This is a genomic window from Flavobacterium sp. RHBU_3, assembly GCF_046613565.1.
Taxonomy (GTDB): domain Bacteria; phylum Bacteroidota; class Bacteroidia; order Flavobacteriales; family Flavobacteriaceae; genus Flavobacterium.
This window is the reverse complement of sequence record NZ_JBKJHC010000009.1, coordinates 57,197-221,269: the sequence shown is the minus strand read 5'-3', so window position 1 is coordinate 221,269 and position 164,073 is coordinate 57,197. Positions and strand designations below refer to the sequence as shown.

At 43.0% G+C, this 164,073-nt stretch carries 155 protein-coding genes (1 of these 155 running past the window's edge); 94 read left to right on the top strand and 61 right to left on the bottom strand.

What is annotated here, in order from left to right; genetic code table 11:
- From ACLI1A_RS14135 to ACLI1A_RS14115, 5 genes are all read left to right on the top strand, one after another.
- A partial coding sequence (locus ACLI1A_RS14135) for a hypothetical protein (RefSeq protein WP_411409327.1) occupies positions 1 to 571 on the top strand: 571 nt, incomplete at its 5' end.
- Positions 572 to 920: 349 nt separating this feature from the next.
- Entirely contained in the window at positions 921 to 3,044 is a 2,124-nt protein-coding gene (locus tag ACLI1A_RS14130; RefSeq protein ID WP_411409326.1) for a Tex family protein, read from the top strand.
- Positions 3,045 to 3,292: 248 nt separating this feature from the next.
- Entirely contained in the window at positions 3,293 to 3,640 is a 348-nt protein-coding gene (locus tag ACLI1A_RS14125; RefSeq protein ID WP_411409325.1) for a PadR family transcriptional regulator, read from the top strand.
- Positions 3,627 to 4,064, top strand: coding sequence for a GldL-related protein (locus ACLI1A_RS14120; RefSeq protein WP_411409324.1), 438 nt, complete (start codon positions 3,627 to 3,629; stop codon positions 4,062 to 4,064). Before ACLI1A_RS14125 ends, ACLI1A_RS14120 begins: the two co-directional genes overlap by 14 nt.
- A gap of 10 nt (positions 4,065 to 4,074) precedes the next feature.
- Positions 4,075 to 4,251: a GldL-related protein gene (locus ACLI1A_RS14115; protein ID WP_411409323.1), complete on the top strand. Its 177-nt coding sequence runs from the start codon at positions 4,075 to 4,077 to the stop codon at positions 4,249 to 4,251.
- A 38-nt stretch (positions 4,252 to 4,289) separates the two neighbouring features.
- On the opposite strand, the gene ACLI1A_RS14110 is transcribed toward ACLI1A_RS14115, so the two are convergent.
- Entirely contained in the window at positions 4,290 to 5,216 is a 927-nt protein-coding gene (locus ACLI1A_RS14110) for a hypothetical protein (protein WP_411409322.1), read from the bottom strand.
- A 181-nt stretch (positions 5,217 to 5,397) separates the two neighbouring features.
- On the opposite strand from ACLI1A_RS14110, the gene ACLI1A_RS14105 reads away from it, so the two are divergent.
- Complete coding sequence (locus ACLI1A_RS14105; protein ID WP_411409321.1) at positions 5,398 to 5,790, top strand: DUF5684 domain-containing protein; 393 nt, start codon at positions 5,398 to 5,400, stop codon at positions 5,788 to 5,790.
- A 72-nt stretch (positions 5,791 to 5,862) separates the two neighbouring features.
- Here the strand turns inward: ACLI1A_RS14105 and ACLI1A_RS14100 are convergent, their stop codons facing one another.
- Entirely contained in the window at positions 5,863 to 6,054 is a 192-nt protein-coding gene (locus ACLI1A_RS14100; RefSeq protein WP_411409320.1) for a twin-arginine translocase TatA/TatE family subunit, read from the bottom strand.
- A 200-nt stretch (positions 6,055 to 6,254) separates the two neighbouring features.
- Here ACLI1A_RS14100 and ACLI1A_RS14095 point away from each other — a divergent pair, with 200 nt between their 5' ends.
- From ACLI1A_RS14095 to purD, 19 genes are all read left to right on the top strand, one after another.
- The gene (locus tag ACLI1A_RS14095; RefSeq protein ID WP_411409319.1) at positions 6,255 to 7,121 is read left to right on the top strand and encodes a murein hydrolase activator EnvC family protein; all 867 of its coding nucleotides are present in this window, start codon (positions 6,255 to 6,257) and stop codon (positions 7,119 to 7,121) included.
- Positions 7,121 to 7,471 (top strand): SdpI family protein, encoded by a 351-nt coding sequence (locus ACLI1A_RS14090; protein ID WP_411409318.1) that lies wholly within the window; start codon positions 7,121 to 7,123, stop codon positions 7,469 to 7,471. Before ACLI1A_RS14095 ends, ACLI1A_RS14090 begins: the two co-directional genes overlap by 1 nt.
- 13 nt (positions 7,472 to 7,484) lie before the next feature.
- Positions 7,485 to 8,966 carry a GH3 auxin-responsive promoter family protein gene (locus tag ACLI1A_RS14085; RefSeq protein ID WP_411409317.1) on the top strand — a complete coding sequence of 494 codons (1,482 nt, stop codon included), beginning with the start codon at positions 7,485 to 7,487 and terminating at the stop codon, positions 8,964 to 8,966.
- A 7-nt stretch (positions 8,967 to 8,973) separates the two neighbouring features.
- Positions 8,974 to 10,068, top strand: a complete 1,095-nt coding sequence (locus tag ACLI1A_RS14080; protein ID WP_411409316.1) for a Fic family protein — start codon at positions 8,974 to 8,976, stop codon at positions 10,066 to 10,068.
- A gap of 175 nt (positions 10,069 to 10,243) precedes the next feature.
- The gene (locus tag ACLI1A_RS14075) at positions 10,244 to 11,932 is read left to right on the top strand and encodes a DUF6909 family protein (protein ID WP_411409315.1); all 1,689 of its coding nucleotides are present in this window, start codon (positions 10,244 to 10,246) and stop codon (positions 11,930 to 11,932) included.
- Between the two features lie 9 nt (positions 11,933 to 11,941).
- Positions 11,942 to 12,922, top strand: coding sequence for a hypothetical protein (locus ACLI1A_RS14070; RefSeq protein WP_411409314.1), 981 nt, complete (start codon positions 11,942 to 11,944; stop codon positions 12,920 to 12,922).
- A 4-nt stretch (positions 12,923 to 12,926) separates the two neighbouring features.
- Positions 12,927 to 13,817, top strand: coding sequence for a dTDP-4-dehydrorhamnose reductase (gene rfbD / locus ACLI1A_RS14065; RefSeq protein WP_411409313.1), 891 nt, complete (start codon positions 12,927 to 12,929; stop codon positions 13,815 to 13,817).
- Entirely contained in the window at positions 13,783 to 14,490 is a 708-nt protein-coding gene (locus tag ACLI1A_RS14060; RefSeq protein WP_411409312.1) for a glycosyltransferase, read from the top strand. Before rfbD ends, ACLI1A_RS14060 begins: the two co-directional genes overlap by 35 nt.
- Positions 14,491 to 14,576: 86 nt before the next feature.
- The gene (locus ACLI1A_RS14055; protein WP_411409311.1) at positions 14,577 to 16,418 is read left to right on the top strand and encodes a glycosyltransferase family 39 protein; all 1,842 of its coding nucleotides are present in this window, start codon (positions 14,577 to 14,579) and stop codon (positions 16,416 to 16,418) included.
- A gap of 117 nt (positions 16,419 to 16,535) precedes the next feature.
- Entirely contained in the window at positions 16,536 to 17,075 is a 540-nt protein-coding gene (locus ACLI1A_RS14050; RefSeq protein ID WP_411409310.1) for a hypothetical protein, read from the top strand.
- A gap of 136 nt (positions 17,076 to 17,211) precedes the next feature.
- Entirely contained in the window at positions 17,212 to 18,072 is an 861-nt protein-coding gene (locus ACLI1A_RS14045; RefSeq protein WP_411409309.1) for a hypothetical protein, read from the top strand.
- Entirely contained in the window at positions 18,065 to 19,345 is a 1,281-nt protein-coding gene (locus tag ACLI1A_RS14040; protein WP_411409308.1) for a flippase, read from the top strand. Before ACLI1A_RS14045 ends, ACLI1A_RS14040 begins: the two co-directional genes overlap by 8 nt.
- Positions 19,346 to 19,365: 20 nt before the next feature.
- Entirely contained in the window at positions 19,366 to 20,169 is an 804-nt protein-coding gene (locus ACLI1A_RS14035) for a glycosyltransferase family 2 protein (RefSeq protein ID WP_411409307.1), read from the top strand.
- The gene (locus ACLI1A_RS14030) at positions 20,166 to 21,422 is read left to right on the top strand and encodes an O-antigen ligase family protein (protein WP_411409306.1); all 1,257 of its coding nucleotides are present in this window, start codon (positions 20,166 to 20,168) and stop codon (positions 21,420 to 21,422) included. Before ACLI1A_RS14035 ends, ACLI1A_RS14030 begins: the two co-directional genes overlap by 4 nt.
- Positions 21,409 to 22,521: a glycosyltransferase family 4 protein gene (locus tag ACLI1A_RS14025; protein ID WP_411409305.1), complete on the top strand. Its 1,113-nt coding sequence runs from the start codon at positions 21,409 to 21,411 to the stop codon at positions 22,519 to 22,521. The genes ACLI1A_RS14030 and ACLI1A_RS14025 overlap by 14 nt, the downstream gene beginning before the upstream one ends.
- Positions 22,522 to 22,554: 33 nt before the next feature.
- Positions 22,555 to 23,667: a DUF1972 domain-containing protein gene (locus tag ACLI1A_RS14020; RefSeq protein WP_411409304.1), complete on the top strand. Its 1,113-nt coding sequence runs from the start codon at positions 22,555 to 22,557 to the stop codon at positions 23,665 to 23,667.
- Positions 23,636 to 24,928, top strand: a complete 1,293-nt coding sequence (locus tag ACLI1A_RS14015) for an O-antigen ligase family protein (protein WP_411409303.1) — start codon at positions 23,636 to 23,638, stop codon at positions 24,926 to 24,928. The genes ACLI1A_RS14020 and ACLI1A_RS14015 overlap by 32 nt, the downstream gene beginning before the upstream one ends.
- Before the next feature lie 36 nt (positions 24,929 to 24,964).
- Positions 24,965 to 26,365 (top strand): undecaprenyl-phosphate glucose phosphotransferase, encoded by a 1,401-nt coding sequence (locus tag ACLI1A_RS14010; RefSeq protein WP_411409302.1) that lies wholly within the window; start codon positions 24,965 to 24,967, stop codon positions 26,363 to 26,365.
- 47 nt (positions 26,366 to 26,412) lie between these two features.
- On the top strand, positions 26,413 to 27,684 hold the full coding sequence (purD, locus tag ACLI1A_RS14005; protein ID WP_411409301.1) for a phosphoribosylamine--glycine ligase: 1,272 nt from the start codon (positions 26,413 to 26,415) through the stop codon (positions 27,682 to 27,684).
- On the opposite strand, the gene ACLI1A_RS14000 is transcribed toward purD, so the two are convergent.
- Positions 27,685 to 27,915, bottom strand: a complete 231-nt coding sequence (locus ACLI1A_RS14000) for a DUF6341 family protein (RefSeq protein ID WP_411409300.1) — start codon at positions 27,913 to 27,915, stop codon at positions 27,685 to 27,687. It lies immediately after the preceding gene.
- A gap of 57 nt (positions 27,916 to 27,972) precedes the next feature.
- Between ACLI1A_RS14000 and ACLI1A_RS13995 the strand changes: the two genes are divergently transcribed.
- Entirely contained in the window at positions 27,973 to 28,902 is a 930-nt protein-coding gene (locus tag ACLI1A_RS13995) for a DUF6427 family protein (protein WP_411409299.1), read from the top strand.
- A gap of 289 nt (positions 28,903 to 29,191) precedes the next feature.
- On the opposite strand, the gene ACLI1A_RS13990 is transcribed toward ACLI1A_RS13995, so the two are convergent.
- The gene (locus ACLI1A_RS13990) at positions 29,192 to 29,422 is read right to left on the bottom strand and encodes a hypothetical protein (RefSeq protein WP_411409298.1); all 231 of its coding nucleotides are present in this window, start codon (positions 29,420 to 29,422) and stop codon (positions 29,192 to 29,194) included.
- Positions 29,423 to 29,519: 97 nt separating this feature from the next.
- Positions 29,520 to 30,173, bottom strand: a complete 654-nt coding sequence (gene upp / locus ACLI1A_RS13985; protein ID WP_411409297.1) for a uracil phosphoribosyltransferase — start codon at positions 30,171 to 30,173, stop codon at positions 29,520 to 29,522.
- Between the two features lie 66 nt (positions 30,174 to 30,239).
- Here upp and ACLI1A_RS13980 point away from each other — a divergent pair, with 66 nt between their 5' ends.
- Both ACLI1A_RS13980 and ACLI1A_RS13975 read left to right on the top strand, forming a co-directional pair.
- Positions 30,240 to 30,845: a DUF4254 domain-containing protein gene (locus ACLI1A_RS13980; RefSeq protein ID WP_411409296.1), complete on the top strand. Its 606-nt coding sequence runs from the start codon at positions 30,240 to 30,242 to the stop codon at positions 30,843 to 30,845.
- Between the two features lie 92 nt (positions 30,846 to 30,937).
- Positions 30,938 to 31,996, top strand: coding sequence for a glycosyltransferase family 9 protein (locus ACLI1A_RS13975; protein WP_411409295.1), 1,059 nt, complete (start codon positions 30,938 to 30,940; stop codon positions 31,994 to 31,996).
- Between the two features lie 160 nt (positions 31,997 to 32,156).
- On the opposite strand, the gene ACLI1A_RS13970 is transcribed toward ACLI1A_RS13975, so the two are convergent.
- Complete coding sequence (locus tag ACLI1A_RS13970; protein ID WP_411409294.1) at positions 32,157 to 33,209, bottom strand: 2Fe-2S iron-sulfur cluster-binding protein; 1,053 nt, start codon at positions 33,207 to 33,209, stop codon at positions 32,157 to 32,159.
- Between the two features lie 131 nt (positions 33,210 to 33,340).
- On the opposite strand from ACLI1A_RS13970, the gene ACLI1A_RS13965 reads away from it, so the two are divergent.
- The 18 genes from ACLI1A_RS13965 to ACLI1A_RS13880 all read left to right on the top strand — a co-directional run bounded on the left by ACLI1A_RS13965 (position 33,341) and on the right by ACLI1A_RS13880 (position 48,624).
- Positions 33,341 to 33,688: a PadR family transcriptional regulator gene (locus tag ACLI1A_RS13965; protein WP_411409293.1), complete on the top strand. Its 348-nt coding sequence runs from the start codon at positions 33,341 to 33,343 to the stop codon at positions 33,686 to 33,688.
- Between the two features lie 19 nt (positions 33,689 to 33,707).
- A complete protein-coding gene (locus ACLI1A_RS13960; RefSeq protein WP_411409292.1) occupies positions 33,708 to 34,325 on the top strand; it encodes a hypothetical protein in 618 nt (205 codons plus the stop codon).
- Positions 34,315 to 34,920, top strand: coding sequence for a hypothetical protein (locus ACLI1A_RS13955; protein WP_411409291.1), 606 nt, complete (start codon positions 34,315 to 34,317; stop codon positions 34,918 to 34,920). Before ACLI1A_RS13960 ends, ACLI1A_RS13955 begins: the two co-directional genes overlap by 11 nt.
- Positions 34,910 to 35,599, top strand: a complete 690-nt coding sequence (locus ACLI1A_RS13950) for a hypothetical protein (protein ID WP_411409290.1) — start codon at positions 34,910 to 34,912, stop codon at positions 35,597 to 35,599. The genes ACLI1A_RS13955 and ACLI1A_RS13950 overlap by 11 nt, the downstream gene beginning before the upstream one ends.
- A 17-nt stretch (positions 35,600 to 35,616) precedes the next feature.
- Positions 35,617 to 36,318, top strand: a complete 702-nt coding sequence (locus ACLI1A_RS13945; RefSeq protein ID WP_411409289.1) for a hypothetical protein — start codon at positions 35,617 to 35,619, stop codon at positions 36,316 to 36,318.
- Between the two features lie 47 nt (positions 36,319 to 36,365).
- Positions 36,366 to 37,838, top strand: a complete 1,473-nt coding sequence (locus tag ACLI1A_RS13940) for a DUF5687 family protein (RefSeq protein ID WP_411409288.1) — start codon at positions 36,366 to 36,368, stop codon at positions 37,836 to 37,838.
- 28 nt (positions 37,839 to 37,866) lie between these two features.
- Entirely contained in the window at positions 37,867 to 38,562 is a 696-nt protein-coding gene (locus tag ACLI1A_RS13935; protein ID WP_411409287.1) for an ABC transporter ATP-binding protein, read from the top strand.
- Positions 38,563 to 38,691: 129 nt separating this feature from the next.
- Positions 38,692 to 41,394: a tetratricopeptide repeat protein gene (locus ACLI1A_RS13930; protein WP_411409286.1), complete on the top strand. Its 2,703-nt coding sequence runs from the start codon at positions 38,692 to 38,694 to the stop codon at positions 41,392 to 41,394.
- 7 nt (positions 41,395 to 41,401) lie between these two features.
- Positions 41,402 to 41,800, top strand: coding sequence for a bactofilin family protein (locus tag ACLI1A_RS13925; RefSeq protein WP_411409285.1), 399 nt, complete (start codon positions 41,402 to 41,404; stop codon positions 41,798 to 41,800).
- Positions 41,778 to 41,999: an AtpZ/AtpI family protein gene (locus ACLI1A_RS13920; protein WP_411409284.1), complete on the top strand. Its 222-nt coding sequence runs from the start codon at positions 41,778 to 41,780 to the stop codon at positions 41,997 to 41,999. Before ACLI1A_RS13925 ends, ACLI1A_RS13920 begins: the two co-directional genes overlap by 23 nt.
- The gene (locus tag ACLI1A_RS13915; RefSeq protein WP_411409283.1) at positions 42,000 to 42,395 is read left to right on the top strand and encodes a DUF6168 family protein; all 396 of its coding nucleotides are present in this window, start codon (positions 42,000 to 42,002) and stop codon (positions 42,393 to 42,395) included.
- 115 nt (positions 42,396 to 42,510) lie between these two features.
- Entirely contained in the window at positions 42,511 to 43,740 is a 1,230-nt protein-coding gene (gene atpB, locus ACLI1A_RS13910) for a F0F1 ATP synthase subunit A (protein ID WP_411409282.1), read from the top strand.
- A 48-nt stretch (positions 43,741 to 43,788) separates the two neighbouring features.
- Entirely contained in the window at positions 43,789 to 43,983 is a 195-nt protein-coding gene (locus tag ACLI1A_RS13905; protein ID WP_322625474.1) for an ATP synthase F0 subunit C, read from the top strand.
- A gap of 88 nt (positions 43,984 to 44,071) precedes the next feature.
- The gene (locus ACLI1A_RS13900; protein ID WP_411409281.1) at positions 44,072 to 44,572 is read left to right on the top strand and encodes a F0F1 ATP synthase subunit B; all 501 of its coding nucleotides are present in this window, start codon (positions 44,072 to 44,074) and stop codon (positions 44,570 to 44,572) included.
- A 10-nt stretch (positions 44,573 to 44,582) separates the two neighbouring features.
- A complete protein-coding gene (gene atpH, locus ACLI1A_RS13895) occupies positions 44,583 to 45,110 on the top strand; it encodes an ATP synthase F1 subunit delta (RefSeq protein WP_411409280.1) in 528 nt (175 codons plus the stop codon).
- Between the two features lie 62 nt (positions 45,111 to 45,172).
- Entirely contained in the window at positions 45,173 to 46,747 is a 1,575-nt protein-coding gene (gene atpA, locus ACLI1A_RS13890) for a F0F1 ATP synthase subunit alpha (protein WP_411409279.1), read from the top strand.
- 71 nt (positions 46,748 to 46,818) lie between these two features.
- Entirely contained in the window at positions 46,819 to 47,685 is an 867-nt protein-coding gene (gene atpG, locus ACLI1A_RS13885; RefSeq protein ID WP_411409278.1) for an ATP synthase F1 subunit gamma, read from the top strand.
- Between the two features lie 99 nt (positions 47,686 to 47,784).
- Entirely contained in the window at positions 47,785 to 48,624 is an 840-nt protein-coding gene (locus ACLI1A_RS13880) for a hypothetical protein (protein ID WP_411409277.1), read from the top strand.
- A 78-nt stretch (positions 48,625 to 48,702) separates the two neighbouring features.
- Here the strand turns inward: ACLI1A_RS13880 and ACLI1A_RS13875 are convergent, their stop codons facing one another.
- The 3 genes from ACLI1A_RS13875 to ACLI1A_RS13865 form a co-directional block, all read right to left on the bottom strand.
- Entirely contained in the window at positions 48,703 to 54,036 is a 5,334-nt protein-coding gene (locus ACLI1A_RS13875) for a GEVED domain-containing protein (RefSeq protein WP_411409276.1), read from the bottom strand.
- Between the two features lie 207 nt (positions 54,037 to 54,243).
- Positions 54,244 to 54,756 (bottom strand): acyl-CoA thioesterase, encoded by a 513-nt coding sequence (locus ACLI1A_RS13870; RefSeq protein ID WP_411409275.1) that lies wholly within the window; start codon positions 54,754 to 54,756, stop codon positions 54,244 to 54,246.
- A gap of 104 nt (positions 54,757 to 54,860) precedes the next feature.
- Positions 54,861 to 55,817 carry an SPOR domain-containing protein gene (locus ACLI1A_RS13865; RefSeq protein WP_411409274.1) on the bottom strand — a complete coding sequence of 319 codons (957 nt, stop codon included), beginning with the start codon at positions 55,815 to 55,817 and terminating at the stop codon, positions 54,861 to 54,863.
- A gap of 98 nt (positions 55,818 to 55,915) precedes the next feature.
- Here ACLI1A_RS13865 and dprA point away from each other — a divergent pair, with 98 nt between their 5' ends.
- From dprA to dinB, 3 genes are all read left to right on the top strand, one after another.
- Positions 55,916 to 57,019, top strand: coding sequence for a DNA-processing protein DprA (gene dprA / locus ACLI1A_RS13860; RefSeq protein ID WP_411409273.1), 1,104 nt, complete (start codon positions 55,916 to 55,918; stop codon positions 57,017 to 57,019).
- 68 nt (positions 57,020 to 57,087) lie between these two features.
- Positions 57,088 to 57,534, top strand: coding sequence for a hypothetical protein (locus ACLI1A_RS13855; protein ID WP_411409272.1), 447 nt, complete (start codon positions 57,088 to 57,090; stop codon positions 57,532 to 57,534).
- 58 nt (positions 57,535 to 57,592) lie between these two features.
- Positions 57,593 to 58,687, top strand: a complete 1,095-nt coding sequence (gene dinB / locus ACLI1A_RS13850) for a DNA polymerase IV (RefSeq protein ID WP_411409271.1) — start codon at positions 57,593 to 57,595, stop codon at positions 58,685 to 58,687.
- A 294-nt stretch (positions 58,688 to 58,981) separates the two neighbouring features.
- Here the strand turns inward: dinB and ACLI1A_RS13845 are convergent, their stop codons facing one another.
- Positions 58,982 to 59,638 (bottom strand): hemerythrin domain-containing protein, encoded by a 657-nt coding sequence (locus ACLI1A_RS13845; RefSeq protein WP_411409270.1) that lies wholly within the window; start codon positions 59,636 to 59,638, stop codon positions 58,982 to 58,984.
- Between the two features lie 158 nt (positions 59,639 to 59,796).
- A complete protein-coding gene (locus tag ACLI1A_RS13840; protein ID WP_411409269.1) occupies positions 59,797 to 60,183 on the bottom strand; it encodes a winged helix-turn-helix transcriptional regulator in 387 nt (128 codons plus the stop codon).
- A 108-nt stretch (positions 60,184 to 60,291) separates the two neighbouring features.
- Here ACLI1A_RS13840 and ACLI1A_RS13835 point away from each other — a divergent pair, with 108 nt between their 5' ends.
- Positions 60,292 to 60,891 carry an FMN-dependent NADH-azoreductase gene (locus ACLI1A_RS13835; RefSeq protein ID WP_411409268.1) on the top strand — a complete coding sequence of 200 codons (600 nt, stop codon included), beginning with the start codon at positions 60,292 to 60,294 and terminating at the stop codon, positions 60,889 to 60,891.
- Positions 60,892 to 60,945: 54 nt separating this feature from the next.
- Here the strand turns inward: ACLI1A_RS13835 and ACLI1A_RS13830 are convergent, their stop codons facing one another.
- Positions 60,946 to 63,033: a prolyl oligopeptidase family serine peptidase gene (locus ACLI1A_RS13830; protein WP_411409267.1), complete on the bottom strand. Its 2,088-nt coding sequence runs from the start codon at positions 63,031 to 63,033 to the stop codon at positions 60,946 to 60,948.
- 153 nt (positions 63,034 to 63,186) lie between these two features.
- On the opposite strand from ACLI1A_RS13830, the gene ACLI1A_RS13825 reads away from it, so the two are divergent.
- Complete coding sequence (locus ACLI1A_RS13825) at positions 63,187 to 63,687, top strand: DinB family protein (RefSeq protein WP_411409266.1); 501 nt, start codon at positions 63,187 to 63,189, stop codon at positions 63,685 to 63,687.
- A gap of 80 nt (positions 63,688 to 63,767) precedes the next feature.
- On the opposite strand, the gene ACLI1A_RS13820 is transcribed toward ACLI1A_RS13825, so the two are convergent.
- The 3 genes from ACLI1A_RS13820 to ACLI1A_RS13810 are packed head-to-tail and all read right to left on the bottom strand — an operon-like array spanning position 63,768 to position 68,555.
- Positions 63,768 to 65,135, bottom strand: coding sequence for a DUF5689 domain-containing protein (locus ACLI1A_RS13820; protein ID WP_411409265.1), 1,368 nt, complete (start codon positions 65,133 to 65,135; stop codon positions 63,768 to 63,770).
- Positions 65,136 to 65,152: 17 nt separating this feature from the next.
- A complete protein-coding gene (locus tag ACLI1A_RS13815) occupies positions 65,153 to 65,758 on the bottom strand; it encodes a choice-of-anchor J domain-containing protein (RefSeq protein ID WP_411409264.1) in 606 nt (201 codons plus the stop codon).
- Between the two features lie 10 nt (positions 65,759 to 65,768).
- Positions 65,769 to 68,555 (bottom strand): carboxypeptidase-like regulatory domain-containing protein, encoded by a 2,787-nt coding sequence (locus tag ACLI1A_RS13810; RefSeq protein ID WP_411409263.1) that lies wholly within the window; start codon positions 68,553 to 68,555, stop codon positions 65,769 to 65,771.
- Positions 68,556 to 68,686: 131 nt separating this feature from the next.
- On the opposite strand from ACLI1A_RS13810, the gene ACLI1A_RS13805 reads away from it, so the two are divergent.
- The 4 genes from ACLI1A_RS13805 (at position 68,687) to ACLI1A_RS13790 (ending at position 74,644) form a co-directional block, all read left to right on the top strand.
- A complete protein-coding gene (locus tag ACLI1A_RS13805; RefSeq protein ID WP_411409262.1) occupies positions 68,687 to 69,826 on the top strand; it encodes an endonuclease/exonuclease/phosphatase family protein in 1,140 nt (379 codons plus the stop codon).
- A 171-nt stretch (positions 69,827 to 69,997) separates the two neighbouring features.
- The gene (locus ACLI1A_RS13800; protein WP_411409261.1) at positions 69,998 to 70,978 is read left to right on the top strand and encodes a T9SS type A sorting domain-containing protein; all 981 of its coding nucleotides are present in this window, start codon (positions 69,998 to 70,000) and stop codon (positions 70,976 to 70,978) included.
- An 80-nt stretch (positions 70,979 to 71,058) separates the two neighbouring features.
- Positions 71,059 to 72,330: a serine--tRNA ligase gene (gene serS / locus ACLI1A_RS13795; protein ID WP_411409260.1), complete on the top strand. Its 1,272-nt coding sequence runs from the start codon at positions 71,059 to 71,061 to the stop codon at positions 72,328 to 72,330.
- Positions 72,331 to 72,859: 529 nt separating this feature from the next.
- Positions 72,860 to 74,644: a tetratricopeptide repeat protein gene (locus tag ACLI1A_RS13790; protein ID WP_411409259.1), complete on the top strand. Its 1,785-nt coding sequence runs from the start codon at positions 72,860 to 72,862 to the stop codon at positions 74,642 to 74,644.
- 103 nt (positions 74,645 to 74,747) lie between these two features.
- On the opposite strand, the gene ACLI1A_RS13785 is transcribed toward ACLI1A_RS13790, so the two are convergent.
- From ACLI1A_RS13785 to ACLI1A_RS13775, 3 genes are all read right to left on the bottom strand, one after another.
- The gene (locus tag ACLI1A_RS13785; RefSeq protein WP_411409258.1) at positions 74,748 to 76,793 is read right to left on the bottom strand and encodes a site-specific recombinase; all 2,046 of its coding nucleotides are present in this window, start codon (positions 76,791 to 76,793) and stop codon (positions 74,748 to 74,750) included.
- Positions 76,794 to 76,880: 87 nt separating this feature from the next.
- A complete protein-coding gene (locus ACLI1A_RS13780) occupies positions 76,881 to 77,357 on the bottom strand; it encodes a hypothetical protein (RefSeq protein WP_411409257.1) in 477 nt (158 codons plus the stop codon).
- 43 nt (positions 77,358 to 77,400) lie between these two features.
- A complete protein-coding gene (locus ACLI1A_RS13775) occupies positions 77,401 to 78,879 on the bottom strand; it encodes a PLP-dependent aminotransferase family protein (protein WP_411409256.1) in 1,479 nt (492 codons plus the stop codon).
- Between the two features lie 65 nt (positions 78,880 to 78,944).
- Between ACLI1A_RS13775 and ACLI1A_RS13770 the strand changes: the two genes are divergently transcribed.
- On the top strand, positions 78,945 to 80,810 hold the full coding sequence (locus tag ACLI1A_RS13770) for a TonB-dependent receptor plug domain-containing protein (protein WP_411409255.1): 1,866 nt from the start codon (positions 78,945 to 78,947) through the stop codon (positions 80,808 to 80,810).
- Between the two features lie 142 nt (positions 80,811 to 80,952).
- On the opposite strand, the gene ACLI1A_RS13765 is transcribed toward ACLI1A_RS13770, so the two are convergent.
- A complete protein-coding gene (locus ACLI1A_RS13765) occupies positions 80,953 to 81,648 on the bottom strand; it encodes a hypothetical protein (RefSeq protein WP_411409254.1) in 696 nt (231 codons plus the stop codon).
- Positions 81,649 to 81,844: 196 nt separating this feature from the next.
- Between ACLI1A_RS13765 and ACLI1A_RS13760 the strand changes: the two genes are divergently transcribed.
- From ACLI1A_RS13760 to ACLI1A_RS13750, 3 genes are all read left to right on the top strand, one after another.
- The gene (locus tag ACLI1A_RS13760) at positions 81,845 to 83,602 is read left to right on the top strand and encodes a right-handed parallel beta-helix repeat-containing protein (protein WP_411409253.1); all 1,758 of its coding nucleotides are present in this window, start codon (positions 81,845 to 81,847) and stop codon (positions 83,600 to 83,602) included.
- 102 nt (positions 83,603 to 83,704) lie between these two features.
- Entirely contained in the window at positions 83,705 to 84,175 is a 471-nt protein-coding gene (locus ACLI1A_RS13755; protein ID WP_411409252.1) for a CYTH domain-containing protein, read from the top strand.
- Positions 84,166 to 85,146, top strand: a complete 981-nt coding sequence (locus ACLI1A_RS13750) for a YpdA family putative bacillithiol disulfide reductase (RefSeq protein ID WP_411409251.1) — start codon at positions 84,166 to 84,168, stop codon at positions 85,144 to 85,146. Before ACLI1A_RS13755 ends, ACLI1A_RS13750 begins: the two co-directional genes overlap by 10 nt.
- Positions 85,147 to 85,458: 312 nt before the next feature.
- Here the strand turns inward: ACLI1A_RS13750 and ACLI1A_RS13745 are convergent, their stop codons facing one another.
- The 10 genes from ACLI1A_RS13745 to ACLI1A_RS13700 form a co-directional block, all read right to left on the bottom strand.
- The gene (locus ACLI1A_RS13745; protein ID WP_411409250.1) at positions 85,459 to 86,448 is read right to left on the bottom strand and encodes a TerC/Alx family metal homeostasis membrane protein; all 990 of its coding nucleotides are present in this window, start codon (positions 86,446 to 86,448) and stop codon (positions 85,459 to 85,461) included.
- 6 nt (positions 86,449 to 86,454) lie between these two features.
- A complete protein-coding gene (locus tag ACLI1A_RS13740; RefSeq protein ID WP_411409249.1) occupies positions 86,455 to 87,450 on the bottom strand; it encodes an NAD(P)H-dependent glycerol-3-phosphate dehydrogenase in 996 nt (331 codons plus the stop codon).
- 324 nt (positions 87,451 to 87,774) lie between these two features.
- Positions 87,775 to 88,263 (bottom strand): hypothetical protein, encoded by a 489-nt coding sequence (locus tag ACLI1A_RS13735; RefSeq protein ID WP_411409248.1) that lies wholly within the window; start codon positions 88,261 to 88,263, stop codon positions 87,775 to 87,777.
- Between the two features lie 43 nt (positions 88,264 to 88,306).
- On the bottom strand, positions 88,307 to 88,888 hold the full coding sequence (gene nadD / locus ACLI1A_RS13730; protein ID WP_411409247.1) for a nicotinate (nicotinamide) nucleotide adenylyltransferase: 582 nt from the start codon (positions 88,886 to 88,888) through the stop codon (positions 88,307 to 88,309).
- Positions 88,889 to 88,902: 14 nt separating this feature from the next.
- Complete coding sequence (locus tag ACLI1A_RS13725) at positions 88,903 to 89,406, bottom strand: hypothetical protein (protein ID WP_411409246.1); 504 nt, start codon at positions 89,404 to 89,406, stop codon at positions 88,903 to 88,905.
- A 54-nt stretch (positions 89,407 to 89,460) separates the two neighbouring features.
- Entirely contained in the window at positions 89,461 to 90,036 is a 576-nt protein-coding gene (gene gmk / locus ACLI1A_RS13720; protein ID WP_411409245.1) for a guanylate kinase, read from the bottom strand.
- A gap of 120 nt (positions 90,037 to 90,156) precedes the next feature.
- Positions 90,157 to 91,017 carry a YicC/YloC family endoribonuclease gene (locus ACLI1A_RS13715; protein WP_411409244.1) on the bottom strand — a complete coding sequence of 287 codons (861 nt, stop codon included), beginning with the start codon at positions 91,015 to 91,017 and terminating at the stop codon, positions 90,157 to 90,159.
- Positions 91,018 to 91,104: 87 nt separating this feature from the next.
- The gene (locus ACLI1A_RS13710) at positions 91,105 to 91,455 is read right to left on the bottom strand and encodes an arsenate reductase family protein (RefSeq protein ID WP_411409243.1); all 351 of its coding nucleotides are present in this window, start codon (positions 91,453 to 91,455) and stop codon (positions 91,105 to 91,107) included.
- Positions 91,456 to 91,575: 120 nt separating this feature from the next.
- Positions 91,576 to 91,986 (bottom strand): hypothetical protein, encoded by a 411-nt coding sequence (locus ACLI1A_RS13705; protein ID WP_411409242.1) that lies wholly within the window; start codon positions 91,984 to 91,986, stop codon positions 91,576 to 91,578.
- A gap of 89 nt (positions 91,987 to 92,075) precedes the next feature.
- Positions 92,076 to 94,916 (bottom strand): GH92 family glycosyl hydrolase, encoded by a 2,841-nt coding sequence (locus tag ACLI1A_RS13700; RefSeq protein ID WP_411409241.1) that lies wholly within the window; start codon positions 94,914 to 94,916, stop codon positions 92,076 to 92,078.
- Between the two features lie 201 nt (positions 94,917 to 95,117).
- On the opposite strand from ACLI1A_RS13700, the gene ACLI1A_RS13695 reads away from it, so the two are divergent.
- From ACLI1A_RS13695 to ACLI1A_RS13680, 4 genes are all read left to right on the top strand, one after another.
- A complete protein-coding gene (locus ACLI1A_RS13695; protein ID WP_411409240.1) occupies positions 95,118 to 96,323 on the top strand; it encodes a serine hydrolase domain-containing protein in 1,206 nt (401 codons plus the stop codon).
- Between the two features lie 17 nt (positions 96,324 to 96,340).
- Positions 96,341 to 96,781: an SMI1/KNR4 family protein gene (locus tag ACLI1A_RS13690; RefSeq protein ID WP_411409239.1), complete on the top strand. Its 441-nt coding sequence runs from the start codon at positions 96,341 to 96,343 to the stop codon at positions 96,779 to 96,781.
- Positions 96,782 to 96,802: 21 nt separating this feature from the next.
- Positions 96,803 to 97,516 carry a 3'-5' exonuclease gene (locus ACLI1A_RS13685; protein WP_411409238.1) on the top strand — a complete coding sequence of 238 codons (714 nt, stop codon included), beginning with the start codon at positions 96,803 to 96,805 and terminating at the stop codon, positions 97,514 to 97,516.
- A 120-nt stretch (positions 97,517 to 97,636) separates the two neighbouring features.
- Positions 97,637 to 99,319, top strand: coding sequence for an ABC transporter ATP-binding protein (locus ACLI1A_RS13680; protein WP_411409237.1), 1,683 nt, complete (start codon positions 97,637 to 97,639; stop codon positions 99,317 to 99,319).
- Positions 99,320 to 99,339: 20 nt separating this feature from the next.
- Here ACLI1A_RS13680 and ACLI1A_RS13675 read toward each other — a convergent pair whose 3' ends face one another.
- Positions 99,340 to 100,824, bottom strand: a complete 1,485-nt coding sequence (locus tag ACLI1A_RS13675; RefSeq protein WP_411409236.1) for a hypothetical protein — start codon at positions 100,822 to 100,824, stop codon at positions 99,340 to 99,342.
- A gap of 221 nt (positions 100,825 to 101,045) precedes the next feature.
- Here ACLI1A_RS13675 and yiaA point away from each other — a divergent pair, with 221 nt between their 5' ends.
- The 9 genes from yiaA to ACLI1A_RS13630 all read left to right on the top strand — a co-directional run bounded on the left by yiaA (position 101,046) and on the right by ACLI1A_RS13630 (position 111,085).
- The gene (yiaA, locus tag ACLI1A_RS13670) at positions 101,046 to 101,441 is read left to right on the top strand and encodes an inner membrane protein YiaA (protein ID WP_411409328.1); all 396 of its coding nucleotides are present in this window, start codon (positions 101,046 to 101,048) and stop codon (positions 101,439 to 101,441) included.
- A gap of 205 nt (positions 101,442 to 101,646) precedes the next feature.
- Positions 101,647 to 102,156 (top strand): sterol desaturase family protein, encoded by a 510-nt coding sequence (locus tag ACLI1A_RS13665; protein WP_411409235.1) that lies wholly within the window; start codon positions 101,647 to 101,649, stop codon positions 102,154 to 102,156.
- Complete coding sequence (locus ACLI1A_RS13660) at positions 102,157 to 102,366, top strand: sterol desaturase family protein (protein ID WP_411409234.1); 210 nt, start codon at positions 102,157 to 102,159, stop codon at positions 102,364 to 102,366.
- Positions 102,367 to 102,416: 50 nt separating this feature from the next.
- Positions 102,417 to 103,676, top strand: coding sequence for a DUF2157 domain-containing protein (locus ACLI1A_RS13655; protein WP_411409233.1), 1,260 nt, complete (start codon positions 102,417 to 102,419; stop codon positions 103,674 to 103,676).
- Positions 103,666 to 104,244: a GDYXXLXY domain-containing protein gene (locus tag ACLI1A_RS13650; protein WP_411409232.1), complete on the top strand. Its 579-nt coding sequence runs from the start codon at positions 103,666 to 103,668 to the stop codon at positions 104,242 to 104,244. Before ACLI1A_RS13655 ends, ACLI1A_RS13650 begins: the two co-directional genes overlap by 11 nt.
- 712 nt (positions 104,245 to 104,956) lie before the next feature.
- Positions 104,957 to 106,402, top strand: coding sequence for a PcfJ domain-containing protein (locus ACLI1A_RS13645; protein ID WP_411409231.1), 1,446 nt, complete (start codon positions 104,957 to 104,959; stop codon positions 106,400 to 106,402).
- A 149-nt stretch (positions 106,403 to 106,551) separates the two neighbouring features.
- A complete protein-coding gene (locus ACLI1A_RS13640) occupies positions 106,552 to 107,949 on the top strand; it encodes an RtcB family protein (protein ID WP_411409230.1) in 1,398 nt (465 codons plus the stop codon).
- A gap of 451 nt (positions 107,950 to 108,400) precedes the next feature.
- A complete protein-coding gene (locus ACLI1A_RS13635) occupies positions 108,401 to 108,958 on the top strand; it encodes a hypothetical protein (RefSeq protein ID WP_411409229.1) in 558 nt (185 codons plus the stop codon).
- A gap of 309 nt (positions 108,959 to 109,267) precedes the next feature.
- Positions 109,268 to 111,085, top strand: coding sequence for a GNAT family N-acyltransferase (locus ACLI1A_RS13630; protein ID WP_411409228.1), 1,818 nt, complete (start codon positions 109,268 to 109,270; stop codon positions 111,083 to 111,085).
- 98 nt (positions 111,086 to 111,183) lie between these two features.
- Here ACLI1A_RS13630 and ACLI1A_RS13625 read toward each other — a convergent pair whose 3' ends face one another.
- The 8 genes from ACLI1A_RS13625 to ricT form a co-directional block, all read right to left on the bottom strand.
- Positions 111,184 to 111,579 (bottom strand): DUF805 domain-containing protein, encoded by a 396-nt coding sequence (locus ACLI1A_RS13625; RefSeq protein WP_411409227.1) that lies wholly within the window; start codon positions 111,577 to 111,579, stop codon positions 111,184 to 111,186.
- Between the two features lie 105 nt (positions 111,580 to 111,684).
- Entirely contained in the window at positions 111,685 to 112,644 is a 960-nt protein-coding gene (locus ACLI1A_RS13620) for a 2-hydroxyacid dehydrogenase (protein WP_411409226.1), read from the bottom strand.
- A 9-nt stretch (positions 112,645 to 112,653) separates the two neighbouring features.
- Positions 112,654 to 113,310 carry a 3-oxoacid CoA-transferase subunit B gene (locus tag ACLI1A_RS13615; RefSeq protein WP_411409225.1) on the bottom strand — a complete coding sequence of 219 codons (657 nt, stop codon included), beginning with the start codon at positions 113,308 to 113,310 and terminating at the stop codon, positions 112,654 to 112,656.
- Between the two features lie 50 nt (positions 113,311 to 113,360).
- Positions 113,361 to 113,708 carry a four helix bundle protein gene (locus ACLI1A_RS13610; RefSeq protein ID WP_411409224.1) on the bottom strand — a complete coding sequence of 116 codons (348 nt, stop codon included), beginning with the start codon at positions 113,706 to 113,708 and terminating at the stop codon, positions 113,361 to 113,363.
- Between the two features lie 102 nt (positions 113,709 to 113,810).
- On the bottom strand, positions 113,811 to 114,509 hold the full coding sequence (locus tag ACLI1A_RS13605) for a CoA transferase subunit A (RefSeq protein ID WP_411409223.1): 699 nt from the start codon (positions 114,507 to 114,509) through the stop codon (positions 113,811 to 113,813).
- Between the two features lie 83 nt (positions 114,510 to 114,592).
- Complete coding sequence (locus tag ACLI1A_RS13600; protein WP_411409222.1) at positions 114,593 to 116,917, bottom strand: penicillin-binding protein 1A; 2,325 nt, start codon at positions 116,915 to 116,917, stop codon at positions 114,593 to 114,595.
- Positions 116,918 to 116,926: 9 nt separating this feature from the next.
- Positions 116,927 to 117,415 carry a gliding motility lipoprotein GldH gene (locus tag ACLI1A_RS13595; RefSeq protein ID WP_411409221.1) on the bottom strand — a complete coding sequence of 163 codons (489 nt, stop codon included), beginning with the start codon at positions 117,413 to 117,415 and terminating at the stop codon, positions 116,927 to 116,929.
- Positions 117,396 to 118,925: a regulatory iron-sulfur-containing complex subunit RicT gene (gene ricT, locus ACLI1A_RS13590; protein WP_411409220.1), complete on the bottom strand. Its 1,530-nt coding sequence runs from the start codon at positions 118,923 to 118,925 to the stop codon at positions 117,396 to 117,398. Before ricT ends, ACLI1A_RS13595 begins: the two co-directional genes overlap by 20 nt.
- 315 nt (positions 118,926 to 119,240) lie before the next feature.
- Between ricT and ACLI1A_RS13585 the strand changes: the two genes are divergently transcribed.
- The 7 genes from ACLI1A_RS13585 to ACLI1A_RS13555 all read left to right on the top strand — a co-directional run bounded on the left by ACLI1A_RS13585 (position 119,241) and on the right by ACLI1A_RS13555 (position 126,612).
- Positions 119,241 to 119,732, top strand: a complete 492-nt coding sequence (locus tag ACLI1A_RS13585; protein ID WP_411409219.1) for a hypothetical protein — start codon at positions 119,241 to 119,243, stop codon at positions 119,730 to 119,732.
- A gap of 200 nt (positions 119,733 to 119,932) precedes the next feature.
- Entirely contained in the window at positions 119,933 to 120,154 is a 222-nt protein-coding gene (locus ACLI1A_RS13580) for a helix-turn-helix domain-containing protein (RefSeq protein ID WP_411409218.1), read from the top strand.
- On the top strand, positions 120,154 to 121,431 hold the full coding sequence (locus tag ACLI1A_RS13575; protein ID WP_411409217.1) for a DNA cytosine methyltransferase: 1,278 nt from the start codon (positions 120,154 to 120,156) through the stop codon (positions 121,429 to 121,431). The genes ACLI1A_RS13580 and ACLI1A_RS13575 overlap by 1 nt, the downstream gene beginning before the upstream one ends.
- Positions 121,415 to 122,557: an HpaII family restriction endonuclease gene (locus tag ACLI1A_RS13570; RefSeq protein ID WP_411409216.1), complete on the top strand. Its 1,143-nt coding sequence runs from the start codon at positions 121,415 to 121,417 to the stop codon at positions 122,555 to 122,557. Before ACLI1A_RS13575 ends, ACLI1A_RS13570 begins: the two co-directional genes overlap by 17 nt.
- Positions 122,557 to 122,973, top strand: coding sequence for a very short patch repair endonuclease (locus ACLI1A_RS13565; protein ID WP_411409215.1), 417 nt, complete (start codon positions 122,557 to 122,559; stop codon positions 122,971 to 122,973). The genes ACLI1A_RS13570 and ACLI1A_RS13565 overlap by 1 nt, the downstream gene beginning before the upstream one ends.
- Positions 122,974 to 123,063: 90 nt before the next feature.
- A complete protein-coding gene (locus ACLI1A_RS13560; protein WP_411409214.1) occupies positions 123,064 to 124,413 on the top strand; it encodes an ammonium transporter in 1,350 nt (449 codons plus the stop codon).
- Positions 124,414 to 124,596: 183 nt separating this feature from the next.
- A complete protein-coding gene (locus tag ACLI1A_RS13555) occupies positions 124,597 to 126,612 on the top strand; it encodes a T9SS type A sorting domain-containing protein (protein WP_411409213.1) in 2,016 nt (671 codons plus the stop codon).
- 77 nt (positions 126,613 to 126,689) lie between these two features.
- Here the strand turns inward: ACLI1A_RS13555 and ACLI1A_RS13550 are convergent, their stop codons facing one another.
- Positions 126,690 to 127,640: a T9SS type A sorting domain-containing protein gene (locus ACLI1A_RS13550; RefSeq protein WP_411409212.1), complete on the bottom strand. Its 951-nt coding sequence runs from the start codon at positions 127,638 to 127,640 to the stop codon at positions 126,690 to 126,692.
- A gap of 269 nt (positions 127,641 to 127,909) precedes the next feature.
- On the opposite strand from ACLI1A_RS13550, the gene ACLI1A_RS13545 reads away from it, so the two are divergent.
- The gene (locus ACLI1A_RS13545) at positions 127,910 to 128,893 is read left to right on the top strand and encodes an aldo/keto reductase (protein ID WP_411409211.1); all 984 of its coding nucleotides are present in this window, start codon (positions 127,910 to 127,912) and stop codon (positions 128,891 to 128,893) included.
- A 91-nt stretch (positions 128,894 to 128,984) separates the two neighbouring features.
- Here ACLI1A_RS13545 and ACLI1A_RS13540 read toward each other — a convergent pair whose 3' ends face one another.
- Positions 128,985 to 129,431: a hypothetical protein gene (locus ACLI1A_RS13540; RefSeq protein ID WP_411409210.1), complete on the bottom strand. Its 447-nt coding sequence runs from the start codon at positions 129,429 to 129,431 to the stop codon at positions 128,985 to 128,987.
- Between the two features lie 215 nt (positions 129,432 to 129,646).
- Here ACLI1A_RS13540 and ACLI1A_RS13535 point away from each other — a divergent pair, with 215 nt between their 5' ends.
- Positions 129,647 to 130,105, top strand: a complete 459-nt coding sequence (locus ACLI1A_RS13535) for a DUF1508 domain-containing protein (RefSeq protein WP_411409209.1) — start codon at positions 129,647 to 129,649, stop codon at positions 130,103 to 130,105.
- Positions 130,106 to 130,313: 208 nt separating this feature from the next.
- Here ACLI1A_RS13535 and ACLI1A_RS13530 read toward each other — a convergent pair whose 3' ends face one another.
- On the bottom strand, positions 130,314 to 130,472 hold the full coding sequence (locus ACLI1A_RS13530; protein WP_411409208.1) for a hypothetical protein: 159 nt from the start codon (positions 130,470 to 130,472) through the stop codon (positions 130,314 to 130,316).
- Between the two features lie 211 nt (positions 130,473 to 130,683).
- Between ACLI1A_RS13530 and ACLI1A_RS13525 the strand changes: the two genes are divergently transcribed.
- Positions 130,684 to 133,938, top strand: coding sequence for a reprolysin-like metallopeptidase (locus ACLI1A_RS13525; RefSeq protein ID WP_411409207.1), 3,255 nt, complete (start codon positions 130,684 to 130,686; stop codon positions 133,936 to 133,938).
- Positions 133,939 to 134,009: 71 nt separating this feature from the next.
- Here the strand turns inward: ACLI1A_RS13525 and ACLI1A_RS13520 are convergent, their stop codons facing one another.
- Positions 134,010 to 135,941, bottom strand: a complete 1,932-nt coding sequence (locus ACLI1A_RS13520) for a M1 family aminopeptidase (RefSeq protein ID WP_411409206.1) — start codon at positions 135,939 to 135,941, stop codon at positions 134,010 to 134,012.
- Between the two features lie 127 nt (positions 135,942 to 136,068).
- Here ACLI1A_RS13520 and ACLI1A_RS13515 point away from each other — a divergent pair, with 127 nt between their 5' ends.
- Complete coding sequence (locus ACLI1A_RS13515) at positions 136,069 to 136,536, top strand: CvpA family protein (protein WP_411409205.1); 468 nt, start codon at positions 136,069 to 136,071, stop codon at positions 136,534 to 136,536.
- Between the two features lie 68 nt (positions 136,537 to 136,604).
- On the opposite strand, the gene ACLI1A_RS13510 is transcribed toward ACLI1A_RS13515, so the two are convergent.
- Positions 136,605 to 137,129 (bottom strand): nuclear transport factor 2 family protein, encoded by a 525-nt coding sequence (locus ACLI1A_RS13510; RefSeq protein WP_411409204.1) that lies wholly within the window; start codon positions 137,127 to 137,129, stop codon positions 136,605 to 136,607.
- 177 nt (positions 137,130 to 137,306) lie between these two features.
- On the opposite strand from ACLI1A_RS13510, the gene ACLI1A_RS13505 reads away from it, so the two are divergent.
- Together ACLI1A_RS13505 and ACLI1A_RS13500 are read left to right on the top strand one after the other, a co-directional pair.
- The gene (locus ACLI1A_RS13505; protein WP_411409203.1) at positions 137,307 to 138,356 is read left to right on the top strand and encodes a hypothetical protein; all 1,050 of its coding nucleotides are present in this window, start codon (positions 137,307 to 137,309) and stop codon (positions 138,354 to 138,356) included.
- 17 nt (positions 138,357 to 138,373) lie between these two features.
- Positions 138,374 to 140,206 (top strand): T9SS type A sorting domain-containing protein, encoded by a 1,833-nt coding sequence (locus ACLI1A_RS13500; protein ID WP_411409202.1) that lies wholly within the window; start codon positions 138,374 to 138,376, stop codon positions 140,204 to 140,206.
- Between the two features lie 68 nt (positions 140,207 to 140,274).
- On the opposite strand, the gene pheS is transcribed toward ACLI1A_RS13500, so the two are convergent.
- Positions 140,275 to 141,294: a phenylalanine--tRNA ligase subunit alpha gene (gene pheS / locus ACLI1A_RS13495; protein WP_411409201.1), complete on the bottom strand. Its 1,020-nt coding sequence runs from the start codon at positions 141,292 to 141,294 to the stop codon at positions 140,275 to 140,277.
- A 232-nt stretch (positions 141,295 to 141,526) separates the two neighbouring features.
- Between pheS and ACLI1A_RS13490 the strand changes: the two genes are divergently transcribed.
- Complete coding sequence (locus tag ACLI1A_RS13490; protein ID WP_411409200.1) at positions 141,527 to 142,879, top strand: carbohydrate-binding domain-containing protein; 1,353 nt, start codon at positions 141,527 to 141,529, stop codon at positions 142,877 to 142,879.
- Positions 142,880 to 142,937: 58 nt separating this feature from the next.
- Here the strand turns inward: ACLI1A_RS13490 and ACLI1A_RS13485 are convergent, their stop codons facing one another.
- Positions 142,938 to 143,294 carry a hypothetical protein gene (locus tag ACLI1A_RS13485; protein WP_411409199.1) on the bottom strand — a complete coding sequence of 119 codons (357 nt, stop codon included), beginning with the start codon at positions 143,292 to 143,294 and terminating at the stop codon, positions 142,938 to 142,940.
- A gap of 173 nt (positions 143,295 to 143,467) precedes the next feature.
- On the opposite strand from ACLI1A_RS13485, the gene ACLI1A_RS13480 reads away from it, so the two are divergent.
- On the top strand, positions 143,468 to 143,899 hold the full coding sequence (locus ACLI1A_RS13480) for a response regulator (RefSeq protein WP_411409198.1): 432 nt from the start codon (positions 143,468 to 143,470) through the stop codon (positions 143,897 to 143,899).
- A 399-nt stretch (positions 143,900 to 144,298) separates the two neighbouring features.
- Here the strand turns inward: ACLI1A_RS13480 and ACLI1A_RS13475 are convergent, their stop codons facing one another.
- On the bottom strand, positions 144,299 to 145,591 hold the full coding sequence (locus tag ACLI1A_RS13475; RefSeq protein WP_411409197.1) for an aminopeptidase P family protein: 1,293 nt from the start codon (positions 145,589 to 145,591) through the stop codon (positions 144,299 to 144,301).
- Positions 145,592 to 145,692: 101 nt separating this feature from the next.
- Here ACLI1A_RS13475 and ACLI1A_RS13470 point away from each other — a divergent pair, with 101 nt between their 5' ends.
- Together ACLI1A_RS13470 and recO are read left to right on the top strand one after the other, a co-directional pair.
- Complete coding sequence (locus ACLI1A_RS13470; protein ID WP_411409196.1) at positions 145,693 to 145,854, top strand: hypothetical protein; 162 nt, start codon at positions 145,693 to 145,695, stop codon at positions 145,852 to 145,854.
- Positions 145,855 to 145,881: 27 nt separating this feature from the next.
- Positions 145,882 to 146,592: a DNA repair protein RecO gene (gene recO, locus ACLI1A_RS13465; RefSeq protein ID WP_411409195.1), complete on the top strand. Its 711-nt coding sequence runs from the start codon at positions 145,882 to 145,884 to the stop codon at positions 146,590 to 146,592.
- 47 nt (positions 146,593 to 146,639) lie between these two features.
- Here the strand turns inward: recO and ACLI1A_RS13460 are convergent, their stop codons facing one another.
- The 12 genes from ACLI1A_RS13460 to ACLI1A_RS13405 form a co-directional block, all read right to left on the bottom strand.
- A complete protein-coding gene (locus tag ACLI1A_RS13460; RefSeq protein WP_411409194.1) occupies positions 146,640 to 147,275 on the bottom strand; it encodes a DUF6549 family protein in 636 nt (211 codons plus the stop codon).
- On the bottom strand, positions 147,272 to 147,775 hold the full coding sequence (locus tag ACLI1A_RS13455) for a glucosaminidase domain-containing protein (RefSeq protein ID WP_411409193.1): 504 nt from the start codon (positions 147,773 to 147,775) through the stop codon (positions 147,272 to 147,274). Before ACLI1A_RS13455 ends, ACLI1A_RS13460 begins: the two co-directional genes overlap by 4 nt.
- Entirely contained in the window at positions 147,762 to 148,088 is a 327-nt protein-coding gene (locus tag ACLI1A_RS13450; protein ID WP_411409192.1) for a hypothetical protein, read from the bottom strand. Before ACLI1A_RS13450 ends, ACLI1A_RS13455 begins: the two co-directional genes overlap by 14 nt.
- 1 nt (position 148,089) lies before the next feature.
- Positions 148,090 to 148,323, bottom strand: coding sequence for a hypothetical protein (locus tag ACLI1A_RS13445; protein WP_411409191.1), 234 nt, complete (start codon positions 148,321 to 148,323; stop codon positions 148,090 to 148,092).
- A 52-nt stretch (positions 148,324 to 148,375) separates the two neighbouring features.
- Positions 148,376 to 149,761, bottom strand: a complete 1,386-nt coding sequence (locus ACLI1A_RS13440) for a hypothetical protein (RefSeq protein WP_411409190.1) — start codon at positions 149,759 to 149,761, stop codon at positions 148,376 to 148,378.
- A gap of 12 nt (positions 149,762 to 149,773) precedes the next feature.
- On the bottom strand, positions 149,774 to 151,267 hold the full coding sequence (locus tag ACLI1A_RS13435; RefSeq protein ID WP_411409189.1) for a hypothetical protein: 1,494 nt from the start codon (positions 151,265 to 151,267) through the stop codon (positions 149,774 to 149,776).
- The gene (locus tag ACLI1A_RS13430) at positions 151,267 to 151,767 is read right to left on the bottom strand and encodes a hypothetical protein (protein ID WP_411409188.1); all 501 of its coding nucleotides are present in this window, start codon (positions 151,765 to 151,767) and stop codon (positions 151,267 to 151,269) included. Before ACLI1A_RS13430 ends, ACLI1A_RS13435 begins: the two co-directional genes overlap by 1 nt.
- Positions 151,742 to 152,899 (bottom strand): hypothetical protein, encoded by a 1,158-nt coding sequence (locus ACLI1A_RS13425; RefSeq protein ID WP_411409187.1) that lies wholly within the window; start codon positions 152,897 to 152,899, stop codon positions 151,742 to 151,744. The genes ACLI1A_RS13430 and ACLI1A_RS13425 overlap by 26 nt, the downstream gene beginning before the upstream one ends.
- Positions 152,899 to 153,345: a hypothetical protein gene (locus ACLI1A_RS13420; protein WP_411409186.1), complete on the bottom strand. Its 447-nt coding sequence runs from the start codon at positions 153,343 to 153,345 to the stop codon at positions 152,899 to 152,901. The genes ACLI1A_RS13425 and ACLI1A_RS13420 overlap by 1 nt, the downstream gene beginning before the upstream one ends.
- A gap of 7 nt (positions 153,346 to 153,352) precedes the next feature.
- Positions 153,353 to 153,946 carry a hypothetical protein gene (locus tag ACLI1A_RS13415; RefSeq protein ID WP_411409185.1) on the bottom strand — a complete coding sequence of 198 codons (594 nt, stop codon included), beginning with the start codon at positions 153,944 to 153,946 and terminating at the stop codon, positions 153,353 to 153,355.
- 342 nt (positions 153,947 to 154,288) lie between these two features.
- Positions 154,289 to 155,347: a hypothetical protein gene (locus ACLI1A_RS13410; RefSeq protein WP_411409184.1), complete on the bottom strand. Its 1,059-nt coding sequence runs from the start codon at positions 155,345 to 155,347 to the stop codon at positions 154,289 to 154,291.
- A complete protein-coding gene (locus ACLI1A_RS13405; RefSeq protein WP_411409183.1) occupies positions 155,347 to 156,384 on the bottom strand; it encodes a Clp protease ClpP in 1,038 nt (345 codons plus the stop codon). The genes ACLI1A_RS13410 and ACLI1A_RS13405 overlap by 1 nt, the downstream gene beginning before the upstream one ends.
- A gap of 314 nt (positions 156,385 to 156,698) precedes the next feature.
- On the opposite strand from ACLI1A_RS13405, the gene ACLI1A_RS13400 reads away from it, so the two are divergent.
- The 4 genes from ACLI1A_RS13400 (at position 156,699) to ACLI1A_RS13385 (ending at position 160,576) form a co-directional block, all read left to right on the top strand.
- A complete protein-coding gene (locus tag ACLI1A_RS13400; protein ID WP_411409182.1) occupies positions 156,699 to 157,802 on the top strand; it encodes a hypothetical protein in 1,104 nt (367 codons plus the stop codon).
- On the top strand, positions 157,799 to 158,959 hold the full coding sequence (locus tag ACLI1A_RS13395) for a hypothetical protein (protein WP_411409181.1): 1,161 nt from the start codon (positions 157,799 to 157,801) through the stop codon (positions 158,957 to 158,959). The genes ACLI1A_RS13400 and ACLI1A_RS13395 overlap by 4 nt, the downstream gene beginning before the upstream one ends.
- Positions 158,960 to 158,965: 6 nt before the next feature.
- A complete protein-coding gene (locus tag ACLI1A_RS13390; protein ID WP_411409180.1) occupies positions 158,966 to 160,090 on the top strand; it encodes a hypothetical protein in 1,125 nt (374 codons plus the stop codon).
- Between the two features lie 69 nt (positions 160,091 to 160,159).
- Entirely contained in the window at positions 160,160 to 160,576 is a 417-nt protein-coding gene (locus ACLI1A_RS13385) for a hypothetical protein (protein WP_411409179.1), read from the top strand.
- 263 nt (positions 160,577 to 160,839) lie between these two features.
- Here ACLI1A_RS13385 and ACLI1A_RS13380 read toward each other — a convergent pair whose 3' ends face one another.
- Entirely contained in the window at positions 160,840 to 161,094 is a 255-nt protein-coding gene (locus tag ACLI1A_RS13380) for a hypothetical protein (protein ID WP_411409178.1), read from the bottom strand.
- On the bottom strand, positions 161,088 to 161,327 hold the full coding sequence (locus tag ACLI1A_RS13375) for a hypothetical protein (protein ID WP_411409177.1): 240 nt from the start codon (positions 161,325 to 161,327) through the stop codon (positions 161,088 to 161,090). Before ACLI1A_RS13375 ends, ACLI1A_RS13380 begins: the two co-directional genes overlap by 7 nt.
- 247 nt (positions 161,328 to 161,574) lie before the next feature.
- On the opposite strand from ACLI1A_RS13375, the gene ACLI1A_RS13370 reads away from it, so the two are divergent.
- A complete protein-coding gene (locus ACLI1A_RS13370; protein WP_411409176.1) occupies positions 161,575 to 162,390 on the top strand; it encodes a hypothetical protein in 816 nt (271 codons plus the stop codon).
- A gap of 38 nt (positions 162,391 to 162,428) precedes the next feature.
- Here the strand turns inward: ACLI1A_RS13370 and ACLI1A_RS13365 are convergent, their stop codons facing one another.
- On the bottom strand, positions 162,429 to 164,073 hold the 3' portion of the coding sequence (locus ACLI1A_RS13365) for a hypothetical protein (RefSeq protein ID WP_411409175.1). 1,139 nt of this gene lie beyond the right edge of the window; 1,645 of the gene's 2,784 nt are visible here — the last part of the coding sequence; its start codon lies beyond the right edge, outside the window; its stop codon occupies positions 162,429 to 162,431.

Sequence of the window (164,073 nt, the reverse complement as noted above, 5' to 3'; positions counted from 1 at the left end):
TGAAATCTTAAATTTACTGGTAAATAATGGTTTTTTAGGGTATGATTATGAATTTCAAAAATATGAAGCGTTTCAAAATATTTTTTCAAAATATTTTGAAAAACAACGTTATTTGGCAAGATATAATTCAGAAGATTTCGTAATTACATGCGCTGAGGGGAAAAAGCATTTAAGTTATTTGATAGACTCGGACAGTAATGATTCAAGAGTAATAATCAAACTTACAGATCAAATTTGTAAAAAAGTGAATAAAATAATTTTTAGTTTTATTGACGGTGAAGGAGATTCGCCAGCTAATATGCAGAAGAGCGTTTCTAATATTGAGATAAATTGGCTTTTCAAATACAACTATTTTGGAATGCAGTATATCGAAAAATACGGGAGGGATTTTTTTGAAAATTTTCCATGTGAAAATAAAGAATATATAACAGAAGGAATTATTCGTATAAATCTTGTTAAGGACATTTTTGAAGAAATAGATAAAAATTTAAAAGAGAAAGTAAGAGAATATTTGGATCATTTTTCAATACCAATTAAATTTTATAACCATAACAAATTTCTTATTGATTAGCAAAATGTAATTTTATTTATAAAAGTATTTGCTAAAAATTTTATCAATCCATCAGTCTTATTAAAGTTTTCATCTTTAAGAATGTTTTGGTATTCTATCCTTTCGTTCGGGGTATAATAAAAATGACCAGTGATATATTCATCATAATTTAGTTTGGGAAACAGAATTGTATTTGAAACTTACTGTTACTGTTTTATCAAATTGTCCTGTAAATTTGAAAATTTCTTCTCGCGAGTAAATCATAAGGTAATTTTATTTACCTCACTAAAATACAAAAATCCCAACCTCAAAAAAAATATATAAACTGCAAAAGTTTCTTCATATTTGCATCCCTTATTACAATCAAAAAATGACAAACATACAATACATAGCCGGGCTGGTAAGCGCCCCGGTTAAAGGCATTGAGGCCGTGCTGCAACTCCTTTCAGAAGACTGTACCATACCCTTTATAGCCCGTTACCGCAAGGACATGACCGGCAACCTCGATGAGGTAATCATAGAAAACATAGCCAAATACAGCCAGGCGTACGATGCCATTGTAAAGCGTAAGGATGCCATTATAAAAAGCATACAGGAGCAAAATGCCCTATCGCCTGAACTGGGTGCCAAGATTAACCAGAGCTTCGACCTGACCGAGCTGGAAGACCTGTACCTGCCGTACAAAAAGAAGAAGAAAACCCGTGCCGATACCGCCCGCGAAAAAGGGTTGGAACCGCTTGCCAAAATCATCATGAGCCAGAATGCAGATGATATGGATTTCCTTGCGGCAAAGTACCTGAACGATAAAGTAGCCAACGAAGACGAGGCACTGCAGGGCGCTCGCGATATTATAGCCGAGTGGATTAACGAAAATGTGTACATCCGTAAAAACCTGCGCCGCGTTTTCGGCCGCAAAGCGGCCATTACCACCAAAATAGCTAAGGGTGCCGACCCGGAGAAAGCCAAGAAATTTGAGCAATACCTGGACTGGAGCGAGAACCTTACCAAAGCACCGTCGCACCGCCTTTTGGCAATGCTTCGCGCGGAGAACGAGGGCGTAATTAAGTTCAGTGTAGACATAGACGATAGGGATGAGGCGATTGACTTTATGGAGCAGGCCATCATTAAGAACAAACGCGAAACCGCAACCCAACTAAAAAAAGCTATTGACGACAGTTACAAACGCCTGTTGGCTCCTGCCATTAGCAACGAGGTACTAAGCGAGGCTAAAGCCAAAGCCGACACTGTAGCCATACAAGTGTTTGCAGCCAACCTGCAACAGTTGTTGCTTGCCCCGCCGTTGGGTCAAAAACGTATTCTTGCTATAGACCCCGGGTACCGTACGGGCTGTAAAATTGTGTGCCTGGACGAGCAGGGCGACCTGTTGTACAACGAAACCATTTTTCCGCACGCGCCACAAAACGAAACGGCGATTGCCATGAAAAAAATCCGTTCTATGGTTAACGCGTATAAAATCGACGCGATTTCTATAGGTAACGGTACCGCCAGCCGCGAAACAGAACATTTCATAAAGAAAATAGCGTGGGATAAACCGGTACAGGTGTTTGTGGTAAGCGAGGCAGGTGCTTCGGTATACTCGGCATCTAAAATAGCGCGCGATGAATTCCCGAAATACGATGTTACCGTTAGGGGAGCGGTTTCCATTGGGCGCCGCCTTAGCGATCCGCTTGCAGAGCTGGTTAAAATAGAACCCAAAGCCATAGGCGTGGGGCAGTACCAACACGATGTGGACCAAAGCCTTTTAAAAGACGAACTGGACACCGTGGTAATGCGTTGTGTAAACTCGGTAGGGGTAAACCTTAATACAGCGAGTAAATCGCTCCTGGGCTACGTGAGTGGCATAGGAGAGAAGCTTGCCGAGAACATTGTAAACTACCGTAGCGAAAATGGTCCGTTTGAAGACCGCAAGCAACTTAAAAAAGTAGCAAGGCTGGGGGAGAAGGCCTACCAGCAGGCGGCGGCGTTTGTCCGCATTCCTAATGCTAAGAACCCGCTGGATAACAGTGCGGTGCACCCTGAGGCGTATACCATTGTAGAAAAAATGGCTAAGGACCTGAAACTTAAAACCGCCGACCTTGTAAGCAACAAGGAAGCAATTAAAAAGATAAACATAGACGCGTATGTAACCCCGGAAATAGGGAAGCTTACGCTTCAGGATATTTTAAAAGAGCTGGAAAAACCGGGGCTTGACCCGCGTAAAGCCGCCAAGATGTTTGAGTTTGACCCGAACGTAAAAACCATGTCCGACCTGCGTACCGGTATGGTACTGCCGGGTATTGTAAACAACATTACCAACTTTGGGTGCTTTGTTGATATAGGAATTAAAGAGAGCGGACTGGTACACATATCGCAACTAAAGGAAGGCTTTGTAAGCGATGTAAACGAAGTGGTAAAGCTGCACCAGCACGTTACCGTTAAAGTCACCGAAATAGACGAAAGTCGAAAACGCGTTGCGCTGACGATGATTTTGTAGTTGTTGGTTGCCGGTTGTTAGTTGTTGGAAGCTGCACTCATAATGTAATTGACCGTGCTTTTATGGGTTTGAGTGAAGCTATTCCCTCTTCGAGAGGGGTTAGGGGTGTGTCTTCTAACATTATAAAAAAATCATTTTCATACCAAAACCTCAGTATTTACTGGGGTTTTGTTGTTTACACACATTGCCCCCGAAAAAATAATTACCATTTTTTGTAAATACATTGTAATAAAATGTATATTTGTCCTATGTATAGTAAAGAACTCACCAAAGGAACCCTGCAACCCATCATTTTAAAGTTGCTTAGCGATAGCGAAAAGATGTATGGCTATGAGATTACCCAAAAGGTAAAAGAACTCACCAAGGGTAAAATAGACATCTCTGAAGGCGCCCTTTACCCCATACTCCACAAACTGGAGGCTGAGGGCATACTGGAAACCGAAAAGGTGTACATAGGCAAGCGCGTACGCAAGTACTACAGTGTAACGGGTAATGGCAAAAAACAGGCTGAAACCGTAAGCAACGAAATCAATGATTTTATAGTAACGCTATCTGTAATATTCAACCAAAAACAACCAAGTCATGATATTGTCTGAATCGCAAATAGAATATATAGCGGCAAACCTGAAACACTACGGTGTACGGGAAGAGGAGCTAAGGGAAGATTTGCTGGATCATATTTGTACCCACATAGAGGAAGGGAAGGATACTGATTTTGAGGAAGCTTACCGCAATGCTCTTCAAAAATTTGGCGGGCAGTATGGTATTTTCGCGCTGCAACAACATACTTTTTACATAGTGTCTTTGCAGCGCTCGCAGTTGCGCCGCAAAATAATATACACAAGCGGGTTTATAGCTACGTTCCTTATCAGTTCGGGGTCTATGTTTAAGTTTATGCACTGGCCTTTGGCAAGTATACTGTTACTGCTGGGTTTTTTGGTGCTGAATTTTGTATTCCTGCCCGTGTTTTTCTACAACCGCTACAAAAGCGAAAACCACACGTATTCATCAATCTCTTAATATCATCATCATGAAACGAACAGTTAATTTATTAGGCTTCCTGGCCAGCTTTACGCTAAGTACAGGCTTTATGTTTAAAATTATGCACTGGCCTATCGCAAGCATACTAATGCTTATAGGTTTTGCCCTGCTTAATTTTGGTTTCCTGCCTACGTTTTTCTATCAGAAGTACAAGGAAAGCAAGTAAGGTTAAGGCTCCCGCTACGGCGGGAGTTTTTTTTATGGTTATCGTAACCAGTCATCGAGCAGATTAATTTGTAATGATACCAAATGTTTATAGGGTTGTAAACCACTATCTTTTATAGTGTTTATATTCCAGCCATAGTAAACTGTAACAAAACCAAAAGCTGAAAGTCCTACTTTAGGCATTATGCGAGCCTGGTTACCTGCTTCGCTGTATAGATAGTCGGCGCCTATTTGTGCTATGAGCAGGCTAAAGCTTGCTTCATAAGACAGCTTGGCACCTAAAGCATTGCGGGGTCCGTCTTTTATATACTCGGCACCTATGCCTACAAAATGTACTAACATAGCTAAGCCTCCATACCCCGGGTCTTTCTTCGGATAAGAAGTTATAAGATATGATGCCTCGGCCTCCAAATCTTTCGTATAGCCTACTGCAAAACGGTATCCATTTATGTTATCCCAAGGGTTTATTTTTATTTTGGGTTCTATTTCATGGTTAAAGGATGAAAAGGTTATTGGCTGTGTCCATACCGGGTTCGTTTTGTGCATTTCATCCCTAACCACTTTCCCTAATTTTAGTGTGTCGAGTGGTACCAGTTTGTGGCCTATGCTAAAAGTTATCGTTTGGTTTTCAGGTTGGTTTGTGTTATATAGCCTTAATGAAACGGTTTTGCTTTGGTTAGGAGGTAATGCTATCATGTAATTGATGTTTTTATCACAAACAGCATCTTCAATTTTTACACTTGGGTTATCTACAGTATAAAAATCCTGCCATGAGCAGGTCATGGTAGCGTATTTAAGAGTATCTATAGTAGTATTGGTTAGTGTAACGGGTATCTGCAGCCAGCGCTGTCCGGATTTCTTTTTAATGTCTGGTTTGCCTGCTGTAAGAGTGTATTTAGGGCTGTCGGTTTGTGCTACAGCCGTGCCAAATATGAGTAGGATGATTAACGAGTATAGGTTTTTCATGGTGTTGGTTTTGTGTAAAAACGTGTAAATTATTTTTTTAGTACTGATACTAAGTAGGTAACGAAGCTTCTTTTTTTTAATAAAGAGAAAAATGTTTATAAAAAAGTAAGAGTACAACGGTTTTGTTAAAAATATATTTATATCTTGGATTTATTATTAACCAATTAATCTTTACACAATTATGACAGGACTTTTAGTATTCCTAGTAATCTTCGTTTTCGGATTTACATTCCTTATGATTGCTGCCCAATGGAAAATTTTCACAAAAGCCGGAAAACCGGGTTGGGCATGTTTAGTACCTATTTACAGCGTGCTTGTAATGCTGGAAATTATTAAGAAACCGGGCATTTGGTTATTATGGCTGATGATTCCGGGTGTGAATATCATTTTTGCTATCTGGGCTACAAACCTATTATCAAAAGCATTCGGTAAATCTGAAGGTTTTACAATAGGGCTGCTTTTTGCAGGATATATTTTCTATCCTATCCTTGCCTTTGACAAAAGCATTAAGTACGTTTACGCAAATGACGGAAGCGGAATCAACGAAATAGGATCTGTAGACCCTGCGGTTTAATAAATCCTGATTAACATAAAAACCCTCTCTTAAAAGTTTTAAGAGAGGGTTTTTTGTATATGTACTGTTTAATTACAGTTTATTTTCGTCCTGAGCCTGTGCTTTTTTAGGCGCAGTGGTATGGTCGTCTTCCTTAGCAGCATTTTTAAATTCTTTTATGCCTGTGCCAAGTCCTTTCATTAGTTCAGGTATTTTTTTACCACCGAACAATAGTACTACTACTACTATTATCAATAACCATTCGGTTCCACCTAATTTTCCCATGATTCTAAAAAATAAATTTAATTATCGTACAAAGTTAACTATAAAATATATTCGTTCATGTATTTACGACAATTATTTGTATTTGGTTTGCGTTAAATAAGCAAATTTTAGGAAAGCCATAATTTTTAGCCATCCGTTTCTTTTAGCGGCAACGGTAAAATAAGGCAGACTTAAGTATATTTGTGAATTAAACCGTAATTATGTCGGCAAAAAGGCTTAGGAAGCAAATAATAAGAAAAAAACTGTTTACCAAAAACCGTTTGGTAATACTGAACGAAGATAGTTTTGAGGAAATATTTTCGCTCAGGCTGAACCTCATGAATGTGTTTGTGGGGCTTACTACGGTAAGTATTGTTATGATAGCGCTTACCACATACATTATAGCCTTTACCCCACTGCGAGAGTATATTCCCGGTTATGCAAGTACTAAACTAAAGCGCCAGGCTACCGAAAATGCTATACAATCAGACTCGCTTATAAAAGTATTGGAGGAGGAAAAAGCTTATCTGGCCTCTATAAAAAAAGTGCTTACCGGTGACTTGGAACATAGTAAACTTAGTCGCGACAGTATAGTGCCGGCGGGGCAGCAGGAACTTGACCCTGAGAAAATGAAACCAAACGATGCCGACCAAAAGCTGCGTGAACAGGTAGCCCTGGAGGACAAATATAACCTGTTTGAAAAAGCTACGCCACGCGTAAACCAGGTGTTGTTTGCGCCCGTGCATGGTAGTATTACTGCGCCATACAACGCAGCAAAAAAACATCTTTCGGTAGAAATAGCGGTGGCAAATAATACTCCTGTAAAAAGCATAGCAGCAGGTACCGTAGTGCTGGCGGACTGGACTCCTACTAACGGAAACGTACTGGTGGTGCGCCATAACGATGGTATTATATCGGTATACAAACGCCTGGCAGTACTGAACAAAGTACAGGGCGATGTGGTAAAAAGCGGCGAAGTGTTGGCGCAGGCAGGCTTCGACGGTAAGTCGGGTACAGCCGAGGTGCACTTTGAACTGTGGAAAGACGGCTACCCAATAAACCCAACCCAGTTTATACATTTTGACTAATGAATCCTTTTTTTGAAAACATTGCACTTCCCGGGTTTTTATCCGGAATTGCGTTTGCCTTTGTAGGTTCGTTTATGCATTATAGCCCGCCTTCCGAAATTAACGGGGTAGTGGGGTATCGTACAAAAAGGTCTATGAAATCACAGGCACATTGGGATTTTGCCCAAAGGTATTCGGGTAAGATAATGGGCTTTGGCGGACTGGTTATGGCGGTGCTTTCGGCGCTTACTTATTTTGTTCCGGTAGATGTTGAGGTAAAACAAACCGCCGGGCTTATAGCATTGCTTGTACTATCAGTAAGTATGATAGTGGCCACAGAGGTAGCCCTGAAACGAAAATTTAAAGATTAAAACATCCGTAATAATGTCATTAAAAACATTAGGAGCCAAGATATTTGCAGGCATTGTTCATAAACAAACCCAAAAGTGGGCTACAAATCCTGTGGCTACACAAGAGCGTGTGTTTAAGGAATTGCTTGCTAAAGCCAAAGAAACCGAATTTGGTAAAGACCACGGTTTTGATACTATACAAACCTATGCCGACTATGCTGCTAAAGTACCCGTGCGTGATTACGAAGGGCTTAAGTATTATGTAGAAAAGGTGGTTCATGGTGAGGCCGATATTCTTTGGCCGGGTAAACCTTTGTATTTTGCCAAAACTTCGGGTACAACCAGTGGTGCTAAGTACATTCCACTAACTAAGGAGAGTATGCCGTTTCACATTCAGGCAGCCCGAAATGCCATACTTAGTTATGTGCACGAAACGGGTAAGGCCGACTTTGTAGACGGTAAAATGATTTTCCTGCAGGGTAGCCCTGAGCTTGATGAAAAGCATGGAGTGAAGTTTGGCCGCCTTAGTGGTATAGTAGCACACTATGTTCCGGCGTATTTGCAAAAGAACCGTATGCCAAGTTGGGAAACCAACATTATAGACGATTGGGAAACCAAGGTAGATGCCATTGTAGGCGAAACCATAAACGAGGACATGACCGTAATATCGGGTATACCCAGCTGGGTGCAAATGTATTTTGAAAAGCTGCACCAAAAGGCAGGGAAACCTGTGGGCGAGATATTCAAGAACTTCAACCTGTTTATTTATGGCGGGGTAAATTACGAACCGTATCGTGCCAAATTTGAAAAGCTCATAGGCCGTATGGTAGACAGTATAGAACTGTTCCCTGCGAGTGAGGGTTTTTTTGCCTACCAGGACAGCCAAACCGAAAAGGGGATGCTGCTTTTGCTGAACTCTGGTATTTTTTACGAGTTTATAAAGGCAGATGAGTTTTTTACCCAAAACCCCCGCCGCTATACCATAGGAGAGGTGGAGCTGAGTGTAAACTATGTGCTTATACTGAGTACCAATGCCGGGCTATGGGCATACAACATAGGCGATACAGTGGCGTTTACGTCGATTGCACCTTATAGGGTGGTGGTTACGGGTAGGGTTAAGCACTATATCTCTGCTTTTGGTGAGCACGTAATAGGCAAGGAGGTAGAAACAGCGCTTGAACAGGCAATGGAAGGCACTGAGGTGCGCATTAATGAGTTTACCGTAGCCCCGCAGATAACACCCGAAAGCGGACTACCGTACCATGAGTGGCTGATAGAGTTTGAAAACGAACCGAAGGATATGGATGCCTTTGCCCTGAAGATAGATGCCGCCATGCGTAAGCAGAATGTGTACTATGACGACCTTATTGTGGGTAAGGTACTGCGTACCTTGATTATTACCAAAGTAGCTAAAAACGGCTTCCAGGAGTATATGAAAAGCATAGGCAAACTGGGTGGGCAAAACAAACTGCCGAGGTTGAGTAACGATAGGAAGATTGCTGATTATTTTAAGTAATATGTTTATGAAAGAGAATTATAAAATACCAGAACTTCCTTTGAAGATAGAAATAGAGTCAAAGAAAGTATTGAAAAAGGTAGCCGAAGCACGGGCTGCATTAGCTGAACTTAAAGGAGTTCATGCTACTGTACCCAACGTTGGTATTCTATTAAACACATTAGCGCTCCAGGAAGCTAAAGACAGTTCTGCTGTTGAGAATATCATTACAACACACGATGAATTATTTAAAGCGGAGCTAGATTTACATCTTGTAAAAAATATAGCGGCAAAGGAAGTGCAACGTTATTCTTTGGCTTTAAAAGCAGGATTTGAGCAAGTGAGTAAAGACAGGTTGGTAACAAATTCTATCATTCTTTCCATCCACAGTATCCTTGAACAAAACAATGCAGGATATAGAAGAGTTCCCGGTACTGATTTAAAGAATGACAAAACAGGTGAAATTGTTTATACTCCACCTCAAAGATTGGATGATATCCAGTATTATATGTCAAATCTTATCGAATATATGAATGATGATTCATTAGATGATAATGATTTTTTAGTAAAGATGGCCGTAATACATCATCAATTTGAAAGTATACATCCATTTTATGATGGTAATGGCCGTTTGGGTCGTATAATCAATATATTATTTTTAATTTCTAAAGAACTTTTAGATTTTCCTACACTATATCTCAGTAGATATATCATACAAAATAAGGCTGAATATTATAGGCTTTTGCAATATGTAAGAGATACAGGTAGTTGGGAAGAGTGGATATTGTATATGCTAGATTCCGTAATAAGTGTGTCAAAGCAAAGCTCTTCCTTGATAAAGGAAATAAAGAATGTTATGTTGTTTTATAAAAATACAATAAGAGGTAATTATCCAAAAATTTACAGCCAAGATTTATTAAATAATATTTTTAAACATCCATATACGAAAATTGATTTTTTACAGGAAGATTTAAATATTACACGACAAACAGCATCAAAATATCTTGAAACTATCGCTGGCAATGAATCTAATCTGTTAACGAAGATAAAGATAGGCAGAGATAATTATTTTATTAATAATGGACTTATGGATGTATTTACACAATATGACTATAAATTATGATTTTCTAATGTGTTAACGAAAACGGAATTTCGTTAACACGTTTTTCTAATACGTTAACGAAATTCCGTTTTCGTTAACACGTTTCAAAAATAGGTTAACCAAAGTGCCTTTTCGTTAACACGTTGAATAATTTAACTAAAATTAAAAAACCTACATTTGCGATAAAATATACACTATGCAGGGAATAAAAAACATTACACGTTCGCGCGCTCAGGAGTCTTCTGCAGCCATAGAACGCCTGTACATAACCATCCGCCACCTGTTTAACCGAGGCTTTTATAAGCCTATGGGTGTTAGTGGCGAAACCTTGCGCGAGGCATTATTACAGCTTCGCCCCGAAATATACGGATCAATAGCCGAAGAAAAAGCAGAGCTAAACGGCCTGCTGTATGTTATAGAACGCCTTCCGGTGGGTATAGAGCAGTGCCGCTTTGTAAACCTTACCAGCGATGAAGGTTATGGCAAAAGCCATTTTAAGGCCATAGTACCGCCTAAGCGTAAACGCAACTGCTACCGTATAGACGAGGAACAGATGAACGTGGAAATTACCCGCGGGCGTAGCGATATTTACGATATCCTTACACACCTTACCTTTATATACATAGAGGCCGAGAAAATAAAAAACCGCGTACTTATAGACGATAACGGCGAAATAACCCGCGACTGGGTAAAGCTGGAGGAGACCATAAAGCATGACGAGCCTCTTACACTGGAAGAGCGCGAAACAGCCATAAGCCACGTAAGTAACGTGCTGGGGCGTACCTTTGCAGAGATAACCGATATCTACGCCGGCTTTGCCACTAAGGCTGATCCGGACAGGTTTTTAAGGGTAATCTATTGGCTGGGTAAGTTGGCGATAGAAGAAGCTATGGGTGGGCATAAGCGTACCATAACTTTTTCGCCTATGCTGCGCGAAAGGCTGGGCCACCACATACATGGTGAAATTTGGGCCGATAATATTAAGTCGGTACTGAAGCAAAATGGCCTGCTGGATCGTCCTATACACGTTATAAGTGCTAACATGCACAGTGTAATGAACTCGGTTTTTGCACCACCATTGCTTAAGAGCAAGTATAAGGACAAGGACGACTTTCATATATATGAAGAACTGAGCCGTAGCGGAAACGACCCGCTACGTGATAAAGTAACCGAAGTGGCCCTGAAAAACGGCATGATTTATATGCCCGATACATCGGGGACTAACATAGACGTGCAGATATTTGACACGGCTAAAATTGACTTCGGTAAAACAGCATTCCCTAAGGCGGATGTGGCTGAAACAAAGCCGGTAATAATAGTTATGGACTATGCGTTTGGCGAGCAGGCCTATGAAACCATAGACGAATTGCTAAAACCATACAAGGAAAACGGCGATAAAACGTTTATAAACGTGGAATCGGTTTCTATAATGGGTAAGGCAGGTATCCTGGAAGGTGGCAAAGGTGATATTATGATACCTTCGGCACACATTAACGAGGGTACAGGTGATAACTATCCGTTTAATAACGAGCTTACTGCTGATATGCTTTCGGGGCAGGGTATACCTGTATACAGTGGCCCTATGGTTACTGTGCTGGGTACATCGCTGCAAAACAAAGACCTGCTTAAGTTTTTTAATGAAAGTACCTGGGGTGTTATAGGCCTGGAAATGGAAGGAGCCTACTACCAGAAAGCCATACAGAGTGCCAGTAAAATACGTAAGAGCATAAATCCTGATGTAAAGGTGCGTTATGCATACTACGCATCAGATAATCCGCTTGAAACAGGCAGCACGCTTGCCAGTGGCGGCCTGGGTACTACGGGTGTAAAACCTACTTACCTTATTACTATAAAAATACTAGAACAAATTTTTAATATCCAATAAAATACCGAAATGGAAAACAACAACGCTAACTACAATGCCGAAATAGACCTGGGTCAGGTAAAACAAAAGGTGCAGGGCTATATAGGCAGTATTAACGACCGTTTTTTTGATCTTATACTTTTTATAAAGCGTAACATTGTTATTCTTTTAATACTGTTTGTTGTTGGAGCCGGCCTTGGTACTTATATGGATTCGGGTAGTAAAAGTTATACCCATAAACTGTATGTATTACCAAATTTTGATAGTGTAGATTATCTTTATGAGCAGGTAGACTTGTTTCAGTCTAAGATTAAAAAAGGAGACAAACAATTTATAGCTTCATTAGGTATAAAACCGAATGTGGTAAGGAGGGTGGAAATAGACCCGGTAATTGATATCTACGAGTTTATCAACAAAAGCGATGGTCCTAAAAACATTAATATAGACATATTTAAAATCATGTCTGAAAACGGGGAGATAGATAAGATCGTAGAAGATAAAATTACCAGTCGCAATTACGATTACCATGTAATTACGATTACAACATCTGGGGAAGCTAGTAAAGAGGAGCTTATAAAACCGTTTTTAAAGTTTTTGAATGCTAATCCGTACTTAAAGAAGATACAGGAGCAGAGTATTAGTACCTTGAATGCAAAAATTCAACAAAACGACAGTATGATTGTTCAGATTGATAAAGTTGTTGAAGGTTTTGGTAAAGATGCCAGAAAAGCAAACCCAAGCCTACTATATTATAATGATAATACTAACCTTAGTGATTTATTTAATATCAAGAATGGACTGCTTACAGAGCAGGGTAAGAACCGGATTAAGCAGATTAATTATCAAAGTGTTATAAAAGAGGTTGCAACTGTAAATAATATAAATGTTACAGGAAGTATATTAGGTAAGATGAAGGTAATATTGCCATTGTTTATACTTTTTATTTATAGCATTGTTATCACTTTCAGGAACTATTACAGGAGGCAACTTATAAAAAGAGGTTTGAAATAGAAGCATGCAGCATTTACCTATAAACATAATAGTAACCGGGGCGGGCGGACAACTGGGCCAGGCGCTCCAGAAAGCGGCCCCTGCGCATGCGGGACTTCAGTTTCATTTCTTTGGTTCGGCCGAAACCGATATTACAAATAAGGAAAGCATTGATGCCGTTTTTAAAGCCATTAAGCCTCAGTACTGTATTAATACAGCCGCTTATACTGCTGTAGATAAAGCGGAAAGCGAGCCTGAAAAGGCTTATGATATTAATGTAACGGGTGCTAAAAACCTGGCAGAAGCTTGTAATGACTATAATGCTACACTTATCCATATAAGTACAGATTTTGTTTTTAACGGAGAAGGCAAAAAGCCTTATACCGAAGAAGATGAACCCAACCCGACTTCTGTATACGGAAAAACAAAACTGGAAGGAGAGAAAGCCATTGCCCAGGTATGTTACCAGTACTATATAATTCGTACGGCGTGGGTATATTCAGAATTTGCAAATAATTTTATGAAAACCATGCTGAGGTTAGCGGCAGACCGCACCAGCCTCAGTGTTGTAAATGACCAGGAGGGTACACCTACAAATGCTAATGACCTTGCCGAAGCTTTATTACATATCATAGAACATGATAATAAAGCATATGGTATTTATCATTACAGCAATGAAGGCGAAACCACATGGTACGGTTTTGCTGCCGGTATATTTGAATTGAATAATGTTTTAATAAATTTACAGCCTATCCCCTCTGCTGATTATCCCACACCGGCCAAAAGGCCTGCTTATAGTGTACTTGATAAGAGCAAGATTAAACAAACCTTCGGGTTGTTTGTACCAGACTGGGTAAGCAGTTTAAAAAAATGCTCTGAGAATGCCAAACACAGCCATAATAATACCGTGTTATAACGAAGAGTTACGACTTAACTTTAATAAAATTCAGGAGTTGCATGGTTCTGCCGATGCAGATATTTATCTGTGTAATGATGGTAGTACAGATAAAACCCTTCAACTGATTAACACTTTTGCAGAAAAGCTGCCGAGGTGTTTTGTTATTAATTTTGAAGAAAACACCGGTAAAGCCAACACGATTTTTAGGGCAGCTAACCAAATTCTTGAAAAAGGGGATTATACCCACCTAGGGTATTTTGATGCCGATTTTTCTACCCCGGTTAGCGAAATTAACAGGATGTTAGCTCATGTAAACGTACACCCTGAAACGTTTATACTGGGATCCAGGGTACAGCTTTTAAACTACCATATAAACAGAAAAAACTACAGGCATTACATAGGGCGAATAATAATTACCATAGCAAACTTTAAGCTTGATTTGGGAATTTATGATACCCAGTGCGGTGCCAAAATTTTTCCGGTTAGCATAGCGCGAGAAGCTTTTGAAAAACCGTTTATGACCTCGTGGCTGTTTGATATGGAAATTTTCCTGAGGCTAAAAAACAAGGACCTGCTTAAGAAAGGGCAAGAATTTCCATTACTTGAATGGACAGATGTAGACGGATCTAAACTAAGCTGGAAAAGCGCGTTTAAAATTTTTAAAGAACTATACCAACTATCAAAGCTATGATTAACAAACCCGGCCCTCTCCTTTAGAGTATATTGATAAATTATATTTATCCTACATGATTTAATGTAGGTCTGCAATCTTTAATTATGAAAAAAAAAATTGACAAACTGCTATTACCAGCTATAATAATCTTGGCGAGCTTTCTAAGATTTTTTAGGCTTGATTACCAAAGTTTATGGATGGATGAAATATTTACATTAAATATAACGGATCCATCACTGAATACTAAAGAGTTTTTAAATGCGATTGAAACTACAGAGGGTTTTCCATATCTGTATTACTTCTTTTTACGGGCATTTTATACTGTAGCAGGTTATTCTGCAGCAGTAGCAAGGATACCCTCTGCTATAGCGGGTGTTTTGGCAATATATGTTATTTATTTACTGGTAAAGGAAATATATAATAAGCAGGCAGGTATTATAGCAGCTTTACTTTTAGCAATAAATGAGTTTGGCATCCATTATTCTCAGGAAGCCCGGTCTTACAATTTGTACTTGTTAGCAACTTTGTTCAGTTTTTACAGGCTTAGTATTTTTATTAAGAAGCCAGATTTTAAGACGACCATGTGGTATGCTATTTCGGGTATTTTATTACTCAACCTTAGTTTTTTTGGGGCAATAAATTTCTTCTCTCAATATGTGGTATTAGTTGTTATATATATGTATTCAGCAAATATTGAAAGAAAAAAAATATCCCGATATGGATTAATAGCTGGTGTTATATCAGTAGCTTTCTTTTTGCCAAATTATAGAATATTAAAGAAAATGTTTTCGGTAAAATCTTTCTGGATTGGCCCGCCACAACAAGATTCCTTAAAAAATATTTTCTGTGAAATATTTGGAGGATTTGAGTTAGAGTATTTCGTTATTTTATTGTTAATTATCTATTATTTTGTGTTTTTATTTAGAAAAGGACAGGAGATATTAGATAAGACAAAGATTATAAAAGATCAGGATGTTTTTAGTGCAATATTACTTTCATCTTGGTTTGTAATTTTTGTATTGATAATGCTAATCAAATCTTATATCGGACCATCATTGCTAATAAGTAGATATTTTATAAGCATTGTTCCGGTTTTTATTATTGTGGTAGCTATAAGCATCAGTAATATTAATATAAAGTTTCTAAGAAACGGAGTACTCTCAGTATTAACTCTGCTCATATGTGTAAATATAGTTATCATTAAAAAATACTACACTTCTAAGTTTAAATCTCAATACAGGGAAGTTTCTCAGTTTATTGAAAAAAATAATAAAGATCATTCAACAGTATATACTTCGCTCAAAGGAATGTTTGATTTTTATCTTGATAATAAAGAATTAAAAACAAATTTACAGGAAACTACTTTAGATAATTTTATAGAAGCTATGGCGGCAGATTCTACAAAAATAAAACCTTTTTGGTATGCCGATGCCCACGTAAGACCATTTAATGTTTCAGAAAATAACAAAGAATTTCTAAATAAATATTTTTCCTTGGCGGAAAATTTTGAAGGTTATGATGCTTGGACTCATTATTACGTTTTAAATGACGGGCGTATTGAGGAAATATCATCTACCAAACTGGAAGACCTGAAAAAAAAGGAATCAGGTATAACTTACAATTTTGATGAATTTATAGACGATGGCAAAGAGTTAAAAGCAAGTGGGTGGGCTTTTGTTAAAGGACACGATGCTACAAATTTTCAGGTAAGTATTATACTGATGGATCCCGTAAGAGGCATAAAACTTAAAACACAACAGGTAATGAGGAACGATGTAACTGTATTTATGGCATCGCCGTATAATTTAGATAACTCAGGTTTTTTGTGTCATTTACCTCTACAGGATTTACCTAAAGCAAATTATAAAGTAGGGATTTACATTAAAAATAAATCTGATGGTTCAGATTATCTTGTCACCACAGATAAGAATGTTATTGTAAAATAGCTATTGGTGAGGATAACGATAAAATTAATTTTATGTATGAAGGGTTGATAGGTATTCCGTAATTATTGAAATATAATTACATTTGTGCACCTTAAACTTTTAAACGGAAGAATATAAATGAAACTTAATCATGTACTTGTAGCATTTGTCTGTGCTGCTTTTTTGGTTGGCTGTAAGCAGGAAAAGACGGAAACGAAGCACGAAAGCGCTATTATAGAAGAGATAACCAATGTAAGGATTGTGCTTGAAATGGTTGTAAAAAAAGAGGATAATTTTCAGGTTTTTTACAGTGAAATTCCAGGTGAAGGATATACACAGGAGCAAAGTAAAATTATAAATGTAAAAGGTAGTGACAGTCCACAAAAAATAGTATTTAACCTTAGTGATGAGCTGCATCCTGCCAGTTTCAGGCTTGATTTTGGAGATAATAAACAACAAGAGCCAATGGAAATAAAGTCATTTGAGTTTGAGTACTTCGGTAAAAAGTTTACAGCTAAAGGGACTGAATTCTTTAAGTATTTTACGGTAAACGAATCTTTAGTGGCAGATACGTCTAAAGCTATTTTAACGCCGCAAACAGCTAAAAAAGACTACGACCCGCAGTGCTATTCTACAGAGCCTATGCTACAGGCTATACATGGTATGGTACCTCATTAGGATAAACAAAATATTTTTTAAGAGCCCGCTCATCAATTTTGGTGGACGGGCTTTTTTATTTTTGCAGGGGCAGGTTAGTTTTTTATAAAAAAATCTAACTTTGTTGCTCTCCATCATAAGGAATATACTTATACGCATGAACAAAACCAATACTGAAGCAACGGGAGCCTTCCCAAAGATTAATGTTATATTTCGTTCTTGCGATGTTGTTACCGCCGTACACCATGCCCCAAGGCCGTTTAACCTGGACAAGCTTACCCTTATAAAAATTTGCTTTAAAAGCCTTTATGATGCATTACAGGGGTATAACTACCACATTGTGGTTTTGGGCGATAAGATATCTGATAATCTGAGGAACTTTTTCCAGCAACATAATGTAGAACTTATAGAGGGCAGTTTTGGTAACGATGCCTCTATACGCGAAACCGTGAAGATAGCCCAACGCTTTCCGGATGATGAGTGGGTGTATTTTTGTGAAGACGACTACCTGCATACACCCGATGCCATAAAAAAGATAAACACACTTTTGCAGGAAAGAGAATCTATAGTTCCGGCGAGTATAAAATTTAAGCGCAGGCTGCGAAAAAGGGAAATCACTTTATTGTCGGTTCCACGTTTTATTAACAAGCCCGATATAGTTGTATTCCCTGCAGATTACCCGGACAGGTACGAGCAGGCATACAGCGCGCGCGATTTTATATTCCATACATCAGACAGCCACTGGAGGCAGATATCTGATGTAACCTTTACCTTTATTATGAGGGCAGGTACGGTAAAACAAAAGGCAGCATTGCTTAACAAGGCTTCGCACAGGGCAAATGACCGGCTGTTGAGTAAAAAACTCTTTGGTAAGTCATTTTTTACCATAAACAATATCCTTGGCCTTTCGCCCATGCCCGGGGTGGCTACACACATGCATACACAAACCATGTCGCCGCTTGCAGACTGGGAAACCATAGTACAAAAATACCTAAACGAACTGGGGATACATGCTTAAAAAGCTTTTACAAAACGAAACGCTTAACCATATTATAGTAAAAGGCGGTATCACCTTTGGGCTGCGTATGCTGTCTATGGTGCTTAGTTTTGGTTCCATGTGGTTTATGACGCACCTTTTCGGAAATGCTTTTTACGGAGTATACTCATTGTCGCTCACTATTATGCAGCTTACAGCATTGCTGTTCGGGCTGGGGCTTTCGGCATCATTTATTAGTTTTACAGGTGCTTTTTCAGATGAGGCGCTATGCAGGGGGTTATTAATAAAATGTTTACGTCTTGCATTGCTGGCTGCCATTTTGCCTGCGATTATTTTTATTTTTGGTTCGGGTTTTATATCAGCAACAGTATTTGATAAACCTAATATTTACCCTTATTTACAGTATATAGCCATAGGCATGCCGGCGCTGGTACTGCACGAGCTAATATGCTATTATTTTTTATCGGTAAAAAAAATAGTAACCTATGGCATATTCATTTTTTTACTGCCTAATCTGCTGTTTTTCATTTTACTGCTGGTTATTTATTTCGGAGGTATACCACACTTTTACGGTTTTCCTGCTTTCGCAGCAGCTTATGTACTTACGGTAATAGCAGGCCTGCTCATTATATTTTTGCCCGGAGTGAGCATTAAGTACCCTGATTTTACATTCTCGGTGCTACTGAAAAAATCAGTACCCATGATGGTTGGCGGAATTTTTCTTACTCTGCTAAACTGGACCGACATACTTATGCTGGGGCGCTATGCCAGCGAAAAAGACATAGGCATATATAATAATGCTTTCCGCCTGGGATACCTTTCGTTGTTTTTTGTGGCAAGCATGAATGCTATTATTGCACCCAAGGTTTCGGAGCTTTTTTATCAGCAAAACTTTGCCGAAATGAAAAAGGTAATAAACCGCAGTACACAGCTGGTTATAGCCCTTACATTGCCGCTTTGTCTTATTCTTATTTTTATGGGGAAACCTTTATTGGGAATTTTTGGACAAGAAAACGTATCAGGCGCTACTACGCTTACCCTGATTACCTTGGGCGGTTTGTACAATGCCATGACCGGTAATGTAGACATGATACTGAACATGACCGGTAATCAGAAACTTGCCAGTTATATTTTTTTTGGCGGGTTTGTAATAAATGTATTGCTTAACCTGTACCTTATACCGGCTTACGGTATAGAAGGCGCAGCGGGTGCAAGCCTTATATGTAACATTATAGTAAACACGGTTTTTGTAATTGTAATAAAGAAGAAACTCGGTTTTTATACTTTTGTTTAAAGCCCTGTGTGCATACAGCTATGGATATACAACTCTCAGTAATTATTGTAAACTATAACGGTCAACGGTTTTTTAAAGATTGTTTTACGTCTTTAACTACCGGTCTTAGCGGTATAGCCTATGAAGTTATAGTGGTAGACAATAATTCTTCAGACGAAAGTTGTGCTTACCTAAAACAATATTATCCTGAAGTTGTGCTTATAGAATCTGCCGTAAACCTTGGTTTTGGTGGAGGAAATAATGAGGGTGTAAAGAATGCTAAGGGAAAATATTTACTGCTGCTGAATAACGATACCATATTACAGGACAATATTTTGGGGCTTCTTAAAGTTTTAGAGCAGGATGCTTCTGTGGGTGCCATAGGTATAAATATGCTGAATGGCGAAGGCAGATACCTAAAGGCTGCCGGAAATTTTCCGTCGCCATTAAACCTGTTTCGCATTAAGAACATTTTTTGGCTCGGAGCCGATTTTCGCAATGGCGACTTTAAGAAAGATGTGTATGAGGTAGACTGGATTACCGGCTCTTTTATGCTGATGCCAAAAAAGGTTTATGAAAAAGCAGGAGGGTTTGACGAAGATTATTTCCTGTATGTAGAGGATGTAGACTTATGCAGGCGCATTGCTTATGCCGGATATAAACGTATCTTTATGCCCCGTTACAATTATATACACTTTGTGGGATATAACAGTGCGAAGGATCCGCTGGTAATACGCGGATATGAGCTGTACATACAAAAACATTCAAAAGGTATATACAAGCTGCTGATGCAGTTTTCATTGAATATAAACAAATTAGTAAAAAGGATTAAGAAGCTTAAATGAAAATAGCTGCACATAAATTTTATACGGCATTGTTTGTAATAGTGCTGTTGCTACAGCTTTATCTTCCTTCTTTTAAGGCTAATATCTTGTTCCAGTTAACTGTTGTGGGTGTACTTTGTGTTATAGACAACCATACGTTTTCTATACGGTTCCTAAAAATGCTGGTGCCGTTTGTAGCACTCTTCTTTATAGGTTTTTTGGCCACTTTGCTTAACCGGTACCACCTGTACAACATACTTAAAGATATTTTCCACTTCCTTAAACCTATAACCGGTTTGCTGCTGGGATACATGATTTTTCGTCGCATAAATAATTTCCACTTATTTATTAAGGGTATTGTTATAGCGGGTATAGCCTCATCTCTTATACACTTGTATATAGTTTTTGTTGTTATTGGTTTTACAACCTCATTAGAGGTACTTCGCGAATTAACAAAAGATAATTTTCTCGACCTGTTTGCGCTGTTCTTACTACTGTATTACAAAAGGTTTTCAGGGCACAGCATTTTTCAGAGCAAAATTATATGGCAGGCTTGTTTTGCACTATTGTTAGTTTCTTCAATACTATACTTTTCCAGGACAATGGTTATCCTTGTCTTACTACTTGTATTAACGGCGCATGGATTAACCCGTATAACCGCTACGGCAATTAAGTATATTACTATAGTATTGGTGCTATTTGCAGGCCTGTTTATTTATTTGCAAAACACGCCCATAAAGCGTGCATCAAAAGGATTTGAGCGTTTTTTATACAAAGTAAAAGAAGCGCCTGCCGAAATAATGAAAACCCATGTAGACCGTGAAAATCACCGCGACCTTTGGGATCACTGGCGCGCTTATGAAGCAAAGAGGGCGTATGTGCTTATGGAAGAAAAGCCGTATAGCTTTTTGTTTGGTACGGGGCACGGATCGTTAGTAGACCTTAAGTTCTATGCACCACTTACAGGTAGGGGTAATAAAGGTATGCGCTATATATCTGAGTTGCATAATGGTTACATGTACATGTTTTATAAAACCGGTATTATAGGGCTTGTTATATACTTAACAGTGCTTTTCCGGTGGTATAAATACATTTACAGGGATGATAATTTTAATACCATAATTATTTCAGGTATAGCATTTTTCTATATACTGTCTACACTTACGATCTCCGGAATGTACAACGGACGCGACATTATAATTTTTATACTAGGTGGTGCTTTGTTTTATAACGAAACACTTTCCTTAAAAAAGACTGAAAATGGAACAGCATAAACCGTTAAAGATTTTTGTAGACTGCCATGTTTTTGACGGTACTTTTCAGGGGACTACCACATACCTTAGGGGGATATATACCGAAATGGTAAAAGAAAAGGATATAGCCTTTTACTTTGCCGCATCGGACACAGACCGACTGAAGGAGATTTTCGGTACTGCCGAAAATATTCATTATTTACAGTACAAAAAGCACAATAAGTTTTACCGTTTACTGGTAGACATACCCGGCATGATTAAAGAGCATAAAATAGATTATGCTCATTTTCAGTACATAGTACCTCCGGTAAAGTATTGCCGTTACATAGTGTCGCTGCACGATGTAATATTTATGGAATACCCGGAGTATTTTCCGGCAGCTTACAGGTTAAAAAACGGTTTACTCTTTAAAGCCAGTGCAAAGAAGGCTGATATACTGCTTACAATATCAGAATATTCGCGTACGCAGATTAAAAAGCATTTTGGGTTAGATAGTCATGGTATTACAGTAAACACTGCCGATGCTGTTTTCTTTGAGCCATATAAGAAAGCCGAGGTACAGCAGCAGGTACAACAAAAATTCGGGATTAGTGATTACTGGTTGTTTGTAAGCCGCCGCGAGCCGCGCAAAAACCACCACGGCCTGCTAAAAGCTTTTTATGAAGGAGGTTTTTATAAACAATACAGTTTGGTCCTTGTGGGCGATAACGCCATTAAAAATGAAGAATTTGAAAGGCTTTATGATGCTCTTCCTGAAGAAGTAAAACAAAAAGTATTTTCATTCAGCAGAGTAGGGTTTAATGACATGCTGCTTATGCTGCGTGGCGCTTCGCTTTCAGTTTATCCATCCATTGCCGAAGGCTTTGGTATACCACCGCTTGAGGCAGCAGCCGCAGGTATTCCTGTGGCCTGTTCGGGTGCCACGGCCATGTCCGATTTTACATTTCTTGGAAATGCATTGTTCGACCCATACAGTACTGCCGATATGATAGAAAAAATAAACTATGCGCTGGCACACCCAAACCCGGGCCTTAGTGCACAAGTACACCAAAAATACTCTTGGGTACATGCCGCGCAGGTATTGCTTAAGCTTGTAAGGCAGTGCATTAAAACCGATTAAATAAATTACATTTGCACTGATACAAAATTTGCGATGAAAATAGCTATAGTAGGAACCAGGGGAATACCTAACCATTACAGTGGTTTTGAGCAGTTTGCGGAGTATTTTTCGGTATACCTTGCCGAAAAAGGACACGATGTATACGTGTACAACTCGCACAACCACCCCTATCAGGAAAAAACATTTAAGGGCGTAAACCTTATACATAAACACGACCCCGAATATAAGTACGGCACCTTTGGCCAGTTTATATACGACTATAACTGTATAAAAGATTCGCACAAGCACAATTTTGATGTGTTGCTGCAGTTGGGTTACACCAGTAACTCGGTATGGTTTTTTATGCTGCCAAAGAAACCGGTAACCATAACCAATATGGACGGACTGGAGTGGAAACGCTCTAAGTACTCAAAGCCGGTACAGCAGTTCCTTAAATTTGCAGAAAGGCTTGCAGCTGTAAGCAGTGATTTCCTTGTGGCCGACTCGCTGGGTATACAATCATTCCTTAAAAAGAAATACAATAAGGACAGCTGCTATATACCGTATGGCGCCCACCCGTTTAATAATCCTGATGACAGCATCCTGAAGGATTATAATGTGGAAAAGGGTAACTACCACATGATTATAGCCCGTTTTGAACCCGAAAACAACATAGACATGGTGTTGCAGGGCATAGTAGAATCTGGAGATAAAACAACCATACTGGTGGTGGGTACACATACCACTAAGCACGGCGAATACCTTAAGGCTAAATATAAAGAACATACCCACATCCGTTTTACCGGGGGTATTTTTAATATAAGTTTTTTAAATAATCTGCGTTATTACTCAAACCTGTATTTCCACGGGCACTCGGTAGGCGGTACAAACCCGTCGTTACTTGAGGCTATGGCCAGCAGGGCTTTTATTTTGGCACATAATAACGATTTTAACCGGGGTATACTTAAAGATAACTCGTATTATTTTTCTAACAGTGCCGAGGTGGCTTCGCTGGTAAGCAGCCTTAAAAAGGAAGACAACCTGCACATGGTAGAAAATAATTATAATGCAATAGTTCAGGATTTTAACTGGGATAAAGTTAATGGGCAATATTTACAATTTTTCGAGGAATGCCTTGCTGAAAAGAATAGGGCTCACGCCGGGTAAAAAGCTCCTCATATTTCTTATTTCGCTTACAGCACTAACCATACCCATGGCGTATGTGTACAACAGTATTGCTGTAATACTTTTTGTAGCCTGCTCATTGCTTTCGGCGCGCAAAACGGATTTTTCCATAAAGTTCTCTATAGCGCTTCCGATGGCTTTGTTTTTACTTATGGCGCTGTCGGTAAGCTGGTCTGTAAACGCGCACCAAAGTGTAAAGGCACTGGGTAAAGAGGCATCGCTTATTTTTATTCCTATAGCTTTTATGGTAAACAGCCGCCTTAGTGGGCGCAGCGTAGATGCCATACTAAAAAACTACAGCCTGGGCATGTGTGTTATAGGTATAGGTTTCCTTGTTAGGGCATTTATACGTTTTGCACAAACCGGTAATACAGAGGTGTTCTTTTACCACGAGCTTTCTACGTTTGATGTAAATGCCATTTACCTTTCGGTATTGTTTTCTATGGCTTTTATCATCTTCCTGGCTAAGGAAACCAAAACTTTTTGGGGCTACGGTGCCATGGGGTTCCTGTTGCTTTTTATCTTCCTTTTGTCGTCTAAAAACCTCATTATTATAAACCTGCTCATTGTAGTGCTGTATTACACTGCATACTCGGGTTTTTCAAGAAAGGTAAAAACAGCATCGCTGCTCACCTTCCTTGTGCTTTTTTTGGTGTTTGGTTATTTTGGCAAGATACATGAAAGGTTTATGCACGAGCTTGAGGTAGACCAGGCCATTACAGAGCAGGGTGTACATGTGGTTACCCTTAAGGAAGCTGCTACCCGAGATAAGTTTGATGCTAACTGCTACTTTAACGGTACGGCTTTTCGCACGTATCAGGCACGTATTTTTACCGAAATGCTTAATGAAGACGGTATACTGCTTACCGGTTACGGCCTTAGTGGCAGCAAACAAAAAATAGAACAAAAAGGTATAGAGCACAACATATACCATGAGAGCGATGCACTGATGCCGTACAACAAGATGAATTTCCATAATCAGTATATAGAAGTATTTGCAGATTTGGGTATTATGGGATTTGTGCTTGTAGTACTTATGCTGCTTGTAAATCTTAAAAACGGTATACAAAGCAAATATTTTGTACACATTGCTTTCGCAATTTTGATGATAAGCGTATTTTTGACCGAATCATTCATATGGAGGCAAAGGGGAGTAGTGTTTTTTACCCTTTTCTATTGCATATTTAATACCATGCAGCCTTTTGCCCAGCGCAGGGCAGCGCTTAAAGCAGCCGAAGTATGATGATAGTGAAAACCGGTGCTGCGGCATCAATTAATTATGGAAGAGATTATTGAACAGAGATACACCGCTATGCACGGAACCGAAACACAAGGTTATTCAAGGTACATAAGGCTTTTCAATATCACATTCGACCTGCTGATAATAAACCTTATATTTCCCTTTGTTTTTGCGGGTCAAAACCTTAATAACTCGCACTTTGGCATGTACATAAACGTGTGCTGGGGTGGCATAGCTTATTTTTCAGGGTTTTATGAAGTGTACCGTTATACCGGCATAGTGCAGGTAATTTCTAAGCTGGTGCGACAGGGAGTATTGTTTGTACTGGTTAGCATAGCTTTTTTTCCGTTTGCAAAAAACACCACTTTTGTTGCCGAAAACTTAATTACCTATACTGCCAGCGTACTGGGACTGGTAACACTTTTTAAAATAGGGCTGTTTTATTACCTGAAACAATACCGCATAGCTACCGGCAGTAATTACCGTAACGTAATTATTATAGGGCATTCACAGCAGGCTGTAAAGCTTAAAGATTTTTTTGAAACCTCTAAAGACTTCGGTTACCACTTTAAAGGCTTTTTTTCAGACAGGAAAGGCCAGCAGGGCATAACAGGCGGTACGGCGGCTGTAAAACAGTATGTGCTTGATAATAGCATAGACGAGGTATACTGCTCTCTTAGTGAAGTTACCGACAGGCAACTGAAAAACCTTGTAGAGTTTGCCGATGATAACAACGTTACCATAAAGTTTATACCCGATACGCGTGAAATATTTTCCAAAAACCTGCGTATAGACCATTATGAAATGTTTCCGGTGCTTTCATTGCGCAAAACGGCCCTGCATGAGCCCAGTGCCCAAATTGTAAAGCGTCTTTTTGATATTGCCTTCTCGCTTACTGTATTTATACTGCTGCTGTCGTGGCTTACGCCGCTTATGGCATTGCTTATAAAACTGGAATCGCGTGGGCCGGTATTCTTTAAGCAAAGCCGACCGGGACTGAACGAAAAAGAGTTTTTCTGCTGGAAGTTCCGTTCTATGCAAATAAACGAAACAACCGAAAAATCAGTTACCAAGAACGATCCGCGTGTTACCCGTGTGGGTAAGTTTATCCGTAAAACGAGTATTGACGAGCTTCCGCAGTTTCTTAATGTGCTGCGAGGCGAAATGAGCATAGTGGGGCCGCGTCCGCACTTATGGACGCAGAACAACCTGTATGGACAGCGTATAAAAAAATATATGGTGCGCCTGTATGTAAAGCCGGGTATTACAGGGCTGGCACAGGTAAGGGGATGCCGTGGCGAAATAGCTACGGATGTTGACATGATAAACCGTATTAAGTATGATGTATTTTATATAGAGAACTGGTCTATGCTACTCGATTTTAAAATCATTGTACAAACGGTTGTAAACATTTTTATGGGCGAGGAGAAAGCCTACTAAAAATGCTACCTTTGCAAACAGAAACATAAACACACAATCTGATACTCATGAACATTCTACTTCTTGGTTCTGGCGGAAGAGAACATGCACTTGCATGGAAAATGCTGCAAAGCCCGCTGTGCGATACCCTTTTTGTAGCACCCGGTAATGCCGGTACAGCAGGTATAGCCACTAACCTTGCCGTGAACCCTACGGATTTTGATGCCGTAAAAAATGCCGTACTTACTAATAATGTAGATATGGTAGTTGTAGGCCCCGAAGACCCTTTGGTTAAAGGTGTATACGACTTTTTTAAGAACGATGCACAGCTGGCAAATATTCCGGTTATAGGGCCGTCTCAGTACGGAGCCCAGCTGGAAGGCAGCAAGGAATTTGCTAAAAAGTTCCTTATAAAAAATAATATCCCTACAGCAGCATACGATAGTTTTACAAAAGAAACTGTTGAAGAAGGCTGTAAGTTCCTGGAAACACTAAAAGCACCTTACGTGCTTAAAGCCGATGGCCTTGCTGCCGGTAAAGGTGTGCTTATACTTGCCGACCTTGAGGAAGCAAAACAGGAGCTGCGCAATATGCTTGTGGATGCTAAGTTTGGCGATGCAAGTGCTAAGGTAGTTATAGAAGAATTTCTTGACGGAATAGAGCTTAGTGTTTTTGTACTAACCGATGGTATTAACTACAAGCTGCTTCCTACCGCAAAAGACTATAAGCGCATAGGTGAAGGCGATACCGGCCTTAATACCGGTGGTATGGGTGCTGTAAGCCCGGTGCCGTTTGCCGATGCTGAGTTTATGGAAAAAATAGAAACCCGTATTGTAAAACCTACTATAGAGGGCCTTAAAGCCGATAATATAGACTATAAAGGCTTTGTGTTTATAGGGCTTATAAAAGTGGGCAACGATCCGTTTGTAATAGAATACAACGTGCGTATGGGCGACCCAGAGACCGAGGTGGTAATACCAAGGCTTAAGAGTGATCTTGTAGAGATTTTTGTAGCCATGAGCCAGCAAAAACTTAACGAAGTGGCCTTTGAAATAGACGAGCGCAGCGCTACAACCGTTATGGTGGTAAGTGGCGGATACCCGGAAGATTATGAAAAAGGTAAAGTAATTACAGGCCTTGAAAATGTAGAAGGCAGTATAGCATTCCATGCCGGTACTACGCTGAAAGATGGCGAGGTAGTAACCGCTGGTGGCCGTGTAATAGCCGTAACATCATACGATAATGACTTTAGGGAAGCCATAAAAAAATCTTACCAAAATATAGAAAAACTACATTTTGATAAGATGTATTATAGGAAGGATATCGGCTTCGACCTGTAATTAAGACAGGAATGAGTGAGCAGTAGTATCCTGATCGTCGTCGTTATTTGCTTTAAATATTGTAAGCTGTTTTAGCCAGTAAACAAAAGCTACACAGCAAATGATAATAAATATAAAAGTAATGGTGTTTGCAGCCCACCAGCTCTTTAGTTCAAGCTTGCGAAAAAAGTCCAGCGGAATGAAAAGGAAGTCTGTAAACAGCGAACCAAGGCCTTCAAAAAATGCTTTCATTATGTTTGAAATGTATTATATTAATAAGTAACAGTCACAAAAGTATAAAATAACCGCATGCTGGCAAATATTTTTAGTAAAACAAGGCCTATAAATTACGTTTTACTGGGCGTTACCCTGATTTTGTTCTATGGGTTGCTCCTGGTAAGGGATTTGGCCTGGCTGAACGACCCTATTAAACTGGGCGAAAAAGCCGGTTTACTGCTGTTGTTGTGTGCCTCGGTATTGCTTGTAGGATTTATTACCCTGCGCAATAACCTTAGTAAGGCAAACAGCTATGCGGTGCTGTTGTTTATATTGTTTTACATACTGTTTCCTACCACGCTTGTTAATGCAAGGATTATTGTGGCAAGCTTTTTTTTACTGCTGGCCATGCGCAGGCTTATATCATTACAATCGCTCATTTCACCTAAAGAAAAAATATTTGATGCTGCCTTTTGGATACTGGCAGCATCAATTTTCCATTTTTGGTGTATTATATACCTGGTATTGGTGTTTGTGTCTATTGTATTTCACGTGGCACGCGACTACCGAAACTGGCTTATACCGTTTATAGCACTGGTAGCGGTTACGGTTATTTATGTCATGGGCGGCCTCATGATAGGTCACAACCTGTTTGACCACCTGTTTGATGAAATGGTGCCCAGCTTTGATTTTACCTATTTCGAAAATATATATCAAAACATAGCCCTTTCGCTTTATGCGGCTATTGCGGCACTATTGGTGTTTCCGTATGTGGTATCTATAAGCAGTAAGCCGCTAAACATGCAGGCCAGCCACAAAAAGGTACTGTATTCGTTTTTAATAGGTGTAGGTATTTATATTCTTAGTAATCACAAAAACAACAGTTTACTCATCTTTACATTTGCACCACTGGCTATTATGGGAGCAAATTTTATAGAAAGCCAAAAAAGCGACTGGACCCGCGAAGCCATAGTGTGCAGCATAGCGGTAATAGCGTTTTTTATTTTCTTTGTGCAGTTGTAAAGATTAATAACGAGGTTTCTGCTTAGTGCCCCTGAAACTAACAATCTGGATTTGGTTTTTCTTTAAATTGACCTTGTAAATCAAATAATTGTTCTTATCAATAATTGCTTTATGGGCAGTTTTTAATCTGGATGATTTCGGAAAGAGCTCAGGATTATAAACGATTTTTGATAATACATCTCTAATGTTATTTTCAAGATTAATTATCTCCCTCTGTGTCCAATTTTTTTTTTGAGATAATTTACAACTTTGGTAACTCCTTTAATTGCATCATCAGTCCATAAAATTTTTAATGCCATTTATCAAAAATTTTCATGACTTCTTCATGGGGTATTAAATTACCTTTGTCTGCCTCTGCAATACTGGATTCTATTTCTGCAATTTCTTCCTCACTCAATTCATAAGCCCAGTCATATCCTTTTTTATACGATTTTAATACAATCTCCAGTTTATCCATTAGGCTTTCGTCTACATTGGCTAACTCTTGTATAAAATGATATTTTCTTGCTGCTAAATCCATGACACATATCTTAATATGAACAAATATACGAAAATGATCTAATCGCAGTTGTTTTGATTTATAGCTTTTTAAAACAAGATTGTTCTTGAGAAAATCACTACAACTTCACCCCATACGCTAAGTCTCCGGCATCGCCCAGTCCCGGTACTATGTATTTCTTCTCGTTCAGGTGGCTGTCCACGTCGGCTATCCACAGGTGGAAGTTATCGGGCAGGTTATTTTGAAGAAATTCTATTCCCTCGGGTGCTGCAATAACCACAGCGATGTGCACTGCTGCGGGGCTTTCGTTTTCCAGCAGTTTATGGCAGGCCGCCTGTAGGCTTAGGCCGGTAGCCAGCATAGGGTCGGCTATAATAACCGTTTTATCTGTAAGCGAAGGCGCTGCCTTGTATTCCGTTACAATATCAAAATAATCGTCGTTATTCGGATGGTGGCGAAAAGCCGATATAAATCCGTTTTCGGCATCGTCAAAAAACGAAATCAAGCCTTCGTGCAGTGCCAGTCCGGCGCGTAGTACGCTGGTTACCAAAATACCCTGCTGTATTTTTTCTGATTTTTTTGTACCCAGAGGAGTTGTTACCTCATGTGGGGCATACGGTAATGACTTGCTTATTTCATACGCCATTATTTCGCCTATGCGGTGCACGTTTTTGCGGAAACGCATACTGTCTTTTTGCACGGTAACATCGCGTAGCTGACATAGAAAGTGCTTTAAAATACTGTTGTTTTCTGATAAAATATGAACCTGCATTTTGCGAAAAAATTTGTATTGGCGTTATAAAAGTATTAAAACTATATTTGTAAAAAAATAAAAAGTATGTTTTCAGGATTTGCATTTCCTATTTTCGAACAAAGTATAAAAGACTATCACGTTCACGACAGTATAGATCAGCCTATTAATAACCCATACGACAAAGGCCAGATAGAGCACCTGTTGTATGCTAAAAACTGGGTAGATACCGTACAATGGCATTATGAAGACATAGTACGCGACCCGAACATAGACCCGGTAGCAGCACTGGACCTGAAGCGTAAAATAGACGCCAGCAACCAGGTACGTACTGATATGGTAGAGTACATAGACAGCTATTTCCTGGATAAATATAAAGATGTACAGCCTAAGGCTACTGCCAAGATAAACTCTGAAAGCCCTGCATGGGCCATAGACCGCCTTTCTATCCTGGCGCTTAAAATATACCACATGGCAGAAGAGGCTAACCGCCCCGATGCAAGCGAAGAGCACCGTGCTAAATGCCAGGAAAAACTAAACGTACTGCTGGAGCAGAAAAAAGACCTTAGCACAGCTATAGACGACCTGCTTGCCGATATAGAAAGCGGCGACAAGTACATGAAAGTGTACAAGCAGATGAAAATGTACAACGACGAGGAACTTAACCCGGTACTATACCAGGGTAAGAAGTAATATACCAGTATAAGGCCTCCCTGCGTAGCGGGGAGGTTTTATATTTTTAACAGCATCCTGCACAGGTGCCTTTAACATAAGACCGACCACTTATGTCCCCCACAAAAAATAAACACTACAAACACCTGCTGATACTGCGCTTTTCGGCTATGGGCGATGTTGCCATGACGGTACCCGTGCTGCATGCGCTGGTACAGCAACACCCTAACGTACACGTTACGGTAGTATCACGAAAGAATTTTAAGCCGTTTTTTGATGGTATTCCGCATGTAAGCTTTTATTCCGCAGATTTTAATAAGCACCACAAAGGTTTTATGGGACTTATTAAGCTGTATAAGGAACTTAAGGCACTGCATATTTATGCCGTAGCCGACCTGCACAATGTACTTCGGTCTAAGGTAATTGCTAAGTTTTTTGCCTGGAGAGGAAAAAAAACAGCAACCATAGACAAGCTTCGCAACGAACAGAAAGCACTTACTGCGGCTAACAATAAGAACTTTGAACCATTACCCCGCATAGTATACCGCCATGCCGACGTATTGGCGCAGTTGGGTTTCCCTGTAAAGCTTGACGAAACGGCTCTGTTACCGAAGCCCGCGCTGAATGATGAAATAAAGCAATACAGCGGCTCGAAAGCAGGTACATGGATAGGCATAGCACCTTTTGCACAGCATAAAGGCAAGGTATACCCGGCAGACCTGATGCAGGAAGTTATAGATGCCTTGGCCAAAAGGCCTGGAACAAAACTGTTCCTTTTTGGCGGAAGCCGTGATGAAGCCCACAAGCTGAAGAAAATGGCAAATGACCGCGAGAATATAGTGGTTATAGCGGGAGGGAAGCTTACCCTGAAACAGGAATTACAGATAATAAGCAACCTTAACCTGATGATAAGCATGGACAGCGCTAACGGACACATGGCAGCCATGTATGGTGTGCCGGTAGTTACGCTTTGGGGCGCTACGCATCCGTACTCAGGATTTGTGCCGTATAACCAGCCGTTGTTTAATTCTATTACAGCAAACAGGGAACAGTACCCGTTACTGCCCACATCGGTATACGGAAATAAAGAAGTACCCGGCTATGAAGATGCCATGCGTACCATAACCCCACAAATGGTAGTAGATAAAGTAGAAGAGTTATTAATGCGTTAATTTGTTTATTCGTGGATTTGTCAATTTGAATTCCGAGTGAGTGAAGCTTCGAATTAACGCATTAACAAATCCACGAATAAACTATCCACATTATAAAAAAGTCCGTGAAGATAATACTCCGCGGACTTTTTAATATTATGGTTTTCAACTTTACGACTCTCTATACGTCGTCAAAATCAACATATAATTCTTCTGATGTAGGGTGTGCCTGGCAGGCAAGTATAAGGCCTTCGGCAATTTCGCCATCAGTAAGTATAGCGTTTTTCTTCATCTCTGCCGAACCTGATTTTATACGGCACATACAGCTGCTGCAAATACCACCCTGACAAGAGTATGGCGCATCTACACCCTGTTTCAGGGCTGCATCCAGTACGGTAATTTCTTTTGGCATTAAAAAGGTAGTTTCTTCATCGTCTACCAGAACGGTAACCTTGGTTTGTCCGCTTAGGTCGGTTTCTATTTTTTTCTCGGCTATAGGCGTAGAAAACAGTTCAAACTTAATGTTCTTTTCCGGTACGTTGTGCTCTTTAAGTACATCGTTTATGGTAAGTATCATTTCTTCAGGGCCGCAAAGGTAGAATTTGGCAAACTCCTTTTCCTTATGCTTGTTGTTCAGTACAAAGTTTACCGCAGCACGCTCTATACGCCCAAAAAGCGATTCGCCTGCATGGGCGCGGCTGTACACAAAATGTACAAAGAAACGGCCAAGGTATTCTTCCTGCAGCTGTATAAGCTGGCTGTGGAAAATAGTATCTTCGGGGGTTTTGTTACCGTAAACCAGCACAAAAGTACTTTCCGGCTCATGTATTAGTACTGATTGCAGTATGCTCATTACCGGGGTAATACCGCTACCTGCTGCAAACGCCGCATAGTTACGCTGCCTTTCCGGTTTAGGTTCAAAGGTAAAACGCCCTTCGGGTACGCCCACTTCCATAGTGTCTCCTATGGCAAGCTTTTCGTTGGCAAAAGCCGAGAAACCGCCTGTTTTTACAGCCTTAATAGCTACACGAAGTTCGCCGCTACCGGGAGCAGAACAGATAGAATATGCCTTGCGCACTTCCTGCCCTTCGTAGTGGGTTTTTATGTTGATGTATTGTCCGGCTGAAAAGTTGTAAATATCAGCCAGGTTTTCAGGTATGCCAAAGGCTATAGAAACCGCATGGGGAGTTTCCCTGCGGATGTCTTTTATGATTAGAGGATAAAATGTTGACATCTTCTGTTTGTTAATTATTGCAAAAATACAGATTATGGCATGAGTAATTAAGCTTAGGTTAAAAAATATATACCTAAGAATGTTATACATAAGTTTTTTATGTATACATTTGCCCTACCCAATATCAGCACATGAAAAACTCACAGTTATATAAAGGTAGCCTTAACACCATAATAATGAAGCTCCTGGAAGAAAACAGCCGTATGTACGGGTACGAGATTACCCAAAAAGTAAAGCAGATTACCCAGGGCGAACTGAACATTACCGAGGGTGCGCTGTACCCGGCACTGCACAAGCTGGAAGCCGATGGCGTACTTAGCGTAGAGGTAGAGCGTGTAGACAACCGCCTGCGCAAATACTATAAACTAACCGAGCACGGACAGAGGGAAACAGTTAACCGCCTTGCCGAGCTGGAAGAGTTTATACGCAATATGCAAACGCTGGTAAACCCGGCACCAAACCCCGACCTTCAGTTTTAATCAATCAATTTTATATACCATGCCACAACTTACAAACCAGCAAATCCATTTTATAGACGACTATCTTGAGAAAATAGGAGTAGTTTACGAAGACATCCGTTTTGAAATGACCGACCATGTTGCCACCGCACTGGAGAATCAGGAAGGTGATTTTATGAAAAACTTTATAGATTTTATGCTACAGCATAAGGAGGAACTATTGCTGCAAAGTAAGGCTTTTGCTAATATGGCTGCCAAGCGTGCCCTTAAGCTTTTTGGACATACGCTGATAAGCCCCTACATGCTTGCCGCCTTAGCGGTAATAGGTTTTGCTTCATATAGACTGTATGTGAGTTATGGGCTTGAAGTTGCAAAAAACAGCCTTCAGATTACGTTTTCAGTGCTCTTTTTTCTGGCTGTTTTTCCGGCAGCTATAGCAGTGATTACAAAGCGAAGAGGATATTCGGTAGCACACAAGGCTATAAACGGTCCGGGGCTGATGTTGTATATGTTAATGCTAATAATAAACCCGCCGCTAAAGCACACGCAGCCATGGGTAATATTAAGTGTATTCTCTGTGTTTTTAGTATATGTATTGACCATGCATGTTACCCGTTACAGGCTTAACAGGCAATATAAATCGAATTATGCAGCATAAACTCAACGCCGAACAAATACAGTTTATAGATACCTACCTGAAAAATTCGGGAGTAGAGTATGTAGATATTCGTTTTGAAATGACAGACCACGTTGCTACTGCGCTCGAGGAGGAGGAAGGTGATTTTATGGAGCACTTTAAAAGATATATGATTTACCATAAGCGCAATTTACTATCGGGTAACCGCAGGTTTAAACAACTTGCTGTAAAACGTGCTACAGCCGAGCTGGTGAAGACATTGTTCCAATATTGGGTACTGCCTGCTCTTTTAATTTTGGTGTTTGGCACGCATTACTTTTTTGCTGATATTAACCTGTCTGACGCTGCCTGCTATCTGCGCATACTGTTTTTTGCGGCTTATTTTACAGGCATGGCTGTATCGTACAATAAGGGTAAATACTCGGTTACTTCAAAATTGTATGGCGTATGTGGCTTAGTACTGTACTATGCAGGTATGATAGTTGCGCCCGAACGCCTTATCCCGAACCTGTGGGTGGTATTTACAATTTACTCGGTTATTATCCTTATGGGGTGTGCCCTAAGCATAACGGCTATAAGGTTACATAAACAATACAAAACCCGCTATGCTGCATAAAAAATTAACCGCACAGCATATAGAACTGTTGTACAACTTTGTGCAGGATAATGGCGTGCCGTATTACGACCTGCAAACAGAGCTGGTAGACCACCTGGCTAACGACATAGAAAGCCAGTGGGAGTATAACCAAAACCCGGATTTTGAAGTGGCGCTGAGGGCTGCCTATTCAGGATTTTCCAAGGATGGTTTTCCATATCTGGTAAAGCTCAGGAAAGAGGCATTAGGCAAGCGCTATGCAAAGCTAGTAACCAAAGGGTTTATAGCCTTTTTTACTCCTCCGGCTATTATTGCCACTATAGCACTGTTTTTCGCATGGTATTATCTTTTTAAGTTTGATAAGCAAATCTTTGGGATGGTCTTTGCTGCTATGCAGGGTGCCATTTTTTTAAGGGTTTTTTATCAGCGAAACAAGATAAAGAAGAAAGCGGCGGCATCGGGGCGCAAATGGCTTTTTGAAGAAATTATTCATAACAGCATTTTTGTGTTGGCCTATATGGGTTTCGCGTATCAGGTAACCCAGTTTTGTTTTATGAAGTATACGCCTGATTATATTACCTATGCGCTTCCGGTGGTGGTTACACTGCTTACCCTAAACAACTATATAGGGGTTTTTATGATTCCGAAAAAAGCCGATGCATATTTAAAACAAACGTACCCGGAATACACGCCTGTGTAATAAAGCAGAAAATGAAGATGGAGACACTGACACCACAGCAAATAGACCATTTGTATGCGTTTACCAAAAAGCACTACATAGAATATTACGACCTGCAAACCGAGCTGGTAGACCACCTGGCCAATGCCATAGAGCAACGCTGGGCAACAGAACCCAACGTGTCTTTTGAGGACGCTTTGCAGGCGGAGTTTAAAAAGTTTGGTGTTTTCGGGTTTACGGAACTTGCCGAAAAGCGGGAAGGCGTACTGAAAAAGAAATATCATAAACTGGCGTGGGGGTACGCCAAAGACTTTTTAAAATTGCCCAAAATACTGCTTTCGCTTAGCCTCGTGGTAGTGTTTTATTACATTTTTAAAAGTGAACCGATAATGATGGACTTACTGCTGGTATCGGGAATGTTGTTTTTTGCAGTAAACTATGTGGTATTACGGTACCGTTATGGCCTAAAAGTGCATAGAACCGGTAAGGCATGGCTTTTTGAAAATATTATTTTTAAGTGCGCCGGATTTGGTTTTCCGGTGTATGTGCCTATTAATACGGTAACTATATTTTTTAGGGGGAAAAATCCCGAGGCAGCACTGATAATTAATGCGGTGCTCTTTACTATTATAGTGGTGTATTACTACATTATGCTGTATGTAATGCCTTCGCGCGCCGAACAGCATTTGAGGGAGACCTACCCGGAGTACGCATTTGAAAATGTTGCACAAAAAGTGTAACAATCAGGGTGGTGGGAGTACTAATCTTTCAAAACCATCATTAATCTATGTTTAAAAAATTCCTCTGGCTCGAATGGAAGGCATTTTTGCGTTCGGCATCCTTCGGTACTAATTTGGTCATCAAAATTATACTGGGCTTAGGAGCCCTGTATTTTAGCGCCTGTTTCCTTATGCTGGGTGTGGGTTTGTATTTCATAATAAAAGAGAGCCTTCACAAGGATCCGCTTATTGTAGTAAGCGAGTACCTTATTTATTATCTTTTGGCAGATATGGTTATACGGGCACTGCTGCAAAAGCCTCCGGTAATTAATATACGCCCACTGCTTACCCTGCCCATAAAACGGAACACGGTAGTAAATTTTGCCCTGCTTAAGTCGCTGGCGTCATTTTTTAACTTGTTACACGTATTTGTCGTTGTACCCTTCAGTATAGTGCTAATGCTAAAAGGGTATTCGGTTTTTGGGGTGCTTTTATGGTGGCTGGGAATATGGTTACTGGTATACTGTAATAATTTCATTAACCTGCTTATAAATGAAAACGACTATATATTTGTATTGTTTCTGGCTGTTTTAGGTGGCCTGGGCGCACTGCAATACTTTGGTTATTTTAATGTTACCTTAATAACCGCGCCGTTCTTTACAGGATTATATAATCACGCATGGGTTATATTGTTTCCGCTGGTAGCATTTGCCTGCCTGTGGATGTACACACACAAGTATTTTAGACAGCGAATGTACCTGGATACAGGACTTAAAAGTAAAGACGAGATTGCCAATACGCGTGAGTATACTTTCCTTGACCGTTTTGGTAAAATGGGAACTTTCCTTAAAAACGACCTTAGGCTGATACTTAGGAACAAGCGTTCGCGCAATACCCTTTTTAGCGGTTTTATGTTCCTGTTTTATGGACTTTTGTTTGTTTCCGGAGGGATAGAGGTATATAATAATGACTTCTGGAAAGTATTTGGAGGCATTTTTACTACCGGTGGTTTCCTGTTTACCTTCGGGCAGTTTGTACCCAGTTGGGATAGCTCGTACTACCCGCTTATGATGAGCCAGAACATTAAGTACCGTGATTATATAGCATCTAAATGGTGGCTGGTTGTTGTAGCTACAATAGTAAGCACCATATTAAGCTCTTTTTATTTGATTTTCGGACTAAAGGTATACATGTTTATGCTGGTAGGAGCCATATACAATATAGGTGTAAACGCTTATATTGTTTTACTGAGCGGAGCATTTATAAAAACGCCTATAGACCTTATGTCGGCTAAGCGCGCCTTTGGCGATAGTAAGTCGTTTAATATTAAAGTAATGCTTCTGGCTATTCCTAAGATGCTTATACCTGTAATACTGTTTGTTTTAGGTAAAGCCATACATAGTCCCGAAATGGGCTATGCGTTTGTGGCCGGTGCCGGTATTGCAGGACTAGCGTTTCGCAATAAGGTGTTTAATATGATAGAGCGTACATATAAGACCGAAAAATATACTACCCTTGAAGGGTACAAACAAAAAAACTAATCACAAAAGCAATACCGTCATTACAACCATGATACATATTCAAGACCTTAAAAAAGCATATAACGGAACAGTGGTGCTAAACATACCTAACCTTACCATAAACAAAGGCGAAAGTTTTGGCCTTGTGGGCAATAACGGCGCGGGAAAAACAACTTTGTTCAGCCTGTTACTCGATCTTATAGAACCGTCTACCGGGCAGGTTTCCATAAACAATATACAGGTAAACAAAAGCGAGGACTGGAAACCGCTTACGGCCGCATTCCTGGATGAAAGCTTCCTTATAGGATACCTTACGCCCGAGGAGTACTTTTATTTTATAGGCGATCTTCGCGGACAAAACAAAGCTGCGGTAGATGCACTTTTGGCGAAGCATTCCGATTTTTTTAATGATGAAATCCTTGGCAAAAAGAAATACCTGCGCGACCTGAGTAAGGGTAACCAAAAGAAGGTGGGTATTATAGCTACACTAATAGGTAACCCCGAACTGATAATACTCGATGAGCCGTTTGCAAACCTGGACCCTACAACCCAGTTTAGGCTAAAGAAAATTATTAAAGACCTTGCTGAAGACAAAAGTGTAACCATACTGGTAAGCAGCCACGACCTGGCACACACCACCGAAGTAAGCAACCGTATTGTGGCCATGCACAAAGGCCAGGTTGTAAAAGATATTTTCACCTCAGACGAAACACTGAAGGAACTGGAAGAATTTTTTGCAGTATAATGTGTTAATTCCCTGCCTTATGGCAGGGAATTTTTTTTAAAACAACCCACATTACAAAAAAGAAGCGTATTTTTATCCCCTCCTATACTAAAAAGTAATTTTAAAAGTTAAGGATAAAAAAATTCTTTTGTGTTGAAAACCAGCAATTATAAATATATCCTGGCTCTGGGTGCAGCAGCTTTTGCCATAGCGTGTTCTACAAAAAAGGACTCGTTTATGAGCAGGAATTACCATGCCCTGAGTACCCGCGACAATATTCTCTTTAATGGCAGAAATGCCCTTGCCACAGGTATTACCGAACTTAAGACCACTATGGCAGACAACTACTGGGATATACTTCCGGTAGAACGTATGCAGCGTCCACCCGATGAAATGGAGCCTACCGATAAGCGTAATGCTAACTTTGAAAGGGCAGAGGCAAAGGCTACTAAGGCAATACAGAAACACTCTATGGACATAGGGGGGCAGGAACGCAACCCGCAAATAGACGAAGCCCACTTACTGCTGGGGCAGGCACGTTATTATGATAACCGTTTTTTGCCGGCTATGGAAGCGTTTAACTATGTGCTGTACAAGTATCCTACCAGCAGCCGTATAGACGAAGTAAAGGTGTGGCGCGAAAAAACAAACATCAGGCTGGATAATACCGGCGTAGCCATTAAAAACCTGAAGAAACTCCTGGAAGAGAAGAAAGGTAAAATGGACGAGCAGATTTACAGCGATGCTAATGCCATGATGGGGCAGGCATACATACAGGAAGAGTATGCAGATAGCGCTACCGTAGCCCTGATTGAAGCTGTAAAACACACCAAGGACAACGAAAAAAAATCACGGTACTATTTTATTATAGGACAGCTATATAGCAAACAAAATAATACCGATAGTGCCTATGCTTACTTTCAGCGTGTAATAGACATGAAGCGTAAGTCGCCGCGTATATATACCATACACGCACATGCCATGCAGGCAAGCCAGTTTAACTACAAAACCGGCGACACCCTTGCCTTTATGGAAAAATACCGTGAACTGCTTGAGGATCGCGAAAACCGTCCGTTTCTGGATGTAATAAACCACCAGATAGCTTTGTTCTATGATAAGCAGGGACTAAACAAGCAGGCGGTAGAGTACTACAATAAGTCGCTTCGCAAAAAAGGGCAGGACCGCTACCTTATAGCCAGCAATTACCGCAACATAGCCGAAATTAATTTTGAAGAGGCAAAATACCTTAAGGCTGGTAAGTACTACGACAGTACACTGGTAAGCATGGATTTCCGTACGCGTGAGTACAAAGCCATAAAAAAGAAAAGGGACAACCTGGAAGATGTTATAAAATACGAAGGCATAGCTAATACTAACGACAGTATACTAAATGCAGTAGCACTTACAGATGATGCACGTGTAGCATACTATAAAGAGTATATAGAAAAGCTGAAGGTGCAGGATGAGCTTGCAAAGAAGAAAGCCGAAGCCGAAGCACAAAAGCAGGCCAATATAGCTGCTAATGCTGCCGCTATGGGTGGCAGGGGTAACGATGCCATGACCAGTATTTCGGGTACACCGGGTGGTAAGGGTAGCGATACTAATGCTATGGTTGCCGGTAAACAAACCGGTGCGCTTACACCGGCTTTAAGCACGGGTACTAACAACAGGCCTACTACTTCTGCCGGGGGTACTGCCGCCGCTGCAACCGGGCCATTTTATTTTTATACCCCGGCTAACGTATCGTATGGTAAAATTACCTTTCAGAGCAAATGGGGAAAAAGGCCGCTTGCCGATAACTGGCGTGTGGCATCTGAAATAAAAGGAGGCTTTAAGGCCGATGAAGATCCTTCGGCTGAAAATGATTCGCTGGCAAATGCCAAGGATGGTGATAAACCGCTTGAACCACGCTACGACCCGAATTTTTACATCAGTCAGCTGCCTTCAGACCAAAAAGTACTGGACAGCCTTGCTAAAGACCGCAACTTTGCCTATTTCCAGCTGGGGGCTATTTATAAAGACAAGTTTAAGGAAAACCAGCGTGCTGCCGATAAGCTGGAAAGGCTGCTTACGCTTAACCCGGAAGAACGCCTTATAGCACCAAGCCTGTACAACCTGTACCGTATATACGAAACATCGGATCCGGCTAAGGCCGAAATGTATAAGCAACGTATATTAACCGAATATCCTGACAGCCGCTATGCTGCTATTATAAAGAACCCGAATCCGGAAGCCTTATACGCCGGTAGCCCGGAGGCTATTTACAAAAAACTGTATGAACAGTATACCGATGGGCAGGTGCGCGAGGTATATGCTGTTATAGGCGAATATATAGACAGCTATGAAGGCGAAGACATATTACCTAAACTGGAGTTGCTAAAAGCAAAACTTATTGCCAGGCTACAGGGTGTAGACGAATATAAGAAAGCGCTAAACTATGTAGCTCTTACTTATGCTAATGCTAAAGAGGGTAAAGAGGCAGACAATATGCTGAAGAAAGATGTGCCGGCACTGGAAAAGCTTGCTTTTGGCAGCACACCTACAACCTATAAGCTAATGTTTAAGTTTGACGCTAATGACCCGCGTATAGCCAAGCTTACAAAAACCATACAGCAGTTTATTAAGGATAACAACAATAACAGGATTACCCTGAGTAACGATATATATACCGTAAAAGACAACATACTAGTAGTGCATGGCCTTATAAATAAGCTGGCAGCGGTAGACGTAGTTTCGGTACTTAAAGATTATAAGGATTATAAAATAGCCGAAACACCTATAATAATAAGCAGTGAAGATTATAAGGTGATACAGGTAAAAAAGAACTTTGAACAATACCAGCCGGTAAAGTAATATGAGCATGTTTGACAAATCACAGAAATCGTATACCGACCTATTAGGTAAAACCAATCGTATTGTAGAGGGTACTACTATAAAAGGAGACATGATATCTCAGGCCGATCTGAGGATTGATGGTAATCTGGAGGGGAATTTTACCTCTCAGGGAAGACTGGTTATAGGGCCTACAGGTAGTGTTACCGGTGATATAAAATGCAAGAGTGCCGATATAGAAGGAAAGTTTAACGGACGCATAGATGTAGAAGAATTGCTGAGTATAAAAAGCAAAGCAAACATACAGGGCGACGTAGTGGCAGGTAAACTGGCTGTAGAGCCGGGAGCCATTTTTACAGCTACCTGTACTATGAAAAATGCAGCCAAAAACAATACTCCGGTTAATGACAAACAACAGGCAGGATAAAAAGCCAAACAAATGGCTTATACTGGTTAGCATACCGTCTCAAATGGGTATTGTTATTTACCTGTTTAGTATGCTGGGCACCTGGCTTGATGAAAAATACCCAAACCCAAACCAGCTATGGTTTGTAGTATGTACCATGCTGGGGGTAGCCATAGCACTGTATAACGTGGTGCGCCTGGTAAATCAACTTAATAAATAGATGGATAAAAGTTTTATAAGCACCCTGCTTAAGGTAACCGGGGTGGCAGTAGTGTTTTTGTTATTAAACATGGGGCTTTACCTTATACCGGGTATAGGTGTAGAAACCGGAAAATTTGTATACCCAGTATACCTGTCATATTTATTTTTTTATGTTTTCAGTATAATAATACTGTTTGCACTGCATTTTATAGCAAGTAAAAATGCTGCTCAGGCGGGTTATGTTTTCTTGCTTCTTACCACCTTAAAAGTTGTTGCGGCCTATCTTTACATGAGGCCAATTTTATCGAAAACGATTGAAAGTTCTACGGAGAAAATAAACGTGTTTGTTATTTTTATGTTATTTTTATCTGTAGAAGCCTATTTTACAGCGCAGCTGTTAAATAAAAAACAATGAAAATTCTTATACCCTGACGAATCTTAAAAAAAAACAGTTTTGAGGGGTTAGATATTAATTTAAATCTTACCTTTGCGCAAAATTTCAGGACTGTAAAATTAAGATAGTTAATAAGATGGTGTTTACCGGACAATCTCTCAAGAACACAATAGCGGCCCTGCTGCTGGTTCTACCCCTTATTTCTTCTGCTAATTCAACTGAGGATACGTTGCATACCCAGCACGATACTGCTGCTGTACATGCCGAAGCCCCAGCCGCGCACGAGGCCCACGAAGGTCACGAAGCTGCTGGTCCCGTTGATGAAAAAGCAAAAATCAATGAGCATATTGCCCATCACCTTCAGGACTCTCATGAGTTTACTTTCTTTTCAGACGAAGAGACCGGAGCGCAATACGGTTTTCCGCTGCCTGTTATCATATATGATAACGGAGTAAAAATGTTTATGGCATCGGCATTTAACCACGGCGAGTCTGTGGCAAATGTAGACGGTAACAACTACGTGCTTTTTCACAATAAAATATACAAGACTGATGCTGCCGGCGATCTTAAGCTGGATCATCATGGCCACCCTACAGTAGCTCAGGTAATGGATTTTTCTATTACTAAAAACGTAGTGGCATTATTGTTTACTTCGCTACTACTGTTAGTGTTGTTTGGCCGTCTTGCCAAGACTTATAAAAACAGCCCTAATACTATACCTACAGGTTTCAGCCGTGTGTTAGAGCCGTTGGTACTATATGTAAGGGACGAAATAGCAAGGCCAAACATAGGTGAAGACAAGTACAAGAAGTTTATGCCATACCTGCTTACGGTATTCTTCCTTATCTGGACGCTGAACCTTCTTGGTCTTACGCCACTGGGTATAAACGTTACCGGTAACATTGCAGTTACACTTTGTCTTGCTTTGTTTACATTCTTCATTACGCAGTTTAGCGCTAATAAGGAATACTGGGGTCACATCTTCTGGATGCCTGGTGTACCTGTGCCAATGAAAATAATACTTGCTCCTATAGAGTTGCTTGGTCTATTTACTAAGCCATTCTCGCTACTTATCCGTTTATTTGCAAACATCACGGCGGGTCACACCGTAGTAATGGGTCTTATTGCTATAGTATATGTGGGTAAAGCACAGCTGGGTACTGGTGGTAGTATAGGAGTTTCTATGCTGCTTACACTGTTCATCTCGGTAATAGAATTGCTTGTAGCATTCCTTCAGGCGTTTATCTTTACCATGCTGTCTTCACTATTTATTGGTATGGCAGTACAGGAGCATGAGCATCATCATGACCATGCACACGGTCATGACGATCATCACGTAGAGGATCCTGAGATCCCGGTGATTTAATTTATTGAAACAACTAATTAAGAACATTAATTTAATTAATTATATATCATGGAAATTCCAGGTCTAGTTGGAGCCGGCCTTATCGTAATAGGTGCTGGTGTTGGTTTAGGTAAAATCGGTGGTTCTGCAATGGATGCTATTGCCCGTCAGCCTGAGGCTGCTGGCAAAATCCAGACTGCGATGATCATCATCGGTGCACTTCTTGAAGGTCTTGCTTTCGGTGCCCTAATCCTAGGAAAATAATTAAGCAAACACCTGCAACGGTTGGTTGCAGGTTTTGTTTTACCACTAATTAGAAAAAACGAAAACACCTATTTTATAATAAAGATATATGGAAAAGTTAATAAATGATTTTTCGTTCGGTTTATTCTTCTGGCAGGCACTTATCCTTGTGATAATTATTTTCCTGTTGGCTAAGTTTGCGTGGAAACCTATACTTATTGCACTTGCTGCAAGGGAAGAAGGTATATCTAACGCTATTGCTTCGGCAGAACTTGCCCGCAAGGAAATGGCTACGCTAAAGGCTGAGAACGAAACCATCCTTAACCAGGCACGTGCAGAAAGGGATGCTATTATGAAAGAGGCCCGTGAAATAAAAGAGAAAATGATAGCCGATGCTAAAGCTGAGGCTCAGGCGCAAGCCGATAAAATTGCCGAGGCAGCTAAAGCTTCTATTGCAGCAGAGAAAAATGCTGCTATGGCTGAGCTTAAAGGCCAGGTATCTGCTCTTTCGGTAGAGATTGCAGAAAAACTACTTAAGGCTGAGCTTTCTAACAAAGAAGCACAAAACGGCCTTGTAGAAAAAATGCTTGACGAAGTAAAACTAAACTAATAACACCCGTATGAGCAGAGCCGCAGTACGATACGCGAAAGCTATACTAGACCTTGCCCAGACTCAGGGTAATGCCGCAACAGTGGCTGCCGATATGGCGCAGATTACTGCTGCCGTGCAGGAAAGCAAAGAGCTGCAAAACTTTTTAAACACACCTAATGTAAAAGGTGAGGTAAAGTTTAGCGCACTTAAGGAAATATTTGCCGGAGCGCAGAATGTAACCGAATCGCTTTTCCAGCTTTTGGCTGAAAACAAAAGGTTTGAAATACTACCTGCTATCGCTGCCCAGTATAAGGAGCAGTATGATGCAGCCAGTGGTATAGAAACCGCAGTGGTTACCACCGCCTTTCCTATAGATGCAGATCTTGAAGCTAAGGTGCTGGCTAAGGTGAAACAATTTACACCAAACCAGGTAACCCTTAAAAATGTGGTAGATCCATCAATCATAGGTGGTTTTATCATAAGGCTTGGCGACAAGCAATACAATGCCAGCATAGCCGCAAGGCTGCTTACCCTAAAAAGGGAACTGGCTAACTAAGTAAAAAAACAGGCTATTTTAAACGTAGTTCATAAAACAGGTAATTAAACTTAATTATAAAGATGGCAGAAATTAAAGCTGCTGAAATTTCAGCAATATTAAAGAAACAATTGTCCGGTTTTGAATCGGGTGCTACACTGGAAGAGGTAGGAACCGTTCTTCAGGTAGGTGACGGTATTGCCCGTATTTACGGACTTAGCAATGCTCAATATGGTGAGCTTGTACAGTTTGAAAGCGGGTTAGAAGGTATTGTATTGAACCTTGAAGAAGACAATGTGGGCGTAGTATTGCTTGGCTCATCAGTAGGTGTTGCAGAGGGTTCTACAGTAAAAAGGCAAAACCGCATTGCTTCACTAAAAGTAGGTGAGCAAATGCTGGGCCGTGTGGTAGACACACTGGGTAACCCTATAGATGGTAAAGGCCCTATTGGTGGAGATCTTTATGAGATGCCACTAGAGCGTAAAGCTCCGGGTGTAATTTACCGTCAGCCGGTAACCGAGCCGCTACAAACAGGTATTAAAGCTATCGATGCCATGATTCCTGTAGGACGTGGCCAGCGTGAGCTTGTTATTGGTGACCGTCAAACCGGTAAAACTACCGTGTGTATAGACACCATCCTTAACCAAAAAGAATTTTACGATGCAGGTAAACCTGTATTCTGTATATATGTTGCTGTAGGCCAAAAAGCTTCTACAGTAGCAGGTATAGCTAAAACCCTTGAAGAAAAAGGTGCTCTTGCTTATACCATCATCGTTGCCGCTAACGCGTCTGACCCGGCTCCTATGCAGGTTTACGCTCCTATGGCCGGTGCTGCAATAGGTGAGTACTTCCGTGATACAGGCCGTCCGGCACTTATCATTTATGATGACCTTTCTAAGCAAGCGGTAGCTTACCGTGAAGTATCGCTTCTACTTCGTCGTCCACCAGGACGTGAGGCGTACCCTGGTGACGTGTTCTACCTTCACTCAAGGCTACTGGAGCGTGCTGCAAAAGTTATTGCTGACGACAGCATTGCAAAAGAAATGAACGACCTACCGGAATCTCTTAAGCCAATTGTTAAAGGTGGCGGATCGCTTACTGCGCTTCCTATCATCGAAACTCAGGCTGGTGACGTTTCTGCATATATCCCTACAAACGTAATTTCGATTACAGATGGTCAGATCTTCCTTGAGTCAGATCTATTCAACTCAGGTGTACGTCCGGCTATTAACGTAGGTATCTCTGTATCGCGTGTAGGTGGTAACGCTCAAATTAAGTCAATGAAAAAAGTAGCAGGTACACTTAAGCTAGACCAGGCTCAGTACCGCGAACTTGAAGCATTTGCTAAATTCGGTTCAGACCTTGATGCAGTTACTATGAACGTAATTGAAAAAGGTAAGCGTAACGTGGAAATACTTAAGCAAAGCGTAAACGATCCTTATACTGTAGAAGACCAGGTAGCTATTATCTATGCAGGTTCTAAAAACCTACTTAAGACGGTACCTGTAAGCAAAGTAAAAGAGTTTGAAAAAGACTTCATCGCTTACCTAAACGCTTCACACAGGGCTACCCTTGATGCGCTTAAAGCAGGTAAATTTACTGACGAGATTACAGACGTGCTTGAGAAAGCTGCTGCTGAGATCGCTGCAAAATATTAATTTTTCAATGTATCAATGTACCAGTTAACCAATTGGTACATTGTTTAATTGTTTAATTTTCACATTAAAAAATGGCAAACTTAAAGGAAATACGTAACAGGATTGCTTCCGTTTCATCGACCATGCAAATTACAAGCGCGATGAAAATGGTTTCGGCTGCCAAGCTAAAAAAGGCTCAGGATGCTATTACAGCAATGAGGCCTTACAGCCAGAAGCTTACCGAGCTATTGCAAAATCTTAGCGCTACGCTGGAGGGTAATACAGGAGGCGCATTTGCCGAGCAACGCCCGGTAAATAAAGTCCTTATTGTAGCTATAACCTCTAACAGGGGTCTTTGCGGCGCGTTTAACACTAACGTGATTAAGCAGGTAAAAAACCTTCAGGATGCTACTTATGCCGGTAAACAGGTAGATGTACTTGCCATAGGTAAAAAAGGTAACGATGTACTGAAGAAGCTTGCTAACGTGGTAGAAAACCAAAGCGGCCTTTATGATGTGCTTACCTTTGAAAACACTGCCCGTATAGCCCAGTCGCTTATGGACAGGTTTGAAGCAGGTGAGTATGACAAGATAGAACTTGTATACAACCACTTTAAGAATGCCGGTACCCAGGTAGTTATTACTGAGCAGTTTTTACCGCTTGTACCTGCCGATGCTGCTGCCGAAAGCAACACTGAGCTTGATTATATCTTTGAGCCATCTAAAGAAGAAATTGTGCTTAGCTTAATTCCGCTTTCATTAAAAACGCAGCTTTACAAGGCAGTACGTGATTCATTTGCTTCAGAGCACGGTGCCCGTATGACGGCCATGCACAAAGCTACTGATAACGCTACGGCTATGCGTAACCAGCTTAAACTTACATATAACAAGGCCCGCCAGGCTGCAATTACCGGCGAAATCCTTGAAATTGTGGGTGGTGCTGAAGCGCTAAACAATTAAATAAACAAAACAAACATACGAAGAGGCTGCCTACGGGTGGCCTTTTTTTATACTTTTATTTGTGCAAATGCGTTTTGTTGTACAATACAATTTTAGAATATGACCGTTAAGAATATTATAGTACCGGTACTGTTTATGGGTGCGGCTACTTTTGCCCAAACCAAAAAAGAGGTAACCCTAAAGCCGGTGTATAAGCCCGAAACTACCTACAGGCAAACCGCCTTACAGAAACATAGTAATACCATACGCTACAAAGGCGACCCTGATGTGCTGCAGGTTTTAAAAGAACAGGGCGTGCAAAACCCTACCGAACAGGTAACCAATATCGATTTTATTACTGAAACAAAGACTGGGAAATCGCTTGACGGCACTCAGATTCCGCTAACGCTTACCGTAGTAAAGCTCCCCGAAGCTTTTTCTAAGAAAGGGTTTACACAGGGGGTAAAAGCATACGGTATTGCCGATGCTGATGGCCATGCAAGGCTTGATTCGGTTACTGCGCCCGAAGTAGACAAAAAGCTTAAGGCAAACCTGCTTGACATACTGGAAACCGCCATGAAACCGGCTAAGTTTCCTGATAAGCCTTTTAAGCAGGGACAAACACAACAGATAACTACTACCGCCAGTATACCGCTGCCCGGGCATACAGTAGAGATGGATGTGGTTTCAGCCTACACGCTTACGGAGATAAAGAAGGGTATTGCCTTGTTTGACATAGTAATTACCTACAAGCTGAAGCAACCCGACCCTAATTTCAGGATTGTAGCAGAGGGTAATGGTAAGGGCACCATGAGCTATGATATTAAAAATAATTTCCCGTTGCAGCAGCAAAGCACAACCATAACACACATCGACTTTTCGTACAAACAGTTTGATATAGAAATGAATGCAAATCTGCACTATGAAAATACCGCAACTGTGACACCGGATGCCAAATAACCACTTAACTTACAATACGGTATAAATGAAAAACGCCACCCCTAAGGGTGGCGTTTTAACACTATTGAATTACCTAAACTATTGCTTCACAACTTTTACAGTGGTGATTTTGTTTCCGGCAGTTACCTGCAGGATATATGTTCCGGTAGAAAGCCTTTCTATGTTTAGTTGGGCTTCGGTTCCGTTAGCAGTTTGTTCGGTTACTGTTTGTCCAAGCAGGTTAATAAGCGCAAGGTGGCTTATTGCCGCACCTGATTTAACGTTTATAACGTTTGTAGCAGGGTTAGGGTAAACAGTAAGAGTAGTATTAGTAACGTTGTTAGTACCTGCAGTGATATGAACTGTTATAGCAGTCATTTCGCTTACGCAGGTGCCATTGCTTTGGCTTACATAATAAGTAGTACCATCAACAAGAGCCGTAAACGGATCTATTTCCACATACTCATCACCGTTAAGTGTGTACCATGTAGCAGTAGTACCTTCAGCAAACGTTACTGTAAGGTTAGCCAATGTTTGGCCATCAGTAAAGTTTTGCTCAGCATCAGCTACAGGAGCGTCAGGAGTAGCAGTTACAGTAACTTCTACAGTACCTGCAAGACTTGTACAACCGTTTACTGTTTGAGTAAAGTAGTAAGTACCGTTTTCAAGAGCAGTAGTAGTTTCTATAGCATCGCCACCTTCGGTAGCATACCAGGTAACAACAGCACCTTCAGCAGCAGTGTAAGCAAGATCTGCAACAGTAGCAGTACCACAGAATGACTGGGCTTCGGCAACCGGAGCATCAGGTATAGCGTTTATAGTAACGCTTACAGTACCTACAGCACTTGTACAGCCGTTTACTGTTTGAGTTACGTAGTAAGAACCCGTTTCAAGAGCAGTAGTAGTTTCTATAGCATCACCACCTTCGGTAGCATACCATGTAAGAGTAGCGCCTTCAGCAGTAGTAACCACAAGATCGGCTACAGTACCGCTTCCGCAGAATGTTTGTGCATCGGCAGTAGGAGCGTCAGGAACAGTATTTACAGTAACGCTTACCATAGCAGCAGTACTTGTACAGCCGTTTACGGTTTGAGTTACATAGTAAGAGCCTGTTTGCAGAGCAGTAGTAGTTTCTATTGCATCGCCACCTACAGTAGCATACCATGTTAGGGTAGCGCCTTCGGCAGCAGTAACCATAAGGTTTGCTACAGTAGCGCTTCCGCAGAATGTTTGAGCATCGGCAACAGGAGCATCAGGAATAGTATTTACAGTAACACTTACAGTAGCAGCAGTACTTGTACAGCCGTTTACTGTTTGAGTTACATAGTAAGAGCCTGTTTGCAGAGCAGCAGTAGTTTCTATAGCATCACCACCTACGGTAGCATACCATGTTAGGGTAGCGCCTTCGGCAGCAGTAACCATAAGGTCGGCTACAGTAGCGCTTCCGCAGAATGTTTGTGCATCGGCAGTAGGAGCAGCTACAGTATTTACAGTAACTGTTACAGCAGTACGTGTACTTTCGCAAGTACCTGAAAGTTGAGATACATAGTAAGTACCGTTGCTAAGAGCTGTTGTAGCTGTAAGAGCCGTTGTAGCATCGGCAGTAGCATACCATTTTATTGTATTTCCTGTAGCACCTGTAGCAACAAGGTTAGCTACAGTAGCACCAGAGCAGAATGTTTGTGCATCAGCTGCAGGAGCATCAGGAGTAGCACACAGTGTTGTAAAGCTTCCAGTTATGTAAGAAGAAGTACAAGCAGTGTTTACAGCCTGTGCACGGTAGTAGTATGTAGTTAACGGGCTAAGTCCGCTTACAGTAAGAGATGTTGTAGTAGTTGTAAATGGCGAGCCTGCAACCGGAGTTGTATAAGCAGCATCAGTATACACTTCGTAGCTGTAAGATGCGGCAGCAACACTACCAGACATAAGTCCGAAGTTTACGCTGGCACCTGTAGCAGTTGGAGTAGTAAATGCAGTGTTTAGCACAGGACACTCGTTAATTAGCTGGCCTGAAAGTGCAAATACGTGTGGTACAGGAGTTGTAGTTCCGGTAGACGTTTTTGTAACTGTAACAGATGAAACCTGTTTGGTTTGGTTAGCAGTTTCTATAGGAAGTGTAACATAGAATACTTTTGAAGCACCTGTTTCTACAGCGCCTGTAGTATTTGCCCTGTTAGCACGGCCTATGCCCGATACAAGTGCAGGCTGAGCTGTTGTAGCTGTACCATACCAGTCAAGAAGGCTAAATGAACTTGCTGTTTGGCTTGTACCATCCTGGAAGTTAACCTGTACAGATATAGTAGAAGCACCACTACCTGAAGTTACCGCAAGGTAAAGGTTAGATAGTTTTACAGGGTTTGTAAGTGTAAGTGTACCTGTTCCGTTTTGGGCAGGAATCCTTAGTGAGTTGTTGTTGCTGTAATCCTGCATTAGGAAAGTAAGGCCAGTAGTGCCGGAGTTAGTTAGCCTCCTGTCTACAGGAAGGCCTACTGAAGTTACAGAACCCGAAGCAGAAGGTTGATAATTAAGCGCTATATAAGCATTGTTTACACCATCAACATCGTTAGTAGTGCTAAGGCTTGCAACGCCTGTACCGTTCGCGATAACGTCATCGCTGTAACCGGTAGCATCAAGTGGTGAGTACTGGCTTTGAGTTGCAAAACTTAGAGCAGAAGACCACGCATCGTTATCACAACCTGTAGTTTCAGCTTTAACACGGTAGTAGTATGTAGCGCCTAATGTAAGTCCGCTAAGCGCGTAGCTGTTAGTTGTAGCTGTATAAGTACCGAAAAGAGCAGTAAGTGCTTCGTCCGTATATACCTCTATAGTATAAGTAGGTGTAAGGCCACCGTTACCCACAACAGATGTCCAGTTTAGGTTAGCGCTATAGTTACCTATGTTACTTGCGCCAGAGTTTATTGTAGCTACAGCACAGCTGGTAGCATCGGCAGAGGCTACAGCACTGTAGATAGGTCCGAAACATGAAATACCACCGTCATTGTATGTAAATACGAAATAATAGTAATGGCTGTTAGCAGGAACAAAGTCGCTTACCGCAGGTGCAGTAAGGCTGTTAGCTACTACTGTACCACCGCCAAATGCAGTGCCTACAGCATAAGTAGTACCGTTTACAGGTGTAGCAGATAGTGTGGCAGCCGTACTGCGTATAAGCACATATCCTGTAGGTGCAGTAGCAGGTGCAGTTACCGTTACAGTAATGTTAGAAGCTGTTACACCCGAAGTAGCTACAGTAGCCGCATCAGGAGTTACACAGTCTGCAGGTTGTGTAGCCACAGTTATGGTATAATCTTCTGCATCGCCATAGTTAATGTTACCACATGCTGAAGAAGTATAAGTATAGTACCTAGACCTTACCCTCATACGGTAGTTTCCTAGTGGAGTACCGGCAGGTATGGTTATGGTTCCTGAGAATGAAGTACCACCGGGTGAAGTTGTTCCGCCGTTTACAACAAGTTCTGTTGCCTGGTCAAAAACAAGATCCTGGTTCCAGTCTACCCAAATGTCTACAGTAGTTGTAGTACCGCTTTTTGTACCTGTGTAGTTAAAGCTTGTACCTGCAGCTTTGCTTACAATTTGTGTAGCGCTGTAGTTAGTATATGCAGCATAAGAAGAGCTGTTGCTTATGTTAGTATAGCCACCTGTTGTAGCAAAGTTGGTTATATAATAAAGGCTTGGCGTGTATGTGGTGGTAGGCACGCAGTAGTTTGGTGTAAAGGTAGCACTAGACCAAGAGCTATAGTCTCCGCTACCACAGTCTGAACGTACGTATAGGTAATAGGTAGTGCCTATTGTAGTATCAGCAGTAAATGAAGTACCTGTTGTAGCAGTGCCGCTACCTGTAGGAGTACCCTGTGTGGTAGTAAGCACGTACTCGTATCCTGCAGGGGTTGTTCCCAGTGTAGGGGCACTCCAGCTAAAAGTACTGTTTGTAAATGTATAAGCCGCAGCAAGACCTGTAGGGAAATAACAGGTAGGTGCAGGAAGTACAGTTATTGTGTAATCTTCAAACTCACCATAAGCAGCAGGTCCGCAAGCACTTGTTATAGCACCTATGTAACTGCTGGACAATCTCATACGATAGTTCCCCGGAGCCTGGGTGGCAGGGATGTTTATAGTGCCGCTGTAGCTGGAAGTATAGCTTGTTGTGGCTACTACAGCTTCACCGGTATCAGAGAAGTCCATATCGTTATTCCAGTCTACCCAAACATAGAAGTAGTTTGTGCCACTGCTTACGCTTAGCGCAATGTTAAAAGATCCTCCCGGAATCTGAGATACAGCCTGAGTTGCAGAATAGTTTGCATAACCTCCTGTAACAGAAGTGGTAGCGTTGTTTATGTTAGCAGAACCACCGGTTGTTACTACGTTATTAAGGTAGTAAGTAGAACTGGTTGTAAAACCAGTAGGCGTACAATATCCTGTATAGAAACTACCTGTAAGATATTCTGAGTCGCAGCTACCATTGTTTGCCTTAACCCTGTAATAATAGGTTGTTTCGGCTGTAAGGCCTGTTACCGCCTGAGAAGTAGCGGTTATTCCGGTGATAGGAGTACCTGCAACAGGAAGTGTATAGGCGCTGTCGGTATAAAGTTCTACCGTATAGGTAGCACTGCTCGATCCTGTACCATATGATCCTAAAACCCAGTTTAGTGTTGCAGCAGTACCAGCAGTAGGAGAAGCCGAAACAGATGAAAGCGATGGACATGAACCTACGGTTTTTGCAGACAATGCAAGAACGTTTATAACTCCGCCTGATGTTTTTGATACGGTAACCCCAGTTATTGTTTTAGACTGGTTAGTTAATGTAATCGGAATCTCCAGCTGGTAAAGCCTTGGATTGTTTGTAGGATTCTGAAGCACGTCGGTGCTTAATACTACCCTACCAAAACCCCATGCAGCAACAGGAATTGTTGTAGAGTCATACCAGTTAGGAATAGTGGTTCCGGTAACAGTCTGGCTCGTGCCGTCTGAAAAGTTAACGGTAACGTCTACAACACCGGCGCCACTCCCTGAGGTAGTTAGCAGGTAAATGCTACTTGCCGAAATTTGGCTGGCTGTCGCCAAAGAAAGTGTTCCTGATGTTGCAGCGGTTTCTATCCTCAATGAATTTGATGATGAATACGACTGAAGCTGAAAAGAAAGGCCAGATGTGGCAAGAGAGCTAATGGTTCCGCTGGTAGGTAAACCATAAGTAATCGGGGTGCTTGAAGAAGTTGCTAGGAAGTCGGTGCAGATAAAAGCATAACCTGCGCCATCAACGTCTTCATCTGTAGTTGTAGAGGCACTACCCGTGCCATTCGCAATTACATCGTTTGTAAAACCGGACGAGACGTCGAGCGTCTGATAAGTTTGTCCGAAGGCACTTCCACATAAGAGCAGAAGTCCCCCATAAACAAGGCGTAATGTTTTTTTCATAAAAGGGTTAATTGAAGTGTATTTTTTCTCGAAAATAAAAATACTCAAAAAAACACTTTGCTTTCTTTTAACACAATGATTATCACAAAATAGCATGCTGTTGTACTCTTTTGAAACTTTTTCTTTTAATGGTGAAAAAAATTATAGTTTTTTCAAAACATTACACCTAAAAACAAAAAAACACCTTTTTAACAAGGTGTTTCTGTATTATTCTGTAAATAATGCTTTTAGTTCGGTAGCGTCGTTTGGCTTCATTTTTCCTGCCAAAACAAGGCTTAGTTGCTTGCGGCGCAGGGCGGCTTCATAGCGTTGTTTTTCCAGCTCTGTTTCGGGTATCAGCTGGGGTACCGGTGCCGGCCTGCCGTATTCGTCTACAGCTACAAAAGTATAAATGGCTTCGTTTGCTTTGGTCTTTAATCCGCTTACACGGTCCTCAATCCAAACGTCTATGTACGTTTCCATACTCGAATTAAATGAACGGCTTACTTTGGCTTCTATAGTAACTACACTACCTAAGGGAATAGAGTGGTTAAACGCCACGTGGTTTACCGATGCCGTAACCACTATGCGGCCACTGTGCCTGCGCGCGGCTATACTGCCACAGCGGTCCATACGGGCCAGTAGCTCTCCGCCAAAAAGGTTGTTAAGCGGATTAGTTTCGCCCGGCAATATGATGTCGGTCATTATACAAACAGAGTCTGAAGGGTGTTTCGGCTGCATTATCTTTCGTGCTATTTTGTTGTGTGCGGCAAAGATAGTGTTAAGCAGTGGGCAAAAAAAATCCTCCGCAGTTGGGAGGAATATTTTTTTAGAAGTTTAAGGCCTTATTTTACCAGTACCCAGGCTTCTTTATCGCCATTAATACGTATAGCACGTGCGCTATCCTGTGCCTGGTTATACGTGGCATAGCTGCCGTATACCACCGGGTACAGCCCAAATTTGTTCAGTTCCAGCCTGTGCGCCTTATGTCCTTTTGTTACAAGGTTGGCTACTGCTTTATCGGCATTCGCCTCGCTTTTGTAAGCACCTGCTACCACATGGTACGGTAATGTTGCTACAGTATCGGTAATTGCCTCGGTGTCTTCCTTAACGGGAAGGGTAACAGCCGGAAGCGGGTTTTCTATAAAAAATGTGGCCTGCTGTATACGCTGTTCCACTTTGGCCTGTACAGCATTTTGTACAGCAAGGGTTTCGGCGGCAGCCTGCCTGTCGTTGTAGTTTTTGTAGCCAAATAAACCTCCGCCTATAAGCAGTGCAAATACGGCCGCATATTTCAGGTAGCTGTAATCGCGTTTGCGTTCCGGGGTGAAGATAATAGGTGCTTTTTCTTCCAGTTCCTCTACAACTGCTTTCAGTTCTTCGCGCTTAATAGCCGGAGATATTACCGTACTAAGCCCAAAGGCTTCGGTTAGGTAGTTTACAGGAGTATCTGGGGTAAACACAAGGTTACCTTCGGTATTAAGGCCTATTTGTCCTATGTTTTTCAGGAAAAGCACATCCATATTGTTCAGGCTGTGTTTCCATTGCTTTACCATGTCGCTTATGGCTTCCACGGCTGCTTCGTACGAAATTTTTTCAGTTTGTGCGATGTGGTTGGCCAAAAGACCGTCATTATTTTTTACATTCGCATTAAACGAAACCACCTTTTTTGGAGGATAGAAAGTATGTGAAACAGCGTTATGCTGTGCCGGGCGTATTTCGGTAAGAAATGCACCAAAACCAGGAATGGTTACACACTGGTAACGGTATAGTAATGCTGAAATGTGTTTCTCAATCTTCATATAAGCAAATTTAATCATTGAGGTGGTTGGCCAACATTTTATTCACAAATTTTATTAACAATGATAAGCGGCTGTAATGCTGCTGATTATATTTTTTGATGAACCAACCCGATTTGTTTAATACCCTGGCACTCTTACGGATAGAGGGTGTGGGCGATATAGTGGCAAAAAAGCTCATAAACCACCTGGGCAGCGCGGCGGCCGTATTATCGGCAAAAAAACCACAACTTTTAGCCATAGAAGGTGTGGGCGAAGTGCTGTACAAAAACCTGCAAAACAAGGAGGCTTTTAAGCATGCCGAAAACGAGCTGAAGTTTATAGAAGCAAACAATATTAAGGTATGCGAGTACCGCGAAGCCGATTACCCCGAACGCCTGAAGCATTGTGTAGACGGGCCGGTACTGTTGTTTGGTTCGGGGAATATAAACCTTGCGGGGCGCAAAACCCTGAGCATTGTAGGCACCCGACAAATGACGGCCTACGGTGGCGATTTTTGCCGTAAGCTGCTGGAAGATTTGGTTCCCCTAAACCCTGTTATTGTAAGCGGCTTTGCGTACGGGGTAGACATCCATGCCCACATGGTAGCTATGGAACTTGGGCTGCAAACGGTAGGTGTGGTGGCACATGGCCTGAATCAGGTGTACCCCAAGCCACACAAAAAGTACGTGGCGCGTATGGAGCAAAACGGCGGTTTCCTTACCGAGTTTTGGAGCACCAGCAACCCCGACCGGGAGAATTTTGTAAAACGAAACCGCATCGTGGCAGGCATTAGCGAGGCTACTATTATTATAGAAAGTGCCGAAAAAGGCGGTTCGCTTATTACGGCTAATGTGGCCAACGATTATAACCGCGATGTTTTTGCATTACCCGGGCGTATTACCGATAAGTACAGTATGGGCTGCAACGAACTGATAAAAACCCAGCGTGCCAACCTGCTTACCGGTGCTGCCGATCTTATATATATGCTAAACTGGGAGCTGGAAGAAAAGAAGTTGCCACCAATACAAAAACAACTGTTTGTAACCCTGGAACCCGATGAGCAAAAGGTGTACGACTACCTGCAAAAAAACGGCAAGGAACTCCTGGATATTATAGCCCTGAACTGCGATATGCCGGTGTTCAGGTTGTCGTCTATGTTACTGAATATGGAACTGAAAGGCGTAATCAGGCCACTGCCGGGTAAGTTGTTTGAGGCGGTGTAAATCTCCTGCAAGGTCTCTGTGACCTTGTAGGTATAATTTTATGATGATATAGTTAAACCAACCAGATTATGTGTGAAGTAAGCGACAAACTGAAATTTTGTACGTGTTTGAACTCAAAAGATGTCGAGCTGATAAATATTCATGATAGTCTTGAGAAATTTCAAAGAAAGAAGCTTCCTAAATCAAAAGAGCCGTTCTGTTGGGTGTTGTATGAGTATATGGGTACTTTGAAGGGTGGCGCCTATATGATAGGGGTGTTAGATATGCCTCAGAAGGCAATTAATTCTCTCACGGAAAGTTTTGTGCTTGAACAAATAAATAACGAAAATTGTTTTGACTTTCACTATGAACCTAAAGAGGGAGATAACCTTCAAATATATTTCCAGGTAAGCAAATTCCAAACAGAATTCTTATCGTTTATTTATCGTAGCGAAGCTTGGGAAATTGATCATTATAACACTTTTGGAGAAAAAATTGAACCCAAAAACTTTGGCTTATTAAAGGTTAGAGAATAGCTTCGTTGCCTAACAATTCATTTGTTTTGTATCGTATAGTTTTCCGTAATTTTACATTATGGAAGAGCAAGCCGAAAAACCCCAGCGCAAAATAATCCATGTAGATATGGATGCATTTTACGCATCGGTAGAGCAGCTGGATAACCCCGAGCTGCGGGGTAAGGCTATTGCCGTAGGCGGGGGCGAAACGCGTGGTGTGGTTTCGGCGGCGAGTTATGAGGCGCGTAAGTTTGGGGTGCGCAGTGCCATGAGCGGTTACCTTGCCAAAAAACGTTGCCCACACCTTATCTTTGTACGGCCGCGTTTTGAGCGTTATACCGAAATAAGCCGCAAAATACGCAGCATCTTCCATGAGTTTACAGACCTTGTAGAACCCCTGAGCCTGGACGAAGCCTACCTGGATGTTACCCAAAACAAAAAAGGCATACCAAGCGCCACACTTATTGCTACCCAAATACGCCAACGCATATTAGAGGAAACCGGACTTACGGCATCGGCGGGTATTAGCATTAATAAATTTATAGCCAAGGTAGCCAGCGACTACAACAAACCCAACGGACAAAAAACCGTACCACCCGACGAGGTACTCAGTTTTCTGGAAAATCTTGCCATAGGTAAGTTTTATGGTGTGGGTAAGGTTACCGAGGAGAAAATGTACCAGTTGGGCATTTTTACCGGCAAAGACCTTAAGGAAAAAACCGAGGAATTCCTGGCGGCGCATTTTGGCAAAAGCGGTCCGTATTATTACCACGTGGTGCGCGGCATACACAACAGCCCTGTAAAGCCCGACCGTACCATAAAATCAGTTGGGACAGAGCACACCTTTAACGAAAACCTGGTTTCGGAGGTGTTTATGCTGGAACGCCTGGAAAAAATAGCAGGCGAACTGGAACGCCGCCTTAAAAAGAAAAAGATAGCCGGGAAAACCATTACCCTAAAACTCAAATATTCTGATTTTACGGTGCAAACCCGTAGCAAGACCATGCCCTACTTTATATCAGACGGCAGCCTGATTATGGAAACCGTAAAAGAGCTCCTGTACCAGGAACGGCCAAAAGATTCGGTGCGGCTCCTGGGCATATCACTCTCTAACCTTAACAATGAAGCCGGGGTTAAAAAAACGGTAGCCGTACAGCTACGGTTTGACTTTTAAAAAAATAAACCGGCTGGGGGGACAGCCGGTTTGTAACTTTGGCATTATGTTTTTTTGGAGATAATGGGAAATGCCAATTATATAAAGTAGTTAATGGGGGTGAAAAGAACAGGTTTCCCTGTTTTTTCTTCTACAAAGATATCCATGCTGTGCAGCTCCTCCGGGAAAAATAGGCTAATGCAGGTTATATGCCGACGAACGACAGGAAATCTTAGACAAAAGGTATATTTATAAGAAAAGCCTGCAAATCTGCAGGCTTTCTTGTAGGTTTAATTTTATTTATAGGATGTATAATTATGCCAAGGCAGTCTCTAACTGCTGCATTTTAATTTCGGGTAATTCTTCTGCCGCAAGGCCTTTAAACATCATAAATACCTCGGCGGGTGCACCGTGCTTCATGCCCATGTACCATTCTATGATTTCTGGGATGCTCAGGCTCCTTAGCATCCAGCGGCTTTCTGCCACAAGTACTTCAGGGGCTATTGTTTGCAGTATGCGCTGTTCCATACCTATAATTTCTTCATCGGTAAAATGTTTCCACAGCAGTTGCAGCAGTACAGTTTCCTCTTTGTTCATGTGGTACAGGTTAAAGGCAATGAAGTCGTTAAAGGCATAGAATATCTGCCTGCCTGCTTCAGTTTTATCTGCTGCGTTTTTCCAGGCCTGTATGTATTCTCTTAATGTTTCACCCAGCTGGTGGTCGGTTACGTGTTCGGCTTCCAGCTCTTCGGCAATGTGGGGTTCAAATTTCACAATTTCATTCAGAACAAAGTTATCCTCATGCTCTGCATGCTCGTCAAAATACCTTAGAGCAAGTTCCAGATTTGCTATAACGGGCACTGCTTCGGTACTGTTAAAGTCGGTTTGCTGAACCTCTTGCTGCACTGTAAAAAGCATTCCGCGAAGTCCTTTGTGAATGTTGTTAAAAACGTTGTAACGATTTGATTGCATATGTTTTACTGATTAATGATTTTATCTATAGACGATAAATTTATTAAAACGTTTCAAATGCAAATCTGATTTCGTTTAATTTATAAAGAGTTTAAATAAAGCGAGTTACGTTTTTTGCGCTGTTTATTATTTAAACTCTTTAAGAAGTGCAGGAAGCGTTATCGCGCCTCATTGCGCAGTTTTTCGCGGTGTTGTTCGCCCCATTCGGCAAGAGTGCGCAGTACATCCTTAAGGGTATGGGTATAATCAGTCGGCTCGTAGGTAACTACTACCGGCATGCCGGTATCTACTATGCGTTTTACAAATCCGTTTAGCTCTAAATCTTTCAACTCATTACTCAGCACCTTGGCCGAGATGCCTTCAATGGTGCGCTGCAATTCATTAAACCGCATAGGCTGTTCGCGCAGGGCCAGTATTATGCGCAGTTTCCATTTGCCGCCTATTACATAGAGGGCATCACCTATATTGTTTAGCCTTGCGCTGCACTGTTGCGCATTTGGGCATTGTTCGGGTTGTGGCAGTATTGTTTCTGTTGCGGTATCCATATGTGGTAACTTATTAGTAAGCACTTACCTTGAGTATACTACTTACTTTTTGAAAGTAAATGTACATAATTTTGGAATATAATTCTAACAAGGAAAAAATACTTTAATATGAAAAATATCCTTCACATCATATCCAGCCCACGCGGCGAAGAATCATTTAGTGTAAAACTGGGCAATGCCATTGTAGCTCAGGCGCAGGAAACATTTCCGGGCAGTAATGTAACTACGCTGGACCTTACTGTAAACCCATTTCCGCATATTGATGGCGCACAGATAAAAGCCCTGCGCACACCTTTAGATTTGCACACTAACGAAGACAAAGCAGTACTGCAACGATCAGACGAAGCACTGGCACAATTGTTTGCTGCCGATGTTATTGTTATTGGTGTACCCATATACAACTTCGGGATAACATCTACCCTAAAAAGCTGGCTGGATAACGTAGTGCGTGCCGGGCAAAGTTTCCGTTATACCGAAAATGGCCCCGAAGGTTTGGTTAAAGGCAAGAAGCTGTACATAGCCGTGGCATCGGGCGCGGTATTTTCGGAAGGGCCTTACGCCCCGTTTGATTTTGCCATATCATACCTTAAAGGCGTACTTAACTTTATAGGTATTACAGATATTGATGTAGTACGCGCCGAAGGTATAGCCATACCGGGCATACAGGAAACCGCACTGGAAAAAGCGATTGAAGCTATTGCGATATAAATAGCCATTGTACATATCACACTGAAAAGCCACCGTACAGCGGTGGCTTTTATATTAATGAGTAAGATGGTACAGTATAAATGCGTAAAAATCTGATTGCTCTTCCATTCGGTCGGGTAGGCCGGTAGTAATACCATAATGCCCGGAATTCAAAAGGGTTTTCAGGTATACCGGATTGGTTTGCCCTTTATGGTTTTGCAGCTTTGCTGCAAATTTATATGAGTGTACCGGCGGCACCCTGTCGTCATTATCTGAAGTAAGGATTAGTGTTACCGGGTAATTTACCCCTTCCTTTATATTGTTGTATGGTGAATATTGCATCATCGCCTTAAATTCGGCTTCATTATCAGGGTTTCCATATTCATCAAAGTGGAAACGGCCTATAGTATAGCTGTGAAAGTTTGCCATATCGTATACCCCTACCTTTGGAACGGCTACTTTAAACAATTCAGGATGCTGCACTAATGCTGCACCTACCAGCAACCCTCCTTGTGATGCGCCGGTTATGGCAAGTTTTGAAGAGTTTGTATATCCCTGGTCTATCAGGAAACGGGCAGCATCTATAAAGTCGTTCAGTGTATTTATCTTTTTCAGCCTGCGTCCATCATTATGCCACTGTTCGCCGCGTTCACCACCTCCGCGTACCTCGGCATAGGCATATACACCACCATTGTTTAAAAAGTAAATCAGCCCATTGTCATAATGAGGGGTATTTACTACACCAAAACCTCCATACGCTTTTAGCAGGGTAGGATTGTTGCCATCAAGTTCCAATCCTTTTTTGTATACCAGTGTTATGGGTACTTTTACACCATCGCGGGCGGTGTAAAAGGAGGTTTTTGTTTCAAAGTAATCTACCGGGTAGGGCGCGGTGGTTTTCTCAAAGGTACTGCTTACATAGCGGTCGTGATTACCACTGTTAAGATTCAGTGTAAAGAGTATGGGTGGTATGGTGTAGGAGGTTACATAAAAAAACACATCCTTATCGTAATAGTCGCTATCGGTAAGCACTACATCCATGCCTTTTTGTACCTGTATACGATTTATGAACTTGCCTGAGTAGTCAAACAGCATAAAATATGTACCGTCGCTGTTTTTGTAGCGGCACAATATGCGGTTTTCGAAAAATGTAGCACCTACAAGCAGGCTGTTTTGGTACTGAGGTATTATCACTGTTTTCTCTTCGGGTTTGTCCGGGTCGAAGCTGCGGACATCACCCCAGTTAGATTCTTTAGACGAATAGTAAATGCGCCCGCGTACATAACCCGAAACATCAAAATCCGGAGGTACATTTTTAAGGAAAGGTTTTAGTTCCAGTTTGTCTTTTGTAAGGTCGGCGTAGTAGAAGTCTACCGTTTGTTCATCACGCGCGGCTGTTTCCAGGAAAAGACGTGTACCATCATGGCTGGTAAAGTAATATACCTGCCCCGCAAACGAAGCTGCGTTAAACACTTCCTCATCTTTTAGTACATCGGTGCCCAGCTTGTGGTACATTACCTGAAAAGTAGAGTCGGCAGCAAACTGTGAACGGTTGGCATTCCTGCTGTAAAAAATACCTTCGTCACCTTTCCAGGCAATACCGCCAAATTTGGCATTCGGAATTATTTCATTGCTCTTTTTACCCGAAAGTGAAACAAAGCGTATTTCATGGTTGTCACTTCCGTTAACCATAAGTTTGTAAGCAAGCATTTTTGAATGTACTGACGGTTCAAAATCGATAACGTTTACCGTTTTGCCGCTGTAAATGTAATTTGGGTCTACCAGCTTTACATATAAACCGTCGAGTTTTTTCTTGTAGCCAAGGTAAGGTGTGGCACCGTGCTCTTCCGGATCAATGATATTAGCATAATACCCGTCGCGTTTTTTGGTGGGTATCCTGAAGTTTGTCTGCGCCTCATACTTTTGCAGAGTGGGTAGCGGGTATACTTCTTTGTTTACGGCACTAAGGTGATTTTGTGTAAACTTGTTCTGCTCATTTACCCAGGCGGCTACCTCAGTGCCGTGCATATCGTTAAGCCAGGTATAGTCGTCTGTAAGAGTAGTGCCGAACTTTGTAGTGGTTTTAGTGGTTTTTTTGGTAACAGGATATTTTTGCCCGAAACATACAACCGGCAATAGCGCCAGCAGTAGTAATTTTTTCATGGTAAGACTGGTTTTGTTTGTCGACGCAAAAATAGCCAAAGCCTGGAAATTTTTGGTATGCTAATTTTTTTATGATTTAAAAATACTGCTGACACAGGGCTGTCACTACGTCAAAATACCTTTGACATATAAATCATAAAAAACAACTATATCATGGAAAACGTACAGGCAACAACGGCAATTATTACAAAAGAACAATTACAAAGCCACTGGCGCGGCCACCGCGGCCTTACCCGCAGGGTTATAGAAGCTTTTCCTGAAAAGGAACTTTTCGAATTTTCGGTAGGGGGTATGCGCCCGTTTGCACAGCAGATGATGGAAGTGATAGACCTTACCGGCCCCGGTATTAAAGGACTGGCTACGGGCGACTGGGGAGATGGTAACCTGCCTCATTTTACAGGTGTAGACATGCCTACTACTAAGGAGGAACTGCTTACCCTTTGGGACGAAGCCTCTAACCAGTTAAAAGTGTACTGGCCGCAAATAGCCCCTGAGGATTTTAATAAAGAAATAAAGGCCTTTGGCCAATATGAAGGCACTATACTAAGCACCCTGTTGTATTTTATAGACAACGAAATACACCACCGTGCACAGGGTTATGTATACCTGCGTGCGCTGGGCATAGAGCCGCCATTCTTTTGGGACAGGAAATAATAAGGAGTTAAGGTATCAATCAAAAAACAGAAACGGCACCTCAAAAGGGTGCCGTTTCGTTATCTGTATATTTAAAGCTATTACTGAACTACAATATTGTCTAGTTCCATATTAGTTGTAATACCATTTGCATCGCTTCCTATATATTCAAAGATAAAGAAGCCTTGTTCGCCTGCTGTAAAAGTATATACACCACTATCGGTAAAAGTAGTAGCATAGCTGTTAGCCGGCCCTACAGAGATAGTAAAGTTAGATGTTATATCCTGTAGTGTGGCGCTGTTTACATCTCCGCCCGGCACATAGTCTGCAGAGTAATATACTTTTAGTGGGTCGCCATTACTGTATCCTGCAAGAGTTTTAAACTGTAGTGTAGTAGCAGTAGCACTTTTAGGAACAATAAACACTACCCTGTTTGAAGATGAAGCGTTGTTGTAAGATGAAAAGAAAAGGTATTTGTTACCAGAGAATGACCTTACATTCCAGTAGCTTGCACCTATAATGGCATCATTAATAGCAGTAGGGAATACTGTATTGTTAACGGCATAGCTTTCAAAGTTTTCGCTGTATGGACCGGTAAGGTTAAGGCTTGTGCCTACAATAGGCGGCGCAGCGTCTACCCTTGCTTCTGTAAGTTTAATATCGTCAGCAGAACGGGCAAGGAACTGGTAAGTGGTGCCGTACTTAGTAAGTATACCTCTTACTTTACCGCTGTTACCCGGTATTATATCTCCGCTAAAGTTAGCGTAGCTACTGGTACGAAACTGTACTGCGTTTCCACTAAAATCAGTAAGCGCCCTGTTAGTAGAACCACCTGCAGTGTTAGCTGTATCATTTTCGTCATAATAAGTGCCGCCTACAAAACTATCGTCAAACTGTACACCATCAAGCTCTATAAGGGTGTTAAGGTTTGCATCGTTTAGTGCCTGGCTCAGTGTCATGGTCCTTACCAGAGTTTCTTCGCTTACTTCAGAGCAAGAAGGCTTTATATAGTTTTGGTAATCGTATTCTGCTATCCTACCCACAGTACCTTCATATAGGGCACCTATAGCCAGGCTGCTGTTTACTTTTCCGTAATAAAGGTCTTTTAGTTTTACATATACCTTGCGGCCAGGGTAAAAGTTTACACTAAAAAGACTGGTTTTGTCTATTGCAAGGCTAAAACCTACCGGAGTACCATCGGCAGGAAGTGTTTGCAGGTATACTGTTTTAAATATGTTTCCTCTTTCGTCGCTAGATACCACATACGCTTCTATAACATCGTCTGTAGTATATTGTGTTACCGAAGTTGTAGCAGAAGAATTAAGGCTGGCTACAGTCTTGTTAGCCGTTAGTCCCAGTTCTGTACAGGCATTAGCCGGCGCACTGTAGTCGTCACTGTTTACACAGCCGGTAAGCAGCAGTGCGGTTGCAAGGCCAAGTACAGCGGGTTTAAAGAAATTTATTTTCATAATAATTTTTTTAGTAATTAGTAAACAACCACATTGTCTATCTGGTAAGAACCGTCTACGGCAGAAGCAGTACCGCCGGTTACTTTAAAGCCCACATAAACATTTCCGCTGTAAGCAGAAAGGCTTATTTTACCCGATGGTACAAAATCAAAGTTTACACCGGCTATTTCAGGAGCGGTAAAGGTTACAGGGGTCCAGGTAGCGGCAGTAACATTTGTACCGTCAAAGTCTGTAGAGATAAATACTTCAAGTTTGTTATCTGCAGATGTGGTATACGCCTGAGACGACTCAAAAGTAAGAGTTTTGTCGTTGTTTTCGGTAAGTGCTATTGCAGGTGAAATTAACCATCCTATGTTTGATGCATTACCGCTTTGGTAAGGGTTAAATTCGGCATAGCCATTATCACTATAGCGTTGTATGGTCCATTGTTTTGTACCGGCCTGTAAAAAGGTAGTCCATCCAGGAGTGTTTACAGTGCTTAGTGTTTCATTATCTTCACCTGATTCAAATGTTTGGTATACTATAGGATTCCTGTATATTGGAAGTTCGGTGTCTTCGTCGCAGCCTGTTAGCACAAATGCAGCAGCGGCAGCCAGGAAAAGGGTTTTAAAATTAAATTTCATAGCGGTTTAATTAAAAGTTGATGTAAAGGTTTACGAAATAGTTTCTTCCGTAACCGTAGAAATACTTCGAACCAAAAAGAGGTTTTCCGTTAGCCATGTCATCCCTTAGTGCACCATAGGTAGCGTTACGTGATTGTTCAAAACCACCTGTTTTGTAGCTTTGGTTCAGTACGTTGTTTACACTTACAAAAAGGCCTACAAGCTGCTTACCTATTTTCCATGATTTTCCACCCTGAAGGTTCATTAGGAAGAAATTATCAAACTTCTCCTGCTTAAGTAGTTTTTTTGCCTCAGCAAGGTCTACATCATCATAAGGAACACCGTTTAATGTTTCTGCATTTTTAAAGAAGTTTTCGGTCCTCATTAGAGACGAAACCTCTACATAATTATCAGCAAGATAGTTGCCGTTTACACCTACCCACCAGTAATGAGGGTCGCGGTATTCTATACCCAGCGAGTATGCCTGTTGAGGCACGCCGCCTAACTTGTAGTTTTTAAGTGATGCGCTACCATAGTTTACTGTTGTTGTAGGGTCTATAGTACCCACGCCGCTATCATCTCCATTAGTAGCCAGGGCATCGTTGTTTATACTTACGTTAGGGTTATTGTTATAGGTGTATTTACCATAAGAGGCTGCACCTTTTACTGTAATTGTACTGCTTAGGTTATACTCTATACCAAATTCTCCACCCATCATAAGCTTGTTTACACCGGTTACGGTTTCTGCTACAAACGCACCATTGTCTTCACCTTCAAAGATACCGTCTCCGTAGAAGAATGATGTTTTTATAGAGTTTTCTATAGTGGCATAGAAACCTGTAATTTTTGTTTTAAGCCTTGGGGTTCTTATTACATAGCTTATGTCGCCGCTTGTTACGGTTTCATTTTGTATACCGTCTATAGCATTGTTGTTTAGCCTTGCGTTAGGGTAAGCGTTTCTTAGTGTAGGAGCCTGTGTCATGCGTACAGCGTTTAGTACAATCATGTTACGCCCGTTTAGTTTATAAGTAACACCACCTTTTATACCGTAGTTGTCAAAGTTAAGCTTGTCGCTTTTTCCGAAAGAGTTGTTAGGGTAAAGGCCGTTTTTGTACAAACCTTCCCTTTGGTATTCTGTGTAAGAGTATGTACCGCCTACATAGAAGTCTACTTTACGGTAGTTAAATTTAAGCTGGGCAAAAGCATCGGCTACATTAGCATACAGGTTATAGTTATAACCATAAGTATCGCCTTCTCCCACCCTGCGGTTAGGGTTGTTAAGGTCGCTCTGTGCATAGCTTCCTGTATAGTAGTTGTCTACATCTTCAAAGAATTGTCCGCCAAGCAGGTCCAGCAGGTTCTGGAAGTTGTGCGATTTTAGGTGCCTGTAAGAAGCACCACCATTTAATGAAATGTTATCTGAAAGCTGCGAACGCAGTATAGTGTTTGCAGTAAGTGTTTTGTCATCAGTCCTGTCTTCATACAGTACATAAGCACTACGGCCGTTAGCTGTGTTAGCGTTAGCCTGGTACATTTGGTTCCAGTTTATCTGCCTTCCACCGTTGTTAAAGTTAGCCAGGGAGTCGGCATCGTGTGCAGTCATACCTGTAGATAGCAGGTAGCTTGGCAGGTTACGGTAGTATGTAGGGTCTGGGTTGTTAGCATTCTGGTAATCCAGCCTGCTGTTACCTATTTGTCCAAACTGGTACGATACGTTAGTGTTTAATGATGTAGTTTCGCCTATAGTCCAGTAGTGGCTTAGCATAAGTATTGGCTCTTCCACATCCTTATCGCGGCTGTTACGTTTTTTACCGTCTTGCCATCCCCAGTACGAGTTGTATTTTTCACCGGCTATATCGGTAACCTCTTTTGTGTTTGGCGAATTTTTACCACGGCTGTTTTGTGCATATATGCTGGTAAAGTTAAGGCTGTGGTGGTCGTTTATTTTTTTCTCTACACTGGCAAAGAATGAGTTTGCGCTGTAGTCTGTTCCGTCAAAATAGCCTTCTTGTGCCCACCTTCTTGAGGCAGAAATTACGTAAGCCCATCCGTCTGCACGCATACCCGATGAGTATGTACCCATCATCCTCCAGCTATAGTTAGTGTTAGTGCCTGAGTAAGATACCCTTAGGCCCGGCCTGTATATGCTGGCGCGTGTATTTATTTCTTGTGTACCCAGTATGTTACCAAAGGTGTAGTCGCTTGGTGCGCTGCCCATTGTAAATTCCTGGTTACGTGTAGCATCGTTTAGTCCTCCCCAGTTGCTCCAGTTTGGCCTTCCGTCATATATTTTATTCATCATTACACCATTTATCATGGTGTTACCATATTGATTATCAAGTCCACGTATCCTGAAACGAGCCTGTCCCCAGTTAAAGGCGGCTGCCTGCTGGTACGTATCGCGAGATGCCTGTAGCAGGCCTGCGGTGTTTTCAGATCCGCTGTTGTCATCGCCAAGGTCGTTATCAGTAATGGTTATAAGTCCCAGCTGTTGCTCAGATGTAATATCTAATTCAAGTGATACTACGCCCAGGTCGAGCGGTTTTCCGGCAACGGCCTCAACAGTAAAGGTTTGAGGTACATAACCGGCAGTTGTTACGGTAAGTACATGGCTTTCGGGAGCAAGGTCATTAAAAACAAACACACCTTCGGCATTGGTCAATGCGGTCTGGCCTGTAGCTTCAATGGTAGCTACCACGTTTTGAAGCGGTTTCTGCGTTTTAGCATCTACCACCTTGCCCTGTACTGATGCCGACTGCTGTGCCCAGGCACAAACGAACTGCATCATGAATAAAAGACTGAGTACGAGTTTTTTCATAGATAAAATTAAATTATTTCTTTCCTTCGTTAAGTTAAGGATTTCTTAACGGCGGCAAATGTACATCATTTCCAAAATATTATTTACTTTTGGCACCCCGTTTGTTATAAAAATTGATGTTAAATTAATATATGTTAATAATGTCCAGAAAATTAGTCCTCTTTTTCCTGTTATGCCTTGCTTTTAGCGGCTTTGCGCAGGATAAAAAATTTAAGGTTCAAACCATAGCGTTCTATAACGTGGAAAACCTTTTTGACACCATTAACGGTCCGAACAACGATGAAGAGTGGCTTGCTAACGGCAATATGCACTGGACTGGTGAAAAATACAAAAAAAAACTGAAACATCTGGCACGCGTACTTAGTGAGCTGGGAACAGGCGAAAACCCTCAGCCACCGGCTATTATAGGTCTTGCCGAGGTAGAAAACCGCGGTGTGCTTGAAGATCTTTTAAAAGAGCCAGCCCTTGCCGATAAGGGCTATGGAATTATCCACGTAGACAGCCCGGATAAAAGGGGTATAGACGTGGCACTACTGTACCGCAAAAGTGTTTTTAAACCTACAAGTTTTAAAAACATTCCTTTGATTATTTACGATAAGGAAAGGGCTAAAGAGAAAGTACAGGCAGAGAAAGATGAGGCCGCGGGCATTAAAAATGAAAAAACCGACGAAGAAGAAAAAGGCTTGTTTATAAATGTAGACTACAGCGGCCGTATTTATACCCGAGATCAGCTGCTGGTTACCGGCCTGCTGGATGGTGAGCAGATGAGCTTTATAGTAAACCACTGGCCATCGCGTGCCGGGGGCGAAAAAAAGAGTTCGCCAAACCGTGAGGCTGCTGCTGCACTAAACAAAAAAACCATAGACTCTTTATACAAGATTAACCCGAATACCAAACTTGTTACCATGGGCGACCTTAACGATGGCCCTTATAACCGCAGCCTTAAAGTGGTGCTGGGTACTAAGGCGCACAAAGAGGATGTGAAGCCGGGCGAACTGTATAATCCTATGGAAGAAATGAGCAAAAAAGGCATAGGTACACTGGCGTACCGCGATGCCTGGGATCTTTTTGATCAAATGATACTTACCGAGCCACTTATTAAAAAAGACTACACATCATACCGTTTCTGGAAAGCTAATGTGTATAACAAAACCTACCTTACCCAGCAAACCGGTGCTTATAAGGGCTACCCGCTTAGAAATACCACCAGCGATGTAGGCTATAGCGACCACTTTCCGGTATATGTGTACCTGATTAAGGAGCAGAAATAAAACGTATACAGTACTTTATATAGTAACAGCCGCAAACTTCTGCGGCTGTTTTTTTATACATAAACCTGAGTAAAAATTATGTGGTAATTTTTTCAGATTATTGAAAAAGGGAACAATAGATTGTTATTTTTACCACACTTATATAAACCAATTAGTAATAAACTTTTAGCTATGAAAAAAATTACCCTTGCGCTATTTATGGCGCTTTCTTCTCTGGCCGTTTCGGCACAAGACTATTACAATTTTACCAAACTGAACCAGCCCTATACCGAATTGCAGGATGCTATATCGGTAAACAATGGTGAAATATGGATGTTCGATACCTTTGGCGAGTTCAGTATCCCATTTCCTTTTACCGTTATGGGCAATCCTGTAGACCGTTTTTTATTTGACGATGACGCGTTTATCTTGATGGGTACCGGGGTTGACTACGATATTGACGGTGAAGGCTTTTACTACATGTATCCGTCAAACATCTATATGCAGGACCGCACTTACAGCTCAGAGGTTTCGTCATCGCCCATAAGCTACAAGGTAGAAGGCACAACAGGCAACCGTATATTAAAACTGGAAGTGAAAAACGCTACACTTGAGTTTGCCGAAGATTATGGCTATGCTGAAGACTATTTTTACCTAAGCTATCAGGTATGGTTATATGAGGCCAACAACGTAATTGAATTCCACTACGGCACAAACAATATTACAGATATTGACAATATTACCGACGGAGAGGGTATAATAGTAGCACTTGGCGACGATTATAATACCGTTGGCTTCGTATATGGAGATACCGAAAGCCCTGACTACGGTGAATATACCGAGGCAACCTTCCCGGATGAAGGCCTTTCCCTAAACAGCTACCCGGCTAACGGCACCGTATACCGTTTTATGCATGGTACCCCGGCAGCCATTAATAGTGTAAAAGCAAATACCCTGAGCCTGTACCCTAACCCGGCTTCTTCAGTGCTTACTATAAAATCTGCCGATGCCATGATTTCTCAATACAGCATATTCGACGTTACCGGTAAGGTAGTGCTGCAAAACAAGGTTACTGCTGCACAAAGCACCAGTATAAATGTGGCAAACCTTTCGCCGGGCGTTTATTTTGTAAAGACAGACAACGGCACGGCGCTTAAGTTTGTAAAGAACTAAACGGGTTTAGCTATAATAATGTGGGCAGGTATTACAAAACAATTCGTTAAATTTGCCCACATTAATAATTTATATAAACCATGTTACAAACAGCATTTATTAGGGACAACCGCGAAAAAGTGATCAGCGCCCTGGCCAAACGTAATTTTGACCCCACAGCGCTTGTAGATGAAGTAATAGCCCTGGACGAAAAAAGAAGGTCCACTCAGGTAGAGCTAGATACCATACTTGCCGAGTCCAATAAACTGTCGCGTAGCATAGGTGAGCTTATGAAAGCCGGTAAAAAAGACGAGGCTACCGCCATGCGTGAGCAAACCGTGCAGTACAAGGAAAAATCTAAAGAACTGGAAGAAACCCTTGCTACGGTTACTGCCGAACTTACCGATACGCTTTATAAGCTGCCAAACACCCCGGCCGATATAGTACCGGTAGGCAAAACTCCTGAAGAAAACGAAGAAGTTTTCCGCAGTGGCGAAATCCCTGCACTATATGATGGCGCAGTACCACACTGGGACCTTATTAAAAAATACGACATTATAGATTTTGAACTGGGCGTAAAAATTAGTGGTGCCGGTTTCCCTGTATACAAAGGCAAGGGAGCCAAGCTGCAACGTGCGCTTATTTCATATTTCTTAGATAAAAACACCGATGCAGGTTATAATGAGTTCCAGGTGCCACACCTGGTAAACGAAGCTTCGGGTTACGGTACCGGTCAGCTTCCTGATAAGGAAGGCCAAATGTACCACGCCGTGGCAGATAACCTGTACCTTATCCCTACGGCTGAGGTTCCGGTAACTAATATTTTCCGCGATGTAATCCTGGAAGAAAAAGACCTTCCGGTTATGTGTACAGGCTATACACCGTGTTTCCGCCGCGAGGCAGGTTCATGGGGAGCCCACGTGCGCGGCCTTAACCGCCTGCACCAGTTTGACAAAGTAGAAATTGTGCGCATAGAAAAACCGGAAAACAGCTACGAAGCTCTTGAGGGTATGGTAGACCACGTAAAAAACATACTGGACGAGCTGAAACTGCCATACCGCGTACTGCGCCTTTGTGGTGGTGATATGGGCTTTGCATCGGCGCTTACATACGACTTTGAAGTGTACTCTACAGCACAGGAACGTTGGCTGGAAATCAGTTCGGTGTCTAACTTCGAAACCTTCCAGAGCAACAGGCTAAAGCTGCGTTTCCGTGATAAAGAAGGTAAAAACCAGCTTGCCCACACGCTGAATGGTAGCTCACTGGCACTGCCACGTGTACTTGCCGGCATCCTGGAAAATTATCAAACACCGGAGGGTATTGTAATCCCTGAAGTGCTAAGGCGCTACACCGGTTTTGATATTATAGATTAATACGAATCCACCCCGCCCACCGCGGCGGGCACCCCTCCGGAGTACTATCGTGTGGACACATCTTTGCGACTTAGCGGCTTTGCGAGGAATTTTCACCACAAGGTGCCCAAAGTTTTTCACAAAGGGCACAAAAGACCTAAATTATGCTTAATACGAACACGAAGGCTTTCCTTTGGAAAGCAAAAAAGTTCACAAAGCTATTTGTGTCCACATGATAGCTCCGGAAGAGGGGAATGCTTACTCTGAGCGGGGCTGCGACTATTCCCCTCCTTCGGAGGGGTGCCCGTAGGGAGGGGTGGGAAATTTCTTAAGTTTATCCGTAATAGTATTTTTATATGAAGCCTGTCCCTTTTTAAAGGGGCAGGTTTTTTTATAGAAGAATAACCGGGTTGTAATGCCGAAACTTATACCGAATTTCAATGTTAACCCTTAATGTCGGGCGTAATTTGGTATATTTGTTTGTTGCCTGCGCTAAAACTGCTGTTTCCGGCGTTTATGTTTAGTACACTATTAGCAGGTTGTTTGTTATATGAAAAGAATATTCCTCTATATCGCTTTTATATTCTCGGTTGCGGCCTTTGCCCAAAACGAGCAGCTTGCCCAAAATTATTTTGAAAGGGGCGAGTTTGAAAAGGCGGCCATGATTTACCAGGACCTGGACAAGGCACAGGCGCGTAATCCGTACTTTGCGCAAAAGCTTGCCGAATGCTATCAACAGTTAAAACAATTTGACAAAGCCGAAAAGCTGTTGTTGGATAAAATAGAACTTACCCGCCAGCCCTTACTGTATGTAGACCTGGGGTATAACTACCAGCTACAGCAAAACCAGGCGAAGGCCGATGCTTACTATAAAAAAGCCATAGATGCCGTAGCCGAAACTCCGGGTAATGTGTTTACGGTAGCCAATGCCTTTGAGAAAAAAGTACTGGTACGGCAGGCACTTACCGCATACGAAACGGCTTCGTCTGTAAACAAAAGCATGAACTTTGATTACCAAATGGCACTGTTACAGGGACAGCTGGGTAATGTGGAGCAAATGATAGACCGCCTGCTGAGTTTTGCCTTTAACAATCCCCAAAACCTGCAAATGGTACAAAACCAGTTGTCGCGTTTTATGAACGAGGAAAACACCAGTGAAAACTTTAATACCCAGTTGCGTAAAGCCCTTTTGCTGCAAACGCAAAAATCGCAGGATACCTTTTGGAACGAATTTTTAAGCTGGTATTTTGTGCAGCGCAAAGAGTACAGCAAGGCATTTATACAGCAAAAAGCCATATACAGGCGCAATCCTGATTCGTTTATGAATGTGGTAAACCTGGGCAGGCTTGCCGCCGAAGAAAATGAAGATACCACCGCTAAGGAAATCTTTGACTTTGTGAGCCAGAATACCATGGAGCAAGACCTGCTCATGGATGCCGAGTACTATGTGCTGCAAATAGACATTAAACAGGCTAAAGATGCTGACCTGCCGCTTATAAAACAGCGCATTGATGCCGATATGGAAAAGTTTGGCACCACACCGTATTCATTGAAGTTGCAAATACTAAAGGCCGATTTTGAGGCGTTTCAACTGAAAGATACCAAGGCCGCCGTGGCTACGCTAAACCGTGCGCTGGAACTGCAACTGAACAAGTTTCAGCAGGCGCAGGTAAAAATGAAAATGAGCGACATACTGCTGCTGGAGGAAAAATTTAACCAGGCCATTATTTTCTATGCCCAGGTAGAAGAAGACCTTAAAAACGATGCGGTGGGTAACGAGGCCAGTTTCCGGGTGGCAAGAGCCAGCTATTTTAAAGGCGATTTTGAATGGGCACAAAAACAGCTAAAGGTACTTAAATCGAGTTCGTCGCAGCTTATTGCTAATGATGCTATGGAACTGTTCCTGCTGATAAGCGACAATACTGTGGAAGACAGCACGCAGACTGCATTGAAAAAATTTGCCCGAGCCGATTTTAAACTGTACCAAAACAAAAAGCAGGAAGCCTTAGACGAGTTTAAGAACCTGCGTGCTACTGATAAAACCGAAAGCATACAGGATGTAACCCTGCTGCGCTTAGGCCGTATTTATGAGGGCATGGGCCAGTATGACCTTGCCCTGCAAAACTATGCAGAGATTATAGACAAGTACAAAGAAGGCATTTATGTTGATGAGGCACTGTTTTATTCGGCTGAGATTTACAATAAAAAGCTGAACCAGCCCGAAAAGGCCAAGCCGCTGTATGAAAAAATGATCTTTGAGCACGAAGACAGTATTTACTTTATAGAAGCCCGCAAGCAATACCGCATACTGAGGGGTGATGCACAAAGTAGTTAGTTTTTTTGTGGTTATTCGGTTATAGGGCTATTCGATGATGAATAGCCTGAGATTTTTGTAGCTTTAAGTAAGTGGTAATATAATGGATTTGCAAAACGTTACATTACGCGTCTTTCTTTTTTTCCCTGCCGGGGAAAAAGAACGACATGGGCTTGCGCTTAAAGTGTTTCCATATAGCGCCGCCTACAGCAAAGAACTCTGTTAATGGAATATTCCTGGAACGGAATGCCAGTGTCATGCTCAGGCTGAAGCTTACCAGGAAGTTTACCAGCCCTATAAGCACTATACCCACGCACGACCAAATAATCATTTCGGTACTTATGTTGTAGTTGGCTCCATATAGCGCCAGGGCCAGGTTACCACTGGCAAAGGTAATGTGGCGTATGTCCAGGTTAAGCCCCAGGAATACCCCTACAGAGGATGTGCTGCCCATAAACACCCCGAACCAAAAGTTACTTACTATACCGGCCCATTTGCGCTCGTACCAGCCTGCCAACTTTTGTGCACGGGTACGCCCAAAGGTTTTTTTAAGCAGCGGGTGTTCGGCTATACGGTAATACATGTGCCTAAATTTATCCCGGTTTGCTACACTGCCTGCTATAATGCCGGAAAGGAACAGGAATACCCCTGCTATAGCTGCGTGGAAGAGTGCAAGTGAGTGTATGGGGCTCAGGTCGGTAACCAGGGTATACCATTTAGTTACGGCTATGTTATAGTTAAATGTAATGTCTATAAGCCATATACCCAGCCACGCCACCGGGAATGCCACCAAAACATTACCCACAAAGGCAATGAACTGCGACCGGAATACCCGCGCGAAGAATGAAGCAAAGGCTCGGTGCTTTTCTTCCTGTCCCAGTTCGTTATCTTTCTGGTCGCGCTCCAGGGCACGTATTAGTGCTGTGGCGGTCATGGCAGGCTGTTTTGTAGCCAGAGTACAACCCAGTACATATATGGTTATAAAACCGAAGGCGTAGTTAAGGCTGTATAAAAAGGCATGCCCAAAGGCGCTGGTGTCTATTTTGCCCAGCATTACTTTTATGATACACAGTATACCTACTATAATACCACCACCAGAGGCTGCCCACAACATACGGAAGTATTCGCCTATGGTTTTTGTAATATAATTTTCGCCTGTGTTTGCGGTGTGCTGGGTAACCTCATACGATATAAGCTGAATGCTTTCGCCTACCAGGCTTCGTATGTTGTTCTTTATACAGTTATAAGTAATCAGGTTTAACGATAGGTGTATGGTATCGCAGCGCGCTTCGTCTGTTTCAGATATGGCCAGGAGTGGCAGCAATACCTCCAGTCGTTCCAGCTGCTGGCGCATGCGCAACAGGCTTTGGTTTACACGGAGCGATATGCCGTACTTGGCACTGTTCTTAAAAGCGGTGTCTACATAATCGCGGCACTGGTGCAGCAACACTATTATTTGGCGGAAGCCCATATCATCCGGCGATACGTAGTTTTTTTGTTCCTCAAGCAGGCGTTCAGAAAGTATGCTGAATTCTTTTTGAATTGCAAGGAAGGGGCTTTCCAGGTTTTCGTATTCGGGTACCATTTGCATAACGCCGGTTTCCAGTGCACGGCCACCTATGCGGTGTATAAGCACCTTCATAGCAAAGAGCAGTTCGGTTAGCGGACTGTCTGCAGCATCAGATGCATACAGGGAGCTAAAACCCAGTACATCAAAAAGGGCTTCGCGCTGCCCATCGGGTATTTTGTCTATCCAAATGGGGTCTGTTTTCAGGTAAAACACCTGGTTTAGCATATATTCCAGTGAATCTTTTTGGGGCTGATCCGGGATAATTTTACTCAGTACCCGTTTCTTTACCTCAAAAAAGAAATCAGAATCGTCCAGTATACCGGCATCAGTAAGTATACGGCTGAATTTTTTTTGCTTAATAAGCCCCTTTATATAAAAGGAAAGTCCTTTGTTGTAGCGCTCATTAGCCTGAAGTATGTCTAATAGAGCCTGCAGGTTTACTTCCTCAGTCCGTTCGGGGTTTCGTGGGCGTATAAGGTCTACAAGCTCCACGAGCAGGTCTACATCTTCAGCCTTGTACTCCCACAGGTTATTTTCGTCGAAATTCGTTTTAAAAAAATCTTCGAAGGAGTGTATAGCTTTCGTTTTCCTGAACTTCATGGGCGTTTTGGGTTAAGGAACGTAAATGTACAAATCTATAGCATATCCCGCGCCGTTTGTGGGAAATTTAGCATTTGGTTAAGGTGGCTAAAAATTTTTATCGCTATTAAAGCTAAAAATATCTCCCATCCCGTTTTTACAGGGTTTAAAAAAACCGGAAGGAATTCCATTCCCGAAATCAATCGTTACAGCATCAGTACAGTTGCAGCCTTTAATTTTTCCAAAAACTAAACTATTATGATTCAATCCGCTGGGAAGATCGCAGGTATCGCCCAGATCGTACTGCCCATAATATTCATTTTTATCGGTATATATAAATATGCGGCTTGTAGCATGGCCCCAATACCATACTGAGATTACTATTTTATAGTGTTTTTTCTTAGCTGTTACTACATTTCCCAGATAGGTAAGATGCAGTTCTGAACCCTCTTTTTTAATGTTTCCAAAGGTAAATTCTTTTCCGGGGATATTCTTTTGAAGCACGTATTGATGTTGCTTTTCAACAGCCTCTTTTGGCTTGAGCGTAAAGCTGAAAGCAATCATCAGATAAAGTAGTATGTTCATATTCAAGGGCTGGTTTGTTTATTATAAAGATATAAATATTGCATTAGCTTACCACAACCCCACCCAGCGCATCCTTTAACATCATTACAACCCGTTCCATTTCGTCAACCGAAAAATGCCCAAACCCCATCCGCGTAGCCGTAAGTGTTTTGGTTTGGTACAGTATTGTTTTGGACAAAAACAATCCCTTTGCAGCGCATTCCTTTTGTAAAGCAATCAGGTTAAAGCTATCCTGCCACTCTATCCATATTGCCAGTCCCTGTGTGGGTATACTGTACTTTATTTTTCCTTTGAGGTGTTTGTCCAGCAGGGAAACAAAATAGTCGCGCCGTTCTTTATAATGCTTTTTGTTCTTTTTAGATAAGCGGTGTACATCGCCTTCGGTTATCCATTCGGTTAGGGTGAGTTCTTTGATTATATCTGTGCCCGATGCTACAAGGCTCTTATGCTTGGCGAGTTCGGTTATAAATGCTGTAGTGCCCGTAACGAACCCTACTCCAAATCCGGCAGGGAGTAACTTACCAAATGATCCGCAGTAGACCACTTTGCCGTTATAGTCCAGTGCCGCAAGGGGTAGCGTTGGGTTATTGTCGTAATTAAAATCAAAGTCGTAATCGTCCTCCAGGATAATAAAGCCATACTCATCGGCCAGTTGCAACAGTTCCATCCTGCGGCGGGCACTTAGTGGCGTGGTAGTAGGATAATGGTAGTTAGATGTAAGGTACAGCATGCGTACGGGTTGCTCTTTACAAATACTTTTAATATGCTTAGTGCTTATACCCTCCTTGTCTATAGAAACCGGAATAATTTGTGCCCCGGCATCGGCCAGAACCATGTTGCTTGCATAGTAGCCCGGTGCAGCCACCATTACCCTGTCGCCTTTACTTATGAGCAACTTTATAATTAGGTACAGTGCCGTTTCGTGGTTGTGAGTAGTAAGCAAATTACTTGTGGCAATGCGCAAACCCCGTGTAAGATTAAGGTAATTAGAGAGTTGGGTTTTAAGGTTTTGATGCGCTGCCTCCTGACTATTCGCCGGCTTAAACTTTTTTAGCTGGGAAGCATACAACCTGCCTATGGCAACTGTGGGCAGCAAACGCACATCGGGTTGGCCGTCGTTAAAGGCATAAGGAAGGTTACTGACTTCAGTAGGGTTTTCCAGCAGGGTGGAGGTTGTAAAGCTAAAACCCGTTGCCGAACCTTCTGCTTTTTGCTGAGGTAATAGGGGCTTTTCTGCACGGTTAGCCTTGTTAGGTTTAGAAAGAATAAAGGTGCCTTTATTGGGCAAAATCTCTATCCATCCCTGCGATTCCAGGTCTTCAAACGCCTTAATCAGCGTATTGCGGTTTATACCCAGCACTTTGCACAGTTGCCGCGTACCGGGCAGCTTGGTGCCTTCGGGCAGCAGCCCCATTTGAATTGCCTTGATGAACTCGAAAACAATTTGCAGGTACAGCGCCGTAGCATCGTTTGGCTTTAGCTGAATAAAGCTTTTAAAAGGAATTTGAACCGGACCACCCATTATTCTTAAACTGGTATACTTTAGTAGTACGGCAAGGTACTACTTTTGGCAAAATTTTAAACCAGATGAAAAGATTTTGTTTTGCTATGCTGTTACTATCGGGTACGGGTATGTATGCCCAAACCCAGAAAGACAGCATTAATATCATAGACGAACTTGTAATTACAGAGAACCGTTTTAGTACACCGGTATCTAAACAAAACAGAAACGTGTATGTAATAGATAACGCTACCATAAAAAAACTACCGGGGCATACCCTTAACGAAATACTGCAATACGCTAACGGGGTAGACCTGCGTCAACGTGGCCCTATGGGTAGCCAGGCCGATATAAGTATAGACGGCGGTAGCTTTGAGCAAACCGTAGTATTACTAAACGGTGCCAAGATTATCGATTCGCAAACGGCACATAACATGCTTAACCTGCCTATTCCGGCTGAGGTTATAGAGCGTATAGAAATTATTCGTGGGCCTGCCGCACGCATTTACGGTATTAACAGTCTTACGGGTGCCATTAATATTATTACCAAAAAGCCACAACAATCTGGTGTATTGCTAAGCGCTTACGCGGGTTCTAACTTTGAGAAGAATACCGAGGGCAATGGCGATACGTTTTTTAGTGACGGTGTACAGGCAGGCGGTACAATAGCCAAGGAAAAACACCAGCACTCCATCTTTGCATCGCATGATAAGAGTAACGGTTACCGCTACAATACCGGTTTTGAAAACAACAAACTGTTTTACCAGGGTAATGTTCAGGTAAACCCGAATAACGAAATCCTGGGTTCGTTTGGCTATGTAAAAAATGGTTTTGGTGCTAATGGTTTCTATGCTTCGCCGGGCGATAAAAACTCTGCCGAAATTGTGCAGACTACCTTTGCCACACTACAATCAAAGCACCGTTTAAACGAAAAATGGAGCTTAACCCCAAGGGTGAGCTACCGTTATAACTTTGACGATTATCGTTATTTCGGTAACGGCAACCTTACTTCGGGCAGGAGTAAGCACTACACTAATTCTGTTGCCGGAGAGCTAAACAGCACATATAAAATGGACAGGAGCGAACTGGGTTTTGGTGCCGAGGTACGTAATGAAGATATTAACTCTACCAGCATAGGCGAGCACAACCGTAACAATATGGGTGTGTATGTAGAGTACCGCACCTTTGCCATTAAGCGTATGAACCTTAACGTAGGGGCGTACCTTAACTACAATTCTGATTACAAATGGCAGGTATATCCGGGCTTAGACGCCGGCTATGCCCTTACCGATGCCTTTAAGGTTATTGCCAGCCTGGGCACCAGCCAGCGTATACCGTCGTTTACTGATTTGTACCTGGATCAGCGCCCGGGTAACATAGGTAACCCTACACTAAAATCGGAAAATGCGTTTCAGGGAGAAACCGGGTTTAAGTACAACAGGGGCGCGTTTAATTTTAATGCCACTTACTTTTACAGGGACATTAGCAACTTTATCGACTGGACGCGTAGTGTAAGCACCGACCCTTGGCAGAGCCATAACTTTGGCAACCTGGTTACAAACGGCATTAACCTGCGTTCGGGGTACAAGGCAAATGTATCTGCTGAGGGTAAAATAAACATCAGCCTGGCCTACTCGTTCCTTAATTCGGAGTTTAAAAACACACAAACCGATTTGGCTTCCAAATACCTTATATCGTCGTTAAAACACCAGATAACTAACACGATTGATTATCAGTACAGAAACTTCACGGTGTTGTTTGCTACCCGTTTTAACGAAAGGGCTACCGGAGCATCGTATTGGGTGAATGATTTCAGGCTGAGCCAAACGCTTAATAAGTTTGTGGTTTTTGTTGATGCCCAAAACATTTTTAACGCTACGTACTACGAAGCAGGTGCTATTCCGCTGCCATCAAGATGGTTTACTGCCGGAGTGAAGTTTGTAACGTTTTAAATATTGCCCCCTATAATACTGCCAAATTCCCTGCCAATCGGTGGGGAATTTTTATTTTTTGTCCTGTAATTGCAGGAGCCAGTATGCCCAGCGGTTTTGGAGTTTTTTGAGATAGAAACAGAATCATTAACAAAACCTAAAACTACTGCTTCGTATAAACCATTTTTGCTTCCTGTATGGCAATGGTGTCACCATCATATAGCATATTTATAACTTCGGGATCAAAGGCATTATCTGTAATTCCTGCTATTTTATAATACCATGCCGTACTATCGCTACGGTTTACGGCATAAGTAAGCCTGGAAAGCTCAAGCCTATTTGTATTCCCTTTTAGTACTAAGCCTCCTTCCGTCTTTCTTACATATTGGTCTGTGCTTGGAAGACTTTCATAAATACTAGTGTATTTAAACACTCCCATGTTATTATATATATTTTCGAGAGGATAAAGTTGGGTTATGTCAAGTATGGGTTCCACAAAATAGCAAAACTTATATCCATGCTCTTCACGCACCACGAGTTTACGATAAGGGCCGACATAATTTGTAGTAATTGTATCGGGATGCGTAAAGGTTATTTCGGTTATCATAGCATTATCTATGGGTATTTCACCATAGTTTTCCCACACAAAAAAAGTCTCACCATAGCCATCCCTCCATCGGTTTATAGCCTGTTGGTCGGTTACCTCGCCGTATTTAGAATACAACTTTACACCTGTTGTGTAACTATAACTGCTGAGGTGGAGTGTAGAAGGGTAACTATCCTGGCTACCGTTATCGTCATCACTATTACATGAGTAAAAAGCAATTGCAGCCATAGCCGACAGGAAAAATTTCTTCATAGTTGATTCTGTTGATTTCTGCCAAATATACAAAACCTCAACACCGATCTTGAATTAGTGAAACCGAAAATTTACTGCCACAGTTTAGGATAAGAGTTTAAAACACTGAACGAGCAGCTTCAGTACTTAACGTTGCGGGAAGCCGTAATTTTGCAATGAATCCGGATTTCAAAAAGCTTTCATAAACAAATCCAAAATGAAAAATCGTAATTTTAAGATTTTGCTGCTTCTATTAAGTCTGTTTTTTACAGCAATAAATTGTTGGAGTCAAGACAATCATTTTTTAAATGCTACCGACTTTTCGGTTGATAATACGGGAACCAGCGACAACTACAACGCTCTTGATGACCTGTTTACAGACCATCCCAACTCTGATATCTATTTGCCGCCGGGTATTTACATAATTAATAACAATCCAAGTGTACATGCTAACGGCTATTTAAACATCAATAATTACCAGGGACACTTATTAGCTGCCGGGAATGCTATTATCAGATTCACATATCCTTCAGGGGGGCTAAACTTTATTGGGGGTACCGGTGCAAAAATCGAGAATCTTCACATAGAGTACAGCACTCTTCCCACTACACGCAATGATTTGCACGCTATCAACATCGGGTTTGCACAAAATACCATTGTAAACAACATAACTGTTAATGGTAGCGGAGGCGTAGGGTTATTATTTAATCTGTGCTATAATCCGCAAGTGTCTAATATCCATGTAACAAATACAATGGCTGATGGATGTAGTTTTTATTCCTGTGAAAATGTTCAGTTAAACGGATTAATTACAGAGAACACAGGTGATGATGCATTGGCGTTTTTTAATTATAATCAAAAACCCGATCTTGATAAGGCTACAGTGTCTAATCTTATTATAAAAGAATCATATGCTCGTGGTATTGCAATTAACGGAACATCTGATATAAAAATAACCAACTTTTCAATTGATAGTACAAGTGGTCCGGGTATTTATGTTTCAAAAGAAACTTCTGTTTATTCGGGGCCTGCCAATATTTGCATTTCAAATGGTAACGTTAATTATGGAGGTGTACTTACAGGCCGTGGAACCACAGGTAGTAAACATGGTATTAGTATAACTGCGGCTGCAGGTGTCTACCTAGACAACATTGCCATCAAACATTCCAAGGAGAAAGGTTTAAGTGTTTATAATACAAAATATGCAGACATTTCTCATATTGCAGTAGATAGTAGTGGAACTATAGATGTTTTAGCCGATTTAAACACAAAAGTTGTTTTAAAAGATATTTCATCAACAGGAGCTGGCGAATATGGATTTAAGGCAACGCGGAATACAAACGTGATAGCAGAAAACATAGCCGTAACCAATGCGTGGAGGGGAACCAGCACCAACCTACACCGTGCAATATGGTTTGAACTGAATGAAAATTTCTTTGCTGACCAAATGACTGTGATAGATGATACTCCCACAGCTGCATTGGCTTATATTGCAGGAGAGTACAATACCACCGGAAGCGGCTACTTTGGCGATATAAAATACAAAATTGCCGCCGGAACACCCTCTTTTTCCCTTGCTATTAGCAGTGCTAATGTAAAAAGTGGTTTTGTAAACCTTCTTCCTAAAGACGGAGTTACAAACGGTGTAGTTTATCAAGGTGCAAAATCGCTACTTACAACACCTGCGGGCACAACAGGTCAGTTGTTAACGTATACCACAAAACCTGAATGGGTAACCCCTGCATTTGCAACGGTTGTTAATGGCCCTGCATCTACCAGCTTTACAGGAGCAACAAGTTATACCGTTACATATACCACGCCTGGCTTTACACCGTCAAATGTTTTATGGACTCCTACAGGAAGCATTGGTTCAAGTGGTTGGTATATAACAAATATTACGTCGACTGGGTTTACTATTAATTTCAGTGCTGCACCCTCAGGAACTGTAACCGGGAAATATACACTTATAAAATAGGACTAACCTCAAAATGTACGTTTAACTAAACCCGGACTCGCTCCGGGTTTATTATTTATGTCCCCATTATTCCGTAAATTGCCACTGCAATATCTCACAATCATGACAGAAACCGAGCGCAAGTTCCTTATCCTTGCAGACGACTATAAAACAGCGGCTTTCGCCAATAAACGCATTACCCAGGGGTATCTTTCATCGCACCCCGATCGTACCGTGCGTGTACGCATTAAGGGTGATAAAGGCTTCCTTACCATAAAAGGCAGGGGCAACGACAGCGGTACTACCCGTTTTGAATGGGAAAAGGAAATCCCTGTTACCGAAGCCGAACAGCTTTTTGCCCTGTGCGAACCGGGTGCCATAGATAAAATCCGTTATGAGGTAAAGGCGGGCAATCACACCTATGAGGTAGACGAGTTCCTGGGCGATAATGCCGGGCTGGTTATTGCCGAAATAGAGCTGACCGATGAGCACGAAGCCTTTGTAAAACCCGAATGGCTGGGTGCCGAAGTAACCGGACAGGAGCGTTACTACAACGCCTACCTGAGCCGTAACCCGTACAACACATGGAAGTAAAATACGATGTTATAATTATAGGCGGTGGCCCCATAGGCATGGCGTGCGCCATTGCTGCCAAGCGCAAGGGGCTGAATTACCTTATTCTTGAAAAAGGCGCGCTGGTAAACAGCCTGTTCAACTATCCGCTGTACATGACATTTTTCAGTACAGCAGAGCGCTTAGAAATAGGCGATGTACCCTTTAGCTGTATTGCCCCGAAACCGGGTAGGCAGGAAGCGCTGGAATACTATCGCAACATACAAAAGCATTTTAAGCTGAACATTAACCTGTTTGAAAAGGTGACTTCGGTACAAAAGCAGGAAGATGGATTTTTTAATGTTATTTCTGATAAGGCAACTTATACTGCCGAAAATGTGGTAATTGCTACCGGTTTCTACGATATTCCTGTATATATGGATGTGCCGGGCGAAAACCTGCCGCACGTGCGCCACTATTACAAAGAAGCACACGAGTATGCCTTCCGTAAAATTGTGGTAGTGGGTGCCAATAACAGTAGCGTAGATGCCGCACTGGAGTGTTGGCACAAAGGGGCTGAGGTTACTATGGTCATTCGCAAAGGCGAAATTAACGACCGTGTAAAATACTGGATTAAACCCGATATAGAAAACCGCATTGCCGAGGGCAGCATTACGGCGCATTTTTATAGTAGCATAACCGCAATACGTGAGAAAGAAGTAGAGGTGCTTACCCCCGAGGGCCCTGTAACTGTGGAAGCCGATTTTGTATTGGCGCTTACGGGTTACAGGCCGGATATTGATTTTTTAACCCGCTGCGGAATTGCCCTAAGTAACGACAACCTGTGCATACCGCAGTACAACCCCGATACCATGGAGACGAATGTACCCGGACTGTACCTGGCGGGGGTGGTGTGCGGCGGTATGGAAACCCATAAGTGGTTTATAGAAAACAGCCGCGTGCATGCGGATATGATTGTGAATAATATTGTAAGCGTAAGGGAATCTGATTAGGAAAACAAAAAACCAACCAAGCCGATGAAACAAATACTATTGTCTCTACTATTTCTCACAGTAATAAATATTGCTTTTGCATATTGGTTATTGCCCTATGAGCAAAAAATGGCAAATGGGCACTTTGCTCCGTCATTACTGGTAATATTACTTTATCCTATTAGCGGAATTATAGTGCTATTCTCTGTAATAAAATTTTGGACAAAACCCCGTATACTGTTTACGTTACTTACCTACGCATTATGTTTTATTTTTTGGGCATACAAATTCCAAAGTCTTGAGTGCGAAATATGCCTGAAAGGTGGATAAAATTTACGCCTCCTTTTTCTTAAAAACCAGCGAAGCAATTACCGAAAGCAGCAATACCCCGCACACTACTCCCAATGAAATAGGCGACGATATATGCACAAATGGGCTGATAAGCATTTTGGTGCCAATAAACGCAAGTATAATGGCCAGGCCATAGTGCAGCTTGCTGAACATATACATGAAGTTGGCCAACAGGAAATACAGCGCCCTTAGCCCAAGTATAGCAAAAATATTACTGGTGTACAGTATCAGCGGATCTTTTGGGGCAATGGCAAATATAGCAGGGATGCTGTCTACCGCAAAGATAAGGTCTGTAAATTCTATAACGGCTACTACTACCAGCAGTGGTGTAGCAAGGCGTTTGCCATTTTCTATGGTGAAAAAGTTGCCGCTTTCATAGCTGTTTGTTACATTAAAAAAGCGGTGTACCAGGCGCGCTCCGGGGCTTTTGGAAAAGTCTTTTTCCCCGTCGTCATCGTCATTGGCGCCCCATGATTTTATACCCGCCCCTATAAGGAAAATACCAAAAATGGTAAGCACGGCGTTTATCTTTACGCTTTCGCCAAAGATAGTCATGGCAGGTAGGTAGGTAAGGTTAATCAGCTCTACCCCTGTAAAAATGAATATGGCACGGAAAACCAGCGCACCTATTATCCCCCAGAACAATACCTTGTGGTGCAGGTGCTTTGGCACATTAAAAAACCCGAATACCATAATAAACACAAACAGGTTGTCTACAGAAAGGGCCTTTTCTATCCAGTACGCACTCTGGAATTTTGCAAACGTATCAAAACCCATGGTATAGTACAGCACCCCGCTAAACAGCATGCTCAGGGTTATCCACACCACACTCCATGTCAGGGCTTCCTTGTTGCTAACTTCATGGCTTTTGCGGTTAAAAACGCCCAGATCCAGCAGCAGCATAACAATCACCGTAATACCGAAAATGGCCAATACAGCAGGATGGTTAATCAGGTGGTCGCTATTATTCATGTAGGGTTAGTCCAGTTTTTCGGTTAGTTTTTTAAATACCTGCTTGGCATCTTTTCCTTCGTATAGTATGGCGTATACCGCATCTATAATCGGGGTCTTGGCCTTATATTCTTCGTTTAGCTTATAGGCACTTTTGGTAGCGTAGTAACCCTCGGCTACCATGCTCATTTCCATCATGGCGCTTTTTACGGTATAGCCTTTGCCTATCATGTTACCGAACATCCTGTTTCGCGAAAACACCGAGTACCCCGTTACCAGCAAGTCGCCCAGGTAAGCCGAGTTGTTTATGTTACGCTTCATTTTATGTACCTTGCGGATGAACTTCTTCATTTCGCGTATGGCATTGCTCATCAGCACCGACTGAAAGTTGTCGCCATACCCAAGGCCGTGGGCTATACCCGCAGCTATGGCATAAATGTTCTTTAGCATAGCAGCATATTCTGTACCCACAATATCATCCGATATTTTGGTTTTAATGTAATAGCTGTTAAGGTTCTTGCCTACAATCTTCGCCTTTTTCTGGTCGCCGCAGGCTATGGTAAGGTAACTAAGGCGTTCCAGGGCCACCTCTTCGGCGTGGCACGGGCCTGTAATCACGCCTATGTTGTCGTATTCTATATTGTATACGTTATGGAAATGCTCGCCTACAATGAGGCTGGTTTCGGGCACTATACCCTTAATGGCGCTAAACACCACCTTGCCTTCCAGGCTTACGGTAAGTTTTTCAAGCTCCTTGCTAAGGAATGCACTGGGAATGGCAAATATTACATAATCGGCGTAGTCTACCGCTTCGTTTATATCGCTGGTAAGTAGCAGCTGATCAGTATCAAATTCTACCGAACTAAGGTAATTAGGGTTGTGGTTATGTTCCTGTATATGCTCTATTGCATTGGTATTGCGCATGTACCAGGCTATTTTATCTACATTAACGCACAGCATTTTGGCTATGGCTGTAGCCCAGCTTCCGCCACCAATCACCGCAAACTTAGGAGTACTGCTCATTCTTACATTTATTTAGGCGCGCCAAAAATAGTCAAATTTAACGTATGCAGGCACATTATAATACTACTACCCAATTGTTAATATATAAAAATTAACATTTTTAAGCGTTAATTAATGCAATGAAACCCTGCAGCCCACGTTATTATATTGAATTTTGTTTAATTCGAAGGATTACAACAAGGTTAGTTAAATTTTTTGTTTTTGGTGTTTTAGAAGGCATTTGCGCAATTGTGCAGGTGCCTTTTATTTTACATCTAATTTACATATTACGCGCTTTTTATCTCTGTAAAAAATGTTAAGAAGTGTTTTGGTGTCCAAAAAATGCTAATCTTCATTTTTTTGGTGTGGTATGGCATTGTTTTCCCAGTCGCGTTTTATGTCTTTCATCCTGAGTACTATATCCATACAGATAAGCATTTCCAGCCGCAGGTAAAAATGCCCCGTAATAAGCCCCGATACCAGCAATGCGGTACAAAAGGCCAATAGCACAGAAAAGCAAACCAGCGTGATGCGTGCCGCTTTTTTCTTTTCTAAAAGCAGCATAAGATAGCATACTGTAATGGCTATAAGGATGACAACCGATACTATGGGGTAAAGCGGATACGGAATGAGCAGCGATGTACGAAACATTTCGAATGTAAATACATACCCCTGAAAATAGCCCCACACATCTGAAGCCAATGATATTATGCTAAAAGCACTATATACACCCAGTATGCCCCAAATGTACCACGGCAGCAGGCTGCGGCGGTATTGTAGTTGCACGCCTTCAAATTCTGAAAAATTTTCAGGTTCTGTATCTTTTTCTTCCATGTCAAAAAGATACGGAAATAAACGATTTTAGTATAGATTTTGGCTACTTTTTATAGAAAAGATTGTGTTCTATATATTCCCATACCTTATGGGGCAGCATGGGGCGTACATTTTTACCGTCTTTTATGCTTTGGCGTATAAATGTACTGGACAACTCTATAACCGGAGCGCCTACCCTGTGTATGGCAAGATGCTGGGCTATAGCATCGTCCGGAGTGCCGTTGTCCAGGCGCGGGTATACGTAAATGTTGTGGTTTTGCAGCAGTACCTCGTAGTTTTTCCACTTGTGCAGGGTGTTCAGGTTGTCTTCGCCCATAATCAGTGAAAACTCATGCGTTGGGAATTTTTCCTGCAGGTGTGCCAGCGTATTTACTGTGTAATTAGGCTGCGGCAGGCGAAACTCTACATCGCTGGGTTTTAGCTTAGGGTAATCTTCTACGGCAAGGTGCACCATTTGCAGGCGGTGGTGGTCGTCCAGCAGGGTGCTTTTCTTTTTATGTGGGTTGTGCGGGGTTACTACCAGCCATATCTGATCCAGGCCGCTGTATTCGGCCATGTGGTTTGCTATGATAAGATGCCCGGCATGTATGGGATTAAACGTACCGAAGTAAAGCCCTATTTTCATTCGCTATCAGGATTTTAAATCCGATTAGTATAATATTCTATCAATTCTTCCGTATGATCACACAGCGGCGTAACTAGGTCATTAGTTTGATAGGCTATCATTTCGAGTTCTACATCATCCTCCTGCTTGCCATCACCAAAATACCCCGTCCAGAAAACCCGGAAGCAACCCTCTGCAATTTTTGTAAACATGATTTTATTATTATTCAAGGATTGACCATCCCAAACACTCAACATTGCAAAAAGTATATCAGGGGTAAATCCTTCTTTAAGCACTATAGTTTTACCATCAAGTTCGTCGAGGGTACTAATTTCTACAGCATAGTTAGCCAGCATTACCTCAGCCCCATGTTCAGGCCAGGTATATTCTTCTTCGCTTATAGTAATCAAGTCCTGAAAATAAATCTTTAGAATGGTAAGGCTGTCTGAAATTTTATCAAGTTGTATAAGCCCGGGGATTTCTGCCTTATACTCAGCAGTACCATACTCTTTACTAAAAATTTTAAGGTAACCTTCCATATTAAAATCAGGAATTAGATTGCTTCGTCGTGCCTCCTCGCAATGACAAACCGTTTACGCTCCTACAAAATCCTTAACCAGGGTATACGCTTCGTCAAGAGCGGTTTGCAGGTCATAATTTTTTATAATGGTATCAAACTGTGGTGCCGTAGCTAACTCTACTGATGCTTTGGCAATACGCATGTTTATTTTGTCTTCGCTTTCCGTACTGCGGTTCTTAAGACGGATTTTAAGCTCATCTACACTTGGCGGCTTTACAAACACGGCCAGCGTTTGCTCCGGAAATTTACGCTTCAGGCGAAGTCCGCCCGCTACGTCTATGTCAAATATTACATTTTTGCCCTGAGCCCATATACGCTCTATTTCCGAGTTTAGTGTGCCGTAAAAGTTATCGCGGTATACTTCTTCCCATTCGGCAAAGTCTTCATTTTTTATGTGTTTCTTAAACTCCTCCAGCGAAATAAAATGGTAGTGTTCGCCATCTATTTCACCCTCGCGTGCTTCGCGTGTGGCAGCCGAAACCGAAAAAGCCAGGTTAAGTTCCGGGTGTTTTAATAAATGCCTTACTATAGTGGTTTTCCCCGACCCTGATGGTGCCGAGAATACAATTAGTTTTCCTCCAGTGCTCATGTAGTGTTGTTTGTGTGTTGTTCAATTTGGTTGTTAGTTGCTGGTTGTTAGTTGTTAGCACTCAAACCCGATACAATTAAGGGTACGTCCAACAACTAAAAACCAAAAACCACCAACTAATTAAAGCACGTTAAGTACCTGCTCTTTTATTTTTTCAAGTTCGTCTTTCATTTGTACCACCAGCTTTTGCATCAGGGCATGGTTGCTCTTGCTGCCCATGGTGTTTATTTCCCTACCCATTTCCTGGCCTATAAAGCCCAGCTTACGGCCGTTGGCTTCTGTGCCGGCAAGGGTTTCCAGGAAGTAGTTCAGGTGGTTTTCCAGGCGTACTTTTTCTTCGGTAATATCCAGTTTTTCAAGATAGAAAATAAGCTCCTGCTCAAAACGGTTTTCGTCTACATTAACCTCAAGGTCGGCTATGCTGTTGCGCAGGCGTTCCTTTACATTGGCTATACGCTCTTCATCATACGCCAGTGTTTCATTCATAAGCCTAAGGATGTTCCCTATACGGATGATGAATTCTTTTTCAAGCGCCACGCCTTCAGCCGTACGGAAGTTAAGTATATTGGCCAATGCCTCATCTACCAGCACTTCTATTTGTGCCCATTCGTTCTCGTCTATTTCGTCGCGTTCGGTTTTAAGGGCATCGGGCATACGCACCGCCATTTTCATCAGTTCGGTAGCATCGCCATCGGGTATTACCTCCTTCATCTGTGCAATGTAGCTCTTTACTATAGGCACATTGATTTTAGAGGTGGTTTCCTCGCCGGTAATTTCCACAAAAAGTGAAAAATCCACCTTACCGCGCTCCAGTTTCTGGGCTATACGGTTGCGCAGGCCAAGCTCCATTTCGCGCAATGACGAAGGCATACGCACGTTCAGGTCGAGACCCTTGCTGTTCAGTGATTTAATTTCTACCGTGATTTTCTTGGTGGGCAATTGCAGCGAAGCTTTGCCGAAGCCTGTCATTGACTGTATCATGCAACGAATTTTGTTGAAAGCAAAGGTAATAAAAAAGTTTGCAGCCACCGTTAGCCGCCCTTAACGCCTTTGTATATGTGTGTAATATTACTTTAAATAGTCAATAGCCTCCTGTACGGTAGTGGCTTTGTTGCCTATAAATATCTTGTCACCTGCTACAATAACCGGGCGTTTCAGGAAGGTGTAGTGCTCCAGCAGCAGGGCTTTAAAATCGTCCTCTGTAAGGGCTTTGTCTTTAAGGCCACGCTCCTTGTACAACGTAGCGGTACGACTGAACAACGCCTCATAACTACCTGCCATTTTGTACAGCTCATCAAGCTGGGCTTCGGTAAGCGGATTAGGCTTTATATCCTGAAGCTCAAACCTGTCCAGGTTAGGCAGCTGCTTAAGTATCTTAATGCAGGTAGAGCAGGTTTTTAGGTAATATATTTTGTTCATCTTATTTTTGTTTCAGGTTTAAAGTTTCAAGTTATTGCTGTTCGGCACGTTTCAGTCAATTATGATTTATACCACGCCTTGCTTTATGCCTTTCGACTTTAAGACCTTATGACTTTATCACTATTTACCAAGTATCCCGTCCTTGTATATCACCGGGATTTCCTGGGTGGCGTTTTCTTTGGTTATGCTGCCTGCGGCAAACGTAAAGGTTTTATCATACAGCGTATTGCCTATAAAATAGGTAACCATAAACGTGTTAGCCAGCTGTAGTACGCTTTCCTCTATCATTTCTATTTTTACGGCAGTGTTTGGCAGTACTTCCATAAAGCCGTGGCGCAGGCTGCTGGTTTTGCGTTCCTCACCGTCTATAAGGCCGTGGGCGCTGCTTACCACTATAGCGGTTTCCAGCTTTTCGGCACCGTCGTTTACAAGGTAGGCATACCAGGTGTTTTCCATAAAATCATCGTTCCACTCCTGCAATGCAGCCACATATATGTTTTCTACCTTTGGTATTACTATATCTTTTTTCATGGTAATAAGATGTTTAAATCCTTTTAGGGGTGCAAAGGTAATAATTTTACCTCACGAATACCCTGCACTACCGGGGCAACAAACACGCTTTACTTTACCGTGATTTCATCTGTAAAAATATAGGCATCGCCACCGGCGCCCTGGTGCCATTGTGGTAATGTACCAAAGTTGTACGCCTTTACTTTTACGTATCGGGCTTTGGTGTTTAGGGTGGCGCTTAGTTCTTTAACCAAAACCTCGTAATTGTGCGGGTCTACCGTATGGGTAGCGCTGCCCGCCGGGGTATAGGTAACACCATCAATCGAGGTAAAAAATTCTACCCTGGTAGGTAGTATAATCCAGGCACGGGTATCTTGTAAAAACGATGCGCTTATGCTGTGCACATCCTGTACTTTTTGTAAATCTACCACTGCTTCAAAATCCTGAGCCTGGTAGCCCTGCCAGTCGCCCTTGCGCCAGTTGGTACTGCCGTGTATGCCGTTTAGCAATGCATCATCGCCTCCTGCCGAGTACTGCTTATCGTATTTTGATTTTATGGCAATGGTGTAGTTGTTTGGTTTTTTAAAGAAGTAAGCCCTAATCGTGTCACTGTTCTGCAGAGCTCTCTCAGCATAGAAAGACACTATTGCATTACGCTGGGAAACCGTAACCGGGCTTTTGAAAAGCTGATACGGCGGCAGGTAGGAGTCTCGGGCATCATTAACGCGGTAATAAATATTGTCTGAAGGATTTGCCCCTTCAAACGACACATCCATGCTTCCTGAAAAAGAAGTGGAAGGCGCCTTTATAACCGGCACAGGTATCAACACGCCCGAAGCATCCGATATGTTGCCGCTATATAAATTGGGAAAGCCTACACTACGCATATCTTCGTATTTAGTGTCTTTGGTAATAACAACTTTTACATCTCCTTCAAGGTTCAGGGTAGCTTTTTCAAAATAAGGTGTTGTAGTAGTCCAGTAAGGCTGTCCCGGCGTTACATTATAAATTCCTAAACTGCTCAGCACGTACCAAGCACTCATTTGTCCACAGTCTTCGTTGCCTATAAGTCCGTCCGGGGTGTTTTTATAAAAATTGTCCAGTATATAGCGCACCCACTTTTGGGTCTTTTCGGGTTTACCTACATAGTTGTACAGGTACGCCATGTGGTGGCTTGGTTCATTACCATGCGCATACTGGCCTATAAGCCCCGTTACATCTACCTGCTCACGGCCGGTGGTGGCGCTTGGTGCGCTGAACATTTCATCGAGTTTGGCTTCAAAAGCTTCCTGTCCACCATAAGCCTCAACCATTTCGGCAATATCCTGAAGTACAAAAAAGCTGTACTGCCAGCTGTTGCCTTCGGTAAAGTTGTTGTTTATTTCGCGTGGGTCAAACGGTGTTTCCCAACCCCCGTTGCGTTTTGGGCGCATGTGCTTGGTTGTAGGGTCAAACAGGTTTTTCCAGTTTTGGCTGCGCATCATAAAGTATTCATAATCGGCTTTATGTCCGGTATATTTCGCCATTTGTGCTATGCACCAGTCGTCGTAGGCATACTCCAGGGTTTTAGATACGCTTTCGTGCTCATCGTCTATGCTTATAAAACCGTTGCGCTTATAGGCATCGAGCCCCAAATGATCTAACATGGCGCTGTGCTTTGCCGCCTGAAATGCCTTTTCGTAATCAAAACCCTTAATACCTTTTGCCATAGCATCGGCCATAACACTTACCGAGTGATAGCCTATCATACAATCGGTTTCGTTGCTGGCAAGTTCCCATACGGGCAGCCTGCCGCCTTGCTCGTACTGCGCCAGGAAGGTATTTATAAAGTCGGCAGTACGTTTTTTGTCTATTAGTGTATACAGCGGATGCGCTGCCCTAAAGGTATCCCACAACGAGAATACCGAGTAGTAGGTAAAGCCTTTTGCATAGTGCAGCTGGTTATCCCTGCCGCGGTACTGCCCATCTACGTCCATTGCCACATTTGGCTGCATCATGGTGTGGTACAGCGCGGTGTAAAATACGGTGTTTTTGTCTTTATTTTTTTCGGTGATTTCTATTTTGCCGAGTTCTTTGTTCCAAAGTGCCTGTGCGTTGCTAACGGTTTTGCCAAAATCCCAACCCGGTAACTCTGCCTTCATGTTTTTGGCGGCGCCCTCATAGCCCGTAGGCGAAAGCGCTACCTTAACCAGCAATTCTTCCCCCTGCTTTACTTCTTTGCTAAAGCTTATTGCCAAAACCGAACCCGCAAAAAACGTATCGGTTAGCTTAGCCGGGGCAAAGGCATTGTTGTTTACTTTGGTAACCTTAACCGGGACGCTGAACTCTATACGGGCATAAATGTACTGGTCGCGTGCCCAGGCCTCGCTGCGGCGAAATACCTCTATGGTTTTGCTGTCTATAACCCGTACTTCGCCCATAATAAGTTTATCGCGGTGGTTTAGGTCCAGGATAATGTTTGCCTGACCCGCCTTGTTAAACGTATATTTATGAAACCCCACACGCGGGGTAGCGGTAAGCTCGGCTTTAATATTATTATCCAGTAGCACCGAATAATAGCCTGCCAAAGCGGTTTCATTGGCATGCTTAAATGGCGAACTATAGTCTTTTTTATCCAATGAAACTTCGCCCAGGGTAGGCATCAGCATAATGTCGCCGTAGTCGCTACAGCCCGTACCGTTTAGGTGCGTATGCGAAAATCCGTAAATAACACTGTCGGAATAATGGTAACCGCTACAGCCGTCCCAGCTGCCGTCTACCCGGGTATCGGGGCTAAGCTGCACCATACCAAACGGAACGGTGGCTCCCGGAAAGGTATGTCCGTGCCCGCCGGTGCCTATAAACGGATTTACATACTGTGCGTAATCTTTATTGGTGGGTTTTGTTTTTGCTTTTTGCGAAAATGCCACAACCGAGCATAGTAAAAGTGCGAAAATCGACAGCTTTTTCATTTTAATGAGGTGATTATTTTGGATAATGTAAATATAAGAGTTTGTTGTTTATGGTTCATCGTTTATTGTTGCTTACTCCTGAGTTGTTTTTAGGTCATAAGTGAAGTTATTCCCCTCCACCGGAGGGGTGCCCAAAGGGTGGGGTGGCAAACCACGCTTTATCCAAAATAATTTGTACATTCGTATTAAACCTCTCATTGTATGAAATTCCTGAAAAAACTCCTCAAATGGTTTGTACTTCCCATAGCCATAATTGTGGCGCTTATGTACATATTTGATGTAGACTATCTTATAAAAGCCGTACGCGTGGTGTACCTGCACGGTAAAACCACCGCCTACCTGGACGATTATGTTCATTTTGACAATCGTACCATACATCACGGCACTGCACAACCCTGGGCAAACGCTAAAGATTATAATAAAGTAAAAGGCACAGACAGGCTTGAAGCCGTAAACAAAGAGCTGGGTACCGTGGCTTACCTCATCATAAAGAACGACAGCATTTGGCACGAAAGCTATTACGACGGTTACGGGCCGGAGAGTAAGAGCAACTCGTTCAGTATGGCTAAGAGTATTACTTCGGCAGCACTATTTAAAGCCATTGAAGAAGGAAAAATAAAGAGCCTTGACCAAAAGGTGGGTGATTTTTTCCCGGAGTTTACAAAAGGGCTTTCGGCTAAGCTTACCGTGGGCGACCTGTCGTCTATGGCTACAGGCTTAGACTGGGATGAAGAATATGCCAGCGCCTTTAGCATTACTACCCGTGCCTATTTCGGCGACCACCTGGAACAAACCATGCTGAATGTACCAGTGACTGAAGAACCGGGCAAAAAGTTTGTATACGTAAGTGGCGCTACCGAACTCCTGGCTATGGTGATTACCAAAGCGACCGGGCAAACCCTGAGCGACTACGTGTCTGATAAATTCTGGAAGCCTATGGGTATGGAACAGGACGCACTGTGGCAGCTGGATAAAAAAGACGGTATAGAAAAAGCCTACTGCTGCGTGGGCAGCAATGCGCGTGATTTTGCGCGTTTTGGCAAGCTCTTCCTGCATAATGGCGACTGGAACGGCACTAAGGTTTTAGACAGTACCGATGTAGCTCGTATGGTTACGCCACGTTTTGCCGATAGTCCGCAGTACGGCTACGGCTGGTGGATAAACAATTATATGGGCAAAAAAATGTACTATATGCGCGGCCACCTGGGGCAGTTTGTTATTTGCATTCCCCAAGATAATTTGGTTATTGTACGCCTGGGCCATACTAAAGGTTACCAAACTAAAAAGACCGAGCCAAACTACGACCCACACAGCAACGACTTTTATGTATACGTAGACGAAGCCTACAAGATGCTGGGCAAAATGAAACCCGAAGACGGCGAGGGTAATAAAAGAAATATGGAATAACATTACAGTGCTTGTTTATGCAATATGAAAAACTCATAGCTCTGGTAAACCAGAACCCGGATATTGTAGAGTTTGCCGAGTTTGGCGTAGGCGTATCTGAAGAATGGATTGCCGCCGCCGAAGCACGCTTGCAGCTAAAGCTTCCGCCCTCGTATGTGTGGTGGCTGAAAAACTTTTGCGGAGGCGAAGTGTATGGCGAAGAGGTATTGAGTATTTATGAGGTAGACTTTGACGAAGTAGTAGGCGGCGATATAGTATATGTAAACGAAATGAACCGCGAAGAAGGCTATTCGGACGAAAGTGCATTGATAATATACATATCTGATATAGACGGTACCTACTTTTTTAAGCTGACTGAAGCCGATGCCAGCGGAGAATTTCCGGTGTACCTGAACACGCCTACTAACAAATACGCCAATAATTTTATAGATTTCCTTATTGAAAAAATAACCGAATAGGTAGTATAACAACACTGAAAAATGCTCGAAAAAGTAAGGATAGAAAACATACTGTTCATAGATATAGAAACCGTGCCCGAACAGCCGGACTATAACCTGCTCGACGATGAGCTGAAAGAACTCTATGCCATGAAAACAGCTTACCAGCGCAAGGAAGATGTAAGCGCAGAGGAGTTTTATGAGCGCGCAGGCATATGGGCAGAGTTTGGCAAGATTATTTGCATTTCAGCAGGGTTCTTTACCTTTAAGAACGACATACGCCACTTTAGGGTGACCTCTTTTTTTGGTGAGGAAGAAAAAATACTGCGCGATTTCAGCAACCTCATAAACAACCATTTTGCACAGCCACAACACATATTGTGCGGGCACAACGCTAAGGAGTTTGACATTCCGTACATTGCCCGCCGCATGATTATAAACAGCGTACCACTGCCGGGCAAGCTAAACCTCTTTGGTAAAAAGCCCTGGGAAGTACCCCACCTGGACACCATGGAACTATGGAAATTTGGCGATTATAAAAGTTTTACCTCACTGCGCCTGCTTACCAAGATACTGGGCATACCATCGCCTAAAGACGATATAGACGGCAGCCAGGTAGGCCACGTGTACCACGTAGAAAAAGACATAGACCGCATAGTTACCTACTGCGAAAAAGACGTGATAGCCACCGCGCAGATACTGCTGCGTTTTCGCCGTGAGGCTTTGCTGGTGGATGACGAGGTGGTGCATGTTTAGTTTTTTGGTTGATGGTTGTTGGTTGTTGGTTGTTGGACTCTGCGAATTTCAAACACAGCAGCGTCAGCAACAATAAACCATGAACTATGAACCACAAACAAAAACCCCTATCTTTACCGCATGAACCCGCTGCTTAGTATAGAAAACCTTACCGTTTCGGCCCGCAAGGAAGGCCAGTGGACTCCCATAGTAAAAGGGAGCAATTTCCATTTGGCACAAAATGAGGTGCTGGGCATCGTAGGCGAATCGGGCAGTGGTAAATCAGTTACCTCGCTGGCAGTTATGGGGCTATTGCCAAAAGGCATACTGCAGGTTACCGGTGGCAGCATTACGTTTAACGGTAACGATGTTTCGGCTTTAAGCCAAAAGGAACTGCGCAAACTGCGTGGTGGTGAAATCAGCATGATTTTCCAGGAGCCCATGAGTTCATTAAACCCGTCGTTAAAGTGCGGTTTTCAGGTTGCGGAGATTTTGCAGGAACATACCTCGTTATCAAGCACGGAAATAAAGGCTAAGGTATTAGAGCTGTTTTCAAAAGTGAAACTGCCTAATCCTGATGCCATATACAACCGCTACCCACACGAAATTTCGGGTGGGCAAAAGCAGCGTGTTATGATAGCCATGGCCATAGCGTGCAACCCTAAAATTCTTATTGCCGACGAGCCTACCACGGCTCTGGATGTTACGGTACAAAAAGAAATAGTACTGCTGCTTAAGGAGCTCCAACAGCAAACGGGCATGAGCATCATTTTCATTTCGCACGACCTGTCATTGGTTAGCGAAATAGCTAACCGCGTTGTGGTTATGTTTCGCGGTGATATTGTGGAGCAGGGCAATGCGAAAGACATTTTTAACAACCCGCAGCATACCTATACTAAAGCGCTTATCAGCTCGCGTCCGTCACTGGACGTAAGGCTGAAACGCCTGCCTACCATTCAGGATTTCCTGAACGATACTGTAAATACTGCTGAGGTTACCCCTGCACAGCGTGCCGAAGACCACAAAAAACTGTACAGCCAGGCACCACTCCTGGAAGTAATTAACGTAGAAAAAGAATACATGTCTAACGCCGGGCTTTTTGGTAAAAAAGCCACATTTAAGGCGGTTAACGATGTAAGCTTTAAGATATATGAAGGCGAAACCCTGGGCCTTGTGGGCGAATCGGGTTGCGGCAAGAGTACGCTGGGCAATGCAATCCTTCAATTAGATAAAGCCACCGCCGGAAAGATACTGTACCGTGGAAAAGACCTTACCAAATTATCGGACAAAGAAATACGCGAACTGCGTAAGGAAATACAAATTATTTTCCAGGATCCGTATTCGTCGCTTAACCCCCGCCTTACGGTTGGGCAGGCTATTATGGAACCTATGAAAGTACACAAGCTGTATAAAACCGAAGCCGAACGCCGCGAAAAAGCCATAGAAATACTGCACCGCACTGGCCTGGGCGAGGAGCACTTTAACCGCTACCCGCACGAGTTTAGCGGAGGCCAGCGCCAGCGTATAGGCATAGCGCGTACCATAGCACTGCAACCTAAACTTATAGTATGCGACGAAAGTGTTTCGGCGCTGGATATTTCGGTACAGGCGCAGGTACTTAATTTGCTGAATGAACTTAAAGAAAACTTTGGGTTTACGTACATATTCATTTCGCACGACCTTGCCGTGGTAAAATACATGAGCGACCAGGTACTGGTAATGAACAAAGGACAGATAGAGGAAATGAACGAGGCCGATGCACTGTATGCCCATCCGCAAAAGGAATATACCAAAAAGCTTATTGCGGCTATCCCGAGTTCTTAGTTATCAGTTGCTGTCAAAATCTATAATAAACCCAAAGCCGCTTCATACGGGGTTTTCTTTTCTGCCATTGCAATAAGCCAACCCAAAAAGCTTATCACAAAAATATCCTCTTTTATAGCCGGGTTCATTATGCTGAGAATGCCGGATTTAAAATCAGGGTGCTGTGCCATTTCGGGTTTTAGTATGCAGCGCTCTACCATTAAGGCAAATTCCATAACGCGTTGCTCGCGTACTTCTTCCAGGTATTTTTTATAACGGCGCTTAAAGCTTTTCAGTCGTGCCAATGCCAGTTCTTCGTTTTCAAACTGGGCGTGCATTAGTATTTCAAGCAAGGCTTTGCGAATTGTCCATAGCATCCCCAGCTTTTTTTCATACCACGCATCGGTATGGGTAAACTGCGCCATGTACTTTAAGGCGGTACGGTTGCGGTGCTGTACCAGGAACATAGCTATACAGGCGCGCAGGTCGTTTACGTCTTCGGGAGCCGATTTTTTAGTGGCCGATTTCAGGGCTTTTTCGGCTATTACCAAAGCCTCCGTGGGCTGACCACTAAAATGCAGGTTGAGTGCCACAAGCAACTGATGCCTTAAATAAAACCGGCTGTGGTAACGATTACTCTGCTTTTGCATAAGCGCGCTCATGTGGGCAAGGTAGCTTTGACTTTCGCTAAAACGGTGATTCCTGAAGTTGATGTTTGCCAAAAAGTAAATCACATAAATATGGTAGTAGAGCTGGCTGTCGCTGCTTTCCTTTTTAGATTCTATAAACTCATAGCTGCGTTTTACAAAGGGTTCTACCAGGGTAAAATTGTGGTTCATGGTAGCATACTCGTTGGCTATAAACAGCATTTGGTACAGCGATTTGTAGGTAAGCACCTCGTTAAGCGAAACGCCCAGTTGTTTTACCGTGCCCAGCACCAGCGTACGAAAATCGACCACCTTACCCTTTAAATGAATATCATGCAGTTCTCGGCGCAGCAGGGCATAGCCGATGTTTAGTTGGGCTTCGCGCTGCATTTGTCGGGTGTTTACCTGGTACTTTTTTACCAGAGCAGTCAGGTCTTCGGCAGGGTTAAGGTGGGCATACTGTATGCGGGTAAGGTAAATTTCGTTCAGCAGGCTAAACTGTTCCAGCGGAAGCGCGCGGGCTTCGGCTTTGGCCAGGCATTTAAACGCGGTCTTGGTAAGGTTATGTTCCAGGAAGAACCGGCTTACCACCAGCAGCCGCAGTACCTCGTGAGCTTCGCCTGTAGCGGTTTCAAACGTACGGTTTGCCATAAACTGCACCAGGCTATCGTGCAGCCTTTTGCGCAATGCGTGGTAGGCATCGTTATTATTTTGCCCTTTATATAATTTTTTTGCATTAATTATATCGTCAGTTTCTATGAGTTTAAACAGGCGGGTGTTCTTTACGTCGTTGCGCTTGTTCTTATTGCGAAGATATAAGGTAAAATCCCGTTTATCATCTTCATTCATTAACGATATTATCTCAGGTATGGCATTCATATAACAATATAAAATAGGACATATCAAATATAAAATAAAAAATTATATCGTCAGTTTTGTTTTAATGTTGGTTTTCCGGGGGAGGATTTCCGGCGCACCTTTGCCTCAGAAATAACAACCAAAACATTTTTAAAATTATGGAACCGCTAAGAACATTTGACGTAAACGAAGCTACAACTTCAACCTCTAAAAAAGACAACAACACAAACGGGCGCAACCCTATGAAACCTACCGGTGCGTTTATAGGCGCCTCATGGGCAGCGTTACTTGCCGGAGTAGTAGGCTATATAGTAGGATTGTGGAATGCCACGATGGAGCTAAACGAAAAAGGCTACTACTTTACCATACTGCTGTTCGGTTTGTTTGCTGTAATATCGGTACAAAAAAGCGTAAGGGACAAAGCCGAAGGACTACCCGTAACCGAACTGTACTACGGCCTGAGCTGGTTTGCTACCATAGCCAGTATAGTACTGCTTGTTATAGGTTTATGGAACGCCGACCTGCTGCTAAGCGAAAAGGGCTTTTACGGAATGGCCTTTGCCATGAGCGTATTCTCGGCCATAGCCGTACAGAAAAACACCCGTGATGCCAAGCTGATAGACGAGCAAAATATATAAACGCCTTAGCGGTGCCCTGTAGTTGCAGCAATGCGCTGCGGGGCTTTTTTTACTTTTCGATACTTAACAAACCAACCAGCCTTTTCAATTCCGACCGCAGCGAAGCGAAGGAGTCTCAATGTGATGATTTGCCCTCCTGCAAGGTTTTAAAAACCTTGTAGGTGTGGTAATTGCTACAATACTTAACAAACCAAAACCATACATTATGCTTCCAATAATATTTATTTCGTTTGCCGTATGCTTCCTTATAGAGCGGATGAACCTGGGCTGGAAACTGCCCCACGTACCCACCTGGACCATTCGGGTGCTGGGCGTAAATTTTATCCAACTTGCTGTGGTGCTGCTTGCCGGCATCAGTTGGGAAAAATGGCTTTCGGCCTACTCGGTTTTTCATATTTCTGAGTATGTGCCAAATGCGCTGGGTGGCATATTTGCCTACTTTATAGCCACATTTATCTTTTACTGGTGGCACCGCTGGAGGCATGAGTCGGATTTTTTGTGGAGGCATTTCCACCAAATACACCACAGCCCGCAACGCATAGAGGTTATTACCTCGTTTTACAAGCATCCTGTAGAAATGGTGGTAAACAGCATTATAGGCAGCCTGCTGGTGTACACGTTACTTGGCTTAAATTTAGAGGCAGCCGGAATCTATACCGTGTGTACCGCACTGGGCGAATTCTTTTACCATACCAATATAAAAACACCACAGTGAGTGGGCTATATTTTTCAGCGTCCGGAAATGCACCGCATTCACCACGAGTACAACAAACACACAAACAATTACGGCGATATAGTATGGTGGGATATGCTGTTTAATACCTACAGTAACCCTAAAAAATTTGAGTCATCTTGTGGGTTTGATAACGAAAAAGAACAACGCCTTGCCGATATGTTGCGTTTTAAAGATGTGCACAAAGAGTAGGGCAAAACCAATCAGCCATTTTTTTTATCTTTAACCAAAACCGCTATACCATGGCTATACCAAAAAAAGACCTGGACGAATTGCTCCACGCAAACGTAATTACACCCCAAACCGTTTGGGATATAGAACAATACTACCTTACCAAAAAGCAACAGCAAGCTAATCCGCTGCTTGCCATATTTGCCGCCCTGGGCGGTATACTGGTAGGGCTGGGCATCATTCTCATTTTTGCCCACAACTGGGATAACTTTTCCCGACAGGTAAAAACCATTTTGGCTTTTACACCACTGTTACTTTCGCAAGCCTTCGCGGCGTATTGTATTATTAAAAACAAGAGCGTTGCTTTTAAAGAAACCGCGGCGGTACTGGTATTCTTTTCGGTAGGGGCAAGCATATCGCTGGTGGCACAGATTTACAACATTAGTGGCGATTTTCCTAAATTCCTGCTTACTTGGGCGCTGCTGTGTGCGCCGGTTATGTACTTGTTGCGCAGTAATGCCGTTGTGGTGCTGCACCTTATCATGGCTGTTGTGTACGTAGTTAATAAAAGCTTATGGAAGTACCCGTATGAAGAACCGTACTGGTATTTGGCACTAATAGCCATTGTGCTACCGTACTACTACAGCCTTATTAAAAATGACCCCGAAGGCCGTATGACCCGTGTACTGCATGTGCTGATGCCTACATCATTTATCATAGCTGCAACCACCTTTTTTTCGCATACGGGTAATTTTTCCCTGTTGCTTTTCATGGTGTTTTTTGGGTTACTATACCTGTTGGGCAAACTGCCGCAACTGTCGCGTGTATATACGTTTGTAGGTATAACAGGACTTTCTGTAATAATGTTTGTTGGGTCATTCCGTGATATGTGGAACCTATTTATGAATAAAATATCTGCGGGTTATATAGTGGTATTTGTATTAATGATTTTAGGAATTGTTTTTATGATATTCAGGAATCTGAAGAAGAAAGATACCGATCCGGTTCAGTTTCTATCAGTAACATTATTACTTGTTTATGTATTGTCTGTGTTGTCGCCTGCCTTCGCAGCCGTGGTTACTAACTTACTGGCACTTGCCACAGGTTTGTGGTATATAAGAAAAGGTATACATAAACTGAATTATCCCTTAGTAAACTTTGGGCTTATTATAATTACCATACTTGCCGGCTGTCGCTTTTTTGATACCGACCTTAGTTTTGTAGTCCGCGGGCTGTTGTTTGTGGGGGTAGGAGCAGGCTTTTTTGTAGCCAATTATACCGTAAGCAAACGAAAACAACAAACCTTAAAACCACAACCTCATGAAAACTAAAATATTATTAATTGGTTTTGCAGCTATGGCTATTATACAACTGGCCATACCGGGACAAATGGCGTACGAAAATGAACTTGCCTATAGCGGAGGAACCGAGTATAAATTTAAGACAAAGCCGATAGACCCTACCGATCCTTTTAGGGGTAAATATATTTGGCTGGATTTTGAGGCTGATACCATTCGTGCCAAGAAATACCAGTTTAGTGAAGATGAAAAAGTGTACGCACTGCTGGGCAAGGACAAAGAAGGTTTTGCTAAAGTAACCAAACTTCAAACCAAAAAACCTGAGAAAGGAGATTATGTTTTGGTAGATATAGGATATAATTATGACGGAATACAGCACTTTGATTTTAAGTTTAACCGCTTTTATATGGAAGAAAGCAAGGCACCTGATGCAGAAATTTTGTACAGCGAAAACAATAATAATGAGAATAAATTGCCGGCGTATGCTGTAGTATCTGTAAGGTGCGAAGTGGCTGTGGTTAAGGATGTTATAGTGGGTGGTTTGCCCATAAAAGAGTACGTGGAAAAACATCAGAAAAACCCTTCAGAAAAAGTAGACTAATTATAAATAACTGAAAATGTTTGGTTTATAAAAAACAAATGCTATACATTTGCACCACGTTTAACAACAAGATAAAAACTAGAAAAAATGCGTTTCACAATATCTAACATAAAGCTACAGGATGCAGGCGGAGTACTTGCACCGGCGATGGGGTATTGTGTAATTAATTTTGGATAGATAAAATATATTCATAACACATATACAGGCCCCGTAACGCAAGTTCCGGGGCTTTTTATTTGCACATGCTACAACACATTGTATACATACCAAGCGTAAGCCGTCCTGAGTTATTCGGGCAAAACGGCTATGGCACAGGACCGCATATTCCCTTGTGAAAGGAGGAATTACACCTTAACAAAGGTAAAAGCCCGGTCCCGTTAACGACCGGGCTTTTTTTATTCCCCTCCACCGGAGGGGTGCCCGCAGGGCGGGGTGGTTCTGAGCGCAGGATAGCGTGGATGGGTTCTTCCATTCCGACCGGAGCGCAGCGCAGTGGAGGAATCTCAATACTCATACTGAGATGTCTCCTATCGTCGACATGGAACAATTGTGTTTCAGTAAAATAATAACAAAACAATCGTCGGACGTCAGGCATCGGGCCTTCGACTTTCGACTAAAAAATAAATAAATGTTCAAAAAAACAACAAACCCGGCAATCACTTAGTGCAGCCTTAACCAGCCAAACCAGGTGTTTGCCACAACGCTAAAAGCCATGGAAACACTAAACACACAACTTGCGCCTTTTGCAATACGCTTCCCGGCGCTGGTAGAGCAACTTTACCACAATCCGCCGGGCGCCACTATGGCAGGCGATAGCATAGAAGCTACCATACACAATCATTTTGCAGCCATGAGCGCTGCAAACCACACCTGGAAACGCGAAACATTTTACAGGTTGCTTATGGTTATGTACGGCAAAAAATGCTACGGTGTGCTTAGAAATCCGGCGTATATAGACGTACTGGCAAACATCAGCCGGTTTGGTAACAAAACCGTAAGGCCTATAGAAGACTGGACAAAAGACAGCCTTACTGCCGATGGCCAACTGGCAAGCATTATCAGGTATTTGTTTGCAGTGTATGAGGTGCCGCAGTTTATGGAGCATGTATTTGCCGAAAGCAATATAGTACACATGCTGTGGTACATACAGCTGGGCAGGGGCGACAGTGTGTTAAGCCTGTGTGCATTTCCGGCTAAGTTTACACACAAAATGGCGCACGAGTTCAGGAACACGCCGGGCCATGTGTACACTATAGACCAAGCCATAAGGAGGGCGCAGGCACTGGGTTACGGTGCTACGCATAAGCTTGCCGAAAACATAGCATGGTCTGTAAATGTAGCCGAGATAAAAGACAATGCATTCAGGGCAAAGATGATACAGTTTGTGGCTAAGCACGCCCGTGGTGCCCAGTTTGTAGAGGTAGAATCGGTTATGGGTTATGTGGCGGAAAAGCATGGCGAGGCAACCGGTTTTAAACTGAAAGGCCGTGCATGGGCTGCACTGGTAAAAGCCGCCCGCGAACACGAGGTGGAAAAGGCCAAAAGGCTTGCTGCCGAAATGCGGGGCGACTGGAAACCTGTAGCGATAGCCGACTACGAAGCTGTTGAGGAAATGTACACCTACCGTATTGTGCAGTTGGTAACCTCTGAAGAACTATACGAAGAAGGCCGTGAAATGAGCCACTGTGTTGCTGACTACGCAGATGATTGTGCTGAGGGTGAAATTGCCATCTTTTCGGTAAGAAGTTTTAATGCAGACTACGATGGTTATTATACGCTTGCCACACTGGAATACAGCGTTACTGAAAATGCTATTGTACAGGCACAGGGCAGGTTTAACGAAAATGTTTCGGCAGAGGCCGAAAAGCACATACTGGCCTGGACTAAAGCGGAAGGCATAGATGTACACTGTAGGTTGTACTATGAGTACGAAGCACCTGCACCAATACAAGTGCCACAGGCTGCCCAACCGGTAAGGCCACAAGCAGAGATGCCACGGATAATACCGCGTCCTGATCCCCTTGAGGTACACCGCCAAATGATGGCAAGGAGGCGTAATGAGGCTAACAATGACGGTTTTGATATCGATGCTTCAACCTTAATAAAGGTAGCATTGATTCTGATAAAGCTATTGATACTGATGTCTCGCTGTCATTAAGGTGCGTTAATGTGGGCTCGGATTGCACCCGAGGGGCTTGCCCGAACTGACGAAGTAAATCCGGGCCATCAGATGAACGTGCCAATAATAAATCACCGAAAGCCCATTTTCAACTTTTGACATTGGGATTTCGACTAAACTAAAATTTTATGGCAAAATTAAAAATTAGAGGTAACCACCTCATAGATATAGGATTTCCGCAGAACAAGGCAATTACCATTGCGCTGGATGATATGAAAAAATTCCACAAGCGCGAATCAAGAGAACGGGTATTGGTCATGCTGAAAGAAGTATTGGCAAACCCGCAGGAATACATGGGCGACGGTATTATGGGCCGTACCGCCGAGGCGCTGCTGGAAGCGAAGAAAACCGAAAGCCGCCAACTGAATACGCAGCGTGCACCGTACACCATTTTTGGTGAAGACGGCATAGCCCGCGAGGCTAAAGACCAGTTGTATACCGCACTGAAACTGCCCATAAGTAAACTCGGAGCCCTTATGCCCGACGGTCATGGGGGCTACGGCCTGCCCATAGGCGGGGTACTGGCTACCGAAAACGCCGTAATACCGTATGGTGTAGGCGTAGATATTGGCTGCCGTATGTGCCTTACCGTTTATGACATAGACCCCAGTTACCTGGATGGTGCAAAGGACAAATATGTAAATATTTTGAACGAGCACACCAAATTCGGGATGAGTGAAGTACACAGGAGTCCGGCAGACCACGCCATTTTTGAGCGCAGCGAGTTTAATCATATTCCGTTTGTAAAACGCCTTAAAGACAAGGCCTGGAAACAACTCGGCTCATCAGGTGGAGGTAACCATTTTGTGGAATTTGGTATAGTAACCATTGCCGAAAAAGATGCCACCCTAAACCTGCCTGCGGGCACTTATGTAGGCTTGCTGTCGCATAGCGGTTCGCGCGGCCTTGGGGCAAACATTGCCAAAGAGTATACAACTCTTGCCATGAAACAAACTCCATTGCCCAAAGAGGCAAAACACTTGGCATGGCTGGATTTAGACACGCATGATGGACAGGAATACTGGCTTGCCATGAACCTTGCCGGCGATTATGCCTCGGCTTGCCACCACGATATTCACAGGCGTATAAGTAAGGCATTGGGCGCACGCCCATTGGCTATGGTAGAAAACCACCACAACTTTGCCTGGAAAGAAATGGTAAACGGACAGGAACTGGTAGTACACCGCAAGGGAGCGACCCCTGCCGGAAAAGATGTACTGGGCATAATACCGGGAAGTATGACGGCTCCGGGCTTTATAGTAAAAGGCAAAGGCAACGTGCAGTCCATCAATTCGGCGAGCCACGGGGCGGGCAGGTTACTGTCGCGCACGCAGGCCAAAAGGGAGATTACCAACAGCCAACTGAAAAAAGTACTGGCACATCATGGTGTTACGCTCATAGGCTCCAGTATAGACGAAGCGCCTATGGCATATAAAGACATCCATGAGGTAATGGCACAGCAAACCGAACTGGTAGATGTACTGGGAACTTTTACCCCGAAAATCGTAAGGATGGACAGGGGATAAGGTGTTCATAGTTTATAGTTCATGGTTTGTTGTTGAGCAACGTAAAGGGTAAGAGTAAGCATTCCCCTCCCTTGGAGGGGTGGCTGAAAGCCGGGGTGGTAAAGGTTTATAAAGAACCACCTTTGATAGCGCAAATTTATCGGTATGAGTGAAGCTGTTCCCCTCTTGAGAGGGGTTAGGGGTGTGTCTTTTATAGCAAAGAACACTACAGCAACGTAATAGCGTACCGGAAAAACAATAAAAACCTTCCATATAAAGGAAGGCGGAGAGGGGGCGAAACCAACTAACCAACCCCAACAAAAGCCACAAGTGTGCAGGTGCAGGCCGGTGCTGTAACAGGACAGCAACTTGCACGTATGTATTTTAAACCGACCTTTTCAATGCCTGAAGGTGCCGGTTACTGCCCTGTGCAGCTGTGTGGTAAATTAATAATGTATAACACGTACCAGTTATGGGAATTAATAATTATGAAGTAATGTACATACAGGCTAAGGATAACTATCCTTATAATGTAGAGGAGTGCATAGAAAAGCTTCAGTATGTTATAGCTGCCGACGATGAACACGCCGGAGCACACTTTTTAATGGGGCAGATTTATGAAGAACAGCTCCATGATTATAAGCAGGCCGAGTACTACTACCGCATGACGCTGTACCTGGATAAGGAATACATACCCGTATATGCGCAGTATGGCCGTATGCTTATAAACCGCAGCAGGCTGGAAGATGCTAACCGCATTATAGAAGCCGGCCTTAAGGTGCCGGGCATTGCGCTGGCCGAGTTGCACTCATTACAGGGATTTTTGTACGAGCGTTTTGAAATGTACGCTACCGCTATAGAATACTATAACAAAGCGAAGCTGCATTGCCTAAGCTCGGGTTTTATGTGCACTATGGACGACCATATAAAACGGGTAAAGGATAAAAAAGCCCTGCAAAAGAAACTGAATAAACCCAAAGAAGCCGAAAAGAAGGAGAAAGACAAAGAGAAGAAGAAAAAGGCTTCTTAATATGAAACCACAGATTAGTCTGTGGTTTTTTTCTTCCATTTCGAACGCAGCGTAGCGGAGTTGAGAAATCTCTGAGGAGAGAGATGTCTACATAGGACTACTTTCAAAATGTTTTTTATAGTTTTTAGTTGCGTAATGAGATGTTTTAACATTTCTTTGGTACGAATATTGTTGCAATAAATACAAAACCGGCATTAGCACCAATTACCGCTTTAGCCCCTCCGGGGCGTTTTGTGCGGAAAACTTTTACTCCCTCGTTTGAGTATTATTGTTATCTTTGTTCCTTGCCCGAAACACACGTTAAAGTAGATGAGTTTAGTCACCCCTAAAGAGGTTGCAAAAGCAATAAAAACAGATAAGTACGGATTTTTAGGTACTTTGTCAGGATGGCTCCTGATGAAAGTGCTTAAGATTTCTACCCTGAATAAGATATACGACCGCAATAAGCACCTTAGCGACCTGGAGTTTCTTAATTCGCTGCTGGATGAATTCCAGATAAAGTTTGAAATCCCTGAAGAAGACCTGAAGCGCCTGCCAAAGAGCGGCCCTTATATAACCGTATCTAACCACCCACTGGGTGGTATAGACGGTATACTGCTCCTGAAACTTATGGTGGAGCGCGAACCCCAGTTTAAAATTATAGCCAACTTCCTTTTGCATCGCATAGAGCCACTTAAGCCTTATGTAATGCCGGTAAACCCTTTTGAAACCCACAAGGATGCCAAGAGCAGCGTTGCCGGAATTAAGGATGCACTGCGCCACCTTAAGGACGGACACCCACTGGGAATTTTCCCGGCAGGTGAGGTAAGTACCTATAAGGATGATAAGCTGATTGTAGACAAACCGTGGGAAGAAGGTGCCATACGCCTTATTAAAAAAGCGCAGGTGCCGGTAGTGCCTATATACTTCCATGCCAAAAACAGCAGGTTGTTTTACTGGCTGTCGCGTATGAGCGACACCATGCGTACTGCCAAGCTGCCCAGCGAGCTGCTTACCCAGAAAAGGCGTGTTATTAAGGTGCGTATAGGTAAGCCTATATCGGTTGCCGAACAAGCCGAGTATGCTACAACGGCAGAGTACAGTGAGTTTTTGCGCCGTAAAACCTATATGCTGGCCAATGCCTTTAATAAGGAGACCAAGCTGCTGGACACGTCGAGCCTGAACCTGAAACTGCCTAAAGAGCCTAAGAAGATAGCGCTGCCTGCAAACCAGGATAAAATACTTGCCGAAATAGGTAACCTGCGAAAAGAAGATGCCCGATTGCTGCAAAGCAAAAACTACGAGGTGTTTTTTGTTTCGGCAGATAAAATACCAAACATACTGCACGAAATAGGCCGCCTGCGCGAAATTACTTTCCGTGAGGTGGGTGAGGGAACTAATGAATCGCTGGACCTGGATCAGTACGATAAGTACTACCATCATATGTTCCTGTGGGACGACGATACCCAGGTTATAGCCGGTGCTTACCGTATGGGGCTTGGCTCCCAGATTTATAAAAAGCACGGCATAGACGGTTTCTATCTGCACGACCTGTTCCGTTTTGAGCCGGAGCTGTATGATATGATGAGCAAGTCTATAGAAATGGGGCGTGCTTTCATTATAAAAGATTACCAGCAAAAGCCAATGCCGCTGTTCCTGCTGTGGAAAGGTATAGTGCACACCACGCTGCATTTCCCGGAACATAAGTACCTGATAGGCGGTGTGAGCATCAGCAACCAGTTTAGTGATTTCAGTAAATCGCTGATGATTGAGTTTATGAAGTCGCATTACTACGATCCGTACATTGCGCAGTACATTCACCCTAAAAAAGAATACAAGGTAAAGCTTAAGGACGACGATAAGGACTTTGTGTTTAACGAAGCCGAAGCCGACCTTAACAAGTTTGATAAAATCATTGAAGAGGTAGAGCCGGGCAACCTGCGCCTGCCGGTACTGATTAAAAAGTACATTAAACAAAATGCCCGCGTTATAGCCTTTAACGTAGACCCGTTATTTAACAATGCTATAGACGGACTGATGTACATACGTATAGCCGACCTGCCCGAAAGTACCGTAAAACCGGTTATGGAAGAATTTCAGGCAGAACTGGAACGCAAGGTTACAGAAAGGGGAGAAGACGGGTTGTAAATGCCTGTCCCCGAAAATACATTATAAAGAAAATGCCTCCTGTTACGGGAGGCATTTTTATTTCAACAAAAAACCACCTGTAAAGGTGGTCTTGTATTTTAGTATTGTGTTTGTCCTATTTCGTTAAGATCCTGATATGGGTTTTTAGGGTTCGGACCATATTTGTTTTTACCAATTGTACCTTCAGTTAATAAAAGTATCAATATCCAAAAAAAGCCTATTAAAGGAATAAAAGCTACAAGTATCATCTTGCCACTTTTCCCGATATCGTGCATCCTTCTTACTAACAAGGCCAATGTGGGGATTAGCGATGCAATAACATAAATGAAAGACAGCCAGATTAGCCATCCATTATTCGTGATAATAGGAATAGTTGTAAGGAGCATACAAATTATGTTATTTATAAAAATGAAATACCATACTTCTTTACGGCGTGCTCTTCCTTTAAAATTGATATAGTTGTAACGAAAGGTGCTAAAGTAGTATTCAAACATAATTTAAAAATAATTGGTCTTTCCTACTCTTTTATGGATTTTCAGTTGCTCCTTTTTTTCTTGTGAGGAACCAAAATAGCACTTTTTTTCGAATGTGTGTAATGGTTACTGATAAATCATTTTTATCTTATCTACTATTACCTGCGCCAGGCGTTCGTGGCTTTCAAAGGTCCAGCCGGCTATGTGCGGGGTAAGCAGTACGTTTTCGGAATCCAGTAAATACTGAAATGCTTCCGGTATATCGCCCTCGTTAAACAGGGTTTCAAACGATGATTTTTCATATTCCAAAACATCGAGCCCGGCGCCCAGTACCTTACCCGATTTCAATGCTTCGGACAAGTCTGCCGTAACCACGCTGTTGCCCCTGGCGGTATTTATCAGCCAAAAGGGTTTTGCAAAAGCGTTTATAAAGTCAGTATTAATCATTTTATCGGTTTCAGGGGTCCACGGGGTGTGTAGGCTTACTACATCAACCTTTTCTCTAAATTCCTCAAGCGACACTTGTGTTGCATTGGCATCGGCCACACCGTCTTTAATGTCGTAGCACAAAACTTCCACATCAAACCCACGTAGTTTTTTGGCAAAGCTTTTACCCATGTTTCCGTAGCCTATAATGCCCACGGTTTTACCATCGAGCTCGTGCCCGCGGTTGCCTTCGCGTATCCAATGTCCTTCGCGGACTTGGCGGTCGGCTTTATTCAGGTTGTTAAAGAGGGAGAGCAGCATACCCAGTGCCTGTTCGCCCACGGCGTTGCGGTTGCCCTCGGGTGCAGCAATAAGATGAATGCCTTTACTTTCGGCATAATCACAGTCTATGCTTTCCAGTCCGGCACCTACACGGGCTATAAATTTCAGGTTGGTGGCGCGGTCTATAAAAGCCTTGTCAATCTTAAACCTGCTACGGATAACAATGCCGTTGTAATTGGCAATTTTATCCTCTATTTCCGCTTTGGTGCTTTTGTAATCGCCCTCGTTTATAAAACCGGCATCCTCCAGCCCGTTCCACAAAACCGGGTGGTTAGTGTCCAGATGTAGGATGCGTATGTTGTTGTATTCGTTATTCATTGTATGCATTTAGTCGATAACCATTTCGGGTATTTCGCCTTCAATAATCAGGTTGCCTTCAGTGGCTTTAATAATATCTTCTACGGTTACTCCTGGGGCGCGCTCCAGTAGCTTAAAGCCTTCGGGTACAATTTCCAGTACGGCAAGCTCGGTAACTATTTTCTTTACGCAGCCCACACCGGTAAGCGGCAGTGAACAACGTTTAAGCAATTTGCTTTCGCCGGCTTTGTTTACGTGCATCATGGCCACGATGATATTCTCGGCACTGGCTACTAAGTCCATAGCGCCACCCATGCCTTTTACCATTTTGCCCGGAATTTTCCAGTTGGCTATATCCCCGTTTTCGGCAACCTCCATAGCACCCAGTATGGTAAGGTCTACGTGCTGACCGCGTATCATGCCAAAGCTGGTAGCGCTGTCAAAAAACGATGCACCCGGCAGGGTAGTTATGGTTTGTTTACCGGCGTTAATCACATCGGCATCTTCCTCGCCCTCAAACGGGAAAGGCCCCATGCCCAGAACCCCGTTCTCACTCTGGAATTCTACACTTATATCTTCCCTTACGTAATTGGCTACCAATGTAGGGATGCCAATACCCAGGTTTACAAAATAGCCGTCTTTTACTTCACGGGCTATTCGTTTTGCGATTCCTATTTTATCTAACATGGTTATGTATCAATTTTTTAATGTACCAGTGTACCAATGGAGCTACACTCTTAGCGGTTAGCTTTACTGGTGCTTAGAATTTTATAAATAATGAGCCCGATTTCCCCAATTCCGATTTTCAGCGCCGGGTTAAACGGATAAGAATTAGAACGTTCGCACAGCAGCAGCCAGTATTTTGTTTCTTCTACTTCCTTTGCTGCTATTTTTACTTTATGAATAAAATCAGCGCGGCTTTCGGCATTTTGGGCTTCGTGTATATTGGCTCCTATACTTGTTCCGCATCTGAGTAATTGCTTCGCTATAACAAACTTTTTGTGTTGTTCCAAAAGTTCGCAAAACTGTATTATTTCCAGCGCAAAGTCAACCGACTTTGTAACGATTAGGTTCTCTCTTTCCATTAAGTACTAAGGATGGTGGTTAGTAAGTAGCAAGATAACAATTTACAGGTTTTGTTTTCAACGCGCAGCATTGTTACATTGATAAATTGCTACATTAAACCATTACCTTTTCCTTACTGTTCTTTGCTCAATTCGTTTCTCATATTTCTCTCCCTGGAAAATTCTTTGTACAAAAATTCCCGGTACGTGGATAAAGTTAGGGTCCAGCGTTCCGGCAGGTACCAGTTCTTCCACTTCGGCTATGGTAATTTTTGCGGCACCGGCCATAACGGCATTAAAGTTTTTTGCTGTTCCTTTAAAAACAAGGTTACCCGCTTCATCACCTTTCCAGGCTTTTACTATGGCAAAGTCGGCTTTAAAGGCGTGCTCCAGTATGTGCATTTTGCCGTTAAACTCACGCGCTTCCTTACCTTCGGCAACCTCAGTGCCGTAACCCGCAGGGGTAAAGAATGCAGGGATGCCTGCCTGTGCAGCACGGCATTTTTCGGCAAGTGTGCCCTGTGGGGTAAGCTCTACATCGAGCTCGCCACTAAGCATCTGGCGCTCAAACTCGGCGTTTTCGCCCACGTAGCTTGAGATCATTTTTTTTATCTGCTTTTTTTGCAGCAGCAGGCCAAGGCCAAAATCGTCTACGCCTGCGTTGTTACTAATGCAGGTAAGGCCGCTTACGCCTTTTTTTACCAGCTGTGCAATGCTGTTTTCCGGAATGCCGCATAGCCCAAAACCGCCCAGCATTATGGTAACATCATTTTGTATATCCTGCAGGGCTTCCTCAACTCCCTGCACTTTTTTATTAATCATACAATTTATTTTAAAATTGAGGTATAAATATATAAAAAAACACCTTCGTAAGAAGGTGTTTTTTGTGATGAATTTATTTTTTGCTAATAAGGCAATTCTATGTCGTCTGTAGAAGGAGCTGCAAGGCTATCTGTCTCGGAGGTATCTTTAACAGGAGCTTTAAAGTAGCAGTCTACCGGAATTTTCAGGTTGGCCGGACGTTCAAACGGTTTTTGCGAAACCTTGAATACTACCGTATCATCAGCATATACCTTTTTCATGAACAAGCCCCATATAGGCAGTGCCATGGTAGCACCCTGCCCGTAAATAAGGCTGTTAAAGTGTGCCGAACGGTCTTCATTACCTACCCACACTCCGGTACACAGGTTTGGTACCATACCCACGAACCAACCGTCGCTCTGGTTTTGGGTAGTACCCGTTTTACCGGCAACAGGGTTTACAATCTTGTACGGATAGCCCGTCATACGGTCATAGCCCGTACCGCCTGCGCCACCCCACTTAAGGCGCGCACCCGAACCGGTTTCGGTAACGCCTTCCAGTAGTTTTATTACCGCATAGGCTATGTCTTTGTTCATTACCTCGTGGGTTTCGGTTTCACCCTGATAAAGGATTACACCGTTTTTGTCTTCTATTTTTGCTATTACCTGAGGCTTCACATACATACCCTGGTTAGCAAAGGTACTGTATGCTGCTACCATTTCGCTTACGGTAACATCGGCGCTACCCAGTGCAATACTCGGCTGTACCGGTATTTTGCTGGTAAACCCAAGGGCTTTGGCCATGTCTACTACCGGCTGAGGGCCTGTTTTGTCTATAAGTTTAGCAGATACCGTATTTATAGAGTAGGCAAGTGCCTGCTTGTAGGTTACCATACCACGGTACTGCCCGTTAGAGTTCTGAGGGTTCCAGTCGGCATCAATACCGTATTTTCCTTTTGGCATACTGAAAGGCCCGTCGATTACGGTGTCGCAAGGTGAAATACCTTTTTGCTCTATAGCAGTAGCGTATACAATAGGCTTAAAGGTAGAACCTGCCTGGCGTGCACCCTGTGCTACGTGGTCGTACTGGAAGTACTTATAGTTGATACCGCCCACCCATGCCTTAACATAGCCGGTTTGCGGTTCCATACTCATTACACCCGTTTGCAGGAAGTGCTTGTAGTAGCGAATAGAATCCAGCGGGGTCATTACAGTATCGCGTTCGCCTTTCCAGGTAAACACGGTCATGTCGGTCTTTTCGCTGAACGATTTTACAATGTCGTCTTCGCTTTTACCTTCTTCGGTCATTTTCCTCCAGCGCTCGCTGTTGCGCATGGCTCGGTCCATTATTTTATCAGTTTCGCCTTTAGAGATTTTTACAAACGGCGCATTTTTATTGTCCTTTTGTTTAATGAAAAACTCTTCCTGAAGGTTAGCCAAATGCTCATACACAGCTTCTTCGGCATACTTTTGCAGTTTGCTGTCTATGGTAGTGTATATTTTAAGCCCATCGCGGTAAATGTCGTACTCGCTGCCGTCTTCTTTTTTATGTTCTTTTACCCAGTCTGCCATAAAGCCACGCAGGTATTCGCGGAAATAGGTAGCAATGCCCTCCTTGTGGCTTTCAGGATTATAGTTGGTTACTATAGGTTTTTCTTCCAGCTTAGCTTTGGTTGCCTCATCCAGCTTATCGTTTTTTACCATTTGGCTCAGTACGGTATTACGGCGGTTTAGCATACGTGCTTTGGCCTTGTCGCTGGTACGCATAGGGTTGTACAAAGATGGGTTTTTCAGCATTCCCACCAGTACTGCTGCTTCTTCTACCTTAAGATCTTTTGGCTCTTTGCCAAAGTAGGTTTTTGAAGCCGAACGTATACCTACCGCATTGTGGGTAAAGTCTACCGTATTAAAGTACATGGCTATGATTTCCTCTTTGGTGTACTGTCTTTCCAGTTTTACCGCGATAATCCATTCTTTAATTTTTTGTATCAGACGGAATACTATGAAATGTGAACCTTCGCCGTGGAAAAGGTTTTTAGCCAACTGCTGTGTTACCGTACTGGCACCACCGCTGGTACCCAGTGTAGCAAAAGCACGGAATGTACCGCGCGCATCGATACCCGCATGGTCGTAAAAGCGTTCATCCTCTGTAGCAATAAGTGCTTCCACCAGGCTTTTAGGCAGGTCGGCATATTTTACCGGGGTACGGTTTTCCAGGTAAAATTTACCCAGGGTTTCTCCGTCGGCGCTGATTACCTCTGTAGCTACGTTATAGCTTGGGTCTTCCAGCTCCTTAAAGTCGGGCATTTTACCAAAAACACCCCATGATGCCAACAGGAAGAACAGGATAACGCCCAAAAAGGTATATCCGAATATCTTCCAGAATTTTTTTACGTAATGAGAATAATCCTCTTTTTGGTTTACTGCCATATCGCTGTATTATTTTTTCTCAATTCTTAGTCCTATTTCTGTAATGCCGTCCAGTTCCTGCACGCCGGGCACTTCGCCGCCTTTGCGCACCGCCTGCTGTATGGTAAACTTATACTTGCCCGCCTTAGGGAAACGCACGTTTTCCTTGTACCAAAGCTTACTTTCCTTAATATCGCCAAAACCGCTGCCCATAAGGGTACCATCAGGGTTGGCCATATTATATTCCAGTGTGTCTACCTTAGTAACCTTGCTGCCTGGCTGCTGCATGTGTACAATAACAAAAATGTTACTGTAAGGGTAGCTGTTGTTAGTACGGGTAGTAATAAACATATTATAAGGGCTTACCGTATCGGCTGCCTCATAGTTAAACGACAAAATGCTGTCTTTATTCCATTTGCCGTTAAGTTCTTTATACTCGTCAAATACCCTTTTTTCATCACATGACGAAAGCAGCAGTAATGCCCCTACTGCGGCAAGGCTATACTTTATCATTGCCATTTTTATCACCCGACGGTTTTTTCTTATTACGGTTATGATGTTTTTTGTTCTTATTTCCTTCACCCTGTGGCCTGCCTTCGGCATTGTTGTTAGCCTGTTGCTGGCCGCCTTCACCCCTTGGCTGTTGTGGCCTTGGCTCACGCTGAGGCCTGTTACCGCCGTCTTGCCTTGGCTCGCGTTGTGGCCTGTTGTTGCCCTCGCTGCGTTCCCTTCCTTCAGGGCGCGGTTCGCGTTGCGGCCTGTCTTGTCTTGGCTCACGCTGCCTGTTATCACCTTCAGGGCGTGGTTCGCGTTGTGGCCTGCCTTTGTGCCTTTGCTGCGGCTGACCTGCATTATCGTTATTACCACCCGATGGTGTTTCTGCGCGTTCTTTCCTGTTGTCGCGGTCGCGGCCCGGTTTTTTCCTGCGGCGCTTCGGAGCGTCAAAACGGGTAAGGCTATCCTGCCCCACCGCATTAAGGAAACTCTTTTCAGGAGCTACTTCATCAACCTCTATAACATAGTCTTCAAGGGCGGTAATACGCTCTTTCTGCTTATTAAGGTCCATAATTTCGCGTACCTGCTCTGCATCCAGCATGTGCCAGTGCCCCATATCATTAGTATAGGCAAACCACATAAGCCCTTTAAAGATGTCTATCTTCTGGCAAACGGCGTCGCCTTTTTCGGTATATAGTTTTGTATCCATATCCGGAAGCTCCTTAAGGGCATCCAGGTAGGTGTCCAGCTCATAGTTAAGGCAGCACTTTAGCTTACCACACTGGCCTGCCAGTTTTTGCGGGTTAAGCGAAAGCTGCTGATAACGCGCCGCGCTGGTGTTTACGCTACGGAAATCAGTAAGCCAGGTACTGCAGCACAGTTCGCGCCCGCACGAGCCTACACCACCAAGGCGTGATGCCTCCTGGCGGAAGCCCACCTGCTTCATTTCTATACGGATGCTAAACTCGCGTGCGTAGTCCTTAATCAGCTGACGGAAATCCACGCGGTCGTTAGCCGTATAATAGAACGTGGCCTTAGAACCGTCGCCCTGAAACTCAATATCCGAAATTTTCATTTCCAGGTTCAGGCGTATGGCTATTTCGCGTGCGGTAACCTTCATAGGCTCCTCGCGGTTGCGCGCGTTTTGCCAAATGTCAATGTCCTTTTGCGTAGCCTTGCGGTATATTTTAAGCACTTCCCCATCTGGGTCGGCGCCTTTTTTCTTCATCTGAATTTTTACCAGTTCGCCGGTAAGGGTTACAATACCTATATCGTGACCGGGAGATGATTCGGTAGCCACTACATCGCCCATGCTCAGGGTAAGGTTTTCGTGGTTACGGTAAAAGTCCTTGCGTCCGTTCTTAAATCGCACCTCTACACAGTCAAAAGGTTTTTGGCCACCCGGAAGGGTCATATTGCCAAGCCAGTCGAATACCGTGAGTTTGTTGCAGCTATCGGTGCCGCAGGTGCCGTTATTTTTACATCCTCTTGGGGTTCCGCCATTGGCGCCCGAGGAACAGTTAGTACATGCCATAGTTATATATAGGTTGTGGCCGGGCCACTACGTGTCTTTGTTGGTTACTCTGCTCTAAAAACGTTTTTGTGGGTAAAGATAGTGTTTTTTTACCGAACCGACGGAAAAAGCATTCCCCCCCTCGGGTAATGCCCCGCCAGGTAACAGCCGATTGTTAAAGAAACAAACCTTTTATTAAGAAATACCCTCAAAAAATATTAAAATTTAGCTAAACAGCGGTGTATGGCATACGACTTTTGCGTTTAGGCATGTAATTTGGATTAAGATTATCATAGCAGGGTGTTTTTACACCGGCTAACCTAAAAATTATGAGTTATGAAAACATTACGATTTTTTATGGCAGCGATGCTACTAATAGTAGCCGGCCAGGTGAAAGCACAGGTATCTATTAACGTAAACATAGGCACACCGCCCGCATGGGGACCCGCAGGGTATACTGATGTGCGCTACTACTACCTGCCCGATATAAGCATGTACTTTGACGTAAGCACCAGCGAATACATTTATATAAACAACGGTGCATGGGTGCGTACTACGGTAGTGCCGGTGGCATACCGTAATTACGATTTTTACAACGGATATAAGGTGGTGCTAAACGATTACCGCGGTGGCACACCGTATGTGTACTACAAAACGCATCATGTAAAATACCCTAAAGGATACCATCCGTCAAGGCAGGCTACTATAGGAGTGCCTCCGGGACAGGCCAAAAAACAATACGCCGCAAGGGGTAATGGTAACAGCCACAGCAATGGAAACGGTAATGGTCATGGAAACGGTAAAGGCCACGGAAAAGGAAAGCACTAAACCGGTGCAACACACAACTTCTGTTCTATTTTTAAGATTGAAACCGGCTCAGTAATGGGCCGGTTTTTTTTGTGGCTTGTTGTGAAATATTCCAATATGGAATACAGGTAAATCTTACAGAATATTGTTGAAAACTAAAACGGGTGTGCGGACAATTGTAGGCGGGTCAATTGTCCGCACCGAAATAACTTTAAAAGCTTATGGACATCAGAGAACAATTTGGGATAAAGGTTAAGGAACTCCGTGATACTAAGGGGTTTTCTATAGAGCATCTTGCCAATGTTTCAAACATTGACCGCAATTACATATCCGATATTGAGAAGGGAAAGCGTAACGTTTCGATTGTGATAATGGAAAAAATTATCCATGCTCTTGATGCCGATTTTGCAACTTTTTTTAATGATAAAAGATTTAGGAAGTAATGAAGGAGACTCTTTCGATAACCGAACTTGACGGAAAGAAATTTAAGATACGTTTAGTTGAACCCGATAATGACAGCAAAGCTGTTATTACGCACTATTTGCATAACATTAATAATGGAGTTTCTAAATATTATGAGGAGGATGCAAAAAAATATTTGAATGAGTTTCTTTCTTACAAATACGATGAAGAAGAGTTAAAGGTTGTAGCTGAAACGGCAATCCAACAATTACTTTTTGAAGTTGAAAACGTGCCATTTCCAACCCCTGAAAATTATACGTTTAAATTTATCGACTTATTTGCGGGTATTGGTGGTTTTAGGATGGCTATGCAGAATTTGGGAGGTAAGTGTGTTTATACGTCAGAATGGGATCCTCAGGCTCAAAAAACATATAGGGCAAACTATGGAGAAGTTCCGTTTGGGGACATAACCAAGGAAAAGAATAAACAATATATTCCTGATGATTTTGATGTGCTTTGCGCAGGTTTTCCTTGTCAGGCATTTTCTATAGCCGGGAAGCGCGGAGGGTTTGAAGATACGAGAGGAACATTGTTTTTTGATGTAGCAGAAATTATAAAACGGAAAAAACCCAAAGCAGTTTTTCTTGAGAATGTGAAAGGTCTCCGTAATCATAATGGGGGAAAAACTCTTGCAACTATTCTTAATGTTTTACGAAATGATTTGGGTTATTACGTACCGGAGCCTCAAATTGTAAATGCAAAAGATTTTGGTGTTCCTCAAAATAGAGAGAGGATATTTATAGTTGGATTCAGACAGGATTTAGGGATTGAAAGTTTTTCTTATCCAAAGCCATCGGGTATTCCAGTAACCTTTGGTGATGATGCTATGGAAAAAAATCCTGTACCCACAAAATATTATTTATCTACTCAATATCTAAAAACTCTTAAAGAGCATAAAGCCCGTCATGAAAGTAAAGGAAATGGTTTTGGATATGACATAATTCCACATGATGGTATTGCCAATGCAATTGTAGTTGGAGGGATGGGGCGTGAGCGTAATCTGATTTATGATGAGCGCCTAACTGACTTTACTCCAACAACAAATATTAAAGGAGAGGTTAATAAAGAAGGTATCCGTAAAATGACACCTCGTGAATGGGCAAGGTTACAGGGTTTCCCTAATGAATTTGTAATTCCTGTAGCTGATGCCGCTGCATATAAACAGTTTGGTAACTCTGTAGCTGTACCTGCGATTCAGGCAACTGCTGAAAAGATTTTAAAAACCGCCAATATCAAGCATAATGTTAAAAGGAAATAAAGGAGAGTGGAGTGAGCTTTATGTTTTTGCAAAGCTATTGGCTGAAGGTAAATTGTATCAATCTGATATTGAGTTAAAAAGAGATGATAATTTTTATGAAATTACGAAAGCTTATAGAGAGGATGCTATTTCGGTATTAGAATACCAAAGGGATGAGCAGATTGTTATATTTCGAAAAGAAGAAAATAGTAGCGAATTATTAAGAGTGCTTCCGAAAGAATATTTTACAAATTCGGCAATAATTATTCTTGATGGAATTATTAAAGGAACTGGTAAAAGTTTTGAAATTCCACAAGCATCGGAATTCATATCTTTAAATGGTATAAATAAACTGACAGCCTTAACGACCAGTAAGTCGGATATTAAGTTGAGAATTTATGACCATCGTTTGGCCAGGGAAACAGATTTAGGATTTAGTATAAAGTCTTTACTCGGGCAAGACTCAACTTTGTTGAATACGGGGCCAGGAAATAATTTTATATATAACATAATTGGAAGTAAAATAGCTGATATTGATGAATTCAATATCAGAACATACAAGCCTGCGGGTAAAATTTCTAAGCTTACGGCTCGTCTATCAGAAATTTTAACTGATGGAGCATCAATCAGTTTTAAAGAGATTCAATCAAAACAGTTATGGCTTAATTTAAAAATGATTGATGGTGATCTCCCTCAAATTTTGGCGTTTGCATTAACCTATAGATGGATTTATCGACAAAATTCATTAAAAGAAATTTGTAGTATACTTGAGGAAAAAGATCCGATGAATTTTTACAACGGTATAAATACAACACAGATGCTTTATGAATATAAGCTGAAGAAGTTTCTCGCTGAGTGTGCAATGGGTATGACATCCGAGACACCATGGGAAGGAATTTATGATGCAACTGGAGGTGTGATTATCGTTAAAGAGGATGGTGATATTGTTTGTTTTCATGTTTACGATTTCAATTTGTTTAGAGATTATTTACTAAACAATACGATTTTTGAGCAGCCTTCAACGGGCGAAGATGGAAATAATCCTGGTCATGAACGAGCTATAGGTAAAAAATACTATTATGGTTGGCTTTATCGGGAAGGGGATGATTTACAATATAAAATTAATCTTCAAATCCGATTTAAGTAATGATGGACCGTCATACCCCAGAGCAACGTTCAAAAAACATGTCTGCAGTTAAGAGCAGCGGAACAAGTTTCGAAATTGCTCTCGGAAGAGCGTTGTGGCAGGAAGGCTTACGTTATCGTAAAAACAATAAAACTGTATTTGGTAAGCCCGATTTTACTTTTAAAAAATATAAAGTGGCTATATTTATAGATAGCGAGTTTTTTCATGGTAAAGACTTTGAAACCAAAAAGAAACCCGCTACAAATGCTGATTTTTGGGAAAAGAAAATATCCCGTAACATAGAACGCGACAAAGAAGTAAACGAGTATTTGATTTCTCAAGGCTGGACTGTAATTCGTTTTTGGAGCAATGATGTAAAAAAGAATCTTGACGGATGTGTGTCTGAAATAAAAGAGTTACTAAACTCTCAATGTTAAATCGCCACATATAACCCCTGTAAAATTCAGGGTGTGTTGTAATGGTTAACATAATTTTATATTTTTGACCCCGTAAAACAAAAGGGTACTATGGAGAAAAAACACGAAAAAAGATGGTATGTAGCTTTTGCCCTTACGGCAATAGTAGCCATTACAGGTTTATTTTGGGATCATATAAAGTGCGCCACGCCTACTGATTTCCTTCCGGAGAGCGCTATTAACGGAGCCGATACGGCCTGGATACTGGCTTCGTCGAGCCTGGTGCTGCTTATGACACCCGGACTTTCGTTTTTTTACGGCGGTATGGTGGGTAAAAAGAACATTATTTCTACCATGCTGCAAAGCTTCATTTGCCTTGGCGTAATTTCTATACTGTGGGTAGTGGTGGGCTTCAGTCTTGCCTTTGGCGATTCTGCCGTAACCATTAACCTGGGCGGTACCAAGTACGGCCTTATAGGCAACTTTAACCAGTATGCCTTTTTTGATAACGTAGACCTTGCCCCGCATGCCAAAATAGCCAGCACCATACCGTTTGTGCTGTTTGCCATGTTCCAGATGAAGTTTGCCATCATCACCCCGGCGCTTATTACCGGTTCGTTTGCCGAGAGGGTTCGTTTTATATCGTACCTGCTGTTCATCTGCCTTTTTTCTATAATAATATATACGCCGCTGTGCCACGCTGTGTGGTACCCGGACGGACTTTTGGGTTCATACTTTGGCGTTAAGGACTTTGCCGGTGGTACCGTGGTACACATGAGTGCCGGTTTTGCGGCCCTTGCCGGAGCATTGGTTTTGGGCAAGCGCAAAGATGCTAACCACCAGCCTACAAACATTCCGTTTGTGCTGCTGGGTACGGGCCTGCTGTGGTTTGGCTGGTTTGGGTTTAATGCCGGTAGTTCGCTTGCGGCAAACGGCGTTGCCGCCAAGGCTTTTGCTACCACAACTGCCGCCTCTGCCGCGTGTATTATGACATGGATTTTCTTCGATCGTATAAACGGACGAAAGGTTTCGGCTATGGGTGCCTGTATAGGTGCTGTAGTGGGTCTTGTAGCCATAACACCGGGTGCGGGTTATGTTACCGTGCCGGAGAGTATTTTCTTTGGGTTTATTTCGGCTATTGTAAGTAACCTGATGATGTACTGGAAAAAACTGAAAAGCTTTGACGATTCACTTGACGTATTTGCCTGCCACGGAGTAGGGGGTATTATGGGTATGATACTTACCGCGATTTTTGCCGAGGGCGAAAACGCCAGCCTGCTGCACGGCGGTTGGGAAGTATTCAGCCACCACATGACGGCACTGGTGCTGGTAGCCATATTCTCGTTCTTTGGCGCTATAGGGCTGTACAAACTGACGAATCTTATGATTCCGCTTCGCGTATCGGAAGAAGCCGAAGAAATGGGCCTTGACCTTTCGCAGCATAACGAAAGCATTGGCTAAACCTCAACAGAAAGTAAGTAATATAGGTTATATTTATTTTAGGCCGCTAACAGCAATGTTGGCGGTTTTTTTTATGAGAATATATATAGGGGAGGTTTGCGGTAGAAAAATATAAAACGTTAACGTAAAGCGTGTTGTGTTTTTAGTTAAATTTGAGGTATTACCTTAAAAACATGACCTCTTATGAAAAAAATTACATTATCATTTAACAGTTTAAATGCTGTATGTGCAGTGTTGCTGTTTGCTGGTTTTACCGCATCTGCGCAGTGTCCCGATAACATTTCGGTAAGTAATTCGCCGGGGCAGTGCGGCGCTACGGTTACCTATAGCACACCCGGCGGATCTAATACCGGGCAGTCGGTTAACGGTGTGGTCAATGGCGACGCCAGTAACGGGCTTACGGGCTGGACCGTGGTAAACGGTGGCAGTGGCTGGATAGTTTCCGGTAGCTACTTTTTATCATCGTATTCTACAGGTACTATGAGCCAGGTGATAGACCTTACCACTATGAATTTAACCGATGCTTACATGGATACCCAGCCTGCCATAACCGTATCAGAACAATATATAGGCTGGTATGTAAATTATGCCGACATATACTCCCTTACGATAGAATTACGTGGAGAAAGCGACAATGTAATAGCTTCTTATGCTACCGGAAACCTTACCTGTTCCAGCACACTACAAACCGCAAGCCATGTATTTACAGGCTACGGTACCGGCGTGCGAAAAGTATATATATCCCACACGGGTAAAGACATAGAGTATTGGCTGGGTAATTACGGTGCTGCGGTTACTAATGCGCAGTGTACTGTAGCCCTGCCAACAAATACTGTTACGCAAACCGGGGGATTGGCCAGCGGTGCTGAGTTTCCTCTTGGTACTACTACTAATACCTTTGATATTACCGATGCTGATAACGTAACAACAACCTGTAGCTTTGATGTTACAGTAACCGACACCGAAGCTCCTACAATAGTACTGCAGCCAAACATTACAGCAGTACTGGGTGAGGACGGCACGGCGTCCATTACTCTTGCAGAGGTTGATGCAGGCACTACCGATAACTGTACAGCTAATACCGTTGTGGTAACGCTGAGTGCTGATACCTTTACCTGCGAAGACCTGGGTACTACGCCCATAACGGTAACTGCTACAGATGGTACTAATGTGGCTACGACTGCGGCAAACGTAACCGTAGTAGATAATACAGCTCCTGTACTATCGGTGCAGGACGTAACGGTGGCACTTACGGCTATAGGTAATGCCGTGGTAACACAGGATATGGTAGATACGGGTACAACCGATAACTGCTCTATAGCTTCAATTTCGCTTAACCAGAATTTGTTTACCTGTACTAACCTGGGGGCAAATACCGTAACGGTTACCGCTACAGATACCGCCGGAAACACCACAACGGGCACTATTACCGTAACGGTTACCGATGGTATGTTTCCTGTAGCTTTGGCACAGGATGTTGCGGTACAGTTAGACGAAAATGGTATGGCTATGGTTTCGGCGGAAGCTGTAAACAACGGCAGTACTGACAACTGCAGCATAGCATCGTACACGCTGGATATGGCCGAATTTACCTGCGAAAACCTTGGGCAAAATGTGGTAACCCTAACCGTTACAGATAGTGCAGGGAATAGCAGCACGGCTTTGGCTACGGTAACTGTAACCGACGAAACCCTGCCGGTAGTTATGACCCAAAACATTACCGTGGCGCTAACTCAGGATGGTACGGCTAATATTATTGCCCAAAACATAGACAACGGTAGTACTGATAACTGTGCTATAGCCAGCTACATTTTAGATGTGGCTGAGTTTAATTGCGACAACCTGGGTGAAAATACCGTAACCCTTACCGTAACCGATGCTTCTGGAAACGTATCGTCTGCTACGGCTATAGTTACCATAGAGGATCCTGAGGAGTATTGTACAGCATCGGGTACTGCTTCTTTTGAGAAAGCCATTACGCTGTACCCTAACCCGGCACAAAACGGTATCCGTATAGAAGCGCAGGGCTATGCCATAAACAAGGCGGAGATGACTGATATTAATGGGCGTTTTATTAAAGCCCTTACACCAGATAACGGAATTATTTCTGCAGATATAACATCGCTAACCTCGGGCATATATTTTATTAAGATATATTCGGGCAGTAATGTCTCAGTACAAAAACTGATTAAACAGTAATTACACCGTTTATAAAAACAAGTCGGCCCGGGGAACTATCCGGGCCGACTTTTTGTTTTTGTATAAAAATGCGGTGATTAGCTTTTTACAATCTTCTTTGTGGTATTACCTTTGGCTGTAGCCACATTAAGTATATAAATACCGTTACTCAGGTCGGCTATATTAGCACGGGTTACCTCAGTGCCAGACGGAGTTATGGTTTTCACCACACGTCCGTTCATATCACTAATGCTTATGTGCTGTATTGCATCGGCACCATTCTGGGCTATGTTAAGCTCGGTTTGGGCAGGGTTAGGGTATGCGGTAAACGTTACTGTATTATACTCCGGGTTACCCGCTGTAGGGGTACTAATGGTTATATTATCCAGGAAGTACGATGTGGTAAAATCGTCAAACGAGTAGTTTATGCGGTTTATCTCGGTGCCGCCGTTCATCAGCGGGCCTGTGTACACCTGGGTGTTGTTTACAAAATAGGTAACAGTGGCAGCAGTAAGGTTGTATGTAGCCTTAATATTGTACCAGTTTCCGGCTTCAAATGAACTTACTTCCTGTGCCTCAAAAATTTCCTGTGCCACGTTATAAGCAGTTACCACATAAATGCCTCCTTCGTAATCAAAGTACAGTATAGATGCCGGTACCTCAGCAGTATTCTGGCTGCCTTGAAGATCGTGGGCAAACAGGATAAAATCCGATCCGTTTTCGGTGTCAATACTGTTTGGGTACACGTCCTGCGAAATAGTAAATACATTACCTCCCGGATTAATGTCTGCAGAAACCCCTATAAGTTGTTCCGGCTCCGTGTCGGCGGCAAGGAATTGTAATGACTGCGAACCGTTGCTTGCCTGTTCTGTTGTAATGAATAAGTGTCCGTCTGAAGCGGGATTTATAATTGTCCAGTTTCCATTTTGTGGTAATAACGAACCTGTTGTAAAACCTTCTGAAGTTTCGAAAGAGAATGATTGTTGGGCTGAAGTAATGCCAACAGAGCCCAGTGCCACGACTGCGGCAAAAAATAACTGTTTTTTCATGTGATTTGATGATTGATGATTAAACTCAGGCGCAAGCATGTGCTTTGCATACGCCCATGACTAATTGATTTTAAATGAATAAATTTTTTATTTGCATTTTATTAACAAGAAGTGTGCCACAAAATTTTATTTGTAACAATAAGATGTTGTTTAGTGAGGTTTTTTGGCAGTTTCCCAGGTGTTTTTTGAACCTATATATGTGCCCTACATTTATTTTTTACCGCCTGTATTTTGTAAGTTTACGCCGCTAAAACCAAACGCACATAATTATGAACTACAGGAATTTTAAAGGAGAACAAATAGCCGAAGTGGGCTTAGGTACATGGCAACTGGGCAGCGCCGACTGGGGTGTGGTAAACCAGGGCGATGCACTGGAAATACTGCATGCCTATGCCGAAAAGGGAGGCAACTTTATAGATACCGCCGATGTATACGGCATGGGTACCAGCGAAAAATTTATAGGTACATTTTTAAAGGAAACCGATAAAAAAATGTATGTGGCTACCAAGCTGGGCCGCAGGCACGATGCCCCTAACGGCTGGCCACAAAACTTTACGTATGATGCCATTCGCCGCCACGTGGAAGATTCTCTTACCCACCTGGGGGTAGACCAGTTGTTCCTGGAGCAGCTGCACTGTATTCCCACTGAGGAATTGCGCAAAGGAGACGTGTTCGATCACCTGCGCAGGCTACAGGAAGAAGGACTGATTAAACATTTTGGTGTAAGCGTAGAAACTGCAGAGGAGGCACTTATCTGCTTAGGGCATAAAGATGTGACTTCACTGCAAATTATTTTCAACCTGTTTAGGCAGCACCTTGCCGATAGTTTTTTTGATAAGGCACAACAGCAGGGTACGGCACTTATAGCACGTGTGCCATTGGCCAGCGGATTGCTGAGTGGTAAGTTTACTGCAAGTACTGTTTTTGCCGAAAAAGACCACCGCAACTATAATGCAAACGGCGATGCCTTTAACGTAGGCGAAACCTTTAGTGGGGTTGCTTTTACTGAAGGCGTGCAGCTTGCAGGCGAAATAAAATCGTTACTACCCGAAGGAAACCTGGCACAGCAAAGCATTAAGTGGATATTGCAGCATCCGGCCATAACCACCGTAATACCGGGCGCTACAAAAGTGAGCCAGGTACACAGCAATATGGATGCGGCCGCTTTGGCTGATTTCCCTGCCGAAACACTAACAGCACTTCGTGGGCTGTATAATGAAAAAATAAAGCCTGCTATTCGCGGGGCGTATTAAGCAGGCTTCTATACAAAAAAAATAGTGGACTGCCGTTTCCGGCACGTCCACTATTATACAATTGGCACTTCCTCAGTTAAACATGAGTATATTATACGGTTTCTTCTTTAATAAATTCACCGTTTGATTTATAGTATGCAGCTACGTCTTTACCGTCTTTGGTAAGTACCAGCTTAAATTCGCTACCGTCTGTAGCAGCCAGTGCTTCTACCAGTGCGTAGTCTTTATATTTGGCTACCGCTTTTTTCAGCACAGCCTGAGAAATCTGGCTTTGGCTTACTTTAGTAAACTCCTTACCATTTTCTACCGTAGGGGCAGGCTGCTGTGGTGCTGCCTGTGCCGGTGTGGCTGTCATTGCAGTGTTTGTAGCCGGGGTAGCAGTGGCAGGGTCTGTAGACGGAGCCGTTGGCGTAGCCGGTGTTGTTACTGCGGGCTGTGGTGTAGCCGGAGTTGCAGGTTGTACTTTGTTATCGGTTTGTGCTATGGCGGTGCCGGCAAAAGCCAGCATAAGTGTTGCGCCTAAAATTAACTTTTTCATGATTGTTTCAATTTTATTTGTTATCAAATCATTTACGCTTAAGTAATATGAAACAATCGTGCCTTTATGGTTAAGTTGTTGTCTTTCAATGATTTGTTTGTTTTTAGGTTTCTGTGTATTAACCTCAGTTCCACAGTGTTTGTAGAAAAATTCCACACATTTTGCATTTTATTAAGGGTGGGCTTTAGAAAAATTTTCTAAATTTCAAACCTGCGTTGCAAGCATATTTTAAAGTAGCTTTGCGCCCCCTTACAGAAAAGAGTAGTAATAATAAACAACACAAAGAAAGCACAGGCCGCCTTATGGGAGTATTTGTAATAAGCAAGCGCGATAACGGACAGTATAAGTTTAGTTTTGATACCCGCAGGGCAAAAACCATTTTTACAAGCATAAGCTGTAAACGCAAGCAGGATTGCGAAATGATGATTGTGGGCATGCGCGAAAACATAGCCCGGCTTACTTATACCAAGAATCGCAGGCCGTCTGGTAAGCTTTTTTTCCGTATTTCTTCCGGAGGATTTGTGTTGGCCACCAGCCGTAATTTTAATACCGAGTTCAGCATGAAAAAAGCAATGGACGAAGTATTGAAATACGTACCCAAAGGAGAAATCATCGACTTTTCTGAAAACGACTTTGTTTTCCCCGAACTGGAAGAGGAGGAAGTGGAGCTTTAAGAGCACTATTCCATTCCATTCCGAATGCAGCATTGCGTAGTTGAGGAATCTCAAAGATGCTTGCCTGTGTACCTCTTAGCTTTCCGTAGGGAAGCCTTTGTGTCCACGCTAATGTGGTGGTGGTGATTTTGTGGTAAAAATCTCCCGCAAAGCTGCTAAGTTGCAAAAGATATTTCTGTACAATAGCCTGAAAGAATTGGCAGGGTAGCTACCTGAAAAGCGAAAAGAATAAAAATATCACAATAACCGCAAGCAGCAGCAAAGCCCTTATGGTAACCGTGCGGCGGTATACGGTATTGTCTTTTGCCCACAGGCGCTTACGGCTTTGCGTAATAGAAAGCATCAGCGTAAGGAAAAATATCATCACAAAAATAGTGAGCAGCTTGTATACCATGCGGCAAAGATAATTAAAAGCCGCAGTACGGTGTTGTTAATGCAATTTATGTATTTTGATGTGATATTGTTTGAATATTTCTTAAATCGTATCTTTATGTTTAATAATGAGGTGGTTGGGATTGTGTATCAGCAAAAAAAGCACTTACTTGCGGCACATAAGAAACTCCCTAACAACCCACAACATGAAGAAAGCACTACTTTCTATTGCTGCTGCGCTGGCTATTACCACAGCCTATGCCCAGCAACCATGGCAGCCCGCCCAAAAGGCGAACATACCACAGGCTGCCATAGCCGATCGGGATTCTAACCCCCGCGAATTTTTACTGTACCAGCTGGATGTTACCACATTAAAAATCCAGCTGCAACAGGCACCCCTGCGACAAAGCGGACAAACATCGCAGGTTATTATTACCCTACCCGATGCCGATGGGCAACTACAGCATTTCAGGGTGTACAATGCCCCGGTGCTTTCGCCGGTATTGGCAGCAAAACATCCGGGCATACAAACCTATGTAGCCCAGGGTATAGAGCATCCGTCTACCACGGTACGTTTTAGTACCACGCTTTACGGACTGCACGTTATGGCACTGGGTAGTAATAACAACACCTGGTACATAGACCCGTATACCAAAGTGGGTAGTGGCAACTACTACATGGTGTACAAAAAGAACAGCCTGCAAACGGCCAAAACGTTTCAGTGCCTTACACAGGATACAAGTACCCACAGGCTTACAGAAAAACAAATAGCAGAAGCCCTGGCACCAATGGATGCGGGCAACTGGCGCACCTACCGTACAGCCATACTTGCCACGGTAGAGTACAGCGCATTTCACATTGCGGAAGCCGGCCTGCAGGATGCTACCTTAGAGGAGAAGACCGAATGCGTTCTTTCTGCCATAACGGTTACCATGACCCGCGTAAACGGTATGTTTGAGCGCGACCTCTCGGTAACCATGCAGCTTGTAGACAACGAGGAAGATGTAATATTTATAGACAGCGACGAAATAAACAATGACAGTGCCAGCAATGTGCTGGATCAGGGCAATGCTATAATCTACGCTACCATAGGCGAAGATAACTTTGATATAGGACACAATTTTGGTACGGCAGGCGGCGGGCTTGCTGCCGGTGGCCCTTGTTCAGATTTTAAGGCAGGTGCCATGACAGGACTTGGTTCACCGGTGGGCGATACGTTTGACATTGACTATGTAGCCCACGAAATAGGCCACCAGTTTGGTGCGCCCCATACCTTTAATGCCGAGTGTGGCGGTAACCGTGATAGTAATAATTCATATGAGCCGGGTGGCGGAACTACTATTTCGGCTTATGCCGGGGTGTGCGACCCTGTAATACAATGGCACAGCGACGCTCAGTTTCATGCCAGCAGTATAGCCCATATGCGCAATCGTATAAACAATGCGGGTAACTGCGTAACACTTGTTTCTACAGGCAATACGCCTCCTGTAGCCAATGCCGGGGCTGATTATGTAATACCCGCTGCTACGGCCTTTATACTGGAAGGCAGCGCTATTGATGCCGAAGGCGATGCCCTTACTTACGACTGGGAACAAATGAACCTTGAAATAAGCACACAGCCACCTATGGCAGATGCTGTAGGCGGGCCAAACTTCCGTTCGTTGCCCATAAGCGATTCACCTAATCGCTGGATGCCACAGATTGAAGACGTATTGGCAAATAATCTTTACCCTACCTGGGAAGTGATACCTATTGTAAGCCGTACCTTGGATTTTGCACTTACCGTTCGCGATAATAATATTAACGGTGGCGAATCGCACACTGATTTTATGCATATTGATGTGGCAGGTGCCGCAGGGCCGTTTTCCGTTACATCACCTAATGTTGGTGTAACCTGGGTAGCGGCTACCAATAAAACCATTACCTGGAATGTGGCAGGCACTACTGAAAACGGTGTGAATACACCGTTTGTAGACATTTACCTGAGCACCGATGGTGGCTATACCTACCCGATACTTTTGGCAGGAGCCGTACCAAACGACGGAAGCGAATCGATATTAGTACCCGATGTAACGACTACCGCAGCACGTGTTATGGTACGTGGGCACAATAATATCTTCTACGATATTTCTAATACTAACTTTACCATAAACCCTTCAGGAAGTACTTTTATGGCTACCGTAGAAGGTGCGCAAACCCAGCAGATATGTAAAGGCAGCGAAACCGCTTATACCTTTAACCTGGAATATTTAAACGGATTTACCGGTACTACCATATTTACTGCTACCGGGCAGCCTACGGGCGCTACAGTAACTTTTTCACCTACGGGGCTTACTGAGCCGGGTGTGGTTACGGTAAACGTTACCAATACAAACAATGCATCGGTGGGCGATTATAACATTGTTGTGCATGCTACGTCGGGTAACGAAACCAAGACCATAACGCTGCACCTTACCATACTGAGTACTGATTTTGCACAGCTTATGGCGGTATATCCGGAAGATGGTACTACTACATTGCCTACTACCATTGCACTGGACTGGAGTACAGACCTGATTGCGTCGTCTTACCAGTTACAGGTGGCTACCGATGAGGATTTTGCCAATATAATAACCGAAGTAAGCACCACGGCAAGTAACTATACCGTGTCGGGGCTGCAAGAGGGTACACAATACTACTGGCGTGTAAAAGGACAAAATGCAGGCTGCGAGGGTAGCTATACCCAGTCGGCATTTTCTACAGGCATTCTGGCTTGTAATGAATATACAACGGCAAACCTGCCGCTTGCAATTTCGGGTGGAGACCCTGCTACAACCTCTACAACCATGCAGGTAGATGGTGAGTTTAACCTGCAGGACATAACTGTGGTTATGGAAATGAACCATAGCTGGATAAGCGATGTTAATGCAACACTGATAAGCCCGGCCGGTACAGAAATAATATTGTTTGCAGGGCAGTGTGGTGATAAGGACGACCTTAATGCATCATTCAGGGATTCGGGTAGCCCGCTTAGCTGCGCAGAAACTGCGCCAACAATATCAGGGATTATAGCGCCACAACAGGCATTAAGTACCCTTTATGGCGAATCGGCACAGGGTACCTGGACGCTGCAAATAGAAGATACGTATGCCGGCGATGGCGGTGCGGTAACCGCATGGAGCCTGGTGTTGTGCGGCCTTAACCCAATTAACCTAAGTACGCCAAAACCGCAGAAGCTGACTAACTTTGCCGTATACCCTAACCCGAATAGGGGTAGCTTTAATGTGCAGTTTGGTGCAGTGGCAGGCATGGCAAACATAACCGTGTACGACCTGCGCGGACGACAGATATACAACCAGCAAAGCCATACCACAACAGGTGTAAATACCATACCGGTACAGCTACAGGCAGAGCAGGGGGTGTACCTTGTAACCGCCGAACAAAACGGGAGTAAAACCACCCGTAAGATTGTAATACAATAAACCGTAGTTTTATGATATGAGAACGGCTGCCCGATAAGGCAGCCGTTCTATTTTATAGTTGATACAGATAATTACTGCTTTACAAACTTAAGCCGTGCAGTACCCGCAGATGTTTCAAGGGTGATGAAATGTACCCCGGCCGATAGTTGAGCTACATTCCATTTGGTGTCGGTAGATGTTTCCAGTACTTTTTGACCTAAAGCGTTGTAGAAGGTGGCTTTGGTTATGCTTATACCATCGGGTATGTTAAGGTTGAGTTCGGTAGCGGCAGGGTTAGGGTACAGGTTGGCGCTAAAGTTGCCGTTAATGGTTGTTGTGCCCAGTACACCACTGTTTACTCCCGTTATAATTTGGTAGTCGGGGTTTACCTCTATGCTCTGCACGGTAAAGCCCGGCACTACATTAAACTGCTGGTTGTTGTAGGTGTTGTCTAATACAGTATTGTATACCTGTCCGCTTGTGCCGTGAAGCCTTACAGGTACCGGCATTTCGAAGAACGTTACAGAGGAGTGCGACTGCGTTTGGGTAAGTTTTACATACACATTTCCTGAACCACCCGGAGTTACAGTAGCGGTATAGGTAGGGTAGCCCTGGTTGTATACCCAGTCGTTAAAAAACTCATCAAGGTTAAGGCCGCTTGCAGTTTCCATATGCGCCTGAAAATCGGGTGTTTTGGCATAGCCATACGCCAGGTTAGCATCGGCAAGGTAGTTTTTTATTCCCTGGTAAAAGTTGGTGTCTCCCAGCTTAAAGCGCAGCATATTCAGCACCATAGCCCCTTTGTTGTAGCTAAGCCTGCTGCTAAAAATGCGGTTTTCGTCCAGCGTATCGTTTGCAGTAAGGTATACCGCGCCGTTAGGGTACGCGGTTATGTTATTTACTTTTTGCTGGCGCCATGTGGTAAAGGATGTAGCCCCGTCCTGGTGCTCTACTACAAGTCCGCTAAGGTAGGTGGCAAAACCTTCGTTCAGCCATATGTCCTGCCATGAGCCACAGGTTATTTTATCGCCAAACCACTGGTGGCCCATTTCGTGCGCTATAAGCTCGCGCCCAAAGCTACCCATAAACGATACGGTAGTGTGTTCCATACCGCCATTTACACCCCACTGTGCATGGCCATACTTTTCGGTATGGAAAGGAAACTGCTCAAAAGTATCCTCGTAAAACTGCATTATGTTTAGCGTTTGGGCAAGCATTGGCTGATTTGTAGACTGCGTTTCGGGGTACAGGTAGTTTACCACCGGGAAACTGCCCAGGGTGCCGTTATACGTTTGGGTATACACACTGTAGTTTGTTACCGCTATGGCTACGAGGTAAGCCGGTATAAGGTAGTTGTGCTGAAAGTGCGTGGTTTTATTACTGCCCGATAAGGTTTGCGAAATCTCAACGCCGTTACTTACAGCTGTGTATTGAGACGGTGCCGTAATGTATACGTCTATACCGTTTATCTTGTCGTTAAGGTCCTGTTTGCACGGCCACCAGTCCTTAGCGCCATACGGCTCGCTAACCGTCCATAATATAGGCGATCCGCTGTGGTATGAGGTTACAATGGCATCGGTATTCGCGTCGGGTTCTCCGTTGTAGTTTACCTCTACAGTGGCCTGCTGTCCCTGCGCCATTACAGCCGGCAGGGTTATTACCAGTTCGTTATTGCTGTTTTGGGTAAAGCTAAGGCTTGTGGTACCCTGTTTTACGCTGGTAACGGTTAGGGCATCGTCCAAGTCGAAGGTAATGGTGCTCATGGACTGCTTAGCGGTAAAATCAGTAGTAATTTTACCGGTTATGTAATATTCGTTAGGGTCTACCGTAAATTCCAGGGTTTGGTGCCCCACGTCGTAGTTGCCGGTATTGGCATTGGCTACAAAGTTTGACGATTTATAGGCCGATTTCATTTCTGACTCTACCAGTTGCTTAAACTCAGGCGAATCGTCTATAGACGGATTATGCTGGGCAAAAGAAACTGCCGAAACGGATAATAGGGCTAATAGGGTAATTTTTCTCATTATAAGCATCAGTTTTGCCAAAGATAGTTACATATCTTCATAAGATGCTGACAGATACCTAAAATTTAGCTTAATAAAGGAAAAATACTGCCTTGCCAGATACAACCGTACCGCTTACCTTTGCGGTATGAAATTTTTAGACATCATTATAGCCGCATTGCTGGTTTTCGGAATTGTAAAAGGAGTAGCCAAAGGACTTTTTGCCGAACTGGCATCGCTTGTGGCACTGGTTGTAGGGCTTTTTATAGCCGTAAAGTTCTCAGGGCTTTTTGCAGGAGACAAGCCGGGTACCGGTGGTATAACGGTGTTCTTTATTACTTTTGTGGCTGCCGTAGTAGGCGTATATATGCTGGCCAAGGTATTTACAAAACTGGCCGAAGCCGGAGGGCTGGGCTGGGTAAACCGCTTACTGGGCGGACTCTTTGGCGGTATTAAGGTGTGCCTTATTGTAAGCGTAACGCTAAATTTCTTCCTGAAGATAAACAGTACGCACATTTTTGCAAGCGAACAAACCCTGCAAGATTCATTGTTTTTTTACCCGGTGCTTAGCGTAAGCAACTTTATTTTCCCGGTGCTGAAAACATGGTTTAGCTAACGCGGTTATTTTGTTTATGGTTCATGGTTTATAGTTCCTTACTCAACTACAAACTATGAACTACGAACTTATTTTTTCTTCATTTTTTCTATGAGACTATCCTCGTATTTTGCCTTTAGCGGAATTACCTCTTTGCTGGTTTCGTTTGGTATGGTCATGCTCAGTACATAGTGTTTTATCTTCCATTCTTTGCCTTGTTTTTCCAGTACGCCACTACCACGGCAGGCTTTCATCCAGGTATCCAGCAGCTCGTCAAACCAGGCAGTTTTTCCGTCTTTACTAAAGTATACATGGCGTTCCAGGGCTTTAAAATCCCATGCCTTTCCTTTATCAAAATACGGCTTACTGAATGCTGAAAATGCTTTTTTGTCCCAGTTCTCAGTAGCATCGGTGCCTATATAGTGCCCGTCTTCGGCTATTTTATCAAAGTACCCATTATAGTCGGCTTTGGCAGCTGCGGCATGCCAGTCATCAAGCAATATGTTAATAGCTTTTGTTTCGTCTGTGGTATTAACAGTGGGCTGTGATTTCAGGTTCATAAAAAGGCTGATGCCCAATGAAACCATAAGCAGGAGAGAGGTTGTTTTTTTCATAACATAAATATAGCAGGATTTGCTAAAACTTTGGCACGAAAAAAATATCTAATTTATGGCTAAATAGTTACGGTTACGGGTTTTCCGCACTTAACATTTCTTTAGGCTTTTTAACAGTTTTTTGTACGGTCTTTTTCATTAAAATTGTTCTAATAAATTCATTCACAAATCAATCTTATGAAAACAAAAAAACTATTGGCGGCAGTAATGCTGCTTGGCGGAGCTATGGCTGTTAATGCGCAAGGAGTGGCTACATCTACTGAAACCGGGTACGGAGTCGATACAGGTGTTTATTTATCTACGACTACATCTACGGTGCATATTGGTTATCAGGCAGGAAAGACCAGTTTGGGTAATAATAACACTATTGTGGGACATGGTGCAGGGTCTCTTGCAACTGCGGCGGGCACAGGTTCAAACAATTGTTTCTTTGGTTTATCATCGGGGGCAAAGAACACTTCAGGCGAATCAAACGTTTTTATAGGAACCAACTCCGGTTATACAAATACCATAGGTAATTATAATATCTGCATCGGTACGGGTTCAGGATCAAACTCCGGGACAGTCAGTACTTCAAACTCTAACCTCTTTATAGGCCACGGAGCCGGCTCGGCAAACGTAAGTGGCGGTGGCAATGTATATCTGGGGTTTGTGTCAGGTGTCAATTGTACCGGCGGAGGAAACGTATTTATTGGGTCGGCATCGGGGTCAAATGTAACCAGTGTAAGTAATAAGCTTTATATCGCTAACTCAGGAACTACAAGTCCTCTAATTTATGGTGATTTTAGCGGTAACAAAGTAGGTATAGGTGGCTATGCGCCACTGAGTACTTCTGATGGTTTCCCTACAACAGCGGGAGGTGCTACACTTACTAATTACAAGCTTTTTGTTCAGGGGGGTATCCTTGCACAGGAAGTACGCGTAGCCACAACTTGGGCTGACTATGTGTTTGATAACGATTATAAGCTGCGTCCGCTTTCTGAAGTTGAACAATATATTGCTCAAAACGGCCACCTGCCAAATGTACCTTCTGCCGAAGTTGTAGAAGCCGATGGTATAGAAGTAGGCGCAATGGCAAAAATTCAACAGGAAAAAATAGAAGAACTTACCCTGTATGCAATAGCGCAGGATAAGAAAATTGAGGCACAGCAAAAACAACTGGAGCAACAGCAGAAAGAAATAGAAGAGCTTAAGGCAGCAGTAAAAGCCATTTCAGAAAAAAAGTAACATAATCTGTAAATCCTATGAAAACAATATGTTACATATTCTTGCTGATATTTTATTGTCTTGCCGCATTTGGTCAAAGTCAAAATAATCATTGGCAGCTGGGTAAATCTGATGTAAATTTCAGTACTAATCCGGGAAGTGCTTCAACGGTGAGTAGCATTACAGGGAACAATTATGGAAAAGCTTCCGTTAGCGATGGTAATGGTAATCTGCTTTTTTACACAGATGGGATAACTATTTGGAATAAAAATCATCAGATTATGACGCATGGTCAAATTTCAGATTATGGTTCTGGTGCCGTTGATGAAGTTATTATTGTACAAAACCCTGCCAATACTAATCAGTACTATGTAGTTGCAAATAGAAAGTTTGTTTACATCTCTGTAGACGATTATTCTTTTGGCTATTATATCTATTGCTTGGTTGATTTTACTAATAACTCTCTAGGAGATTTGGCCGTTTTAAATCCCTCTCTAGGAGATTATATGCCGGATACGGATGAAACAAAATATACGTCTTATCTTAAGGATTCTAGTGGTGGTTTTTTACAACATAAAATTAATTATGCGCCCATAGCTGCTGTTAAAATACCCTCTGGGGAAGGTTCATGGATTGTTGTTCAAGATGAAAATGCTATCTATAGCTATAAAGTGGATGCAAATGGACTTAGCGCCACTCCGATTGTATCAACATTTTCGGCGGGCACTATCTATAATTATAGTAATAGTTATGGACTTGGTGGCAGTCCTCATATTGGTATTGAATCGTGCAGTTTCAGAATTGTCCCCAGTTATAGTAATAGCTCGGTTTATAAACTCTATAGTTTAGAATATTGTCAATATAATGGTTCAGATATTGACATATTATATTTTTATAATATTTTTCACAGCCTTACATTTAATACTGCTACAGGTGTATGTAGTAGTCCTTCAAATATCCCTCTGGGATATAATGTTAATGGAGGAATGTCAAAAAGTTTTGAATTTTCCAATGATTATCAAAAAGTATACCTTACTGTTGTAAAGCTTGCAAATCCTTCGTTTACAGGAGTAACAAATGGAGAAATTCGCGTGTTAGATTTAAGTAATGGCTCACATAGGGCGTTATATACTTACGGCAGTCCTACGACAAGTTCTTCAGAATTTTTAAACATTCAAAAGGACAAATATGGTAATCTGTTGCTTACGGGAATAGCTTCTACAGCTAACAAGGATAAATATTTACACAAGATTGACAGCCCTGACTCTTACAGCACTTCATCTGTTATAGTTAACTATTTGTCACTTAATGGTAATGCTGCTTCGGCCCTACCGCGGCTTGTTGATAATATAACACAACAATGTGCAGGTTCTATAACTCTTACAACTACTGAAACAGCAATTTCGAGACTATATAAATCAAGTGATGTAATTCAGGCAAACACAAATTACACAGTTAACAGCGGTTCTAATATTAAATTTAATGCGAATAATTTAATAATTTTAGGTTCTAATACTGTAATAAAATCAGGGGCTTATTTTGAAGCAAAAATTGCTGATTGTTTTACAGGCAGGCCTGTTGCTATAGGTAAAGAGAAAGATGAAAGTACTCAGGAACAAACAATGTCTGTAAAAGGTACCTTCACCCTGTATCCTAACCCTGCTAACAGCCGCGTGAACCTATCGGCTACCGATGGTATAAAAGCAGTACTGGTTACATCGCTAGATGGTAAGGTAATGTACAACCGCAACTATAGCGATATCCCTAACAACACCGATCTGGACATCAGTTCGTATGCACAGGGCTATTATATGGTAAGCATTACTACCAATAAAGGTGAAATACAAACCCAGAAGCTGATTAAAAACTAACAGCCTACAGGTATAAACAAAAAGGGCTGCCCGGTATCGGGCAGCCCTTTGCTATTTTGTTAAATGTATTAAATAGTCGATTTAAACTGCTCCAGGAAGCGTACGTCGTTTTCATAAAACATACGTATGTCGCTTATTTGGTACAGCAGCATGGCCATACGCTCTATACCCATACCAAAGGCAAAGCCGTTGTATTTGGCGGGGTCTATGTTGCAGTTCTTAAGAACATTAGGGTCTACCATACCGCAGCCCATAATTTCCAGCCAGCCGGTACCTTTTGTTATACGGTAATCAGTCTCGGTTTTAAGCCCCCAGTAAATATCTACCTCGGCGCTTGGCTCTGTGAACGGGAAATAGCTTGGGCGCAGGCGTATCTTGCTCTTGCCGAACATTTCTTTGGTAAAGTATAGCAGCGTCTGCTTCAGGTCGGCAAACGATACGTCTTTGTCTATATAAAGCCCTTCTATCTGGTGGAAGATACAGTGCGAACGCGATGATATGGCCTCATTACGAAACACCCTACCCGGAGATATGGTACGTATGGGCGGCTTATTGTCTTCCATATAACGCACCTGTACCGATGAGGTGTGCGTACGCAGCAGCACATCAGGATTTGTTTGTATGAAGAAGGTATCCTGCATGTCGCGTGCCGGGTGGTACTCGGGCAGGTTTAGCGCGGTAAAGTTGTGCCAGTCGTCTTCAATTTCCGGACCCTCGCTTACGTTAAACCCGATGTTGCTGAAAATGTCTATTACCTGGTTCCTTACAATAGATATGGGGTGACGGCTACCTACGCCAAACGGCTCACCCGGACGGGTAAGGTCGCCGTAAATGCCTTTAGCTTCTTCTTTGCTTTCAAAAACCTCCTGAAGGTCGGCTACCTTTCCTTCGGCAGTCTTTTTCAGTTGGTTTATTACCTGTCCGAATTCTTTTTTCTGGTCGGCGGCTACGTTTTTAAACTCGGCAAAAAAGTCTTTAAGTAATCCTTTGCTACCTAAAAATTTAATCCTGAATGCCTCAAGTTCTTCTTTGGTGTGTGCCTTAAATGCCTCGGCTTCGGCTATGTAGTCTTTAATCTTGTCTATCATCTTTCACGGTCAAAAGTCTGCAAATTTAGGTATTTTAAAATTGCTGCGCTACCCCATTAGTAGGTATTATTTTCTTAAAAAACATTTAAAGGTGTAAATATTACCTTTCAGCAACTATTAAAAAAGCCTTAATGTTAATATTGCGGGGTTTGTTTTTAACCCTCCATTAACCGTCTATTAACGCATTGCCCGGCTTATTTTGTTTCAGAAATCATTTAAAAACATTTGAGCTATGAAAAAAATACCCTTTTTGCATATGGCTGCCATGGCAGCAGTGCTTAGCCTTGCATCGTGCAGCGACGACGAATCGGAAAGTGTAAACAACGAGCCTGGACAGGTAACCGCGGCGGCTAATACTGAGGCGGCTACTGATTACGACTACAGTGCTACCGCCAAGCAGGTTAATCTTGCAGGATCGTCGGCTACGTCTGATGACGAATCGGTAACTACCGAGGGTAGTAAGGTAACCATTACACAATCGGGCGTGTACCATGTAAGTGGTACCCTGGCCGATGGCCAACTGGTGGTGGATGCCGATGAAAATGCTGTGGTAAAACTGGTGTTTGACGGTGTAAGTATTACCAGTAGTACTAATGCAGCTATAGATATAGAAAATGCCGATAAGGTAATTATCCGCGTGCAGCAGGGTACTACAAATACCATTACCGACGCCAGCGGCAACAGCCAAAATGGTGCCATATACAGCCGTACCAAGCTGAGCATTTTTGGTACAGGTACGCTTACGGTAAATGGTAACGATGCTGCTGCCATACGCAGCGAAGGCGGGGTAGTGCTTAAGGAAAGCACCTTTATACTAAATGCCGATGACGTGGCAGTAAGTACTGATTTTAATATTACGGTGCCAAGTGGCGATTTTACCGTTAATGCGCAGGGTGATGGCTTTAGTGCCGATACCGATATTAACATAACAGGCGGTACCATAAACATAGCACAAAGCCAGGATGGTTTTGAGGCCGGAGCTGTAAATATAGCAGCCGGTACCGTAAGGATTACCGCATCAGCAGATGGTATAGATGCTGATGGAGCAAATACATCGGCCAATACCGAAATTTACCTTAAAGGCGGCTACCTGTATGTAAATGCCGCCCAAAACGGACTTGATGCACAGGGTAACATTGTTGTAGATGGTGGTACACTGGTAATAGACGGCCCTACTGCGGGCAGCAGCGCTGCTGTAAACTTTACGGGTAACTTTAATATAAACAATGGTGTTGTGGTTGCGGTAAGCGGTAACGGTACCATTGATGCACCAAGTGAAACATCGGGGCAAAATGCCGTACTACTTGATTTTGAGAGTACCCAGGATGCAGAAACCGTAGTACACCTGCAAAGCACCACGGGCGCAAACCTGTTTACCTTTAAGCCGGCCCACAGCTTTAAGAAAATACTGGTAAGTACAGCTGCGGTGGCCGATAACGGCAGCTATCAGCTTTACACAGGCGGTACGGTAACCGGTGATATTACCGATGGCTGGTACGATTTTATCAGCTATATAGGTGGTGTGCTGCAAGCAACCTTTACTGTAACGGGTACGGTAACTACAGTACAATCTGCAAACTTATAATTTCACAGCAGTATTATTTATAAACAGAATACCCTGAGGTGTAAGCCCCAGGGTATTTTTATTGTATAAGCCCACGCTCTAAAAAATAATCTACAATAGCGGTTTTCATCAGTACGCTTTGCTCTCCGGCTTTTAGCGGTGGCAGCTGTTCTTTTACGGTGTAGTGTGGCCAGCCATCGGCATCAAAAAAGTCGAACTCATAATAGCCAAAGGGTTCCAGAAGGCGGCATATGGCTATATGCATCAGGTTTACCTTTTCGTCTTTTTTAAACTTTTTATGGAACTTACCCAGTTCCTGTACACCTATAAGGTAAATAATAGAGTCGAGGTCCAGCATTTCGCCATCGGCAAAACGGTCACTCAATATTTTTACAAGCTGATCCCAGCGTTCTTTCAGTTGTTCGTCGCGCGACATGTATATCCTTTCGTTTTATAAGCGGCAAAGATAGTCAGATAAATTTTAGCACAGACCCGGCTTAGGGTTAAAAGCTTTTGCTTTATTTAGAACTATTCAAAATTTTGATATAACGCTTCATTCTGAAATCAATTCTTAATTATTTATTAATTTTGTGTATTATTATTTGAAGAATGTCGAATTTCAAGAGTGTGATATTGGTAGATGACGATGAAGATGACCGCATGGTTTTCAGGGATATTGTGCACAGTGTTTACCCAAATATTATATTTAACGACTTTAATTCGGCCGATGCTTCGCTTGCTTTTTTGGAGTGCGACCATATAATGAAACCCGACCTGATTTTTATGGACGTAAACATGCCTGTAAAAGATGGTTTTTTCCTGTTGCGCTATTTAAGAAAGCGTGAATACCTGCGCGATATACCGGTTATAATGTTTTCCACCAGCTCTGACCCGGAGGATATAGAGCAAGCCCGGAAACTGGGCGCGGTGGGCTATGCCGTAAAACCATCTGAAGTAGCAAAGCTTACCGATATTATAAAAATAGTTTCGGAAAGGATACTGTATACCACCAGCCCCGACGAAAATTTGGTGCTGCTGTAAAACAAACAATCCGGCTTTAAGGCCGGATTGTTTGTTTTAGGTTAATTTGTTTATCTGTGGATATGTTTGTTCGTTTTCGGCTGAGTAAGCAACTTTAAACAGTTAGGCATAACACCCCGCCAGCTGCGGCGGGCACCCCTCCTCCGGACTATCGTGTGGACACATCTTTGCGACTTTGCGAGGAATTTTTTACCACAAGGTGCACAAAGTTTTTCACAAAGGGCACAAAAGAGCTAAATTATGCTTAATACGAACACGAAGGCTTTCCTTTGGAAAGCAAAAAAAGTTCACAAAGCCATTTGTGTCCATATGATAATCTGAAAGAAGGGAATAGCTTCACTGTGTTACGCTAAATCGGCAGAGTGAGCAACCTGAAACTTTAAACTTTAAACAAATAAACTAACTATTCATTATCGTTTCTATCTCTTCTGCTTCAATAGGAATATTACGCATCAGGTTAAACGGTTCGCCGCTTGGCTGTACCACCACGTTATCTTCCAGGCGTATGCCAAAACCTTCCTGCGGAATATAAATACCCGGTTCTACGGTAAACACCATGTTGGCTTCCATAGGCAGGTGCAGCAGGCCGTAGTCGTGTGTATCCAGCCCCATGTGGTGGCTGGTGCCGTGCATAAAGTATTTTTTGTAGGCAGGCCATGCCGGGTCTTCGTTTTGTACATCGGCTTTATCAATAAGCCCAAGGCCAAGTAGCTCAGAGGTCATAATCTTGCCCACTTCTATGTGGTATTGTTTCCACAGGGTACCTGGGGTAAGCAGTTTTGTAGCTTCGTTTTTCACGCGAAGTACGGCATCGTACACCTGGCGCTGGCGTGGTGTAAAACGTCCGTTTACCGGAATGGTACGGCTAAGGTCGCTGCTGTAGTTAGCGTACTCGGCTGCTACGTCAAACAGTATCAGGTCGCCGTCCTTACATTCCTTGTTGTTTTCTATATAGTGCAGCACATTAGCGTTATTGCCGCTGGCAATAATAGGAGTATATGCAAAGCCCTTACTGCGGTTGCGTACAAACTCGTGTATCAGTTCGGCTTCCAGTTCGTATTCCCACACGCCCGGCTTAGTAAAGCCCAGGATACGGCGGAAACCTTTCTCGGTAATATCGCACGCGTGCTGAATCAGGTCCAGTTCTTCCTGCTCTTTAATAGAACGCAGGCGTTGCAGTATCGGGTTGCTTTTGGCTACCTGGTGTGCAGGGTATTTGTCTTTCCACCACTTAATAAAACGGGCTTCGCGGGTTTCGGTTTCTACTGATGAGCGGTAGTGCTCGTTAGTATTAACATAAATGGTATCGGTATAGGTCATTACCTCAAAAAGCGTCTTTTCAAAGTCCTTAAGCCATACAATGTTCTTGATGCCGCTTACTTCGGTAGCGCGTTCTTTAGTTAGTTTTTCGCCTTCCCAAATGGCTATGTGCTCGTTGGTTTCACGCAGGAACAGTATCTCACGCAGGTGCTCGTATGGCGCATCCGGGCACAGTAAAAGGATGGACTCCTCCTGGTCGGCGCCACTCAGGTAAAAAATATCGCGGTGTTGTGCAAACGGCAGGGTGCTGTCGGCACTCACGGGGTAAATATCGTTAGAATTGAATACGGCAACGCTTTTCGGCTTCATTTCGGCCATAAACTTTTTACGGTTTTTAATGAAAAGGCTGCTGGGTATCTGATGGTATTTCATAATAAAATTTTTATTTGGATACCAAAGGTAGTGAGAAATGGGGGAATGGGGGAGAGGGAATTTTGATATATTTACATGAAATTACCAACCCAATATAAAAAATGAACATCAAACCTATAAAGACAGAAGAGGATTACAATGCGGCATTACAAAGGCTTGAGGTTATTTTTGATGCAGTACCCGGAACACCCGAAAGTGATGAGCTGGAGATATTGGGTAAACTAATCGAAGAATATGAAATCAAACATTTCTTAACGGAATAGGGCTTACCTTTGTACCAGATTCTTAAAATGCTCATAAAAACCCGTGCCATAGTAATTAGTGCCCTGCGCTACCAGGAAAAAAGCCTGGTGGTAAAATGCTACACGCAGAGCAGCGGCCTTAAAACCTACTATGTGCGCGATGCTTTTGGTACCAAAAAAAGCACACAGAAAAACATTTATTTCCGCCCGCTAAACCTGCTGGAAATAGAGGCTTCGCATAAAGACAAGGGTACACTGGAGTACTTTAAGGAAGTACGCCTGGCGCACCCGTACCACACCCTGAACACCGATATTGTAAAAACCACCATAGCGCTGTTTGTTAGCGAAATGCTGCACCACTGCATAAAGGAGGAGGAACAGAACGAAAGCCTGTATGCCTTTCTGGAAACCGCCCTGCTGTGGCTGGACAGCCATGAGGGTACGGCCAACTTCCACCTGGTGCTGCTTATGGAACTTACTAAGTTTTTGGGCTTTTACCCTAACGGAAACGATAACCACCCGTACTTTGAAATGACAGAGGGAGTGTTTATGCCCTACCACGGCCTTACCTGCCTTACCGACCATGATACGGCCCTGCTGCGCCGCCTTATGGCCCTGAAGCTGGACGACAGTGCCAAGGCATTCCACGTAACGGAACGCCAGGTGCTGCTGCGCATTTTGTTGGACTATTATGCCTTTCACCTTGAGGGTTTCCGCAGGCCGAAATCACTGGAAGTGCTTAGGGAAGTGTTTAGTTAGTGGATTTGTTGATTTGTGCATTCGTTAATTTGATGGAGAATCCATATTTATTTGGCTAATAAATACCCTCCCACAAGTCCCGCGCCCAGCCATACATACCACTTTTTCTGTACCGGGGCGGGCAGTACCACTTCAGCCGATTTTAGTTGGTTTACCTTAACGTAGGGGTTTGTATTGGTTACTTCGGTTACCAGTGTTTCGCGGCCTAAAAACCAGTTGCGTTTGGTGCCGGTTATCAGGGTAGTAATGTTGGGTAGGGTGAGGGTGTCTATAACAATGCTTCTTTGGTCGGCCCGGTAACGCAATGAATACCATTTGCTTTGCGCAATACCTTCCCGTGAAAAGATGCAGGGTACTGTGTCGTGAAAAGTTATGGTAATGGTGTCGTATTCTGTTACGGTTTGGTACTTTGTTACTGTATGGACTTTTGAAAAGTTTTTAGAGAGCTGTTGTAGTTCCCGGTCTTTATCCAGTAACAGTTCTTCAAGTTGATTTTTATTGGTTTGCAATGTACGGACGGATGCCGTTTGCGTGCCCAATGCATTTGTAAAATACTGAATGCTGTCGGTTAAAGCCAGGGTGTTTGCCCGGCTGTTTTGCTGCACCGAAGTACACTTTTGCACAGCAAAAAGCAGCGCTATTGCCAGCGCTGCTATAATCAGGTTTTGGGTTGGTATTTTCATACGTGTTTTTCTATGGTTTTGGCTACAGCTTTTAGGGTAGAAGCATAGTTCGGTGCTGTGGCGTAGCCCGCCGCCGCTATGGCATCTATAAAAAGCATAGGGTTGTGTTTTACCTGCAGGGCTTCGGCATATCGTTTGTTTTTCAGGAAGAATTTAGCATGGTCCGTAAAACACTCCTCAGGCGTATTATACTTCCTGAAATAATCTTTCACTTTGTAGCGAAACATTTTCACGCCGTTCCGTACTATGGGGGTTACGCTTATCACCTGCGGAAATTTCAGGTCGGCCCTCCTGCTGTATTCTGTGGTGGTAAGCAGCTGTTCATTGCCGTTAATGCCATCGGTGTCTTTTACGCCAAAGAACGCATTGCCGGGAGCGGCTTCGCCCCAACCGCTTTCCAGTGCGGCCTGTGCCAGTATAGCTATGGCACTTATACCTGTTTTAGCCTCGGTTTGCCGTGCAAAAGGGAGATATTTAGATACAAATTCAGGGGTTTTCATTTTTGGTCGGGTTTAAGTTGCCGGAAAATATTAGAAATATCCATTCAATGCTTTTCAGGCCGCCATATCCCAGCAGGAAGGCAATGCCGTACAGGACTTTATCTGTTAAATCCATCCACTCCGCTACTATGGGGGTAAGGTAGTTTGCAGCAAACCCTCCCGATACTACCGAGAGGAATTTCTGCCATTTTGAAAGGCTGCTGTTTTTTGAAATGAATGTGATACCTCCGGCAAGCCCCGCAATGATAAAGGGGGCTTCTAGCCCGAAGTATTTCAACAGCCCGGTAAATGAAGACAGGAGAATATGTTTCATATTACGGTTCGTTTCTGCTGCTGAGTCTGTGTAGTGCATCGTTAACGCGTTGTTGCCCTGTACTGCTGCCAAGGTAATAGCCTATGGCAAGACCTACAAACCCTATAAGGGCGGTTTGTAGTTGTTCATTTACGTTTTGTGGCGGAATGTAGGAGGTAATAAACAAGTAGGCTATAAACCCACCAACAAGCAGTAAAGCCAGTATGGGTTTTATGTTTTGACTGATCATTTTCATGATGTGATTTCAAAATAAATCTTTGATCAATCCTTAAGAGAAATATTAATGGTTAGTTGAAGACCCTTATCTGAGTACCGTCACTGGTAAATTTAGCATTGCTGTTTTGTCCGGAAAGGGAATAGGTAAGCGACTGGTTAATGAGCTCAGAGCCGTTGGCATCAATAGTTACGGTATTTGAAGTGCTGTCTTTACGATACACCCAAACAGAATATCCGCTGAGGGAAGTAGCGGTTGGCAAGTTGATTGTAATATTTCCGGCAGAAGCATCAGCGTAAATATACAGCAAGCCGTTGGATCCGATGTTTGCGGCGGTCACCGTTGCAGTTGAAATAATGTTCATTATACCGGCTTTTAGGCCACCCGAATTAAAGGTGAAAGAAGTACCTTTAATGTCAACTGCTCCTGTGCTACCATTTTTTTCGAATGCACGGCTGCCGGTACCGTCGGCTAGTACAACCCAGTTATTTGAATTCGCGGCCATTGATTTAACAGTTCCGAGCAATGTGTTGTAACTACCCGTACTAATACCCGAATATTCCGTTGTGTCATTGGTGCCTCTGGAAACAATAAGATTGTAACTTCCTGTAGTTAAGGGGCGTCCTATGGATCTGCCTATCAATGTGTTATAGTTTCCTTCGGTTATATCTCTACCGCAGAAGCTGCCGAAACAAGTATTATAACTACCTGTCGTGGTGCTGTACATAGCAGTTCCTCCAAAAGCAGTATTGAAGGTTCCGGTGTTTAATGAGCTGAGTGTTTGTAGCCCCACTGCGGTGTTTGATGCACCTGATGTAAGTGAGGTTAAAGCTTGGTATCCAACAGCGGTATTAAATTGAGAAGTCACGTTTTGGAGAGTTAAAGCCCCAATACCCGTATTATAGTTACCATTGCCACTTATCATGCTATTTAATCCGATGGCTGTATTATAAACCCCGGTTGTGTTAGAATACAAGCTGGCATATCCAAAACTTGTATTGGCATATCCAGTTATATTATTTACTAGTGAATAGATTCCGAATGCCGAGTTGGTTTCGATATTCCCTTTTCCGCGATTGTTAATGTGGAGTTGCCCATACTGGTCTTTAACTATGTAAAGACCTTTAGAGTCAGTAAGGGTATCACTGGAGGCTGCTACGCTAAATATATTATTAAATCCTGTAGCTGGGGTGTGATTATCTGCAAAATACCCTCGATTGGCATACAATCCCTTATTCCCTAAATCTACGTCTCGGGTTGCGCCTTTATATGGTACATATTTACCTCCTAAAGGGAAAAAACGCACAGCCTTATCAATACTACGCCATACAAGTACGCTGTCGGTTGCATTACCTTCGACGGGATTGGTAATCTTTAAGTTATTTGCTGTAGTAAATGGTGCGTTTTGAGCGTTTGTGATGCTATAAACCAAAAGCATCATATACAATAGTTTTCTCATTTCTTTTTTGGTTTAAATTTCAGTTGACAACAGAATGCTTAAGTTTTCTATATAGTCAGGATCTCCGCCGTTATATATGGCACTATGAATTATTAGGTTGCCAATACGGTGACTGATTTCATCGCCTACCTCCAATTCCCCAATACTATTATATCCGGATACTTTGCTTCGAATTACCGGTCGGCCTGGTGTAGATATTACAGAGCTTTGGAAAAGTAGAGACTCATAGCCAGCATCAAGATGCGATTGAGGGATTAGTAGATTAAAGCTTTCATATACTATCTCTGGATCAAGCATTAGAGTTATCTTATAACCGTCTCCTTTAAGCATTAACCCGCCGGTAGGCTGTATCTCAGTAGCACTTATGCCATCGGAGGTAGTAATTGGCTTATCAGTGCTTCCTCCCTGTGTCGTTACCTGCTGTAGGTTTGGGATGTAGGGTTCAGGTGCCTGAACCACAGGTATTTCTTCAAAGTCGGATTGCGTGAACTGTAACGCATTACTACCACCATACAATCCATATTCACTTCCTATAAACTGGAGCAAATAATCTACACCATCATAATTGAATTTCAGGAAGTAATACAAATCAGGGTTGCTCAGGTCGTGTTCTGTTGTATTTGCTGCAGTAATGTAATCACCGTTAGTAACGGTTCCGAGTGGTATTACCGATGTATTTCCGCCATCCTGTACGTCCTCGGGAGCCGCGTTTTGGGTGAGCAGGAATTGCAGCATACCTTTATTTACTTCTGTACCTCCCGAACCCGAAGGACCTCCCCACAAACCTTTCCCTCCTTTAAACCAATACACGTGCTTTATTACCGGGATGGTGCCCACAATATTTACGGCTATCCATGGTACGGTTGTTTCCTGTACGCTTATAGGGAAGTTACTATTTATAAGATTGGCCACTGCCAAAGTAGAAAGTGGCGTGTTACCCGTGCCGTTAGCTGTGTAAGTGATAATGTTATGGATGTTGTTCTGGTTTACATAAGGTACATATTCATATACCTTAAGCAGGTTATCCAATGTAAGTTGTGTGCCTCCAAGGCCATAACTACCCTTACCTACCCCAATAGTATTATAAACTAACACCCTTTCACCCTCGTCGTAACACTTGTACGAAACCAGGCTTTGCTCATCAACAAGGTAAAGTGGCAGGGCATTTATCTTGGCTAATATCTGTGTTTCTGTATCAGTGGTAGCTATTGTTACATCCTTTACGAGCCTTTTATTGTCCTGTATCAGTTCCCCTACATCGTTACCCAATGTGCCGCGGCTGAATATAACGTCAAGTAGCGCCTCCTGGAGTAATGCTGCATTACTGAAGGTTTCTCCGTTCACAATATAATTGCCGTAAATATCAAACCCCGCCAGCACATCGGCATTATCGTAGCAGTTGTAAATCTGCACGCGGTTACCCGATACCCGGCTAACATAGTTTTTAAGGTACTGGACGCCGTTTAGCGTAAAGCGCTTATTACTGTAAGAATTTATAATAATCATCAGCCAATCTTTTTAAGACGAAATCCTCCTGCAGGGGCACTTTTCCCATGTGGTTTATAACCGCTATATCCTGTTCGGGTGAGGTAATTTTTTACATTACCCCACAGCTGCATTGCCGCATCGCGGTTCATGGTGTACAGGGTTTTCTTTGCCAATGGTTCTGCCGGGCGGCTGCTGTCGTTCAGTTTTTCTACCATACTGAAAGGCGTATCGGTAACCGATGCAAACATGGCATAGCGTGCATAAGCAAAGTAGGCCAGCACCATCTTAAGCCCGTAATTCTGGTAACTAATTCCGTCATGCTCATATACGCCGCCTTCTAATAGTTCGGTATGAGTTTCGGGTGCGGCAAGTATGCTGTTAAACAGGCTTTCGCCAATAATGGGCTGAAGGTCCAGCAGCTGGGCATCTCGTATCTGTTCATTCAGCTTGTCATCAAAGGTGGTCTTGGCCATCTGTTTGTATTGGGCCAAATCACTGCGGGATATCAGGAGCTGCATTTTCAATCAGTTTTAAGGGTTCTACTTTTAGGTTTTTGTAATCGGGCATTTGTGCCAGCAGGCGGTTCAGCAGCCTGGTAAGCAGGTTGCGGTCTTTGCTGGTGTTTTCCCAATAGGTACGCTTCATTTCACGGATGGCCTCGCCACTGTTGCCAAAAAGCGCACTGTCGTTTGTCTTCACCAGCCCCGACGGAAGGTTGTTAAACGCTACCAGTATATTTTCGCGCACGCTGGTTTCGGTATAGTTAAACAGCTCGTCGTCTATTTTGCTTTCTATCTGCTTTATTAGTATGGCATCTTCCAACTTTTCTCCCGAAAAATCCATTTCCAGGCACAGCACACCACCGGTATTTTCGGCTCCAAGGCTGTCTTTTATGGCTTTCTGAAAGGCTTCGCGCTCATCTTCAGCTTCACGGTAGGCATGGCTGCCCGGCTCCAGGCCACCACCCACAAGCGGACGTGTAACCACCAGCGTATTGCCAAAAAAGCCCCGACGCAGCAGCCTGTTTTTGTAAATGCCTGCCTGTGCTTCGCTGTCGCAGTCTTCGGCTACGGCATCAATGCGGCTCAGGGGATAGATGAGCTTAGTGTCCATATTAACAAACAGTACCTGCCCTTTGTACTGATCCCATCCTCCGGCCGCTTCTACCTGTGCATCTATCACTGCCTTACGTGGGTTATACACATCTATAAGTTCTATTTCGCTGCGTTTTGGCTTCAGCCATTCTTTACAAACAGCTACCTTGCCCGAATAATCAGTGCTGTCTTTTTTACCCATGCGGCACCATTCGTAGGGTAGTACACTTACATCGGCTATCTGGTATAGGGCGTTGTAATTGATGTGTATAAACACACCACGCTGCTTTACCAGGTCGTCAGCCACATCATCGGCAAAATCTATCAGTCGGAGGTTCTTCTGTTTGTTGACGACAATACAGTCATTTTCCGGGCCATATCCTTTGCCGATGAGGTACTGTACCATAATGGCTGCCGCACTTTTAGCCGTAACGCTGTTGTTTATCAGCCGGTCCATACGTTCAGGGTAGGCGTTGTCCACGTCATTAGCATATACATCGGCGCTTTTGCTCCAGGGAGTTAAACGTTTCCAGATGTCTACAAAGAGCGCCTTCATTACTGCTGGGTATTATTTTCAAGTTCTGTTTCAACCTCCTCAGCGGTTGTTTCATCGTTAGCTGCCGGGATATCTACGTCTTCTAAAGGAGTGGGTTTAACATCCGGTACTTGGGAAAAGTAACGGATACCATTAGGTTGGTTTATCAGAATTTTGGCATACTCATCGGTTATGTTGTCGTTGTTTACCAAGATGGGCGAGCCAAATTGTAATGGGATATTTTCGTAACGTTCGTGCAGCCTGTATTGGCAGGTGTTTGTGGTACTCATGCGTTTAAAATGATTTTTATAACGATTCAAATATTCTTGCAGGCAGCGGGGGCACCCCGGGTTTACAGGCCCCGGGAAAAGGGCGGTATACTCCCTGAGGAACAGCTCAAGGTACCGCCGGCCCTCGCCCGTAACACTACGGGTAAGGGCTGCGATATCCATACTGGTAAAATCCATAAAGCGATTATACTACCGGTACAAGTTTGTTGTCAAACAAGGCCTTAGTGGCGGCATAAGTACCGTCCAGGAAGTTTTTCGGCATGGTGGCCTCTTCAAAACCATCGGCGCTTGCAAGCTCAAACATAATCATGTTGTCGTTTTCCTTGCTGCTGTTTGTCATGGTGCTTATTTCAAGGCCCGATGAAAGCCCCAGTATCTCGAAGGCATCTTTACTGCCGGCACCTTTCCACACCTGCTCTATGATGATTACATATTTGGCACCTTTAGCCAGCGCAGCTGCCTGCATTTTGTTTTCGGCGCTCGGGTTAAAAATCACCCCGCTAAAGGTGTGCTTAAACTTATCGGGGGCATTTTCCTTTTTCACCAGTTCCCAGGCTTTGCTGTTACTCTGCTTTACACCGGTAAGCTTATATGCCAGCGCGCCGGTATTCAGCTCCAGGCCGGTAACCACAAGGTCGTTATCTGGGTCTACGGTTATGGTAGATACTTTAACATCATCTTTTTTTACAATAAGCACGTTTTGCTCTATACCGCCCACAGGGGCATTAATACAATCGAAAAGGATATCAGCGGTTAGGTTTCCTGTACAATCAGACATGGTTGTTTTTTGATTTGAAAAGAAGTCTTGGGGGTTGGTTGATGGTTGTTAGTTGATGGTTGTTGGTTGGTAGTTGTTGGTTGATGGGAGCTTCACTCGTATGGAGAGATTAGTTTCCAGTCGCAGTCACAGTTTTCAGTTTATGGTGATACACACGAGTGAAGTTGTTTCCTTTCCTTCGGATAGGACTGGCGAGAGGTTCATTAACCACCCCGCCCTGCGGGCACCCCTCCGAGGGAGGGGAATGCTCACTCGGATGTTTTATAATCCCAGCCTTCAGTTACTGACAGCAGGTACGAGTGAAGCTAACCTGAAACTTTTAAACTTTAAACCTGAAACAAATTAATACGCTGCCACTGTCATATACGGTTCCAGGTGCTTGGCGTCTATGCTGTAGGCTGCGTCCATAATATTGGTGCGCAGGGTTTTGTCGTAAAACACATCCAGCTTGGTAAGGTCTTCCTCGCTAAGGGTACCCACCGGGATGTTGCTTTTTGTGGTAAGCACGGCGCGGTGTGGCAGGTGGTATTTGGTACCGTTGTTTTGGTAGTCTTTTATGTAGCGGTCCCAGTCGTAGCGCACTTTTACCTCTATGCCGTCAAAGTACAGTTTTTGCCTGCCTTCTTCTACCACTTCCAGGAAGCCCGAACCCAGGTTTTTGTTGCGCAGGCTGGCGCGGTAGTTATCGGCTAATGAGCGGCTTGCCAATATAAACACATCGTCTGCCGAAACCAGCCTTTCGTCCGCTTTGGTTACCATTTTCTCGAAGATGCCCAATGCGGCATCTTCGTCCAGCACCTGTGCGGCGTAGGTAGTGCCTGCATTTTTGGCTATGGCTACATAGTTAGCGGCTGAGGTAGGAACCTCGGCGAAGATTTGCTTAAACAGGCCATCAAATGAGTTGAAATACCCCAGGTCGGTGCCGTTTGTAAACACGCCGCTGTTTGCTACGGTGGCTGCTGTTTTATCGTTAAACCATACCTTACGGTGGATGTTTTCTACCAGTGCCGATTCTACCGCGGCAATGATAACGCCCAACTCCTGACTGCCTACAAGATCAAAGAAATCAGGGTTAATGCGCTGCGATTTGCGGAATAGTTTCAGCAGGGCAGGCATATCGGTTTGGCAGTGTTTCAGGCGGAAGTCCTCCAGTACGGGCTCCCAGTACTTTTGCGTAAGCGAAAAGCCGTCGGCTTCATTTGGGGTACAGCCCTGTGTTTCCTTGCCCAGCAGTCCCAGCCTTGTAGCAAAGGCTATCTGCGTTTTTACATCGATACCGGTTTCTACCTCGTGGTATTCGGCAAGGTCGCTGTCGTTAAACACCCTTTCAAAAATTACTTCGCTTACCGTTTCGGCTTCGCGGGGGTTAAGCACCAGGGCATCTGCATTAATAAGCGGCATTACTTCCTTGTTTTTTGTTGCAAATATTGTTTCATACCGTTAAGGCGGTCGGCCTGTGCCGGTTTGCGCACGGCTGCCTTTTGCCCGTCCAGGCTGTAGCGGCTGCCCACCTGCCTTTTTAGTGCCAGTACTTCATTTTTTACCTGTGCCAGCTGGCGTTTCAGGACTTTGTTCTGCGCACGCAGTGCAGCGGCGGTTTCGGCAGGAGCAGCGGCAGGGTCGGGCTCTACAATGTCGGTAAGTTCGCCTGCGGTAAACACGTAGGTAGTACCGTCCGGCAACAGGTATTCGCCTTCGGCAGGCTGTCCGTCTACGGTAGCGGTGGCGCCTATTTCTACCACATCGGCATCGGCCAGGTCGGTAAAGTCAATTTCGGCACCGGTAGCATCCTGCACCAGTTTGTTAAAAATAGCCGGCTGGTTAAACCTGCCCAGCACTTTGGTAAACAGGCTTTCCATCCAGTGCCTGTCCTTGTCGGTAAACTGTCCTCTCATGGGTTTGTTAGTGTTCAAATATGCTTTTGCAACAGCTTTTATGGGCTGTGTGGTGGTGGTAAATCCCAGCGCGATGAGTTGGGCCGGGGTAAGCCAGGTTTCGTTTTTCAGCAGTGGCAGTATGGCTTCCTTTTGCACACTGAGGGCCTTGGTATAAAAGCCTACCATTTTTTGTTCTACCTGCCGCAGCTGGGCTGCAAACTGTTCCAGCTCATCGGCGGTGCCCATGCTGCCACCCCAGGGCAGGTGAATCATAAACGGGGTGTTTTCGCGCAACTGGCGGCGGCTCCCGGCCATGAATATCACCGTGGCGATGCTGGCTACTATGCCGCTGCCTATGGTGGTAAGGGGCTTGCGCAGGGCACGCAGGTAGTTGTAAATGTCGAACCCTACGTCTACCAGTCCGCCTTCGCTGTTTATGTGCACATTAAAGGCGGTGGCTGCGGGCTGCTTTTTTACTTGGGCTACCACATCGGCCAAGGCTACCCCGGTAGTACCGTCGAAGGTGCCTATCTGGCCGGAGATGTAGATGTTTCCTGTCATTTTTGGTTTGGTTTAAGGTTTAAAGTTTAAGGTTGGCTTACTCATGCCGACAAACTCTTACTACTTAATTCTTGATACTTAATACTTCTTCAGTACTGAATTTCTACACTGCAAAGTTACGGCGGTTTTAGGGGTGGAGTACTGAAGGGGATTGTTCAGTGGTTTTAGTTGTTGGTTGTTGGTTGTTAGTTGTTGGGAGCTTCACTCGGTTTTGTATATTGGAGTGAAGCTAAATCTGAAATCTACAATCTGAATTCTGAAATAACAAAAGTGTAATTTGCGTTATATTAGTACCACGGTAAACCAACCCGCTTATGAAATACCTTTTTACACTATTATTTATATGCGCTTCTGTGCTTACATGGGGACAGGGTGCATTTTCTGTTCAGGGAATAATAGAGAAAAGGGAGGCGGATGTGTATTATTACTACCCGTTTGAAGCAAACACTATTCAGCCCTCTATCCGTATTTATTTTAAAGGTGAAGCCTTAAAGATGGCCGAAAAGGCGAGTTACCCAAGGTTCTTTTTAGGGCGGCATTATAAGCCTGTGGTGTGGGTTTCGTTAAGTGTGTTTTCGGTAGACAAAGGTGCTGTTACTGTTTCTGACATGACGGTGAATTATCCTTACAGGGATGGCGACTGGGTGAGGCCGCCAAATTCAGAAATAATTACAACGGCAGAAAAAGATAGTGTTTTTGAGGGGTACTTGTACCGGTTTACAGATGAGGTAAATCATAAAGAAAAATACCGGTTTACCATATTAAAAGGCGATAAGGTGTATAGCCTTAATGTGGCTGCCGAACCGAAAACAGAAATGATTAACGACACCTTTAACCAAAGCGGGGTATTTGATGCCTTAGAAAAAGGGATGTATGTAAAAGTAAGGGCAACCTATAGCTATGCCGATACCGAAGGGTATGGCTTTTTTAGCCTGGGGGGTAACAGCATTGCTATAGAAGAAATTTTACAGAAAAACATTTATAATACTGCAAATATGCGGCTTGCTACCATGCTGGAAAAGGGGTACAGCGCAGGTAACGATATACTATACCCTCCGCAGGATTTTGTGTTGGGCAAAGAATACACCTATATTTCCGGGGAGGATAGCGGTATTGAGGTAACCATAAAGAAAGTTTCGCCGGTTATGCTAAGGTTTACCTACAGGCAAAAGAATAAAAGGACGAACATACGCTATAGCACAGAGCTGCTTATAGATGCCGAAAGCTATCTGCTCAGCGTTTTTTATCCGGGATATGCACCATACAGTTATACATCGGGGAAAGATGCAATGTTTGGAGAAAGCATAAGGTTAACCGTTCAGCCCAAAGCGGGTAACGGTGCCGGTAATCCTCCTGAAATAAGCCTGGGTAACGACAATGACGACAGTTTGATTCTTTCTTTAAAGCCGAAATTATGAAACACCTCTTTACACTACTATTTACATGTGCTTCTGTAATTACATGGGGGCAGGGTGTGGGAACTTATGAAGGCTTTTTTAAGCAGGAAGTCGATGGTGCGTACTTTTTCTTTGAGGTGCGAAACGACAGTCTTTTGCCCTCACGGAAGGTGATTTTTAAAGATGTAGATAAAACAAAAGTTGATAGTATAGCTTATTATCAATACGTGCGTTCTGATGTAAAAAAGGCTGTGGTAACAGGTGTAAAAATTAATGAGAAGGTTTCCTATATTGGTTTGCCCTATAATCAAATAATCATTACAGGTATAAAGGAAGTCTCGGCACAGGAGTTTCTGGATTTTTATCATATAAACAAGGAAAGAATTATTACGCCTTATATAGAAGACGTGTTTGAAGGGTTTTATTTTAACTATTATGAGGGGCAATCGTTCTTAGAAAAGCATATTGATGATGCCGGAGGTTTTGGAATTAGCTGGATCACTTTTCAGGATCGTAAACAGCGCGATTCTATTATACAGTTGTTTACGCACAAGTATAAATACGACAAAAAAGATGCTCTTATAAAGGTTAAGGGCAGATTGTATTATGGCGGCATGTATGGCTACGGGCATTTTGGCGGATGTACTTCTGAACTAAAGGTAGAACAGGTGCTTGCTGTAGATACCGAAACTACTTATGACAGTTTTTTACTACCCCAACTTATTAAAGGCTATCCTATACATGGCGATACACTTTTTCCGCCAAACGATTTTGTTGTTAATAAGACTTATCGTTATACCGGAACTGCAAACGATAGTTTAGGGCATTGCACTTTTGAGATGTTACTCACTAAAAAATCGGTGTCTGATTTGCGGTATACGTTTAAGCTTTTACGGGGCAGGAAAAAAATATTTGAACAAAGAGGTACGCTTGTGTTTAGCTCTTCGAGCTATTTAAAAGCTTCCCAACCAAAAAAAAATGAAGACACTCAAGACTATTATCAAACGGATTATACCTATCATGAAGTTGGGACATATACCGATACATATAGAAAAGAAGCCTTTGGGCTTATCATAGATTTAGAAGCCGGTTCACCTCCGCCTGTTTTGAGAACGGATTGTAAACTCGGGTTTAAGAATTCGGGATGGGAGATGCTTGAATTGAAACTACAAAACTAAACCACCATGAAATACCTTTTTACACTATTATTTATATGCGCTTCTGTAGTTAGTTGGGGGCAGGGCGTGGGTACATACGAGGGCTATCTGGAAAAGGCGGCTGGGGATTATTACTTTCATGAAGTAAATGGAGAGATTACCCAGCCTGCACGCATTGTAATTTTTAAAAATGCAGATACCACAAGGCTTGCTGCAACGTTCAGGAAAATGGATTATCCCAATGAAGTAGCTATAAAGCTAACAGGTACGGCAAACACCAAGAATAAAGTATACCGCCGCGGAATGCCGTTTACAACCATTGAGGTGAAAAAGATTAATGCAGTGTCTGTTGTAAAAAGAGGCTCTAATTTTAGATATTATTCCAACAGATGGTATATGATGCCCGAAAACACCCAGCCACAACAAGACAGTATTTTTGAGGTGTATTATGGCTTTGATTTTAATACTGTTTATTATGATGTTGTAAATGGCAGGCCTTCTTCGCCTCGCGGTATTTCTGTAGAAAGGATTGATGGGTTGGTTTTTGAAGCGTTAAAATTACAAGGTGCTCACTGCTTTTCAAAAAATGGGATTTACTTAAAAGTAAAAGCACAAAGGTGGTATGGTTCGCGTTTAATGTATGGGAAGGATGCCGAGTTTAACTATATGATGAAAGTTACCCAGGTGCTGGATATAGATACTACCCGAACCCGATGGGGTTATTATAATAACGAGTTGGAACAACGCGGTACAGCCACCTTAGAAGACGGCACTGTAATACAGCCTCCGGCTGATTTTGTGCCGAATAATGTTTATAATTACACAGGAGGATATAATGGGTACACGGCGTCATTACAAATTATAAAAACGGCTGCCTGCCATTTAAGTTATGTGTTGTCGTATACTTATTTGGGCAATACCTACACAAGCAAAGGGATTATGGAACTGGATCCTGATTTTTATTCCTGGAATGTAAAACACCCAAAAGATATTTTGGAATATGCTTATGGAGGAGGTATTCAGACTTCCAGGTATATCCGTTTGCGTTTGTTTACAGAACCTGAAGATACAGACATAACCAAATTTTTAGGTTTAGAGTTTTATAATCAGGATGGAAATATTGTAGATTGTTCATTAAACAGGGTAAAGTAAGACAACTGACTTTTCTTAACTTTGTAACACATTCAAAATTCATCATTCAAAATTTAAAATAGCAGTAAAATGTTCTCCTGGTTTAAAAAGAAACAAGACGCCCCAAAACCAAAAGTAGACCTGGCCCATTTGCCGGCGCTAAACGAGTGGGTGCAGTTTTTTCAGGGTAATGGTTTTAGCCTGTACAGCCGATGGGCGGGCGGTGTGCCCGGTACCGAAAGCGAAACCATTTTCCTGAAAAGTTTCCCCGAAGTGCTACAACTGGAACGCGCCACCTTTGCCGACTGGCTCCATGTGGGCAGCACCGGCGTGTACCTGAAGCAGCTTACCCCCACTAGAGGCGAGGGCTGCTCGCTGCTATTTGTACATTTTGAAACCTGCGAGGCAACAGTGCTAAAAACCAATATTACCGCTACAAACTGGCGTAGTGGCTACCACAACGGCCACCCTGCGCTGTACCTGGGCGATGAGGTTTTTTCTCTTTAGTTTCAGGTTTCAAGTATCCCCTTGCGCCTGTCATGGCGAGCGGAGGTACGGAGCGCGGCCATCTCATTAGTTTGCAGTTTTCAGTGCTTACTCAGTTGATTAGTAACTCAGAGATACACTGAGTAAGCGCAGAGATTCTCAAAGTTTTTCCTCTCGATAAAGCTCGCAAAGCATTCCTTCGGAATGTACGAGTGGTCAGTCACAGTCACAGTTTTCAGGTCAGAGTAGGCAACTTGAAACCTTAAACCTGAAACCAAAAAAACTTACCTCCCTTCCATAAACGCTATAATGCTAAACATGCAGCGTTCGCTTATCTTATAGGTATCGGCTACGTTACCGGCGGCACGGGTTTTTTTGGTGCGGCCGTATTGTTTTTTCAGGGCTTCGGCTTCGGTAAGGTAGGCTTCGTAGTATACCTTCCAGTCCAGTATGTGTGTGGGTATAAACCCCTGAGCTATTAGTTTTAAAAAATTGTCGCCCAGGGCAGTAATGCTTTCATAGCGTGTCAAGATCACCATTTTTTTTCAGGACAAATATCATTGCTGCGCACCTTGGCGCTTAGGGGGCATTTGCACAGGTTGCAGTAGGCACCCTCTATTTCGGTAAGGCTGTCTTTTATAAAGGCAAGCAGTTTACCGTGCCGTAGCTGCGGGCAGGCGGTGCAAATTGTAGCCCGTTTTATGGCTACAGCCTCGGTTACTTCGGTTTTACTGATGAAGTTTTTCCAGCCGTGTAAAATTGTTGTAATCATATAAGAAAATAATCTTCATAAATATTGTTTGTATAAAATAAACTCCTATATTTGTAACATCAACAACGAAGCGATAAATACTGCAAATATTTGATTTGCTTCTCTTTTCCTCTATATACTCAAAAGCTCCCTGCGCCGCAATGGCAGGGAGCTTTTTTTATTTGAAAATAATCTAACAAACATTTTGTTGCGTCAAAAAAACTTTTAAATTTGTTCAATCAGCTAACATTTTAAAACCCCAATCATTATGAGAAAAATTTATTTTCTTTTTGCCTTAATGGCATTTTCTTTTGTTTCTGCCCAGGAAAGTTTCCCATTTATGCGCCCCGGACTTCTAAAGGGTAAAGACGTAAAAATTGTAGACGGATATTCAACTGAAAAAGACGGTTACTTCATGGGCTTTTATTCCGATGACCAATTGTTAAAAGTGTATATGCCTAGCAAGGAGAGTACACGTTTCAACGACAGGAAAGAACTTATAGGTAAGGAATTTAATGTAGTTAATGTAGACACCTTAAAAAAATCGTATATAAACTATGTAAACAGCCCCGGTGATATAAGGGTTACATTACAGGATAAAGCGGGTGGAAAGCTTTATTATAAATACAGCCCTAAGAATAGTTTTGATTACCCTTTTGAGGTAATAGGTGGCCTTACGCTTCCCGCGGATTTTTATTGTGATTACTTGAAATATGATGATTTAGGTGGGGCTACAACCTCTGTATTTGTAGGGCAGGGTTGCCAGGTACTAAAGACAACCATGGATGAGCAAACTACATATAATGTGATGTTTAACTTTTTTTCCAAAACCAAAACCAAAGATATTGATAAGGTTGCAGTGTTGCTTGAAGACGGTACACGGCTGATATTTAATACAACCTGTTATCCTTTCCCGAATTCTACAACCGATTTTAAATATTCGTTTTCTATACTTGTCTACGGTAAAAACCTTGCAGCTATAAAGAAAAGCAAGATAGTAAGCGTAAAAGCAGGGGAGGCAATGTGGCAATTTGATGGGAAAAAGCTTAAAGGGATAATTAACTGTATGGAAACCATGAAATAAGATATAAACTGCCGCCATCATTATAGCGGCAGTTTTTTTTAAAAATTAGCACCTTCTTTTACACTTACATAGCTGTTTCCTTTAGTTATTATATCTTCAACAGCTACTACCGGGGCGGGCAGTGCGCGGTTAGCCTGGGCTATACGGTTAGCTAAATCTTCGGCATTAAGCGTGGGTTGTGCCACCTCCCTTGATACTATACCCCCCGATGCAAAATAGTTTGGAGCACTACCCCCTCCTGCCGGAAACGTATTGTTAAACGCCATAAAGTGCCGTGCTGCATTACGGTTCATAACGCCTATAACCTCGCCGGCTTCGGCCTCAAAACGGGTGCCGTCTTCGCCGGTAAACAGGGTGCCGCCCTGGCTGTGCCTTTTACCACCTATGCTAAACAGGGCGCCTTTTTCGGCCTTCGGGGTTTTGGTGCTGGTTATCTTTTTTACGTTTGCAATACCCGCCGCTACCGCAAGGCCGGCCGATACTGGGCCCATTACAAGACCTACGGGCCCACCTAAAGACATACCTGCAGCATAAGCTGCCACTGCACTTTTATAGGTATCTATAGTAGCCTGGGCTACTGCAATAGCTTTACCCGCAGCACTTTCCTTACCTACAATACTTTGAATAGCGGTAAAAGCCTGACTGGCAAGGGCAAGTTTATTGTCAAAAACCGCCTGGTTTATCTTCTTTTCGTTTTCGGCATTTTGTGTGTCTTCCTGTTTTTTTAATTCCCTGTACTGGTCTTCTGTAATTTTCTTTTCCAGTAATTGTTTATCCAGGTCGGCAATACGTGTTTTGTGGCGTTCTTCCTCGTCTATGCGTTGCAGTTCAAATTCGTCGGCAGCATTAGCACGTTTTATTTCCAGGTCGGTCATGGCTTCCTGAGCCTTTTGTGCTGCAGCAGCCTCTGTTGCTGCTTTTTCGGCCTCCTGTTTTACCGTTTCAATATTTTTCTCCTCTTCACTATACTTTTGCTTTATGGCAAGTTTTGCCTGCTCAAAAGCTTCGGTATTAATAAGACCTGCATCAAAACGTTTTTGCTGAAAGGCAAGCTCCTGCGTTTGAAGATCGGTAAGGCGCTTTTTTTCCTTTTCTATAAGCTCATCGTTAATTTTATCGGCAGAAATGAGGCTTTTACTGTTAGTGTCAATGTAAGCCTGTAACTCCTTTTCGGCGTATGCCACAGCTACTTCAGCCCTTTTACCCAAAATTTCGTTCCTAGCCTCCATAGTGGCTTTTTCCAGTTCCAGCTTTGCCTTAGCCGATTTATCTGAAGCTTTGTACTCAGCATTTATAATAGCCAGTTTGCGTCGGTTTACTTCCTCTGCAATAGCCAGCTCTTCCTTCATGGTATGCGCCTTATTCTTCTGGCTTTCAATGTATTTTTCCAGCTCCAGCTTTTGTATGTCTATGGCATCCCGTGCTGCCTTAGCGGCTTTTTGCCTTTGGGCTTCTTCTGCCTGTTTGCGTTTGTCTTCGGCGGCTTGCCGTTTTGCCGCAGCATCTTCGGCTATTTTTGCTTTATCGGCTTCGTAGCTTGCCAGTATGCCCTTTTCTTCGCCGCTTAGTTTTATCCGCTCTATGTTGGCTTTTTTCAGGGCATCAATCTCTTCCTGGGTAAAGCCCTTCACCTTCATCATCTTTTCGGCATAGGCGGCTCCTTGCTTTTGTAGTTCGGCTAAT

Excerpts from the sequence above, each read along its gene's own strand:
- ACLI1A_RS13490 (WP_411409200.1), top strand. The coding sequence starts at position 141,527 with ATGAAAAAAATACCCTTTTTGCATATGGCTGCCATGGCAGCAGTGCTT.
- ACLI1A_RS14110 (WP_411409322.1), bottom strand. The coding sequence starts at position 5,216 with ATGAAAAACCTATACTCGTTAATCATCCTACTCATATTTGGCACGGCT.
- ACLI1A_RS14040 (WP_411409308.1), top strand. The coding sequence starts at position 18,065 with ATGCTTAAAAAGCTTTTACAAAACGAAACGCTTAACCATATTATAGTA.
- ACLI1A_RS13415 (WP_411409185.1), bottom strand. The coding sequence starts at position 153,946 with ATGTCTGATTGTACAGGAAACCTAACCGCTGATATCCTTTTCGATTGT.
- ACLI1A_RS13975 (WP_411409295.1), top strand. The coding sequence starts at position 30,938 with ATGTCCCCCACAAAAAATAAACACTACAAACACCTGCTGATACTGCGC.
- ACLI1A_RS13785 (WP_411409258.1), bottom strand. The coding sequence starts at position 76,793 with ATGAAGTTCAGGAAAACGAAAGCTATACACTCCTTCGAAGATTTTTTT.
- ACLI1A_RS13800 (WP_411409261.1), top strand. The coding sequence starts at position 69,998 with ATGAAAAAAATTACCCTTGCGCTATTTATGGCGCTTTCTTCTCTGGCC.
- ACLI1A_RS13395 (WP_411409181.1), top strand. The coding sequence starts at position 157,799 with ATGAAACACCTCTTTACACTACTATTTACATGTGCTTCTGTAATTACA.
- ACLI1A_RS13375 (WP_411409177.1), bottom strand. The coding sequence starts at position 161,327 with ATGATTACAACAATTTTACACGGCTGGAAAAACTTCATCAGTAAAACC.
- ACLI1A_RS13525 (WP_411409207.1), top strand. The coding sequence starts at position 130,684 with ATGAAGAAAGCACTACTTTCTATTGCTGCTGCGCTGGCTATTACCACA.
- ACLI1A_RS13935 (WP_411409287.1), top strand. The coding sequence starts at position 37,867 with ATGATACATATTCAAGACCTTAAAAAAGCATATAACGGAACAGTGGTG.
- ACLI1A_RS13575 (WP_411409217.1), top strand. The coding sequence starts at position 120,154 with ATGAAGGAGACTCTTTCGATAACCGAACTTGACGGAAAGAAATTTAAG.
- ACLI1A_RS13540 (WP_411409210.1), bottom strand. The coding sequence starts at position 129,431 with ATGAAAAAGTTAATTTTAGGCGCAACACTTATGCTGGCTTTTGCCGGC.
- ACLI1A_RS13480 (WP_411409198.1), top strand. The coding sequence starts at position 143,468 with ATGTCGAATTTCAAGAGTGTGATATTGGTAGATGACGATGAAGATGAC.
- ACLI1A_RS13515 (WP_411409205.1), top strand. The coding sequence starts at position 136,069 with ATGAAATTTTTAGACATCATTATAGCCGCATTGCTGGTTTTCGGAATT.
- gmk (WP_411409245.1), bottom strand. The coding sequence starts at position 90,036 with ATGAGCACTGGAGGAAAACTAATTGTATTCTCGGCACCATCAGGGTCG.
- ACLI1A_RS13555 (WP_411409213.1), top strand. The coding sequence starts at position 124,597 with ATGAAAAAAATTACATTATCATTTAACAGTTTAAATGCTGTATGTGCA.
- ACLI1A_RS13625 (WP_411409227.1), bottom strand. The coding sequence starts at position 111,579 with ATGTTTGAATACTACTTTAGCACCTTTCGTTACAACTATATCAATTTT.
- ACLI1A_RS13775 (WP_411409256.1), bottom strand. The coding sequence starts at position 78,879 with ATGGGTGGTCCGGTTCAAATTCCTTTTAAAAGCTTTATTCAGCTAAAG.
- ACLI1A_RS14095 (WP_411409319.1), top strand. The coding sequence starts at position 6,255 with ATGTCGGCAAAAAGGCTTAGGAAGCAAATAATAAGAAAAAAACTGTTT.
- ACLI1A_RS14055 (WP_411409311.1), top strand. The coding sequence starts at position 14,577 with ATGAAAAAAAAAATTGACAAACTGCTATTACCAGCTATAATAATCTTG.
- ACLI1A_RS14075 (WP_411409315.1), top strand. The coding sequence starts at position 10,244 with ATGCAGGGAATAAAAAACATTACACGTTCGCGCGCTCAGGAGTCTTCT.
- ACLI1A_RS13620 (WP_411409226.1), bottom strand. The coding sequence starts at position 112,644 with ATGAATAACGAATACAACAACATACGCATCCTACATCTGGACACTAAC.
- ACLI1A_RS14090 (WP_411409318.1), top strand. The coding sequence starts at position 7,121 with ATGAATCCTTTTTTTGAAAACATTGCACTTCCCGGGTTTTTATCCGGA.
- ACLI1A_RS13440 (WP_411409190.1), bottom strand. The coding sequence starts at position 149,761 with ATGAGAAAACTATTGTATATGATGCTTTTGGTTTATAGCATCACAAAC.
- ACLI1A_RS13805 (WP_411409262.1), top strand. The coding sequence starts at position 68,687 with ATGTTAATAATGTCCAGAAAATTAGTCCTCTTTTTCCTGTTATGCCTT.
- ACLI1A_RS13410 (WP_411409184.1), bottom strand. The coding sequence starts at position 155,347 with ATGCCGCTTATTAATGCAGATGCCCTGGTGCTTAACCCCCGCGAAGCC.
- ACLI1A_RS13460 (WP_411409194.1), bottom strand. The coding sequence starts at position 147,275 with ATGAAAATACCAACCCAAAACCTGATTATAGCAGCGCTGGCAATAGCG.
- ACLI1A_RS13770 (WP_411409255.1), top strand. The coding sequence starts at position 78,945 with ATGAAAAGATTTTGTTTTGCTATGCTGTTACTATCGGGTACGGGTATG.
- serS (WP_411409260.1), top strand. The coding sequence starts at position 71,059 with ATGTTACAAACAGCATTTATTAGGGACAACCGCGAAAAAGTGATCAGC.
- ACLI1A_RS13510 (WP_411409204.1), bottom strand. The coding sequence starts at position 137,129 with ATGAAAAAAACAACCTCTCTCCTGCTTATGGTTTCATTGGGCATCAGC.
- ACLI1A_RS13865 (WP_411409274.1), bottom strand. The coding sequence starts at position 55,817 with ATGAAGATTGAGAAACACATTTCAGCATTACTATACCGTTACCAGTGT.
- ACLI1A_RS13845 (WP_411409270.1), bottom strand. The coding sequence starts at position 59,638 with ATGCAATCAAATCGTTACAACGTTTTTAACAACATTCACAAAGGACTT.
- ACLI1A_RS14000 (WP_411409300.1), bottom strand. The coding sequence starts at position 27,915 with ATGAAAGCATTTTTTGAAGGCCTTGGTTCGCTGTTTACAGACTTCCTT.
- ACLI1A_RS13855 (WP_411409272.1), top strand. The coding sequence starts at position 57,088 with ATGTGTGAAGTAAGCGACAAACTGAAATTTTGTACGTGTTTGAACTCA.
- ACLI1A_RS13940 (WP_411409288.1), top strand. The coding sequence starts at position 36,366 with ATGTTTAAAAAATTCCTCTGGCTCGAATGGAAGGCATTTTTGCGTTCG.
- ACLI1A_RS13995 (WP_411409299.1), top strand. The coding sequence starts at position 27,973 with ATGCTGGCAAATATTTTTAGTAAAACAAGGCCTATAAATTACGTTTTA.
- ACLI1A_RS13955 (WP_411409291.1), top strand. The coding sequence starts at position 34,315 with ATGCAGCATAAACTCAACGCCGAACAAATACAGTTTATAGATACCTAC.
- ACLI1A_RS13650 (WP_411409232.1), top strand. The coding sequence starts at position 103,666 with ATGAAAACTAAAATATTATTAATTGGTTTTGCAGCTATGGCTATTATA.
- ACLI1A_RS13655 (WP_411409233.1), top strand. The coding sequence starts at position 102,417 with ATGGCTATACCAAAAAAAGACCTGGACGAATTGCTCCACGCAAACGTA.
- ACLI1A_RS13560 (WP_411409214.1), top strand. The coding sequence starts at position 123,064 with ATGGAGAAAAAACACGAAAAAAGATGGTATGTAGCTTTTGCCCTTACG.
- ACLI1A_RS13825 (WP_411409266.1), top strand. The coding sequence starts at position 63,187 with ATGGAAAACGTACAGGCAACAACGGCAATTATTACAAAAGAACAATTA.
- ACLI1A_RS13715 (WP_411409244.1), bottom strand. The coding sequence starts at position 91,017 with ATGATACAGTCAATGACAGGCTTCGGCAAAGCTTCGCTGCAATTGCCC.
- ACLI1A_RS13475 (WP_411409197.1), bottom strand. The coding sequence starts at position 145,591 with ATGAAATACCATCAGATACCCAGCAGCCTTTTCATTAAAAACCGTAAA.
- ACLI1A_RS13735 (WP_411409248.1), bottom strand. The coding sequence starts at position 88,263 with ATGGAAGAAAAAGATACAGAACCTGAAAATTTTTCAGAATTTGAAGGC.
- ACLI1A_RS14130 (WP_411409326.1), top strand. The coding sequence starts at position 921 with ATGACAAACATACAATACATAGCCGGGCTGGTAAGCGCCCCGGTTAAA.
- atpB (WP_411409282.1), top strand. The coding sequence starts at position 42,511 with ATGGTGTTTACCGGACAATCTCTCAAGAACACAATAGCGGCCCTGCTG.
- ACLI1A_RS13605 (WP_411409223.1), bottom strand. The coding sequence starts at position 114,509 with ATGATTAATAAAAAAGTGCAGGGAGTTGAGGAAGCCCTGCAGGATATA.
- ACLI1A_RS13390 (WP_411409180.1), top strand. The coding sequence starts at position 158,966 with ATGAAATACCTTTTTACACTATTATTTATATGCGCTTCTGTAGTTAGT.
- ACLI1A_RS13380 (WP_411409178.1), bottom strand. The coding sequence starts at position 161,094 with ATGGTGATCTTGACACGCTATGAAAGCATTACTGCCCTGGGCGACAAT.
- ACLI1A_RS13635 (WP_411409229.1), top strand. The coding sequence starts at position 108,401 with ATGGGAATTAATAATTATGAAGTAATGTACATACAGGCTAAGGATAAC.
- ACLI1A_RS14100 (WP_411409320.1), bottom strand. The coding sequence starts at position 6,054 with ATGGGAAAATTAGGTGGAACCGAATGGTTATTGATAATAGTAGTAGTA.
- ACLI1A_RS14070 (WP_411409314.1), top strand. The coding sequence starts at position 11,942 with ATGGAAAACAACAACGCTAACTACAATGCCGAAATAGACCTGGGTCAG.
- ACLI1A_RS13610 (WP_411409224.1), bottom strand. The coding sequence starts at position 113,708 with ATGGAAAGAGAGAACCTAATCGTTACAAAGTCGGTTGACTTTGCGCTG.
- ACLI1A_RS13950 (WP_411409290.1), top strand. The coding sequence starts at position 34,910 with ATGCTGCATAAAAAATTAACCGCACAGCATATAGAACTGTTGTACAAC.
- ACLI1A_RS13925 (WP_411409285.1), top strand. The coding sequence starts at position 41,402 with ATGTTTGACAAATCACAGAAATCGTATACCGACCTATTAGGTAAAACC.
- ACLI1A_RS13945 (WP_411409289.1), top strand. The coding sequence starts at position 35,617 with ATGGAGACACTGACACCACAGCAAATAGACCATTTGTATGCGTTTACC.
- upp (WP_411409297.1), bottom strand. The coding sequence starts at position 30,173 with ATGCAGGTTCATATTTTATCAGAAAACAACAGTATTTTAAAGCACTTT.
- ACLI1A_RS13485 (WP_411409199.1), bottom strand. The coding sequence starts at position 143,294 with ATGTCGCGCGACGAACAACTGAAAGAACGCTGGGATCAGCTTGTAAAA.
- ACLI1A_RS13385 (WP_411409179.1), top strand. The coding sequence starts at position 160,160 with ATGTTCTCCTGGTTTAAAAAGAAACAAGACGCCCCAAAACCAAAAGTA.
- ACLI1A_RS13505 (WP_411409203.1), top strand. The coding sequence starts at position 137,307 with ATGAAAACAAAAAAACTATTGGCGGCAGTAATGCTGCTTGGCGGAGCT.
- ACLI1A_RS13725 (WP_411409246.1), bottom strand. The coding sequence starts at position 89,406 with ATGGAAGGTTACCTTAAAATTTTTAGTAAAGAGTATGGTACTGCTGAG.
- ACLI1A_RS13745 (WP_411409250.1), bottom strand. The coding sequence starts at position 86,448 with ATGAATAATAGCGACCACCTGATTAACCATCCTGCTGTATTGGCCATT.
- ACLI1A_RS13615 (WP_411409225.1), bottom strand. The coding sequence starts at position 113,310 with ATGTTAGATAAAATAGGAATCGCAAAACGAATAGCCCGTGAAGTAAAA.
- ACLI1A_RS13445 (WP_411409191.1), bottom strand. The coding sequence starts at position 148,323 with ATGAAAATGATCAGTCAAAACATAAAACCCATACTGGCTTTACTGCTT.
- nadD (WP_411409247.1), bottom strand. The coding sequence starts at position 88,888 with ATGAAAATAGGGCTTTACTTCGGTACGTTTAATCCCATACATGCCGGG.
- ACLI1A_RS13965 (WP_411409293.1), top strand. The coding sequence starts at position 33,341 with ATGAAAAACTCACAGTTATATAAAGGTAGCCTTAACACCATAATAATG.
- ACLI1A_RS13765 (WP_411409254.1), bottom strand. The coding sequence starts at position 81,648 with ATGAAGAAATTTTTCCTGTCGGCTATGGCTGCAATTGCTTTTTACTCA.
- ricT (WP_411409220.1), bottom strand. The coding sequence starts at position 118,925 with ATGGCATGTACTAACTGTTCCTCGGGCGCCAATGGCGGAACCCCAAGA.
- ACLI1A_RS13585 (WP_411409219.1), top strand. The coding sequence starts at position 119,241 with ATGAAAACATTACGATTTTTTATGGCAGCGATGCTACTAATAGTAGCC.
- ACLI1A_RS13960 (WP_411409292.1), top strand. The coding sequence starts at position 33,708 with ATGCCACAACTTACAAACCAGCAAATCCATTTTATAGACGACTATCTT.
- ACLI1A_RS13830 (WP_411409267.1), bottom strand. The coding sequence starts at position 63,033 with ATGAAAAAATTACTACTGCTGGCGCTATTGCCGGTTGTATGTTTCGGG.
- ACLI1A_RS13750 (WP_411409251.1), top strand. The coding sequence starts at position 84,166 with ATGGAAGTAAAATACGATGTTATAATTATAGGCGGTGGCCCCATAGGC.
- atpA (WP_411409279.1), top strand. The coding sequence starts at position 45,173 with ATGGCAGAAATTAAAGCTGCTGAAATTTCAGCAATATTAAAGAAACAA.
- ACLI1A_RS13435 (WP_411409189.1), bottom strand. The coding sequence starts at position 151,267 with ATGATTATTATAAATTCTTACAGTAATAAGCGCTTTACGCTAAACGGC.
- ACLI1A_RS14050 (WP_411409310.1), top strand. The coding sequence starts at position 16,536 with ATGAAACTTAATCATGTACTTGTAGCATTTGTCTGTGCTGCTTTTTTG.
- ACLI1A_RS13875 (WP_411409276.1), bottom strand. The coding sequence starts at position 54,036 with ATGAAAAAAACATTACGCCTTGTTTATGGGGGACTTCTGCTCTTATGT.
- ACLI1A_RS13570 (WP_411409216.1), top strand. The coding sequence starts at position 121,415 with ATGTTAAAAGGAAATAAAGGAGAGTGGAGTGAGCTTTATGTTTTTGCA.
- ACLI1A_RS13580 (WP_411409218.1), top strand. The coding sequence starts at position 119,933 with ATGGACATCAGAGAACAATTTGGGATAAAGGTTAAGGAACTCCGTGAT.
- yiaA (WP_411409328.1), top strand. The coding sequence starts at position 101,046 with ATGAAACCTACCGGTGCGTTTATAGGCGCCTCATGGGCAGCGTTACTT.
- ACLI1A_RS13705 (WP_411409242.1), bottom strand. The coding sequence starts at position 91,986 with ATGAAAAAAGATATAGTAATACCAAAGGTAGAAAACATATATGTGGCT.
- atpG (WP_411409278.1), top strand. The coding sequence starts at position 46,819 with ATGGCAAACTTAAAGGAAATACGTAACAGGATTGCTTCCGTTTCATCG.
- ACLI1A_RS13740 (WP_411409249.1), bottom strand. The coding sequence starts at position 87,450 with ATGAGCAGTACTCCTAAGTTTGCGGTGATTGGTGGCGGAAGCTGGGCT.
- ACLI1A_RS13455 (WP_411409193.1), bottom strand. The coding sequence starts at position 147,775 with ATGAAAACCCCTGAATTTGTATCTAAATATCTCCCTTTTGCACGGCAA.
- ACLI1A_RS13760 (WP_411409253.1), top strand. The coding sequence starts at position 81,845 with ATGAAAAATCGTAATTTTAAGATTTTGCTGCTTCTATTAAGTCTGTTT.
- purD (WP_411409301.1), top strand. The coding sequence starts at position 26,413 with ATGAACATTCTACTTCTTGGTTCTGGCGGAAGAGAACATGCACTTGCA.
- ACLI1A_RS13640 (WP_411409230.1), top strand. The coding sequence starts at position 106,552 with ATGGCAAAATTAAAAATTAGAGGTAACCACCTCATAGATATAGGATTT.
- ACLI1A_RS14125 (WP_411409325.1), top strand. The coding sequence starts at position 3,293 with ATGTATAGTAAAGAACTCACCAAAGGAACCCTGCAACCCATCATTTTA.
- ACLI1A_RS13420 (WP_411409186.1), bottom strand. The coding sequence starts at position 153,345 with ATGGATTTTACCAGTATGGATATCGCAGCCCTTACCCGTAGTGTTACG.
- ACLI1A_RS13840 (WP_411409269.1), bottom strand. The coding sequence starts at position 60,183 with ATGGATACCGCAACAGAAACAATACTGCCACAACCCGAACAATGCCCA.
- ACLI1A_RS14010 (WP_411409302.1), top strand. The coding sequence starts at position 24,965 with ATGGAAGAGATTATTGAACAGAGATACACCGCTATGCACGGAACCGAA.
- ACLI1A_RS13630 (WP_411409228.1), top strand. The coding sequence starts at position 109,268 with ATGAGTTTAGTCACCCCTAAAGAGGTTGCAAAAGCAATAAAAACAGAT.
- rfbD (WP_411409313.1), top strand. The coding sequence starts at position 12,927 with ATGCAGCATTTACCTATAAACATAATAGTAACCGGGGCGGGCGGACAA.
- ACLI1A_RS13870 (WP_411409275.1), bottom strand. The coding sequence starts at position 54,756 with ATGCAGCCGAAACACCCTTCAGACTCTGTTTGTATAATGACCGACATC.
- ACLI1A_RS13430 (WP_411409188.1), bottom strand. The coding sequence starts at position 151,767 with ATGCAGCTCCTGATATCCCGCAGTGATTTGGCCCAATACAAACAGATG.
- ACLI1A_RS13900 (WP_411409281.1), top strand. The coding sequence starts at position 44,072 with ATGGAAAAGTTAATAAATGATTTTTCGTTCGGTTTATTCTTCTGGCAG.
- ACLI1A_RS14025 (WP_411409305.1), top strand. The coding sequence starts at position 21,409 with ATGGAACAGCATAAACCGTTAAAGATTTTTGTAGACTGCCATGTTTTT.
- ACLI1A_RS14020 (WP_411409304.1), top strand. The coding sequence starts at position 22,555 with ATGAAAATAGCTATAGTAGGAACCAGGGGAATACCTAACCATTACAGT.
- ACLI1A_RS13545 (WP_411409211.1), top strand. The coding sequence starts at position 127,910 with ATGAACTACAGGAATTTTAAAGGAGAACAAATAGCCGAAGTGGGCTTA.
- atpH (WP_411409280.1), top strand. The coding sequence starts at position 44,583 with ATGAGCAGAGCCGCAGTACGATACGCGAAAGCTATACTAGACCTTGCC.
- ACLI1A_RS13695 (WP_411409240.1), top strand. The coding sequence starts at position 95,118 with ATGAAATTCCTGAAAAAACTCCTCAAATGGTTTGTACTTCCCATAGCC.
- ACLI1A_RS14080 (WP_411409316.1), top strand. The coding sequence starts at position 8,974 with ATGAAAGAGAATTATAAAATACCAGAACTTCCTTTGAAGATAGAAATA.
- ACLI1A_RS13665 (WP_411409235.1), top strand. The coding sequence starts at position 101,647 with ATGCTTCCAATAATATTTATTTCGTTTGCCGTATGCTTCCTTATAGAG.
- ACLI1A_RS13685 (WP_411409238.1), top strand. The coding sequence starts at position 96,803 with ATGCTCGAAAAAGTAAGGATAGAAAACATACTGTTCATAGATATAGAA.
- ACLI1A_RS13450 (WP_411409192.1), bottom strand. The coding sequence starts at position 148,088 with ATGAAACATATTCTCCTGTCTTCATTTACCGGGCTGTTGAAATACTTC.
- ACLI1A_RS13880 (WP_411409277.1), top strand. The coding sequence starts at position 47,785 with ATGACCGTTAAGAATATTATAGTACCGGTACTGTTTATGGGTGCGGCT.
- ACLI1A_RS14035 (WP_411409307.1), top strand. The coding sequence starts at position 19,366 with ATGGATATACAACTCTCAGTAATTATTGTAAACTATAACGGTCAACGG.
- ACLI1A_RS13370 (WP_411409176.1), top strand. The coding sequence starts at position 161,575 with ATGAGAAAAATTTATTTTCTTTTTGCCTTAATGGCATTTTCTTTTGTT.
- ACLI1A_RS13405 (WP_411409183.1), bottom strand. The coding sequence starts at position 156,384 with ATGACAGGAAACATCTACATCTCCGGCCAGATAGGCACCTTCGACGGT.
- ACLI1A_RS13915 (WP_411409283.1), top strand. The coding sequence starts at position 42,000 with ATGGATAAAAGTTTTATAAGCACCCTGCTTAAGGTAACCGGGGTGGCA.
- ACLI1A_RS13820 (WP_411409265.1), bottom strand. The coding sequence starts at position 65,135 with ATGAAAATAAATTTCTTTAAACCCGCTGTACTTGGCCTTGCAACCGCA.
- ACLI1A_RS13520 (WP_411409206.1), bottom strand. The coding sequence starts at position 135,941 with ATGAGAAAAATTACCCTATTAGCCCTATTATCCGTTTCGGCAGTTTCT.
- ACLI1A_RS13920 (WP_411409284.1), top strand. The coding sequence starts at position 41,778 with ATGACAAACAACAGGCAGGATAAAAAGCCAAACAAATGGCTTATACTG.
- ACLI1A_RS13990 (WP_411409298.1), bottom strand. The coding sequence starts at position 29,422 with ATGGATTTAGCAGCAAGAAAATATCATTTTATACAAGAGTTAGCCAAT.
- ACLI1A_RS13675 (WP_411409236.1), bottom strand. The coding sequence starts at position 100,824 with ATGAATGCCATACCTGAGATAATATCGTTAATGAATGAAGATGATAAA.
- ACLI1A_RS13835 (WP_411409268.1), top strand. The coding sequence starts at position 60,292 with ATGAAAAATATCCTTCACATCATATCCAGCCCACGCGGCGAAGAATCA.
- ACLI1A_RS13400 (WP_411409182.1), top strand. The coding sequence starts at position 156,699 with ATGAAATACCTTTTTACACTATTATTTATATGCGCTTCTGTGCTTACA.
- ACLI1A_RS13425 (WP_411409187.1), bottom strand. The coding sequence starts at position 152,899 with ATGAAGGCGCTCTTTGTAGACATCTGGAAACGTTTAACTCCCTGGAGC.
- ACLI1A_RS14120 (WP_411409324.1), top strand. The coding sequence starts at position 3,627 with ATGATATTGTCTGAATCGCAAATAGAATATATAGCGGCAAACCTGAAA.
- dinB (WP_411409271.1), top strand. The coding sequence starts at position 57,593 with ATGGAAGAGCAAGCCGAAAAACCCCAGCGCAAAATAATCCATGTAGAT.
- ACLI1A_RS13815 (WP_411409264.1), bottom strand. The coding sequence starts at position 65,758 with ATGAAATTTAATTTTAAAACCCTTTTCCTGGCTGCCGCTGCTGCATTT.
- ACLI1A_RS13755 (WP_411409252.1), top strand. The coding sequence starts at position 83,705 with ATGACAGAAACCGAGCGCAAGTTCCTTATCCTTGCAGACGACTATAAA.
- ACLI1A_RS13470 (WP_411409196.1), top strand. The coding sequence starts at position 145,693 with ATGAACATCAAACCTATAAAGACAGAAGAGGATTACAATGCGGCATTA.
- ACLI1A_RS14085 (WP_411409317.1), top strand. The coding sequence starts at position 7,485 with ATGTCATTAAAAACATTAGGAGCCAAGATATTTGCAGGCATTGTTCAT.
- ACLI1A_RS13710 (WP_411409243.1), bottom strand. The coding sequence starts at position 91,455 with ATGAACAAAATATATTACCTAAAAACCTGCTCTACCTGCATTAAGATA.
- ACLI1A_RS13600 (WP_411409222.1), bottom strand. The coding sequence starts at position 116,917 with ATGGCAGTAAACCAAAAAGAGGATTATTCTCATTACGTAAAAAAATTC.
- ACLI1A_RS13690 (WP_411409239.1), top strand. The coding sequence starts at position 96,341 with ATGCAATATGAAAAACTCATAGCTCTGGTAAACCAGAACCCGGATATT.
- ACLI1A_RS13970 (WP_411409294.1), bottom strand. The coding sequence starts at position 33,209 with ATGTCAACATTTTATCCTCTAATCATAAAAGACATCCGCAGGGAAACT.
- ACLI1A_RS14045 (WP_411409309.1), top strand. The coding sequence starts at position 17,212 with ATGAACAAAACCAATACTGAAGCAACGGGAGCCTTCCCAAAGATTAAT.
- ACLI1A_RS14115 (WP_411409323.1), top strand. The coding sequence starts at position 4,075 with ATGAAACGAACAGTTAATTTATTAGGCTTCCTGGCCAGCTTTACGCTA.
- ACLI1A_RS14105 (WP_411409321.1), top strand. The coding sequence starts at position 5,398 with ATGACAGGACTTTTAGTATTCCTAGTAATCTTCGTTTTCGGATTTACA.
- ACLI1A_RS13645 (WP_411409231.1), top strand. The coding sequence starts at position 104,957 with ATGGAAACACTAAACACACAACTTGCGCCTTTTGCAATACGCTTCCCG.
- recO (WP_411409195.1), top strand. The coding sequence starts at position 145,882 with ATGCTCATAAAAACCCGTGCCATAGTAATTAGTGCCCTGCGCTACCAG.
- ACLI1A_RS13680 (WP_411409237.1), top strand. The coding sequence starts at position 97,637 with ATGAACCCGCTGCTTAGTATAGAAAACCTTACCGTTTCGGCCCGCAAG.
- ACLI1A_RS13905 (WP_322625474.1), top strand. The coding sequence starts at position 43,789 with ATGGAAATTCCAGGTCTAGTTGGAGCCGGCCTTATCGTAATAGGTGCT.
- ACLI1A_RS13595 (WP_411409221.1), bottom strand. The coding sequence starts at position 117,415 with ATGGCAATGATAAAGTATAGCCTTGCCGCAGTAGGGGCATTACTGCTG.
- pheS (WP_411409201.1), bottom strand. The coding sequence starts at position 141,294 with ATGATAGACAAGATTAAAGACTACATAGCCGAAGCCGAGGCATTTAAG.
- dprA (WP_411409273.1), top strand. The coding sequence starts at position 55,916 with ATGAACCAACCCGATTTGTTTAATACCCTGGCACTCTTACGGATAGAG.
- ACLI1A_RS13700 (WP_411409241.1), bottom strand. The coding sequence starts at position 94,916 with ATGAAAAAGCTGTCGATTTTCGCACTTTTACTATGCTCGGTTGTGGCA.
- ACLI1A_RS13565 (WP_411409215.1), top strand. The coding sequence starts at position 122,557 with ATGATGGACCGTCATACCCCAGAGCAACGTTCAAAAAACATGTCTGCA.
- ACLI1A_RS13810 (WP_411409263.1), bottom strand. The coding sequence starts at position 68,555 with ATGAAAAAACTCGTACTCAGTCTTTTATTCATGATGCAGTTCGTTTGT.
- ACLI1A_RS13550 (WP_411409212.1), bottom strand. The coding sequence starts at position 127,640 with ATGAAAAAACAGTTATTTTTTGCCGCAGTCGTGGCACTGGGCTCTGTT.
- ACLI1A_RS13500 (WP_411409202.1), top strand. The coding sequence starts at position 138,374 with ATGAAAACAATATGTTACATATTCTTGCTGATATTTTATTGTCTTGCC.
- ACLI1A_RS13780 (WP_411409257.1), bottom strand. The coding sequence starts at position 77,357 with ATGAACATACTACTTTATCTGATGATTGCTTTCAGCTTTACGCTCAAG.
- ACLI1A_RS13980 (WP_411409296.1), top strand. The coding sequence starts at position 30,240 with ATGTTTTCAGGATTTGCATTTCCTATTTTCGAACAAAGTATAAAAGAC.
- ACLI1A_RS14030 (WP_411409306.1), top strand. The coding sequence starts at position 20,166 with ATGAAAATAGCTGCACATAAATTTTATACGGCATTGTTTGTAATAGTG.
- ACLI1A_RS14060 (WP_411409312.1), top strand. The coding sequence starts at position 13,783 with ATGCCAAACACAGCCATAATAATACCGTGTTATAACGAAGAGTTACGA.
- ACLI1A_RS13790 (WP_411409259.1), top strand. The coding sequence starts at position 72,860 with ATGAAAAGAATATTCCTCTATATCGCTTTTATATTCTCGGTTGCGGCC.